The 226,422-nt window shown below is 64.5% G+C and carries 207 protein-coding genes, 1 tRNA gene and 8 pseudogenes (1 of these 216 running past the window's edge); 79 read left to right on the top strand and 137 right to left on the bottom strand.

All coding sequences use genetic code 11. From position 1 onward, the window contains the following. A protein-coding gene (locus AT699_RS06245; protein ID WP_024068006.1) for a mandelate racemase/muconate lactonizing enzyme family protein crosses the window boundary here: on the bottom strand, positions 1–387 show its 5' portion. 741 nt of this gene lie to the left of the window's left edge; the window shows 387 of its 1,128 coding nt (coding positions 1–387); the start codon lies at positions 385–387; its stop codon lies beyond the left edge, outside the window. Between the two features lie 156 nt (positions 388–543). On the opposite strand from AT699_RS06245, the gene AT699_RS06240 reads away from it, so the two are divergent. Further along, entirely contained in the window at positions 544–1,422 is an 879-nt protein-coding gene (locus AT699_RS06240; protein WP_024068005.1) for a LysR family transcriptional regulator, read from the top strand. A 14-nt stretch (positions 1,423–1,436) separates the two neighbouring features. On the opposite strand, the gene AT699_RS06235 is transcribed toward AT699_RS06240, so the two are convergent. Further along, positions 1,437–2,636, bottom strand: coding sequence for an amidohydrolase family protein (locus tag AT699_RS06235; RefSeq protein WP_024068004.1), 1,200 nt, complete (start codon positions 2,634–2,636; stop codon positions 1,437–1,439). A gap of 60 nt (positions 2,637–2,696) precedes the next feature. Further along, the gene (locus AT699_RS06230; RefSeq protein WP_006389098.1) at positions 2,697–2,897 is read right to left on the bottom strand and encodes a hypothetical protein; all 201 of its coding nucleotides are present in this window, start codon (positions 2,895–2,897) and stop codon (positions 2,697–2,699) included. 191 nt (positions 2,898–3,088) lie between these two features. On the opposite strand from AT699_RS06230, the gene AT699_RS06225 reads away from it, so the two are divergent. Beyond that, positions 3,089–3,589: an ASCH domain-containing protein gene (locus AT699_RS06225; protein WP_006389097.1), complete on the top strand. Its 501-nt coding sequence runs from the start codon at positions 3,089–3,091 to the stop codon at positions 3,587–3,589. A gap of 351 nt (positions 3,590–3,940) precedes the next feature. After that, positions 3,941–4,279 (top strand): virulence factor, encoded by a 339-nt coding sequence (locus AT699_RS30850; RefSeq protein ID WP_006389096.1) that lies wholly within the window; start codon positions 3,941–3,943, stop codon positions 4,277–4,279. A 235-nt stretch (positions 4,280–4,514) separates the two neighbouring features. Here AT699_RS30850 and AT699_RS30845 read toward each other — a convergent pair whose 3' ends face one another. From AT699_RS30845 to AT699_RS06210, 4 genes are all read right to left on the bottom strand, one after another. Beyond that, positions 4,515–4,763 (bottom strand): hypothetical protein, encoded by a 249-nt coding sequence (locus AT699_RS30845; RefSeq protein ID WP_080564301.1) that lies wholly within the window; start codon positions 4,761–4,763, stop codon positions 4,515–4,517. Between the two features lie 300 nt (positions 4,764–5,063). Continuing rightward, complete coding sequence (serS, locus tag AT699_RS06220; protein ID WP_006389094.1) at positions 5,064–6,410, bottom strand: serine--tRNA ligase; 1,347 nt, start codon at positions 6,408–6,410, stop codon at positions 5,064–5,066. Positions 6,411–6,452: 42 nt separating this feature from the next. Continuing rightward, the gene (locus AT699_RS06215) at positions 6,453–7,793 is read right to left on the bottom strand and encodes a replication-associated recombination protein A (RefSeq protein WP_006389093.1); all 1,341 of its coding nucleotides are present in this window, start codon (positions 7,791–7,793) and stop codon (positions 6,453–6,455) included. A 134-nt stretch (positions 7,794–7,927) separates the two neighbouring features. Further along, a complete protein-coding gene (locus AT699_RS06210) occupies positions 7,928–8,719 on the bottom strand; it encodes a deaminated glutathione amidase (protein ID WP_006389092.1) in 792 nt (263 codons plus the stop codon). A gap of 173 nt (positions 8,720–8,892) precedes the next feature. On the opposite strand from AT699_RS06210, the gene AT699_RS06205 reads away from it, so the two are divergent. From AT699_RS06205 to AT699_RS06165, 9 genes are all read left to right on the top strand, one after another. After that, the gene (locus tag AT699_RS06205) at positions 8,893–10,161 is read left to right on the top strand and encodes an amino acid deaminase (RefSeq protein WP_006389091.1); all 1,269 of its coding nucleotides are present in this window, start codon (positions 8,893–8,895) and stop codon (positions 10,159–10,161) included. Positions 10,162–10,310: 149 nt separating this feature from the next. Beyond that, positions 10,311–11,870, top strand: a complete 1,560-nt coding sequence (locus AT699_RS06200; protein WP_006389090.1) for an ABC transporter substrate-binding protein — start codon at positions 10,311–10,313, stop codon at positions 11,868–11,870. An 85-nt stretch (positions 11,871–11,955) separates the two neighbouring features. Next, positions 11,956–12,897, top strand: a complete 942-nt coding sequence (locus AT699_RS06195) for an ABC transporter permease (RefSeq protein WP_020924879.1) — start codon at positions 11,956–11,958, stop codon at positions 12,895–12,897. Positions 12,898–12,924: 27 nt separating this feature from the next. After that, positions 12,925–13,794: an ABC transporter permease gene (locus AT699_RS06190; RefSeq protein ID WP_006389088.1), complete on the top strand. Its 870-nt coding sequence runs from the start codon at positions 12,925–12,927 to the stop codon at positions 13,792–13,794. A gap of 2 nt (positions 13,795–13,796) precedes the next feature. Continuing rightward, positions 13,797–14,804, top strand: a complete 1,008-nt coding sequence (locus AT699_RS06185; protein WP_024068001.1) for an ABC transporter ATP-binding protein — start codon at positions 13,797–13,799, stop codon at positions 14,802–14,804. Beyond that, positions 14,801–15,802: an ABC transporter ATP-binding protein gene (locus tag AT699_RS06180; protein WP_024068000.1), complete on the top strand. Its 1,002-nt coding sequence runs from the start codon at positions 14,801–14,803 to the stop codon at positions 15,800–15,802. Before AT699_RS06185 ends, AT699_RS06180 begins: the two co-directional genes overlap by 4 nt. 32 nt (positions 15,803–15,834) lie before the next feature. After that, entirely contained in the window at positions 15,835–16,707 is an 873-nt protein-coding gene (locus tag AT699_RS06175) for a MurR/RpiR family transcriptional regulator (protein WP_006389085.1), read from the top strand. 14 nt (positions 16,708–16,721) lie between these two features. Further along, positions 16,722–18,203, top strand: coding sequence for an N-acyl-D-amino-acid deacylase family protein (locus AT699_RS06170; RefSeq protein WP_024067999.1), 1,482 nt, complete (start codon positions 16,722–16,724; stop codon positions 18,201–18,203). A 1-nt stretch (position 18,204) separates the two neighbouring features. Continuing rightward, positions 18,205–18,639, top strand: a complete 435-nt coding sequence (locus AT699_RS06165; protein ID WP_006389083.1) for a RidA family protein — start codon at positions 18,205–18,207, stop codon at positions 18,637–18,639. A 507-nt stretch (positions 18,640–19,146) separates the two neighbouring features. Here the strand turns inward: AT699_RS06165 and lolA are convergent. Together lolA and AT699_RS06155 are read right to left on the bottom strand one after the other, a co-directional pair. Continuing rightward, on the bottom strand, positions 19,147–19,782 hold the full coding sequence (gene lolA / locus AT699_RS06160) for an outer membrane lipoprotein chaperone LolA (protein WP_024067998.1): 636 nt from the start codon (positions 19,780–19,782) through the stop codon (positions 19,147–19,149). Continuing rightward, complete coding sequence (locus tag AT699_RS06155; RefSeq protein ID WP_006389081.1) at positions 19,782–22,160, bottom strand: DNA translocase FtsK; 2,379 nt, start codon at positions 22,158–22,160, stop codon at positions 19,782–19,784. The genes lolA and AT699_RS06155 overlap by 1 nt, the downstream gene beginning before the upstream one ends. A gap of 42 nt (positions 22,161–22,202) precedes the next feature. On the opposite strand from AT699_RS06155, the gene trxB reads away from it, so the two are divergent. From trxB to AT699_RS06140, 3 genes are read left to right on the top strand one after another with little or no spacing between them, the layout of a single operon-like run. After that, complete coding sequence (gene trxB / locus AT699_RS06150) at positions 22,203–23,162, top strand: thioredoxin-disulfide reductase (protein WP_006389080.1); 960 nt, start codon at positions 22,203–22,205, stop codon at positions 23,160–23,162. After that, on the top strand, positions 23,149–23,835 hold the full coding sequence (locus AT699_RS06145) for a Smr/MutS family protein (protein ID WP_024067997.1): 687 nt from the start codon (positions 23,149–23,151) through the stop codon (positions 23,833–23,835). The genes trxB and AT699_RS06145 overlap by 14 nt, the downstream gene beginning before the upstream one ends. After that, positions 23,832–24,161 (top strand): DMT family transporter, encoded by a 330-nt coding sequence (locus tag AT699_RS06140; RefSeq protein ID WP_006389077.1) that lies wholly within the window; start codon positions 23,832–23,834, stop codon positions 24,159–24,161. The genes AT699_RS06145 and AT699_RS06140 overlap by 4 nt, the downstream gene beginning before the upstream one ends. Before the next feature lie 61 nt (positions 24,162–24,222). On the opposite strand, the gene AT699_RS06135 is transcribed toward AT699_RS06140, so the two are convergent. Both AT699_RS06135 and AT699_RS06130 read right to left on the bottom strand, forming a co-directional pair. Then, positions 24,223–26,316 carry a sodium:solute symporter family protein gene (locus AT699_RS06135; protein ID WP_006389075.1) on the bottom strand — a complete coding sequence of 698 codons (2,094 nt, stop codon included), beginning with the start codon at positions 26,314–26,316 and terminating at the stop codon, positions 24,223–24,225. Beyond that, positions 26,316–26,591, bottom strand: coding sequence for a DUF4212 domain-containing protein (locus AT699_RS06130; protein ID WP_006389072.1), 276 nt, complete (start codon positions 26,589–26,591; stop codon positions 26,316–26,318). Before AT699_RS06130 ends, AT699_RS06135 begins: the two co-directional genes overlap by 1 nt. Before the next feature lie 736 nt (positions 26,592–27,327). Here AT699_RS06130 and kdpF point away from each other — a divergent pair. From kdpF to AT699_RS06085, 9 genes are all read left to right on the top strand, one after another. Beyond that, positions 27,328–27,417: a K(+)-transporting ATPase subunit F gene (gene kdpF / locus AT699_RS06125; protein WP_035183859.1), complete on the top strand. Its 90-nt coding sequence runs from the start codon at positions 27,328–27,330 to the stop codon at positions 27,415–27,417. Further along, the gene (kdpA, locus tag AT699_RS06120; RefSeq protein ID WP_024067995.1) at positions 27,417–29,213 is read left to right on the top strand and encodes a potassium-transporting ATPase subunit KdpA; all 1,797 of its coding nucleotides are present in this window, start codon (positions 27,417–27,419) and stop codon (positions 29,211–29,213) included. The genes kdpF and kdpA overlap by 1 nt, the downstream gene beginning before the upstream one ends. Before the next feature lie 22 nt (positions 29,214–29,235). Beyond that, positions 29,236–31,395, top strand: a complete 2,160-nt coding sequence (gene kdpB / locus AT699_RS06115; protein ID WP_024067994.1) for a potassium-transporting ATPase subunit KdpB — start codon at positions 29,236–29,238, stop codon at positions 31,393–31,395. A gap of 30 nt (positions 31,396–31,425) precedes the next feature. Beyond that, positions 31,426–32,034 (top strand): potassium-transporting ATPase subunit KdpC, encoded by a 609-nt coding sequence (gene kdpC / locus AT699_RS06110; protein WP_020924893.1) that lies wholly within the window; start codon positions 31,426–31,428, stop codon positions 32,032–32,034. A gap of 51 nt (positions 32,035–32,085) precedes the next feature. Further along, entirely contained in the window at positions 32,086–34,872 is a 2,787-nt protein-coding gene (locus AT699_RS06105) for a sensor histidine kinase (protein ID WP_024067993.1), read from the top strand. 9 nt (positions 34,873–34,881) lie between these two features. After that, on the top strand, positions 34,882–35,574 hold the full coding sequence (gene kdpE / locus AT699_RS06100) for a two-component system response regulator KdpE (protein WP_006389065.1): 693 nt from the start codon (positions 34,882–34,884) through the stop codon (positions 35,572–35,574). Between the two features lie 162 nt (positions 35,575–35,736). Continuing rightward, a complete protein-coding gene (locus tag AT699_RS06095; RefSeq protein WP_024067992.1) occupies positions 35,737–36,492 on the top strand; it encodes a TorF family putative porin in 756 nt (251 codons plus the stop codon). A gap of 217 nt (positions 36,493–36,709) precedes the next feature. Beyond that, positions 36,710–36,955, top strand: a complete 246-nt coding sequence (locus AT699_RS06090) for a hypothetical protein (RefSeq protein WP_024067991.1) — start codon at positions 36,710–36,712, stop codon at positions 36,953–36,955. A gap of 3 nt (positions 36,956–36,958) precedes the next feature. After that, on the top strand, positions 36,959–37,858 hold the full coding sequence (locus AT699_RS06085; protein ID WP_024067990.1) for a 4-hydroxy-tetrahydrodipicolinate synthase family protein: 900 nt from the start codon (positions 36,959–36,961) through the stop codon (positions 37,856–37,858). On the opposite strand, the gene AT699_RS06080 is transcribed toward AT699_RS06085, so the two are convergent. From AT699_RS06080 to icd, 4 genes are all read right to left on the bottom strand, one after another. Beyond that, positions 37,836–39,380: a methyl-accepting chemotaxis protein gene (locus tag AT699_RS06080; RefSeq protein ID WP_024067989.1), complete on the bottom strand. Its 1,545-nt coding sequence runs from the start codon at positions 39,378–39,380 to the stop codon at positions 37,836–37,838. The two genes, AT699_RS06085 and AT699_RS06080, sit on opposite strands and share 23 nt — an antisense overlap. Before the next feature lie 245 nt (positions 39,381–39,625). Beyond that, positions 39,626–40,897, bottom strand: coding sequence for an O-antigen ligase family protein (locus AT699_RS06075; RefSeq protein ID WP_024067988.1), 1,272 nt, complete (start codon positions 40,895–40,897; stop codon positions 39,626–39,628). Between the two features lie 122 nt (positions 40,898–41,019). After that, positions 41,020–41,997 (bottom strand): glycosyltransferase family 9 protein, encoded by a 978-nt coding sequence (locus AT699_RS06070; RefSeq protein WP_006389059.1) that lies wholly within the window; start codon positions 41,995–41,997, stop codon positions 41,020–41,022. Positions 41,998–42,228: 231 nt separating this feature from the next. Next, the gene (icd, locus tag AT699_RS06065; RefSeq protein ID WP_006389058.1) at positions 42,229–43,485 is read right to left on the bottom strand and encodes an NADP-dependent isocitrate dehydrogenase; all 1,257 of its coding nucleotides are present in this window, start codon (positions 43,483–43,485) and stop codon (positions 42,229–42,231) included. 205 nt (positions 43,486–43,690) lie between these two features. On the opposite strand from icd, the gene AT699_RS06060 reads away from it, so the two are divergent. Further along, entirely contained in the window at positions 43,691–44,116 is a 426-nt protein-coding gene (locus AT699_RS06060; protein ID WP_006389057.1) for a DUF1841 family protein, read from the top strand. A 69-nt stretch (positions 44,117–44,185) separates the two neighbouring features. On the opposite strand, the gene AT699_RS06055 is transcribed toward AT699_RS06060, so the two are convergent. Together AT699_RS06055 and AT699_RS06050 are read right to left on the bottom strand one after the other, a co-directional pair. After that, complete coding sequence (locus AT699_RS06055; RefSeq protein ID WP_026382324.1) at positions 44,186–44,548, bottom strand: c-type cytochrome; 363 nt, start codon at positions 44,546–44,548, stop codon at positions 44,186–44,188. A gap of 15 nt (positions 44,549–44,563) precedes the next feature. Next, positions 44,564–44,917 (bottom strand): c-type cytochrome, encoded by a 354-nt coding sequence (locus AT699_RS06050; protein ID WP_006389055.1) that lies wholly within the window; start codon positions 44,915–44,917, stop codon positions 44,564–44,566. A 178-nt stretch (positions 44,918–45,095) separates the two neighbouring features. Between AT699_RS06050 and AT699_RS06045 the strand changes: the two genes are divergently transcribed. Beyond that, positions 45,096–45,977 carry an AAA family ATPase gene (locus AT699_RS06045; protein ID WP_006389054.1) on the top strand — a complete coding sequence of 294 codons (882 nt, stop codon included), beginning with the start codon at positions 45,096–45,098 and terminating at the stop codon, positions 45,975–45,977. 22 nt (positions 45,978–45,999) lie between these two features. Then, on the top strand, positions 46,000–47,172 hold the full coding sequence (locus tag AT699_RS06040; protein ID WP_006389053.1) for a vWA domain-containing protein: 1,173 nt from the start codon (positions 46,000–46,002) through the stop codon (positions 47,170–47,172). Between the two features lie 40 nt (positions 47,173–47,212). On the opposite strand, the gene AT699_RS06035 is transcribed toward AT699_RS06040, so the two are convergent. From AT699_RS06035 to AT699_RS06025, 3 genes are all read right to left on the bottom strand, one after another. Continuing rightward, a complete protein-coding gene (locus AT699_RS06035) occupies positions 47,213–47,770 on the bottom strand; it encodes a GNAT family N-acetyltransferase (RefSeq protein ID WP_006389052.1) in 558 nt (185 codons plus the stop codon). 92 nt (positions 47,771–47,862) lie between these two features. After that, positions 47,863–48,243, bottom strand: a complete 381-nt coding sequence (locus AT699_RS06030) for a hypothetical protein (protein ID WP_006389051.1) — start codon at positions 48,241–48,243, stop codon at positions 47,863–47,865. Between the two features lie 311 nt (positions 48,244–48,554). Then, a complete protein-coding gene (locus tag AT699_RS06025) occupies positions 48,555–49,154 on the bottom strand; it encodes a GNAT family N-acetyltransferase (protein ID WP_006389050.1) in 600 nt (199 codons plus the stop codon). A gap of 111 nt (positions 49,155–49,265) precedes the next feature. On the opposite strand from AT699_RS06025, the gene AT699_RS06020 reads away from it, so the two are divergent. Further along, positions 49,266–52,019 (top strand): M16 family metallopeptidase, encoded by a 2,754-nt coding sequence (locus AT699_RS06020; protein ID WP_024067986.1) that lies wholly within the window; start codon positions 49,266–49,268, stop codon positions 52,017–52,019. A 284-nt stretch (positions 52,020–52,303) separates the two neighbouring features. Continuing rightward, positions 52,304–52,693 carry a DUF4148 domain-containing protein gene (locus AT699_RS06015; protein ID WP_058207253.1) on the top strand — a complete coding sequence of 130 codons (390 nt, stop codon included), beginning with the start codon at positions 52,304–52,306 and terminating at the stop codon, positions 52,691–52,693. Positions 52,694–53,052: 359 nt separating this feature from the next. Here the strand turns inward: AT699_RS06015 and dnaJ are convergent, their stop codons facing one another. From dnaJ to hrcA, 7 genes are all read right to left on the bottom strand, one after another. Then, positions 53,053–54,183 (bottom strand): molecular chaperone DnaJ, encoded by a 1,131-nt coding sequence (gene dnaJ / locus AT699_RS06010; protein WP_006389047.1) that lies wholly within the window; start codon positions 54,181–54,183, stop codon positions 53,053–53,055. A gap of 109 nt (positions 54,184–54,292) precedes the next feature. Beyond that, positions 54,293–56,218, bottom strand: a complete 1,926-nt coding sequence (gene dnaK / locus AT699_RS06005) for a molecular chaperone DnaK (RefSeq protein WP_006389046.1) — start codon at positions 56,216–56,218, stop codon at positions 54,293–54,295. A gap of 81 nt (positions 56,219–56,299) precedes the next feature. Then, positions 56,300–56,704 carry a thioredoxin family protein gene (locus AT699_RS06000; RefSeq protein WP_006389045.1) on the bottom strand — a complete coding sequence of 135 codons (405 nt, stop codon included), beginning with the start codon at positions 56,702–56,704 and terminating at the stop codon, positions 56,300–56,302. 14 nt (positions 56,705–56,718) lie between these two features. Next, complete coding sequence (gene grpE / locus AT699_RS05995; protein ID WP_006389044.1) at positions 56,719–57,276, bottom strand: nucleotide exchange factor GrpE; 558 nt, start codon at positions 57,274–57,276, stop codon at positions 56,719–56,721. A gap of 207 nt (positions 57,277–57,483) precedes the next feature. Beyond that, a complete protein-coding gene (locus AT699_RS05990; RefSeq protein ID WP_006389043.1) occupies positions 57,484–57,717 on the bottom strand; it encodes a hypothetical protein in 234 nt (77 codons plus the stop codon). A 12-nt stretch (positions 57,718–57,729) separates the two neighbouring features. Beyond that, positions 57,730–58,821 carry a ferrochelatase gene (gene hemH, locus AT699_RS05985; RefSeq protein ID WP_006389042.1) on the bottom strand — a complete coding sequence of 364 codons (1,092 nt, stop codon included), beginning with the start codon at positions 58,819–58,821 and terminating at the stop codon, positions 57,730–57,732. A gap of 45 nt (positions 58,822–58,866) precedes the next feature. Next, positions 58,867–59,871, bottom strand: coding sequence for a heat-inducible transcriptional repressor HrcA (gene hrcA / locus AT699_RS05980; RefSeq protein WP_006389041.1), 1,005 nt, complete (start codon positions 59,869–59,871; stop codon positions 58,867–58,869). Positions 59,872–60,000: 129 nt separating this feature from the next. Between hrcA and AT699_RS05975 the strand changes: the two genes are divergently transcribed. Then, positions 60,001–60,900: an NAD kinase gene (locus AT699_RS05975; protein WP_020924910.1), complete on the top strand. Its 900-nt coding sequence runs from the start codon at positions 60,001–60,003 to the stop codon at positions 60,898–60,900. 13 nt (positions 60,901–60,913) lie between these two features. Next, positions 60,914–62,575 carry a DNA repair protein RecN gene (gene recN / locus AT699_RS05970; RefSeq protein WP_024067983.1) on the top strand — a complete coding sequence of 554 codons (1,662 nt, stop codon included), beginning with the start codon at positions 60,914–60,916 and terminating at the stop codon, positions 62,573–62,575. A gap of 140 nt (positions 62,576–62,715) precedes the next feature. Here the strand turns inward: recN and fur are convergent, their stop codons facing one another. After that, positions 62,716–63,135, bottom strand: coding sequence for a ferric iron uptake transcriptional regulator (fur, locus tag AT699_RS05965; protein WP_006223539.1), 420 nt, complete (start codon positions 63,133–63,135; stop codon positions 62,716–62,718). Positions 63,136–63,291: 156 nt separating this feature from the next. On the opposite strand from fur, the gene AT699_RS05960 reads away from it, so the two are divergent. Continuing rightward, entirely contained in the window at positions 63,292–63,828 is a 537-nt protein-coding gene (locus AT699_RS05960; protein ID WP_006389038.1) for an outer membrane protein assembly factor BamE, read from the top strand. A 15-nt stretch (positions 63,829–63,843) separates the two neighbouring features. Continuing rightward, complete coding sequence (gene dapB, locus AT699_RS05955; protein WP_006389037.1) at positions 63,844–64,635, top strand: 4-hydroxy-tetrahydrodipicolinate reductase; 792 nt, start codon at positions 63,844–63,846, stop codon at positions 64,633–64,635. 64 nt (positions 64,636–64,699) lie between these two features. Here the strand turns inward: dapB and murB are convergent, their stop codons facing one another. Next, positions 64,700–65,737, bottom strand: a complete 1,038-nt coding sequence (gene murB, locus AT699_RS05950; protein WP_058207252.1) for a UDP-N-acetylmuramate dehydrogenase — start codon at positions 65,735–65,737, stop codon at positions 64,700–64,702. Positions 65,738–65,773: 36 nt separating this feature from the next. After that, positions 65,774–66,058 (bottom strand): hypothetical protein, encoded by a 285-nt coding sequence (locus tag AT699_RS31455; RefSeq protein WP_127481512.1) that lies wholly within the window; start codon positions 66,056–66,058, stop codon positions 65,774–65,776. Between AT699_RS31455 and AT699_RS05945 the strand changes: the two genes are divergently transcribed. Both AT699_RS05945 and AT699_RS05940 read left to right on the top strand, forming a co-directional pair. Continuing rightward, a tRNA-Gly gene (locus AT699_RS05945) sits at positions 66,059–66,134 on the top strand. It abuts the gene before it with no gap. A 227-nt stretch (positions 66,135–66,361) separates the two neighbouring features. After that, the gene (locus tag AT699_RS05940; RefSeq protein WP_173720677.1) at positions 66,362–68,302 is read left to right on the top strand and encodes a tyrosine-type recombinase/integrase; all 1,941 of its coding nucleotides are present in this window, start codon (positions 66,362–66,364) and stop codon (positions 68,300–68,302) included. 68 nt (positions 68,303–68,370) lie between these two features. Here AT699_RS05940 and AT699_RS05935 read toward each other — a convergent pair whose 3' ends face one another. The 9 genes from AT699_RS05935 to AT699_RS05895 form a co-directional block, all read right to left on the bottom strand. Further along, a complete protein-coding gene (locus tag AT699_RS05935) occupies positions 68,371–69,261 on the bottom strand; it encodes a LysR family transcriptional regulator (RefSeq protein ID WP_058207250.1) in 891 nt (296 codons plus the stop codon). A gap of 31 nt (positions 69,262–69,292) precedes the next feature. Next, positions 69,293–70,045, bottom strand: coding sequence for a 4'-phosphopantetheinyl transferase family protein (locus AT699_RS30840; RefSeq protein ID WP_081247762.1), 753 nt, complete (start codon positions 70,043–70,045; stop codon positions 69,293–69,295). 36 nt (positions 70,046–70,081) lie between these two features. Then, positions 70,082–73,021 carry a salicylate synthase gene (locus AT699_RS05925; protein ID WP_058207248.1) on the bottom strand — a complete coding sequence of 980 codons (2,940 nt, stop codon included), beginning with the start codon at positions 73,019–73,021 and terminating at the stop codon, positions 70,082–70,084. Between the two features lie 12 nt (positions 73,022–73,033). Beyond that, on the bottom strand, positions 73,034–73,819 hold the full coding sequence (locus tag AT699_RS05920; RefSeq protein ID WP_058207247.1) for a thioesterase II family protein: 786 nt from the start codon (positions 73,817–73,819) through the stop codon (positions 73,034–73,036). Continuing rightward, on the bottom strand, positions 73,812–74,945 hold the full coding sequence (locus AT699_RS05915; RefSeq protein ID WP_024067978.1) for a Gfo/Idh/MocA family oxidoreductase: 1,134 nt from the start codon (positions 74,943–74,945) through the stop codon (positions 73,812–73,814). Before AT699_RS05915 ends, AT699_RS05920 begins: the two co-directional genes overlap by 8 nt. Beyond that, positions 74,942–84,664 carry a type I polyketide synthase gene (locus tag AT699_RS05910; RefSeq protein WP_024067977.1) on the bottom strand — a complete coding sequence of 3,241 codons (9,723 nt, stop codon included), beginning with the start codon at positions 84,662–84,664 and terminating at the stop codon, positions 74,942–74,944. The genes AT699_RS05915 and AT699_RS05910 overlap by 4 nt, the downstream gene beginning before the upstream one ends. Further along, positions 84,661–90,900 (bottom strand): non-ribosomal peptide synthetase, encoded by a 6,240-nt coding sequence (locus tag AT699_RS05905; protein WP_058207246.1) that lies wholly within the window; start codon positions 90,898–90,900, stop codon positions 84,661–84,663. Before AT699_RS05905 ends, AT699_RS05910 begins: the two co-directional genes overlap by 4 nt. Before the next feature lie 72 nt (positions 90,901–90,972). Further along, a complete protein-coding gene (locus tag AT699_RS05900; RefSeq protein WP_024067975.1) occupies positions 90,973–92,523 on the bottom strand; it encodes a TolC family outer membrane protein in 1,551 nt (516 codons plus the stop codon). Next, entirely contained in the window at positions 92,524–93,855 is a 1,332-nt protein-coding gene (locus AT699_RS05895; protein ID WP_024067974.1) for an HlyD family type I secretion periplasmic adaptor subunit, read from the bottom strand. It lies immediately after the preceding gene. 79 nt (positions 93,856–93,934) lie between these two features. Between AT699_RS05895 and AT699_RS05890 the strand changes: the two genes are divergently transcribed. Both AT699_RS05890 and AT699_RS05885 read left to right on the top strand, forming a co-directional pair. Further along, complete coding sequence (locus AT699_RS05890) at positions 93,935–94,279, top strand: UPF0175 family protein (RefSeq protein WP_024067973.1); 345 nt, start codon at positions 93,935–93,937, stop codon at positions 94,277–94,279. Between the two features lie 3 nt (positions 94,280–94,282). Further along, positions 94,283–94,774, top strand: coding sequence for a DUF3368 domain-containing protein (locus AT699_RS05885; protein ID WP_024067972.1), 492 nt, complete (start codon positions 94,283–94,285; stop codon positions 94,772–94,774). A gap of 26 nt (positions 94,775–94,800) precedes the next feature. Here AT699_RS05885 and AT699_RS05880 read toward each other — a convergent pair whose 3' ends face one another. From AT699_RS05880 to AT699_RS05855, 5 genes are all read right to left on the bottom strand, one after another. After that, positions 94,801–96,609 (bottom strand): type I secretion system permease/ATPase, encoded by a 1,809-nt coding sequence (locus tag AT699_RS05880; protein ID WP_081247761.1) that lies wholly within the window; start codon positions 96,607–96,609, stop codon positions 94,801–94,803. A 246-nt stretch (positions 96,610–96,855) separates the two neighbouring features. After that, positions 96,856–97,677: a hypothetical protein gene (locus AT699_RS05875; protein ID WP_024067969.1), complete on the bottom strand. Its 822-nt coding sequence runs from the start codon at positions 97,675–97,677 to the stop codon at positions 96,856–96,858. 78 nt (positions 97,678–97,755) lie between these two features. Continuing rightward, complete coding sequence (locus tag AT699_RS31450; protein ID WP_155523065.1) at positions 97,756–100,620, bottom strand: TonB-dependent receptor domain-containing protein; 2,865 nt, start codon at positions 100,618–100,620, stop codon at positions 97,756–97,758. Positions 100,621–101,117: 497 nt separating this feature from the next. Then, positions 101,118–101,873 carry a class I SAM-dependent methyltransferase gene (locus AT699_RS05860; RefSeq protein ID WP_158646886.1) on the bottom strand — a complete coding sequence of 252 codons (756 nt, stop codon included), beginning with the start codon at positions 101,871–101,873 and terminating at the stop codon, positions 101,118–101,120. A gap of 76 nt (positions 101,874–101,949) precedes the next feature. After that, positions 101,950–102,936: a helix-turn-helix transcriptional regulator gene (locus tag AT699_RS05855; protein WP_081247760.1), complete on the bottom strand. Its 987-nt coding sequence runs from the start codon at positions 102,934–102,936 to the stop codon at positions 101,950–101,952. Between the two features lie 316 nt (positions 102,937–103,252). On the opposite strand from AT699_RS05855, the gene AT699_RS05850 reads away from it, so the two are divergent. The 6 genes from AT699_RS05850 (at position 103,253) to AT699_RS05825 (ending at position 111,875) form a co-directional block, all read left to right on the top strand. Next, positions 103,253–104,533, top strand: coding sequence for an MFS transporter (locus tag AT699_RS05850; protein WP_024067965.1), 1,281 nt, complete (start codon positions 103,253–103,255; stop codon positions 104,531–104,533). Positions 104,534–104,570: 37 nt separating this feature from the next. Then, positions 104,571–106,295, top strand: a complete 1,725-nt coding sequence (locus tag AT699_RS05845; protein ID WP_058207567.1) for an ABC transporter ATP-binding protein — start codon at positions 104,571–104,573, stop codon at positions 106,293–106,295. Next, positions 106,292–108,073 (top strand): ABC transporter ATP-binding protein, encoded by a 1,782-nt coding sequence (locus AT699_RS05840; RefSeq protein ID WP_024067963.1) that lies wholly within the window; start codon positions 106,292–106,294, stop codon positions 108,071–108,073. Before AT699_RS05845 ends, AT699_RS05840 begins: the two co-directional genes overlap by 4 nt. A gap of 180 nt (positions 108,074–108,253) precedes the next feature. Beyond that, positions 108,254–110,359, top strand: a complete 2,106-nt coding sequence (locus AT699_RS32430; RefSeq protein WP_058207243.1) for a TonB-dependent receptor — start codon at positions 108,254–108,256, stop codon at positions 110,357–110,359. Positions 110,360–110,402: 43 nt separating this feature from the next. After that, complete coding sequence (locus AT699_RS05830; RefSeq protein WP_058207242.1) at positions 110,403–110,594, top strand: hypothetical protein; 192 nt, start codon at positions 110,403–110,405, stop codon at positions 110,592–110,594. A 60-nt stretch (positions 110,595–110,654) separates the two neighbouring features. Next, entirely contained in the window at positions 110,655–111,875 is a 1,221-nt protein-coding gene (locus AT699_RS05825) for an MFS transporter (RefSeq protein ID WP_081247759.1), read from the top strand. 161 nt (positions 111,876–112,036) lie between these two features. Here AT699_RS05825 and AT699_RS05820 read toward each other — a convergent pair whose 3' ends face one another. The 3 genes from AT699_RS05820 to AT699_RS05810 all read right to left on the bottom strand — a co-directional run bounded on the left by AT699_RS05820 (position 112,037) and on the right by AT699_RS05810 (position 113,648). Next, positions 112,037–112,789, bottom strand: a complete 753-nt coding sequence (locus tag AT699_RS05820; protein ID WP_024067960.1) for an SDR family NAD(P)-dependent oxidoreductase — start codon at positions 112,787–112,789, stop codon at positions 112,037–112,039. A 116-nt stretch (positions 112,790–112,905) separates the two neighbouring features. Next, a complete protein-coding gene (locus AT699_RS05815) occupies positions 112,906–113,280 on the bottom strand; it encodes a DsrE family protein (RefSeq protein ID WP_024067959.1) in 375 nt (124 codons plus the stop codon). A 14-nt stretch (positions 113,281–113,294) separates the two neighbouring features. Next, positions 113,295–113,648, bottom strand: coding sequence for a carboxymuconolactone decarboxylase family protein (locus AT699_RS05810; protein ID WP_058207241.1), 354 nt, complete (start codon positions 113,646–113,648; stop codon positions 113,295–113,297). 170 nt (positions 113,649–113,818) lie between these two features. Here AT699_RS05810 and AT699_RS05805 point away from each other — a divergent pair, with 170 nt between their 5' ends. From AT699_RS05805 to AT699_RS05795, 3 genes are all read left to right on the top strand, one after another. Next, the gene (locus tag AT699_RS05805) at positions 113,819–114,130 is read left to right on the top strand and encodes an ArsR/SmtB family transcription factor (RefSeq protein ID WP_024067957.1); all 312 of its coding nucleotides are present in this window, start codon (positions 113,819–113,821) and stop codon (positions 114,128–114,130) included. Between the two features lie 25 nt (positions 114,131–114,155). Further along, on the top strand, positions 114,156–114,683 hold the full coding sequence (locus AT699_RS05800) for a rhodanese family protein (protein WP_058207240.1): 528 nt from the start codon (positions 114,156–114,158) through the stop codon (positions 114,681–114,683). A 215-nt stretch (positions 114,684–114,898) separates the two neighbouring features. Then, positions 114,899–115,324, top strand: a complete 426-nt coding sequence (locus AT699_RS05795) for a hypothetical protein (RefSeq protein ID WP_155523063.1) — start codon at positions 114,899–114,901, stop codon at positions 115,322–115,324. Here AT699_RS05795 and mobH read toward each other — a convergent pair. Further along, entirely contained in the window at positions 115,306–117,114 is a 1,809-nt protein-coding gene (gene mobH / locus AT699_RS05790) for a MobH family relaxase (protein ID WP_058207238.1), read from the bottom strand. The genes AT699_RS05795 and mobH overlap by 19 nt on opposite strands. 308 nt (positions 117,115–117,422) lie before the next feature. Between mobH and AT699_RS05785 the strand changes: the two genes are divergently transcribed. Genes AT699_RS05785 through AT699_RS05775 form a run of 3 tightly spaced genes read left to right on the top strand, consistent with a single transcriptional unit; the run spans position 117,423 to position 118,590 of the window. Continuing rightward, positions 117,423–117,740: a type II toxin-antitoxin system PrlF family antitoxin gene (locus AT699_RS05785; protein ID WP_024067954.1), complete on the top strand. Its 318-nt coding sequence runs from the start codon at positions 117,423–117,425 to the stop codon at positions 117,738–117,740. Continuing rightward, the gene (locus AT699_RS05780; RefSeq protein WP_024067953.1) at positions 117,740–118,198 is read left to right on the top strand and encodes a type II toxin-antitoxin system YhaV family toxin; all 459 of its coding nucleotides are present in this window, start codon (positions 117,740–117,742) and stop codon (positions 118,196–118,198) included. Before AT699_RS05785 ends, AT699_RS05780 begins: the two co-directional genes overlap by 1 nt. Before the next feature lie 26 nt (positions 118,199–118,224). Beyond that, on the top strand, positions 118,225–118,590 hold the full coding sequence (locus AT699_RS05775; protein ID WP_024067952.1) for a DUF3742 family protein: 366 nt from the start codon (positions 118,225–118,227) through the stop codon (positions 118,588–118,590). An 11-nt stretch (positions 118,591–118,601) separates the two neighbouring features. Here AT699_RS05775 and AT699_RS05770 read toward each other — a convergent pair whose 3' ends face one another. From AT699_RS05770 to AT699_RS05710, 14 genes are all read right to left on the bottom strand, one after another. Further along, entirely contained in the window at positions 118,602–120,122 is a 1,521-nt protein-coding gene (locus tag AT699_RS05770; RefSeq protein WP_024067951.1) for a conjugal transfer protein TraG N-terminal domain-containing protein, read from the bottom strand. Positions 120,123–120,135: 13 nt separating this feature from the next. Then, positions 120,136–120,486: a hypothetical protein gene (locus AT699_RS05765; RefSeq protein ID WP_024067950.1), complete on the bottom strand. Its 351-nt coding sequence runs from the start codon at positions 120,484–120,486 to the stop codon at positions 120,136–120,138. After that, positions 120,483–121,874: an integrating conjugative element protein gene (locus tag AT699_RS05760; protein ID WP_232254295.1), complete on the bottom strand. Its 1,392-nt coding sequence runs from the start codon at positions 121,872–121,874 to the stop codon at positions 120,483–120,485. The genes AT699_RS05765 and AT699_RS05760 overlap by 4 nt, the downstream gene beginning before the upstream one ends. Before the next feature lie 13 nt (positions 121,875–121,887). After that, complete coding sequence (locus AT699_RS05755) at positions 121,888–122,823, bottom strand: TIGR03756 family integrating conjugative element protein (RefSeq protein WP_024067948.1); 936 nt, start codon at positions 122,821–122,823, stop codon at positions 121,888–121,890. Beyond that, positions 122,820–123,251, bottom strand: a complete 432-nt coding sequence (locus AT699_RS05750; protein WP_024067947.1) for a TIGR03757 family integrating conjugative element protein — start codon at positions 123,249–123,251, stop codon at positions 122,820–122,822. The genes AT699_RS05755 and AT699_RS05750 overlap by 4 nt, the downstream gene beginning before the upstream one ends. A gap of 192 nt (positions 123,252–123,443) precedes the next feature. Then, the gene (locus tag AT699_RS05745) at positions 123,444–124,679 is read right to left on the bottom strand and encodes a PepSY-associated TM helix domain-containing protein (RefSeq protein WP_024067946.1); all 1,236 of its coding nucleotides are present in this window, start codon (positions 124,677–124,679) and stop codon (positions 123,444–123,446) included. Position 124,680: 1 nt separating this feature from the next. Beyond that, entirely contained in the window at positions 124,681–126,831 is a 2,151-nt protein-coding gene (locus AT699_RS05740; RefSeq protein ID WP_024067945.1) for a TonB-dependent receptor, read from the bottom strand. Positions 126,832–127,020: 189 nt separating this feature from the next. Beyond that, positions 127,021–127,413: a DUF2946 domain-containing protein gene (locus AT699_RS32465; RefSeq protein WP_081247757.1), complete on the bottom strand. Its 393-nt coding sequence runs from the start codon at positions 127,411–127,413 to the stop codon at positions 127,021–127,023. Positions 127,414–127,437: 24 nt separating this feature from the next. After that, on the bottom strand, positions 127,438–128,466 hold the full coding sequence (locus tag AT699_RS05735) for a PLP-dependent cysteine synthase family protein (RefSeq protein WP_024067944.1): 1,029 nt from the start codon (positions 128,464–128,466) through the stop codon (positions 127,438–127,440). An 89-nt stretch (positions 128,467–128,555) separates the two neighbouring features. Beyond that, a complete protein-coding gene (gene hisC, locus AT699_RS05730; RefSeq protein ID WP_024067943.1) occupies positions 128,556–129,692 on the bottom strand; it encodes a histidinol-phosphate transaminase in 1,137 nt (378 codons plus the stop codon). 18 nt (positions 129,693–129,710) lie between these two features. After that, positions 129,711–131,129, bottom strand: coding sequence for an MATE family efflux transporter (locus AT699_RS05725; protein ID WP_024067942.1), 1,419 nt, complete (start codon positions 131,127–131,129; stop codon positions 129,711–129,713). After that, positions 131,123–132,124, bottom strand: coding sequence for an ornithine cyclodeaminase (locus AT699_RS05720; protein WP_024067941.1), 1,002 nt, complete (start codon positions 132,122–132,124; stop codon positions 131,123–131,125). Before AT699_RS05720 ends, AT699_RS05725 begins: the two co-directional genes overlap by 7 nt. A 35-nt stretch (positions 132,125–132,159) precedes the next feature. After that, positions 132,160–133,542 carry an alanine racemase gene (locus tag AT699_RS05715; RefSeq protein WP_024067940.1) on the bottom strand — a complete coding sequence of 461 codons (1,383 nt, stop codon included), beginning with the start codon at positions 133,540–133,542 and terminating at the stop codon, positions 132,160–132,162. A gap of 384 nt (positions 133,543–133,926) precedes the next feature. Then, entirely contained in the window at positions 133,927–136,092 is a 2,166-nt protein-coding gene (locus tag AT699_RS05710) for a TonB-dependent receptor (RefSeq protein WP_024067939.1), read from the bottom strand. 231 nt (positions 136,093–136,323) lie between these two features. Between AT699_RS05710 and AT699_RS05705 the strand changes: the two genes are divergently transcribed. Genes AT699_RS05705 through AT699_RS05695 form a run of 3 tightly spaced genes read left to right on the top strand, consistent with a single transcriptional unit; the run spans position 136,324 to position 139,867 of the window. After that, complete coding sequence (locus AT699_RS05705) at positions 136,324–137,079, top strand: ABC transporter ATP-binding protein (protein WP_024067938.1); 756 nt, start codon at positions 136,324–136,326, stop codon at positions 137,077–137,079. Then, positions 137,076–138,506 carry an ABC transporter permease gene (locus AT699_RS05700; RefSeq protein WP_024067937.1) on the top strand — a complete coding sequence of 477 codons (1,431 nt, stop codon included), beginning with the start codon at positions 137,076–137,078 and terminating at the stop codon, positions 138,504–138,506. The genes AT699_RS05705 and AT699_RS05700 overlap by 4 nt, the downstream gene beginning before the upstream one ends. Beyond that, positions 138,503–139,867: a DUF3526 domain-containing protein gene (locus AT699_RS05695; protein WP_024067936.1), complete on the top strand. Its 1,365-nt coding sequence runs from the start codon at positions 138,503–138,505 to the stop codon at positions 139,865–139,867. Before AT699_RS05700 ends, AT699_RS05695 begins: the two co-directional genes overlap by 4 nt. 76 nt (positions 139,868–139,943) lie before the next feature. Here AT699_RS05695 and AT699_RS32160 read toward each other — a convergent pair whose 3' ends face one another. Beyond that, positions 139,944–141,845: a class I SAM-dependent methyltransferase gene (locus AT699_RS32160; protein ID WP_232254238.1), complete on the bottom strand. Its 1,902-nt coding sequence runs from the start codon at positions 141,843–141,845 to the stop codon at positions 139,944–139,946. After that, a complete protein-coding gene (locus AT699_RS05680; RefSeq protein WP_024067934.1) occupies positions 141,835–142,803 on the bottom strand; it encodes a helix-turn-helix transcriptional regulator in 969 nt (322 codons plus the stop codon). Before AT699_RS05680 ends, AT699_RS32160 begins: the two co-directional genes overlap by 11 nt. A gap of 163 nt (positions 142,804–142,966) precedes the next feature. Between AT699_RS05680 and AT699_RS05675 the strand changes: the two genes are divergently transcribed. Genes AT699_RS05675 through AT699_RS05660 form a run of 4 tightly spaced genes read left to right on the top strand, consistent with a single transcriptional unit; the run spans position 142,967 to position 148,496 of the window. After that, positions 142,967–144,991, top strand: coding sequence for a TonB-dependent receptor (locus AT699_RS05675; RefSeq protein WP_024067933.1), 2,025 nt, complete (start codon positions 142,967–142,969; stop codon positions 144,989–144,991). A 3-nt stretch (positions 144,992–144,994) separates the two neighbouring features. After that, the gene (locus AT699_RS05670) at positions 144,995–146,029 is read left to right on the top strand and encodes a class I SAM-dependent methyltransferase (protein WP_024067932.1); all 1,035 of its coding nucleotides are present in this window, start codon (positions 144,995–144,997) and stop codon (positions 146,027–146,029) included. Continuing rightward, on the top strand, positions 146,026–147,258 hold the full coding sequence (locus tag AT699_RS05665; protein ID WP_024067931.1) for an MFS transporter: 1,233 nt from the start codon (positions 146,026–146,028) through the stop codon (positions 147,256–147,258). Before AT699_RS05670 ends, AT699_RS05665 begins: the two co-directional genes overlap by 4 nt. A gap of 38 nt (positions 147,259–147,296) precedes the next feature. Further along, positions 147,297–148,496, top strand: a complete 1,200-nt coding sequence (locus tag AT699_RS05660) for an MFS transporter (RefSeq protein WP_024067930.1) — start codon at positions 147,297–147,299, stop codon at positions 148,494–148,496. A gap of 71 nt (positions 148,497–148,567) precedes the next feature. Here the strand turns inward: AT699_RS05660 and AT699_RS05655 are convergent, their stop codons facing one another. Both AT699_RS05655 and AT699_RS05650 read right to left on the bottom strand, forming a co-directional pair. Beyond that, on the bottom strand, positions 148,568–148,855 hold the full coding sequence (locus tag AT699_RS05655; protein ID WP_058207235.1) for a hypothetical protein: 288 nt from the start codon (positions 148,853–148,855) through the stop codon (positions 148,568–148,570). A gap of 16 nt (positions 148,856–148,871) precedes the next feature. Continuing rightward, positions 148,872–149,117: pseudogene (locus AT699_RS05650) on the bottom strand (helix-turn-helix transcriptional regulator); the annotation flags it as partial. A gap of 95 nt (positions 149,118–149,212) precedes the next feature. Here AT699_RS05650 and AT699_RS05645 point away from each other — a divergent pair. From AT699_RS05645 to AT699_RS05635, 3 genes are read left to right on the top strand one after another with little or no spacing between them, the layout of a single operon-like run. Then, positions 149,213–149,476 (top strand): ParD-like family protein, encoded by a 264-nt coding sequence (locus AT699_RS05645; RefSeq protein ID WP_024067926.1) that lies wholly within the window; start codon positions 149,213–149,215, stop codon positions 149,474–149,476. Continuing rightward, complete coding sequence (gene map, locus AT699_RS05640; RefSeq protein WP_024067925.1) at positions 149,476–150,306, top strand: type I methionyl aminopeptidase; 831 nt, start codon at positions 149,476–149,478, stop codon at positions 150,304–150,306. Before AT699_RS05645 ends, map begins: the two co-directional genes overlap by 1 nt. A 14-nt stretch (positions 150,307–150,320) precedes the next feature. Continuing rightward, positions 150,321–150,791 (top strand): hypothetical protein, encoded by a 471-nt coding sequence (locus AT699_RS05635; protein ID WP_058207234.1) that lies wholly within the window; start codon positions 150,321–150,323, stop codon positions 150,789–150,791. A gap of 30 nt (positions 150,792–150,821) precedes the next feature. Here AT699_RS05635 and AT699_RS05630 read toward each other — a convergent pair whose 3' ends face one another. Next, a complete protein-coding gene (locus AT699_RS05630; RefSeq protein WP_024067924.1) occupies positions 150,822–151,220 on the bottom strand; it encodes a pyridoxamine 5'-phosphate oxidase family protein in 399 nt (132 codons plus the stop codon). Between the two features lie 298 nt (positions 151,221–151,518). Here AT699_RS05630 and AT699_RS30830 point away from each other — a divergent pair, with 298 nt between their 5' ends. The 3 genes and pseudogenes from AT699_RS30830 to AT699_RS30820 form a co-directional block, all read left to right on the top strand. Next, positions 151,519–151,971 (top strand): flavin reductase family protein, encoded by a 453-nt coding sequence (locus AT699_RS30830; RefSeq protein ID WP_158646885.1) that lies wholly within the window; start codon positions 151,519–151,521, stop codon positions 151,969–151,971. Between the two features lie 221 nt (positions 151,972–152,192). Beyond that, positions 152,193–152,819 carry a hypothetical protein gene (locus AT699_RS05625; RefSeq protein ID WP_024067923.1) on the top strand — a complete coding sequence of 209 codons (627 nt, stop codon included), beginning with the start codon at positions 152,193–152,195 and terminating at the stop codon, positions 152,817–152,819. Positions 152,820–152,831: 12 nt separating this feature from the next. Continuing rightward, positions 152,832–153,113 (top strand): annotated as a pseudogene (locus tag AT699_RS30820) (RES domain-containing protein); the annotation flags it as partial. Here AT699_RS30820 and AT699_RS05620 read toward each other — a convergent pair. Further along, positions 153,092–153,835: pseudogene (locus tag AT699_RS05620) on the bottom strand (nucleotidyl transferase AbiEii/AbiGii toxin family protein); the annotation flags it as partial. The pseudogenes AT699_RS30820 and AT699_RS05620 overlap by 22 nt on opposite strands. Continuing rightward, positions 153,828–154,586, bottom strand: a complete 759-nt coding sequence (locus AT699_RS05615) for a type IV toxin-antitoxin system AbiEi family antitoxin domain-containing protein (RefSeq protein WP_058207233.1) — start codon at positions 154,584–154,586, stop codon at positions 153,828–153,830. The pseudogene AT699_RS05620 and the gene AT699_RS05615, both read right to left, overlap by 8 nt. A gap of 229 nt (positions 154,587–154,815) precedes the next feature. On the opposite strand from AT699_RS05615, the gene AT699_RS05610 reads away from it, so the two are divergent. Continuing rightward, a complete protein-coding gene (locus tag AT699_RS05610; RefSeq protein WP_425306388.1) occupies positions 154,816–155,187 on the top strand; it encodes a DUF3742 family protein in 372 nt (123 codons plus the stop codon). 69 nt (positions 155,188–155,256) lie between these two features. On the opposite strand, the gene AT699_RS05605 is transcribed toward AT699_RS05610, so the two are convergent. From AT699_RS05605 to AT699_RS05585, 5 genes are read right to left on the bottom strand one after another with little or no spacing between them, the layout of a single operon-like run. Continuing rightward, positions 155,257–156,804, bottom strand: a complete 1,548-nt coding sequence (locus AT699_RS05605) for a conjugal transfer protein TraG N-terminal domain-containing protein (RefSeq protein ID WP_024067919.1) — start codon at positions 156,802–156,804, stop codon at positions 155,257–155,259. 13 nt (positions 156,805–156,817) lie between these two features. After that, positions 156,818–157,186, bottom strand: coding sequence for a hypothetical protein (locus AT699_RS05600; protein ID WP_024067918.1), 369 nt, complete (start codon positions 157,184–157,186; stop codon positions 156,818–156,820). Continuing rightward, positions 157,183–158,577, bottom strand: coding sequence for an integrating conjugative element protein (locus AT699_RS05595; protein ID WP_058207232.1), 1,395 nt, complete (start codon positions 158,575–158,577; stop codon positions 157,183–157,185). The genes AT699_RS05600 and AT699_RS05595 overlap by 4 nt, the downstream gene beginning before the upstream one ends. A gap of 10 nt (positions 158,578–158,587) precedes the next feature. Beyond that, positions 158,588–159,535: a TIGR03756 family integrating conjugative element protein gene (locus AT699_RS05590; protein WP_058207231.1), complete on the bottom strand. Its 948-nt coding sequence runs from the start codon at positions 159,533–159,535 to the stop codon at positions 158,588–158,590. Further along, positions 159,532–159,978, bottom strand: a complete 447-nt coding sequence (locus AT699_RS05585) for a TIGR03757 family integrating conjugative element protein (protein WP_024067915.1) — start codon at positions 159,976–159,978, stop codon at positions 159,532–159,534. The genes AT699_RS05590 and AT699_RS05585 overlap by 4 nt, the downstream gene beginning before the upstream one ends. 208 nt (positions 159,979–160,186) lie before the next feature. Here AT699_RS05585 and AT699_RS05580 point away from each other — a divergent pair, with 208 nt between their 5' ends. Further along, the gene (locus tag AT699_RS05580; RefSeq protein ID WP_024067914.1) at positions 160,187–160,498 is read left to right on the top strand and encodes an HU family DNA-binding protein; all 312 of its coding nucleotides are present in this window, start codon (positions 160,187–160,189) and stop codon (positions 160,496–160,498) included. 98 nt (positions 160,499–160,596) lie between these two features. After that, positions 160,597–161,094, top strand: coding sequence for a helix-turn-helix domain-containing protein (locus tag AT699_RS05575; RefSeq protein ID WP_024067913.1), 498 nt, complete (start codon positions 160,597–160,599; stop codon positions 161,092–161,094). Positions 161,095–161,116: 22 nt separating this feature from the next. On the opposite strand, the gene AT699_RS05570 is transcribed toward AT699_RS05575, so the two are convergent. Genes AT699_RS05570 through AT699_RS05525 form a run of 10 tightly spaced genes read right to left on the bottom strand, consistent with a single transcriptional unit; the run spans position 161,117 to position 169,654 of the window. Then, positions 161,117–161,893, bottom strand: a complete 777-nt coding sequence (locus AT699_RS05570) for a DsbA family protein (RefSeq protein WP_058207230.1) — start codon at positions 161,891–161,893, stop codon at positions 161,117–161,119. A 15-nt stretch (positions 161,894–161,908) separates the two neighbouring features. Next, positions 161,909–164,788, bottom strand: a complete 2,880-nt coding sequence (locus tag AT699_RS05565; RefSeq protein WP_024067911.1) for a conjugative transfer ATPase — start codon at positions 164,786–164,788, stop codon at positions 161,909–161,911. Next, positions 164,788–165,231, bottom strand: coding sequence for a TIGR03751 family conjugal transfer lipoprotein (locus tag AT699_RS05560; RefSeq protein WP_024067910.1), 444 nt, complete (start codon positions 165,229–165,231; stop codon positions 164,788–164,790). Before AT699_RS05560 ends, AT699_RS05565 begins: the two co-directional genes overlap by 1 nt. Further along, positions 165,212–166,633 (bottom strand): TIGR03752 family integrating conjugative element protein, encoded by a 1,422-nt coding sequence (locus AT699_RS05555; RefSeq protein WP_024067909.1) that lies wholly within the window; start codon positions 166,631–166,633, stop codon positions 165,212–165,214. Before AT699_RS05555 ends, AT699_RS05560 begins: the two co-directional genes overlap by 20 nt. Beyond that, entirely contained in the window at positions 166,623–167,561 is a 939-nt protein-coding gene (locus tag AT699_RS05550; protein ID WP_024067908.1) for a TIGR03749 family integrating conjugative element protein, read from the bottom strand. Before AT699_RS05550 ends, AT699_RS05555 begins: the two co-directional genes overlap by 11 nt. After that, positions 167,558–168,256 (bottom strand): PFL_4703 family integrating conjugative element protein, encoded by a 699-nt coding sequence (locus tag AT699_RS05545; RefSeq protein WP_024067907.1) that lies wholly within the window; start codon positions 168,254–168,256, stop codon positions 167,558–167,560. Before AT699_RS05545 ends, AT699_RS05550 begins: the two co-directional genes overlap by 4 nt. After that, positions 168,253–168,651, bottom strand: a complete 399-nt coding sequence (locus tag AT699_RS05540) for a TIGR03750 family conjugal transfer protein (protein ID WP_058207559.1) — start codon at positions 168,649–168,651, stop codon at positions 168,253–168,255. The genes AT699_RS05545 and AT699_RS05540 overlap by 4 nt, the downstream gene beginning before the upstream one ends. A gap of 13 nt (positions 168,652–168,664) precedes the next feature. Then, positions 168,665–169,024 (bottom strand): TIGR03745 family integrating conjugative element membrane protein, encoded by a 360-nt coding sequence (locus AT699_RS05535; RefSeq protein WP_024067905.1) that lies wholly within the window; start codon positions 169,022–169,024, stop codon positions 168,665–168,667. Between the two features lie 16 nt (positions 169,025–169,040). Further along, positions 169,041–169,274: a TIGR03758 family integrating conjugative element protein gene (locus AT699_RS05530; protein ID WP_013520781.1), complete on the bottom strand. Its 234-nt coding sequence runs from the start codon at positions 169,272–169,274 to the stop codon at positions 169,041–169,043. After that, on the bottom strand, positions 169,271–169,654 hold the full coding sequence (locus tag AT699_RS05525; protein ID WP_024067904.1) for an integrative conjugative element protein, RAQPRD family: 384 nt from the start codon (positions 169,652–169,654) through the stop codon (positions 169,271–169,273). The genes AT699_RS05530 and AT699_RS05525 overlap by 4 nt, the downstream gene beginning before the upstream one ends. Positions 169,655–169,856: 202 nt before the next feature. On the opposite strand from AT699_RS05525, the gene AT699_RS05520 reads away from it, so the two are divergent. From AT699_RS05520 to nucC, 7 genes are read left to right on the top strand one after another with little or no spacing between them, the layout of a single operon-like run. Next, positions 169,857–170,327: a helix-turn-helix domain-containing protein gene (locus AT699_RS05520; protein ID WP_024067903.1), complete on the top strand. Its 471-nt coding sequence runs from the start codon at positions 169,857–169,859 to the stop codon at positions 170,325–170,327. Then, complete coding sequence (locus AT699_RS05515) at positions 170,324–170,899, top strand: PIN domain-containing protein (RefSeq protein WP_058207229.1); 576 nt, start codon at positions 170,324–170,326, stop codon at positions 170,897–170,899. Before AT699_RS05520 ends, AT699_RS05515 begins: the two co-directional genes overlap by 4 nt. Before the next feature lie 16 nt (positions 170,900–170,915). Next, the gene (gene cap6 / locus AT699_RS05510; protein WP_024067901.1) at positions 170,916–171,830 is read left to right on the top strand and encodes a CBASS system CD-NTase-associated protein Cap6; all 915 of its coding nucleotides are present in this window, start codon (positions 170,916–170,918) and stop codon (positions 171,828–171,830) included. Next, on the top strand, positions 171,827–172,297 hold the full coding sequence (gene cap8, locus AT699_RS05505) for a type III CBASS phage resistance system CD-NTase-associated protein Cap8 (protein ID WP_024067900.1): 471 nt from the start codon (positions 171,827–171,829) through the stop codon (positions 172,295–172,297). Before cap6 ends, cap8 begins: the two co-directional genes overlap by 4 nt. Continuing rightward, positions 172,294–172,794 (top strand): type III CBASS phage resistance system CD-NTase-associated protein Cap7, encoded by a 501-nt coding sequence (gene cap7, locus AT699_RS05500; protein WP_024067899.1) that lies wholly within the window; start codon positions 172,294–172,296, stop codon positions 172,792–172,794. The genes cap8 and cap7 overlap by 4 nt, the downstream gene beginning before the upstream one ends. Then, a complete protein-coding gene (locus AT699_RS05495) occupies positions 172,794–173,696 on the top strand; it encodes a CBASS oligonucleotide cyclase (protein ID WP_024067898.1) in 903 nt (300 codons plus the stop codon). Before cap7 ends, AT699_RS05495 begins: the two co-directional genes overlap by 1 nt. A gap of 36 nt (positions 173,697–173,732) precedes the next feature. Continuing rightward, the gene (gene nucC / locus AT699_RS05490) at positions 173,733–174,458 is read left to right on the top strand and encodes a CBASS effector endonuclease NucC (RefSeq protein WP_024067897.1); all 726 of its coding nucleotides are present in this window, start codon (positions 173,733–173,735) and stop codon (positions 174,456–174,458) included. Positions 174,459–174,499: 41 nt separating this feature from the next. Here nucC and AT699_RS05485 read toward each other — a convergent pair whose 3' ends face one another. Next, positions 174,500–175,402 carry a bacteriophage abortive infection AbiH family protein gene (locus tag AT699_RS05485; RefSeq protein ID WP_024067896.1) on the bottom strand — a complete coding sequence of 301 codons (903 nt, stop codon included), beginning with the start codon at positions 175,400–175,402 and terminating at the stop codon, positions 174,500–174,502. A gap of 106 nt (positions 175,403–175,508) precedes the next feature. Between AT699_RS05485 and AT699_RS05480 the strand changes: the two genes are divergently transcribed. Genes AT699_RS05480 through AT699_RS05475 form a run of 3 tightly spaced genes read left to right on the top strand, consistent with a single transcriptional unit; the run spans position 175,509 to position 177,375 of the window. After that, the gene (locus AT699_RS05480) at positions 175,509–176,183 is read left to right on the top strand and encodes a hypothetical protein (RefSeq protein WP_024067895.1); all 675 of its coding nucleotides are present in this window, start codon (positions 175,509–175,511) and stop codon (positions 176,181–176,183) included. Then, positions 176,176–176,322, top strand: a complete 147-nt coding sequence (locus AT699_RS31445; protein WP_155523062.1) for a hypothetical protein — start codon at positions 176,176–176,178, stop codon at positions 176,320–176,322. The genes AT699_RS05480 and AT699_RS31445 overlap by 8 nt, the downstream gene beginning before the upstream one ends. Continuing rightward, complete coding sequence (locus tag AT699_RS05475; RefSeq protein WP_024067894.1) at positions 176,323–177,375, top strand: DUF3800 domain-containing protein; 1,053 nt, start codon at positions 176,323–176,325, stop codon at positions 177,373–177,375. Positions 177,376–177,510: 135 nt separating this feature from the next. On the opposite strand, the gene AT699_RS05470 is transcribed toward AT699_RS05475, so the two are convergent. From AT699_RS05470 to merT, 30 genes and pseudogenes are all read right to left on the bottom strand, one after another. Then, the gene (locus AT699_RS05470; protein WP_024067893.1) at positions 177,511–178,260 is read right to left on the bottom strand and encodes a TIGR03747 family integrating conjugative element membrane protein; all 750 of its coding nucleotides are present in this window, start codon (positions 178,258–178,260) and stop codon (positions 177,511–177,513) included. After that, on the bottom strand, positions 178,257–180,443 hold the full coding sequence (gene traD, locus AT699_RS05465) for a type IV conjugative transfer system coupling protein TraD (protein WP_058207228.1): 2,187 nt from the start codon (positions 180,441–180,443) through the stop codon (positions 178,257–178,259). The genes AT699_RS05470 and traD overlap by 4 nt, the downstream gene beginning before the upstream one ends. Before the next feature lie 4 nt (positions 180,444–180,447). Next, positions 180,448–180,987: an integrating conjugative element protein gene (locus tag AT699_RS05460; RefSeq protein WP_024067891.1), complete on the bottom strand. Its 540-nt coding sequence runs from the start codon at positions 180,985–180,987 to the stop codon at positions 180,448–180,450. After that, positions 180,984–181,589 (bottom strand): transglycosylase SLT domain-containing protein, encoded by a 606-nt coding sequence (locus AT699_RS05455; RefSeq protein ID WP_058207227.1) that lies wholly within the window; start codon positions 181,587–181,589, stop codon positions 180,984–180,986. The genes AT699_RS05460 and AT699_RS05455 overlap by 4 nt, the downstream gene beginning before the upstream one ends. Further along, positions 181,571–182,296, bottom strand: coding sequence for a TIGR03759 family integrating conjugative element protein (locus tag AT699_RS05450; protein ID WP_024067889.1), 726 nt, complete (start codon positions 182,294–182,296; stop codon positions 181,571–181,573). Before AT699_RS05450 ends, AT699_RS05455 begins: the two co-directional genes overlap by 19 nt. A 15-nt stretch (positions 182,297–182,311) precedes the next feature. Continuing rightward, positions 182,312–182,953: a hypothetical protein gene (locus tag AT699_RS05445; protein WP_058207226.1), complete on the bottom strand. Its 642-nt coding sequence runs from the start codon at positions 182,951–182,953 to the stop codon at positions 182,312–182,314. Further along, positions 182,950–183,522 (bottom strand): PFGI-1 class ICE element type IV pilus protein PilL2, encoded by a 573-nt coding sequence (pilL2, locus tag AT699_RS05440; RefSeq protein ID WP_058207225.1) that lies wholly within the window; start codon positions 183,520–183,522, stop codon positions 182,950–182,952. The genes AT699_RS05445 and pilL2 overlap by 4 nt, the downstream gene beginning before the upstream one ends. A 213-nt stretch (positions 183,523–183,735) precedes the next feature. Beyond that, on the bottom strand, positions 183,736–184,179 hold the full coding sequence (locus AT699_RS30815) for a hypothetical protein (protein WP_081247753.1): 444 nt from the start codon (positions 184,177–184,179) through the stop codon (positions 183,736–183,738). Then, positions 184,176–184,568: a 2OG-Fe(II) oxygenase family protein gene (locus tag AT699_RS32155; protein WP_232254239.1), complete on the bottom strand. Its 393-nt coding sequence runs from the start codon at positions 184,566–184,568 to the stop codon at positions 184,176–184,178. Before AT699_RS32155 ends, AT699_RS30815 begins: the two co-directional genes overlap by 4 nt. Before the next feature lie 110 nt (positions 184,569–184,678). Further along, positions 184,679–185,920 (bottom strand): annotated as a pseudogene (locus AT699_RS05430) (helicase-related protein); the annotation flags it as partial. Between the two features lie 82 nt (positions 185,921–186,002). After that, entirely contained in the window at positions 186,003–187,721 is a 1,719-nt protein-coding gene (gene ltrA, locus AT699_RS05425) for a group II intron reverse transcriptase/maturase (protein WP_024067885.1), read from the bottom strand. Positions 187,722–188,340: 619 nt separating this feature from the next. After that, positions 188,341–189,411: pseudogene (locus AT699_RS05420) on the bottom strand (DEAD/DEAH box helicase family protein); the annotation flags it as partial. 82 nt (positions 189,412–189,493) lie between these two features. Beyond that, positions 189,494–189,793, bottom strand: coding sequence for a hypothetical protein (locus tag AT699_RS05415; RefSeq protein WP_024067883.1), 300 nt, complete (start codon positions 189,791–189,793; stop codon positions 189,494–189,496). 77 nt (positions 189,794–189,870) lie between these two features. Beyond that, complete coding sequence (locus AT699_RS05410) at positions 189,871–190,197, bottom strand: hypothetical protein (RefSeq protein WP_024067882.1); 327 nt, start codon at positions 190,195–190,197, stop codon at positions 189,871–189,873. A gap of 46 nt (positions 190,198–190,243) precedes the next feature. Then, entirely contained in the window at positions 190,244–191,320 is a 1,077-nt protein-coding gene (locus AT699_RS05405) for a DUF6094 domain-containing protein (protein WP_058207224.1), read from the bottom strand. 67 nt (positions 191,321–191,387) lie between these two features. Then, positions 191,388–193,103, bottom strand: coding sequence for a group II intron reverse transcriptase/maturase (ltrA, locus tag AT699_RS05400; RefSeq protein ID WP_012248065.1), 1,716 nt, complete (start codon positions 193,101–193,103; stop codon positions 191,388–191,390). A 727-nt stretch (positions 193,104–193,830) separates the two neighbouring features. Further along, positions 193,831–194,478 (bottom strand): hypothetical protein, encoded by a 648-nt coding sequence (locus AT699_RS05395; RefSeq protein WP_003116820.1) that lies wholly within the window; start codon positions 194,476–194,478, stop codon positions 193,831–193,833. Between the two features lie 76 nt (positions 194,479–194,554). Then, positions 194,555–194,815 carry a hypothetical protein gene (locus AT699_RS05390; protein ID WP_003090124.1) on the bottom strand — a complete coding sequence of 87 codons (261 nt, stop codon included), beginning with the start codon at positions 194,813–194,815 and terminating at the stop codon, positions 194,555–194,557. A gap of 16 nt (positions 194,816–194,831) precedes the next feature. After that, positions 194,832–195,239 (bottom strand): hypothetical protein, encoded by a 408-nt coding sequence (locus AT699_RS05385; RefSeq protein ID WP_003116821.1) that lies wholly within the window; start codon positions 195,237–195,239, stop codon positions 194,832–194,834. Positions 195,240–195,343: 104 nt separating this feature from the next. Next, entirely contained in the window at positions 195,344–195,685 is a 342-nt protein-coding gene (locus AT699_RS05380) for a hypothetical protein (protein WP_003116822.1), read from the bottom strand. A 94-nt stretch (positions 195,686–195,779) separates the two neighbouring features. Next, positions 195,780–196,469 carry a DUF3275 family protein gene (locus AT699_RS05375; RefSeq protein WP_003116823.1) on the bottom strand — a complete coding sequence of 230 codons (690 nt, stop codon included), beginning with the start codon at positions 196,467–196,469 and terminating at the stop codon, positions 195,780–195,782. A gap of 94 nt (positions 196,470–196,563) precedes the next feature. Further along, the gene (locus tag AT699_RS05370) at positions 196,564–197,391 is read right to left on the bottom strand and encodes a DUF932 domain-containing protein (RefSeq protein WP_003116824.1); all 828 of its coding nucleotides are present in this window, start codon (positions 197,389–197,391) and stop codon (positions 196,564–196,566) included. Positions 197,392–197,536: 145 nt separating this feature from the next. Continuing rightward, on the bottom strand, positions 197,537–198,442 hold the full coding sequence (locus AT699_RS05365) for a DUF3577 domain-containing protein (protein WP_003116825.1): 906 nt from the start codon (positions 198,440–198,442) through the stop codon (positions 197,537–197,539). Positions 198,443–198,752: 310 nt separating this feature from the next. Then, positions 198,753–199,203: pseudogene (locus AT699_RS32150) on the bottom strand (XF1762 family protein). Positions 199,204–199,344: 141 nt separating this feature from the next. After that, positions 199,345–199,641, bottom strand: a pseudogene (locus AT699_RS05355) (DUF3085 domain-containing protein); the annotation flags it as partial. A 33-nt stretch (positions 199,642–199,674) separates the two neighbouring features. After that, a pseudogene (locus tag AT699_RS32460) lies at positions 199,675–200,193 on the bottom strand (Tn3 family transposase); the annotation flags it as partial. Further along, complete coding sequence (locus AT699_RS32455; RefSeq protein ID WP_003098931.1) at positions 200,157–200,672, bottom strand: Tn3 family transposase; 516 nt, start codon at positions 200,670–200,672, stop codon at positions 200,157–200,159. The pseudogene AT699_RS32460 and the gene AT699_RS32455, both read right to left, overlap by 37 nt. Before the next feature lie 18 nt (positions 200,673–200,690). Next, the gene (gene merA, locus AT699_RS05340) at positions 200,691–202,379 is read right to left on the bottom strand and encodes a mercury(II) reductase (RefSeq protein WP_003098932.1); all 1,689 of its coding nucleotides are present in this window, start codon (positions 202,377–202,379) and stop codon (positions 200,691–200,693) included. 10 nt (positions 202,380–202,389) lie between these two features. Beyond that, positions 202,390–202,677 carry a mercury resistance system periplasmic binding protein MerP gene (merP, locus tag AT699_RS05335; RefSeq protein ID WP_003116826.1) on the bottom strand — a complete coding sequence of 96 codons (288 nt, stop codon included), beginning with the start codon at positions 202,675–202,677 and terminating at the stop codon, positions 202,390–202,392. A gap of 12 nt (positions 202,678–202,689) precedes the next feature. Further along, a complete protein-coding gene (merT, locus tag AT699_RS05330; RefSeq protein WP_003116827.1) occupies positions 202,690–203,040 on the bottom strand; it encodes a mercuric ion transporter MerT in 351 nt (116 codons plus the stop codon). Positions 203,041–203,111: 71 nt separating this feature from the next. On the opposite strand from merT, the gene merR reads away from it, so the two are divergent. Next, positions 203,112–203,519 carry an Hg(II)-responsive transcriptional regulator gene (merR, locus tag AT699_RS05325; protein WP_003098939.1) on the top strand — a complete coding sequence of 136 codons (408 nt, stop codon included), beginning with the start codon at positions 203,112–203,114 and terminating at the stop codon, positions 203,517–203,519. A gap of 261 nt (positions 203,520–203,780) precedes the next feature. Here the strand turns inward: merR and AT699_RS05320 are convergent, their stop codons facing one another. From AT699_RS05320 to AT699_RS05280, 9 genes are all read right to left on the bottom strand, one after another. Beyond that, on the bottom strand, positions 203,781–204,605 hold the full coding sequence (locus AT699_RS05320) for a hypothetical protein (protein ID WP_003098941.1): 825 nt from the start codon (positions 204,603–204,605) through the stop codon (positions 203,781–203,783). A 288-nt stretch (positions 204,606–204,893) separates the two neighbouring features. Continuing rightward, positions 204,894–205,172, bottom strand: coding sequence for a hypothetical protein (locus AT699_RS05315; protein WP_003116828.1), 279 nt, complete (start codon positions 205,170–205,172; stop codon positions 204,894–204,896). A gap of 97 nt (positions 205,173–205,269) precedes the next feature. Continuing rightward, on the bottom strand, positions 205,270–206,007 hold the full coding sequence (locus AT699_RS05310) for a DUF5983 family protein (protein ID WP_003116829.1): 738 nt from the start codon (positions 206,005–206,007) through the stop codon (positions 205,270–205,272). A gap of 83 nt (positions 206,008–206,090) precedes the next feature. Beyond that, positions 206,091–206,777, bottom strand: a complete 687-nt coding sequence (locus tag AT699_RS05305) for a hypothetical protein (RefSeq protein WP_003116830.1) — start codon at positions 206,775–206,777, stop codon at positions 206,091–206,093. A 182-nt stretch (positions 206,778–206,959) separates the two neighbouring features. Continuing rightward, positions 206,960–207,352, bottom strand: a complete 393-nt coding sequence (locus AT699_RS05300; protein ID WP_003116832.1) for a hypothetical protein — start codon at positions 207,350–207,352, stop codon at positions 206,960–206,962. A 21-nt stretch (positions 207,353–207,373) separates the two neighbouring features. Further along, positions 207,374–207,586: a hypothetical protein gene (locus AT699_RS05295; protein ID WP_003116833.1), complete on the bottom strand. Its 213-nt coding sequence runs from the start codon at positions 207,584–207,586 to the stop codon at positions 207,374–207,376. Positions 207,587–207,923: 337 nt separating this feature from the next. Then, positions 207,924–208,235: a hypothetical protein gene (locus tag AT699_RS32450; protein WP_003108988.1), complete on the bottom strand. Its 312-nt coding sequence runs from the start codon at positions 208,233–208,235 to the stop codon at positions 207,924–207,926. 336 nt (positions 208,236–208,571) lie between these two features. Then, positions 208,572–209,072: a signal peptidase II gene (gene lspA, locus AT699_RS05285; RefSeq protein WP_003098955.1), complete on the bottom strand. Its 501-nt coding sequence runs from the start codon at positions 209,070–209,072 to the stop codon at positions 208,572–208,574. A gap of 3 nt (positions 209,073–209,075) precedes the next feature. After that, entirely contained in the window at positions 209,076–211,988 is a 2,913-nt protein-coding gene (locus tag AT699_RS05280; RefSeq protein ID WP_003098961.1) for a heavy metal translocating P-type ATPase, read from the bottom strand. Between the two features lie 91 nt (positions 211,989–212,079). On the opposite strand from AT699_RS05280, the gene cadR reads away from it, so the two are divergent. Next, positions 212,080–212,478 carry a Cd(II)/Pb(II)-responsive transcriptional regulator gene (gene cadR / locus AT699_RS05275; RefSeq protein ID WP_003098965.1) on the top strand — a complete coding sequence of 133 codons (399 nt, stop codon included), beginning with the start codon at positions 212,080–212,082 and terminating at the stop codon, positions 212,476–212,478. Between the two features lie 67 nt (positions 212,479–212,545). Here cadR and AT699_RS32145 read toward each other — a convergent pair whose 3' ends face one another. Together AT699_RS32145 and AT699_RS32140 are read right to left on the bottom strand one after the other, a co-directional pair. Next, positions 212,546–212,908, bottom strand: coding sequence for a DUF3703 domain-containing protein (locus tag AT699_RS32145; RefSeq protein ID WP_196495817.1), 363 nt, complete (start codon positions 212,906–212,908; stop codon positions 212,546–212,548). A gap of 24 nt (positions 212,909–212,932) precedes the next feature. Beyond that, positions 212,933–213,142: a hypothetical protein gene (locus tag AT699_RS32140; RefSeq protein WP_014747696.1), complete on the bottom strand. Its 210-nt coding sequence runs from the start codon at positions 213,140–213,142 to the stop codon at positions 212,933–212,935. Positions 213,143–213,553: 411 nt separating this feature from the next. Between AT699_RS32140 and AT699_RS05265 the strand changes: the two genes are divergently transcribed. Further along, a complete protein-coding gene (locus AT699_RS05265; protein WP_003098972.1) occupies positions 213,554–214,189 on the top strand; it encodes a cation transporter in 636 nt (211 codons plus the stop codon). A 723-nt stretch (positions 214,190–214,912) separates the two neighbouring features. Here the strand turns inward: AT699_RS05265 and AT699_RS05260 are convergent. The 11 genes from AT699_RS05260 to AT699_RS05210 form a co-directional block, all read right to left on the bottom strand. Further along, a complete protein-coding gene (locus AT699_RS05260) occupies positions 214,913–216,943 on the bottom strand; it encodes a DNA topoisomerase III (RefSeq protein ID WP_003116834.1) in 2,031 nt (676 codons plus the stop codon). Between the two features lie 283 nt (positions 216,944–217,226). Beyond that, the gene (locus AT699_RS05255; protein WP_003098976.1) at positions 217,227–217,667 is read right to left on the bottom strand and encodes a single-stranded DNA-binding protein; all 441 of its coding nucleotides are present in this window, start codon (positions 217,665–217,667) and stop codon (positions 217,227–217,229) included. Between the two features lie 73 nt (positions 217,668–217,740). Continuing rightward, positions 217,741–218,268, bottom strand: a complete 528-nt coding sequence (locus tag AT699_RS05250) for a DUF3158 family protein (RefSeq protein ID WP_003098978.1) — start codon at positions 218,266–218,268, stop codon at positions 217,741–217,743. After that, positions 218,265–219,056 (bottom strand): PFL_4669 family integrating conjugative element protein, encoded by a 792-nt coding sequence (locus tag AT699_RS05245; RefSeq protein ID WP_003116836.1) that lies wholly within the window; start codon positions 219,054–219,056, stop codon positions 218,265–218,267. Before AT699_RS05245 ends, AT699_RS05250 begins: the two co-directional genes overlap by 4 nt. A gap of 429 nt (positions 219,057–219,485) precedes the next feature. Further along, positions 219,486–220,724: an STY4528 family pathogenicity island replication protein gene (locus AT699_RS05240; RefSeq protein WP_003116837.1), complete on the bottom strand. Its 1,239-nt coding sequence runs from the start codon at positions 220,722–220,724 to the stop codon at positions 219,486–219,488. Positions 220,725–220,727: 3 nt separating this feature from the next. Further along, on the bottom strand, positions 220,728–221,288 hold the full coding sequence (locus tag AT699_RS05235; RefSeq protein ID WP_003090097.1) for a DUF2857 domain-containing protein: 561 nt from the start codon (positions 221,286–221,288) through the stop codon (positions 220,728–220,730). 14 nt (positions 221,289–221,302) lie between these two features. Beyond that, entirely contained in the window at positions 221,303–222,982 is a 1,680-nt protein-coding gene (locus AT699_RS05230) for a ParB family protein (RefSeq protein WP_003116838.1), read from the bottom strand. Next, positions 222,975–223,244, bottom strand: a complete 270-nt coding sequence (locus tag AT699_RS05225; protein WP_003050422.1) for a hypothetical protein — start codon at positions 223,242–223,244, stop codon at positions 222,975–222,977. Before AT699_RS05225 ends, AT699_RS05230 begins: the two co-directional genes overlap by 8 nt. Continuing rightward, positions 223,228–224,103, bottom strand: a complete 876-nt coding sequence (locus AT699_RS05220; RefSeq protein WP_003098988.1) for a ParA family protein — start codon at positions 224,101–224,103, stop codon at positions 223,228–223,230. The genes AT699_RS05225 and AT699_RS05220 overlap by 17 nt, the downstream gene beginning before the upstream one ends. A 42-nt stretch (positions 224,104–224,145) precedes the next feature. Next, entirely contained in the window at positions 224,146–224,358 is a 213-nt protein-coding gene (locus AT699_RS05215) for an AlpA family transcriptional regulator (protein WP_003090093.1), read from the bottom strand. Positions 224,359–224,476: 118 nt separating this feature from the next. Continuing rightward, the gene (locus tag AT699_RS05210) at positions 224,477–225,223 is read right to left on the bottom strand and encodes a hypothetical protein (protein WP_003098991.1); all 747 of its coding nucleotides are present in this window, start codon (positions 225,221–225,223) and stop codon (positions 224,477–224,479) included. 450 nt (positions 225,224–225,673) lie between these two features. On the opposite strand from AT699_RS05210, the gene AT699_RS05205 reads away from it, so the two are divergent. Next, positions 225,674–226,174: a DUF305 domain-containing protein gene (locus AT699_RS05205; RefSeq protein ID WP_003098996.1), complete on the top strand. Its 501-nt coding sequence runs from the start codon at positions 225,674–225,676 to the stop codon at positions 226,172–226,174. Positions 226,175–226,422: the final 248 nt, after the last annotated feature.

Below are 226,422 nucleotides of genomic sequence, written 5' to 3'. Positions count from 1 at the left end.
GACCGCGCCGAGGAACTTGTGCAGCGGCAGGCCGGCGGCCTTGGCATTCAGGTCCCACAGCGCGATGTCCAGCGCGCTGATCGCGCGCATCACCGTGCCCTGGCGCCCCTGCAGCAGGGCCTCCTGGTACATCGCCTGCCACAGCCCCTCGACCGCGTGCGAATCCTTGCCCAGCAGCACCGGCGCCAGCAGGCTTTGCACCGCGGCCTCGAAGATTGCGCCGCCGGCGCTGCCGACGTAGCAGAAGCCGATGCCTTCGATGCCGTCGGTGCTGCGGACCTTCACCAGTCCGTAGTGGCGGGTGGAGACGGTGCGGTTCGAAAACGAGGTGACCTTGTCCAAAGGCACGGCGGCTGCGCAAACGTCGATGGATTCAATGATGGGCACGGTTGGCTCCTGATGAGGGGAATATTGCGGGTTGCACGGCCGGCGCGCCTTGCGCCGGCGCAACGCTCAGACGCATTCTTGCCGCCACCAAAGAAACAAACAATTATCTTGAACCATATTTAGAATATGTAAAAAGCATCTTTTTAGAGCCCGACGATGGAATCGAGATTCCTGCAGACCTATGTGCACGTGGTGGAGCTGGGCTCCATCGCGCAGGCCGCGCGCCACCAGGGGCTGACGCCCGCCACGGTGCAGCAGCGGCTGCGCGCGCTCGAGGCGGACATGGGCAGCGCGTTGATCGCCCGCTCGGGCCGCACGGTCAAGCCCACCGCCGCCGGCACCCGCATCCTGGAGCGGGCCCGCAACGTGCTGCGCGACCTGCGCGACCTGCGTTCGGCGGCCACCGAGTCCGACCTGCCCGCCGGCCCGCTGCGCCTGGGCGCCACGCCCACCGCGCTCACCGGCATCATGCCGCCGGTGCTGCGCACCTGGGCGGCGCGCCATCCCCACATCGAGATCTATATCGAGCCGGCCCCCACCACCCTGCTATACGGCAAGGTGCTGTCGGGCGAGCTGGACGGCGCGCTGCTGGTGCATCCGCTGTTCGCCATTCCCAAGTCCTGCGTCTGGCGCGACCTGCGGCGCGAGCCGCTGGTGCTGGTGACCCCGGTCGACATGCCGGTGCGCGACCCGCTTGCGGTGATTGCGCGCGAACCCTATATCCGTTACGACCGCAGCGTGGTGGGCGGCCGCATGGCCGACGACTACCTGCGTGCCCGCGACCTGCGGCCGCAGGTGCGCTTCGAGCTGGACGGCATCGATTCGATCGCCAAGCTGGTCTCGGAGGGGCTGGGAGTGGCGCTACTGCCCGACTGGGCCACCACGGGTGTGTCGGCGCCGGTCAAGCGCTGGCCGCTACCGGCGCCCTGTCCGGTGCGCACGGTCGGCGCGATCTGGCCGCGCTCGGGGGTGCGCTCCGAATTGATGCGGGTATTCGTGGAACTGGCCGAGGATCAGGCGGCGGCGCAACGCTGACGGCCAGGCGGCGCCTACGCCGCCGCGCCATCCAGCAAGCGGCCATCGCGCGCCACCACCTTGCCGCCCGAGATCACCAGGCGGCGCGGCGCGCGTTGCGCCACGGCTTCGGCCACGCCGCTCGCCGCCACCAGCACCAGGTCGGCGCGCGCGCCGGACTCCAGCCCGTAGTGCGCGAATCCGCAGGCGCGGGCCGCGGCGGTGCTGACGCAGTCGAAGACCCAGCCGATCTCGTCGTCGCGGCGCAGGTCGTTGCGCAGGCCGATCATCATGGCGCGCGCCAGCATGTCGGGGCTGCCATAGGGCGTCCAGGTATCGCGGATGCCGTCGTTGCCGCCGAACAGCGTCACGCCGGCGTCGCGACAGGCGCGCAGCGGCGGCACCGGCCGCGACGGCGGCGCGGTGGTCAGCAGCGCCACGTCCAGCGCCGCCAGGCGCTTGAGCAGGCCATCCAGCCGCCTGGCATCCACGCCACCCAGGCAGAACGCGTGGCTGATGACGACACGACCACGCATGTCCAGCGCCCGCACCCGGTCCAGAATCAGGTCGAGCGAAAACGCGCCCAGTTCACCCGGTTCGTGCAGGTGGATGTCCAGCGGCTTGCCATGCTTGTCGGCCAGGCCGAACAGCACGTCGAGCGATTGCGCCGGGTCGCGGTCGATGGCGCAAGGGTCGAGTCCGCCCAACACGTCCGCGCCCTCCGCCAGCGCCCGGTCCAGCAACGCCGCCGTGCCCGGCCGCACCAGCAGGCCGGATTGCGGAAACGCCACGGTCTGGATCTCGATCCGGCCGGCCAGCGCCGCGCGCGTGCGGTGCACGCCCTCCAGGTGACGCAGGCCGGCATCCGTATCGACGTCGACGTGGCTGCGGATGCGCGTGGTGCCTTCACGCAGGAAGGCCAGCGCCAGCGCGCGCGAATGGCTGGCAGCGTCATGGCCGCTGGCGGCGCGCCAGGCACGTTCATTGTCAATGCGGTCGGTCAGCGCCGGGCCCACCTGGTTCACGTACCACGGAGAATCCCAGGTGGTCTTGTCCAGGTGCGTGTGCCCTTCGACCAGTCCCGGCAACAGCAGCGCGCCCGCCCCGGGCTCGCGCGCCACGCCGGCGGGCGCCTGCAGGTTTGGCCCGATGCGTTCGATACGGCCGCGGGAAATCAATACGTCGACCGCCGCGCCATCGGGCAGTCGAACGTCGTTTAACAACATGTCGGTCATGGGGACGTCCTTGGCCTCGCCTCTCGCCTGCATGCGCCGGGTATCCGGGCGGCGGCCGGATCAGGCTTGCTGCGGCGGTTCGATCCAGAAGAAGCGCTGGCCCTGGCGGAGCATGTCCGCGACGCCTTCGGCGCTGAGGCGATAGTCGGTGCCCATCAACGTGGCGCCGCCGTCGTCGTGAATATGGATGACGGCCAGCGGGTCGTTGGCCATGGTGTACCAGTAGTAACCGGGCTTGAGATCATGCAGGTCAGTATTCATGCCCCGAGTATACAAACAACGCCGGGGCGTATTCAAAAAGACACACAAGTAACCCTTTGCCTGACACGACGATTGCGACGCGTCATACTGTTTCATGCGAGGTTTCGGAAAGCCCGCCATGTTGGCACGTGTCGACGCGGCCGCAGCACCATTGGTATGCAAGCGTCGGACGTGAGGGGAACAACACAGGTATGAAAAGGCAAGCACTCCAATTCAGCGAGCCACTCAAGCAAGCCATTCTCGATGGCTATAAAGTGCAAACCCGGCGCATCGTCAAACCGCAGCCCACCAAGCTGACAACCGCCTGGTATGCCGACGCGGCCGATTCCGGGAAGTGGGTCGCCATGGGTCCCGCGGAAGGCGAGGGCGAGTTGCGCAAGACTTCCCCCTGGATAAGTTGCCCTTATGGCAAATCCGGCGAAAGCATCACCCTCGAGGATGAATCCGGCAAACCCTTCGCCACCGCCGTCGTGGTCGGCGTGCGCATCCAGCGCCTGCAGAGATTGTCCGAAGCGGATGCGCGGGCCGAAGGCACGCAGGCGCTCTATCACTCCTCGGCGCTGTTGCCGGGCGTGCCCCTGCAGACCGCGTTCGCCCTGACCTGGTGCGAGCGCTATGGCGCGCATGCCTGGGCCGCCAATCCCTGGGTCTGGGTGGTCGAATTCCGCTGCCAACAGCCTGACGAGCGCTAGGGCGAAGTCGGGAAAATGACCCTCCGGAGCGAGGCACGGCCCCGGGGCACCGCCTTGGCGCAGGCGTACCGGTGTTGCCGACAGGGGAATCCGCCCGCGCTGATGGTGACTACCTGTAACTCGGCCGCCTCGCCGAAGTCGGCGCCGCCTTATTTCAGTCGATTTCACCCCTGGGTTCGCCAGAGTGGGAGCGGGCTGACGCGGCGCAACATCGGCGCCGCCGGCACGGCGGCAACCGTTGCGGATTGTCGCTATTGAGGACGGGTCGCTTACCTTCGCCGCGCCGAAAAGGTCGAAAATAGCGTCAACGAATACTCAACTTTGCTGCGTCACGCAGTAGGCAGGTGCAACATGAAAAAATGGTTAATCGCAGGGGTCGGCGCCGCCGGCCTGCTGATCTCCAGCGTCGCATTGGCCCGGGTCGACGTCGGCATCTCTATTGGCGTGCCAGGGGTGGTCTACCCGGCCCCCGTCTACGCGGCCCCCGCCCCGGTCTATGTGGCCCCGGCGCCCGTCTACGCGCCGCCGCCCCCGGTCTACTATCGTCCGGCGCCCGTCTACGTCGCGCCGCCGGTCGTGTACCCCGCCCCGGTCTATATCCGCGGGGGCGGCTACTGGGGCGGCCATCGAGGCCATTGGCGTGGTCCCGATCGAGGCTATTACCACGGTCGCGGCGGCTGGCATCGTTGATCCCGCGACGGCACGAAAAACAAAGGCCACTCCCAGGAGTGGCCTTTTTTCCTGCGGGGCAATTTCCGGTGCCCGGCGGGAATCGTGTCAGGTCGTGGGGACCTGGACGGACTTGCCCGTCACGACGGCGGGCGGTTGCTGCGACGCCGGATTGGGCTTGGCAACAGCCCAACGCGGCGATTCCTGGACGAGATCGATCCAGCGGCGCGGCGCGCTCGACGCCCGCCACCAACCATTATGCGGACGCATGAGCAAACTCCGGTTCACCGTTGAAACGAACGCCGTTGATTTCTTCAAACAGTTGCCGGCTTTCCTGTTCCGCTTCGTCCAGGCTTGCGAACGGCGCCTGCCCCGGCACGGTCCAGCATTTTTCCGGTGCGGTTCCGCCTACCCGGCGGGTCCATATCTGCACGCGGTAGCCCTGCTCGTCATCCTGACTCACAGCGCATCTCACCCGAAAATCTCCAATCATTCTTGAAGTCATGGACAACTCCTTGTTATATGTGTGAATGAGGCGTGTAAAACGCAGATGTATTGTGCCGAACTATCTGGCCCTTTTATTGAAAATACACAATTGCTCACATCAAAATCAGGCAGTCACGCCGCCAACATAATCCACGGACGCGACAGAAATATGTCTCGATCATAAATAGGCCGGACTTCCCGCCCCATCCGCCGTGTGGTCGACTTGCATAATCAGCAAGTGGCGTGCCCGGTCCTGGCGAACAATAAAAAACGGAGCCCGCGGGCTCCGTTTTTTATTTGCGGATTGCTCCAGCCAGGGTCAAGGCTTCAATACCGTCAGGCCGCCCATGTAAGGTTGCAGCGCCTCGGGCACCAGGATGCTGCCATCGGCCTGCTGGTGGTTTTCCAGCACCGCCACCAGCGCGCGGCCCACGGCCAGTCCCGAGCCGTTCAGCGTATGCACGTATTCGGGCTTGCCCTGGGCGTTGCGGAATCGCGCCTGCATGCGGCGCGCCTGGAAGGTTTCGCAGTTGGACACCGACGAAATCTCGCGCCAGGTGTTCTGCGCCGGCAGCCACACCTCCAGGTCGTAGGTCTTGGCCGAGCCGAACCCCATGTCACCGGTGCACAGCAGCATCACCCGGTACGGCAGCCCCAGCAATTGCAGCACCCGCTCGGCATGGCCGACCATGCCCTCCAGCGCCTCATAGGACTGGTCGGGCTGCGTGACCTGCACCATTTCGACCTTGTCGAACTGGTGCTGGCGGATCATGCCGCGGGTATCGCGCCCGCCGCTGCCGGCTTCGGAACGGAAGCACGGGGTGTGGGCGGTGAGCTTGAGCGGCAGGTCGGCGGCGGCCTGGATGGTGTCGCGCACCACACTGGTCAGGGTGATTTCCGACGTCGAGATCAGGTACTGGTCTTCGCGCACGAACGGCTTGCCGTGCTCGTCGACCTTGGGATCGTCGTCGCCGCCGCCCTTGGACACGGCGAACATGTCATCCTTGAACTTGGGCAGTTGGCCGGTGCCGTACAGCGTCGAGGCGTTGACGATGTACGGGGTGTAGCACTCGGTGTAGCCGTGCGTGCCGGTCTGCAGGTCGAGCATGAACTGCGCCAGCGCGCGGTGCAGGCGGGCAATGGGACCGCGCATGAACGAGAAGCGCGCGCCCGACAGCTTGGCGGCGGTATCGAAGTCCAGGCCCAGCGGTTCGCCCAGCGCGACGTGGTCGCGGGCCTCGAACGGCAGCGCGGGCGGGTTGCCATCGGCGCCCGCGGCGGCCGGCAGCCAGCGGCGCACTTCGACGTTATCGTCGGCGGACTCGCCCAGCGGCACGCTGGCGTGCGGCAGGTTCGGCACCGACATCAGCAGCTCGTTGAGCGGCTGCTGCAGGGCGGCCAGCTCTTCTTCCAGCTGCTTCAGGCGCTCGGGCACGGCCTGCGATTCGGCCATGACGGCGCTGGCGTCCTCGCCCTTGGCCTTGAGTTGACCGATCTGCTTGGCCAGCGCGTTGCGGCGGGCTTGCAGGGATTCGGTTTCGGTCTGGACCGCCTTGCGGCGAGACTCCAGCTCGTTGAACCGTTCCGTGTCGAAGGACACGCCACGGCTCTTGAGGCGGTCTACGACGGTTTGCAGGTCTTTGCGCAGCAGTATCGGGTCTAGCATGGTGATGTCGGTGAGATTGCGGGAAGCAACGGGCGGCGCCCGTTACCGTTTCTTGGCGCGTTCCTGCGCGTCCAGCTCGCGCAGGAATGCCAACTTCTGCTGGATTTTAGCCTCCAGGCCGCGATCGGTCGGCCGGTAGAAGGAAGGCTTGAGCCCATCGGGGAAATATTGCTCGTCCGCGGCGTAGCCGTGCGGCTCGTCGTGGGCATAGCGGTAGGCCTTGCCATGGCCCAATTGTTTCATCAGCTTGGTGGGCGCATTGCGCAGATGGATTGGCACCGGCGCGCTGCCATGCTCGGCGGCGAACTTGCGCGCCTGGTTGTAGGCGTTGTAGACGGCGTTGGACTTGGCCGCGCAGGCCATGTAGACCACCGCCTGGGCCAGCGCCAGCTCGCCTTCGGGCGAGCCCAGCCGTTCGTAGATGTCGGCGCCGTTGACCGCCAGGTCGGTGGCGCGCGGGTCGGCCAGGCCGATGTCCTCGACCGCCATGCGCACCAGCCGGCGCGCCAGGTACTTGGGATCGGCGCCGCCGTCGATCATGCGGCAGAACCAGTACAGCGCGGCGTCGGGATTGGAGCCGCGCACCGACTTGTGCAGCGCGCTGATCTGGTCGTAGAAGGCGTCGCCGCCCTTGTCGAAACGCCGCAGGTTCTGCGACAGCGAGATCTCGAGCCAGGCCGCGTCGACCGTGTCGCGGCCGGCGGCCTGGGCCGATTCGGCCACCACCTCGACCGCGCTGATCAGCCGGCGCGCGTCGCCGTCGGCCCAGGCCGCCAGCTGTTCGCGCGCGTCGGCGTCGATGTGGATGCGCGCGTCCTCCTCGTGGCCGTCGTTGAACGCCGTGATGGCGCGGTCGACCAATTGCTGCAGTTCCTCGGGCGTGAGCGACTGCAGCACGTAGACGCGGGCGCGCGACAGCAACGCCGAGTTGACCTCGAACGAGGGGTTCTCGGTGGTGGCGCCGATGAAGGTGAACAGCCCGCTTTCGACGTAGGGCAGGAACGCGTCCTGCTGCGCCTTGTTGAAGCGGTGCACTTCGTCGACGAACAGGATGGTGCGGCGGCCCTGCCCCTGCGCCACCTGCGCCACGGTGACGGCGTCGCGGATGTCCTTGACGCCGCCCAGGACGGCGGAAATGGCGATGAACTGGGCGTCGAAGCCGTCGGCCATGAGGCGCGCCAAGGTGGTCTTGCCCACGCCCGGCGGGCCCCAGAAGATCATGGAATGCGGGCGGCCCGACTCGAATGCCACGCGCAGCGGCTTGTCCGGCCCCAGCAGGTGCGACTGGCCGACGACGTCGGCCAGCGTGCGCGGACGCAGGCGCTCGGCCAGGGGCACGTAAGGCCGATGGGCGGGATCGGCCGCGAAGAGATCGTTGCTCATTGGCAGCAGATGGGGGAAGACGGCAAGGAAATCAAGCCAGTATTACAACATGTCCGGCCGCCCTCCGCCCTGGCGGCCAGGCCGGGAACCGGCCTGCGGCGCCAGGCCCGGCGAGCCCGCGGGGAACCGCCGCTTCAGGCCAGTTCCGGCGTGGCGAAACGGCGGTTGGCCAGCACCGGCAGCACCTTGCGGGCATGCGCCAGGCGTTCGGGATCGATATCGGCGAACACCAGCGCCGGCGCCTCGCCGGCCTGCGCCGTGACCACGCCCAGCGGGTCCACCACCATGCTGCAGCCGATATTGCGTTCGCCGCACTCGCCCGTGGCGGCGACGTAGCAGGTGTTCTCCAGCGCGCGCGCCGTCACCAGCACTTCCCAATGCCGCTCCTTCAACGGGCCGCGTACCCAGGCGGCCGGCAACGCCAGCAGGTCGGCCCCGTCCAGCGCCAGACGCCGGGCCAGTTCGGGAAAGCGCACGTCGTAGCAGGTCATCAGCCCGACCTTCACGCCGCCGATCTCCAGCAGCGGCGGAATGTCGTTGCCGGGCGTGACGTTGGTCGACTCTTTCATGGTGAAGGCGTCGTACAGGTGCAGCTTGCGATACTGCGACAGGATGCGGCCATCCTGCAGCGTGACCAGGGTGTTCCACACCCGGCCATCGCCGGTCGGCACGTGCACGCACATCATGGTCGCCAGCGACGAGCCGCGACTGGCCTCGAGCAGGCGCGTCATGAAGGGGCCATCCAAGGGCTGCGCGGCCTTCAGCACGATCTGCGGGTCGGTGATGTCGCGGGCCAGGATGCCCTCGGGCAGCACCAGCAGGCCGGCGCCGCCAGCACGGGCGCGCGCCATGAGATCGACGCAGACCTGGGCATTTTCTTCCCAGACGCGGCTGACGGCGAACTGGCCCAAAGCGACTTTCAGCATGACTCTTCCTTGTGTGGGGCGGCAGAGGGGCGCCGCGACATGCCCCTATTGTCGCGCCAACCGGCGCCGGCGGCGGACTACGGGTAACTCCCAACTGCCGCTTGTAAATTTCTTTCAGGATAATTAAAAAAAACGGATTTGCCGTAAATATTTTCCAGAGACGAACCGCCGCCATGCCCCACTCCTCCATCACCGCAGCCCCCCTGGACGCCAACGGCAAGGGCCTGGGCGCCTTTCCCGCCGCCTGTACCAACGCCGGCGTGGCGGCGCTGAACTGGAACCTGCTGGCCGAGGACGTCAGCCTGCCGGTGGCGGTGCTGTACGAGGCCCGCGTGCGCCACAACCTGCAATGGATGCAGCGCTTCATGGAAGCCTACCGCGTCAAGCTGGCGCCGCACGGCAAGACCACCATGAGCCCCGCGCTGTTCCAGCGCCAGATCGACAACGGCGCCTGGGGCATCACCCTGGCGACCGCGCCGCAGGTGGTGGCGGCCTACAACCATGGCATCCGCCGGGTGCTGATGGCCAACCAGTTGGTCGGCCGCGCCAACATGGCGCTGATCGCCAAGCTGCTGCGCGACCCGGCGTTCACCTACTTCTGCATTGTCGATTCCGTCGCCAACGCCGCCCAGCTGGGCCGTTACTTTGGTGAGCAGGGCCTGGTGCTGCCCGTGCTGATCGAACTGGGCCCGACCGGCGGCCGCACCGGCGTGCGCGACGACGCGCAACTGCAGGCCGTGGCCGAAGAAATCGGCCGCTGGCCCGGGCTGGCGCTGGCCGGCATCGAAGTCTACGAAGGCGTGCTGCAGGAGGAAACCGCGATCCGCGCCTTCCTGCGCCGCGCCACCGACGCCCTGCGCGGGCTGGCCAGCACCGGCCGGCTGCGCAAGAACGGCCCCGCCCTGATATCCGGCGCCGGTTCGGCCTGGTTCGACGTGGTGGCCGAGGAATTCTCGCAACTGGACATCGGCGCGCCGCTGGAAATCGTGCTGCGCCCCGGCTGCTACCTGTCGCACGACGTCGGCGTCTACCGTTCGGCCGCCGAGCGCATCAACGCCCACAACCCGGTAGCCCACAAGATGGAGCCGGGCCTGCAACCCGCGCTGCAGGTCTGGGCCTACGTACAGTCGCTGCCCGAACCCGGCCGCGCCATCGTGGCCATGGGCAAGCGCGACGCCGCCTTCGATGCCGGCCTGCCGACGCCGTCGCTGCATTTCCGTCCCGGGCAAAGCGCGCCTGGCGCCGCGCCGTCCCAATGGAAGCTCACCGCCATGATGGACCAGCACGCGTTCATGCAGATCGGCGAGAACGACGACATCCAGGTTGGCGACATGATCGCCTTCGACATCTCCCATCCCTGCCTGACGTTCGACAAGTGGCGCCAGGTCCTGCTGGTGGACGAGCAGTACCGCGTCATCGACGTCGCGGACACCTTTTTCTGAGCCTTTGCGCGCGGCGCGGCCGCGCGCTCCGTTGCGCTACCGACAAGCCCCGCGCCCGGGGGGCAAGAACGAACTCGGGCATCCGGCGCCTTACCGGCCTTTCACTGAATCACGCGACAACCTGTTTTTGACCCTCTGGAGAGAGAATCATGAACTTCCGCACCTCCCGGCAAGGCGGCGGGCTGAAAAGCCTGCTCGTGGCCGGCGCAATTGGCTTGACCGCATTGTCGTCCCCCGCCCTCTGTGCCACGCCGGTCAAGGGAGGCACGATTTCCGTCGCCACCATCGGCGAGCCGCCCACGCTGGACCCGATGAGCAGCACCGCCGACCTGGTCGGCATCCTGACGCAGCACTTCTTCGAAACGCTGTACACCTTCGACGCCAAGTGGAACCTCACCCCGCTGCTGGCGGACAAGATGCCCGAAGTCACGCCGGACGGCCTGGTCTACACCATCGCGCTGCGCCAGGGCATCACCTTCCATGACGGTTCCAAGATGGATTCGTCGGACGTGCTGGCCTCGCTCAAACGCTGGACCGAGACCGCCACGCGCGGCAAGATGGCCGCCAAGGTCATCGCCAACATCGAGGCGCCCGACGCCAACACCATCCGCATCACGCTCAAGCAGCCCTACGCCCCGCTGACCGCGCTGCTGGCCATGAACAACGCCGCCGCCGTGATCATGCCCAAGGGCAAGATCGCCCCGGTGCTGACCGAGATCGTCGGCACCGGCCCCTACCAGCTCAAGGCGCGCGTGCCGGACCAGTACATCCAGCTGACCCGCTTCGAGGGCTACAAGCAGCGCGAAGGCGAACCCGACGGCTACGGCGGCGCCCGCAAGCAATACCTGGACGAGATCCGCTTCGTGCCGGTCGCCAACGCCAACACCCGTTCCGAAGCCGCCGCCGCGGGCCAGTTCGACTACGTCGACTCGCTGCCGGTGGAAGCGCTGGACAAGCTCAAGGGCGGCCGTTCCGATCCGGTCATGCTCAAGCCCTTCGGCTGGCCGCGCCTGGTGCTCAACACCAAGCAGGGCATCATGTCCAACCTGGCCGTGCGCCAGGCGGTGCAACTGGCGCTGAACGAAGAAGACATGCTGTTCGCCGCCTTCGGCAACAAGGACTTCTACAAACTCAACGGCGATCTGTATCCGGAAGGCTACCCGTGGGCCACGTCGCTGGGCGGCAAGGTCTACAACAAGGGCGACGCCGCCGCGGCCAAGAAGCTGCTGGACAGCGCCAACGTGGCCGACAAGAAGATCCGCATCCTGACCAGCCAGCAGTACGAGTTCCACTACAAGATGGCGCTGGTGGCGGCGGAATACCTCAAGGCCGCCGGCTTCACGGTGGACATGCAGGTGGTCGACTGGGCCACGCTGACGCAGCGCCGCCAGGATCCGGCCGTGTGGGACATCTTCATCACCCACAGCGTGTTCCTGCCGGAACCCGCGCTGATCGACTTCCCGTCCAAGGACGCGCCGGGCTGGTGGGACACGCCGCGCCGCGCGCAGGTGATGGATGCCTTCAACCAGGCCCGCACCCAGGAAGAACGCGTCAAGCGCTGGGCCGACGTGCAGCAGGCCGTGTATGACGAAGTGCCGTTCGTGAAGGTCGGCGACTTCAACGCCCAGGCGGCCCGTTCGCCGTCGCTGCAAGGCGTCAAGCCGGCGCCGTGGCCGTTCTTCTGGAACGCCTGGAAAGCGCAGAAGTAAACCAGGCCGCGGGGCGGTCCGCTCAGGGCCCGCCCCGCCTGAACCACAGCGCCGGCATCGGCGCGCCGATCCTTAGGATGCCACTGTGTTGCGTTATCTCTTGAACCGGCTGGTCGGGCTGGTGGCCGTGATGTTCATCGTCGCGACCATCGTGTTCGTCATCATCCGCGTCACGCCCGGCAACCCCGCCGCCGTGATGCTCGGGCCCCAGGCCAGCCAGGCCGACATCGCCGCGCTCGAACACCAGCTGGGCCTGGACCAGCCCCTGCCGGTGCAGTACGTCTCCTGGCTGGGCAAGCTGGTACAGGGCGACCTGGGCCAGTCCATCTTCATGAACAAGCCGGTGCTGGCGGCGCTGGCCGACCGCGCCGAGCCAACCCTGCTGCTGACGCTGATGTCGCTGTTCATCGCCACGCTGATCGCGCTGCCGGTGGGCATCCTGTCGGCGGTCAAGCGCGGCACCACGCTGGACCAGTCGGTGCTGTCGTTCTCGATGTTCACCTCCAGCGTGCCGAGCTTCTGGCTGGGCCTGCTGCTGATGCAGGTGTTCTCGGTCAAGCTGGGCTGGCTGCCGGTGTCGGGCTATGGCGGGCCGGACGCCTCGTTCGCCACGCGCGTGTCACACCTGATACTGCCCGCGGTGGTGCTGGGGCTGGTGAACTCGGCGCTGATCACGCGCTTCATCCGCGCCAGCATGCTGGACGTGCTGCGCGACGACTACGTGCGCACCGCCCGCGCCAAGGGCCTGCCGGAAAGCCGCGTGATCCTCAAGCACGCCGTGCGCAATGCGTTGATCCCGATCCTGACGGTGCTGGGCCTGACCACGGCCCTGCTGATCAGCGGCGCCGTGGTCACCGAGACCGTGTTCGGCCTGCCCGGCGTGGGCAGCCTGGTGGTGTCGGCCGTGCTGCGCCGCGACTATCCCGTCATCCAGGGCGCGCTGCTGATCATCGCGGCCATCTACGTGCTCATCAACCTGTTCATCGATCTGCTGTACCTGCTGGTCGATCCGCGCGTCCGTTATTGATGATGAATTGCGAACGAAACGACCGAAATGACTAATCCGACTACCGTTAACGCCGGCACGGACCGCTGGCAGGTGCTGCGCCTGCTGGTGGCCCGCAAGACCGTGCTGATCAGCCTGATCGTGCTGATCGTGCTGGTGGCCGCGGCGCTGCTGGCGCCGTGGGTCAGCCCCTACGACCCGTTCAAGCTGTCCATCATGAACCGCCTCAAGGCGCCCGGCGCCGTGCACTGGTTCGGCACCGACGACTTCGGTCGCGACGTGTTCAGCCGCGTCATCTACGGCGGCCGGCTGTCGCTGATGGTGGGCTTTTCGGTGGTGATCGTGTCCAGCGTGCTGGGCATCGCGCTGGGCCTGATCGCCGGCTTCTTCCGCTCGGCCGACAAGTTCGTGTCGCGCCTGATCGACGCGATGATGGCGTTTCCCGACATCCTGCTGGCGATCTCGCTGGTGGCCGCGCTGGGACCGTCGCTGGTGAACGTGGTGATCGCGCTGGGCATCGTCTACACGCCGCGCCTGGCCCGCATCGTGCGCGCCTCGACCCTGGTGATCCGCGAACTGCCTTTCGTCGAGGCCGCCCGCGCGCTGGGTGTGTCCACCTGGCGCATTGTCACCGTGCACGTGCTGCGCAACCTGCTGTCGCCGATCCTGGTGCAAGGCACCTTCATCTTCGCCTACGCGATCCTGGCCGAAGCCGGCCTGTCGTTCCTGGGCGTGGGCGTCTCGCCCGACATCCCCACCTGGGGCACCATGATCAACGCCGGCCAGCAGTACATGGGCTCGGCCGACTGGATCATGATCTTCCCCGGCATCGCCATTGTCCTGTCGGTGCTGTCGCTGCAACTGGTCGGCGACGGCCTGCGCGACGTGCTCGACCCGCGCCTGCGCAAGGAGCTGTAATCATGACCGCAAGCACCCGAGACATCGTGCTGTCGGTGGAAGGCCTGAAGACCTGGTTCCACAGCCGCGACGGCGTCGCCAAATCGGTGGACGGCGTCACCTTCGACCTGGCCCGCGGCGAAACGCTGGCCATCGTCGGCGAATCCGGCTCCGGCAAGTCCGTCACCAGCCTGTCCATCATGGGCCTGCTGCCCAAGCCGGCCGGCCGCATCGAAGCGGGCAAGATCCGCTTTCGCGACCGCCGCGGCCAGGAACACGACCTGGCCCACGCCTCGCCGGCCACGCTGCGGCGCATCCGCGGCGCCGAGATCGCCATGATCTTCCAGGAGCCGATGACCAGCCTGAACCCGCTGTACACGGTGGGCGACCAGATCGCCGAAGCCGTGCTGCAGCACGAGGGCGGATCGCGCGCGGCGGCCATGAAGCGCGCCCGCGACATGCTCGACCGCGTCGAGATCCCGGCGGCCGACCGGCGCGTCAACGAGTATCCGCACCAGATGTCCGGCGGCATGCGCCAACGCGTCATGATCGCCCTGGCGCTGGCCTGCAACCCGGCCGTGCTGATCGCCGACGAGCCCACCACCGCGCTGGACGTGACGGTGCAGGCCCAGATCCTGGACCTGCTGCGCCGGCTGCAGGCCGAGATGAACATGAGCATTCTGTTCATCACCCACAACCTCGGTGTGGTGGCCGAGATCGCGCATCGCGTGGCGGTGATGTACGCCGGCCGCGTGGTCGAGGACGCCGGCGTCTACGACCTGTTCGAGAAGCCCACGCATCCGTACACCCGCGGCCTGCAGTCCTGTCTGCCGACCGCGGCGCTGCTGGCTTCCGGCGAGCGCCTGCGCGCCATCCCGGGCAACGTGCCGAGCGTGCTGTCGCTGCCGGCCGGCTGCACCTTCGCGCCGCGCTGCGCGCTGGCCGACGACAACTGCCGGCGCGACGTGCCCGAACTGGTGCCGGTGCAGGCCCAGCACCACGCCCGCTGCATCAAGGTAACCCCGCTATGACCGCAAGCCCCCAACCCGCGCGCGCCACCGAACCGCTGGTGCGCATCGAGGACCTGAAGGTCCACTTCCCCACCTCGCAGGCGCGCAACGCGCCGGTGGTGCGAGCGGTCGACGGCGTCAGCTTCGACGTGCCGCGCAACACCATCGTCGGCCTGGTGGGCGAGTCCGGCTCGGGCAAGACCACCACCGGCCGCGCCCTGCTGCGCCTGTTCGCGCCCACCGCCGGCCGCCTGCTGTTCGACGGCCAGGACATCACCAAACTGTCCGAGAAAGAAATGCTGCCGTGGCGCCGCCGCATGCAGATCGTGTTCCAGGACCCCTACGCCAGCCTCAACCCGCGCATGACCGTGGCCGAGATCCTGGGCGAGGCGCTCGACACCCATAAGCTGGCGCAGCATCGCCGCGAGGCCCGCATCGGCGAACTGCTCGAACGCGTCGGCCTGAACGCCGATCACCGCCGCCGCTATCCGCACGAATTCTCCGGTGGCCAGCGCCAGCGCATCGGCATCGCCCGCGCCCTGGCGGTGGAGCCCGACTTCATCGTGGCCGACGAACCGGTCTCGGCGCTGGACGTGTCGGTGCAGGCGCAGGTGCTGAACCTGCTGCAGGACCTGCAGCGCGACCTGGGCCTGACCATGCTGTTCGTGGCGCACGACCTGGCCGTGGTCGACTACCTGTGCGACGAGGTGGTGGTGATGTACCTGGGCCGCGTCATGGAACGCGGCCCGACCAGCGAGGTCTACGCGCGGCCGCGCCATCCCTATACCCGCGCCCTGCTGTCGGCCGCGCCGGTGCCGGATCCGCGCGCGCCGCGTTCGCGTATCCTGCTCAAGGGCGACATCCCGAGCCCGGTCAACCCGCCTTCCGGCTGTGTCTTCCGCACCCGCTGCCCGCACGCCATCGACGCCTGCGCCACGATCGAAGCGCGCGACGTCAGCGTCGGGCCAGGCCACTTCGCGGCCTGTTCGCGCCTCGGCGATCCCGAACTGGCCGCGTAAGGGCCGCGCCCGCCATGACCCAGGAACACCACATGAACATCATCCGCGACATCGTCTTCCAGATCCGCAGCCGCCGGGACGACCTGAGCGTGACCGAGCGCAAGGTCGCCGACGCCATCCTGGACAACATCATCTGGAGCGCCAGCGCCACCGTGGACCAGCTGGCGGCCAAGGCCGGCGTCAGCATCGCCACCATCTCGCGCTTTGCCCGCACCGTGGGCTGCGACGACACCCGCGACCTGAAGATGAAGCTGGCGCAGGCCAGCACCGTGGGCAGTCGCTTCCTGGACCAGAGCACGCCGGCCGAGGAAAGCACGTTCTACGCGCGCATCTACGCCGACATCGAAAGCACGCTGCGCGCGCACCTGCCGACCTTCACCGAACCGCTGTTCGAGGCTGCCGCCGGCATCGTCGACGGCGCCCGCATGATCTACGTGTTCGGCGTCGGCGGGGCATCGGCCGTGCTGGCGCAGGAAGTGCAGTCGCGCCTGGTGCGCCTGGGCTACCCGATCGCGGTCTACAGCGACGCCGTGCTGCTGCGCATGGTGGCCGCCACGCTCGACGAGCGCGACGCCGTGGTGATCCTGTCGGCCTCCGGCCTGACGCCGGAAATCGTTGGCGCCGCGCGCATCGTCAAGCAGTACCGCGCCCGCATCGTCGCGGTCACCGACGCCACCTCGGAACTGGCCAAGCTGGCCGACGTGGTGCTGCCGATCCGCACCGACGAAACCGACTTCATCTACAAGCCCTCGGCCTCGCGCTACGCCATGATGCTGGCGATCGACCTGCTGTCGACCGAGCTGGCCATGCTGAACCAAGAAGAGAACCGCGAACGCCTGCGCCGCATCAAGCTGGCGCTGGACGAGCACCGCGGCGGCCCCAACCGGCTGCCGCTGGGCGATTGAAACTGGAACCCAAGATGTACGACACCCTCATCGGCAACGTCCGCGTGCTCGACGGCTCGGGCGGCGCCGAATACACCGCCGACGTGGCGCTGGCCCATGGCCGCATCGCCGCCATCGGCAACCTGTCCGGCCAGTCGGCGGGTCGGATCATCAACGGCGCCGGCCTGGCGCTCGCGCCCGGCTTCATCGACGTCCATACCCACGACGACACCAACGTCATCCGCACCCCCGGCATGTTGCCCAAGCTGTCTCAGGGCGTGACCACCGTGGTGGTGGGCAACTGCGGCATCAGCGCCTCGCCGGTCTCGCTGCGTGGCGAACCGCCCGACCCGATGAACCTGCTGGGCCAGCGCGACGATTTCGCCTACCCGACTTTCGCCGACTACACCCGCGCCATCGAGGCCGCGCAGCCCGCCGTGAACGTCGCCGCGCTGGTCGGCCACACGGCCCTGCGCAACAACCACATGGACCGCCTCGACCGCAGCGCCACGCGCGACGAAGTGATGGCCATGCGCGATCAATTACGCGAAGCCCTGGCCCACGGCGCCATCGGCCTGAGCACCGGCCTGGCCTACGGCTCGGCGATCGAGGCCGACACCGCCGAGGTCAAGCTGCTGGCCGAGGTCCTGGACGAATTCGGCGCGCTCTACACCACCCACCTGCGCTCGGAATTCGCCGCCATCCTGGAAGCCATGCAGGAAGCCTTCGACATCGCCCTGCACGCCCGCGTGCCGGTGGTGGTGTCGCACCTGAAATGCGCCGGCGCCGGCAACTGGGGCCGCACCAAGGAAGTGCTGTTCAAGCTGGAGAACGCCGGCCGCATGCAGCACGTGGGCTGCGACTGCTATCCGTATTCGGCCAGCTCGTCCACGCTCGACCTCAAGCAGGTCACCGACGAATTCGACATCGACATCACCTGGTCGGTGCCGCACCCCGAACAGGCCCGCCGCAAACTGTCCGCCATCGCCGCCGACTGGAACGTGACGCTGCTGGAAGCGGCGAAGCGCCTGCAACCGGCCGGCGCCGTCTACCACAACATGCACGAGGACGACGTGCGCCGCGTGCTGTCGAACCGGCTCACCATGGTCGGCTCCGACGGCCTGCCCAACGACCCCATGCCGCACCCGCGCCTGTGGGGCGCCTTCCCGCGCGTGCTGGGCCACTACAGCCGCGACGTCGGCCTGTTCCCGCTGGCCGAAGCCGTGCATAAGATGACCGGCCTGTCCGCCGCCCGCTTCGGCCTGGCCGAACGCGGACTGGTGCGCGAAGGCTTCCACGCCGACCTGGTGCTGTTCGACCCCGCCACCGTCATCGACCGCGCCACCTTCGCCGCCCCCGTCCAGACCGCCGCCGGCATCGAGGCCGTCTGGGTCAACGGCGTCCTGTCCTACCGCCAAGGCCAGCCCACCGGCGACCGCGCCGGCCGCTGGCTGCCCCGCAACGGCGACCTGCGCGCCAGCTTCGCCGCCTCAACCCCCGCCCTTCAGGAGCCCTGACATGAGCAGTACCACCCCCACTCCCGACAACAACGGCATCACCCGCTACGGCGTCGCCGGCGGCACCGGCCAAGGCGGCTCCCACATGCCCTTCGCCCGCGCCGTCGCCGCCGACGGCTGGCTCTACGTCTCGGGCCAGGTCCCGATGGAAAACGGCGAAGTCATCGAAGGCGGCACCGTCGCCCAGTCGCACAAGGCCATCCAGCAGGTCCTCGCCATCCTCAAGGAAGCCGGCTACGGCCCCGAACACGTCGTGCGCTGCGGCGTCTGGCTCGACGACGCGCGCGACTTCCCCTCGTTCAACAAGGTCTTCAAGGAATACTTCGGCAACAATCCCCCCGCCCGCGCCTGCGTGCAGTCGCCGCTGATGGTGGATGCGAAAGTAGAAATCGACTGCGTGGCGTACAAACGCCCCCACGCCGCGCTCACTGCGTGAGCTACTGCCCCAAAAGGGGGCTGCCCGGCCTTCGGACGGCCGGGCAGCCGGGCGACCGGGCGACCGGGCGCCCCTCCTGGCCCAAGCCATCCGCTGCGCGCTTCAAGTACACCGCCCACACCGCGCCGCAAGCGCGCAGCGATCAACATCACGACGCAAGCCACCACGTATGCAAAAAACGGCCGCCCGCGCGGCCGTTTTTTGCGGGCAACGCAAACCTCTCCCATGCCCACGAGTTCCAGCAGCGCCACATTTCTCGAAACCGGTAGCCCGGCGCGGGGCGCGCAGGCGGTGAGCGCGCCGTCGATGCGCCCGCGGGAATCTGAAGGCAGTCGCCGCAGGCGACAACGAAGATGACGAAGGGGAAGTCCGGAGCGAACGCTCCGGACCGCAATCGTTGGCGCGCTGACCGCCTGCGCGCCCCGTGACGGGCGGCCTACGAAGCCCGACCAACAAAGAAATAATCAAGAACCCAACAGCAACTCAGCACTGACGCCGCCGGACTCCCTACATCTTGACCACATCCACGCCCTTGGGCGCCACAAACCGAAACTCCCCCTCCCCAAGCTTGGGATTGGGAACGATCCCCGAAAGATCCACCCGCGTCGTCTGCCCGAACGAATCCAGCAGCTCAACCCGCACCGGCAGATTGTCCTTCATCCCGATATCGACCCGGGAGAACCCCGCGTCCGCCGTCCGCGGCTTCGCCCGCAGCCAGTCGACCCCATCCTTGGAAGGCAGCGCCGACACATCGAACGACTGCTCCAACGACCCCGACCCGAACAGAATCGCCGCCGGCGACGTCCCGATGGCCGCATCCACCTTGCGCTCGGTCACCTGCGCCAGGTCCGGATCGAACTGGAACACCTGCTTGCCGTCGGAAATCACCAATTGCTCATAGGGCTTCTGCACCGCCCACTTGAACTTGCCCGGCCGCTGGAACGAAAACACCCCCGTCTGCGCCGGCTGCGTGCGCCCTTGCGTGCTGACGGTGTATTGGGAAAACGTCCCCGTCGCCGCCGTCACCGTGCTCACGAACGCGCGCAACTGCTCCTGCGCCGTGGCGGCCACGGCCGCAGTCGGCGCCAACGCCGGGGCCATGCACAGGGCCAGGCCGGCGGCCAGGCCACGAAACGTCTTCATCATGCTTCCTCTCGAGCGGCGGCGGGCACCAGGATCTCCCGGTTGCCATTGGACTGCATCGCCGACACGATACCCGATTGCTCCATCTGTTCCAGTAACCGCGCCGCACGGTTGTAACCAATGCGCAGATGGCGCTGCACCAGCGAGATCGAGGCGCGGCGATGCTTGAGCACCACCTCGCAAGCCTGGTCGTACATCGGGTCCGACTCGGCGTCGCCGCCGATGCCGGTGACGCTGCTGGCGCCTTCGCCGCCGTCGCCGTCCAGCCCGCCTTCCAGCAGGCCCTCGACATAGTTCGGCTCGCCCTGCGCCTTCAGGCTTTCGACCACGCGGTGCACTTCATCGTCGCTGACAAAGGCGCCGTGCACGCGCACCGGCAGGCCGGTGCCCGGCGGCATGTAGAGCATGTCGCCCTGGCCCAGCAGCGTCTCCGCGCCCATCTGGTCGAGAATGGTGCGCGAGTCGATCTTGGACGACACCTGGAACGCGATGCGGGTCGGGATGTTGGCCTTGATCAGGCCGGTGATGACGTCGACGCTGGGACGCTGCGTCGCCAGGATCAGGTGGATGCCGGCCGCGCGCGCCTTCTGCGCCAGGCGGGCGATGAGTTCTTCGATCTTCTTGCCCACCACCATCATCAGGTCGGCCAGCTCGTCGATGACCACCACGATGGTGGGTAGCGGCGACAGCGGCTCCGGCTGGTCGGGCGTCAGCGAGAACGGATTCGGGATCGGCTCCTCGCGCTTGATGGCGTCGCGGATCTTGGTGTTGTAGCCGGCCAGGTTGCGCACGCCCATCTTGCTCATCAGGCGGTAGCGCTTTTCCATCTCGCCCACGCACCAGTTCAGCGCGTTGGCGGCATGGCGCATGTCCGTGACCACCGGCGCCAGCAAATGCGGAATGCCTTCGTAGACGCTCATTTCGAGCATCTTCGGGTCGATCAGGATCAGGCGGGTGTGCGAGGCGTCGGCCTTGTACAGCAGCGACAGGATCATGGCGTTGATCCCGACCGACTTGCCCGACCCGGTGGTGCCCGCCACCAACAGGTGCGGCATCTTGGCCAGGTCGGCCACCACCGGATTGCCGGCGATGTCCTTGCCCAGCGCCATGGTCACGACCGAATGGCTGGCGTGATAGGTCTGCGACCCCAGGATCTCGGACAGCTTGACCACCTGGCGGCGCGGGTTGGGCAGCTCCAGGCCCATCAGGTTCTTGCCCGGAATGGTTTCCACCACCCGGATGCTGACCAGGCTGAGCGCGCGCGCCAGGTCCTTGGCCAGATTGACGATCTGGCTGCCCTTGACGCCGGTGGCCGGCTCGATTTCGTAACGCGTGATGACCGGACCGGCCTGCGCCGCCACCACGGTGACGGACACGCCGAAGTCGGCCAGCTTCTTTTCGATCAGGCGCGAGGTGAATTCGATGGTCTCGGCCGACACGGTTTCCTGGTTGGCCAGCGGCGGATCCAGCAGGCTGATGGCCGGCAGGTCGCCCTCGCCGCCCGGCGGCGGCGCGAAGAACAGCGATTGCTGCTTTTCCTTTTCGACGCGTTCGGACTTGGGCACCACCGTGATCGCCGGCTCGATGCGCACCGGCTGCTCGTGCACCAGCTTTTCCTGCTTGGCCACCACCTGCTCGGTGCGCACGGCCTTGGCCACCTCGCCGACCTTGCGGTCTTCGCGCGCGGCGTAGGAATTGCGCACCCGGCGCACCAGGCCTTCGATCCAGGTGCCGACGCGCTCGGCCACGGTCAGCCACGAGAACGAGAAGAACAGGCTCAGGCCGATCGCCAGCATCACCAGGAAGGCCAGGGTGCTGCCGGTGAAGCCGATGCTGCGGCTCATCAGGTCGGCCAGGGTATGGCCGATGACGCCACCGGCGCCGCTGGCGCTTTCCGAGGCGCCCGGCAGATGCGTGCCGCGGCTGGCCAGGCGCAGGGCTTCCATGCCCAGCGAGCCGACCAGCAGCAGGAAGAAACCGATGCCCTCTTCCCAGTGGACTCGAGGCAACACCTCAGGCTGCTTACCATTGGTAACACGAAGATGGCTGGCAAGGCGGCGGTAACCTGCCCGCACGCGGTGCAGCAGCAGGATCACCCACCACCAGGCGGAGAAACCGAACAGGTACAGCAGGATGTCCGCCAGGTAGGCGCCCAGGGTCCCGCCCTTGTTGTGGATGACGCCGGCGGGGACGGAATGGGACCAGCCCGGGTCGGCGGCGCTCCAGGTGGCCAGCACCAGGGTGAGCCAGGCCGCCAGGGCGGCGAAGAGGATCCAGCGGGCTTCGCGCAGCAACGCGGAGATACGCGTCTGCAGCGGCGAGGGCCCGTTGCGGGTGTTGCGCGAAGCGCGCGGAGAAGCAGTCGAGATACGCGGCATGCGGCTCATTATAATTGGGCGTTAACCTAAAGATACCCGCCCATGTCCACGCCTACGCACGCTAAAGTTTTGATACTCGGATCCGGCCCCGCCGGTTACACGGCGGCCGTCTATGCGGCACGCGCCAATCTGAGCCCTGTCCTTGTTACAGGTCTGGCCCAAGGCGGCCAGCTGATGACCACCACGGACGTCGACAACTGGCCGGCCGACGCCGAAGGCGTGCAAGGTCCGGACCTGATGCAGCGCTTCCAGAAGCACGCCGAGCGCTTCAACACCGAAATGCTGTTCGACCACATCGCCAAGGTCGACCTGTCCAAGCGCCCGTTCACCCTGACCGGCGACACCGGCAAGGTCTACACCTGCGACGCCCTGATCATCGCCACCGGCGCCTCGGCCAAGTACCTGGGCCTGCCTTCCGAGGAGTCCTTCATGGGCCGCGGCGTGTCCGGCTGCGCCACCTGCGACGGCTTTTTCTACCGCAACCAGGACGTGGTCGTGGTCGGCGGCGGCAACACCGCCGTCGAAGAAGCCCTGTACCTGTCCAACATCTGCCGCAAGGTCACCCTGATCCACCGCCGCGACAAGTTCCGCGCCGAACCGATCCTGGTCGACAAGCTGATGAGCAAGGTCGAGAACGGCAACATGGAACTGAAGCTGTTCCACACGCTGGAAGAAGTGCTGGGCGACGACAGCGGCGTCACCGGCGTGCGCGTGCGCCACGTCGACACCGGCGCCACCGAAGACCTGAAAGCCACCGGCGCCTTCATCGCCATCGGCCACCAGCCCAACACCGGGATCTTCGAGGGTCAGCTCGAAATGAAGGACGGCTACATCGTCACCAAGAGCGGCCTGTCCGGCATGGCCACCATGACCTCGGTGCCGGGCGTGTTCGCCGCCGGCGACGTGCAGGACCACGTCTATCGCCAGGCCATCACCAGCGCCGGCACGGGCTGCATGGCCGCCCTGGACGCACAACGGTGGCTGGAGAATGCGGGGCAATAAGGTCGGCGCGGCCGACCTGAAACGCCTCAAGAAAGACCTGCAGGCCGAGCAGGAGCGCGCCGCCCTCGCCCAGCGCGTGGCGGCGCTGAAGAAAGCCGCGCCGGCGCCCGGCGCGGACACCGATCCGGCCGACGACATGGCCGCGTTCCGGCGCACCATGCAGTCGGTCAAGCCCATCAAGCAGGTCGCGCGCGCCGAACACAAGCCGGCGCCGCAAGCGGCCCCGGCCCTGCGCCGCGCCAACGCGCTGGGCGAAACCGCCACGCGAGCCGACGCCGGCGTTTCGGATGGCGGCGAAATCACGCACCTGCTGTCCGAAGGCGGCACCGCCTTCGTGCGCGGCGACGCCGCCCCCGACACCGCGCGCAACCTGCGCCGCGGCCAGTGGCGCGCCGGCGCCGAGCTCGACCTGCACGGCCTGCGCGTGGAACAGGCGCGCCACGCCATGCTGTCGTTCCTGGACGAGTGCCAGGAACACGGCATCCGCTGCGTGCGCATCGTGCATGGCAAGGGCTATGGCTCGCAGGGCCTGGAACCGGTGCTCAAGGACAAGGCCCGCACCTGGCTGGTGCAGAAGAACGAAGTGCTGGCGTTTTCCGAGGCGCCCGAGCGCGAAGGCGGCGCGGGCGCCCTGCTGGTGCTGCTGCGGCAATCGGAAGGGCCGCGCAAATGAAGTGGCTCTACCTGGGCATCGCCATCGTCGCCGAGATCTTCGCCACCAGCGCCCTGAAAAGCTCCGAGGGTTTTTCGCGCCTGGTGCCATCGGTGGTGACGGTGTTCGGCTACATGATCTCGTTCTATTTCCTGTCGCTGACGCTGCGCGAGGTGCCGGTCGGCATCGCCTACGCCATCTGGTCGGGCGTGGGCATCGTGCTGATCTCCATCGTCGGCGCGCTGTTCTTCAGGCAGCACCTGGACACCCCCGCGTTGATCGGCATTGGCCTGATCATCGCCGGCGTGGTGGTCATGAACGTCTTCTCGAAGTCCGTGTCGCACTGAGCCGCCCCGAGCGTTCCGCACGCCTGCGGGATTCACCCGACCTACCCGCCATCCGGCACGATCAGGTCGTGCCGTTTTCTGCGGGCGGCCTGGGCGCGCCCGGATGGCGCAGGTAATCCACCAACGCCAACGTGGCGCGGTCCGGCGGCGGCGTCAGCAGCGACACCACGATGATCGTCAGGAATGCCACCGGTGCGCCGAACACGCCGGCCGCGATCGGCTGGATACCCCACCACAGGTCCACCGGCTGGGTCCGCGAAATCCCCAGCACCCACTCGCGCAGCCACGGATGCGTATGCGTCATGTAGGCAAAGGTCACCAGCAGCCCCGCCGCCATGCCGAGCGTGGCGCCCCATTTGTTGGCGCGGCGCCAGAACACGCCCATCACCAGCGCCGGAAAGAACGACGAGGCCGCGAACGAGAACGCCGCCGACACCATGAACAGAATGTCGGCCGGCTTGCGCGCCGCCACCCAGGCCGCGCCGAACGCCACCACCAGCAGCAGGATCTTGGACACCATCACCCGCCGCGCCGCCGACATGCGCGGCGACACCATCCGGTACCACATGTCGTGCGACAGCGAATTGGACAGGGTCAGCAGCAGGCCATCGGCGGTGGACAGCGCCGCCGCCAGGCCGCCGGCCGCCACCAGCCCCGAGATCACATAGGGCAGCCCGCCGATCTCGGGCATCGCCAGCACCACCACGTCCGCGCCCATGCTGATTTCGCTGAGCTGGACCACGCCGTCACGATTGATGTCGGTGACGTCCAGCAGGTTGCTGTCGACCGCGCTCCAGGCATGCACCCAATTCGGCAGGCTGAGGAAATTCGACCCCACCACCTGCGTGTAGACCTCGTACTTGACCAGCAGCGCCAACGCCGGCGCCATGAAATACAGCAGCAGGATGAACAGCAGCGACCAGCACACCGAACGCCGCGCTTCCACCACCGACGAGGTGGTATATGAGCGCATCAGGATGTGCGGCATCCCCGCGGTGCCCAGCATCAGGCACAGCACCAGCGCCAGGAAATTGATGCGCATGTTGCGGCGCTCGTCCGGATCGCTGGACGGGAACGGTTCCGCATGCGGGGTCGGCGGCGCGGCCCGGGCCTCGAAAGTGGCCTTGGCCTGCGACCAGGCGATGCGCGCCTCTTCCACCGTCGGCGGAAATGCCGCCAGCTCGCGTTCGACCGAGCGGATCTCGACCATGGGCGCATCGCTGGCGTTGAGCTGGGCCAGGCGACTGCGCAGCTTGTCCTTTTCCAGCGCCCAGGACTCGGGCAGGTCATGGACCCGTTGCGCCATCTCGTCGGCGCGCTCCTGCCACAGGCGGCGCGCCTCGATTTCGGCGGGGTCGTTGCGCAGGTAGACCTCTTTTTCCGTCACTTCCTGCAGCACCACGCCGGCCGACAGCTGCGGCACCGGCATGTCGGTGTGCTTGATCGACAGCCACACCACCGGCACCAGGTAGGCGATCACCAGGATGATGTACTGTCCCACCTGGGTCCAGGTGACGGCGCGCATGCCGCCCAGGAACGAACAGACCAGCATGCCGCCCAGCGCCACGAAAATGCCCAGTTCGAACGAGATGCCGGTCATGCGCGTGGTGATGATGCCCACGCCGTAGATCTGCGCCACCAGATAGGTGAACGAACAGAGAATGGCGCAGGCCACGCCCGCCAGCCGCGGCAGGTTGCCGCCATAGCGCGCGCCCATGAAGTCGGGAATGGTGTATTGGCCGAAGCGGCGCAGGTACGGCGCCAGCAGCATCGCCACCAGCACATAGCCGCCGGTCCATCCCATGATGTAGGCTAGGCCGCCGTAGCCCGTCAGGTAGAGCGTGCCGGCGACCCCGATGAACGAGGCCACCGACATCCAGTCGGCCGCGGTCGCCATGCCGTTGTAGATGGCCGGCACGCGCCGGCCGGCGACGTAGTATTCCACCTGGTCCGAGGTGCGGCAGACGATGCCGATGCCGGCATACAGGCTCACGGTCACCAGCAGGAAGACGTAGCCGATCCAGTTGCGCGGCAGGCCCAGGATCTCGGCCAGCGCCATCAGCAGGATCATCAACGCGAAGCCGGCCGTATACAGCACGTAGATGCGGCGCAGCCGGATCCTGAATTGCTGCGGGGTATCTCCGCCGAACGGCATCAGCGGTTCTCCTTGGCCTCTTCCCCGCGTTGGTCGGCGCGGTTCATGATCCGGGCGTAGATGCAGATGATGATGAGGTACGCCAAGGGGGCGCCGTAGGCCGCCATCCAGAACGAGAACGGCCAGCCGATGAAATCGAACGACAGGCCTCGGGCAAAGTAGGAGGGGATGAACGTCAGCGCTGCCCAGACGAGCGCCAGCAGCGCGATCAGGCGCACATTGCGACGCCAATAGCGGGACGGGGTGGGCTCGGGGGAAACGCGGGATTCCGGCATAGCTGGCGTGAGCGAAACCTGAGGAATATCGCGAAACGCGGCGCTAGAAAACCCTGGCTGGACGAAATACGGGCTTTTTATGCGACAACGGCCGGCACTGCCTGGTGCCAGCCGTTGTGCGTTTTGCTTTTCTTGAGTACTGCTACTTTTTTATGTACCGGTGCCGCCGGTAATTGCCCATGCAGGGCTTTGTCTCCTCACCTGCATGGGAAGAGATTCTGCACCAGATGCGGGAATGCCACACTAGGGGAATGCCCTAATTCGGCGCATTCATTTACATATTCCATGCACCACATCAGTGCATTTTGGCATCTCTGTTCTAAATATTGGGATTTTTCCCGCCCAAAACCGCTTTCCGGAAGGGGGCGGCGCACCCGGTTTTGAGCCAGCCTCAACAACGCCCGCGCCGCCGCCCGGATCCGGGCACCCGCGTCGCGCCATCTCGGCGCATCCGTGACCGGGATTATGGCAGCGCGTCTTTACGTTCCGTTTACACCCCCCCGCCAAAGCTATACCCCGTTTTTACCCCCCGCTCCGTAACCTGCCGGTGTCCTGATTGGTCACTACGCCCGCGCGGTCCGCATCCCCTTTGCCGCGCCGGTTCGTCGTTCGAAGGGAGCCTGGCTCCCGGGAGGAAAAACGTGGATGCCATCTATATCGCGATCTTCGCCGTCATGGCGGGGCTGACCTACGCCCTGCTCCGATTCTGCGAAGCCTTGTCCTCGGGAGAGCAATCATGAGCTGGCTCTACTGGCTGAGCGGCCTCACGGCCGCGCTGCTGTTCGTGTACCTGCTGGTCGCCCTGTTCAAACCGGAGAAGTTCTGATGACTGCCGAATTCGTCGGACTGCTGGTCGTGTACCTGGCGGTCCTGCTCGCGATCGCGCCCTTTCTCGGGCGCTACATCCGCATCGCCATGGAAAACGGGCAATCCCGGCTGACCGCCTGGGGCCGCCCGCTGGAACGCGGCATCTATCGGCTGGCGGGCATCGACCCGCAGGCCGAAATGGGCTGGAAGCGCTACGCGCTGGCGGTGCTGGCCTTCAACATCCTGGGCATCGTGGCGGTCTATGCGCTGCAACGCCTGCAGGGCCTGCTGCCGCTGAACCCGGCCGGCATGGGCGCCGTCTCGCCCGACTCATCGCTCAACACCGCCATCAGCTTCGTGGCCAACACCAACTGGCAAGGCTACGGTGGCGAATCGACCATGAGCTACCTGACGCAGATGTTGGCGCTGACGGTGCAGAACTTCGTCTCGGCCGCCACCGGCATCGCGGTGCTGTTCGCGCTGATCCGCGGACTGGCGCGCCACTGTTCGGCCACGCTGGGCAACTTCTGGGCCGACATGGTGCGCTGCACGCTGTACGTGCTGCTGCCGCTGTCGCTGGTGCTGGCCCTGGCGCTGGTGAGCCAGGGCGTGCTGCAGAACTTCAACGACTACCAGGAAGTGCAGACGGTCGAAGCCCTGCACTATGACCAGCCGCGCGTCGACGCCCAGGGCCAGCCGGTGCTGGACGCCAAGGGCCAGCCCGTGACCGACCCGGCAATCACCCGCACGCAGACGCTGGCCATGGGCCCGGTCGCCTCGCAGGAGGCAATCAAGATGCTGGGCACCAACGGCGGCGGCTTCTTCAACGCCAACTCGGCCCATCCATTCGAGAACCCGACCGCGCTGTCGAACTTCCTGGAAATGCTGGCGATCCTGGTGATCCCGGCGGCGCTGTGCTTCAGCTTCGGTGAAATGGTGGGCAGCCGGCGCCAGGGCATCGCCATCCTCGCGGCCATGACGCTGCTGTTCGCCGTGTTCGCGCTGAGCGCCGCCTATTTCGAGCAACAGCCCAACCCGATGGCCGCGCAGGCCGGGGCCGACAGCGCCATGAGCGTGCTTTCGCCGGGCGGCAACATGGAAGGCAAGGAAACCCGCTTCGGCATCGCCGCCACCTCGCTGTTCGCCACCGTCACCACGGCGGCGTCGTGCGGAGCGGTCAACGGCATGCACGATTCGCTCAACGCCATGGGCGGCCTGACGCCGATGCTGCTGATGCAATTGGGCGAGGTGGTCTACGGCGGGGTCGGCTCCGGCCTGTACGGCATGCTGGCCTTCGCCATCCTCGGCGTCTTCATCGCCGGACTGATGATCGGCCGCACGCCCGAGTACCTGGGCAAGAAGATCGAGGCCTACGACATGAAGATGGTCTCGATCGTGATCCTGGCGACGCCGCTGCTGGTGCTGGGCGGCACCGCGCTGGCGGTCTCGGCGACGGCCGGCCAGGCTGGCGTGCTGAACCCCGGCATCCACGGCTTCTCCGAGGTCCTGTACGCCCTGTCCTCGGCCGCCAACAACAACGGCAGCGCCTTCGCCGGCCTCTCGGCCAACACGCCCTTCTACAACGTGCTGCTGGGAACCGCGATGTGGTTCGGCCGCTTCGCCGTCATCGTTGCCGTGCTGGCGATGGCCGGCTCGCTGGGGGCCAAGCGCCGCCTGCCCGCCGGGCCCGGCAGCATGCCCACCACGGGCCCCCTCTTCGTCGTGCTGCTGATCGGCGCGGTGCTGCTGGTGGGCGCCCTGACTTATGTGCCCGCGCTGGCCCTGGGCCCGGTCGCGGAACACCTGCAACCCTGAATGCAACAGGCTAGGAAAGAAAATGGCCAAGATTGATATGCCAACCCAAGGCGCCGGCGGCGGCGCCGCCCGCGCGCCCTCGGCCGCGCCGCACGAACGCACGTTCGGCATGTGGTCCGGCGCGCTGGTCGGCCCCGCCGTGGTCGACAGCCTGCGCAAGCTCTCGCCCGCGGCGCAGCTCAAGAACCCCGTGATGTTCGTGGTCTACGTGGGCAGCATCCTGACCACCATCCTGTGGATCATGGCGCTGCGCGGCCAGGCCGAGGCGCCGGCGGGCTTCATCCTCGCGATCACGGTATGGTTGTGGTTCACGGTCCTGTTCGCCAATTTCGCCGAAGCGCTGGCCGAAGGCCGCGGCAAGCAACAGGCCGCCACGCTGCGCGGCCTGCGCACCACCATCGACGCGCGCCTGCTCAAGGGCTTTCGCGACGAAGACGCGGCCACCGCCGACCCGGCGCGCTGGCGCGAACGGGCCGTCAAGCAGGCGTCCGGCCTGCTGCGCCGCAATGACGTGGTGCTGGTGCAAGCCGGCGAGACCATTCCCGGCGACGGCCAGGTCATCGCCGGCGTGGCCTCGGTGGACGAAAGCGCCATCACCGGCGAATCGGCGCCCGTCATCCGCGAATCCGGCGGCGACTTCTCCTCGGTCACCGGCGGCACGCGAGTGCTGTCCGACTGGATCTTCGTGCGCATCGCCGCCGATCCGGGCGAGAGCTTCCTGGACCGCATGATCGCCATGGTCGAAGGCGCCAAGCGCCAGAAGACGCCCAACGAACTGGCGTTGACCATTCTGCTGGTCGGCCTGACGGTGGTGTTCCTGCTGGTGGTGGCAACGCTCATGCCATTCTCGATCTACTCGGTCTCGGCCGCGGGCGGCGGCACCGCCGTCACGGTCACGGTGCTGGTGGCGCTGCTGGTGTGCCTGATCCCCACCACCATCGGCGGCCTGCTGTCGGCCATCGGCGTGGCGGGCATGAGCCGCATGATGGGCGCCAACGTCATCGCCACCTCGGGCCGCGCGGTGGAGGCCGCCGGCGACGTCGACGTGCTGCTGCTGGACAAGACCGGCACCATCACCTTCGGCAACCGCCAGGCCTCGACCTTCCTGCCCGCGCCCGGCGTGTCGCCGCGCGAACTCGCGGATGCGGCGCGCCTGGCCTCGCTGGCCGACGAAACGCCGGAAGGCCGCAGCATCGTGGCGCTGGCCGACAAGGCCATCCACGCCCCGGCCGTGCGCGCCCCGGACGCGGAATACGTGCCCTTCACCGCGCAGACCCGCATGAGCGGCGTCAACCTGAAGGATCGCGTCATCCGCAAGGGCGCGGTCGACGCGGTGCGCGCCTGGCTGGCCGCGCAGGATGCCACCGTGCCCGAGCAGGTGCTGCGCCTGGCCGAGGACGCGGCGCGCCGCGGCAGCACGCCGCTGATGGTCAGCGACGGCAACCGCGCGCTGGGCGTGGTCGAACTCAAGGACATCGTCAAGCCCGACATCCAGTCGCGCTTCGCCGAGCTGCGCCGCATGGGCATCAAGACGGTCATGATCACCGGCGACAACAAGCTCACCGCCGCGTCCATCGCCGCCGAAGCGGGTGTCGACGACTTCCTGGCCGAAGCCACGCCGGAAGCCAAGCTCAAGCTGATCCGCGCCTACCAGGGCGAAGGCCGCCTGGTGGCGATGACCGGCGACGGCACCAACGACGCGCCGGCGCTGGCGCAGGCCGACGTGGCGGTGGCGATGAACTCGGGCACGCAGGCCGCCAAGGAAGCCGGCAACATGGTGGACCTGGACTCCAACCCCACCAAGCTCATCGAGATCGTCGAGATCGGCAAGCAGATGCTGATGACGCGCGGCGCGCTCACCACCTTCAGCATCGCCAACGACGTGGCGAAGTACTTCGCCATCATCCCGGCCGCCTTCGCCACGGTGTATCCGCAGCTGAACCTGCTGAACATCATGGGCCTGGCCACGCCGGCCTCGGCCATCCTGTCGGCCGTCATCTTCAACGCGCTCATCATCATCGTGCTGATCCCGCTGGCGCTCAAGGGCGTGCGCTATCGGCCGCTGGGCGCCTCGGTCCTGCTGCGCCGCAATCTCCTCATCTACGGACTGGGCGGCCTGCTGGTGCCGTTCGCCGGCATCAAGCTGATCGACATGGTGCTGGCCGCTCTGGGCTGGGTCTGACCCGCGCCCGCCATTACGAAGGAACCCGTCATGAAACAAGCTCTTCCCCTGCCGCGCCAAGGCGGCATCCTGCGCCCCGCGCTGGTGGTCTTCGCCGCCCTGTCCCTGGTGACCGGCCTGGCCTATCCGTTCCTGACCACCGGCATCGCCGCCGCCGTGTTTCCTCACGAGGCCTCCGGCTCGCTGATCCGCCAGGGCGACAAGGTGGTCGGCTCGGAATGGATCGGCCAATCGTTCAGCGCGCCGCAGTACTTCTGGGGCCGGCCCTCGGCCACTTCGCCGATGCCGTACAACGGCGCCAACTCCGGCGGCTCGAACCTGGGCCCGCGCAATCCGGCGCTGGCCGAAGCGATCCAGGCGCGGATCGCCGCCCTCAAGGCGGCCGATCCCGACAACCCCACGCCGGTGCCGGTGGACCTGGTCACCGCCTCGGGCAGCGGCCTGGACCCGCACATCAGTCCGGCGGCCGCGGCCTACCAGGCCGCGCGCGTGGCCCGTGCCCGCCACCTGCCGCGGGAAAAGGTCGACGCCCTGATAGCAGCCCATACCAGCAAGCCCTGGCTGGGCGTGCTGGGCGACCCGGTCGTCAACGTGCTCAAGCTGAATCTGGCGCTGGACCAACTGGCGCCGGTGCAATGACGCGCCGGCGTATAGTATTGCCAGCCGTTTCCCTCCTTCACTTGCGCGTTCATGGCTGACAATGCTGGCGAGCGTCCCGATCCGGACGCGCTCTTGAAAGACCTCGACGATGCCGCGCGCCAGGCGGTGCGCGGCAAGTTGCGGGTCTACTTCGGCTCGTCCGCCGGCGTCGGCAAGACCTACGCCATGCTGGTGGCCGCGCGCGCGCAGGCGGCGCAAGGCGCCCGTGTACTGGCCGGCATCGTCGAAACGCACGGCCGGCGCGAAACCGCCGCCCTGCTCGAGGGCGTGGCGACCCTGCCGCTCAAGGACGTCGTCTACCGCGGCCACACGCTCAAGGAATTCGACCTGGACGGCGCGCTCGATGCCCATCCCGACCTGGTGCTGGTCGACGAGCTGGCCCATTCCAACGCGCCCGGCTCGCGCCACGCCAAGCGCTGGCAGGACATCCAGGAACTGCTGGCGGCCGGCATCGACGTCTGGACCACGCTCAACGTGCAGCACCTGGACAGCCTCAACGAGGCCGTCGGCAGCATCACCGGCGTGCGGGTCTGGGAGACCGTGCCCGACGAGGTCTTCGATGCCGCCGACGAAGTCATCCTGGTCGATCTTTCCGCCGACGAACTGCTGCGCCGCCTGAAGGAAGGCAAGGTCTACCTGCCCGAGCAGGCGCGCCACGCCACCCGCAATTTCTTCCGCAAGGGCAACCTGATCGCGCTGCGCGAACTGGCGCTGCGCCGCACCGCAGACCACGTCGACGACGACGTCCAGGCCTACCGCCGCGACCGCGCCATCGAACCCGTCTGGCGCACCCGCGAAGCGGTGGTGGCCTGCATCGGCTCCGATGCCGACGCCGACTACGTGATCCGCAGCGCCCATCGGCTCAGCCAGCAGCTGGAATGCGACCTGCACGTCGTCACCATCGACGCGCCGCGCGCCGCGCCGCCGCCGCAGGCCGAGCAGGAACGGCTGCAACGCAGCCTGGCCCTGGCCGATTCGCTCGGCGCGCGCTGCGAAACCCTGGCTGGCGGCGACATGGTCGACGCGGTGGTGCGCTACGTGCGCCGCCACAACATCACCAAGGCCATCATCGGCCGCACCCGCGCCAGCGGCCTGCAGCGCCTGCGCCTGTCGCTGTCGGCGCTGCTGACGGCGGCCATCAGCCCGGGCTGGCTGTGGCGCCGCCACAGTTTTGCCGACATGCTGGCCGCGGGCTGCCCCGAGATCGACATCATCCGCCTGGGCGCGCCGCCCTTGCCCGCCAGCAGCGCGCCCGGCCGCGATCCGCTGACGCTGGGCCGCCGCGGCCGCCAGGCGGCCGACGAACGAGGCCCGCTGGCGCTGGCCGGCTACGCCTGGGCGCTGTGCTATTGCGCGGTGGCCACCGCGCTGTCGGCGCTGGCCTTTCCGGCGCTGCACCAGACCAACATCGTCATGCTGTTCCTGCTGGCGGTGGTGGCGGTGGCGTTGCGCCATGGGCGCGGTCCGGCCGCCCTGGCCTCCATTGTCAGCGTGGGATTGTTCGATTTCTTCTTCGTGCAACCGCTGGCCTCCTTCGCGGTCTCGGACGTGCAGTACCTGCTGACCTTCGGCGTGCTGCTGGCCGTGGGCCTGCTGATCGGCCAGCTCACCGCCGGCCTGCGGCTGCAGGCGCAGGCCTCGGTCAAGCGCGAGGCCGACGCGCGCAGCCTGTATGAATTCGCGCGCGAGCTGTCCTCGGCGCTGCTGCCCGAGCAGATCGTCGCGTCCGCCGGCGCCTTCGTGCACGCCACCTTCGGCTCGCGCTGCGCGCTCTACATCCTGGGACTGGACGATCGCCTCAAGCTGGCCTCGCCCGCCGCCGCGGACATGCCGCCGCTGGAATCGGCGCTGGCCCAGTGGGTCTACGACCACGGCCAGCCGGCCGGCGCCGGCACCGCCACGCTGTCCAACAGCGACCTGCTGTACCTGCCGCTGAAGGCGCCGATGCGTACCCGTGGCGTGCTGGCGTTGGCGGCGCCGCGTCGCAGCCTGTTCTCGCAGCCCGACTCGCGCCGCCAGATCGAGGCCTACGCCACGCTCATCGCCATCGCCCTGGAACGATTGCACTACGTGGAAGTGGCGCAGCAGGCGCTGGTCAGCATGGAATCCGAAAAGCTGCGCAACTCGCTGCTGGCGGCGGTCTCGCACGACCTGCGCACCCCGCTCACCAGCCTGGTCGGCATGACCGACACGCTGATGCGGCGCCAGGACGCGCTGCCGGCCGACATCCAGGACACCATCCGCGCCATGCGCGACCAGGCCCAGCGCATGCACGCGCTGGTCGCCAACCTGCTGGACATGGCGCGGCTGCAGAGCCGCGACACGCCGCTGCGGCTGGAGTGGCAGTCGATCGAGGAACTGGTCGGCGCCTCGCTGGCCGCCATGCGCGAGCCGCTGGCATCGCATCGGATCTCGGTCGACAGCCTTTCCGGCCTGCCGCTGGTCGAATGCGACGGCGTGCTGATCGAGCGAGTGCTGTGCAACCTGCTGGAGAACGCCGCCAAGTACACCCCGGCCGGCAGCGCCATCCGCCTGCATGCCACGGCGCAGGACGGCGAGCTGCGTGTCGCGGTGTGCGACAACGGCCCCGGCGTGGCCCCCGGCGCCGAACGCCGCATCTTCGAGAAATTCACCCGCGGCGAACGCGAATCCGCCACGCCCGGCGTCGGCCTCGGCCTGGCCGTGTGCGAAGCCATCGTCAGCGCCCACCACGGCCGCATCTGGGTCGAACACGCGCCGGGCCAGTCCAGCGGCGCGCAGTTCGTCTTCACCCTGCCGTTGGGCACGCCGCCCCCGATCCAACCTGAAATCGCCTGAGCCCATCGCATGTTCGACTTTCAGCCCACCATCCTCATCATCGAGGACGACGCCAATATCCGCCGCTTCGTGCGCCAGGCCCTCGAGAGCGAAGGCTGTGCCGTGTACGAAGCCGACACCGTCAAGCGCGGCCTGATCGAGGCCGGCACGCGCCAGCCCGACGCCGTGGTGCTGGACCTGGGCCTGCCGGATGAAGACGGCATGACCCTTATCCGCGAACTGCGCGGCTGGACCGAAGTGCCGGTGCTGGTGCTGTCGGCGCGCACCGCCGAGGCCGACAAGGTGGCGGCGCTGGACGCCGGCGCCGACGACTACCTCACCAAGCCATTCGGCGTCAGCGAACTGCTGGCGCGGCTGCGCGTGCTGCTGCGGCGCCATGCCCGCGGCGGCGCCGGCAGCGCCGCCGAGATCAGCTTCGGCGACGTGCGCGTCGACTTCGCCAGGCGCGTGGTCGAGCGCGGCGGCCAGCACGTGCACCTGACCGCGATGGAATACCGCCTGCTGGCCGCGCTGCTGGCCCATCGCGGCAAGGTCATGACCCACCGCGAACTGCTGCGCGAGGTCTGGGGGCCTTCGCACGTGGAAAGCAATCACTACCTGCGCATCTACATGGGCCACCTGCGGCAGAAACTCGAAGCGGATCCGGCCCAGCCGGTCTATCTGCTGACCGAAATCGGCGTGGGCTACCGCTTCGCCGGCTAGGCGCGGGCGCGCTGAACTGAACGTGGCGGCGCCGTGCCGGGCGCGGGCGCGCACTACACCCATCATCATTGATGCGCCTTTTACGCCGGCCACGTAAGTCTTGTCTCGCCGTTTACGCCGCTTCTCCTATCTTGGCGATCCCGTCCAACACAGGAGAATCCCATGTCCCGCAACACCCTGGCCGCGCTTGCGCTGGTGGCCCTGGCCGCCCCTGCGCATGCCGCCGACAGCGCCACCGCCGACGCCCCCGAGTACACGCTGACCGCCAACGTCACCCTGGCCAGCCAGTACCGCTACCGCGGCCTGATGCAGACCAACAACAAGCCCGCCATCCAGGGCGGCTTCGATTTCACCCATGCCAGCGGCCTGTACCTGGGCAACTGGAACTCCAGCGTCAGCTGGCTCAATGACGGCAACAGCGATGTGTCGGCGCCAGTGGAAATGGACTTCTACGGCGGCTACAAGGGCAACCTGGCGGCGGACGTGCCGTTCGACCTGGGCGTGCTGCAGTATTACTACCCGGGCGACTACCCCTCCGGCTACACCAGCCCAGACACCACCGAACTGTACGCCGGCGTGGGTTACGGCCCGGTCATGTTCAAGTATTCCGTCGCCATGACCAACCTGTTCGGCTTCGCCGACAGCAAGTACAGCCAGTACTTCGACCTGAGCGGCAACTTCGACACCGGTTTCTGGGGCCTGACCGTCAACGCCCACGTCGGCCGCCAGACGGTCCGCAACCTCACCGACGGCGCCTACACCGACTGGAAGCTGGGCCTGACCAAGGACTTCGGCCAGGGCCTGGCCATCTCGGTCGCCTATATCGACACCAATGCCGACCGCGCGGTCTACACCAATAGCCGCGGCCGCTACATGGGCCGCGCCACCGGCCTGCTGTCGCTGACCAAGACGTTCTGACGCGCCCGGGCGTTGACGCGCTTTTTACGCTTCGCGCCCGCATTTATCGGCAGGTTTTACGGCCCGCTTTCTATAGTGGAATCGTCATCAACCAACCGGATACGCGCCAGCCAGCACGGCCGCCGCCCCGCCAGACACCATGATTCCCCGCCAAGAACGCAGCACGCGCGCCTCGTTTGATCGCCCCGCCCCGGCCCATGCGCCGCGGCCCGCGGAGATGGTTGCCCTGACCGTCAGGATCGACACCCTGGACGCCCTGAAGGTACGGCTGGCGCTGCACCGCGAACTGGGCGAGCGCATCGGCGTCTACGTGCTGTCGGTGGATCATGCGCATGGCCAGAGCATCCTGCAGCTGCAATGCGATCGCGGCCAGGTCGATGCCCTGATGCACGCGGTGATGTGTGGCCTGCCCCAGGCCGAGTTCGGCCCGCTGCGCCCGGCCGCCGCGATCACGGTGCAGTGAGCCATGGATACCTCGGTCCAAGCCACGTTCCCCGGCATCTGGCTGCCGATGGTCACGCCGATGCGCGGCGGGTACGTCGATTGCGAGGCCGCCCAGGCCCTGGCGCGCTACTACCGCAATGCCGGCATTGCCGGCCTGGTGCTGTTCGGCTCCACCGGCGAAGGCAACCTGCTGTCCATCCCCGAGAAGATCGAGATGATCGAGGCCATCCGCCGCGATCCGCACGCGCTGCCGCTGGTGTTCGGCGCCGGCGGCGTCGACACGCGCGGCGTGGCCGCCGCCATCCGCCGCCTGGACAAGTACGCCCCCGCCGGCTACCTGGTGCCGCCGCCCTACTACCTCGGCCCGTCGCAGCAGGGCATCCTGTGGCACTACCGGCAGATCGCCTGGGCCACCGAACGCCCCATCATCCTCTACAACATTCCCAAGCGCGCCGGCGTCTCCATGACCGTCGAGACCATGGAATCGCTGGCGCTGCTGCCCAATCTGCGCGCGGTCAAGGAATGCAATCCGGCCGCGCTGATGGCGTTGAACGCGCGCGGCCATCTCGAGGCGCTGTGCGGCGAAGACCTGGCGCTGCCCGACCATTTTCTGGCCGGCGGACGCGGCGCCATCCCCGCCGCCGCCCATCTGTTCCCCGACCGCTTCGTCGAGGTCATGCAGCTGGCGCGCGACGGCCACGCCGAGGCCGCGCGCGAGCTGTTCGAGCCGCTGCGCGGCCTGGCCCGCCTGCTGTTCGCCGAACCCAACCCGGCGCCGATCAAACGGGCTTTGGCGCTGCAGGGCCTGATCGCCGACGAACTGCGCCTGCCCATGACCAGCGCCAGCCGCGAACTGACGCCACGCCTGCAACGCGCGATGAGCGTGGTGCAGGGGTCGCCTAGTAGGCTGCAGACAGCTTGAACACCGCCACCGCGCGCGCCAGGTCGTCGGCCTGATCGTGCAGCGTGGCGGCGGACGCGGCGAACTCCTCGACCAGCGCCGCATTCTGCTGCGTCACGCTGTCCAGGTGCGTCACCGCCTGGTTGATCTGTTCGATGCCCACGCTCTGCTCGGCCGACGCGGTGGCGATCTCGCCCATCAACGGCGCGCTGGTCGCGGCCGATTGCAGCACGCTGCCCATGGTGGCGCTGGCCTGTTCCACCCGCTGGCTACCGCGCGCCACCGAATCCGACGATGCCTCGATCAGGGTCTTGATCTCCTTGGCGGCGGTGGCCGAGCGTTGCGCCAGCGCCCGCACTTCGCCTGCCACCACCGCGAACCCGCGGCCCTGCTCGCCGGCGCGCGCGGCCTCCACGGCGGCATTGAGCGCCAGGATATTGGTCTGGAAAGCGATTTCGTCGATCAGGCGGATGATCTCGTCGATCCGCTGCGAGCTTTGCGAGATCTCGTGCATCGCGTCGATCGCGTGCTGGGTTTCTTCGCTGCCCTGGCGCGCCAGCTGCGCCGATTCGCCCGCCAGCGCGCTCACCTGCTGCACGTGATCGGCGCTCTGCCTGGCGGTCGCGGTGATCTGTTCGACGCTGGCCGCGGTCTGCTCCAGTGCCGCCGCCTGCTTCTCGGTGCGGTCGTGCAAATCCATGCTGCCCGCGGCGATCTGGCGCGATGCGGCCGCGATCGAACCGGTGGAATGGACGATGCTGCGCACCGCCACGTCCAGCCGCTCCTGCATCAGCGCCATGGCATCGAACAACCGGCCGATTTCGCCGCGATGATGGCGCGAAACGATGCTCGACAGATCGCCATGCGCCACGCGTTCACAGACCGTCACCGCTTCATCGAGCGGACGAATGATGTGCGACCGGAAGAACCGCAGCGCCGCCGCCAGCAGCAGCACCAGCAGCAACAGCGTCACGCCGCCCTGGCGCCACAGCGTGGCGCGGAACGCCGCGTCGACGTCGTCCACATAAAGGCCCGTGAACATCAGCCAGCCCCATTCCGGGTCATGGGCGGCATAGCTGATCTTGGGCAGCGACGCTTCCGACCCCGGCCGCGGGAAGCGGTATTCGACAAAACCACCGCCCGCCCTGCCCCGCTCGTGGAGATTCTCGAAAATCGGCAGGCCATCGCTGTCCTTGACCGCGCGCACATTGGTGCCGGCGAGCTTCGCATCCGGATGCACCAGCAACGCATAGCCGTCGTCGAACACGCCGACGTAGCCGTCCGCGCCATAGCGCAGCTGCGCGAGGCGCTGCGCCACATTGCGCTTGGCCTGTTCGACGGACAGCCCCTCCTCGACGGCGCGTTGCTTGCCATTGCGCACGATACTGGCCGCCAGGTCGAGCACGTGGCGCAATTCGGTCTTGCGCTCGGCCAGCATCTCGGCGCGTCGTTCCCAGGCATCCCAGCCACCCAGGGCCAGCACCGCGACCCCGATCGCCAGCACGAACCACAGCAACTCCCTGCGCAAGCTTGAATTCTTCATAGGCCCTCTTTCCTGATGTCCTTCCGCGTCCGCAACCAAAGACGGCGAAATGTGACGATTTATCTGTTGCGTCTGATCAGAATACGAGGGAGCAGCAGGGTTTTAACCGACGAGGCCGGCCCGGCTTGATCTACGTCAAGCCCGTCGGGCATTTGCCGCGCAACGCGCGCGCAAAAAAAAAAGCAAGGCCATACAAGCCTTGCTTTTCATGCGGACAAGCCGCCCGCGCCGGCGGCCGTTGGCGGCTAACGCCGCGCCGCCAGGCGCTGCTGCGCCAACCCGGTGCGGGCCGACGTCAGCGCGTACAGCACCACCACCGTCAGCGCGTAGATCGGCACGCTGCGCATGTTGCGGAACATCATTTCTGACAGGCTGAAAACGAAGTATCCCAGGCAGAACAGCAAGCCGATCTGCGAACCGACATGCACCACCGGGTCGTCGCTGGCGGAACGGCGCCAGAAGATCGCCGCGGGAATCAGGTACAGGGCCAGAATGCTGAGCAAACCCAGCAAGCCGTAGCCTGCCAGTGCGCCCAGCATGTCATTGTGCGGCTCGCCGTAGCCGATCGAGACCTCCTCGGTCACCACACCCTGCTGTTCGAGCTTGGCCAATTCCGAGCGGAAGCTGGGTACGCCCACCCCCACCAGCGGACTCTCCTGGAACATCAGCCAGGAGGCTTTCCAGAGCTGTATGCGGATACCCACCGACGTGTCACGATCGTGGTGTTCATACCGGTCCAGGTCCGATATCACTTTTTTCCAGCGGCTGTCCTTGGACTGCCACGAAATCGCCGCAACGGCCGTCATCACCAGCACCAGTCCGGTCAGGAACAGCAGTTTAGTGCGCCGTGTCCAACGACGCTTGGTCAGCAGATACACCACGCCGAAAATCACCAGCAATGCCCAGCTGCTGCGCGTCTGCGAGACCCATACCGCGTAGATGCTCAGCGGCACCGCGGCGAGCTTCAACGCGGCCTCCAGGCGCGGCCAGCGTGAAAGCGTCCAGGGCAGGGTCAAGAGCGACGCCAGGCCGAAGAATATGGTCAGATCGGCGAAACCCACTGCGTTGTAGCGCCCGCCAAAATCCGATACCGCGCCCCGCCCCAGGCTCGGCGACAGGACGATGTAGATCAGCATCAACGAACCAACGATGGCGCCGAACAGCAGGCTCCATTGCACATGCCGCAACCAATTGCGCGGCACCCGCATCAACATCCAGCAAACCGGAATCGCCAGCGCAAAGCGCAGCAGTTTCTCGAACTCGGAGGAACTCCAAATGCCCAGGCTGACGTTGTTGATGAACATCACCAGCAGCGGGACACCCAGGGCAATCGCCATCGGGACCAGCTCTTTCAGCGCGAACGGCTCCCAGCGGCGCGACAGGTTGACCGCCATGGTCGCCAGGGCGATCAGGGCCGTCAGATAGATGATCACCGGTCCGCCTACGGCGCTGGTCAACGCCAGGGCGGGAATCAACAGCGTCAGGACCGCAACGCTGCGTAAAAGAAGAATGGGCATAGTTGTTCAGCCTGGCCTTTGCGGCGACCAGTCGGCGCTTCGAGGAAAAAGTGGGTGCCGGCCCGCAGGCCATGGCGGCATCGGCGGGATCGGCAACGGCTGCCGCCCCCCGCCGGCCTGCATTACGATCGAGCGACTTTCGAAGCCATGATGGATTTCTTGTAGTCTCGCGTCAGGCCTTCGAACGCCGCCATGACGCTGCCCGGCCGCAACCACTCGCGCCACAGGCGGTCGCGCCAGCGGCCTCCAGGGATATAGGCAGGGTAGGCGATGCGGGACATCGACCAACCGGGACGCCACGCCTTGGTGCGGGTCGGGCGCCCGGTCAAGGTCAGCGTCGGCACGCCCACGCTGGACGCCAGGTGGCCGACACCGGATTCATTGCCGATGAACCAGCCGCATTCGTGGATGAATGCCGCCACGTCCACCAGGGCGGGGGACTGCTGGATGGCCAGGCCGGCCTCGGTCAGGCAGGCCCACGCGGCACGCTCGTGGGGAGCCAGGATGAACACCGGTTCATAGCCCTGGCGTTGCAACCGCAGGCCCAGCTCGACGAAATGCCGCGGTGCCCAGCAACGATCCGGGCCGGTGGACGACGGATGCACCGCCACCCGCTTCTCGAAAACGCGATGGCGTCCCGCCACCGGCGGGCGCAGCCCGATGTCGGTGTCCGCCAGCGCCAGCCCGAGCTGGTCGCGGCAATAATCCCGGATTTGGTTGAGCTTGACGAAGCCCCTGCCGGTAATCACCACATGGGCGTCGTAATAGAAATAGGACGGAGCAAAAGCGTGCAGGGCATAGGGCCAGCCGACATGCATCTGCGCGGCGCAATCGTAGTCCTTCAGCACGGCGGCGGCCTGTTCCTCGGGCAGCGAAGGCCGGATGTCCATCCCTGGAAACCAATCGCGCAAGCCATAGGCGTAATCGCCAAAAATGGTCACTTCGCGCCCATGCGCGATCAGGTTGTGCGCCATGGTCATCATGAGCAGCGTGTCGCCCAATCGGGGCGCCATCAGCAGCGCGACCCGCTTGGCGTCACGCAGGCCTCGGACACTCGCCGAAGCGTCATAGGGCGGCATATTGGGGGCTGGTTGTGCCATGTCGAAGGGATATCCGCAGACTGAAAAGGAATACCGTATTGGAAACGCGGGAATTATAACGGTGTAATAATCACAATTTGATGCTTTTTGTCTCAGTGCGACGCATAAATCCACACGCGGATTCTTTCAGCTCGATGGAAACGGGCGTGAAATCAGCGCATCGCGCCCAAAAAAAACCCGCAGGCCTCGCGGCATGCGGGTTTTTGGGGCGAAGCGCAGAGACGCTCCCGATCACATGTTGTCGATCATGACCTGGCCGAAGCCCGAGCAGGACACCTGGGTCGCGCCTTCGAGCAAGCGCGCGAAGTCGTAAGTGACCTTCTTTGAGAGGATCGATTTTTCCATGCTGGAGATGATCAGGTCGGCCGCCTCGGTCCAGCCCATGTGGCGCAACATCATTTCCGCCGACAGGATCTCCGAACCCGGGTTGACGTAGTCCTTGCCCGCGTACTTCGGCGCCGTGCCGTGCGTGGCCTCGAACATGGCGACCGAATCCGACAGGTTGGCGCCCGGGGCGATGCCGATGCCGCCCACCTGCGCGGCCAGCGCGTCGGAGATGTAGTCGCCGTTCAGGTTCAGGGTGGCGATCACGTCGTATTCGGCCGGACGCAGCAGGATCTGCTGCAGGAACGCGTCGGCGATGACGTCCTTGACGATGATCTCGCGGCCGGTCTTGGGATTCTTGAACTTGCACCACGGGCCGCCGTCGATCAGCTGCGCGCCGAATTCCTTCTGCAGCAGCGCGTAGCCCCAGTCACGGAAACCGCCTTCCGTGAACTTCATGATGTTGCCCTTGTGCACCAGGGTCAGCGAGGTACGGTCATTGTCGATGACGTACTGCGCCGCCTTGCGCACCAGGCGCTCGGTGCCTTCGCGCGACACCGGCTTGATGCCGATGGACGAGGTGTTGGGGAAGCGGATCTTCTTGACGCCGAGCTTGGTCTGCAGGAACTGGATCAGTTCCTTGGCCTGCTCGCTTTCGGCCATGTATTCGATGCCGGCGTAGATGTCCTCCGAGTTCTCGCGGAAGATCACCATGTTCGTCTTTTCCGGTTCACGCACCGGCGACGGCACACCCTTGAAATACGCCACCGGACGCAGGCAGACGTACAAATCCAGCTGTTGGCGCAGCGCCACGTTCAGCGAGCGGATGCCGCCGCCGACCGGGGTGGTCAGCGGGCCCTTGATCGACACCACGTAGTCCTTGACGACCTCCAGGGTCTCGTCGGGCAGCCAGACGTCCGGGCCGTAGACCTTGGTGGCCTTCTCGCCGGCATAGACCTCCATCCAGTGGATCTTGCGCTTGCCGCCGTAGGCCTTTTGCACGGCGGCGTCGACGACCTTGATCATCACGGGGGTGATGTCCGCGCCCGTGCCATCACCCTCGATATAGGGCACGATGGGCTGATCGGGCACGTTCAGCGAGAAATCAGCGTTGACCGTGATCTTCTGGCCCCCAGCGGGCACCTTGATATGTTGGTAGGACATGAATGCTCCATTTGCTCCGAGTGGTTTTGCTGCACGCGCGCCCATCGGCCGGCATGTGGTCCGCAGGGCCGCGCGGCCCCGGCGAAACGCGCACTGGATGGCGGATAGCAACCAATTCTATATCGCATTGGGGCCGGCGGGCGGGCGGCGGACCCGCGGGCGGTAAAATAAAGCCATCTATAGCCCGCATGGCATCCTTCTACCGATGTTCAACCCTTCCCGCGACCAAGTCCGCGAATTCTTCATCGAAACCTGGCGCAAGCACCGCGCCAACCAGGTCCTGACCCCGCTGGAGGCCATGGCCCTGGACTGGATCATCGAACATCCGGAATACCATCCCGATCTTGAAAGCCCGGACGCCATGACCGCCGAGTACGCGGTCGAAAAAGGCCGCACCAATCCGTTCCTGCACCTGTCGATGCACCTTGCCATCGCCGAGCAACTGTCGATCGACCACCCGCCCGGCATCCGCAGCGCCTACCAGCGGCTGGTGGCGCGCACCGACGCGCACCAGGCCGCGCACGAGATCATGGAATGCCTGGGCCGGGTGGTCTGGGAAGCGCAGCGCCTGGGCACGCCGCTGGACAGCGATACCTACATCGACCTGATCCGCCAGCGCGCCGAACGCTGAACCGCCCGCCCAACGAAAAACCCTCGGCATGCCGAGGGTTTTTTCACTTTCGCCAGATCGAACGCGGCCTTATTTGCGCACGCCCAGGTCGCTGGGCAACGACGACAGCCAGGCGGCCACGTTGCTGATGTCCTGGTCCGACAACTGGGTGGCGAAGGCGCCCATGATGGGGTTCTTGCGCACATTGGCCGTGGCCGCGCTGCCCGAAGCGCCCCGCCGGTAGGCCTTCAGCGCATGCACCAGGTAGTCGGCATGCTGGCCGGCCAGCGTCGGATAGGCCGGGTCCACCGCCGTCTTGGCGTCGGCGCCGTGGCACGACGCGCACTGGAATTTCTCGAAGACGGCCTTGCCGGCCACCAGGTCCTGGGCCTGGGCGGCAGCGCCCGAAATGGCCAACGTCGCGCCCGCGAGGGCAAGCATGGTACGGTTCATGTGATTGCCCCCCGGTTATTTGAGATTCGAGTAGTACGCGGCCAGATCGGCGATGTCCTGGTCGGACAGGCTGCCGGCAATGGCGTCCATCGTGGGATGGCTGCGCGCGCCTTTCTTGTACTCATTGAGGGCGGTTTCGATGTATTTCGCGTTCTGCCCAGCGATCATCGGCACGTGGTAAAGCTCGGGAAACGTTGCCTTGTAGCCTTCGATGCCGTGACAACCGATGCACATGGACACCTTGTCGCGGGCGTTCTGGACATTGCCGACCGGGGCTGCATCTGCGGCGCTTGCCTGGCCGGCGATCGCACAGGATGCCAGCGCGGCCAGCAGGGAAACCGAGTACTTCCGAGAGAATCGCAACTTCATTGGGATGGCTCTTCTTGGTATGGCTTGAGGACTAGGGCCTGCTCACACGGAAAGGCCCCCGGCAAACACGTTGCGGGTCGAACCCAACTGCAAAACCGCCTGATTGTACGATAATTGCTCAGGATTAATACCTGAAAATGGCCTTGATCCCCATCAACCCCGAGAAGTCCGCTGATCCATGTCCGCTGCCCAGACCGCTCCTTCCGCACCGCAAGCACGCTTCGATGGCACCGATCGCTACGTCGCCACCGATGACCTGAAGCTCGCCGTAAACGCCGCCCTGACACTGCAGCGCCCGCTGCTGATCAAGGGCGAACCCGGCACCGGCAAGACCATGCTGGCCGAGGAAGTGGCGCGCGCGCTGGACCGCCCCTTGCTGCAGTGGCACATCAAGTCCACCACCAAGGCGCATCAGGGTCTTTACGAATACGACGCGGTGTCGCGCCTGCGCGACTCGCAGCTCGGCGACGAAAAAGTCCGCGACATCCGCAACTACATCGTGCAGGGCACGCTGTGGCAGGCTTTCGAGGCCGAGCAGCCGGTGGTGGTGCTGATCGACGAGATCGACAAGGCCGACATCGAATTCCCCAACGACCTGCTGCGCGAACTGGACCGCATGGAGTTCCATGTGTACGAAACGCGCCAGACCATCGCCGCGCGCCACCGCCCGCTGGTCATCATCACCTCCAACAACGAGAAGGACCTGCCCGACGCCTTCCTGCGCCGCTGCTTCTTCCACTACATCCGCTTCCCCGACCGCGAGACCATGCGCGACATCGTCGCGGTGCACTTCCCCGAACTCAAGCAGGACGTGCTGCGCGCGGCGCTCGACACCTTCTTCAGCCTGCGCGACGCGCCGGGCCTGAAGAAGAAGCCGTCGACCTCCGAGTTGCTGGACTGGCTGCGCCTGCTGCTGGCCGAGGACGTCAGCGCCGCGCAGATCGACGCGCACACCGCCACCGCGGTGCCGCTGATGGCCGGCGCCCTGCTCAAGAACGAACAGGACGTGCACCTGCTGGAACGGCTCGCCGCCATGACCCGCGGCGCCCAGCGCCGCTGACGTTTCACTCACGGCGGCCGCCATGCTGATCGACTTCTTCTACCACCTGCGGGCCCACAAGCTGCCGGTCTCGGTGCAGGAATACCTGACGCTGGTGGACGCCTTGCGCCAGGACGTGATGACGCCCACGCTGGACGACTTCTACTTCCTGGCGCGCACCGCGCTGGTCAAGGACGAAGCGCTCTACGACCGCTACGACAAGGCCTTCGGCGCCTACTACAAGGGCATCGAGGCCGCGCTGCCGGCGGGCAAGGACATCCCGCTGGACTGGCTCATCAAGCAGTTCGAGAAGAGCCTGACGCCGGAAGAGAAGGCCGCCATCGAGAGGCACGGCTGGGACAAGCTGATGGAGCTCTTCAAGGAACGCATGGAAGAGCAAAAGGAACGCCACGCCGGCGGCAGCAAATGGATCGGCACCGGCGGCACCTCGCCCTTCGGCAACGGCGGCTACCACCCCGAAGGCATCCGCGTCGGCGGCCAGTCGGCCGGCAACCGCAGCGCGGTCAAGGTCTGGGACATGCGCCAGTTCAAGGACTACGACGACCAGGTCGAGCTGGGCACGCGCAACTTCAAGGTCGCGCTGCGCCGCCTGCGGCGCTTCGCGCGCGAAGGCGCCGAACTCGAACTGGACCTGGACGACACCATCGCCAGCACCGCGCGCAATGCCGGGCACCTGGACCTGCGCATGGTCCCGGAGCGCCACAACACGGTCAAGGTACTGATGCTGCTGGACGTCGGCGGCAGCATGGACGACCACATCGGCCGCGTCGAGGAACTGTTCTCCGCGGCTCGCAGCGAGTTCCGCAACCTCGAGGTCTACTACTTCCACAACTGCCCCTACGAGAGCCTGTGGCAGAGCAACCGCCGGCGCCAGAACGAACGCTTCGACACCTGGGACGTGCTGCGCAAGTACAACCCCGACTGGCGCCTGATCATCGTCGGCGACGCCACCATGAGCCCCTACGAGATCCTGCAGCCGGGCGGCTCGGTCGAGCACTACAACAAGGAACCCGGCGCGCAGTGGATGCGCCGGCTGCTGGACGCCTGGCCCAAGTCCGTGTGGCTCAACCCCGAGCCCACCGCGTCGTGGCAGTACCGCCAGTCGATCGCGCTGATGCGCGACATCATGCAGGACCGCATGTACCCCGTGACGGTCGCGGGTCTGGAACAGGCGATGCGAGTGCTGTCGAAGTGACGCGCCGCCGCGCCTGGCGGCGCCGTCCCCGTGGCTCGCTTCAGCCGTCCACCGGCTGCGCCGGCGTATCCAGGGTCAACTGGTAGAAAGCCAGGTCGAGCCAGCGACCGAACTTGAAGCCGGCCTCGCGGATGGTGCCGGCATGCACGAATCCCAGCTTCTCATGCAGCTTGATGCTGCCCTGGTTGGCCGCGTCGATGCCGCCGATCATCAGGTGCACCTGGTTGGCGCGGGCGCGTTCGATCAGCACGCGCATCAGCGCCTCGCCCAAGCCCCGCCCGCGAAAGCGGCCGTCGACATACACGGAATGCTCGACCGAGTACTTGTAGGCCGGCCAGGCGCGGAACGTGCCGTAGCTGGCGAACGCCATCAGCTCGCCCGCCGCGTTCTCGAATCCCACCACCGGGAAGCCGCCGGCGGCCTTGGCCTGGAACCAGCCCAGCATCGCCTCGCGCGGCCGCGGCTTGTAGTCGTACAGCGCGGTGGAAGTGGCGATGGCTTCGTTGAAGATGGCCAGGATCTGGTCCGCATGGCGCTCGTGCGTGCAATCGACCAGGATGGCGCCGCCCGGGGCGCCGTTGTCAGCGTGCGTAGTCATGGCGCGGATTGTAGCGAGCCGCCTTGCCGATGGGACAAAAAAAACCGGCGATGGCGCCGGTTCAGTGACGGTACTGCCGCTTCTGGCCACTCTCAGGCGGCGCGGCTCTCCACAGATCGGTGCGCGCCTTCGGCCATGCTGCGCATCCCGGGGCATTGGCGCCAGGACAGCTCGTCGGCGTCCATATCCAGGTCGAACAGGTCATTGGCCGCGGGCCACGGATGCTGGCGCGCCTCGGCGCCCTCCATCTCGAGCACATGCCCCGCAAAGCCTCGCGGCGAGCCTCCGCATTCGGCGAAATAGCGCTGCGTGCGCAGGTCCACCACATAGGTGGTCATGTCATGGGTCAGTATGGCCACGAATTGGCCGTCATCACTGGCATAAGCGTACTGAAACTGTCCTTTGATGCGGTCGCCGCTCATGGGGCTGCCGGTCAATTGGGACAAGGCACGCGTGACGATCTCGGTCAGCATGGGTCGTTCCTCCGAAAGATGCGCCGGCAGGATGCCGGCGGCGAAGGCGCGAACAGCAAGCACCGTCGTCGCCCGCGGGGCGGGGTCGCGATCCGGCATGGGGCAGGTCTGCGACCCGGCGGGGCGGCGGCTGGCGTTGGACGGGAAACCTGTAGACGGCTGTCGCGCGTCCCGTCGACAACAGCAACTACGTTCTGCAAAGCTTACACCCGCGCCCGTCCCGACCTCAAATCGGCCTGGCCACGCCAGCGTGTTGCGTTGCACCAGCCCCGGTTGCCAAGGCTTGCCGGCCCCTATCGCCCCATCAGTCCTTATGCGGCCGCGACCGGCTCCGCGCCTGTTCCTGCGTCACCATTTTTCCGCGCCCGCCAGGCCTCGCGCGCCAGCCGATACAACACATGCGTCTTCAAGGGATGGCCGTCCGGCACCGCCGGATGCGCGAAGCGCGCTGCTTCCTCGCGCATGCCCAGGCGCCGCATCACCGCGCGCGACGGCTCGTTCTCCGGAACCGTGAACGCCACGATCTCGGAAAGACCGACCTGCTCGAATCCCACCCGCAGCGCGGCCTGCGCGGCTTCGCTGGCATAGCCCCTGCCCCAATAGGGCGCGGCCAGGCGCCAGCCGATTTCCACGCCGGGCGCGAACGGCAGCGTCGGCGCCAGCGCCTTGATCCCGACGAATCCGATGAACGGCGCGACGCCCGGCGCTTCGACGGCCCAGAATCCCCAACCGTATTCGTCGATGCCCGCGGCCAACCGGTCGGCCAACGCGTCGCTTTGCGCCGCGCTCATCGGCAGAAGGTAGCGGGTCACGCGCGCATCCGTATTCATGGCGGCGAACGGCTTGCGGTCGGCAGCCAGCCACTGTCGCAGCACCAGCCGGGGAGTCTCGATTTCAAGGGATAGCGACATGCGCGGTTTTCCAGACAGAATGACGGAGCGGCGCGCGGGGGCCCAAGACCCTGAACCATTCACACCGTATACACTCCAACGGATTCTGCCATGCCAAAGGAATAGTCCGCCATGCGCCTGTCCATATCGAAGCTGCCGCGCCCCCTGGGCGCGCTGCTGTTTTCATCCTTCCTGGCCTTCCAGGCCGGAGCCGCCAGCCTGCCGGCCGGCGTCACGGAGGCCGCCTCGATTGAAGGCATCACCGAATACCGCCTCAGCAACGGCCTGCGCGTCCTGCTGGTTCCCGACGAATCCAAGCCCTCGACCACGGTCAACATGACCTACCTGGTCGGCTCACGCAACGAGAACTACGGCCAGACCGGCATGGCCCACCTGCTCGAACACATGCTGTTCAAGGGCACGTCCACCACCCGCAACGCCATGGGCGAATTCTCGCGCCGCGGCCTGCAGGCCAACGGCTCGACCTCCAGCGACCGCACCAACTATTTCGCCAGCTTCGCCGCCAACCCCGACACCCTCAAGTGGTACCTCGGCTGGCAGGCCGACGCCATGGTCAATTCCCTGATCGCCAAGGAAGACCTCGATTCCGAAATGACCGTGGTGCGAAACGAGATGGAAAGCGGCGAGAACAGCCCTTTCCGCATCCTCATGCAGAAGATGCAGGCGGCCGCCTTCCAGTGGCACAGCTACGGCAAGAACACCATCGGCGCCCGCTCCGACGTCGAGAACGTCGACATCGGCCAGTTGCGCGCCTTCTATCACCAGTACTACCAGCCCGACAACGCGGTGCTGATCGTGGCCGGCAAGTTCGATCCGCAGGCCACGCTGGCCGACATCGAATCCACGCTGGGCAAGCTGCCCAAGCCGGACCGCCAGCTGCCACCGGAATACACCGTCGAACCGGCCCAGGACGGCGAGCGCGCCGTCACCCTGCGCCGCACCGGCGGCACGCCGCTGGTCGCCGCGATGTACCACATCCCGGCCGCCGGCAGCCCCGACTTCGTGCCGTTCGACCTGGCCACCACCATCCTGGCCGATACGCCGTCCGGCCGCCTCTACCATGCGCTGGTGCCGACCAAGCTGGCCTCGGGCGTGTTCGGCTTCACCATGGAAAACCTGGATCCGGGCCTGGCGATGTTCGCCGCTCAACTGACCCCGGGCAAGAGCCAGGACGCGGCCATGAAGGCGCTCACCGGCACGCTCGAGACGCTGGGCAAGAAACCCTTCACCCAACAGGAACTCGACCGCGCGCGCAGCAAATGGCTGACCTCGTGGGAGCAGACCTACAGCGATCCCGAACAAGTCGGCGTGGCGCTGTCCGAAGCCATCGCCGCCGGCGACTGGCGCCTGTTCTTCCTGCAGCGCGACCGCGCCCGCAAGGCCACGCTGGCCGAGGTGCAGCAGGCGGCCACCACCTACCTGGTGCAAAGCAATCGCATCGAAGGCCGCTACATCCCGACCGACAAGCCGCTGCGCGCGCCGCAGACGCAACGGGTCGACCTGACCGCGGTGTTCAAGGACTACAAGGGCGACCCCGACTTCAAGGCGGCATCCGCGTTCGATCCCACTCCGCAGAACATCGACCGCCTGACCCAGCGCAAGACGCTGGACCTGCCCAACGGCCCGGTGCAGCTGGCGTTGCTGCCCAAGGCTACCCGCGGCAACCGCGTGCAGGCGCAGATGCTGATCCAGTTCGGCAACGAAAAAGACCTGCTCGGCCAGCGCGTGAACTCCAGCGCCGTGGCCGACCTGCTGGCCCGCGGCACGGCCAAGCTGTCGCGCCAGGACATCCAGGACCGCCTCGACAAACTGCAGGCCGAGCTGGGCTTCAGCGGCGGCGGCACCACGCTCAGGATCGCCATGTCGACCAAGCGTGAAAACCTGCCCGAACTGACCCGCCTCGCCCTGGACATCGTGCGCAACGCCAACTTCCCCAAGGAACAGCTCGAGGAACACCAGCGCCAGCTCGAAACCTCGATCCAGAACGCCATGACCGAGCCGCAGGCCCTGGCCGGACGCGCCCTGGCCCGCCAGGACAATCCGTGGCCCGCCAACGACCTGCGCTACGTACCGACGTTCGAGGAATCCCTGGCCGGCGTGCGCGCGCTGAACCGTGACGCACTGGTCAAGTTCCACGCCAAGTTCTACGGCGCCGGCAAGATCGAGTACTCGGCCGTCGGCGACTTCGAGCCCGAAGCCGTCGAAAAGGCCGTCAAGGATGGCCTGGCGGGCTGGAAACGCGCCCCCGCCTACACCCGTGTCGGCAATCCGTACCGCGACATCCCGGCCAAGCAGTTCGACATCGAGACTCCGGACAAGGCCAATGCGTTCTATATCTCGCGCATGCCCCTGAAGCTGCAGGACAGCGACGCCGACTACCCGGCGCTGTACCTGGCCAACTACCTGTTCGGCGCTTCGGAGACCTCGCGCCTGTGGAACCGTGTGCGCGAGACCGAAGGCCTGTCCTACAACGTGCGCAGCTCGCTGTCGGTGTCCTCGTTCGAACCCAGCGCCAGCTGGACCATGTACGCCATCTACGCGCCGCAGAACCGCGAGCGCCTGGAAAAAGCCATCGGCGAGGAACTGGCCCGTGTGCTCAAGGACGGCTTCACCGACAAGGAAATCTCCGAAGGCATCACCGCCCTGCTGAACTACCGCAACCTGGCCCGCGCCCAGGACGATGTGCTGGCCGGCACCTGGCTCGACTACCTGCAACGCGGCCGCACCTTCGAATGGTCGGCCGAAATGGACAGGAAGATCACCGCCCTCACCCCTGACGTGGTCAACGCGGCGTTGCGCAAGTACCTGCGCCCGGACGGCTTCAGCACCGCCGTCGCCGGTGACTTCAAGAAAAAGGCGCCCTGACGCCACGCCTTCCGGCATCCGACGCCCCTGCTCCGGCAGGGGTTTTTTTTGCCTGTCCGCAACCCCGTTCCCCTCATGAGGGACGGGCTGGACGCATGACCATGCCATAAACGGGGAGATTTCTTATCCAAATGCTTATTACCCATCCATTTGGAAAGATGTTTTCAAGATATACGGGTTTATCCCAGGTGAGATGACGCGCACAATTCAGTCATCGGGAACAAACAACGAACCACGACGGAGGGCCGCCGGATTCGGCCCCGTCTACAACATTGGAGGTCATTATGAAAACCCTGACGACTACCCTTCTGATTTCCCTAGCCTTGGCCGGCGCCGGCGCGCAAGCCGCCGGTGTCGAGCAAGCCAAGTCGAGCGCCCAGGTCGCGACCGAACTGCAACAAGCCAAGGTCAGCGGCCAATACACCTTCGGCGAGCTGGACTACCCGCCCGCCCTGCCCCAGGCCACCAGCCTGAGCTCGCAGGAAGTGCAGGCCCAGCTGCAACAAGCCAAGACCAGCGGCGAATACACCTTCGGCGAACTGCCATACCCGCCGGTCGTGGCAGCGCCTGCCGCCGGCAAGAGCCGCGCCGAAGTCCAGCAGGAACTTGCCCAGGCCAAGGCCAGCGGCCAATACACGTTCGGCGAGCTCGAATACCCGCCGATCACCCGGTGAGCTGCTTGCTGTAGCCCGACCGGCCTCGGACGGCATCATGGTTCGGGGTCGGTATTTTCCGGCAACGGCGGCAGAACTGTAGCAGTGGAAGTAGCAGGACCTGTAGTAGCAGTACGAAGTCTGTTTTGGAAGAGGCAGCAACTGTAGTTAGCAAGACCCGTAGTTAGCAGCACCCGTAGTCAGCAGTACGAAGTCTGAAGCAAGAAGTAGCAGTACCCGTAGTGAAACCGCGGCGCAAGCCGCGGTTTTTTTTCGCCCCGACGTCGTGCCGCCTGCCACAATGAAAGCGGCCCAGGGTCCGGATACCTCCAGACCCTGGGCCGTGGTCCGCCGCAATGGCGGGAGTCAGGTCAGGCGATTCAGCTGAAAAATTCCTTGACGCGATCGGTCCAGGACTTGCTTTGCGGCGAGTGGCGGTCGCCGCCGTCGTTCAGCGAGGCCTCGAACTGGCGCAGGATGTTCTTCTGGTCATCGCTCAGGCGCACCGGCGTCTCGACCACCACGTGGCAGTACAAGTCGCCCGGATAGCTGCCGCGCACGCCGCGGATGCCCTTGCCGCGCAGGCGGAAGGTCTTGCCGGACTGCGTGCCCTCGGGAATCGAGATCTCGGCCTTGCCGCCCAGCGTCGGCACCTGCAGTTCACCGCCCAGCGCCGCCGTGGTGAACGGGATGGTCAGTTCGCAGTGCAGGTCGTCGCCATCGCGCTGGAAGATCTTGTGCTGCTTGATGTGGATTTCCACATACAGGTCGCCCGGCGGGCCGCCATTGATGCCCGGCTCGCCATTGCCGCTGGAGCGGATGCGCATGCCGTCGTCGATACCGGCCGGGATCTTGACCTGCAAGGTCTTGTTGCGGCGGATGCGGCCGACGCCATCGCAGGCCACGCACGGATCGGTGATCTCCTTGCCGTTACCGTGGCAGGTCGGGCAGGTCTGCTGGACGCTGAAGAAGCCCTGCTGCATGCGCACCGCGCCGGAGCCGCCGCAGGTGCGGCAGGTCTTGGGCGAGGTGCCGGGCTTGGCGCCGGAACCGTGGCAGGTGTCGCAGTTTTCCCAGCTGGGCACGCGGATCTCGGTGTCGAAGCCGGCCGCTGCCTGCTCCAGCGTGATTTCCAGCGCGTACTTCAAGTCGGCGCCGCGGTACACCTGGGGACCGCCGCCGCGGCGGCCACCGCCGCCACCGCCGAAGATCTCGCCGAAGATGTCGCCAAAGGCGTCGGCGAAGCCACCGCCCATGCCGCCGCCGCCCATGCCCGCGGCGTTGGGGTCGACGCCCGCGTGGCCGTAGCGGTCGTACGCGGCGCGCTTCTGTTCATCACCCAGGACCTCGTAGGCTTCCTTGGCTTCCTTGAACTTCTCTTCGGCTTCCTTGCTGTCCGGATTGCGGTCCGGATGGTATTTCATGGCCAGCTTTCGATAGGCCTTCTTGAGTTCGTCGTCCGAGGCATTTTTTGCCACGCCCAGGACGTCGTAATAGTCGCGTTTTGCCATGATCGGTGGGCTCGGGGGAGAGCCTTCTTTTCAGTGCTACAGAATGAGTTCGCCCGGTAGGCGGATTTCTCCGGCTACCGGGCGGCAGAGGCAGGTCAGCGCCCGGCCATTATTGGTCGCGCTTGACTTCCTTGAAGTCGGCGTCGACGACGTTATCGTCCACCGGCTTCGCGTTGTCGGCGGCCTGCTGCTGGCCGGCCGCTTGCTGCGCCTGCATGTCGGCGTACATCTTTTCGCCGAGCTTCTGCGAGGCGGTCGACAGGGCTTCGACCTTGGCGTCGATGGCGGCCTTGTCGCCATCCTTCAGCGTGTCTTCCAGCTCCTTGATGGCCGCTTCGATGCTTTCCTTCTCGGACGCCTCGAGCTTGTCGCCGTATTCGGTCAGCGACTTGCGGGTGGCGTGCACCAGCGCATCGGCCTGGTTGCGGGCCTGGGCCAGCTCGGCGACGCGGTGATCTTCCTCGGCATTGGCCTCGGCATCCTTGACCATGCGCTGGATCTCGTCTTCCGACAGACCCGAGTTGGCCTTGATGGTGATCTTGTTTTCCTTGCCGGTGCCCTTGTCCTTGGCCGAAACGTGCAGGATGCCGTTGGCGTCGATGTCGAACGTGACTTCGATCTGCGGCATGCCGCGCGGCGACGGCGGGATCCCTTCGAGGTTGAACTCGCCCAGGGCCTTGTTGCCCGCGGCGATTTCGCGCTCGCCCTGGAACACCTTGATCGTCACGGCCGGCTGGTTGTCGTCGGCGGTCGAGAACGTCTGCGAGAACCGGGTCGGGATGGTCGTGTTCTTCTGGATCATCTTGGTCATCACACCGCCCAGGGTTTCAATACCCAGGGACAGGGGGGTGACGTCCAGCAGCAGCACGTCCTTGCGGTCGCCCGACAGCACGGAACCCTGGATGGCGGCGCCAGCGGCGACGGCTTCGTCGGGGTTCACGTCCTTGCGCGGATCCTTGCCGAAGAATTCCTTCACCTTTTCCTGGACCTTGGGCATGCGGGTCATGCCGCCGACCAGGATCACGTCGTCGATGTCGGAAACCTTCACGCCGGCGTCCTTGATGGCCACGCGGCAGGGCTCGATGGTGCGTTCGATCAGTTCCTCGACCAGCGCTTCCAGCTTGGCGCGCGTGATCTTCAGGTTCAGGTGCTTCGGACCCGAGGCGTCGGCCGTGATGTACGGCAGGTTGATCTCGGTCTGCTGGCTGGAGGACAGCTCGATCTTGGCCTTTTCGGCGGCTTCCTTCAGGCGCTGCAGGGCCAGCACGTCCTTGGACAGATCGACGCCTTGTTCCTTCTTGAACTCGCCGATGATGTAGTCGATGATGCGCTGGTCGAAGTCTTCGCCGCCCAGGAAGGTGTCGCCGTTGGTCGACAGCACTTCGAACTGCTTTTCGCCATCGACGTCGGCGATTTCGATGATGGACACGTCGAACGTGCCGCCGCCCAGGTCATACACGGCGATCTTGCGGTCGCCCTTTTCGGTCTTGTCCAGGCCGAAGGCCAGCGCGGCCGCGGTCGGCTCGTTGATGATGCGCTTGACTTCCAGGCCGGCGATGCGGCCGGCATCCTTGGTGGCCTGGCGCTGGCTGTCGTTGAAGTAGGCCGGCACCGTGATGACGGCCTCGGTCACTTCCTCGCCCAGGTAGTCCTCGGCGGTCTTCTTCATCTTGCGCAGCACGTCGGCCGACACTTGGGGAGGCGCCATCTTCTTGCCACGCACTTCCACCCAGGCGTCGCCGTTGTCGGCCTTGACGATGGCATAGGGCATCAGGTTGATGTCCTTCTGCACCGCCTTTTCCTCGAACTTGCGGCCGATCAGGCGCTTCACCGCGTACAGGGTGTTCTTGGGGTTGGTCACTGCCTGGCGCTTGGCGGGCGCGCCCACCAGGGTTTCGCCGTCGTCCATGTAGGCGACGATCGAGGGGGTGGTGCGGGCGCCTTCGGCGTTTTCGATGATCTTGACCTGACCGCCGTCCATGACAGCCACGCAGCTGTTGGTCGTGCCCAGGTCGATGCCAATAATTTTGCTCATGGTCGGGTTACCTTGGATAAATCTGTGAAATTGGAGAGAAATTTCCTGTCCCCACATAACTGGGGCTGCCCGCAGGGTTTTTCAAGACGCCTGGCTGGAATTTTCCGCCGGGGTTTCCTGCAGGCGCCGGATCGCCGCCGTGAACTGGGGCAATCCGGGCCAACCGGTAATGCGGCCGAGCCGCTTTCCGGCCCGGTAAAGCACAAAAGTGGGGACGCCATGCAGGGAAAAGCGACGACCCAGGGGTTCGTCGGCGTAGACGTCAGCCTCGAACCAGGTCAGGCCCAGGCCCAGCAGGGTTTCCTGGTGCAGCAATGCCGCCTGCTTGAAGAGATTGCAGTTATAGCAATCCTGGCCCCACAGGAACACGCAGCGCAGGTCCGATCCCGGCGCCTGGACCACGGCCGCGTCGAATCCCGCGGAGTCGACATGCCGCATGTCGAAGACCGCGAAGACCTGCGCCGGGTCGAAACGGGGATCGGTCATGGCGCGCCGCCCGCTCAGCCTTGGCCGGCGGACACCACTACCAGCGCCGGGCGCAGCGTGCGATCGGCGATGACGTAGCCTTTCTGCAGCAGTTGCACCACCGTGTTGGCGGGCTGCTCGGCGGGAATCGACGAAATGGCCTGGTGCAGGTGCGGATCGAACTTGTCGCCCTGGACCGGCGCGATTTCCTTGAGCAGGTTGCGCTCGAAGGCGGCGGCCAGCTGCTTGAGCGTCACTTCGACGCCTTCGCGCAGCGTGTCCACGGTCTGGTCGGCCTGGGCCAGCGCGGCCTCCAGGCTGTCCTTGACCGGCACCAGGCTTTCCGCGAACGACTCGATGCCGAACTTGCGCGCCTTGGAGACTTCCTCCTGGGCGCGGCGGCGCACGTTCTCGGCTTCGGCGCGCACGCGCAGAAGCTGGTCCTGCTGCTCATTGACGGTAGCCTGGGCCGCGTCCAGCTGGGCGCGCAACTCGTTCAGCTCGGCCTGCGCGGCGTCCTGGGCGGCGGGGGCCGCATCGGCGTCATCGCCGAATCCGGGCGTCTGATCTACAGGCTCGTTGGGTGCCGTCATGGGGAATCCTCCAAAAAGAATGGCTTTCGCAGACATGAATGGGGGCCAATACCCCTATTTCAAGCCCGGGAAAGCAAATATTCCCCGTCGCGGACCACCCTTGGGACGGGGCGGAATCCACGGCAAAAAGCCCGCCGTTTTCCTGGAGCCCCTCCAGACGCCCAGGATCAGGGGGCAAAATGCCCGTCCGGCCCGGTCAACGACAGGTCATTTCTTGCCCGGCTGGGCCGGGGCCGGCGCGTCGCTGGCGGGAAAGGTGTCTTTCAGGGCCCGGTCGACGGCAGGGTCGTCGTCGGGTTCCGGGTTGATGGCGATCGGGTCGCTTGCGGGGAAGGTCTCGGCCAGCGCCTCGTCCAGCTCGTGTTCGACCTGATCCTCGTCCACCGGGGTGCTGACGTTCCCCTTTTTCACAATCTTGCCCGTCTTGGGATCATGGTGCATGCGCCCTCTCCTTCAAGTCCGTGAATGCGTGGGCCACCCCTGCAAGTGCCGTTCCACCAGAGTGGCCAACCCTGCGATCCAGGCCGGATCGTCGTTCAGCGCCGGAATGTAACGGAATTGCCTGCCGCCCGCGCCAAGAAAGGCGTCGCGGCACTCCAGGCTGATCTCTTCCAGGGTTTCCAGACAGTCTGCCACAAATCCCGGACACACCACATCCACCTCGGTCACACCCGAGGCGGCCAGCGCCTTGAGGGTGGGTTCGGTATAGGGCTCGAGCCAGCGGGCGGTGCCGAAGCGGCTCTGGAAGGTCACTTCGATCTGCTCGCGCGGCAGCGAGAGGCGCTGCGACAGCAGCCGCGCGGTTTCCATGCAGTCGCGGTAATACGGATCGCCCAGCTCGATGGAATAACGCGGCAATCCGTGGAAACTCATGACCAGTTTCTGCGGCTTGCCGTGCTCGCGCCAATGCGCCTCGATGCTGGCGGCCAGCGGATCCAGGTAGAGGGGTTCCTGGTGGAAGCGCTTGATGAAGCGCATTTCCGGCTGGTCGCGCAGCCGGGCCGCATGGCGCGTGACGGCATCGACCACGGTGGCGGTGGTGCTGGCGGCATACTGCGGGTACAGCGGCACGGTCAGGATGCGTTCGCATCCTTGCGCCCGCAAGCGCGAGATGGCGTCGGGGATCGAGGGATTGCCGTAGCGCATGCCCAGCTCGACCACCGCCTCGACGCCGGCGGCGCTCAAGGCCGCCTGCACGCCTTCGGCCTGGCGGCGGCTGTAGACCATCAGCGGCGAGCCGTCCTTGAGCCAGACGCCGGCATAGCGCGGCTCCAGTTTCTTGGGACGCAGCGTCAGCACCAGGCCGTGCAGGATCGGCTTCCAGAGATAGCGCGGGATTTCGATCACGCGGGGATCCGACAGGAATTCGCCCAGGTACTTGCGGATGTCCTTCTTGCCAGGGGTGTCCGGCGTGCCAAGGTTCACCAGCAGCACGCCGACCTTGCCTTCGACCCGCGGCGGCGGATCTTCGTTGAAGGGGTCTTCCTGCTCGGCTTCGGGCAGGTAGCGTTCAGGCCAGAGATACTTGAACAGGCGAAGAAACACAAAAACTCCCCTTCCTCCGCCAGGAGGATGTCGGTTCGGGTGGGACTACTGGTTGTGGCTGAGGGCGTTGGACAGCAGGCGCGCCGTGATGTCCACGATCGGGATGACGCGCTCGTAGGCCATGCGGGTCGGGCCGATCACGCCGAGCGTGCCGACCACCTTGCCGTCCACGCCGTAGGGCGCGGTGATGACCGAGACCTCTTCCATCGGCACCAGCTGGGAATCGCCGCCGATGTAGATCTGCACCCCCTGCGCCCGGCTCGACACGTCGAGCAGCTGCAGCAGGTCGGTCTTTTTCTCGAACAGCGAGAACATCTTGCGCAGGCGGTCCATGTCGGACGCGATGTCGGTGACGTCGAGCAGCTTGCGCTCGCCCGAGATGACCACGGCGTCGCCATCCTCGGCCGCTTCGGCGCTGGCCTCGACCGCCGCCTGCATCAGCCGGGAGATGTCTTCGCGCAACTGCGCCAGTTCGGTCGAGAGGGTGCGCCGCACCGCGTCGAAGGACTTGCCGGCGAAATGGACGTTGAAGAAATTGCCCGCCTCCAGCAGTTCGGCCTCGGCGTAGTCGCGCTGCACGAACAGGATGCGGTTCTGCACGTCGCCGTCGGGCGTGACGATGATCAGCAGCACGCGCTTGTCGGACAGGCGGATGAATTCGATCTGGCGAAAGACCTGGGCCCGCTTGGGAGTCAGCACCACGCCGGCGAACTGGGTCAGGTTCGACAGCAGCGCCGCGGCGGCGTTGACCGCGCGGGTGGGCTCGGCCGCCGCCAGCATGTCGCCCATGTTGTGGGGTTCGAGCTGGTAGGACTGCACCGCCAGCAGCGAATCGACGAACATGCGGTAGCCACGGGGCGTGGGAATGCGCCCCGCGGACGTGTGCGGACTGTGGATCAGGCCCAGTTCTTCCAGGTCCGCCATGACGTTGCGGATGGTCGCGGGCGACAGATCGAAAACCTTCGATAGCGTCCGCGAGCCGACTGGTTGCCCATCGGCGATGTAGCGTTCGATCAACGCTTTCAGTAATGCGCGTGCGCGGTCATCCATAGCGGGTATTTTAGGGAATCTTTTCCAATTAAGGCGATTTTTGTCCCGCAAGCCGATATGCGGCCCCATATAATCGGCTAACAGGCCCGATTCCGGACCGATTTCGTTTTTCTGATTCGCCTCGCCACCATGCACTTTCCTACCGTCGCGCTGATCGGCAGATACCAGGACACCGGCCTGGCCACTCCGCTAAGGGCGCTCGCGCACGCGCTCACGCAGGCCGGGCGGCAGGTGCTCGTCGATGCCGACACGGCCCGCAACACCGGCCTCACGGAATACCCGGTCGCCACTTACGAAGAGATCGGCAAGGATGCGTCGCTGGCGGTGGTCATGGGCGGCGACGGCACGGTGCTGGGCGCCGCGCGCCACCTCGCGCCCTACGGCGTGCCGGTGGTCGGCATCAACCACGGCCACCTGGGTTTCATCACCGACATTCCCGTGCAGGACGCGCACGGCGCGCTGACGCGCGTGCTGGAGGGCAACTTCCAGATCGAAGAGCGCATGCTGCTCGAAGGCAGCGCCTGGCGCGGCGACCAGCAGATGTACGCGGCCTCGGCCCTGAACGACGTGGTGCTGAACCGCGCCGGGCGCGGCGGCATGATCGAGGTGCGCGTCGAACTCGACGGCGCCTTCATGTACACGCAACGCGCCGACGGCCTGATCATCGCCACGCCCACCGGCTCGACCGCCTATGCGCTGTCGGCCAACGGCCCGATCCTGCACCCCGGCATGAACGCCATGGTGCTGGTGCCGGTGGCGCCGCAGACCCTGTCCAACCGTCCCATCGTCATTCCCGACAGCGGCGTGCTGAACATGACGCTCACCGCCATGGGCCGCGTCGAAGTCGGGGCCAGCGTGCATTTCGACATGCAGACCTGGTCCGACCTGCAGCCCGGCGACCGCATCGTGGTGCAGCGCGCGCCCTACACCATCCGCTTCGTGCATCCGGAAGGCTACAGCTTCTTTTCCACCCTGCGCCGCAAGCTGCACTGGAACCTGATGCCGCAGGCCACCGACAACGTAGAGTAGTAAGCGCCCCGACATGCTGCGCACCCTGCACATCCGCGACTTCGTCATCGTCGAGCAGACCGAGATCCATTTCGGTCCCGGCTTCACCGTCTTCTCCGGCGAGACCGGGGCGGGCAAATCCATCCTCGTCGACGCGCTGGCGCTGGCGCTGGGCGAGCGCGGCGACGTCAGCGTGCTGCGCGAAGGCGCCGCCCGCGCCGACATCACCGCCGTCTTCGACACGCCGCCGGCGCTGCGCGCCTGGCTGGCCGAACGCGAGATCGACGCCGACGACGAACTGGCGCTGCGCCGCGTGATCGACGCGCAGGGCCGCAGCCGCGCCTACATCAACGGCACGCCCGCCACGGTGGCGCAATTGCGCGAACTGGGCGACAGCCTGGTCGACATCCACGGCCAGCATGCGCACCAGAGCCTGATGCGCCCGGAAGCCCAGCGCGACCTGCTGGACGCGCATGGCGGCCACGGCGAGCTGCGCCAGGGGGTAGCCCAGGCCTGGAAGCAATGGCGCGCGCTGGCGCGGCAGCTGGAGCTGGCCGAAAAAGACGCCGCGGGCCTGGCGGCCGAACGCGAACGCTTGCAGTGGCAGGTAGATGAGCTCGACCGTCTCGGCCTTGCGCCGGACGAATGGGACGCCCTGCAATCCGAGCACACCCGCCTGTCGCATTCGCAGTCGCTGCTGGACGGCGCCACGCAGATCCTGGACGCGCTCGATGGCGAAGGCGACTCCGCCCACCACCGGCTGACCGCGGCCAACCAGCGCATCCAGCAGATGCTGCGGCACGACACCGGCCTGCAGGGCATCTACGACGAACTCGAATCGGCCCGCATCGCCATCAGCGAAGCCGTGTCCGACCTGAACAACTATGTCAGCCGCGTCGATCTCGATCCGCGCCGGCTGGCCGACGTCGAGGCGCGCCTGAGCGCGGTGTTCGAGACGGCGCGCAAGTTCCGCACCGAACCCGAGGCGCTATGCGCCTTGCGCGACAGCCTGCATGCCGAGCTCTCGGCCCTGCAGGCCGCCGCCGACATCGACGCGCTGCGCGCCCAGGCGCAGGCGGCGCAGGCGCAGTACGACGCCGCCGCCGCCAAGCTCACCACTGCGCGCCGCAAGGTCGCCAAGGATCTCGGCAAGCAGGTCACCCAGGCGATGCAGACCCTGGCCATGCAGGGTGGCAAGTTCGAACCCACGCTGGCCGCCGCCGCGCCGTCGGCCCACGGTAATGAACACGTCGAATTCCTGGTGGCCGGCCACGCCGGCACCACGCCGCGGCCGCTGGCCAAGGTCGCGTCCGGCGGAGAACTGTCGCGCATCTCGCTGGCGCTGTCGGTCATCGCCAGCCGCGCCGCGCGCGTGCCCACGCTGATCTTCGACGAAGTCGACAGCGGCGTCGGCGGCGCCGTGGCGGAAGCCGTCGGCAAGCTGCTGCGCGAACTGGGCGAGCGCCACCAGGTGCTGTGCGTCACTCACCTGCCGCAAGTCGCTGCCTGCGGCAACAACCAGTTCCTGGTCAGCAAGACCGAATCGCGCGGCACCACCCGCTCGCGCATCGAAGAGCTGGACGACGGCGCCCGGGTTGAGGAAATCGCCCGCATGCTGGGCGGCATCAAGCTCACCGCCACCACCCGCGAGCACGCCCGCGAAATGCTGGCAGGCTTTGGCCGCGCACCGGCCTGAGGCGGTTCAGGCCCGGGCGATCCTCATTCCCCAAGCCGGACTCGGTCCGGGAATAAAAAAAGCCCCTTCTTGGAGAAGGGGCTTTTGCTTTCACTGACTCGCGGCGAGCGCGGCCGCGGTCAGGTCCGACGCGAAAAAGCTCAGCGGCCTTTCAGGCAGCTGCCGCAGATGCCGTACAGCACCATGGCGTGGCTTTCCAGCGCGAAGCCATTGTCCTTGGCGATCTTCTGCTGGCGCTTTTCGATGTCCGGGTCGGAGAATTCAACCACCTTGCCGCAGTTCGTGCAGATCAGGTGGTCGTGGTGATCGCCGTCGTTCAGTTCGAACACGGCCTTGCCGCTGTCGAACTGGCTGCGGGCAAGGATGCCGGCCTGTTCGAACTGGGTCAGGACGCGATAGACGGTGGCCAGGCCGATTTCGACGTTTTCGCCGATCAGGGCACGGTAGACGTCCTCGGCGCTGAGGTGGCGCTGGTCCGACTTACGGAAGATATCAAGAATTTTCAGGCGCGGGAAAGTCGCCTTCAAACCCATGTTTTTCAGTTCGCTTTGGTCGCTCATGGTGTAATCGCTCTCCGTCCGCGTTGGCATGGGCAAGGATACTCGGTAACCGCGAGCCGGCTCCCCAGAATTCCTGCCGCCCCGCAGAACTATCCTTATGAAACCTTTATGATAACGGTTTTGTCTGCTTCCAAATAATAGGGGCGCGTAGTGTCCATGATTGCACGAATTCCTTCCCGCTCGCTCAAGACCGGTTTGGCCATCGCCGCCCTGGCCGTCGCCCTCGCCGGCTGCACGGGGGACAAGTGGGGCTTCCCCTACAAGGCCGGTGTCCAGCAAGGCAACTGGATCACCCAGGAACAGGTCGCGCTGTTGCAGCCGGGCATGACGCGCGAGCAGGTGCGTTTCGCGCTGGGCAGCCCCACGCTGACCAGCGTGCTGCACGCCAACCGCTGGGACTACCCCTACTACTACAAGCCCGGCTACGGTGAGGCCCAGGAACGCAAGTTCACGGTCTGGTTCGAGAATGACCGGCTGACCCGCTGGGAAGGCGACAAGCAGCCCGACCTGCAGCCCTACCAGATCAACACGCCCAGCGCCGCCGCCGACGAAAAGGCCGACAAGCGCCTGAGCGAGGACGAGGCCCGGCTCAAGCAGGAAGAAGAACAGAAGAAGCGCGACGCCGCCGCCCCCACCAGCCCGATGAACCAATACCCCGGCCAGCCCGGCAACGCGCCCGAGCCGCTGCGCTAACCCCAAGGATTTTTCATGCGTATTGCTATCGCCGGCGCCAGCGGCCGTATGGGCCAGATGCTGATCGACGCCGTCCTGAAGGCCGACGGCCTGCAACTGGCTGTCGCGCTCGACCGCCAGGGTTCGCCGTCGCTGGGCCAGGACGCGGGCGCCCCGCTGGGCCAGCAGACCGGCGTCGCCATCACCGATGACCTGGCCGCCCTGGCCAACGCCGACTGCCTGATCGATTTCACCCGCCCCGAGGGCACGCTGGAACACCTGCAGGCCTGCGCCAGGCTGGGCGTGAAGGCCGTCATCGGCACCACCGGCTTCGACGACAACGGCCGCGCCGCCATCGAAGTGGCCGCGCAGAAAACCGCCATCGTGTTCGCGCCCAACATGAGCGTGGGCGTGAACGCCACGCTCAAGCTGCTGGACATGGCCGCCCGCATCCTGAATTCGGGCTATGACGTCGAGGTCTTCGAGGCCCACCACCGCAACAAGGTCGACGCCCCCTCGGGCACCGCGCTCAAGATGGGCGAGACCATCGCTTCGGCCTGGGATGTGGCCCTGCCCGACGTGGCCACCTGGAGCCGCCACGGCGACACCGGCGTGCGCAAGCCGGGCACCATCGGTTTCTCGGTGCTGCGCGGCGGCGACATCGTCGGCGACCACACCGTGTCATTCTGCGGCATCGGCGAACGCATCGAGATCACGCACCGCTCGGCCAGCCGCGCCACCTACGCCGAAGGCGCGCTGCGCGCGGCGCGCTTCCTGGAAGGCAAGCACAACGGCCTGTACGACATGCAGGCGGTGCTGGGACTCTGAGCCCGGCCGCCACCATGAAAAAAAGGACCCGCGCGGGTCCTTTTTCATTTGTGTGCCGGCGGCTTCACACGACCACGGGTTCGGGTTCCAGCGCCACGCCATAGCGATCCATGACCGCGTCCTGGATCGCACGCGCCAGCGCCATGATGTCGGCCGCCGTGGCGCCGCCGCGATTCACCAGCACCAGCGCTTGCCGATCATGCACGCCGGCGGCGCCCAGCTGGCGTCCTTTCCAGCCGCATTGATCGATCAACCAGCCCGCGGCAAGCTTGAAACGCCCGTCCGATTGCGCATAGGAAACCAGCCCTGGGAAACGCTCGAGCAGCGCATCACGCTGCGCGGCCGCGACGATGGGATTCTTGAAAAAGCTGCCGGCATTGCCCGTAACGGCGGGATCCGGCAACTTGGCGCGCCGGATCTCGCAGACCGCATCGAAGATGGCGCGCGCGGTCGGTTCCCCCGCGACCAGGCCCGGATGGCGCTGCAAGTCGGGATATGCCAGCACCGGACGCCACGGCCGCGGCAGGCGCAAGCGCACCGCCACGATGACCCAGCCGCCGGGCGGCTCATGCTTGAACACGCTGTCGCGATAGGCGAAGCGGCAGTCGGCGGCGGTCATCTCCACGTAGCGGCCCGCGCGCACATCCCAGGCCGTCAAACTGTGGAAGCGGTCGGCCAGCTCGACGCCATAGGCACCGATGTTCTGCACCGGCGCCGCGCCCACGGTGCCCGGGATCAGGGCCAGGTTTTCCAGACCGTCCCAGCCCTGCCGGACGCACTCGGCGACGAAGCCATGCCAGGTTTCACCGCCGGCGGCCTCCACCAGCCAGGCATCGGGCTCCGCCCGCAGCAGGCGCACACCGCGCAACGCCACCCGCGCCACCAGGCCGGGCACGGCCTCGGGCAGCACCAGATTGCTGCCGCCGCCCAGCACCAGCAACGAGGCATGGCCCGCGGCCAACTCGGACAAGGACGGCAATTGCGCGACATCGTCCAGCGTCACGCAGGCCTGGGCCATGGACACCAGGCCGAGGGTATTGAGCCCGGAAAGATCCTGCGGCGCAGCGGTCAACACGGGCGCCGTAGCGGAGGGATTTGACATGGATACTATTGGGTATGCTATATTTTCTGTCTTCGCTCATATTACTTGATTGAGCTTGGCAGCCGATTCAACCCCGGCGGCGTAAAGCTTAAAGCGCTTGAAGCGATCCGCTGGCCCTGGCAAACAAGCGATGAAACATGCGCCTGAAATTAGCGACGGCAAGCACGATCGAAAAAAATCATGTAGAATGCGCGCCTTCTGATCGATAACCAAGTTGATCAGGCAATCGCGAAAGCGGTTGGCAATAAGAAATGGTTTGCAGGCTGAAAGGCCGGCGGCGCCACTGAAAAGTGCGCCACGGCGCCAGACATGCAAGCCCATGCGGGAGTAGCTCAGTTGGTAGAGCGCAACCTTGCCAAGGTTGAGGTCGCGAGTTCGAGACTCGTCTCCCGCTCCAGTTTATGATCTACAGACTTCCACTGACGTCTGTAAGTCGTTGAAAGAAGGGGCGAAAGCCCCTTTTTTCATTCCAGCAAAAGCCACGGAAATCCACCAACAGCCAGCGTTTTTAAGGCCAAAATTAAGGCCAAAGAATGCGGGTGGCACCAGTTCCGGGTTGTTGCTGGGGTTGGATCGGGATGAGAAGCAGCATCAGGCCTAAGTCCATGACTTGGGAATTCGATGATGGCACTCTCTGATCTGATGGTGCGGCAAGCTAGGGCCGCTGACAAAACCTACAACCTCCCCGACACTGATGGCCTTGGCCTGGTGGTCGCCCCTACCGGGGGCAAATCGTGGCACCTGCGCTACTACTGGCTCGGCAAGCAAAAACGCATATCCCTGGGTAACTACCCCGAGGTCTGCCTGCGCGAGGCCCGTGCCTTGCGCGACGAAGCCCGGGCGCTTCTCGCCAAGGGCATCAATCCTCATCTCGATCGCAAGCAAAAGCGCCATGCCGTCAAGCTGGCATCGGATTTCACCTTCAAGGCCGTCTACGACGCTTGGGTTGAACATCGCTCGAAGGAACTCAAAACCGGCCGGAACAGCACGCTGTCGCAGATCAAGCGCATCTTCGGCAAGGATGTGCTGCCCACCCTGGGGAAGATGTCGATCTACGATATTCGTCGGCCTCAACTTCTCGGGGTTCTGGCAAGGATCGAGAAGCGCAAGGCCTTCACCACTGCCGAAAAGGTTCGTACCTGGCTGGGGCAGTTGTTCCGCTATGCCCTGGTCGTGGTCGAGGGCATGGAATCCAATCCGGCGACGGATCTGGACGTCGTGGCCGAACCCAAACCGCCAGTTACCCACAACCCCTACCTGCGGCTGCCCGAACTCCCCGAGTTCCTCCAGAACCTCCGCCTCTATAACCCTCGCGGTTGGCAGACTCAGCTTGGCATCCGGTTGCTGTTCCTGACCGGTGTGCGTACGGGTGAGCTACGACTTGCGACTCCGGATCAGTTCGACCTCGACCGCGGCCTCTGGATCATCCCTCCCGAAATCGTCAAGCAGCTCCAGGACGAGATGCGCAAGGCGGGCAAGCGGCCGCAGGACGTACCTCCCTACATCGTGCCCCTGTCCTTGCAGGCCATCGAGATCGTGCGCTACCTGCAGGGCGTGATGCGGCCAGCGCAGAAGTACCTGCTGTCGCACCGCAGCGACCTCAAGAAACGCATCAGCGAGAACACTCTCAATGCAGCTCTGAAGCGCATGGGCTGCGAGGATCGGCTGACGGGCCACGGCATTCGCGGAACCATCTCCACGGCACTCAACGAGATTGGGTACCCGAAAATCTGGGTGGACGCGCAGCTTTCGCACTCCGACCCGAACAAGGTCAGCTCGGCGTACAACCACGCCAAGTACGTGGAGCCGCGCCGGCGGATGATGCAGGACTGGGCTGATCGCCTTGACTTGCTGGAACACGGGGAAGTACAAGCCGCCAGTGCGCACCTGACCATCCGTATTGATGGGGTGCCGGCAATGGCCGAAGTTGAGGACGCGGTGGGCGTGACCTCAGCAACGGCAGAACCCACTTCCCCCGGCATCCCGCCCGCACTGGCCGCGCCCATTGTCGTAACCCCGAATAACGGTGGCATCACATTCCAGCGGCTGTCGCAGGTGCCGCCGCCTCCGACGCGGGCACCAGAACCGGAAATTTCCGCCATCCAGCGTGAGCGCGAAGAAATGCTGGCTATGTACGAATCGCCGAGTAATTTGCCGGTCCCGCTGTTCGGCAAGCTGGCCGGGAAGTCCAAGGACCAGATCAATCGCGAGCTGAAAGCGGGCAAGCTGCTGTCCATCAGTCTGGGCAATCGGGGGCAGCGGGTTCCCGACTGGCAACTGGTGCCGCTCAAGCACAAGCTGGCGCAGGTGCTCATGAACCAGTGCCCATATGCCGACTCATGGGAGCTGTACCGCATGCTGACCAAGCCCCACCCGGACCTGGGGGATCGCGCGGCTATCGATGTGGTCACCGCCACCAATGTGCCGGCCATTGTCCGCGCCATCATGGGTACTCATCAGCCCCATGCAGTTACGCACGAAGCCGCCGAATCGCAATCCGTTCCCGAACAGGTGCGACAGAGCATTCGGCGGATGATGGAGGACACCGTGGTCGCTGCGGGATGAACTGCCTTATCGGCTCGGTATGGATGCGCCCGCTCTATGCGGGCCGCATCCATACCGAGCCACGCTCCTCATCCCTGCGCCTGGGCATGCAATCGAGCGATGAACCGTTCCAGTGGTGGCGCCAAGGCGATGTCGCTCGGACGCAGCACATAGGTGGTAATGACGGTTGACTCCACGGCCAAGGGCCGGGCAATGACATCCAGATGGTGACTGGACGCAATTCTCGCGGCGGTGGTGAACCCTATCCCGTAGCCAGCCCCCACCAGCGTTAGCAGCATGTCGAGGGACGAAGCACGTTCGACAATGCGTGGCTCACGTTGCAGTGGCCGCAGCAAACGCATCAGTTCTCGCCAGTATCCCTCACATACGTGAGGATCGCACAGGATCAGCGGGTGGTCCGCGAGCTTGTGCAGCGGTATTGCCTTATGTTCCAGTAGCTCGTGGCGGGCAGGCACGGCAACCAGCAAGGGATCGTGCCAAATCGGCTCGGCGACGATGCCTTCTCCCACATCAGCCGTGTGCGCAAATCCGGCCATGAAGTCACCGGAACGCAGGCCGCGAATTTGCTCTGCCAAGGGAACTTCGGACAGACGCACCTCGATCTCGGGCTCTTCCTCTCGGCAACAAGCCAGGAAAGAAGACAGCCGGCGATCTACCGAACCGTCGGAAACCGCGATGCGCAGACACCCCTTCAGGCCTGCTGCGATGGTCCTGGCGTTCTCCTGCGCATGTTCCAGAACGGTAAACAACCGGCGGACATCCTGCAAAAACGCCGCACCGGCTGGTGTCAGCTGAGTTCCACGACGATCACGATCAAAAAGGGTCACGCCCAGATCATCTTCCAGCTCCTTGATTGTTCTCGACAGCGGCGGTTGCTCGATATGCAGACGTTCGGCTGCACGGGTGAAATGTAATTCTTCGGCCAAGGCAAGAAAGCACTTAAGGTGTCGTAGCTCCATGTGGGTAAAGTTCCGATTGATCTTTGCAACTTCAAAATTTAGGCTCCGCGACTGCTGCAACGGCGCTGCGTGAGTGAATGGGTGATACGCGCGGTATGCAGACTGCCGTCAGCACCTCACGGTCCAACCATGCATATCGCACCTCCACGCAGGCTCCACCTCGCCACGATCCGCACCAGTCCTCCGTCAATCGCAGTACGAGGGCCTTGGTTTGGTAGGAAATGATTTCCGCGGCATGGAAGTCTTTGTATTGGCGCGACAATGGATACAGCGCCTTGTAGAGAGCCTCTTTGGCGGAAAACAGAAGCGTCAAAGATCGAGCGCGGCAGGGAATGTTTCGCTCCAGGCAATCCAGTTCGCAATCACGGCTGACGCTGCGCCGTATGTCCTGCGCGACCTCGGCATCGATCAACGTCTCAACGTCGATGCCCAAGCCATGAAATCTGGAGGCCGGCGCCGCCATGGCGACGGCCATTGACGCGCAATGACTGATGCTGCCCAGGATTCCAGGGGGCCAGATGGGAATCCGATCTTGCGCGGGCAATGGAAATTCGGCATCGACCCCCATCTCCCATAACGAATGGAGGGCGCAAAGCCGCCCTGCAAGGAATTCTGTTCGCCGCTTGTGACTCATGCCCGACACCATGGGCAGCCCCGGCCAACTGGCCGAGGCATGCCCGAGTAAATTCATCGACGTCCGACCAGTTGGCAGCGCCAGCCCGGACAATCGGATGTCAGGCGACAATTCCAGAAGGTCGGCCAGTCCGGGAATCCACGCCGTCATGCGGCCGTCGGGACAAGGGAATGCGGGAGCAATGTCTCAATGCTCCTCAGAGGAAATCAGGTAGGGTCCGACGGATGTCAGCTTCTCGCAGGTTTCCTCCCACTCGCGCTCTGGCGTCGAATGCGGCACCAGCCCTGCACCGGCCTGCAGCCAGGCACGGCCTGCACCTCGATACGCCGAACGAAGCACCAGGGCCGCATCCAGCGAGCCGTCGCTGTCGGCGATCAGCACACATCCACTGTAAAGCCCTCGCGCGCGGCCCTCATGCCTGTTGATGCTTTCCAAAGCCTCCCTCTTCGGGATACCGGATGCCGTGACAGCGGGGAACAGCTTCTCGAATGCAGTCCATGCGCTGGCACCAGGGGCCAGAACGCCCCTCACATGCGACGCCAGGTGCTGCACGCTGCCGCGCTCCTGGACGGTCATGAACTCGTCCACGACGACCGATTCGGCCCGGCATGCCTGCAGCATTTCCTGGACGGCGAGTTTCACCGAAACCGCATGCTCCGCGATCTCCTTCACATCCGACTCCAGTTCCTTGCGCAACTGCTGGTCCTTCTCCGGCGCACCTGTCAATGCACGGGTTCCAGCCAAAGGCTGAGTCGTTACGTTGCGCTCAGCATCAACGGTCACGACGATTTCAGGGCTGAACCCATAGGCTTGGAACTCGCCATCCTTCATGAGGAATGATCGGGCCGGCGTATTGGATTTGCGCCCGGCGTAGTAGCTGGCCACCATATCCACCGTGGACGGAATTTCCACAGCGCGGGACAGGATGACTTTCTGATACCGACCCTGTTGCATCTCCTGTACCGCCGAAGCCACGATGTCGCGGTACGGCATACCCCCCGTAGAGCGCACGTCCAGAGCGATAGGCGAATCGACTCGTGGAAGCCCTCTCTTTTCGGCCGTTTGTACGATCGCCACCAACCGAGGCATTTCTGCGCTGTCCAGGGTGCGCAGTTGTACAGTTCCAAGCCGAATACGGATTTCGCTTTTCGGTATGACGATGGTGAGCAAGGGGCCCGAGCTGTACGGATTGTCCAGACCATACGTTAGATAGGCGAACTCGAAGTCGGCACGGCCATAAGCACGCCAGTCAACGAACGGGATGTCGGACATGGCCTGTTCGATGCTTTCGCTGACAGACGCTGATCGCCACGACTTCCCATCACTGCGGCGGACTGTTCCATCGACCTCCACCGTAATCCGCATGGCGCACTCCAACCCCAATGTCCATTCGCCGTGATGTTCGTATAAGACGTAGTTGCTGGTGTCATGTCGGATAACTTCGGCCACTTTGACCGCCAACTCGAACGGCGTCGCATCTGTTGCCGCCGACTCCTGCAAGTAACTCGATGGCTTGGCTTCCGGAGAAGCCGAGGCGCGTTGGAGGGCGACCGCGACCAGGCGGCGCTTATCGACTTTCTTAGCTGCGGTCAGGGGCCATTCGGAGATCGTTTCGATCTGATCCGGCACCTTATACTCGCTCAAACCTCCTTCGCGCAGCGCCGCCTTGATGTGCAGAGGATCGATCGTCTGACCACCTTCCGGCTTGATGAAAACGCAGATGCGCTCGCCCAGCAGCTCGTCTGGCACACCGACTGCGGCGGCGGCATGGACACCGTGAAGCAGACTGATTGCCTCTTCGATCTCGGCCGCAGAAATTTTTTCGCCGCAGCGGTTGATCTGCTCCTTGATACGACCTTCGACAGTCAGATTGCCATTCGCGTCACGACGTACCAGGTCGCCGGAACGGTAAAAGCCATCCTCGGTAAAGCTGGACGCGTTCTGTACTGGTGCCCGGAAGTAGCCACGAATCGTGTACGGACCCCGGGTCAGCAACTGCCCGACTTGACCTTCAGGAACGTCATGGTCGTCCTCATCGACGATTCGAACCTCATCTTCGGGGGACAAGGGTCGCCCCTGGGTATGGATGATCGTGTCCAGCGGATCGTTCAGGCGCGTGTAGCACAGCAGCCCCTCGGCCATGCCAAAGACCTGCTGCAATTTGCAGCCGATGACATCGACCAGTTGCCGGGCCAATCCCGCCTCCAGACGGGCACCTCCCACCTGTATCAGCTTGAGGCTGGATAGGTCACTGTCCTCCCATTCACGGCCTTCCACCCACAACTTGGCCAGCGGTGGCACCAACGCCACATGCGTCACCTTGTACTTCTCGATCAGCGGCATGGTTTCATCGCAACTGGCCGAGACCGATGTCACGACGGTGCCGCCGCACTGAAATGTTCCAAGCACACCCGGAGATGCGAGCGTGAAGTTGTGCGCGGCCGGAAGCACCGCCAGGAACACCATCTCCCGATCGAATCCACACAGACTGGCGGAAGCGGTGAAGTTGTAGAAATAGTCCCCATGGGTGCGGGGAATCAGCTTTGGCGTTCCCGTTGTGCCACCCGAAAGCAGCAGTACGGCGGTGTCGCGCTCATCCTGTTCGGGCCAGGGGCATGCGGAACCCCGGAGTGCAGTCAAGATCTGTACGTTGCGCGTTTCGTTCTCGACGTCTCCATCCATCACAACCAACCGGAGGCTCTCATACTTGGCCTGCATGCGTTGCGCCAACGCCAGATAGTCATGCTCGCCAACATCATCGGGAATGAAGTAGGCCGTCGGTTGCGCCAAGGCCATCAACGCATCGATGTCCTGCTCTCGTTGATTGGGCATCGCCATGACGGGGATGACACCCACACGCAAGAGTGCGAAGAACGAATAGAAGAAGCCGAAGGTGTTGGGCATATGCACCATGGCATGGTCGCCAGCACGCAGGCCCGAGGCGTACAAACCACCGGCGATGCGCTCGACACGTTCGTGCAACTGCGTGTAGGTCAGGCATTCACCCGTCTCATTGATCAGCACGATTCGGTCGCCGTAGTTGCGCGCCCATTGCGCAAGGCAATGCCCAAGGGGCATGGGTTTTTCTCTCGTGCCCTGAAGCGGATCGGAAATGTCGGCTTTCATCACAATGCTCCTTCATTTGAACGCGCACGTCGCTGAGTGCGCGGAATTCGGTTCAAAACGCCGTCTGATGTGCTCCAGAAAAGCTCTCGGACGACGAGTGACATAAAAGTGTTCGCCAGCAATGGCTACCGGCCCATCGACGTCGGATAGCCAGCTTTTCCATGCTTCGACTTCCGATCGCCAGGCCTCCTGGTCTGCACTGCCGTAGATCAACAACGTCGGCGTTTGAAGTCGCCGCCGTTCCCCCGGTTTCTGAGGATGCCAATAGCTTTCGGTTGCCTTGAAATCCGCCCGCAGCATCGGCATGAACACAGGCCACAAGCCGGGCTCGTTCAATAGCTCCTGTGCGTTCCCACCAATGGCGACCAATTGCTCAAGGAATGCGCGATCTTCAAGGTGGCTGATGAGGCGCCGGCCATGCAGGTGCGGCGCATGGCATCCGGACAAAACCAGACCGAGCGGCGCCGAGCCGCGCTGTTCCAGCCGCAAGCAAACCTCGAATGCCACCTGGGCCCCCATGCTGTGACCGGCGATCACAAGTTGCTGTTGGGCGATCTGATGCGTGTCGATGGCCATCAGAACCTGATCGGCCAGTTCGGCGATACTTGCCGCGCAGGCCTCGTTCATCCGTTGATCGCGTCCGGGATAGACCGCCAACCAGACCTGCCAGCCATAAGGCCGCAGATCGCGCCAACTGCGGAACGCGCTCGCACTCCCGCCAGCGAAGGGGCACAGCACAAGATGGGTATCCTCTGCGCAGGGCTCGCTTGTTGCGCACAACGGCATCAGGTCAGCCATCCGTGCCTCCTGCGTTTCCGTGATCCGTCTGCACCTCGTCCCAGGTCACGACTTGGGGTGGCGATAGGCGTCGCTCCTCCGCAGGCGGAACAACGCGCAGGACGTCGAGCCAAAGACGCGCCAGAGACAACTGATATGCGGGATCGAAGGCCGTCGGTACGCGCTCGCCGTCCAGAACCTGGCAGAGGGTCTGCAGAACGCCGGCAACGCCAGAAACGCCATCGACCTCAAACGCGTCCCGCCAGGTGGCTGGCGCATCGTGCAGCACTGCGCAGGTTGGACGCGCATAGACGGCCTCGGCCGGGACATAGCGATACATCGTGCGTTGCTGGCTGTCGTGCTGCGCATCGTGGAAATGACCTGTCCATAGCACCGGCCCGTAGCTTGCTTCCAGCGTGAGATAGCCCGCAGGCCACATCAGACTGGCCTGGTGCATCACCAGGCTGTGCATGTCGGGATCGGATGGATCGAGAAAGGCTTGCAAACGCAGTACCGCCCGGCATCCACCTGGCAGCGCCAGGCTCACGGGCACGAAGTGCGCGTCGGCGCCCTCCAGCGGCTGAACCTGTACTTGGCCGCCATCAGGGATGCCGCAGGCTTGCAGCAGCAGATCCAGCGTCGAATACAACAACTGGCGGCTGGTCGTCAGATGCGCCGCGCATGGCATCTCGCCGCCAAGGAGCTGCATGACATGGGTAGCCCGGTCTATCCAGCAACGGCCCGCCGGCACGTGCGGATAGAAACTGTTGACCCAGTACCGCAGACCACGCTGTTCGGCGAGTGTCTGGAGCCGTTCGACATCATCTGGATGCAAGGGATGTTCCTGCACCACATGAATGCCACGTTTCAACAGTTCGGCAGCCAGTTGACTGCCTTCGCCCTGGGCCACCGTGGATCGAACCACCACGCAGGCAATGTCGATGTCTTCGGGAAGCTGTTCCAGACGGGTATAGAGCGGGATGCCAAAGTCGTGCGCCAATTGTTGCGCTCTTCGGCTGCCTCGAGCCAGCAGGCCTGCCAACTGAAGACCGGGCCGGGACTGAAGGAAGGCATTGAGATACACCTCGCCGAACTTCGCGCCGACGACCACGACGCGCCGGCTCTTGCTGGGATTGGACCTGATCATTTCGTGGACTCCGCGCAGTTCGTGCTGGCAAGCCACTGCTGAACATCGCCAGCCAGCGCAGCGGCGATGTCCGCATCCGCCATGAGTTGCCAGTGCGTGGCCGTCACGGTCAGGGTTTGCGCGTGTGCCTTCCAATCCGCCCATTCGCGCACCGCCGGCGTCCAATGATCCGGGTGACGGTCTGCCTCGATCCACAGGACGGGAGCCGGAATGGATCGCCCGATGCGATGCCCCGCCAGCAGGTTCAGCAGACGGAAAATGCGCATCAGCCACTGACGCGCGGCATCCGAGGGCATTGCCTCGGCGATGACGCCCGCCTGAGCTGCACCGACAACGAACGCTTCGATGCGGGCCGGCTCATCCAGTGCCTCCCAGTTTTCTGGCAGAACGATCTGGTGTTCGCCGGCCAGCATCATCATCAGTGCGGACAGGTCCTCGACCGCGAAGTCGGCCCCGTACACCGGGTCTATCAACACCAGACGAACGGCCTTGTCGCGACCATGCAGCATGCGTGCGACCTCGGCAGCGACTGCTGCGCCGTAGGACCATCCCACCAGGATGTGCGGCTCCCTGCCGAGCTTCGTCCCCATCGCGTGCAGGTAGCCGGAGGCCAGGGTCTGCAGGCTTTCGACTTCGATCTGTTCCGGAGCCTGCAAGCCCCACACCTGGGCATCCAATGCCCCGGCGAACGACATGTACGAAGCCACGCCGCCATCTGAGGCATGAAAGACGAACATGCGTTCGTGCGTATGCCCTTGCGTCAAGGGTACGAGAACATTTTTCATATCCGGGCTCCTGATTCCTTCGAGCGTGGCGCAGAACGCCGCCAAGGTGCGATGGGCGAACAGCGCCTGCAGGCTGGCGCCCGCAACGCCCACGCGGTTGAGCTGGGCAATGACCCGCGTAGCGATCAGGCTGTCGCCGCCGCTGTGGAAGAAGTCGCTTTCCGGGCTCACTGGTCTGCCGAGGAAGGCCTGCCATATCTGGGCGACACTATTGATCAGCGCATCGTCCGGCGCTTCGCGGGCGTTGGACGACATGGCTGCGCCGTCGACCACTGGCTGCGTGCTCGTCGCCGGCACATTCGCAGCCAAGGCCCGCGCGCCTGCAGCGGCGCCGATGGCGAACATGTGCTGAGACTCGCTTTGCCGCACTTCGACATCCGGCAACGTCTCACCAAAATGCCGTATCAGCGACTGCCTGACCGCCTGGCAATCGACGTGGGCGGCGCGTACCAGGCGGGCCACGATCACATGCTGATGGATGGGGGAGTCCGCGGTTTCCGGCCAGGCCAGTTCGAGCGAGAAGCCGCTGCCTTGCAACGCCTCGCGCCACTGGGTCAGATTCAGCATGGCCCGGTCGTCGATGATCCGGTGATCCTGGTAGTTGCCCAGCCCTTCGATGAAGCCCACGCTGGCCATCTGCAACAGGCTATCCCGGTGAGTGGCCTCGATCAGCACGAGACGGGCGCCTGGCTTCATCAGGCTGCCGATACGGCGCAGCGACCGTACGACGTGGCTGGCGTCGTGCATGACCTGGGCGGCCACCACGAGATCATGGCTTTCGGCCGGGTACGTCGCGTAGTCGACCGGCTGGTTGATGTCGAAAATGCCGTAGGTCAGTTCACCGCGCCCCGTGAATCGCTTGCAGGCTTCATCCAGGAAGAACGTCGAGACATCGGTGAAGTGATAGGTGTCCAGGCGGTCGCCAAGTGCTTCCAGCACGGTGCCCGTGGTGGCTCCGGTGCCGGCGCCAACCTCCATGACGCGCAGGCGGCGCTCCGGCCGGAACGACTGTCCCAGCCTCCGCACGATATGCGCCACGTTGCGGATCACGCATTGCGCAGCCGGGTTCTGCGCATAAAGTGCTCGCGTGATCGCGTAGTCATCGGCAAAGAACAGTTCCAGGGCCAAGCAAGTGCCTTGCAGCAATTGCGCATGCCGCTCCACGTTGCGGTCCAGGTAGTGAGCCAGCGTGTCGCCCCAGGCGCTGGGTGGCATGGCTGGCGGGGCCTGCATGTCATTCAAGGGCCGCAGGCACACGAAGTTCCCATCGTCCTGGCTCAGCCAGCCCGCCGTCGTCAGCGCCCGAAGCCATTGGCGCACGATGCGCTCGAACTGCGGCAGCACTTGCAGACGACGGTAGATGGCATCCAATGCCACCGCCTGGCGTTCCTGCACGAACAGGCCATGGTTCGCCAGGGTGCTGGCAATACCGTGCAGCGCACGGGTTTCCAGCGCCAGCCACACCGCATCGAAGAGGCTCTGCTCGGCTGGCTCCAGGCCTGCCAATTCCGGCAGAACCCCCAGGTCAGGCTCCGTGAAACCGGCCGGGTCGTAGCTGCGAGGTTTCGCCACCACCTTGACCAGCAGATTTCCGCCAACGCCATCGTGCTGGGCATCGGCCTGAAAGACGCCCTCCTGTCGGAGTGCGACGGCCTCGATTTCTCTCGGGTCGACTTGGCTTGCGGCAGCGAACCACGCGTGACGCGCGAAAGGCAGAGGCTCAACTTGCTCTTCGGGGTGCTTCCATATTCCCGGCTGCTGCATCCGCTGCGGAGCATTCGCCACCGCTTTCAGTACGGCATGAAAATCCCTGAACATGGCCTGTGCGGCCCCTTCGGCCAACACCTCGTCCATGCAATACCAGCTGAACACCAGTTCCCCGTCGATCTCCATGACCTGGTGATCCAGCCACACCTGTGGGGTCTGCGTGAACACATGCACGGGGTCGCCCAGCAGGCTGGTCATGGCCTGATCGATGTTCAGCCCATCCAGCGTCATGCCCAGCATGCTCGTGAATACCACCGGCATCAGCGGCTGATGCGACTGCCCACGAATGCGGCCTACCTCCCGCAGCAGTTCGACGCCGTTCACCTGGCTGTGTGCCAGGTGCTGGCGCAAGCGCCGCTGGGTTTGCTCGATGCGCTCACGCAGGGTGAGGGATTCATCGCTCAGATCGAAATCGACCAGCAGCACCGAGGTGAAGTCGCCAATCAACTGGCTCATCTGTGGATGCACGGGACGCCGATTGAAGAACGTGAGGTTCAGGGTGAAGCTCGGCCAGCGTGCCCAGCGCTCCAGCGTCACGGCGAACAGCGTCATCAACGCTGCCGAAGGGGTCACCCCCCAGGATCGCCACTCCTCCTTCAAGTCCGTCCAGCTCTGACGATCCAGGGTCGCCTGATAGGTCGTAAAACTGGGCTGATGGCCGTCCGGATCGCCATCGGACAGCGGCAAGCTCGGTGCAGGCGGAAGCTCAGCCAGTAAGTCCTGCCAGTAGCACCACGACCTGAGCCAATCCTCGGTCTGGCGACGTGCCTGTTCGCCGAGCACGTAGTCGCGGAAGGTGATCTGCAACGGCTCCGGACTGCCACCCCGGTAGAAGGCCGCCAAGTCGTCCATCATGACCTTGAAGCTCTGCACGTCGAACAGCAGCAGATCCAGGTTCATGTGCAGCCGATAGCGTTCGCCGTTCAGCTCCGACGCGATCAGCTCGAACAGCGGCCAACGCTCTGCCGGCAGGACACGGTAGGACAGCTCTTGCCGGGTTTGTGCCAGCATCCGTTCCTGTTCGTCGGCGGAAAGCGCGGACAGGTTGCGGCGCTCGATGCGGTACTCGGGGACATGTTCCAGAATCCGCTGCTGGCCATCGTCGCCAATCACCATGCGGAGCATGTCGTGACGCTGTATCAGCGCATTCCAGGCCTGCTCAAGACGCTCCAGGTCGAACTGGTCATGGCGCAGGTCCCACTCGAACAGCACATGGCAGGCCACGCCGCCGTAGTCGATCAGGCTGGTGCGTCCCAACCAGTACGCATGCTGAATCGGCGTCAGCGGGAATGGCTGGAAGCGACCGGCCGCATCGTGATGCAGCAGCGTCGGTTGCGACGGCCCCTCGGTGGCTTGCGCCGCTTGCCTGGCGATCAATCGGCTCAGGCCTGCGATCGTCATATCCCGATAGGCTTGTTCGGCGTCGATGCGTACCCCCAGGCGGCGCTGGATGGTGCTGCTCAGTTCCAGGAACAACAGAGAATCCAGCCCCAGTTGCACCAGATCGCGTTTGGCCGAAAGCCGCGATGGGTCGTCCAGCCTCAGTTGAGCCGCGATCTGCGCTGCCAACCACTGCGCCACCGCGCCGGCATCTGCCAGTTGGTCCGCCGGCAGGTCCGGAGACTGCGCTTGCGCGGCCTTGGCGGGCTTGCCTGCCACCGGCACCGCAGGCTGCCGCGCCGTCTCGCGCAGGAGGCCCAGCAACTGCTTGCGGCCATCATCCAGATGCTCGGGCAACACCCGCATCGCCAGGCGGTAGGGCGCCCCGCGCGACAGTGCCTGCTCCAGATGCCATAGGCCTTCGGCATCGCTCAGTACCCCCATGCCGTCCTGCGCGAGAGCTGCCTGTAATGCTTCGTCGGCCGCACGTCCGGTTTGGCCCCAGGCGCCCCAGCCGATGGCAATCACCTTGACCGGGCTTTCATCACCCCAGGCGGCGGCTTCATACGCCAGGCCGTCCAGATAGGCGCTCGCCAAGGCATGGCCGGCCTGTCCCGCACTGCCCAGGGCGGCGGCGGCCGATGAGTACAGCAACAGATAGAGCCTGCCACCGGCCCGGCTCAGTCTCTCGTACAGATGCCGCGCCGCGTGAGCCTTGACCGCCAGCACAGGCGCAAGGCGACGGGCATCCCAGGACGAGATAGGTCCATCGTCGAGCACGCCTGCGGCATGCACGATACCGGCCAGCCCGCCGTCAGCCGACAGACGATCCACCGCACGATCAAGATCGGCCAGATCGGCAACGTCGCAGACCACGCACGTCGCCAAGACCGCATAGCGCTGTCGCAGCCTGGCGATGAAGTCAGCGGCGTCCTCCTGCTGCCGATGCGCAAGCAATGCGATTCGACCTGCGCCGCGACTGGCCAGCCATTCAGCCGTCAACCGACCCAGGCCGCCCAACCCGCCCGTTACCACGTGCCAGCCGTCACTTCGCAAGCTGTGTTCATTCAGCGCGGGAGCGGCAAAACGGTGTGGCTGTAGTCGCGGCACCCATGCATGGCCTTCGCGCACGGCCACCCACTGTCCGGATTTCTCCGTCGCATGCAGGCCAACGAGCAGATCCTGCCAAGGCGCGTCCACTGCAAGATCGACCATCAGGATGGAACGCGTGGCCGCTGCCGGGGCAGCAAACTCGACCGACGCGGTGCGTGCCAGCCCCCAGACAGCATGATGAGCCGCACTGACGTTCTCGTCGCCGGCCACCGGCCATGCCGCCCGCGTGACCACCACAATGCGGCTGCCGTCCTGGCCTGAGGCTTCTTGAATTGCACCTAGCACGGTTTCGGCAACGCCATCCAGGCCAGCGTGTTCCGGAAGCAGCACCAGCATGTCCCCGGCATCCTCATCCAGGGTGACGCCCACCTGAGCCAGCTCGGACACCAGGCCGGCGTCCATTTCCCCGAACACTCGCAGCCGCCTGCCGACGACGGCATCCGTCGCCCGGCCAAGCGGTTCCCAGCACCAGTCGTAGTGCGTGTCTGGCGTTGCGGAGAGCTTCGGCAGGCCGTCTTCGTCACCACCGGGGGACGCCAGTGGGCTCTGCCAGAGGCCATTCGGCCCAAGCAGCGTCAGGTCGATGTTCGACGGCTGGTTCAGTCGGGCCTGCCATTGCAGGCGAACCAGGCCCAACCAGTCTGGTGCCCGTGGTGGAACATCGATGGCGGGCACGTGCCTGCCATCGCCGTGGCGACGGGCCATTTCGCGGCTGGCCTTGCCAACTCGGTCGATCCATTGGCTGTCCTGCCCAGCACAATCGGACCAATCCGCCAGGTAACTGCCGTCATTGGCGAGCGCCTGACCCAATACGCTAGTGCCAAGCCGCATCGGTGTGGACTGCGCAGCGGACGCGCCGGGTGCCGTCGCCAGCAAGATGTGCTCGCTCATGCCGGACGTGGCGGTACCGTCGTCCGGGAGCCATTCGACAGTGGCGAAGCCGGCGGCAAGACACTGATCGCGCCAGTGCGCCGTGCTCAGGAACAGCTCGCCGCCACGGGCCTGCTCATCATGCAATGGCAGAACCAGCGGCCCGAACACGAAATCGAACAGGCGCATGGGCCGGGTGATCTCGCGCATCAGCAAGCGGCCACCCGGCTTGAGCAAGGGCAGCAGGTTCGCCAGCGCATCCCCCACGTGCTGCGTGGCGTGAATGACGTTGGCGGCCACGATCAAGTCGAAATCGCCCGCCGCGAACCCCTGGGCCCCGGCACTTTGCTGAAGATCGAACTCCCGGTACTCGACGAAGCCGTAGTCGGCGAATTTCTGCTCGGCGCGGCGGGTGAAGATCGGCGAGATGTCCGTGAACACGTAGTGCACGTCCGGCTGGCTGGACAACGCCGGCAGTACCCACGCAGTGGTGCCGCCCGTGCCGCCACCCACCTCCAGCACCCGATATGGCGGCAGCGGTTCGCCGGGTTCGCCACGGCTGCGCACCAGGTCGGCGACCACACCCGCGGCGATCTGATTGAAATAGCGCCCGAAGCTGAAATCCTGATACAGGACTTCCACGCCGCTGGAGGCACCCTCCGGGAAGATCACAGCGACAGGTTCGATCGCGCCGCTCATCATCTCGTACAGGCTGTCGCCCGCGCGCTGCACGGTTTCCGCGATGACGCCCAGGCCCTCGCAGTAACTTTTCAGCTCGGCGAGCAGTTGTTCATGTGCTGCGTGCGGTGCGGCAACCCGCGTGCGGTAGCGGCCGTCCTGTTGTTGCAGGTAGCCGTCTTCGGTGCAGGCATTGAGCAGCCGCACCAGCAATTGGCGATGTCGGGGCAGAAGCCGTCCATCACGCAGGATATCCAGTGCCGTCACGCCCCGGTCGATGCGCTCACCCACGCAACGGCGCAGCAACCTGTCGACATAGATGGCATGCAGTTTGACCACGCATTCATACAGAGCCTCCAGGCGCGGCAAATCCAGCTCGCGTGCTTCGCGCGTCACGACATTGCGTGCAGTGGGCAGTTGCGTGCCGTGCGAGAACGGCTGTGCCGCGTTCGCCGCTGCGGCAGCGGTTGCTTCACGCCAGTAGCGCTGACGTTCAAAGGGGTACAGCGGGACATGGCATTTACGCCCCGAGCCACCCAGCAACTGCGGCCAGGGCAGATCGACGCCTGCGACGAACAGTTGCATCAGGGCCTGCCGCAGCGGTTGCCGTGCGGATTGATTGCGTCGGGCGCTGGCGATCCAGTGGGCGCCAGCGCCCATCTCCCGCTGCCCGATACCGACCAGGGGTGCATCCGGCCCCATTTCCAGGAACATGCCTGCACCGTCTTCGATGGCCTTGCGCAGGCACTGGACGAAACGCACGGGGTTGCGCATGTGCCTTGGCCAGAAGTCCGGCTGATTCAGTAGCGCGGCATCCACCAGCTCGCCAGTCAGGCCGGAGATCAGCGCGATGTCGCCCTGTCTTGCCTGCAGCGCGCCCGCAGCCTGCCGGAACTCCGGCAGGATCGGGTCGAGCATCCGCGAATGTGCCGCGCCCGTGACCGCCAGCGGATTGCTGCGCACGCCCATGCCTTCGAGTTCGGTGGCCAGTTTGGCGATCAAGTCGCGTTCGCCGGAGAAGACCAGGTGACGCTCACCGTTGCAGGCCGCTAGGTCGAGGCCCAGCCGCATGGCAACCGGCATGACTTGCGCCTCGTCGGCAAAGACCGAGAGCATGGCGCCGCCGCGGCAGCGGTCCATCAGTGCGCCACGCCGCCGCACCAACGGCATGACCTGCTCGTGGCTGTAGTGGCCGGCCACGACCGCCGCTGCGAATTCACCGACCGAATGGCCCAGTACCATGTCCGGTACCAACCCCAAGCCTTGCCAATGCGCAGCCATCGCCAGTTCGAAAGCGACGATGGCCGGCTGTGCGTACTCCATGCGCTGGAGCAAATCGCTGTCCGGCTCCACCAGCGCCCTTCGCAGTTGCTCGGCGAAAGCACTATCCAGGTTCTGGAACGCCGCCAAGCAGCGCTCCAGGCCTTGGGCAAAGGCGGGGGAGGAGTGGTACCAGTCGCGTGCCATGCCGGGCCACTGCGACCCCTGGCCGGTGAAAAGCCATGCCCGTTTGCCTGCTTCGCCTTGGCCGACATGGATCAGAATGTCGTCCTCGCCCTGGGCGAAGGCGTTCAAGGCATCCACCGTCTCACCGCATACGGGCACGGCCAGACGCCAAGGCATGTCGAGCAAGCGGCCCGTCAGCGCCGTATGGGCCACGTCTGCGACAGGCTGGGTTTGCAATGCCTGTACATAGGCACCGGCCAGACGCCGCAACGCGCCTTCGTTGTTGGCGCTCAGCAGCAGCACGTCCTCATCAGCGCCATGGGGCTGCCCATCCTCGGGCTGATGCACCGAACGCAGGGCCTGCGGCAAGGACGCCACGACCATATGGCAGTTGGTGCCGCCGATCCCGAAGGACGAGACGCCTGCGATGCGAACCGGCGCCTCCCAGGACTGGGCCTCGCGCGGCACGTAGAAAGGACCGTCTTCCAGGTGCAAGGCCGGATTGGCCTGCTGGAAGTTCACGCATGGCGGGATCGCGCCGCGCTCGACCGCCAGCACCGCCTTGAGGAAGCTGGCAATGCCGGCAGCCGTATCCAGGTGCCCCATGTTGCTCTTGACCGAGCCCAGCGCGCAGGCGGGCCCTTGGCCGGCGGGATGGAATACACCCTGCAGCGCCTGCAGTTCGATCGAATCGCCCAGTGGAGTCGCCGTCCCGTGGGCCTCGATCATGCCGATCTGCTCACTGCGCACTCCGGCCAGCGCCCACGCATCGGCGATCACCTCACGCTGCCCGAGCACGGAGGGCGCGGTATAGCCGACTTTCTGGCTGCCGTCGTTGTTGATGGCGCTGCCCAGTACGACCGCCACGACCGGATCGCCGTCGCGTAGCGCATCGGACAGGCGCCGCAGCACCACGGCCGCCACGCCATTGCCGCCATAGGTGCCCTGGGCCTGCGCATCGAACGGGCGGCAATGCCCGTCGGGCGAGAAGATCATGCCCTGCTGGTACAAATAGCCGCTCACCTGCGGGAAGGAGACGGCCACACCGCCAGCGATGGCCATGTCGCATTCGCCGGATCGCAGGCTCTCGCATGCCAGGTGGGTGGCGACCAATGAACTGGAGCAGGCCGTCTGCACGGACATGGCCGGGCCGCGAAGATCCAGCTTGTAGGCGGCGCGCGTCGCCACGTAGTCCTTGTCATTGCCCATCAGGGACTGCAGGCTGCGCACGTGCGCCACTTCGGCGATGTTGATCGCCTCGCGCCCTGGATAGGTGCTGATCCGGCCGGAGCCGAACACGCCGGTCTTGTGTGGCACCGCTCGGGGCGCATAGCCAGCGTGCTCCAGCGCGTGCCAGGCCATCTGCAGGAACAGCCGCTGCTGCGGGTCGAGCAGTTCGGCTTCCTGGCGGGAGTAGCCGAACAGCTCGGCGTCGAAAGCCTCGGCGTCGGGCACCACGGTTCCACGCGGCACAAAGGCCGGATCGTCGATGACCGATGCCGGAATCCCGGCATCCAGCAGTTCCTGCCGCGAAAACTGCCGACTGCATTCACGCCCGGCCAGCAGGTTGGCCCAATAGGCGTCGCTGTCGGCCGCGTCCGGGAACCGGCTGGCATGACCGATCACCGCGATCGGCTCGCAGTCGAGATAGTGCTGCTTCAAGCGTTCTTCGATATTCATGATGTCTCCCCGCGCCGACGTTGCGCACGCGCTTTGCGCTGCGCCAGCAGTTCGCGGCGCTCGTCCCCGGGCGCTGCGGTGTCATTCGTCGTGTTCGATCTGCCGTGCAGGTGCGCTGCCAAGGCCAGCGGCGTGGCCTGGGCAAACAGATCAGTGACCAGCAGGCCGGTGTGGCCCGTCTGGGTCAGGTGCACATGCAACTGAACCAATTTCAGGGACGTGGCACCTGCATCGAAAAAGGACTGGCGAGGCTGGATCGGCCTCCCGACCACCTGCTCGAAATGCCTGCACAGTGCTTGAACCAAGGCGTCATCGGCCCGCAGCGGCGTGGCCGTGACTGACGGCTCGATAGCACGAGGCGCAGGTACGTGATCGGCGCTGCGCGACATTCCCTCCAGGCGAGGCACCAGTGCCTGCAATGGCTGATCCCAGGCCGAGTCTTCGCTCGCCAGCCGCTGCAACAAGGAGACGTAGCGGTCGAAGGCGGCCTGAATCTGCTGCGGTTCGAACAGCTCCTGAACGTAATCCCAGTTGAAGCGCAACTCGCCCTCGGACTCGTACACCTGGTGGTCGAGCCAGACCTGGGGGGTGTGCGACAAGCCCCAGCGTGGCTTCATCCAGGACGCATGGGCGAGGAAGCGGTCCTGTTCGAAGCCCAGGGCGCTGGTGAACACCACGGGCATGGCGGCAGCCGCTTGTCCAGCGCGCCGGGCCAGTTGGCGCATGACTTGAATGGCCGAGACATCGCGATGCAACAGGTCCTGGCGCAGGCGTTGCTGCAGGCCCTGGGCGCTGCTGCGCCAGTCCGCGGCCGGTTGCCAAGCCAGCAGCAGCAACGTCGTGAAGTCGCCCAGTACCTGTTCGATCTGCGGGTGCAGCGGCTCGCGGTCGAACAGGGTGAGGTTCAGGCTCAGCTCGTCATGGCCAGCCCAGGCCGACAAGGTGGCGGCATAGGCCGAGAGCAGCAATGCCGACGGGGTCAAACCTTCGGCGCGCGCACGCGCCTTGAGCGCCTCCCACTGCGGGGCGGCAAGCCTGGCGGACAGTCGTGCGAAGCGCGGCAGGCCCACGTCGCCCGGATCGCAGCGCAATGGCAGGCGCGGGGCCGGCGGCAGATGGTCCAGGCGGCGCGCCCAGTACGCCAACGAGACGTCGTTGGCTGGTCGTTGCTGCACATGCTCCAGATAATCGCGGAAGCCAATCTCCAGCTCCGGCAGCGACTGCCCGGGATTGGTGTAGAGCTGTTCCAGTTCGGCAAGCAGGATCTGCATGCTCAGGCCATCGAGCATCAGGTTGTCCAGGCACACGAACAGGCTGGCCTTGGCGCCGCCATCGACCAGGGCGGCCTGAATGTCGAAGACGGGCCAGCGCGATGGATCGAGCACCTGCCGGGCCAGACGCTCACGCAACGCCACGGCTTCCGGGGCGTCCAGGTCGGTCACCGGATGGCAGGGCAGCCTGAAGTCCGGCACCTGCGGCAACACCTGCTGCATGCCGTCGCGAACCACTGCCCGCAGGGTGTCGTGCCGGCTGATCAACCGATTCATGGCCCGCTCGAAGCGCGCGACATCCAGATCGGCCACCTCGAATTCGACGAAGAAATGCGAGCCGATCCCGCCCAGCGCGAACCCTGGCTGCCGCCCCACCAGATAGGCCTGCTGCACATCGGTCAGCGGGAAAGGCGCGTATCGCCGCGTGGGGTCATGCCGCAGGCCCGGCGTACCGATGGTGTCGCCGCTGCGCACGGTCTCGGCGAATGCCGCCAGCGTCGGGAAGTCGAACAGGTCGCCGAGCGCTGCCGAAAAGCCGCGTCGGTTCAGTTCACCGATCAGGCGCGTCGCCAGCAAACTGTCCCCGCCCATGCGGAAGAAATGACTGTCCCGGTAAAGGTGTTCCACCTTCAAAAGATCGCGCCAGAGACTGGCCACAGCCTGTTCCGTGCCCCCCTGGGGCAGTGGCCGCTCGGCACCGGCCTCGGGCGTGCCATGAGTGCAGTGCTCCAGCAGGCCGCGGTGATCCACCTTGCCGTTGGCGGTCAATGGCAAGGCCTCCAGGAAGTACAGCCGTTGCGGCACCATGTAGCCTGGGAGCAACCCGCGCAGCGCCTGAGCCAGCCGGTTGGCATCCGGCCTGAGCACTTCCTGCGGTGCACGGGACACCAGGCACTGCACATGCCCCAGCACCGTCTGGGCTTCGTTGCGCATTCCTTGCCTTGCCAACAGGTCCTGCCACCAGGGCGTCTCGTGCAGCCGGTTGGCCAGGCCTTCCTCGTGGCCGTCCGCCAGCAGCTCGGTGGAAACCAGCGCCAGGCACGAAACCCGATTCAGTTCCTGGACGAACACCATGGCCGAAGGTGCGGCCAGGGCCAGCACCACCTGGACCCCGGCGTCGCCCACGCGGTGCAAGGCGTTGTTGGCCCATACCAGATCGGCCTGATGCAGATCCTCCTGCGCCACGCCGGCATGCCACCGCCTAACCTCTGCATGCGCATGCCGCTGCAACCGTTCCGTGGCGCGAAGCACCATCTCCGGCGAGTCATCCCACGCGGTATAAGCCACAGCTCCTGCATCCAAATGCCGGAGAAGCTGTTCCGCAGCCAGGCCGCTGCGTGCGCCGACCTCATGCAGCCGTACCGGACGGCCCAGCGTCTTCGCCAAGGTCCGGGTCAGGTCGGTCAGCACCGCGATGGCCGCGTGCATGCCGGGGGAACGCAGCAGCAACTGCTCTGGCGCCCAGAATGGATGGTTCAGCAGCGTTCGCGCAGGCCGCTCGCCGCGGATGATCTGGGCCAGCGGCGCATGGTGCGTCAACAACATGTTGGCCGCTTCCCGCAGCGGATGTTCGCCGCTCGGTTGCCATGCCGGCGGCATGCTCTCCACCGGCGCGTGGACGCCATCGTCCAGACGCTGCAGGTAGCCCTGTCGATGCAGATGCTCCAGCCAACGCACCACCAAGCCGGCCCACTGGGGCTGTGCGCCGTACTCCGCCATCACGGCCTGTACGGTGACGCGGCCGGTCAGGTTCACCCCTTGCCGCATCAGATGCTCGTACAGGAAGCCGGCCAGGAGGCGTGCCATATCATCCTCATGATCCGGCTCGGCCGGCCCCGCATGCCAGGCCTCGCCTGGCAGCAGCGCGGCGTAGTCCGCGGGCAGCGACGGGTCGCCGGGCAGCGGACTGGACAGCGCCGTTCCCTGTGGCACCACGAAGCCCACCAGGGCTTTCTCCCGCTCTCCAACGGCCAGCGCCACCGCGCTCTTGACACCCTCGACCCGCAACAGGGCCGCTTCGATCTCGCCAAGCTCTATGCGGTAGCCGCCCACCTTGACCTGCTTGTCACGACGGCCAAGGAATTCCAACCGGCCGTCCGGCCAGTAGCAGCCCATGTCGCCGGTGCGATACCAGCGCTCGCCTTGCCAGCTCACGAATTGCTGCGCCGTGCGCTCCGGGTCGTTGAAATAGCCCAGCGCCACGCCTTCGCCGCCAATCCACAGCTCGCCCGGAACCCAGTCCGGGCAATCGCGGCCTTGTGCATCGGCCACGCGGTACTTCTGCCGCGCCAACGGATAGCCGTAGGGAATGGAGCGCCAATGCGGCGGCACGGAATCCACGTCGAAGACGTTGGACCAGATGGACGCCTCGGTCGCACCGCCCATGGCCACGAACTGCCCATCCGGGCGAAACGCGCGGTAGCGACCGGGCAAGTCCAGGCCGATCCAGTCGCCGGAGAGCATCACCATACGCAAGCGGGCGGGAGCCTGCAGCTCGAAACCCTCGGCATAGGTCAGCAGCATGTCCAGCAGCGCCGGAACCGTGTTCCAGACCGTCACGCCATGTCGCTCGATGACCTCGCACCAGCAGGCGGGGTCGCGCCGCTGGCCCTCGTCAACCAGCACCAGCGCACCGCCGGCCGAGAGCAGCCCGAAGATGTCGTACACCGACAGGTCGAAATGCAGCGCCGACAATGCCAGTACCCGGTCATCTGCCGAAACGGCGTAGCGCCGGTTCAGTTCCGCGCAGGTATTGAGCGCCCCCCGGTGGGAAATGATCACACCCTTGGGCATGCCGGTGGAGCCCGACGTGTAGATGATGTAGGCCGGCTCGCGCGCATCGACCTGCACGGGTTCGGCCAGCGGTGGATAGTCCGTGGCCTCCTGCCAGGCCAGGAAGGTGACGCCGGCCACGGCGTCGTTCAGGCCGTCGTCGCGGCATACCAGCATGCGCTTTGCCCCCGCGCCCTGGTAGATGGTGCGCCGCCGCTCCAACGGCTGATCCGGCGACACCGGCACATACACCGCGCCCACATGGAGAATGCCCAGCGCGGCCACGATCTGGCCGATGCCCTTGGACATGCTGATCGCCACCCGGTCGCCCGGCTGCACACCTTGCGCGGCCAATGCGCCGGCACAACGACGTGCCAGGGAGGCCAGCTCGGCGTAGGTCAATCGGCGCTCGCCATGCACCAGGGCCAGAGCATCCGGTCGCGTCCGCGCCTGCTGCCAGAAACCCTCGTGCAGCAATCCATCGGGCGCCGGTATATCGCCATGGGCATTGACCCGCTCGCGCACCGCCCGTTGCGCCTGCGGCATGGGATCGGGCAAGGGTTCCCGCCAGGCCTGCGGATGCGCCAGCAGGTACCGCACCAGGCCCACGTAGGCCTGGAACATCGCTTCGAGCAGGCCGGTCGGGAAAAGGGCCTCGTTGCTGTCCCATTGCAGGAACACCGAGCCGGCATGTTCGTAGGCCAGATGGTCGATCCAGACCTGCGGCGTTTGCGAAATCCCCCAGCCGGGAACGCCCAGGGTGCGCTCCACGTCCCGGCCGAACAGAGGGCGGCCCAGGTTGCTGGTGAACACCACCGGGGCGCCGTGGGGATAGGCGCCCGGCGTCTTGCGCAGTTCGCGCAGCAGTTCCACGCCCGACCAATGCCGATGCTCGTAGGCCTCGGTGAAGGTCTGCTGGTTGCCCCGTGCCAGCGTATCGAAACTCGATCCCTCGCCGGCGATGTCCAGCAGCAGGATGTTGGTGAAGTCGGCGATCATCCCGTCCACGGCGGGATGCAGCGGCTGGCGGTCGAACAGCGTCAGGTTCAGCAGCAGCCGTGGCTGGCTGCACCAGCGTGCCAGCACCGCGCCGAAGCAGGTCGCCAGCGCCATCGTCGGCGTCACGCCGCATTCGCCCGCCAGGCCCTGGAACCGCGCCCAGTCCTCGGCGGTGATTTCCACCCGCTGGCGCGAGATGCGAACCTGCTTGATCTGCGCCGGTTCGCAGGCCAGCGGCAACCGCGGTGCGTGCGGCAAACTGCCCGAGCGCTCCATCCAGAACGCCTTGGCCTGCTGGCGGGCCGCCTCGTTCTCCTGCGCCGCCTGGGCCAGATAGCTGCGGAAATCGTAGTCGCCGGAGATCGCCGGCAGGCACTCGCCGCGAACCAGCGCCGCCAGTTCATCGAACACCAGGCTGAAGCTCGCGGCATCGAGCACCAGCAAGTCGATGTCCGCGTGCAGGCGGTGATGCCCGTCGGGCAGCAAGCTGAGCTGGAAATCGAAGTTCTCGCCATGCTCGACAGCCAGAACCCGGTGGCCATGACGCGCACGCATGGCCAGCAAGTGGGCCTCGCACTGGGCGGGCGAAGCGCTGCGCAGGTCGTGCAGCGTCAGGCCGCGCCAGCGGGTACCGGGGCGGCGCTGCTGGCGGCCATCGTCCAGAAACGTCACCGTCAGCATGGGATGCCTTTCGACCAGCGCGCCGATGGCCTGCTCCAGAGCATCGGCATCCAGACCCTGGCCGTCGAACTCCTGGTACAGATGGCAGCCGACACCGCCCAGCGTCTGGTGGGGCGCACGCCCCACCAGGTAGGCGTGCTGCACGGGCGTCAGGTCGAAGGGGTGCCCATCGGCCATGGTCGGCCAGACGACAGCGGCGGGGGAGGCGGCGCCGCTTGGTTCCGGGGGTGCCGCCCGGGCAGCCGGTGCCGTGGCCGGGCAGTCCTGCAGCAGTTGGCTCCACCCGCGCACCGTGGGCTGCTGGTAGAGATCGCGCAATTTGACCTTGTGGCCGCGCTTGCGCAGGCGATGCATCCAGGCCATCAGGCGCATCGAATCCATGCCCAGCTTCAGGAGGCTGGCATCGGCATCCAGTTGCCCGGTGGGCATCCCGAGGTCGGCGGCGATTTCCTCACGAAGCGTTGCTTCGATATGCCCCCTCGATGGTGTGTCGTTTCGTCTCGCGTCCGTCATGAGAAACCCTCTTCATCTCCGTTTGCCCTTGGGATTCCCCGGTACCGCGCCTGGGCGCATCACCCAGGCCCCTTATCGAACCTCCGCCAGCAAATGCCGGTTGAGCACCAGCACGTCTTCTTCCGAGAACCTGCCGGCGTAGAACTGCAACTTGGCGTAGGCCTGGAACCATTCCACGTAGGTGCGCAGCAAGGCCTGCCGGGCCTGGTAGGACTGGCGTTCGGCCTGCAAGGCATCGGTGTTGGTGCGTTCCCCGCCGGCCACGCTCTTGCGCATGGCGTCCACCAGCGCCGTGGCGTCGCTCACGTTCTGGCGCAAGGTGCGTATGCGCTCGGCGCTGGTGCTGAACACGCGGTAGTACTGCTCCAGCGTGGTGATGGTGGTGTTGGCGGTGTGTTCGAGTTCGTAGCGCGCCTGTTCCAGCCGGTTGTAGGCCTGGCGCGTGCTGTAGTAGCTGGAGCCGCCGCTGAACAGCGGGATGGTGACCTGCAGGCCGATGGTGTTGGTCTTGTAGTCCCGGCCGCGGTTGTTGACGGTATCCGAGACGATGCGCTCGTGCGCCGCGTACAGCGACACGCGCGGCATGAACTGGCCTTTCTCGCGCTCCACCGTGAGGTCGTTGTAGCGCACCGCCAGGCGCGCGGCCTGGACCTCCGGGTTCTGCTCGCGGGAATCGGCCAGCAGCCGCTCCAGCTCGCCGTCGGGCAGCGGCGCAAGCATGGCCTGCTGGTCGATGGCCAGCAGCTCGCCTGCGTGAACCGGCTGCCCCAGCAGCGCGGACAATTCGCGCAGCCGGTCCGCCAGGTCGTTCTCGTAGCTCACCAGCTCCGACTGCGTGGCGCTCACCTGGCTGCGGGTTTCTAGGATGTCGATGCGCGTGCCTTCGCCCTGGGCCATCATGCGTTCGTTGCCGCGCAGCATGTCCTGGTACGCCCGCAACTGGTGCCGGGCCAGATCCAGCGAATCACGCGCCAGCAGCGCGTTCAGATAGGCGTCGATCAGCGCCACGGCCTGTTGTTGCAGTTGCAGCCGGTACTGCACCTCGGCGTACTCGGCCTGGGTCTTGCCCATGCGGTAGGTGCTGATGGCGGAATAGTCGAACAGCGTCTGTTCGATGGTCAGGCCCGCACGGCGGCCGAAGTAGCGGTAGTCGACGCTCTGCTGTCCGGCCGTCGTGCTGTCGTAATACTCGGTCTGGCTGGTGCGGTTGCGCAGGTAGTTGATCGAGGCCTGTGGCAGCAGTGCGGCGCGAGCGATGTTGCCGGCGTCACGCCCGGCGGCGAGCGCGGCGCTGGCCGCGCGCACCTGCGGGTCGTTGAGCAGCATGCGCTCATAGGCCTGCGTCAGGTCGAGCGTGCCCGACTGGCTGGGGCGCACCGCTTGGGCCGGCGCCGCCGTGGTGGCAGCGGCAGAAGCGGCCGGCTGCGTCAGCATCGGCGGGAACGCCAATTCCGTCTGCGCATGGGCGGTCGGCACGGCATCGGGCGCGAGCGCCACCACAACCGTGGCGATGGAGATCAGGTACCGGCCTTTGCCGGCTAGGAATCCGCGCCGCGGGAAGCGGACGGACAGGTGGCCATACAGCGAGGCGATGCGTGTCAGTGGAGAAGTTCGCCAGCCCATTCACTCCTCCGTCAGCGCCAGGCGGGCACGGTCGCGCAGCGGCTTGAGCAGGTAGCTCATCAAGGTGCGCTCACCGGTCTTGACGAAAGCCGTCACCGGCATGCCCGGCTGCAACTGCAAGCCCGGCTGCACCTCGCGGCCCTTCAGGTCATCCACCGCGATCTCGACGTGGTAATAGGGCATGCCCTGTTCGTCTTCCAGGCGGTCGGCGGAAACCGTCTTGACCGTGCCCGGCAGCTTGGGCGTGGAGGCGCGGTTGAAGGCCATGAACTCCAGCTCCACCGGCTGGCCGGCCTGCACCTTGTCCACGTTCTGCACGGGCAGCTTGCCTTGCACCATCAGCGGCTGATCGAGTGGCACGATGTCCATCAGCGTCTCGCCCGCGCTGACCACCCCGCCCTGGGTGAACACCGCCAGCCCCGCCACGATGCCCTCGGTGGGGGCGACGATCTGCATGTTGTTCACTTCGTACTGCGCGCTGTCCAGGCGCGAGCGCAGGTCCGCCGTGCGCGTGCGGGTCTCGGCCAGGGCCGAGCGCAGTTCCTTCTGGTAGTCCTCGCGCTGCTGGATCAGGCGCAGCTCGTATTCCTGCACCTGGCCCTGCAACTGCGCCAGGCGCCCCTGGTCGTCGGCCAGCGAACCGGCCAGTTGCAGGTACTGGCGTTCGGACTCCAGCAGGCGGTTGCGCGCCAGCAGGCCTTCGTCGGCCAGCGAACGCTGGCCCGCCAGTTGCCGCTCGAAGGTCTCGCGCTGGCTGCGGCGCGATTGCAGGATGCGTTGCAGGCTGTCGCGTTGCTCGCGCAGCCCGCGCAAGGTCGCCTCCAGCCCATCCAGCGTGGCGCGCTGGGCGCTGCGGCGGCTGTCGAACAGTTGCCGCTGCGCCTGGATGATCTCCGCCGCCTGCTGGTGGCCCTCGCGTTCGGCCCGCAGCAGGTGCTCGTCGAAGGCGATCTGCGCCGCCCCGTCGCGTTCCGCCATCAGGCGGTTTTCCGTTGCCAGGCTGCTGAGAAACTGGAACTGCAGCGAATCGAGCTGGTTGGCCGCCACGTTGGGTTCCAGTACCACCAGCACCTGGCCGGCCTTCACCCGCTGGCCTTCGGTCACCAGGATGCTTTGCACCTTGCCCCCGGCAACCGGCTGCACTGCCTTGCGGTTGCCGCTGACCACCACCTTGGCCTCCACCGGCACCCCCGCATCCAGCGGTGCCAGCATGGCCCAGCCGAGAAAGCCCATCACGCCCACCAGCACGATCAGCCAGCCCACGCGCACGTAGTGGCGGTCATCCACCGACAGCAAGTCGTCCTTGGCGTCGATGCTCAATTCCACACTCATGGCTATTTCCTTGGTATGTCTCTTTTAACTGCCTGAACTTTTGATCTACAATGTGTGTACACAAATGGAGGCTCATGCCATGCAAACATTCAGCATCCGCGAACTGCGCGAACGCTCGGGCGACCTCAGCCGGATCGCCGAGCAAGGTGAGCTTTCGCTCGTCACCCGGCACGGGCAGCCGTTGTTTGTCGGCGTTCCCTTTACCGAAGAATTGCTGCGCGCCGGGGTGCATGTGGCATTGGCGACCCGCCTGTTTCAGAGCGGCGATCTGAGCGCGGGCAAAGCGGCCAAACTGGCAGGCATGCAGCATCCCGAGTTTCTGGCCTACATCAGCCGCCAGGGCATTGCCGTGGTTGACTACGATCCGGCTGAACTGGCGGACGAACTGGCCGGGTTCGATGCGGCAGGCCAAGCGCAGAACTGACCCATGCGCCCCATCGTCGTGGCCGATGCCGGCCCCTTGATCGCCCTGGCAGGCTGCGGGCAACTGGTGCTGCTCACTGAAGTGTTCAGCACGGTGCATCTGCCGCAAACCGTCTTGCGGGAAACCTCCGGCGACCTGTCCCGCCCCGGCGCTCAGGCCATTGCCGAATTTGCCCAACACCATGCGCAGATACACCCGGATCGAAACGATGCCATCTACAGGCAAAGCATCATCGGTCTGGATGAGGGTGAATCCCAGGCCATCAGCCTGGCCCATGCGCTGCAATGCAGCCTGTTGATGGACGAACGCCGGGGCCGTGCGGTGGCACGCAGTTTTGGCTTGCCGCTGTTTGGCGTTCTGGGCGTTCTGGTACAGGCGCACCGGCTGGGCCACGTCAACCACTTGGCCCCGTTGCTGCGCCAGATGCAGGATCATGGCTACCGCATCGCCCCGGCGCTGGTCACTGCTGCCCTGCAAGCGGTTGGCGAAGCCTGAAATCTGCTTTAGCCGCGGGCGCATGTTCATGCGCCCTCCTTGCGCTGTGCGAAGTTCATGGCCGCGCCGTAGGTGGGCAGCGGCATCACCCGGCCTTGCGGCTGTGGCGGTGGCGGCGATTGCTGCGGACGAGGCGGGGCGCTACGCTGCATGCGCTGCATCACCTCGGTCAGCGGGCCGAAGTCAGCCTGGGCGCCGGCGTGCAAGATCAACAGCTTGTCGGCCTGCTTGAGGATGTTGGGCTTGTGCGTTATCAGCACCAGCGTGATGCCGGCCCGCTTGATGCGTCCAATGGCCTCGGCCAGCATGGCGTCGCCGGCTTCGTCGAGGTTGGCGTTGGGTTCGTCCAGCACCACCAGGCACGGCTCCCCGTACAGGGCGCGTGCCAGGCCCACGCGCTGGCGCTGGCCGCCAGACAGACCCACGCCGTTTTCCCCCAGGCGGGTCTGGTAGCCCTCGGGCAGTTGCAGGATCAACTCATGCACGCCGGCCATCTGCGCGGCGGCGATCACCTTGGCCTCGTTTACCTCACCGAAACGGGCGATGTTCTCGGCAACGGTGCCGGCGAACAACTGCACGTCCTGCGGCAGGTAGCCAATCAGCGCGCCCAGCGCTTCTGGCCGCCATTGGTCGAGCGGGGCGCTGTCCAGCCGCACCTTGCCGCGCAGCGGCGGCCAGGCGTTGACCAGGCAGCGGGCCAGTGTGGTCTTGCCCGCGCCCGAGGGGCCGATCACCACCAGGGTCTCGCCAGCGGCCAGCTTGAAGTTGATGCCGTGCAGCACCGGCTGTGTCTGGCTGGGCGGGGCGGCCAGCAACTGCTCCACCGCCAGGTGGCCGGCGGGCCGGGGGAAGTCCATGCCCTTGGCCAGCGGCGGGAAGTCACCAAGCAACTGGCTCAGGCGCCGCTCGGCTTCCTTCACCTGCGTCCATTGACGGGATGCGCCAATGATCTGGTCGATAGGGGCCAGGGCGCGGCCCAGCAGGATGGAGCCGGCAATCATCATGCCCGCCGTCATCTGGTTTTCCAGCACCAGCCAGGCCCCCAGGCCCAGCGCCAGCGATTGCACCGCCATGCGCAGTGCCTTGCTCCAGCCCTGGATCTTCGCCATACGCGCGCCGGCCAGGTTCTGCTCGCGCACGTAGGCCAGATGCTGCTCGGCCCAGCGGCGACGCAGGTTGGCCAGCATGCCCATGCCGGCGATGACTTCCGCGTTGCGCAGGTTGGCCCCGGCATCGCGGCGCGAGGCGATCGCCAGTTCGCCGGCCTTCTGCAGGTGCGGGCGGCTGACCCGTTCGTTGATCCAGCCCACCAGCATCAAGAGCGCCGTGCCGCCCAGGGCGAACCAGCCCAGCGCCGGGTGGAACCAGAACATCACCAGCACATACACCGGGAACCACGGCGCATCGAACAGCGCGAACAGCGACTGCCCGGTGGCGAACTGGCGCAGCTGCTGCAAGTCTTCCAGCGGCTGGGCGGCATTGAGCTTGCCGGTCTTGAGATTGGCTCTGAAGGCGGCGTCGTAGATGCGCGGCGACAGCTTGCGGTCGAAGCCCGTGCCCAGGCGCAGCACCACCAGCGAGCGCACCCATTCCAGCCCGCCCATGAAGGCGTACATGCCCAGCAGCATGACCGTGAGCATCAGCAAGGTCATTTCGTTGCCGGAGGCCAGCACCCGGTCATACACTTGCAGCATGTACAGCGCCGGGGCCAGCATCAGGATATTGATGACGCCCGAGAACACGCCAATGTGTACGAAACTGCGCTTGTAGGTCAGCAGAGCACCGGCCAATTCGCCGCGCGCGCCCTCTGCCGGCCGGGATTTGCCCGCCGTCATCACATCACCAGCCCTTTTTACGGAAAAAAGAAACCCCCTCCCCACAAAGGCGGGGAAGCCGAAAATCTGCCTGCAAGTTGCTTTTGCAGGTTTTTCCGCAAACCGCTAGAATTGACGGCTTCCGGAAACGGAGCCTGGCCAAAACGCACCAGGCCCCGGTACTGCCCCGGTCAGGCGGTGGCTCTTCCCGTCAGAAAATCACCACCGTCTTTCCGATAGACCTCCATGCACTTCTGGAATGGTCGCTTACGCGGCCAGCAGGAGGTCGCTGTCCACTTCCGCCACTGCAGCGAAGGACGCAGAGGTGATCACCCCACCCGAGGCGTAGTCACCGGCCTCGTCGTAGTACTCGATCGACACGCCCGTTCCGGAAAGCGCAGTTTGGATATCCTCGAACGAATCGGTGATATCCGAACCTTGCGACTCCAGGTACTTGTCGAGCACCCATTCGAAGGCCTGGGTGTTCGTCTTGTCGAACGCCAGGCTGTACAGAATGGTGGAGTTCAGCGTGGCCGTTTCATACAGGTTGGCGTTGGCCAGGATGCTGGACAGCGCAGTGCCGTCGGCAGCCGTTGCAGAAACGCTGATGGCGCTGTTGCCATTGGCTACGCCGAACTGGCTGGCCGCCACGGCATTCACTGCGGTGTTAAAGCCGTTGACCACCAGTAGCGGCAGACCAGCGTTGAAGGTCGTCAACGTCCCGGAAGCCGGAGCCGGACCAGTGTCGCCACTCGGGGTATCGCCCAGGTACAGAGTGTTCAGATTCCCGGAGGTCACGAACTCGTAAAGACCATTGCTGTTTTGATCGATCGTATTCCACGAGAAGCCCGCGCTGGATTCCACGAGGAACTTACCGCCACCGAGCGACGGATTGGCGTAATCCACGCCCTGACCGGCATACCAGTTGAAGTCGTAGATCTGATTGGTGCCAGGTTGATAAATACCGACACCAGTGTGGAAAACCCCATTCACATCACGAATGGAGCCGATGTAGTCGGGATCGTTTTGACCAATCCCCGTTTCATCGTAGATATCACGCCAGTCGGTTATCGCAGTTTGCAAAGACATGAGTCTTCTCCTTGCTTGCATGCCGGCCGCCACCCCGGCACCAGTTGCTTCACCCCCAACGGATGACGCAGCGGAAACTTAGAATCGGTATTCCAGATTGGCCGTTATCGTGCGGCCGGGATAGAAGTTGTATCCGAAGGATGTCGGAACGCCATCGAATTCGTCGGTGAGATTGGCGAGATATACACCAACCTTCAACTGGTCGTTGAAGCGATAATTGGCGAACAAATCCACCTTGATCGTCTTGGGCCAGAGATATGCCTCGACCCAGCCATCACCATTCGGCAATGGTCCCGAAGAATTATTTCTGGGGTCATAGCTGCCAGCACCTGTCTGAGCACTTTCAACATAATAGTAAGCAGCGCGCTGTTTGCCTCGGAAATGCAGGGTGCCGCCCACTTCCAGCTTTCCACCGTAGGGAGTTAATGCAGCAGTCATGCTTGCGCGAATTGGATCAATCAGGCTGGTTTCCATCCAATTCCAACCCGAGTAACATTGGCTTCCGCCATGACCTGTCGGGGAATAAACCGTATTGCCGTCGGTATCGGTCGTCACATAGTAGCTATTGCCGCTCGGAGATCGGTAGCTGCACATTTTGTTGTCGTGACGCAGTGGAACGGTCAGATTGCCGCGCACATAGAACAGCGGTTGGCGATATGCTAGATTAAGTTCAAAGCCGTGACGGATGACGGTTTCAAGGTTGTTGACATTGGCCATGGCCGAGCCCATAGATCCACTGCCATTTTGGATACCATCATTTTCGATCCAGATAGGGCCATAGCCAATATAGTTGCGGATCCGGTTTCGGTAATAGCCGACTCCAATACTCAACTCGTCTGACGGCGTTAGCCAAGCAGAGTGTTGGTAATTTACGCCGAGCTGCAGGGAAAGATTTTTTTCCGGTTGCAGATGAGGATTGGCAAGAAACGATTGCTTCAACCAAGCGCCGGACGTATACATCTCATTGCTGGTCGGTGCACGTTCACTGTAACCAATTGATCCATAAGCAGTCAGGCCCGTGCCTGGCTTGGTGTACTGCAATCCGAAACTAGCGGATTTCAAATTAAAACTATGTTCCTGATCATCGGTAATGGTGCGGTTGTATCCATTGTCCGAATTAGGATCTATCTTGAAGTATTTTGACAGCTCTGCTAGTTCCACTTGAGCCATTTGCCGAGCCTCACGGACTGAATATCCTTGGCTTCGATAACGTTGTATTAATGATGCCCCACTTGGCAAGATGCCTGCCTTTGCAACGTTGCCGACCCGGAATCTCGGTGAGAAGACATCCATCTTGACGCGCTGCCAACCCACGCCGACGCTGGTTTGCCATGGGCCATCACTTTCAGTACTGAGATTCAAGGCGATGCCATAGGTAGTATTGCGAGAGCTAGGATCCCAATCTTGCGCGTTCCATCCCAATCCTTGTTTTTCTCTTTCTATCCTGAGCCACTCATCTTCAGAGAAGTTGTTGACATCCTTGTCGGTTCGACGTAGCTCGAGCGCAGCGTCCAGGCGCAAAGGGCCTACCTTTGGCGCGGAAAAATGACTGGCATTGCTCAACTTTATTCCGGTGGAATTGTTATCAATGAAGTAATGCAAGTCCTGTCCGACAGCCTCGGTTCCCGGAATACCTTTCCAGCGCTGTTTTCTATCCTGTGATTCGCGATAAACTTGTACCTGGGGATTGATCAGACCCGAAAAATAGCCCTGATATTTCAAGCTGATCACGCGATTGTCCAGTTCGGACCCTATGTGCCAAGGGCGACCGTTCCAGTAGGCATCACTGCCATCCAACGGCAACCATACGCTTGGCTCCTGGTCTGTCTGGAACTTCGCATGACTGGCAGTTGCGAACAGCTCCAGACTCTGGTCGTAGTCATCGTTGAAGTAATGACGCACGCGCAACATCTGCGAGTCCGCCTTTTTCTCGGTTCCTCCTAAAGCGCCGGATTTGGCTGCTTGCTGGAGTTGCTTCAATCTTTCGGGGGAAAGCTGGCAGTTTCTCAGGCCACTCCTGCCACCGCTACCACCGTCGATACCTAAAACATAGTTGTACCGGCAATCTCCTCCAAGGTTATTGCTAGGGTCGATTCCGCTGCCTGGTTGATAAAATTGCAGATTTGAAGCGTGAAAATACTTCAGCATATCGCCTTCATCGAAATGGCTACCAATACGATATGCTTCGTTCTCGCTATCGGATGCGCCCAGCATCACATCCCAGCGTTCATTCCTTCCGCCCAGAAAGAATGAGCCAGATGGTTTTTGTCCATTCTTGTATTTACTGAATCCGGTAGAGCCTCGAACCATCCCTCCGAAACTTCTGTCTGGGAGCAAGATGTCATCCACATCCAGATAACGGAAGTCGACAGAACCGCCCAGACTGCCCAGGGTACCGGTGCTGGTATAAACGCCTCGGGTCACGTCGATGGATTTCAGGAATTGGGGCTCGACGAAGATGGAGCCGGTCTGTCCGATGTCTCTGGTAAAGGCGTGAAAGTTCTGGGTAATGCCTTCCAAGGATTGCGAAACACGGCCATGCCCGGCAATGCCCTGCACACCAACAGAGACTTCCGGTCTGGCATACAGGCTGTTGACGGACGTACCCGAGATCTGGTCGATCAGATCACTCATGTGGCTGGCACCGCGCCGCTCGACGTCCTCCTTGCTGGCCCCGGTGGTATTGCCGATCTTCTTTTCTTCTTCTGCGGCGACGCCGATGACGGTAATCGTGCCCAGCTCGTTTACCGGATCGCTGGCAGATTCGTGTTCGCTGATGGCGTCGGTTGAGGACGGTACTGCGCTTTGGGCCAGCGCGGCCTGGCCGCCCAGCGCCAGCATGACGGCGACGCATAGTCGACTGTAAGCGAGGCCTCCTGGCACCCCCGTTTGGTCTTTCCCTAAATGCTGCATGCTTAGTGCTACCTCGTAATAGTGATCCATCTCTTATTGATAATGATAATCGTTACGATAACAAGGCGGTTTTTACCCCTCCAGGCACAACAGTCGTGGGGAGGGGTGAGCCGGACTGATGATCGGGTTCGCAGGTAAAGCGTTGACGCAAAGCCACGCTTTCGAATCCAGCCGTCCATCATTGGCTGTTCGAATCTGCACAATTCCAATCCTGCGAATGCAATGCTAGGAAATAGCTTCCGGGGCGGCTACCACATTACGGCCCGGAGTTGTCTATTACGGAATATTTTTTGCACAGATGCGTGCAGGCTCAGGGCCAGGCACGAGTGGCCGGGCTGCGACAGGCGGGAAAACCGGTGAAGAAGCGGCCGCAGTGAGCGGCCCCAGCGGGATATCGGTCGATAGCCAATATCCCGCGGCGGCGTGGGAAGCGCCGTTCGGTGAGCCCCCGCAGGGTGGACGGTGCGCACCCCAGTCAAGATACTGGGGCTAGCGGTTCGGCTCAATGGCTCTAGACAAGGGCGGCATCAGCGCAGGTGCAGCAGGGCGGCCGGCACGGGGCTGTTGGTCAGGCGTTCGGATGCGAAGCCTGCCCCAGCGGCTTCATCGATGATCTTGTCGAGGCCGAAGGCCCGCCAGTCGCGCTGGATCGGCACGCTGCGGATCTGCGTCTCGCCGTCGTGCTGCTCGAAGCGCATGTGCCAGCGAATCAGCTCCGGCTCTTGCTCGACGGGCTGGCCGCTGAGCCAGATGTCGTAGCGGTGCCGCCCGACGTCGGAGCTGGCCACCCGCGATTCAGGTACCGGCTGCGGCTTGTCCAGCGGCATCACATCGACCAGGACGACGCCTCCCGGTGCCAGCGCGGCGGCCAGGCGCGGCCAGAGTGCCTTTCGGGTGGCCTCGTCGAAGAAGCCGACGCAGCCGCAGATCAGCGCCACGTCGATGCCGCTGGGCAGCGTGGCATCGGCAATGCCGTGCGGATGCACGGTGACCTGGCGGCGCAAGTGCGCATCGGCCAGGATGCGGGTCATCAAGCCGATGCGCATTGAGGCCGAGGGTTCGATGGCGTGGATGTCTGCCTGCGGATAGGCCTGTGCGATGAGCGGCAGCGCCACGCCGGTGCCGGAACCTACATCTATCACCAGTTGCGCGTCGGGCCGGGCCGCTCGCAGCGTTTGCAGCATCGAGTCGTTCCGTGCCCGCCAGTGCTGCGCGGAAAGTATGTCGTACCACTCGGCGGATTGGGTGTAGGCGTCCTGGGACGCGGCAGGGGTGTCGGACATGGTCTGCTCCTGTTCAGGTTGTCGAAACCGTATCTTCACCGCCGGGCACCACGCGGCCCGACGGCACCAGTTGCGCTCAATCGGTTGCCCGGTATTCGAGCAGCCAGTGTTTGGGCGAGGCGCCGATGTTGTTGCGAAAGACCTTGCTGAAGTGGCTGACATTGGCAAAGCCTACGGCCTGGGCCGTGTCGGTGACGGAGACGCCGTGCACGAGCATAGCCAGCGCGGCATCCAGACGGATGCGGGTGAGGCATTCGTGCACCGTCAAGCCGTACAGCGCCTGGAAGCCGGCCTGCAGCCGTTTTTCGTTCAGGCCCACGGCCTGCGCCAGGGTCGGCACGCTCCATGGCTCGCTGTACTTGCTTTCGAGCAGGTTGCGCGCACGCACTAGGTGCGGCCTGTCCGACGGCACGGCCCTGAGCGTGGCGGCACTGCCATGCTCGCGCCCACTCCTGCACATGAGGACTGCAATGGCTTCGGTCACTTTGGCGCACAGGAACACATTGCGGGCCCGGCAGTCGAGGTAGCGGCAATGGCTGATTTCGCCGGCCACGCGCTCGAGCGCGTTGAAGACCGGCATCGCGGCCATGCTGACATCGACGTGCGGCATGCTGCCGCTGCCCGCGCAGCGCATGCACTGGAGTATGTCTTCTATCTGCAGGCCGGTCATGCCCAGCAGCGCCTCGCGGGTGAGGTTGATGTTGACCATGCGGAAATCGCGCTCGGCCGAGAACACGTCCCAGCCGCTGACCTGCTGGCCGATGGCCATCAGCACGGCCTGTCCGGACCGCAGGCGAAACTCGCTGCCGTCCTTGATGGCGGCTTCCATCTGGCCTTCGAGCAGGATGCTCATCGACAGCGAAGGCCCTCCCTGGGCCTCGAACGCCCACTGAGAGTTGGGCCGCCCATGCATGCAGCAGATGTTCACGCCTTCTAACGGGCGGTCCAACTGCATGGTGTTGCGCCAGTCTTCAGGAATGTCCAGCAGCATGCTGTCCAGCATCCGGGCGGGGTCATGCTTCGCGCGTTCGCTCACTCTCCTGATCGGGATGTCCGCAGCCATAAAAATTTTCCGTAATAGACAAGTTCTGTCCGTAAAGCGGGAGCCAGCGCGCCGAATCTACGCAATCATTCCCCTGTTTGAGGCGTTATGCTCATCTTACATTGAAACACGTCTCATTTGCATTACGGCTTATACCAGCGTTTTATTGCTTTGTCCTCAGTGGCTTTAATGACTGAAGACGGTAGCCCCGTTCCAGAACATTGGGCTTGAGACGCCGCAACTTGTTGCACGGTGTTCTTCTGCGGCTCTGCGGCCGCGGGGTGCTGCGCTGTTTGCCGTTTCGCGCCTGTGTTTTGCATATGGAGAGTTGGAATAGATGAATACGATCGCTTCTTCGTCGGTCGCGTCCTTGAAGCTGCGCCATCTGTTGCCAGCCGTTGCCGGGGTCTACATCACCCAGACCCTCATCACTGCCCTGATCACGCAGGCCCTGCCCACGCTGCTGCGCAGCGAAGGTGCCTCGCTGCAGTTGATCGGGCTGACCGCGCTGCTGTGGGTGCCCTGGGGCATACGCTTTCTGTGGTCGCCGCTGGTGGAGCGCTGGCGTTTGCCGGCAGGCAGGCTGGAGCGGCGTTCACGCATCCTGATCCTGACGGGCCAATGGCTGATGGCCGCGATCCTGTTCCTGCTGGGGTTGGCGAGCCTGGCCGGGCAGCTGTCGCTGAGTGGGCATGCGGGCTGGATACTGGGCGTGCTGCTGCTGGCGGCCCTGGCGGCCGCAACGGCCGATGTGGCGTGCGACGGGTTCGTGGTCGATCAATTGGCCATGAACCGGCGCGGCTGGGGCAATGTGGCGCAGGTCGGCGGCAGTTATGTGGGGGCCATGCTGGGCGCGGGCGGCTTTTTGCTGGTGGCCGGGCAATATGGTTGGCCGCTGGCACTGATGGCGGCAGGCTTGGCCGTCGTGCTGCTGGGCCTGCCGATGTTGCTGCTGCGCGAGCCGCCGCGCGACCGGGCGCTGGCCGTCGATCACCGCCCCAGCCTGCTGCATGCGCTGCGCCGGCCGCAGGTGCGCCATGGTCTGTTGCTGCTGTTGCTGTCCAGCGCCGGGGTGCGCCTGACATTTGGCATGTTCGGCCCTTTCCTGCTGGATCGCGGTATGACGGTCGAACAGTTGGGCTGGTTGTTCGGTTCGCTATACGTCGGCGCGGGGCTGACCGGCGTGGTTCTGGGAGGCGTGCTGGTGCGCTGCGCGCCTGGCTGGCGTGCGGTGTGGATGGCGGTCGGCCTCAAGACCTGCGTGCTGCTGGCTTTGGCCCTGGCCGCGCCGGCGGCATCGCTGACGCTGCTTATCGTGCTGGTCGGCCTGATGTTCATGATACTGGGTGGCCTGTGGGTGGCGTTGTACTCGGCGTTGATGGGGCTGACCTCGCCACTGCAGGCCGGGCTGGATTTCACGGTGTTCCAGAGCGCCGACGCGCTGCTGGCGATGGCGGGCGGCGTGGCCGGTGGCTGGCTGGCCCAGCACCTGGGCTATGACTTTTGCTTCGGGCTGGCGGCGGCGCTCACGGTGGTGGCGGCGCTGGTGGTCTGGCGCCAAGCGCGGGTCGACGAGCGAACGGCTACGCAGTCGCTGGGAGGTGCCCATGCCGGGTAACGACAAGACGCGGTCCGCGCCCGGCGTCTGGTCCATCATGCGGCCCGTGCAGGGCCAGATCCGCTTTGCCATGGGGTTGGCCGGCCTGGCGGCCGCCAGCGCCCTGGGCGCGCTGTGCGCCTTGGCCTGGGCCGTGCATGCGCTGCTGGCCGCTCCGAGCCCGTGGCCCTGGCCGCCACTGCTGCTAGCGGCGGGGCTGACCGTGCTGGCCTTTGTGTTGCGTCTCAATGCGTTCAACCAGTCGCACTATGCGGCCTTTCGCCTGGAGACGCGGCTGCGCACCGATCTGTCCGAGCACCTGGCGCGGCTGCCGCTGGGCTATGTGCAGCAGAGCGGCGCCGGTGCGCTGACCAAGGTGATGATGGACGACGTGAAGGCGCTGCACGTGTTCGTGGCCGACAGCACGCCTTTGTACGCGCGGGCCTATGTGTCGCCGGTGCTCACCTTCGTGCTGCTGTGGTGGCTGGACTGGCGCCTGGCGCTGGTGGCCACGGCGGTGCTGGCGCTCGGCATGGCGGTGGTGTCGCTGGCCATGCGCGGCAGCGGCGAGATGATGCAGCGCTACCACGCCGCGGGCGAGAACGTGAGCAAGGCGGTCGTCGAGTACGTGCAGGCGATGCCGGTGGTGCGTACCTTCGATACCGGCACGACCACATTCCAGCGCTACCAGCGTGCCCTCGATGCCTTCATGGAGGTGGTGTTGCAGTGGTACCGCATGGCCGGGTTTTCCTCGCGCCTGTCGGTGGCGATCCTCAATCCGCTGCCGACGCTCGCGGTGCTGGTGTGGCTGGGCGGCTGGCTGATCAGCCATGACACGCTGGATGTCGCCGCCTGGCTGGCCGTGCTGCTGGTGGGCACCGGCATGGCTGAATCGCTGCTGCCGTTGATGTCGCTCAAACATCTGGTGGCCAAGACGCAGATGAGCATCCACCGCATCCAGGAGGTGATGGCCGAGCCGGAGCTGCGAGTCCCCCAGGCGGAACGGGCCAGGACACCGATGGACGGCTCGGTGCGTTTCGAGCGGGTGGATTTTCGCTACACCGGCGATGGGCCTTTGGTGTTGCAGGACGTGAGCTTCGACGTGCCGCAAGGGACGGTGGCGGCGCTGGTGGGCCCTTCCGGCGCGGGCAAGACCACGGTGGCCAGGCTGATACCGCGCTTCTGGGATGTCAGCGCGGGCTGCGTCAAGGTCGGCGGCGTGGATGTGCGCGAGATGCAGCCCGACGTGCTGATGCAGCACGTTGCGTTCGTGTTCCAGGACACCTTTCTGTTTGCCGACACCATCGCCAACAACATCCGCCTGGGGCTGGAGGGCGCGACGATGGACGAGGTGATGGCCGCCGCGCGCGCCGCCCAGGCGCACGCGTTCATCGAAGGCCTGCCGCAGGGCTACGACACGCCGGTGGGCGAACGGGGCGTGTTCCTCTCCGGCGGACAGCGCCAGCGCATCACCATCGCCCGCGCCATCCTGCAGAACCGGCCCATCCTGGTGCTGGACGAAGCCACGGCCTTCGCCGACCCGGAGAACGAGGCCGCGCTGGTGGCGGCACTTTCCAACCTGATGCGGGGCAAGACGGTGCTGATGGTGGCGCATCGGCTCTCCACCATCCGCGATGCGGACCAGATTCTGGTGTTCGACCAGGGGCGGCTGGCCGAGCGCGGCACGCATGATGCGCTGGTCGCGCAAAGCGGCGTGTATGCGCGGCTGTGGAACAACTATGAGCAGGCGCAGGACTGGGCCTTGATGGGAGCACGGGCATGAGCATTGCAGATCCCAGCCAGCGGATAACGCCCCTGCGCGAGACGTGGCGGCAATTGATGACCAGCGCCCGCAGCCGCGCGCCCAGGCTGCGCGCCAGCCTGATCGGCCTGGGCCTGGCCGCCATTGCGCAGGGGGTGGCGCTGGCGTGCCTGATGCCGCTCTTTCAGGCATTGATACCGAGCGCCAGTTGGCAGGCGGCGCTGCCCTGGCTGCTGGCGATGACGGGGCTGATGCTGGCCAGCACGGTCATCCGCTGGTGGGCGCAGGGCTTCGACTATCGCGGCGACATGGTGCGCAACACGCATGAGCTGCGTTCCGAGCTGGGCGCGCAGTTGCGCCGCATTCCGCTGGAGGTGCTGCAGGACAAGCGCGCCGGTGGGGTCAACGCGACCTTGCTGGGGAACGTGGACGAGACGCTCAGCTACATCCTGACGATCGCCAACATGATGGCCACCGCCTTGCTGACGCCGCTGACGGTGGCGCTGGCGGCGCTGTGGTTCGACTGGCGCATGGGGCTCGTCCTGCTGCTGGTGTTCCCGCTGCTGATTCCCCTGTACCGCTGGCGGCGCCCGGCCTACGGACGCGGCATGCGCATGCTGGCCGACGCCCACGAGCGCACCAGTGCGGATATCCTCGAATACGCCCAGGGTCTGCCGGTGCTGCGCGCGACCTGCCGCACCGGGGAAAAGGCGCAGCGCCTGCATGACAGCTTCGTGTACCTGGAAAAAATCCAGACCATCGGCCAGCAAAAAGGGGCCAAGCCTAACCTGATCCTGGCGACGGTGATGGAGCTGGCGATCCTGCTGGTGGTGTTCCTGGGTGCTTGGTTCGTCGTACAGGGCTCCCTGGATATCGCCGTACTGGCGGCGCTGATGGTGATCGCCGTGCGCTTTGCCGAACCGCTGGCAACCTTCGTGCTGTACGCCAAGGTGATTGACCTGATCGAGGCGGCGCTGGGCAAAATCGATGCCCTGCTCGGCATTGCCCCGTTGCCACGGCAAACGCCTTCGCAGGTGCCTGAATGGTTTGACGTCGCCATCGAGGGCGTGCGCTTTGCCTATGCCTCATCGAGCGAACCGATCTTGCGCGATCTGTGCGCCCGGTTGCCCGAACGCAGCCTGACGGCGCTGGTCGGCCCATCGGGATCCGGCAAGACCACGGTGACACGCCTGCTGATGCGCCATGCCGACCCCCAGGCCGGACGCATCACTATTGGCGGCGTGGACATCCGCGCCATCGCGCCGGAGACGCTCAACAGCCTGATCTCGGTGGTGTTCCAGGACGTGTACCTGTTCGACGACAGCATCCTGGCCAACATCCGCATGGCCCGGCCAGATGCGAGCGACGAAGAGGTCGAAGCCGCCGCCCGCGCCGCACATTGCCACGAGTTCATCACCCGGCTGCCCGAGGGCTACCAGACGCGGGTGGGCGACATCGGCGGCCGGCTTTCGGGCGGCGAGCGCCAGCGCATCAGCATCGCCCGTGCCATGCTCAAGAACGCGCCCATCGTCGTCCTCGACGAGCCGACCGCGGCGCTCGACACCGAAAGCGAAGTGGCCGTGCAGCGCGCCATCGACGCCCTGGTGCGCGAGCGCACGGTGATCGTGATCGCGCACCGGCTGTCCACCATTGCCGCCGCCGACCAGATTCTGGTGATCGACGACGGCCGCGTGGTCGAAGCCGGCAGGCATGCCGAGCTGCTGGCCGGCAATGGCCGCTATGCGCGGATGTGGCAGGCCCAGCAGAGCGTCAAGCACTGGCGTGTGGGGGAAGCATGATGAATCGAGCGCACTCGGGCCATTGGACGAAGCCCCTGCCGTTCTCGCCGATGCACGAGCATGTGTTCATCGGGGCCGACCACCGGCGCAATGAACGCCGGATCTGGTGGGTCATCGCGCCACCAATGGTTGTTTGCAGCAGCACCTGTCGTTCCAGAGAATAAGGAGAAATCTTTCATCATGCGTTTTCAACTCCGCGCCCTCAGCATTGCGCTGATTTCCGTGCATGCCATGTCATGGATGCATGACGCCGGTGCACAAAGTTCGCCGCGCGCCGACGATGAACCCGCCGTTCTGCCCCCTGTGGTCGTCACGGCTAGCAAGCGCGGCGAAACCCTGGAACGGCTCAATGGCTCCGCCAGCGTGGCCGACCGCACGTCGCTGGATGATGCCCAGGTGACTTCGACCCTGGAACTGGATCGCGTTTTCCCCGAGTTGTACACGTCGTACAGCGCGACCTTCCTGTTCCCGATCATCACGCTGCGCGGCGTGACGTCGGCGCAGGATTTCTACAACCCGGCGCTGACCGTCTATGTGGATGGCGTACCGCAGTTGCCGACCTTTGCCGCCCAGTCCCTGTTGGGCGTCGAGCAGGTGGAATTGCTCAAGGGGCCGCAAGGCACGCTGTACGGCAAGAGTGCCCAGGGCGGCGTGCTCAACATCGTGACGCACAAGCCGGACAACACGCCGCAGTTTGCCGCCCGTGCCGGCGTATCGAGCCGCGATGGCTATCAGTTGCAGGCCGAAGGCTCCGGGCCGCTGGTCAAGGATTTGCTGTACGGCTCGGTATCCCTGTTGGGCAATGACGTCAACGGAGATATCCGCAGCGATGTCATTGGTAGCGACCGGCTGGGGGGCGTGCGTTCGCGGGCCGGCAACGTCAAGTTGCGCCTGGCACCAATGGGCAGCCCCTGGGAGATGGGACTGAGCGCAGGCCGCGATTGCGCCAAGGGAGACCAGGAGGTCTATACCCTGTTTGACGATTACAAATCCCGCAAGGCGTATGTTTCGCCGAATCTGCCCGAGGCCTACCGGGATTTCTACCAGAAGCGGTGCGCGAACAGCTTTGCCCTCAACGGCCAATATGATTTTGGCCTCTGGCGCCTGAATGTCATCGCCAGCAGTCAACGAGTCCATACCGCACGTCATTGGCCGTTGGATGCATATTTCCCGCAGTTTGGGGAGCACTGGAAACAGAACACCCAGGAGGTGCGCCTGTCGACGCGACCGAGCGAGGCGGGGGAGGCGTCTTCCCGTGCCTGGGATGCGGTGTTCGGTCTATACCGGCAGGAAGTGGACATGTCGCGCAGCTACCAGTTCGACATGGTGCTTCCCAGTCTTTATCGCGTAACGGACTCTTCCTCCAGCAACCGTAGCGAGTCGCTGGCGGCCTATGGCGACGTGACCTGGCATCTGACGCCCAAGGCGGATCTGACGGCCGGCCTGCGCTTCAGCCGCGACGAGGCCAGAACGCATTTCCAAGGCAACATGATGGGCAGCGCCTTCCAGGGGCGGGCATCGGCCAACCAGACGACCTGGCTGGGCCATCTTGCGGCAGGCTACCAGTTCGCTCCCAGTTGGCGTGGCTACGTCAATGTGGCCCAGGGCTACAAGCCGCTGGGGTACAACCTGGCACCGTCGAGCGTGGATGACGCCGAGGGCTATGGCCGGGAGCGCTCGATCAGCTACGAGGCCGGGCTGCGGTACTCTGGCCGCGACCTGCGCGCCAGCCTTGCCCTCTACCGCGTGGACAGCAAGGATGTGCAGCTCTATGGCGATGGCGATATGGGCAACCAGACGCTGCGCAACGTGGGCGACACCCGCTCCGTGGGCATGGAGTTCAATACCGAGTGGGATGTCACTCGACAATGGACGCTGAGCGCCGGGGGCTTCATCAATGACGCGACCTTCCGCCGCTTCGAGGATTCCAGCGCCTGCACCGGCTGCAACCACAATGATGTGCCGATGGCTCCGCGCTACGGGCTGACGCTTGCGGCCAAAGGCAATGTGCGTGTGGCCGATACCGTGCTAAGACCCCAGTTGAGCGTGCGTCGTGTCGGCTCGCATTATTTCGACAGCGCCAACACGCTGCGCCAGGGGGCTTATACGCTGGTGGATGCCGGTCTGGGATGGAATCCGACCAGCAATCTGGAATTGATGCTCTATGTCCAGAATCTGACGGATGAGGACTATCGAACCTACGGATTTTCCTATGGCGCTACGGGCAACTTCGCCCAAGTGGCACCCGGCCGCACGGTCGGCTTGACCGCGACCTACTTGTACTGAAACCGGGCGTACGCGCGACAGCTTAGATGACGGAAATCACAGTATGAACACCTTTGAGGCGATCAGGGACGACCAATGCCCTGACATCCAACAACGTCAGCCGACAGCACGAAAAGACGACGCCAGGAAGTGGAAGCGGCGTTTGGCCAAGGCTCTGCACATCATGTCGATCTGCATTGCTGGTGGGGGTTTCCCTTGCGCTGACGATTGTATTGACTTTGCTGGCAATGACTGAGCCCATGGTTTGACCTCAGAGGGACCTTCGCCATGCCCACGGCACAGTGGATAAAACGAAATGACTGAAGACCATACGATATCGGCCGCAGAGAGTGAAGCATTCACAAGCGGAGCCCGGCTCGACATCAGGCCGCTGATGGCAGCCTACATGACCTGCACCATGGCGATGATGGCGTTTGTGTCGCTGATCGGGCCGATCGCGCGATCACTGCATTTGGCACCCTGGCAGGCTGGCGCAGTGGTCACCGTGGGCGGCGTGCTATGGATGTTGTTTTCGCGCCCCTGGGGCGCACTGAGTGATCGGCGTGGGCGTCGAATGGTACTTCTGATGGGCGTGGGCGGATTCATGCTCGCCTATTGGGCCATGTGCGCTTTGCTGATCGTATCGTTGCAGGAACTGCCCGCGGCAGGACTGGTTTTTGCCGGCCTACTCATCACCCGTGGGGCAGTCGGTGGATTCTTTGCCGCAATTCCGGCGGTCAGCCAGGCGCTGGTGGCCGATCACGTGCCACCTGATCAGCGTGCTGGCACCATGGCATCGCTCGGTGCGGCCAACGGCGTCGGTCTGGTTGTCGGGCCCGCCGTCGCGGCCGCACTGGCCCAGTATGGTTTGGGGTTGCCGCTCTATGTAACAGCCCTGCTGCCTTTTTTGGCATTTGTCATTCTGTGGCGCCTGCTGCCGCGTAACGAGCAGAAAGTCGGCGCGGCTTCCACCGCCCTTCGCCTGAGCGATCCGCGGCTGCGTCGGCCGATGATCGTTGCCTTTGCTGCCATGTTCAGTGTCGCCATTGGCCAGATCACAGTGGGATTCTTCGCCATCGACCGACTGCAACTGGAGCCTGCACCCGCTGCTCGGGCCGCGGGTTTGGCGTTGACGTTGGTTGGCGTTGGCCTGATCGCCGCCCAGTTGATCGTGCGTAAGCTGCACTGGACGCCGCAACGCCTGATCCGTGTCGGTGCCTTGGTCAGTGCGGTCGGCTTCGGTGCAGTGGCTCTGGTGTCGACGCAATGGGCATTGATGGTATGTTTCTTCTTTGCCGCTGCGGGGATGGGCTGGGTATTCCCGGCCTTCTCGGCGATGGCCGCAAATGCTGTAGAGCCACAGGAGCAAGGTGCGGCAGCAGGATCGGTCGGCGCTGCCCAGGGCTTGGGCATCGTGCTCGGGCCGTTGGCGGGCAGTCTGTTGTACGAGCTTGGTCCTGGCATTCCCTATGCGCTGGTGGGCGTGCTGTTGGCGTTTGTCGCGCTGTGGACGTCGCAGAGTGCCCCACGGAACTGATGCCGTTGAATACCAACGATCGGTCTATCCATGCTTGGGTGCACGGGGCGTAGCCCGCAAGGACTACGCCCCGCCTGGGGTTGCCCTTTCAAGGCGTGGGCAAGGGAACAACACTCTCCAGCCCGAGATCGTGCACTACGATTTGAGCGCCCACAAAGCCATTACTGCGCTGTATAGCCGCCATCGACGGTATATTGCGATCCCGTCACAAAAGCCGCCTCATCGGAAAGCAGGAAAGCCACGACATTGGCTACATCTTCCGACGTACCAAGACGCCCGATGGGGTGCAGCGCAACGAGCGAGTTGTATTCCTCGCGGCTGAGTTCGTTAAGCAACGGCGTATCAATATAGCCAGGATGCACGGAGTTGATGCGAACGCCCTGAGCGGAATACTGCAGCGCTGCACTTTTGGTCAAACCCGATACCGCGTGCTTCGCCGTCACATACGGCACATAGCCTGGCGTACCCACGAGGCCCAAGATGGAAGATGTATTGACGATGGCCCCGCCACCAGCAGCAAGAATTGCGGGAATCTCGTACTTCATACCGTAAAAGACCGCATCAAGGTTGATATCGATTAGTTTCTTGTAAGCCTCGATATCCACTTCGTGCAGCGGCCCTTGCGGCCCGATGATCCCCGCATTGTTGAACGCCAGATGCAAGGCCCCGAATTTTTCGATGGCGAAAGCCACAGCGGCCTCATTCACCGCGGGTAACGTGAAGTCCCCCCCGAACGCGACTGCCTTGCCGCCCGCCCCAGTAATTTCGTCCACCACCGCCAGAGCGGCTTGCTCGTGCAGGTCAGCGACGACAACCGCCGCGCCTTCGGTGGCTAGCTTGACGGCTGCCGCCTTCCCGATGCCAGAGGCCGCGCCGGTGAGCAGTGCTGTTTTTCCTTCGAATCGATTCGACATGAGTACTCTCCTTTCTGCGTGATAAATAGGTGTGTGCGAAACAGGTGTTCATCGTTGCGCGTCGTTCCCGCGTCGCCAGTCCCTTTGGCATTGGGCGTCAATTGATCCCGCCTGCGCTAAGCAACTTGTAGCGTTCCCGTGGCCCCCATCAGCAAGTCGACCACGTTCGACGCGGTAATGATTTCGAAGCGCGTATCCATCTGCTCGGCGCTCAGGCCGTTGTGCAACATGCACGATTTGCAGATGGCCACGCGGCCACCAGCGTCGAGGTACTGGCGCAGCAGGTCGATAGCTGGCTCGAATGGCTGGCCGATGTTGATGTTGTCGGCAGCGCCGGGCAAGCCCAGTGCTACACCTTCTGCCATCAGGATCAGGCAGGCCGTGTGCCCTTTGAGTTGAGCATTCAGTGCCATGGTCAGGGCAACGGTCACTTTGTCAGGGTTGCTCTGGCCATGGAACAGCGTAGACACGAAATCAGCGGTCGGTATCATGTTGGCATTCCTGTTCATGCAGGTACGGATGGGGTGAACTCGTTGAACGCGGCCACTGCATTGGCCGCATACATGGCCACGGGGCCTCCCCCCATGTAGATAGCCACAGCCAGCGCTTCATGCACTTCCTCGGTGGTGGCACCCAGGCGAGCCAGGGCCTTGGTGTGGAAGCCGATGCAGCCGTCGCAGCGCGCGGCCACACCGACGGCGAGGGCAATCAGTTCCTTGGTCTTGGCATCGATGGCGCCTTCGGCCATAGCAGCCTTGCCTAGATCGCGAAAACCCTGCATCACCCCCGGCTGGGTCTTGTGCAGATGGGCGAGGTTGCCAGAGATGTCCTGTGTGAGTTCTTTGTATCGCTTCGTCATGAGAAAGGTCCTGGTTGATGATGAGCGTGCTGGGGCTAGGGCTGTGGGGTGGGTAAGGAAGTACGCCAAAGGATACTCAGCCCCTGCGCTTGCTTATTGATTTAGAATATTCTAAATTAGTATTTTCTAAAATACAACCAACTCTGACTCTGATAGAACCCTCTGAGAGCATGGACAAAAGCAAATCTGATCTAGAGATCTTGCAGGACAGCGCGGTGCAGGCCGCTGCCCTACTTCAAGCCGTGGGCAACCCGCATCGGTTGCTGGTGCTGTGCCTGCTGATGGCCGAAGATGAAATGACTGTCGGAGCACTCAACGGGATGGTGACCCTAAGCCCATCGGCGCTGTCGCAACACTTGGCCAAGATGCGCGAGGAGGGGTTGATAACCTATCGGCGCGAGTCGCAGACACTGTACTACCGCATCGACGATCCCAGAGTGGCCAAACTGATCGGCACACTCAAGGACATCTTCTGCCCCTGAGTTCTTGACTTCGACGGGATTTATCATGGCATTGATATCTGTATCTCCTCATACCACCCGCCAACTCATCGACCAAGGTGCGGTGTTGGTGGACATCCGCAATGACGATGAGCATGCCCGTGAGCACATTGCACAAGCTCGCCATATGCCGTTGGATCAACTGACTCGGGACGCAACACAGATAGTGGCGACAAGCACCGTCATCTTCTATTGCCGCTCCGGCACCCGCACGCAGATGAATGCGCAGTCCTTGGGAGCCTGCGTGGTTGGTGATGCCTACTTGCTTGAGGGTGGGTTGGACGCATGGAAGCGCGCTGGCTTGCCCGTGGCAACTAGTGCGCGTCAGCCGCTAGAGTTGCAACGCCAAGTGCAGATCGCAGCCGGTTCGCTAACGTTGCTGGGCATTATGCTGGGTATCTCAGTATCGCCGTGGTTCTATGCGCTGCCCGCGTTTGTTGGCGCGGGACTGATATTCGCGGGCGTGTCGGGCTTTTGTGGGCTGGCACGCCTGCTGATGAAGGCACCCTGGAACCGCAGGGCCATTGCGGGCTGAGCTATTTGCTTGACAACGGGAGGAATCTTCCCGGCCTTCTCGGAGTTGGCTGCCAATGCGGTGCAACCGTACGAACAGGGCGCGGCCGCTGGGTCGGAGGGCTGCTGGTGCCGGCTTCGCTGTGGACGTCGGGCAGCTACCTGCGCAGACGACTCCGTGGAATACTGGCAGCCAGCCTGACGTCAGCGTGCCGCACCCATATCCCATGAATTGAGATGTCAACAGAAGATCAGAAGCCATTGACGATGGCCAGCCGGCCACAGAAAAGCCTCGAATGGCTTGATCGGGCTTGGAGTGCAAATTGGGCCTTGAGGCTCGTTTGTGTCGTATTGTTTCTGGATATGGCGATGATGCTGCGTACAGATCGAGGGCTGTGGCAATGGTCTCCTGGCGACATGACGTTACTGAGCGATGTCGGCTGGATGGCGTTCGTCATCGTCATTTTCAGCCTGGCTGTCGCCATTGTCATTCCCGCTGTACTGATCGTGTTTCGTCAGATTGGCGCGTATCTGGTGTATTGGCTTTTGTCGCTTGTCCCAGTTGAGTGGTCCCGTCAGCCTCCCTACCAGCGTTCGCTGGGGTATGTGCTTGCGCATGCCATGCGAAATGGTGAGCAGTTTCTTTACACCAGACGCAGATAGGGGTTGTTCGGCGGAACTTCATCAAACAGGCAATCCGGCTCCTTGATCAAGTAGCCATGCAGTCGCCTGGTCTTGCGTGGCCCGGTGACTTCGCAAGTCCAGATGTTCAGGCCGTTGGCCTGCTTGCGATGCAGTTGCAGCTTCTCGAAACGCTTCTGCACCCATTGCCAGTCGGCGATGTTCTCTTGCCTGGCCAGTGCTGCGATGTGCGGGTGCTCCTGCACGTAGCGCTGGAACACGCCAGGGCTGACGAGATAGACGGTGCCATCGACGGTATGCACCAGCGCCTTCGCGTCGTTGATGATCAGCCGGCGGGCGCTTACGCCTGTCCGCAACCATGCCATGAACTGCGCGCCGAAGGACCTTTCGCCGGACGCCGTGTCCGGTGTCGGCTCGGTGGCCTGTCCGGACGTGCTCGCCTGCTGCGGGGGCGAGGCTTTGGCTGCTGTGTGCGTGGCGCTGGCCGGCAATTCGCTGGCCAACGCAGCGTCGACACCAAACATCGAAAGCAGATCGGCAACGGGATCGTCCATCGCTGGTGAAGGCGTTTCAATGGTTGGCTGCGCTGCGATGGCCGCAAATGCCGGTGCGGGTGAAGACGTATCCTCATGCATGGTGCCGTGCACATCGTCAGCATGCGCGATATCTTCCACCGTCACCGTGCCGGCAAAGGGCGCGGGACGCTCTCCGGCCTCCCAGATCAGCGCGGGCGATAGCTTCAGCATTGTGAAGCTGTGGGACCACTCGCCGCTGGTCACCGTGGCACGCCAGATGGCTTTGCCGTCCGGGGTCGGCTGTGCGATAGCGTGGTCTTGCAGTACGTCAAATACCGCCGTGTTGCTGGAGGGGATTCCCTCCATTCCTTGCGACAACAAGTGCGCGCGCAACTTATCGGAGCATGTCTTGCTCACCAGCCACAAGGCGTCCTGGGTCAGCCATCCGTCCGACGCCTGGGGCTGATTCAGCTTTAACTCCTCTTTCAGCAGATAGCGCAGTCCATCCACCAGCTTGCGCTGGAGCGCATTCTTCGGCGCCGCCATGGCGCGCGATGGATCGCCGCCGAGCTCCTGGGCCACGGAAGCCCGGTCGGCTTGCACGACAAGTTCGCCCAGCACGCCCGCATGCTCGTACTGTCCGGCCAGGACATAGAGCAGTGGTGCCCACAGGGACGGATAACCGCTGAGCCAGTCCAGGACTTCGCGATCGAGCAGTTGCCGGTAGAGCAAACCTGTCGCGGCGCTGTGCAGGCGGTACTCGCGATCGTCGCGGTAGCGCAAGCGGTACGGCTGGCGCAGCGGGCCGTGCCAGGGGTGCCAGATCGAGCCGTCAACCAGTTCGACGTGCAGATCGACTACGAGCTTGCCGATGTCGTGCAGCAAGGCCGCGTAGGCGACGGCGGCGGTCCAGGCTTCGGACTGCGCCGCCTGATCCTCGGGGCTGGCGCCGATGGGCAACAGATGGGACTGCCGCAGCTTGAGCGCATAGGCGACGATTTCCAGGCCGTGGTCGAGCATGCCGCCTGGGTAGGCATGGTGATGCGCCTCGGAGGCTGGGAAGACCTGGACCAGCTCGGCGTAGCGCTCCAGCGGTGCGCGGTAAAGGGTGGCGAATTGCCGGCGCGAGAGCGATGTGCGCTGCCAGATGTGTTCCAGCAGCTTCTGTCGGCGTGGTGTCGCCAAGAGCGACGCGGCCGACTGCGGCAGTGTCAACCCTTTCGGGAGATTGATGGTCGGTGCTGGCACCGGAGCGGCAGTGGCCGGGGGCCGCTTTCGCTGGAACAGGGAGAGCATGCGGGTGTCCTGGTGACGGGCCGGCCGGGAGGCCTTTTGGCCTTTTCGGGTAGGGCCTTTCCCCTTGCGCCCCGTTCCCTTGCCATTTCAGCCCTTTGACCGTTACAGCCTTTGGATATAGAGCGGCGAGCATTGATCGTCCACAACCAATACGGGGTTCAACAAGGCCGGATTGATGCGGGAAGGCTCACTGTTGCCGTCCTACGATGGAGGTGCATGGTTGAACGCTGAAGAGCCCAACGAAACCTCATATTGACGAAGTAAGGAACTTTCCTTACAATGCGGACATTGCTATCAGGAGAGCCGCCATGCCTGCCATTCACGAAGTTGCCACGCTGACATCCAAGGGGCAGATCACGCTCCCCAAGTCCATCCGCCAGGCGCTCGGTGTCGATGCCGGCGGCAAAGTCGCATTTGACCTACGTGACGGCGAAGTCGTCGTGACCCGCGCCGACGCCGAGCACGAGGACCCCGCCATTAGCGCGTTCCTGAGTCTGCTGGCCCGTGATATCGAAGCTGGCCGAAACGTCCATGGCCTGCCCGAGGATCTGGCTCGCGCCATGCTGGAACAAGCGGGTCACGGCGTGAAGCTGGACGAGGAAATCGACGGGGAAGTGGCGCTCTGATGCAACGGCATGGCTGGACGTTGCTATTCCATGACTGCGTGATCGAGCAGTTGCAAAAGCTCCATGCAGCGGCGCGGCGCGCGCAGGAGAATGATCCGAAGGGCTTCGAGTCCAACGCCAACGTCGAGCTCTTCCGGACCTTGAGCCAGTTGATGCTGGATGTGGTACCGGGTGATCCGGCACGCGACGAATACCGCCAGGGCAATACCTTGGGACCGGCCCACCGCCACTGGCGTCGGGCCAAGATCGGAAGGCGATTCCGGCTGTTCTTCCGGTACGACTCTAAGGCGAAGGTCATCGTGTACGCCTGGGTCAACGACGAGCAGACATTGCGGTCGTCGGGTAGCAGGTCAGACCCCTACGCCGTTTTTGAGAAGATGTTGGGGCGGGGGAATCCGCCGGACGACTGGAACGCATTGGTACTGGCCAGCAAGCAGGATTGGAGCAAACTGGAATAGCTATCCCCATGTAGCAGGAGACGAACATGAGCACGACAACCCGCGCCAGCACCGCAGAACGCATCGGCCGCAGCTTCGGCCGTGGATGGCGCGCCTATGTACGCGGCGAGCGACGGTTGTCGAGCTGGTTCACCTCCAAGGGGATGCCGATGGCGGGCGTCGCTGTGCTGTTGTGGGTGGTCAAGCTCGTTGCGCTGGGATTGCTCTTCTATGCTGCCTTCTGGTTCGCAGTCGTGTTGCTGGGCGTGGCGGCGGCGGGGTGGGCTACTGCTGCCAATACCTCGGATGAGGAAGAGTGGCCTTTCACAGACCTCACCGAACTGCGTAAGACACCGGGCTACGATCCCAATTTGTACAACGACACGTCGCACGAGTTGTACACCGACGACTGATCGCATCCTCTCTATTTCAGCTTTCCTCCTGTGAGTGCCCCGGCGCCCTTGCCACCTGCTTGACCGGCGCTCTTGCTGCCGTCAGAAAGTCCCTGGATGGCATGTCCGGCCCGAATTCCAACCCAGGTGAGGCTCGCCAGCCAGAATCCCGGCAGAACCAGGAACATCGTCCCCATGACGAAGTTCAGCAGCATATCGCCGAACGCATTGTTCAATCCCACCAGCGGATCGAAATTGCTGTGCGGCCGGTTCCAGCCCCAGCCCCACCCATAGAGCGCATCGAGGATAGTGCTGTCGATCCAGCGTGCGAGCTGGAACCAGAAGTCCACGAAGAACAGCGCGAACTGCACGACGCTGACCGTAATGACCATCTTCAGGTCATAGGTGCCAATGACCAGCACGAGCGGGATGCAGATGACCAGCGCCATCTTGAGCAAGGCGAGCACCATGGGCAGCGCCTGGCGCACGACGTCCATGGCAGGGAATGCCGCGATTCCCCCGACTGCCATTCCTACGTCGCCGGCCGCGCGCGTGATGACGTTCGGCAAGGTCTTGTCGATCTGGCCACCGTAGTCCGTATAGACACTGCCCTGATTCAGCTTCTGCTGTCTCGGTGAAGCGATGGTGCGGATCACGGAGTCGTCCACCTCGGCGCGGCTCAGGAACCCGGCCCAGCCTGCCACCCGCGTGAGTAGATTTGGGGCCACTTGGCTGAGCAGTCGCGCGCGCAAGCCATTGCTGCCGTCGGCCCACCATTGCCTGCAGGTCGGATAGCCACCGCCGCTGGACACTTGGGCCAGCCCTGCATCACGGTTGCTGTCGTAGGGCCAGTCATCGCGTGGCGTGCTCGACCGATAGTTGTCGTAGTAGCCAGCGGTGTCCGTGAAAAAGCGCGAGCCGATCCAGGTGACATCGTGCATCTGCGCCTCATCAAGGTTCGGGCGCTGCATGAACAGCTTGGCGCGGGCCGGCCCGTAGCAGTCATGCGAGAAGTCCGCGACCTCTTGAGCCAACACCGGGTCGTCAATGCGCGTGGCGTCGATCTCCATGCGCATCTGCCGTAAATCAGTGCCGCAAGGGATAGCCGCCACGGAAGCGCCCGTAACCGCGCGCGAGAGCGTGTGCATGAAGGCCCACCACACCGGCAGCTTGGCGCTCTGGTTGTTGAGCGTCGAGAAGGACTGCGACCAGCCCGTGTCGGTCGGCTGCGGCACGTTGACCTGGCACTGGGCCGAGCGCGAGCTGTCGTATTGGATGGTATTGAGATCCACGTCGATGAACGGGATGCCAGCGAACATCACCACAACGATAGCCACCCATACGCGGTTCTCGATGCGCGCAGATGACAACACGCCTTTGTTGCCTTCATCGGCGCCCTCTGCGCGCGCCTTGAGCCATTCCTGGATGATGATCGCCACGAAGGGAATGGCGAATACACCGGTGGAGACGAGGACGGCCCAAATGCCGTTATGAATGACCCAACTCAGCAGCGTCAGGTAAAACTCCAGGTAGTCCGTGGTGAACAGCGTCATGATCCTGCCCTCGCTATGTCGCCTGCGCGAGTAGGCTGGCTTCAAGCGCAACGATCGCCACCACACCTGCAATTTCGGCACGGATCAGGCGGTGCTTTGCTTGCGTGCCGGGTTCGCGCACCAGTAACCGACGACGCATCCACACCCACCCGTAGGCCGTCGCTGCATACAGAAACAGGTGCCACAACAGGAAGTAGCCGGAGGCGTCCGCCAGCCACTGTTCCCAGCCGACAATGCCGCCAAGAAACCAGTTGCCCGCGACGTTGGCGGCGATGGCCGCAGACAAGACCAGTGCCACCCAGAGCAGCACCTTGGCCACGCGCCGGTTGAAGAGCCAGCGCGGGCGCATCCAGGCCGCACTCATGGCTGACCTCCTGGACTGCCCTTCTGCAACTGATCAAGGCGGTCAGGCACCGGATCGCCCTCATAGATGCCGCGCGAGCCCGCCGCCCGTGTGCCATGGCGCTGGATGATGGCCATCGGTGAATTGCTGGCCAACTCGCGGCGCAACTCTAATTCCGTCTTCAAATTGCGGATCTCATGATCGAGCGTATCGCTTTCGTGATTCACGGCCTCGACGGCCAGTTGATTGGCCGCCACGTTCGGCTCCTTGCGCCCTGTCAGCAAGGTCCGCTGAAGCAGCAGTGCCTTTTCCAGCACCGAGGCCAGCGCCACCTCCGAGGCCAGGCGCTGTGCCAGGATGTTCTGATCAGGCTCGTCGCGCAGCACTTCGATGACGCCGCGCGTGATCGGCAGCGAGGTACTGCCGGCTTCGCGCAGATTCTCGAAGGTCGTGTTGCGCGCGCCGCTGACCAACTCCTGCAGCACTTGCAGCTTGGTGTCGTATTCTTTCTGGATCAGTGGCGTGAGCCCCACACCCGGGACCGTCTCGGTCTTCGTGCAGGCGTCGCAGGTACGCTGTTCCTGTTCGCCCAGCACGCGGGTGGCCCAGTCGATGGCCTGCTGCGGTGATGACCAGGTCTGGCAGGACAGGCTTTGGCAGCTTGCCGGGTCGATCGAAGAGGTGCCGGATACGCCGCGGCCGTTGACAAGGTTGTAACCCGCACGGGTGACGTCACTGACCACCTTGATTGATGGTTGGCCGGCACCGCCAGCATTACTGCTGCCGACCCAGGGCACCCCGGCATTGCCGCGGTCCGCTTCGGCTTGCTCGATGGCCGACACCGCGTCGGTGCTCGACACGGCTTGGCGCAAAGCCATGCCTTCGGAGAGCTGATTCCAGCCAAGCTGGCCGCCGGCCGCGTCCGCCATCCTCTCAGCCATTGCACGGCAAGTGAGCTTCGAACGATCGAAATCGAGCCGGGCCTGCAACACCCCGTTCGTAAGCAGGTTATACAAACCGGGGTCGGCGCACTGGATGATCAGCGCGGGCAGCGATGCAACCGCACTCGTCGCGCTTTGGATGACCGACGACATGATGTTCTGGAACCCGTTCGTCAGCCCGTTGAGCTGGTTCTGGATCGTGGTGGAAATCGACATGTCGCCACAGATCAGGTTGCTGTTCCAGCCGACTCCAACGCCAATCGAGCGCATGCCGGCGGCACCGCTCATCGAGACCGCGTTGCCGCCGCCGATCGAGTACATGACCTCGTCGCCAATCACACCGCCGCTGGTCTGGAAACCGCTCTGGGACCATGCCCAGCCACTGGCTAGCGCAAGCGTGCCAGCCACGGCAACGGTACGCCAGGAACGATCCGTGAGCCTGAAATGGGTAGAGCCGTCGGGACGCATCATGGTAGTGCCCTCAGTTGAAATCCACGCTGCACAGGAAGGTCTGCCCACGGCGCTGGCAGCAGTTGTACGGGCGCCACAAAGTCCAGGCGTAGTCGCCTCGCTGGGCTTGAGTCAGGACACCGTTATGCGGAAATACCGCGCACGAGGACGACAGTCGCGGCGTCAGCTCTTGCCACTTGCCAGTGGACGCATCGCTCTCCACCAACGCCCCAGCCGGCCAATATCCCGGTCGCGAACTGGCCAGCAGCGGCTGATAGACGTGCAGTTGGCCGCGCCGTGTGACGATGTCACCAGCACGCTGGGAGACCACGGCTCCGGCCTTGTGGTCATCGGCTTGGTGCAGAAATCCACCCCTGGGATACACGTTGCCCCACAGGTTCAAGGTGCTGCGCGCGCCGATTTCGCGCATGCCCGGGATCAACGACTCCGGGTATACCGCTTCGGGTACGTTGTAGCGCCAGCCCACCGTGTCCAGGGTGCTCAGCAGATACGGCATGAAGGCGGTGCCTGCCCCCTCGCAGCTATAGCCGAAGCCCGCGGCGAACTGGGCGAACACCTCGGCGGCGAGGTGGCCGATGGCGTCGGCATTCTTGAACTTCGCCAGGTTGTTCTCGTGGCCCTCGTTAGTGGTGCCATCTCCACCGGCCTGCGCGGTGGGATTGGGCAGGCTCATCGCGCGCACCTCGATCCACGGGTTCTCGCTGATGTTGCTGTACGAGGACACGACCGCATCGGGCACGTAGTGCCGCACCTTGATCGGCGTGCGCACGGTGCAGCCGCCCCAGGTGCAGTACAGCCAGTAGCAGATCCCCGTCACCCGATACTCCAGGCAGTCAGGCGACAGCGCGGACGCGACGATGGTGGCGGTGTTGAGGGCGAACGACGATGTCGCGGTGACCAACAGAATGGCGGCGAGACCGATGCGCCGACGGCGGAGGCGTTTCATGGTTTGGCCCTCCGGTGCGCCTCGATCAGTGCGACCGATCGGACGACATCAGGCTCGCCATAAACCACATAGCTTTGATCCACGATCACGGCTGGAATCTTGGTGATCCCCAGGCTCCAGGCGTCGGCGACGCCCTGATAGGTCGCGCCGATCTGGCGCTGCAACTCAACATCGCCGTGCGTCAGGCGTTGCTGAACGAGCGCGGTGGCCCGTGCTGGATCCGCCGGGAGGTCTGCGGAGAGTTCCGCTTCGATGTGCGTGGCAGCGTCCAGCAGGATCTGCCGATCCGCAGTGCCGGTAACGGGATGGGCCTGATCGATGATGACCCAGGTTTGTGCCTGCAAGGCGCCGACAGAGAAAAGCGCTGTGGTGACTCCTGCCACGAGGCACAGCCGCTTGGTGCAAGCCAGCGAGAAATAGTGATGCATGCCGTACCCCTAAGTTCAAGATAGGGGTAGTGCAACCGATGCCGCCTTACACCGCGACAAAGAATAGGAAACGCGGCATACCCGTTTTCAAGTCGCCGCTTGTGGAGAAGTCCAGTACGAGGATGTCACCTGAGAGCGACGCGCAACGGGTACGCCGCTCGTCTCATCCCAGATCCCGCACCTATCTACCGATCACTCCTGTTTGACCCCATGACCTGGGCGCCCGCGTCTGGCACCACGCTTGCGCATCCAGATGATGCACCCCGTCACCGACAGCATTACCACAATGATGCCCAGTGCCGCGACGGCAAACCTCCATGGCCATCCCCAGACGTCTGCCACATGCAGGGCATAGAGCCAGTGCGTGACCGTCTCGCCTGCCTGGCTCCCGGTTGGCAATCGAAGCTTGACCAAATCTCCGGTGACCGCATTGAAGTACAAATCGGTCGCGCCACGGCGCTCCAACACGTCGCGCTCGGAGCGGGTGCGATACAGCCATATCGCGTCATCCGGAAGGAAGCGCAGCATGACCTCCCTGTCAACGGCGAAACCTTGCCGTGTGGCCTGTTCGGCCATCAGAGCACGCGCCCGGGCCAGTGCCTGCGGCCATGACGCGGGGGCACTCAGGCCCGTGTTGGTTTCCATGTGAGATATGGCCACCGCTGCGGGAGCCTGGTAACCGCTCAGCGCGCGCATCACCGGCTCATAGACCGACGGCAGGTTGAACGACACGCTGGACCAGGCAAACACCAGCAGCACTGCCCAGCACCACAGGCTGAAAGCCCGGTGCAGATCGAACAGCCGCCGTGTGCCGGAGGCCGGATGCCTGATCTGCCATGCGGGCGCCCACCGTGACCAAAAGCCTTTGGCATGCTTGTGGGGACTTGTGCGTGGTGCGGGCATGGGCAGGGTCAGCAGCAGGCCGATGAAGCAATCCAGCGTCCAACCCAGCGCCACCAGGCCAAGCAGCATCAAACCGGGCTGTCCCACGGCCAGTTCATAGTGCAGCCGGTAGATGAACGGCAGCAGATTGACCCTTCCTTGCCGTATGTCGCCCCAGGTGCGCCTCCCCAATTCCTCGCCAGTCCAGGGATCGAGCAGGATGCTGTCGAAGGCGAGATCGGGCGGCATGCCGTCAGGCCAGGGGCGCACGCGGATTTCCGCCTGGCGGCCCTGGTTGCGCCAGGTCGCTTCCACCACCTGCGCCTCCGGCGCGAGGCGTTGCGCACGCGCGGCCAGCGCCGCCAGATCCAGGGGCGCCTGATCCGGCCTGGCCGGTGCCAGGAACTGCGGATTCACCCAGGCATCCAGTTCCTCATAGAAAGCCAGCACGCTGCCGGTCAGGCCGACCAGTACCAGGAAGGCCGCGCCGGCCAGGCCGAACCATCGGTGCAGTCGCAGGCATGCCCCTCGAACGTGTTTGAACATTTCAGAAACGCACCTGGGCCGACAGGAACACCTCACGCCCGCGCCCCACCAGCAGACCGCCTTGGTACAACGCGCTGGCATAGTAGTACTTGTTGGTCAGGTTCTTGCCGTGCAGGCGCAAGGTGGTGGGGACGCCACCGAGCCTGGTTTCGTAGCTGACGCCGGCATCCCACAACGTGTAGCCTGGAATGAAGCCGCTGTTCTGCGCATCCACCGGGCGGCTGCCGGTGTAGCTGAGGGTGCTGTCCACCGACAGGCCGGGAACGTCCGCGAAGGCATAGCGCACCCCCAACGTCCCTTTCCAGCGCGGCACCCCTTCGCTGCGTTTGCCGAGCACGCTCGTATCGGTCACGCCGCGCAGTTCGGTATCCAGATAGGCCAGATTTCCCAGCAGCGTCCATTGCTGGTCCAGCTTTGCCGTGCCCGTCGCTTCGATGCCTCGGTGGCGGTACTTCCCTCCACTGACGAAGTAGTTGTCCAGATTCACATAGTTGGCATCGCGCTCGATGTTGAAGGCCGCGATGCCCAGGTTCAACCAGGCGTTGATGTCCGCCTTCAGGCCGATTTCCACCTGTTCGGACGCGATGGCGTCCGACGGCTGGTTGGCGTTGTGGACATAGAACGGTGCGTACTCGCCTTTCTCGAAGCCGCGCGTATAGCTCAGGTAGGTCATCACGCTTTCGGCCGGCCGGTAGATCAGCGCGCCAGTCGGCACGAACACGTTCTTATCCTGCGGCAGCGCATCGGCCGAGAGCTGACGCGCACGGTACTGGATGTAGCGGCCACCGAGCAGCACCTGGAACTGGTCATTGAGCGTGATCAGATCGCTGGCGAAGACCGAGCTTTCCTTGACCGTGGTGTGGAACTCCACATCGTTCTCCGGGCCGAAATCCCAGCGTGGCGGCTGTACCGGGTTCAGGATGTTCCCCACCGATACGTCTCCCGGCGTCAGGGCACCGCCGCTTTTCACGAAATCCCAGTAAGGACTGCGATCCCTGAACTGCTTGTGGCTGGCGCCGAAGAATACGTCGTGCAGCATATCTCCCGCGAGGAATTGGCCTGCCAGGTAGCTTTGCAGCGACCAGGTGCTGAACACTTCGCCCCGGGAGACATAGTAGTCCGCATAGCCAATGTCGCCGTTGAGCTGGATGTCGAACAGGTCGTTGAAACCGCCATCGCGTTTGACGCGGGAGAAGTTGGCCTGCGTGACCGAGGTCCATCGGGGGCTGAGCGTGTATTCGAACTTGGCGTCGATGTTCTGTCCTTCGGTCTTGTGGCGAAACCACGAGGGTGCCAGGGCAGCACGCTGATCCACCCTGGGCGGCAGCACGTAGCTGGACGGATCCAGCGGATCGGCCCGTCCGCTCTGGTCGGCGCGCAGCAGCGGATCGGCCAGATTGGTCTTTGACGAGTAGTCAGCGCTCAGTTGCAGCAAGGCCCGGTCGCTGATCCGCAGATCCGCGCTCAGGCCGATGAACTTGCGCTCCAGGTCATAGGCATGGTCGAAGTCGCCGTTTTTCTCGTAACCGGCATTGAACCGCCAGCCAAGCTTTCCGTCGAAAGCCGAGTGGCTGGTGTCGATGGCGGCATAGCGGCCCTGCAAACTGGAGCCTTGCAGGCTCAGTTGCGTGAAGGGCTCGCGTGTCGGGCGCTTGGTGAGGTAATTGACGGTGCCCCCGGGCGAGTTGAAGCCATAGAGGAAACCGGATGGCCCCTTCAGCACATCGACGCGTTCGAACAGCTCCAGCGGCATATCATGGTGCGGCGCCAGCGACAGGCCGTCGCGCCGCACGGTGTTGAAGTTGTCCATGACAAAGCCGCGGATGCGGAAGTTGTCGAAGCTGCCGCCATAGGACGCGCCGGTGACGGAGGGGTCGTAGTCGAGCACATCCTGAACCGTACGAGCCGACGACTCCGAAATGGTTTGGGCCGAGTAGCTCTGGATGGACAGCGGGATATCCAGCGGATCCTTGGCGCCGAATGCGCCGGCATTGACTTCCAGCGCCCGGTTGAGCGGAGCCGTGATCGTCACGGTCTCCAACTCGACGATGGCTTCGTCATTGCCTGGTGTCGTCTGGGCGAATAAGGGATGGCTGAAGGCGGTGGCAACCGCGCAGGCCAGAATGCCTCTGGCCGGTATTTGGTTCGACATGGTTGTTCGTTCCTGAACGAAAGCACGGCGGCCATGCACCATGGGCGCAGGCAGACGTGCGTGACGTGGCCGCCCCGGCGTCCTGGCAATCGGGCAAGGCAAGGCCGTGCAGGCATCGCCTTGAGATCTGTGCGTCAAGCACACACAGACCGGCCAGGAACCGAATGAATCGGCCGCGAAATGGACGGTTCAGGAATGAACAGGAGGGCCGCGCGGCTGCGCGCCAAGCCACACGTGCGGCGTGTAGGCGACGAAAGAGAGGCTTGCAAAACACGGGGATTGCTGCGGCGCGGCCGGGATCTCGGGCGAGGCGGGCAACAGGGCCCAGCCCGCGCTGTGGCCGCAGCATAAGGGACAGTGGTGCGATGCATGGTCGCCGTGCGACTCGGGTGACTGCGAACAATCGCCATCGGCCATAAACACCATGGCCAGGCCGCCATCGTGACACAACTCGTACCAGCTTCCGTGGTGCGCAGCATGCCCAGGCAAGCCCAGCGCTGGCGCGAGCGAACCCAGCAGGATGGCGAGACACGCGATCCAGGCAACGATTCGCCCGGAGATGCCAGACTTTGCGGGGTCCATTTCAACACATGATTGAATCGGTATTTAGGAGACAGCAAGTTTCCTGGATTGTAATAGCGAGTCCAATTCCCGCGTCACACTTTCACTGATCAGGCCATTGGCCTGCATCCATTCGTCGTTGAATACCGTGTTCAGGTACTTCTCCCCGCCATCGCAGACCAGTACGATGGTTGTGCAATCAGAGGGGGTGGTTCTCGCGTGCAGCAACGCCTTGTAGATAACCCCGCCAGCAGAACCGCCGACCAGCAATGCGTGGTGGCGAGCCAGGTAGCGTGCGGTCTCGAATGCTTGACTATCGGTGACTTTGAGTCCTTCGTCGATCAGTTCGTAGTCGATCAGCACGCCGATCTCCGCGCCGGCAGGCGTTCCGGTCCCCGACTGGTGGTAGGGTGCCCCCTCGCCACCGAAGATGACCGAGCCCTCCGGTTCGACGCCGATCACTTTGAGGTCGGGAAGGTGCGCCTTGAGCGCTCGGCCCGTTCCGCACAGGGAGCCGCCGGTGCCAACGGCACCGAATAGAAAATGCATATCGTTGCCGAGCACTTGCCGGAGTTCGTCGGCCAAACCCTTGTAGCCGTTCGCATTGCCCGGATTGTTGTGCTGTTGCGTCCAGTAAGCGCCATGCTCGGCCGCAATGCGTGCGGCAGTGGCATCCCGATCCGCAGTCGCCAGTCCCCCGTCGGGGCTGCCGACCCGAATCAACTCGGCGCCATAGGCCTGCATGCCACGCAGTTTGTCCGTGCTGGAGTGATGGTCGACCACGGCGGTGAAGCGGTATCCGCGTTCCGCCGCGATCAACGCCAACCCAAGCCCTGTGTTGCCAGAGGTGGATTCCACGATCCAACCGCCGGGTTTGAGCTTGCCCTGTGCCTCGGCCTCATCGACCATCTGGCGCGCCATGCGTATCTTGGCGGTACCGGTCGGGTTGAATTGCTCAAGCTTGAGCAGGACGCGGCCGCTGCCGGGCGCCACCGGCAGTTCCAACAGCGGCGCACCGCCGATCAGGTCAGAAACACGGGTCTTGATGTGAGGACGGGACTCAGCGGTTTGCATAGCGAACTCCTTGATATCAGTCAGTGATTACGGGGGCATGGGTACTCTTCAATTGCTTTCAACGTGGGAGGTTTTGCGTCGCGCTCGCCCTAGGGCTGGCAGAGCGAGCCAAGCAACGCTTTCAGGAACATGTCGTTATCGGCCGGCAATGACAGCGAGGCTCGGATGAAAGTCCGGTAGCCGGACTCGCGCCAGGCCTTGACGATGACTCCTTCTCGCAGCAGGCGCTGGACCACCTGCGCCGCATCCATGCCGGTATCGATGAACAGGAAATTGGTGAGCGATGGCGCGACCCGGAGCCCCGCCTGGGCCAGCGCCTCGCTGAGCCGCGCCCGTTCGCCGCGCACCAGCGCCACACTCGTTACCAGATGCTGGACGTCTTCAAGTGCCGCGATGGCGGCCTCCTGGGCCAGCTGATTGACGTTGTACGGCGTGCGCACGCGATGCAGGGCGTCGATCAGGCCGGCATGGGAGGCAACGCCATAACCCACGCGCAGGCTGGCCAGGCCGTGGGCCTTCGAGAAGGTGCGCAGCACGATCCACGGACGCTGCAGGGTATTCAGCAGCCGCAAGGCGTCCGGATAAGACGGATCGCCGATGGCGTACTCGAAGTAAGCCTCGTCGATGACCAGCAGGCAATCGAGAGGTGTCGCGTGGACGATCGCTTCCAGTTCGGCCCAGGTAAAGGCCGACCCCACGGGATTGGAGGGGTTGCTGATGAGAACCATCTTGGCCGGCTGGTCCAGTGTCTGGCGCCAGGCCGGGAGGTCGCAGGCGAACGAGCCGGTCACCGGCACCTTGGTGACCTGGCCTCCCATCATCAGCGGGAAGATCTCGTGCAGGCCGAAACATGGCGCTTGCGTCACGACGCGCTCGCCCGGCCTAATGAACGCCTGGCACAGCAATTCCAGGATGTTCTCGGAACCATTGCCGAGGATGACATGGTCGCAGCGCGTGCCGTGGCGATCGGCCAGGACACTGCACAAGTCCTTCCCCGCCGGATCAGGATAGCGCCCGAGCCCCAGCGCCAGGCGTCGCCCCAAGGCCTGCGCGGCGAAGGGAGACATTCCGTAGGGGTTCTCGTTGTTGGACAGCTTGATCACTCGCTCCAGGCCGTACTGCCTGCCCACCGCATCGGGGTCTGCTCCAGGATCGTAGGCAGGCAGACCCAGGACTTCCGGACGCACCAGTGATTGCACGGCATCTGAACATTCGTACTCACCCATGGTCACTCTCCTGTGTGATTACACGGTGCGGGCTCCGGCGGTAGCCGCGGTGCCGGCCTGTCTGGACAAGCGCGCTATGCGTTTGCGAAAGGACACGATCAACAAGGCGGCAGTAGCTGCCAGGCCGATCGTCTGGCCCACCCACACGCCGTAGACGCCGTATGCCGCAGTCACGCCCAGCAGGTAAGCGCAGGGCAAGCCCACCAGCCAGTAACCCACCAGGGAAATGCGCAAAGGACCGACGGTGTCGCCTGTGCCGCGCAGAATGCCGTTGCCGATGTTCTGGCTGGCATCGAAGATCTGCAGCACGATGGCGACGAGCAGGCCCGTGGCGGCCAGCGCCAGAGCCGTTGCATTGGTGCGCTGATCGGCCGAGATGAACAATGACACGATCGCATCCGGGATCAGTGCATAGGGCACCGCCACGACCAGCATCGCCACCACCCCCAGGCCCAGGCCGAGAAAGCCCAGCCGGCGCGCCCTGCCATAGTTGGCCACGCCGCATGCTTCGCTGATGTGGATGGACGCCGCGTGCGAAATACCCGCCGAAATCATGAACACGATGTAGATGATCTGGTTGAGCACCGTCTGTGCTGCCAGGGCTTCGATGCCCAGCGTCCCGATGAGCAGCGTCAGGACACTGAAGAAGCCGGCTTCGGACGCGTAGGTTCCAGAAATGGGCAGGCCCAGCTTCCAGACCGCGCGCACCGCCTCGCCAGACCAGCGCAGGCCCGACGCCACGAAGTACGGTGCCAGCGTCCGATTCTTGATGACGACACCGAGGAACATTAGAAACGACAGCAGGAAAACCAGCGAAGTCGTCAAAGCGACGCCAGGGAAGCCAAAAGCGGGTACCCCGAACTTGCCATAGACCACGGTGTAGTTCAGGCCGGCCGTCAGCACGATGGAAATCAGCGTGATCGCCAGCAGCGGGCCGGGATATTTGAGTCCCGTCGTGAAATGCCGCAGGGTCTGGAACCACAGGCACGGAAGCAATCCTGGGGCAGCCAGCATGAGGTACTGGAACGTCATGGCAGCGACCTCGGGTTCTTGGCCGATCCATACCAGGGGACGTTCCAGCAGCAGCAACACAGCAATGAACAGCAGCCCTGAGACGGTCGCCCAGAACAGACCCGCGACCAGCAGTTCCTGCACACGCGCCGGATTCTGCTGCGCATGCGCCTGTGCCACGAGATTGCTGACGCCAGTCACCAGGCCTGTGCCCATTGTGCGCAGCTGGTTGAAGAGCACGATGGCCAAGCCGCCGGCTGCGAGCTCCCGCGCACCGAGGGTGCCGAGAACCACGATGTCGATCGTGGTCAGTGCTACATGGGCGAAGTTGGTGAGGATCAGCGGTATCGCCAGCAGGATGATGGCGCGCGCTTCCGTGCGCCACCACGGTGTTGGCTGTGCCTGGGGGTGGCCGGGCGTCACCATAGCTTGACCCTCACACCACGGTTCTTCGCCAGGGCCAGATCGGCCAGATACCGGCCAAGTGCCACGTCCGTCACCACCATGCCGCTGTTGTACGCAAAGACCAGGTCGGATGCGTCGCGCCGGGCGGCTGCGGTGCCGAGCAGAATGTCGGGCAGTTCGGCGTCCACGGCGGGGATGCTGCCGTCCGGTGCAGCCAGATCCCCGCAGGTGACTTTCATCTGCTCGATGTCCGTTGCGATGCGGTAGTCCGCGCCATGCAGCACATCCGCGTCGATGCCATAGCCCGGCAAAATGGCGATGGCACCCGGCTTGAGCCAGGCTCGGCGCACCTGCTGCCTGGACGTGAGGCCGGAAGCGCCAATGACGATGTCGGCCAGGCCGGCCGCCTGTTGCAGGTCTTCGACAATCTCGACCGTGCGGTTCGGATGCAGGCGTCGGACCTCATTTTGTACGGCTTTCAGACCCTCCTGGTACTGCCCGTAGACCAGCAGCCGCTCAAGTCCAGGCAGTGCGGCCAGCAACATCGGCAGCGCAATCTGCCCTTGCACGCCGGTGCCGACGACCAGCGCCGTCTTCGCATCGGGCCGCGCCGCGCGCGCCATCAGCGCCGAGGTTGCCGAAGTGCGCAGCGGCCCGAGCTTGACGACATCCATCAGCGCAATGGGCTCGCCCGTGGCGTCGTCGCACAGGAAAATGAAGGAGTGGAAGCGGTAGGCGTCGCGGCTGCGCTGTGGGTCGAACTCGTAGACCACCTTGAAGCCCAGCGTCTGGCTGGCACCATCGCGGCCAACCATTGAATAGCCGATCGAGCGCTGATCCGCGGGCTGCACAATGGTCTTGAGTGGATTGCGCGAATCGCCATTGCGCAGGGCGATAAACGCGTCTTCAACCACTTGAATGACTTGCTCGTAACTCGCGCCCAAGTCTTCAAGATCGGGCTGGGAGAGCAGACAAAGCTCTCCCGGTTGCCCGTAATGCTGCGTGGATTGCGCCATAGCCATACACCTCCAGTCTGTTTGTCAAAACATGCTCATATCCCGTCCAGGCGCCAGCGCAGCGCCGCCCCATCGCCATCCAGTTCGACCACTACCTTGTTGGGCAGCGCCGCCTCATGGAAAGGCGATTCATTGGAGTCCATTTGGTAGCCGGCGGTATTGAGATAGACGAGCCGATCGCCTGGCTCAATGGCACGCGGGAAAGCGACCTTGCGCCAAGTAATCATGTCGCTTTCAAGGCACGTCGAACCGCCCACGCAAGCCGTGAATACGGTGCCTTCGCGGTGATCAAGCAATACCGGATCGGGCAGGTACTCGCTGTTGAACCATTGCTCCGACAGGCTCAGGCTGCTGCCCTGGACCGTGACAATTGCATAGCCCTCGCGGTTCTTGATCCCCACGACGTCGAACAGGGTGATGCCGGCCTGATCCAGCACCGCCCGACCCGGTTCTGCGATGAATTCGATATCGTGCAGGCGGGCCCTGTCAGCCAGTCTGCTGCCGCCTTCGACCGGGTACGCCAGAAGCGCCTTGAGCGCTTGCGCCCCGGAGTAGGGTGCACCGTAAGGGTAGAACCCGCCAAACGACTTGTTGGCGTGGTAGTGTTCACGTCTGTCCTGTCGCAGAAAGGCATTCCACTGCTGGGGCGAGAGGTACTGCACCGGCAGGCCGCCGCCCATATCCACTCGGCGGCACGCGGTCAGGCCACGGGCACGTGCTTGTAGGCACAGATTGATCGCCTCGTTGGCACAATGCGCCCGCTCTTCGATGGCGTAGCCTGAAATATGGAATGAGAATCCTTCAAGTTCTATAGAAAAAAAATGCTGTTGGCAGACGTCCAGGGCCTGATCAAGTTCTTGGGGCCTCAGCCCGAAGCGGCTGGTGGATTGAATGGCTGGACGCCAGCGCAGCAATACCCGCGCACTGGCATTCAAGCGGGAAGACAGTGCCAGTAGCCGCTGCAGCTCATGCACCGAGTCGATCGAGACAAGGCAGCGGTGATGCAGCGACTCAGTCAGCAGCCGATCCGTCTTTTCAGGCCCGGACACCCCGATCTTGTGACCGCTCACGCCGGCGGCCAGAGCCTTGGCCAGTTCTCCGCTGCTAGCAACGTCGACACCTACGCCGTGTTCGGCGCAGGCGCGCACGAAGCAATCCGCTTTGTTGGCTTTCTTGGCAAAGAGAATCAAGCCCGCGACGCCGGCCTCGGCAAAGACGTCCTGCATCTGGTGCAGGTTCTGGATGAATATCTGAGGCAGGACTACATGCAGCGGCGAACCCAGCCCCTGCGCCAACTCGCCCAGACGGGCGGAGTAGTTGTTCAGCAACGAGGCGACAACGGGATGCTGGTGGGCGCGCAACGTGAAGCTGGAAGAAGCTGCTGTTGGAGCGCAGGCGTGACTGTCATGGATATCCATATCGCCTCCTGCCGTTCGTTAGCCCTGGTGCGCCAAGAGTTTGGCCAACATACCGGTGTGGCCTAGCCGCGCCAGAAATCGTGGCACCCGCAAGGATGTCGCCATGGCGAAGGCAGAGGCGTGCAGCCGGGTGAGTAGGCGCTCCAGCAACAACGGGTTGTGGTGCCAGCAATGATGCTTGTCGAGCGTAGTTGTCGTCTGCGCACGAAACTCCGAACACAAAAAAGCAGTGCTCCGTCTTGGCACGGATGGCCAGGAACGGAGCACTGAGGCGATCAGCATTCGGGGGGGTATCCACAGCCAGGCGGAAGAAGCCGGCTCCATCGGGAAATGCGTTTCTCCGCATCTTGTTCTTCTCGGTGCGAGCCATGGCCATCTCCCCCGTTAGAAGCTGAACTTGGCCGACAGGAAGACTTCGCGACCGCGCCCGACTTCCAGGCCGCCGCTGTAGTAGACCCCCGCGTAGTAGTACTTGTCGGTCAGGTTCTTGGCTTGCAGACGGAAGGTGGTTGGCGTGCTGCCGACCTTGGTCTCGTAGCTGATGCCTGCGTCCCACAGGGTGTAGCTGGGAATAAAGCCACTGTTCTGCGCATCCACTGGACGGCTGCCCACATAACTCAGCATGCTGTCCACCGAAAGGCCGGGGACCGCCGCGAACGCATAACGTGCCCCCAAGGCCCCTTTCCAGCGCGGCACGCCTTCGCTGCGCTTGCCCAGCGTGGTGGTATCGGTCACGTCCTTCAGTTCGGTGTCCAGATAGGCTACGTTGCCCAGCACCGTCAAGCCGCGGGTGAGCTTGGCCGTGGCATTGACTTCAACGCCGCGGTGGTGGAGGCGGCCATTGCTGACGAAGTCGTTCGCGAGGTTGAGGTAGCTGGCATCGCGCTTGATGTCGAACAGCGCCACGCCCAGGTTGAAGTTCTGATTGATGTCCGCCTTCAGGCCGATCTCATACTGCTCGGACTCGATGGCATCGGTGGGCTGGTTGGCATTGTTGGCGTTGTAAGGCGCGTAGTCGCCTTTTTCGAAGCCGCGCGAGTAGCTGAAATAGGTCATCACGCTTTCAGTGGGGCGATAGATCAGCGCGCCGGTGGGCACGAAGACATTCTTGTCCTGGGGCAATGCGTCGGCCGACAGGTTGCGCGCCTTGTACCAGATGTAGCGGCCGCCCAGCAGGACCTGGAACTGGTCGTTGAGCGTGATCAGGTCGCTGGCAAAGATCGAGCTTTCCTTGATGCTGGACTTGAAGTCGATCTCCTGCTCGGGGCCGAAATCCCAACGCGGCGGCTGCACCGGATTGCGGATGTTGCCCACCGAGATGTCGCCGACGCTGATGCCGTCCGCGCTTTTCACGAAGTCCCAGTACGGACTCTTGTCGCGGAACTGGCGGTAGGACGCGCCAACGAACAGATCGTGGAAAAGACCACCCGTCGTGAACTTGCCCGACAGGTAGGACTGCAAGGACCAGGTGCTGAAGACCTCGCCACGCGACTGGTACAGATCGGCATAGCCGATGTCGCCATTGGGCTGAATGTCGAACAGATCGACGTAGCCACCGTGGCGTTCGACCCGCGAGTAGTTGGCCTGGGTGACGGACGTCCAGTTGTCCGTCAGGGTGTAGTCGAACTTGGCTTCGAGGTTGTAGGCCTCGGTCTTGTGGCGATACCACGAGGGCGAGAGCGCATCGCGGCGGTCGAACCTGGGCGGCAGCACGTAGCTGGACGGATCCAGCGGATCGGCGCGGCCGCTCTGGTCTGCGCGCAGCAGCGGATCGGACATGGCGCTCTTCCAGTTCCAGTCGGCATTGAGCTGCAGCAGCGCACGGTCGTTGAAGCGGAAGTCGGTGGCCAGGCCGACGAACTTGCGCTCCAGGTCGCCGAAATGGTCGAAATCGCCGATCTTCTCGTAGCCGACGTTCAGGCGGTACCCTATCGCGCCATCGGCCAGCGCGTTGCTGGTATCCACCGCGACGTAGCGCCCTCGCAGAGACGTCCCCTGCAGGCTCAAGGTCGTGAATGGCGTGAGCGTTGGGCGTTTCGGGATGTAGTTGATGGTGCCGCCGGGCGAGTTGAAGCCGTACAGGAAGCCCGACGGCCCCTTGAGCACATCCACCCGCTCGACCAGCTCCAGGGGAACGTCGTAGTGCGGAGCCAGGGCCAGGCCGTCGCGCCGGATGGTATTGAAGTTGTCCATCGCGAAGCCGCGCAGGCGGAAGTTGTCGAAGCCGCCGCCATAGGACGAACTCAGAACCGAGGGATCGAGCGCCAGCACATCGCGCACCGTGCGCGGGGAGGTTTCGCTGATGAGTTCGGCACCGTAGCTCTGGATCGCCAGCGGGACTTCCATCGTGTCCTTGGCGCCAAAGGCCCCCACGTTGACCTCGAACGCCTTGTTCAAGGGCGGTGCAGTCACGGTGACCGTATCCAGTACGGTCACGTCCTCCTGCGAGGCGTCTTGGCCGAAGGCGGAGGCCGCTCCAGCCAGGGTCATGACCAGACTGGCCAGCAGTGTTTTTTTGAAATGGGCAGGGGTACCCTGGCGGGCGCGCATACAACCTCCTAACACTCGACGAAAACGAATCGAACGGCCAAAGAGGGGGTGAGCGATACAACAGGAGGAACAACGCACCGTCCTGTTGGCGCCACGGTCCCATTTTTTGCCGGGACTTGACTGCACCAGAATGATGCGTCAATCTGTTTTTTGTAAAAAACATTGGGAATGTTATATCATTACATAACGCAATGCAGCAATGTAGGGCGAGCGATGCACGGAGGTCGGGCAATGGGCGGTGCAACAATTCTGGCCGATGAGGCCGGCAAGATTCTGGAGGCCGTGTCCGTCACTGCCGGGTACAACGCCAAGATCATTTTGAACGGGCTGGATCTGTCGGTACGCGCCGGCGAAATCTATGCGCTGCTGGGTGCCAACGGCGCGGGCAAGACCACCACACTGAGCCTATTCCTGGGCTTCGTAGTGCCTTCATCGGGGCAGGTTCGCGTTCGGGAGGTCGATCCGGTCGCGCAGCCGGCCGAGGCGCGTCGTCAACTGGCCTACATCCCTGAGAACGTCGCGCTCTACGAGCATCTGAGCGCGCGCGAGAACGTCGCCTACTTGCTCGATCTGGCCGGACAGAACGCAGGACACGAGGCGATCGATCAGGCGCTGGCGTCGGCGGGGCTGGCTGCCGAGGCCTTCGATCGCCGGGTCGCGGGCTTCTCCAAAGGCATGCGCCAGAAGGTGGCCATCGCGCTGGCGCTGGTGCGCAAGGTGCCGGCCATGCTGCTGGACGAGCCAACTTCCGGCCTCGATCCACAAGCCACGGCCGAGTTCAACCGTCTGCTGGGCCTGCTGCGCGAACAAGGCGTGGCCATCCTGATGGTCACCCACGACCTGCTCAGCGCCGCTGACGTGGCTGACCGCATCGGCTTTCTCGATGGCGGGCGACTGGTGGAGGAAGTGGCGGCTGCCGGCGACGAGCGCTTTGACGTGCGGGCCCTGCATCGCCGTTATGCGGGGCAGGCGGAGCGAGCGGCATGAGTGTGGTCACGCGCATCGCCCGCGAGGAATGGCGATCCCTGTTCCGCGACCGGGTCGCGGTGTTCGGTCTGCTGCTGTTGGTCGTGCTGACGCTGGTGGCGGCGCTCAACGCCTGGGAACACCAGCGCAACGCCAATGCCGAGCGGGCGCGCTACCAGGCCCAGGCCAACCAGGAATTCGCCACGCAGCCCGACCGCCATCCGCACCGGGTTGCCCACTATGGGCATTTCCTGTTCCGGCCACTCAATCCGCTGGCAGCCTTCGATCCGGGCATCGACGCCTACACCGGCAACACTCTGTTCCTGGAAGCGCACCGTCAGAACAGCGCCAACTTCGGCGATGTGCGCCAGTCCTCGCTGCTGCTGCGCTTCGGGCAACTAACGCCGGGCTTCGTGCTGCAGGTGCTGGCGCCGCTGCTGCTAGTCTTCGTCGGTCATGCCGGCGTGGCCCGCGAGCGCGAGTCGGGCACGCTGCGCATTCTGCTGGCGCAGGGCGTGGGCAGCCGCCAGATCGTGCTGGGCAAGCTGCTGGCGCTGTCGGGCTTCGCGGCCCTGGTGCTGCTGCCGGCGCTGCTCGCGCTGGCCTGGCTGGCGATAGGCGGTCAAGCCCCCTGGGCGCTGACCCTGCTGCTGGCCGTCGGCTATGCCGCCTGGCTGTTGCTGTGGTCGCTGGTCGTGGTGCTGGTCTCCAGCCTGTTCGCCCGTGGCCGCGATGCGCTGCTGGCCTTGTTGGCCGTCTGGGCGGTGCTGGTGATCCTGCTGCCGCGGATCGTGCCCGATGTGGCGAACAATGCCGTGGCCCTGCCCACGCGCTTCGAGAACGAGATCCATGTCGAGCGCGAATATCTGGCGCTGGGTGACGCGCACAATCCGGACGATCCCAAGTTCGCCCAGTTCCGCGATCAGGTGCTCAAAGAGTATGGCGTCGAGCGCATCGAGGATCTGCCGGTCAACTTCAAGGGACTGGTGGGCATGGAAGGCGAGCGCCAGTCGAGCGAGCTGTTCAACCGCTATGCCAAGGCCGCGTTCGAGCTGCAAGAGCGGCAGAGCCGGATCGTCGATGGCTTCGGCTGGCTCAGCCCGACCTTGGCGCTGCGGCGCCTGTCGATGACGGCGGCCAGCACCGACCTGGCGAGCTTCCGGCGCTTTCTCGAACAGGGCGAACAGTACCGCTACGACCTGGTGCAGGGCCTGAACCGGCTGCAGGCAGAACACCTGCACTATGTGGACGACAGCGACCCGGACAAGGAAAACCGCATTGCGCACACGCACTGGCAGGCCTTCCCCGACTTCCACTATGAGGCCGCACCGATCGGCCAGACGCGGTACCGGGCGGCACCGGCCACTGCAATCCTACTGGCTTGGCTGATGCTGCTGGTGGCGCTGGTCTGGTGGCTGGGCGGTCGCCTGGGGGGTGGGACGCGATGACATGGCTGGCCTTTGAATGGCGCCTCATCCTGCGCTCGCGACTGTCGATGGCCGCGCTGTTGCTGCTGCTCGGCCTGTCCAGTTGGGCGGTGTGGTCGGGCCTGCACGAGGTGGCGCGCCAGCAGCAGACCATCGCCCGGCTGGCACCGCTGCACGAGCAAGACGTTGCGGCGGTGGCTGCCCAGTACCCGGACGGCTCGGATGCGGGCAGCCCCGCCTATCACACCTTCTACAATACCTGGGACCCGCCCTCCGACAGCGCCTTCCTGGCCTTGGGTCTGCGTGATGTCGCGCCCTATGTGCTGCGCGTGCGTGCGCTGGGGCTGCAAGCCCAGCTCTATGAAGGCGAAACCTTCAACCCCGAACTCGCCCTGCCGGGCCGCTTCGATTTCGCCTTCGTGCTGATCTACCTGGCGCCGCTGTTCGCCATTGCCCTGCTGCACGATCTGCTCTCCGGCGAACGCCAGTCGGGCCGTCTGCGCCTGCTGCTGTCGCTGCCCGCTGGCAGTCGGGTCTGGTGGCGGCGCGCACTGCTGCGCTACGCCCTGCTGTTCGCCTGCCTGGCGGTGCCGGTGCTGGTTGGCGCGGCGGTGTCAGGTACCGCGGCCGGCACCCTGGGCCCAGTGCTCGTGGTGGTGGCCAGCTATCTGGCGTTCTGGGTGGGCGTGTCGCTGCTGGTGGCCGCGTGCGGCTGGCGCTCTGTCGCCAATGCCACGGCTCTGATGGGGACATGGGCGGTGCTGACGCTGGTGCTACCCACGCTGGCCAACGTGGCGCTGACCCGCGCCATCCCGGTTCATCAGGGCGTGGACCTGATGCTGGCGCAGCGCCAGGCCGTGCATGGCGCCTGGGAGATTCCGCGCGAGGAAACGATGCGGCGGTTCTTCGCCAGCCATCCCGAATGGCAGGATACGGCACCCTTGCCGAGGGGCTTTCACTGGAAGTGGTACTTCGCCTTCCACCAGGTTGGCGACGAGAGCGTGGCCGAACAGGCGCAGGCCTACCGTGAAGGACTGCTGGCGCGCCAGGCCTGGACGAACCGGCTGGGTTGGCTGCTGCCCGGCGTCGGCGCGCAGGCGATCCTGCATCGCTTGGCCGACACCGACCTGCAGGCCCAACTGGCCTACCAGGAGCAGATCGTGGCCTTCCATCGCCAGATTCGCGACTTCTACTACCCCTATCTGTTCAACGACCAGCCGTTCGGCACGGAAGACTTTGCCAGGCGCCCTGTCTTCGAGCCGCGTGTGCCCCAGGCCGCATTACCGGACGACACTGCTTGGGGACTGTTCATCGTCGCATGGCTGGTACTTCTGGCGGGAGGTTGGAGCCTTGGGCGCTTGCGTTTGAAGGGATGGGCTTGATGCCATGAAGCAGTAATGATGCATCGAATGGATCCCTGCTCCCACCCATCATTTCCTCTTTTTGGAGTTTCTTGACTCAGTACAAATTACGCTTGTAGTCCTTTTCCAATCCCTTGCGCATCAGACCCGGAACGGAAACTGCGGCTCGGACTAACGCCGCGCCCAGGCCGCGTGTCCGGTTCAGTTTCACATGCGCGGCAAACAGCGCTGCCGGGTCGATGTCGGCCGATGGTGTCGATGCAGTCCAAGGCGCGGCGCGCAGCAGTGCGGCGCTTTCGCGCAGTTCAACCGCAGGCGCGGCGATGTGCGTGACCAGCTTTTGCGTCTTCTCATTGACCGCGAAGGCCGCGCAGAGGTCTGGATCGGCAAGCAACTGGACAGGCCCTTGCACCAGAGCCACCTGGGCGCAGCCGGGAACGATCAGCAGCGCTACGGCATGCGGGCGCGTCAGAAAATTCCTGAAGCTGTCCGTGCGCCGGTTGCCGGGGCGATCCGCGAAGCAGATGCCGTCCCCGTGCCGCTGCACCAGCCAGCCTGCCGGATCGCCCTTGGGGCTGACATCGGTCTGCCCCTCGGCATCGCAGGAGGCCAGCGCCATGAAGCGCGCCGCCGAGAGGAACGTCCCCTCATCGGTCGCCGGAACGCTCCCTGCTGCGGGATGCCAGAAGTTCGAGCGCAGCAGCGCCTTGGCGCAATGCCCATAGCATTCCCGCACGGCGATCGTGACATGGTGATCATCCACGCCCTGGACGATGCCGTTGACGCGCAGCGTTTCCCCCAGACCTGGAACGAGGAACAGCACACCGACGCCGCGATGAACCTGGGCTGGTTCGGCATCGTCCAGGGCGGTACGCGGCAGGCGAAGCGATCCAGCATCGACGGTGGCGGTGAACCCCGGCGCACCGCCGGCAAGGGTCACGTCGATCCGGTCCGCATTGCTGAAGCCCAGACACGCCAGCGGCGAAGCCGCCAGCCAGCGCTGTGCATGCGCGTCCAGATGGTCGATGACTTTCAGGTTGGCGGCCTCTGGGCGGGTACCCACCCGGGCTTCCAGCGCAGTCACGGTGTCAATGCGGTCGTTCATGGGAGGGTCTGATGAGCCGTTGGAAAGGGAGAGCCGAATGGCCGCGAGCTTGCCTGCTCGGGCGACCGCCGCATCCTGTGCTTCGACGGTGTATACCGCATAGAACGGCACGCCCATCAGCGCCTTGAACGTGGATTGCAACAGCTTGTAAAACAGGCTGTAGCCGCCCATGACCTGATACGCGGCCTGCAAAGTCAGGCGCGGATGCGCAGCGGTGAGATCGGCCAACCTGCGCGGCCCCCAGCCAAATTCCGCTTCAGTGTGCTTGACCGAGCGATGGTGTTTGGCGCGGCCCACGGCCAGCCAGCACATCGCGTCAAAGGTCAATACCGAGCCGGCCGGGGCGCGCTCGCCGAAGGTGGCGAGTGCGGCGTTGACGATAGGCGGCTGCAGGTACATGAAGACGCCTTCGCTCATCAGGAACACCGGGGCCGCGTCGCGGCTGGCGGGCAGGCCGAGGCGCTCCCACCAGTCGGGTGCGGTGAGATCGAGTTCGGCCAGCACATGACGTTCGTGCCGCGGCGGCAGGATCTCGCGGCGAATCGCCATCACTTCCGACAGGTCGACGTCCAGCATGCGCACCTGGTCGTTGTCGATCCATTGCAGGTAGTCGCTCAGGCCGCAGCCGAGGTTGACCACCTGCGCATCGGGATGGCGGGCCACGAAGTCGCGGGCCTGGTCGCGAAAGCGCCGGGTGCGCGCCAGCGTGCCATAGATGCTCTTGCGGTCGCTCAACCATTGGCTGCCATCGTCGCCCATGCGGGCCAAGGCCTCGATGGCATACCGGTCGTCCACCGCCATCTCCGGAAACAGCTTGCCCCCCAGCGCCCGTGCGGCCAGCGGAATGCGAAGTGTGGAGGGAACAGCGGAGAGCGCTGGGGATTCATTGGTCATCGTGTGGGCCTGGCTGGATGTCCTTGGGCGGATTCGCCACGGATTTGGGTGTACGGCCGTAGTAGCGCTCGAACGCGGCACTGAAACTGGACAGGTGCTGGTAGCCGACCTGGTAGGCCACGGTAGAGACGTGCTGGCCTGTTTCCAGCAGTTCCCAAGCCCTTTGCATGCGGATGTCGGTGAGCATGCGGTGGGGACTGGTGCCAAACAGTTCGCGGAAACCCTGCTTGAGCTTGAACTCGTTGGTGCCGACGGTGGCGCACAGCCAGGCGACGGTCAGCGGCCGGCCGTACTCGCGCATCAGCAGGTCGCGGGCTTGAAGCATGCGCCCCTGATCGTCCGCACGCAGCTTGCCGGAGACAACAGTGGGTGGCTGGAATTCCCGGGTCTGTTCGGCCAGCAGGCCAAGCGCGGCGATCTGCAGGTCGAGCAGGCCGGCATCGCGGTCGTGCAGATGCACCAATGCCTGGGCCAGCCGCTGGGTGGCACCGCCATGCCGGCCGAAATGAAGGTGGCGTGCGCTATAGTCGTTGCACACACCATCGAGCAGGTGCCCAAGACGGTAGCGCTGCAACAGCGGTTCGCTGGCAATCACCCGTAACTGGCGGATCGAGCGATCAGCAGGAAAGCGGCGTTCACCGCGCACGCTGGAAAAAGCAGCCACGGTACTGTGGCCGGCGATGAAGTCGAAGCGCTGGCCATCGATGCCGAGGGTGCTGGATTCACCTTCCAGCGCCACGGTAATGGTCATGGAACGGCCCTGCCTTTCCATGATGCTCTGCTCCAGCAGGTCATATCGGGGACGATAGTGGGCGTAGGCCAGTGCCAGTCCGTCGTCCAGGCGGCACACGTCACTGGTGCAGTCGCCAAGCTCAGTCGGCAATTGCGTGCGCAGCCAGATGCCCTGGCCGAGGCGTGTCGGCTCGGCCGTGTCCGCCGCGTTGAGACGGTAGGTCATGTCACCCCCTTCGTTTCGGTCTTCTCCTTCAGCGAGACGGTCTCACTCCGAAATGCCAAAACATGAATCCGATTTGCCAAATAGTTAAATGATATTCATTTCTATTCAGATTTTATAGTGATCCAAGGGCGAATGGGCGCCTGCTCTTGACTTGGATTACCGCATGAAATACGAATTCAGCGCGTGCCATCACGCTATCCTGCTTGCTTTACCGATACTCGCGTTACCTGTCGCGGCGGTTGCCGAAAACGCCTCTGAAGCGGTCACAGACAACACCGCCACCGAGCTGCCTGCCATCACCGTCACAGCCGACAAGGTTGAGCGGCCAATAGAACGGGTTCCCGCCAGCGTGGCGGTGATCGACGGGTTCGAGCTGGAGCAGTCCAGCATCACGAGCATGGAGCAACTGGAAGGCCGGGTCGCTGGCCTGTCCTTCCAGCCCTTCGGCCAGCCAGGCATGAAGGCGCCGGTGATGCGCGGCCTGACGGCCAGCATCCACTCGTTCTCGACCTCGGTGCTGATGCTGGTCGATGGCGTGCCTACGCTGACGGCACAGAGCTTCGAGAACAGCTTTCTCGACGTTGATCGCATCGAGGTGCTGCGCGGCCCGCAGTCCACGCTGTATGGGCGCAACGCCGAGTCGGGCGTGATCTCCTTCCACAGCCTGCCGATGGACAACACGTCACGCGCCAGCGTCTCGGCCGGGCTGGGCAGCCGCAGCAAACGGGATCTGCGCTTCTCGCTGAGCCAGCCGCTGGTCGAAGACAGGCTGTATGCGAGTATCTCGGGCTCGTGGCTGAAGCAGGATGGCTTCATCAACAACACCCACACCGGCGGCAAGGACGACGACAAGGCGCATCGGGATCTCAACATCGGCCTGCGCTGGACGCCTTCGAGCGCCACCGACGTGGTGCTGCGCTACGTGCGGCAGGCCTATGACGATGGTGCCACGCTGTGGGGCAACGTCGGCACGCCCAGGGCGGAAGTCGCATCTGGCACGCCAAGCTGGAACCGCTCGCTGGGGCAGACGTTATCGCTCAATGCCTCCCATGAACTGTCTTCTGGCCTGCGCCTGCGCTCCATCACCGCGTACAACCAGTACGAAGACAAGATTCTCCAGGACACCGACTTCATGTCGGCCGAGAGCTTGTACATCGGCCGGGACAACAAGCTGCGCACCTGGTCGCAGGAACTCCGGCTGGAAGGCAAGCTGGGACGCTCGGATTGGCTGATCGGCCTGTATGGCGACCAAGGCGACAACACGCTGCGCAACTACACCCAGCGCGGGCCGATGTTCCTGGACTATCGGGCCAAGCTGGAGACGCAGTCCCTGGCGTTGTTCACGAACTGGAACGTCCCGCTGACCGAGGCATGGAGCCTGACGGCTGGTGGGCGCATCGAGCGCAATTCGGCGGAGGCCAGTCCCGCCAGCGGGGTCAGGAAGAAGGAGGACTGGACGCACTTCTCGCCCAAGTTGGCGTTGCAGTATCAATTCGCGCCCGAACACCAGTGGTATGCCAGTGTCAGCCGAGGCATCCGTGCCGGTGGCTACAACATCTTCGTTTCGGCGCTGGACTATCCGTCCTACGACCCCGAGGAAAACTGGTCCTACGAAACCGGCTTCAAGGGCTGGGCGCTGGACAAGCGGCTGCGCTACTCGGTGGCGGCCTATGTCATGAAGGTGGACAACATGCAGGTGCAGATGCAGCCCATGCCGGGAACCACCTACATCGCCAGTGCAGCCAAGGCGACGTCCAAGGGGCTGGAACTGGATGCAGACTACCTGCTGGGCAGCGGCTGGCGAGTGACGGGCGGACTGGCCTGGAACAAGACGACCTTCGACAGCTTCCAGGATGGTGCCGCCAACTACGCGGGCAAGACCAACAACTTCGCGCCCAGGCTGACCGGATACGTCGGGCTGCGCTACGACGCGCCGCAGGGCTGGTACGCCCAGGCCAGCATGGTGGGCAGCAGCAAGATCTACCTGGATGCCGCCAACCAGTATCAGCGCAATGGCTATGGCCTGGTGAACCTGGTCGCCGGCTACCAGTACAAGAACTGGGAGATCGCCGCCTACGCCCACAACGTGGCCGACAAGACCTACGACGCGGTCGGCTATCAGGGCGGCTACGTCACCGTCTACAGCCCGCCGCGCGAAGTGGGTGTGCGGCTGACCTGGCGGATGTGAGGCATGACCATGCATTTTCATACCTCGCACCCCTTGCAGCCGTTCTGGAACATCGCAGCAGCGCCGATCCAGACCCAGGCCGTCGAACAGGCCATCGAGTACCGATTGTTCACGCTCCTGGATAAGCCAACGTCTGCGGATGCCGTTGCGCAAAAGCTCGACCTGAACCCTGGCGCGACTGTCGTGTGGCTGGATTTGTTGTGGAGCCTCGAACTGCTGGTACGGCGGGTGCCCGCGGCAGCTCCCTCGGACACCGAGTACGTGACATCGCCGCTGGCGGCACGCTTCTTCGTCGAGACATCGCCGGAGAACTGCGCCCAGGCCTGGCTGTACCGCGCCCGCTTCCTGTCGCGCTTCGCTAGTCAGTGGGACACCCTGCTGCGCCACGGCTTCGACCCGCAGGGCGAGGCCGCGCCCAAAGGCAGTTGGGCGCAGGCAGCGCGCGAGCAGATCGGGCAGGAACAGCGTGTCATCACGGTTCCTGCGGTGCTGCGCCTGCTGCAAACGCTTCCCGCCTTGCCGGAAACAGGCAGGCTGCTCGATCTGGGCAGCGGCCCCGGCCATGTCGGCATCGCGCTCGCCCAGCGCCTGCCGGGCTGGCGGGGTGTGCTGTGCGACCAGCCCGAAACCGCCGAAGTCGCGAGCGAGAACATCACCGCCGCCGGGTTGTCGCAGCGGTTGCAGGCGCTGGGCTGCGACCTGAACACGGATGGCATCGGCCATGGCTACGACCTGATCTGGTGTTCGTCGGTGCTGCATTTTCTGCGCGACCTGCGGGACGCCGTGCGCAAGATGTGGGATGCGCTCAATCCCGGCGGCTGGCTGCTGCTGGCGCATGCCGAACTGGCCGACGATGCCGAACTGGCGGCGCGTGTCATGCCGTTCTACGGCACGGTGACGCTGCGCGGCAACAGGCTGCCGCGTCCGGGCGAAGTCGCCGGGATGATGGCGGCGGCCGGCTTCACCGATATCCGCTCACTGGGCCGCGTCGACTTCCCGATGGCGCCGGCCTGGCTTCACCTGGGGTTCAAGACATGAACCGTTCCTGGTGGCCGCAGCAATTGCTGCTGGGCTGGCTCAACCTCATGCTGACCGCGCCGGTGATCTACCTGTTCGTAGGCCTGCCGCTGGTCATGCGCCAGCACGGCTGGAGCGGCACCGACATCGGCCTGATCCAGATGGCGGGCCTGCCTGCCATGCTCAAGTTCGTGCTGGCCACACCCGTCGATCGCTGGCGGTTGGGGCAGATGGAGGGCAGCTATCGCAACTGGGCCATCCTGTTGGGCCTGGGCTATGCCGGTGCGTTGCTGCTGCTGGGCATGCACGACCTGCGCAGCACACCTTACGCCTTGCTGTTCGCGCTGGCCATGCTGGTCAGCCTGTTCGGCACCTGGGCCGACGTTCCGGTCAATGCGCTGGCGATACGGGTACTGCCTGAATCCGAGCGCATGCGTGCCGGGGCGATCCGTTCGGCTGCAACTTCGCTGGGCGCCATCGTGGGTGGCGGCCTGATGTTGATGCTGCAAACCCGGCTCGGCTGGGCCTGGCCGTTCTATGTGCTGGCGCTTGGCATGCAGTCTGCTGTCGTGCTCGTGCCATGGCTCAAGCCACGGGAAGGAAAAATCCTGGCCGCGTCCGCCGTCGTTGTGCCTCGCGCGGGGCTGCGCGAGTGGCTGGGCTGGTTCACCGTTCCCCAGCATCGCGTCTGGGCAGTGCTGCTGGTGCTGTATTACCCGCTGATCGGCGCGGTCTGGGTGTATCTCAAGCCGCTGATGCTCGACCAGGGATTCGCGCCCGAGCGGATCGCGATGATCGTGGGCGTCGGCGGCGGGCTGGTGGCCGCCATCGCCAGCATGGCGGGGAGCTGGGTTTCCCGCAGAAGCGGTGCCTTGCCGCTGTTCGCTGTTTGCAATCTGCTGGCCCTGGGCACGCTGGCGGCTGCCGTCGTGCTCAACCTGGGCTCGGATGCTCTGATCGCAGCCAGCATGGTCGTCGCCTTGATGATGGGGGCATCGGCCGGGCTGGTGTTCGGGCTGATGATGCACCACACCCGCACCGGGCTGTCGGCACTTGACTATGGCATCCAGTCCAGCCTGTTCGTGATCGGCCGCACGCTGGTACCGATGCTGGCGGGGATGCTGCTGGATGCGGGTGGCTATCCGGGCATGCTGGCAAGCCTGATGGCAGGACTGGGGCTGGTCACGCTGCTGGCCTGGTTCGTACGAAACCACATCTTCACCCACGAGCCAACCCGGACGCATCGGTGACGCACAGGACATGAACCATGCAAGACGGACACATTGACATGACCAACGTAACGAGTGCCAAGGCACCGCCCAAGTCACTGGCCGCCTCATGGCTGTTGTGGGCGGGTTTCATCCTGGTTGCGCTGAACCTGCGGCTGATCTTCGCCACGGTCGGACCGCTGCTGCAGAATCTGGCGCTGGGGTTTGCCTCCACCCTCCTGGTAACCGCCCTGCCACTGGCCTTGCTGGGTATCTTCTCGATTCCTGGTGTCCATCTGCGGCGCTGGTTGGGAGAGGAGCGGGCACTGTTTCTGGCACTGATGCTGCTGGTGATCGGCTGCGGCATTCGCGGCTTCGGTGAAACGGCCTTGATCCTCGGCACTGTCATCGGCAGCGCGGGCATTGCCGTAATGAACGTGATCATGCCGGCGCTGGCGCGCAAGCGCTTCGGCCCGCAGCGCATGGGCATGGTCATGGGCATCTACGCGTTGATGCTGGGCGTGGGTGCGGTACTCGGCGCGGCCGGTGCCTTCCCGCTGTTCCAGTGGATGGGCGGGGATACGCAAGCGGCGTACCGCTCGCTGGGCCTGTGGACGGTTCCCGCCGTCCTGGCGATGGTGGTCTGGCTGCCGCAGATCGGCAAGGCGGCCGCGCCCATGCCCGTGGCCGCGCGAGGCGCACCCGTTGTCGTCAACGTTTATCGCAGCGGCATGGCCTGGTCCATCACCCTGTTCTTCGGCTTGCAGGCGCTCAACCTGTACGTCTTCCTGCCGTGGATGCCGACCATCCTGATGGATCGCGGCAGCAGCCAGGCCGCGGCGGCGATGGTCTTCTCCGCATCGCAGGTCAGCCTGATGGTGGGCAGCTTCGTGACCCCGCTGCTGGCCGCCCGCAAGCCGGACCAGCGGCCCTGGATCGCCATGACGGTGCTCACCTGCCTGGTCGGCACGCTGGGCCTTTGGTATGCGCCGGGCGGCACCGCCATCATCTGGGCGCTGGTGCTGGGCTTCGGCCAGGGCGCGGGACCGTCGCTGGGTGCCTTCCTATTCGTGGCCAAGGCGGCCAGCGTGGATACCGCGACCCGGCTCTCGGCCATGGCTCAGACCGTGGGCTACCTGATCGCTGTGGCGGGGCCGTTGCTGGTGGGTGCGATCTACCATCACACGGGTGACTGGAATGTGCCGATCCTGATCCTGGCGACGATTTTGTTCATCGAGTTGATGGTTGCACTGCCTGCAGGGCGAGACGCCAGGCTATGACGCCGAGGCATTCGGCGCCGCCCATACCATCAAACATCTGCATCCGGCGCCGGTGGCGGCTGGTGACGAGATCAGCTTTCACTGCTGAACTCGTTCTGGCTGCGCGGCGCATCCGGCAGTTGCCCATCCAGTGATTCGCGGTACTTGATGCAACCGCGCATGAACTGCGGCCAGTCGGGTACATCCGGTTGTTGATCGACCCGCTCAGGCAGCAAGGCCCACAGGTGCGGGTGGTACCAGCACAGGTCGTGGCCGGAACAGTCGCGATGCGCTCGGATGCCGGCGCGTAGCTTCTTCACTTCAGCGATGAGTTGCTCGCGGGTCATCTGCTGAAGATCAGCGTCGAGTGGTGTCGTCATGGTGTCTTCTCTTGAGTCAATAAGGCCTGATCGTGTAGGCACATCGCCGGGCCTGCTTGAGAATATGTTCGACACGCTCCACACGCGCCTGCAAGACCTGCTCGAAGACCGCCAGCTCTGCCCGACAGAAGCCTTGGCATGCAGTGGCTGCCGCGCAGATCGGGCAATGGTTCTCGATGAATAACAAGCTGCCATCGTCCAGCTCTTCGTATTCGGCCATATAGCCTTCGCGCGAACGCAGTTCCGCCAGCCGCGCAACGCGCGTCTTCAGATGTGAATTTCTTCGTCCGGAACCTACTGGACGTCGGATGCTCTATGATATACGATTCATATACGAATCCTTTAAAAGGATGAGCCATGGGACTGGTAAAAATCTCCGATGCCCTGCATGAGAGTCTGCGCACTGGCAGCGCGGCGTTCAGCCGTTCGATCAACGCACAGGCAGAACACTGGATGCGCGTTGGCATGCTCTCCGAGCTGTATCCGGATCTGAATTATTCGGAGCTATCTCGCCTGCTGTTGCAGGCCGAGCAGACAGAGGGCGGCCTGCATGAGTTGGTCGCCCAATTGGACGAGCGCCACGGCCCGGCGGCAGCGCAGCGCAAGAAGCGGGTGGCGTGATGCTGCGGCAGACGCAGCGGGTGACGCTGCACACCCCTGCCGAAATCGAACAGTGCCGCATTGCTGCGCAACTCGCCGCGCAAGTGCTGGCCATGATTGCACCCCACGTGCGTCCCGGTGTCAGCACCGGCACGCTGGATCGCATCTGCCACGACTTCATCGTGAATGACCTGAAGGCGATTCCCGCCAACGTCGGCTACCAAGGTTTTCCAAAAACGATCTGCACGTCGCGCAACCACGTCGTTTGCCATGGCATCCCGTCATTCACCGAGATCCTCAAGGATGGCGACATCCTGAACATCGACGTCGCCGTCATTCGCGATGGCTGGTATGGCGACACCGCCCACATGTACTGCGTGGGCGAGCCCAAGGCGCGCATCCGCGCCCTCGTCGATACCACCTACGAGGCCATGCGCGCCGGCATCCTGCAGGTGCGCCCCGGCGCCACGTTGGGCGACGTCGGCCACGCAATCCAATCGGTGGCGCATTCTCGAGGCTTCAGCGTGGTGCGCGAATACTGTGGGCATGGCGTGGGCCGCGAGTACCACGCCGAACCCCAGGTGCTGCATGTCGGGCAGCGTGGGCAGGGCTTGCGGCTCGAACCGGGCATGATCTTCACGATCGAGCCCATGCTCAACGCCGACAAGGCCGGCACCATGACGCGCCCGGATGGCTGGACCGTGGTCACGCGTGAGCGCTCCCTGTCGGCTCAATGGGAACACATGGTGGCCGTCACCGAACAAGGCTTCGACCTGCTGAGCGCATGGCCGGATGGTACGGGTAGCTACGCCTCGATTACGGCAGACACGCCCACTGCCGAAGAGGCTTGAAAAAGGTGGACTGAATGGCTGCAGGATCTGAAGATTTCGCGCGCTGGGAACAAGCCATCGAGGCGGCGAACGCCGCTTTCGAGCAGGAAGACGATGCTCGCGCCCGTGTTTTGTATGAGCAGGCGATCGCATTGGCCTGCCATTTGCTGGCGACCAAGCCGTGGCGTGAGGCCGGTCGGCAAGCGGATGCCCGCGTACCAGTGTTCGATGCCGCCGTGGCGGCCTTCGTGGTGTCGCATCACAATGCCGCGAACTTGCACAAGCGCTGCGGTCGGCGCGAGGATGTGGCGGCGCTGTACAGGCAGACGCACCTGACGGTCAGTGATCTGAGCGTTGCGCCTGATCTGGAGGATGAGTTGCGTGCCATAGCGGCACGCCACATCACTCGCACGCTGGGAGAATTTACTCACTACCTCCAATCGTGTAGCGCGTTTCTGCCCGCCGGCCTTGAGACATCAGTTGCCCCAGGACATGGCGCGCACTGAACCACCGGCCGGTGGGCGGTTCCCTGGGGCTTACAGTTTCTTGCCCGCATCCGCGCCGGAGCGCAGCGTGTAGATGTTCTCGATGTGTACCAGCACCGCGAATTTGGGCGGCTTCATCCCGTTCTTCTCCGCAAAGGCCAGCGCGTTGTCATAAGGCGGGGTGCCTTCGCCGAAGATTTCCGGCTTGCCGATGAATCGGTAGCCATCCAACGCCTCTCGGTCAATGATGGCAACGGCAATGTGTGATCCGTCACGGACGTTCTGCAAGGTCTGCCCGCCGGTGTTCTCGTTGAAGATGAGGGTGTGGTCGTCATAGAGCCTGAGCGAGCGCTTGGGGCCGATGTCCGGCAAGCCTTCCTTGCTGACGGTCGCCTGGATCGGCAACTGCTTGGCAAGCATGGCTTTCATGGTGTCGTTGAGCGTGTTCATGATGTATTCCTAGAGTGATGAAGGGGTCAGAGACCTCGGTGAAGTTCGATCAAGCCATCGGTCGAACAGATGGTTCTTTTTATGCGAATCATATACGATTCGCATAAAAGCATTCTACCCATTCGATCTTCAACTGGCAGCACCAAACCGAGCGATCGGCGCAACAACCCAAGGAGCCTCCATCAATTCGATTAACCGATCACCAGAGCCCAGGCCGGCTCAGCTTCGAGCGTCATCCCCCAGTCCTGGTGGACAGGCATCCCGGCTGCGTGAGGCCATGCGAGGTGTTGCCGCGACAGTGACCATCGTGACGACGGGCAGCCCACAAGGCGACAAATACGCGATGACAGCCAGTTCGTTCATGTCCGTGTCGCTGGAGCCTCCGACGGTGCTGGTCTGCATCAACAAGCGCGCCAGCATCAGTGCACCGCTTCTCGCCTCGCGGCATCTGTGCATCAACGTACTTGGCGCGCGCCATCGAAAACTCGCCGTGCAGTGCGCTGGGGGCCATTCCCGCGACCGTTTTGCAGAAGCAGATTGGCACGTTGACGAAGCAGGATTGCCTTATCTGAAGGATGCCCAGGCCGTACTCGCATGCAAGGTCCAACAGGTTGTCGATGGGGGTTCCCACCACGTCATCCTGAGTCAAGTGGTGCGAGCAACTGCAGGTCCTGCCATTGATCCGCTGGAGTATCTGGACGGAAGCTTTGTGCAGTTTCGCCACGAGCAAAACAGGGACAGTACTCTTTAGGGTGACACGGTTCTCCCGGTGGCTGACGTTGCCTGAATTATGGCTCCAGCGTCAATGTGGAACGCGCTCGAATGGATTGGATGGCGGCCCGGCGGCACCCTCGGCCTATGCTGCGGGGACGCTGCTTCCGTCAGGTAGGCGCGCATGAGTGCGACAAAATTGTCAAACGAGACAAAGGAGGCTATAGTAAATCCTGTCTCAAACCTACCTGGGAGATGACCATGCCCACTGCCATCGAATTCATTGCCGACCGGCTACCGCGCGTCACGGTGGAGGACGTGCGCCGCTTCGCGGATACCGTCGAAATCCGGGATGCCCCGGCTTTCGCGGCCGAGTTGCAGGCGTTCATCCACGAGCGCGTGGAGGCGGTGAAACTGCCCGCCAACCTCGAAGGCGAAACGGTGGAGCAGGCCTTAAAGCGCAAGGCGGCCGCGCTGCGCGCCGAGACGCGCTGGGCACCGGCCGAAACCGACGTCCAGCGAGGCCGCGCCGTCCTGCTGGAGGCCTTCAACCAGCCGCACAACCTGCCGATCCCCGAGTACGCCAAGCTGGCGGACAAGTCGCGCCAGCAAATCTACAAGGACATCCTCGCCCGTCGGCTGCTGGCGCTGAACGTGGGGCCCCGCGGCCAGAAACTGCCCGACTGGCAGCTCGACCCCGTGAAGCAGCAGTTGACCCAAGCCGTGCTTCAGGAGGTCGAGGGCATCGACCACTGGACGATCTACCGCGCGCTGTCCGAACCGCTCGAAGGCTTGGGCGGTCGCTCGCCGGTGGATGCAGTGACGCATGGCACGATCGACGACGTGGCCGAGGCCGTGTTCAACGTGCTGGGCGTGCAGGTGCATTGAAGCGAGACCGCGATGAGCCGCGAGCTGCCTTCGTTCCTGATCGATGCCGGTGAACTGCTCCAGCATGTGAGCCGCATCGTCTATCGGGGCAGCCCGCTGTACTATGGCCGCAGCAGCACCAATCGCTACGACGATCCGGCACAGGCCTACGGCGTACTCTACCTGGGGCGCGACCTGCCCACGGCGCTGATGGAGTCGGTGTTTCACAAGCACCAGTGGCTCGCGGACACGAAACGCTCGATCGCGCTGAAAGAAGTCCAGAGCCGGATGGTGCGCGCCGTAGGGGTACTCAACCGCTGCGCAAGTTCCTGGCGCAGTCGGGCGCGGGTATCGATCAGCGTCTCCAATGGGCAGCCCACCTCGGTCATGCCGACGAAGGCGCGTTGGTACTCTTGGGCAATGTCCTTGTCGTTGCCGAACAGGACTTCATGGGTCGGGCGGTTGTGTCCGGCCAGGTAGACCACGAAGCATTCGACCATCGCGTCGGTGACCCCACCAGTCTCGAACAACTGCCACACGTCGAACAGGTCGCGCGGGTGCTGGCGGTCGAGGGCGGCGACGAGCTTGCCGGCATAGAGTTCATCCGGGGCCAGGGTCGGCGCCTCGAACTCCACGCCGAACAGGTCGCTGGTCCTGGCGCTCAGAGGCCGGCGTTCGACCGGCAGCACGGTGCCGCGGAAGACGACATTGACCTCGACTTTCACCTGGCTGGTGTCGTTCTCGACCACCAGCTTGGTGTCGCCCAGATCCTTGCTACGGATCAGACGCGACTGCACGCCAAGGCGCTCGACCCGCTGCGCAATGGCAGCCAGCTCCTGGTTGATGGCCTGCAGCGCCTGATCCCGGGGCGGGTCCCATGGCCGGTAAACCACGTCGATATCCACCGACAAGCGGGGCATGTCCTGCACGAACAGGTTGATGGCTGTGCCACCCTTCATGGCGAAGACCGTGTTGTCGAACACGTCGGGAGCGATGGCCAGTAGCAGACGGACGGTGTCGGCGTAGTGCCTATCCATGGGGATTCAGGCTCAGCAAGGTGCCATCGTCGAGCCGGCTCATCCAGCGCTTATTGCTGCCGGTGCGTACGGGGTACTGCTCCAGCAGCGCATCGACGTCGACCACGCTGGTCTCGCGCGCCCAGGTCAGGAACAGGCGCACGGTCTTGACACTGGTGCAGCAGGACAGCAGTCGCCCGAGCAGATCCTTGCGCGGTGATCGCAAGCCGTCGAAGAGGTTGCGGGTTTCTTCGAGGCTTTGCCGGGTGCCGGCCTCGTAGAGCAGCTCCAGCACGGCACGTTCCGGCACCGCCACCAATAGCCCGTCGGGCTGCCCGGGAGGCGTGTGCAAGGTTTTGCCGGCGAGGCTTTCGTCGGGCCAGTCGAACAGTCGGGCGTTGACGTAGCGGGCTGGAAAGCGCACGGTGAACCAGGATGGCAGCGCAAAGCGGGCATCGCCCCAGAGCACCTGCGCGTCCCGCGTGGCCAGGTTGTGGCGCACCCCCTGCAGGGCCAGCGCGCTCTTGCCCCCGACGTGCAGACCAGCGACCCTACTCTGCAGGTAGCGCAGGGCGCCGCTGACGTCGAAGTCGTCGTTCGGGAAGGCGTAGACGCCATGGGCCAAGCGCCCCAGCCAGCCGCCCTCCACGTAGCGGGCCGCCAACTGGGGCGATACGCCGAAGGATTCGAGCACGGCGAGATCGAACGGGGCTCCACGGGGAAGCTCCGCCTGCAGGCGTTTGATTACTTGATGTCTGCTATTTCCACTCATAGGTTAAATGTACAGAAATATCTAATCTATTGCCATGTTGGGACAGATGAATGCTCAAAAAGTAGCCTCATGGTTGTATTTGGCGTATAAATCTAATCATGTTGCGCTCGCGTGAGCCTGGCTTGGGCTACCGCCCTCAAATCGCGCAGCGGGCAATGCCGTATTGATGGCCGCGCGACGGTGGCCATCGGCATAGACTGGAGAGAGCATGTAACCCGGAGAGACAGGTATGACCATGAACACGACAACCCGCCCTAGTCCCACAGAACGCTTTGGCCGCCGGCTCGGCCGTGGATGGCGTGCGTACGTGCATCGTGAGCGGAGCGTGGCCGGATGGCTGGTCTCCAAGGGCGTGCCGACTGCTGTCGCGGCCACACTATTGTGGATCGTCAAGCTTGCTGTCCTGGCGGTGTTGTTCTACGCGCTGTTCTGGTTTGCGCTGCTGCTGGTGTTTCTGATGTTTGTTGCCCGAGGTTACGAACCCGTCGATTTGACGATGCCCGAAGCGGAATGGCGGGACGGGTACGCCGGCTATGGTCTCTACTCCAGCGATGGATACCGTATCGACCAGCACGACCCCAATGATCCCCAGAACACCTAGCTCTCTTGCCAAGCGCATGTGAGGAGGAACCCCGGCAAAGGTATGCCCAAACTGCTATCGGATAGTGCGCTACTTCTTCTTGCTCGGCGTAGATGCCCACTTCATTGCATTGCCGAACGCCAGTTCTGCTCCCTTCCCGCCAGAGGCTTTCGCTCCCTCTGTTCCACCGGTCAGGCCCTGCAACACATTTCCGACGGAATAGCCCGCCCAGCCCAGGGCTGTCACCCAGAACAGGGGCAGCACGATGAACATTGTCGCCATGACGTAATTCAGCAGCATGTCGCCGAATGTGTTGTTCAGGCCCATCGTGATGTTGAAGTTCATGTGCGGCCGATTGAATCCAAGTCCCCAGCCGTAGAGCGCATCGAGAATCGTGCTGTCGATCCAGCGCGCGAGTTGGAACCAGAAGTCGACGAAAAACAACGCAAACTGAACCATGCTGATCGTCATCACGGTATTTAAGTTGTAGGTGCCGAACACCAGCACCAGGGGATTGCAGATAACCACGGCCATTTTCAGCAGAGACAGCACCATGGGTAACGCTTGGCGAACCGCATCCATGGCGGGGAAATAAGCAAGCGAGCCTACCGCCAGGCCCACGTCACTTGCTACGCGGGTGATGAGGTTCGGCTCGGTCATATTGATCTGGCCGCTGTAGTCGGTGTAGACGCCACCCAGGTTGACTTTCTGCCGGCCCGGTGCAGCGATAGCCCTGATCACCGAGTCATCCACCTCGGTGCGGCTGAGGAATCCGGCCCAGCCGGCGATGCGGTTGAGCAAACTGGCATCGACCTGAGCCAGCAAGCGGGCGCGCAGGCCGTTGCCACCGTCACTCCACCACTGGCGGCAGGTCGGATAGCCTGCACCGCTCGGCACCTGGGCCAGGCCGGCATCCCGGTCGCTGTCGTACGCCCAGCCGTCGCGCGGTGTCTGGGCGCGATAGGTGTCGTAATAGCCTGCGGTATCGGTGAAGAAACGCGAGCCAATCCAGGTGACGTCGTGCATCTGGTCGCCATCGAGATCGGGGCGACCCATGAACAGTTTGGCACGTGCGGGGCCATAGCAATCGCGCGTGAAATCGGCCACTTCCTGGGCCAATAACGGGTCGTCGATGCGCGTGGCGTTGATCTCCATACGCATTTGCCGGAGGTCAGTACCACATGGAATTGCGGCCACTGAGGCGCCGGTCACCGCCCGCGACAACGCGTGCATGAACCCCCACCAGACCGGCACCTTCGCCGATTGGTTGTTGAGGGTGGAGAACGACTGCGACCAGCCCGTGTCGGTCGGCTGCGGCACGTTGACCTGGCACTGGGCCGAGCGCGAGCTGTCGTACTGGATGGTGTTGAGATCCACGTCGATGAACGGGATGCCAGCGAACATCACCACCACGATGGCGACGAAGACCCGGTTCTCGATGCGGGCAGCCGAAAGCACACCCTTGTTGCCCTCGTCCGCACCTTCCGAGCGGGCCTTGAGCCACTCCTGCACGATGATCGCCAGAAAAGGCAGCGCGAAGACGCCGCTGGACACCAGCACGGCCCAGATGCCGTTATGGACGATCCACGAAACCAGCGTCAGGTAGTACTCCAGGTAGTCGGTCGTGAAGAGCGTCATGGCCCGAATCCCCTCAGCCCTGCATCCACAGGCTGGCTTCCAGCGCCACGATGGCCACGACGCACGCGATCTCGCTGCGCATCAGGCGTCTCCGTGCCTGTGAATCTGCCCCTTGTTGGTCTTCGCGCGCCAGCAACCGGCGGCGCATCCAGACCCAGCCATAGGCCGTCGCTCCGTAAAGGCACAGCCGCCAGATGAAGAAGTACCCTGCGGCCGCGGCCAGCCAACGTTCCCAGCCCGCCACGCTGCCGACCAGATAGATGCCGGCGATGTTGGCCCCCACCGCGGCGACGACGATGATCACCGTCCACAGCAGCGTCTTCGCCGCGCGCCGGCTGAACAGCCAGCGCAAGGGGCGCCAGGTCATGCGCACCGCGCTCATGGCCGGCCTCCCGGATTGCCCTTCTGCAACTGGTCGAGGCGGTTGGGCACCGGGTCGCCTTCGTAGATGCCGCGTGAGCCGGCCGCACGCGTTCCGTGGCGCTGGATGATGGCCATGGGCGAGTTGTTCGCCAGCTCGCGGCGCAGTTCCAGCTCGGTCTTGAGGTTGCGGATCTCCCGGTCGAGCGTGTCGCTCTCGTGGTTCACGGCCTCGACCGCCAACTTGTTGGCCGCGACATTGGGCTCCTTCTTGCCAGTCAGCAGCGTGCGCTGGAGCAGCAACGCCTTCTCCAGCACCGACGCCAACGCCACTTCGGATGCAAGGCGCCGCGCCAGCAGGTCCTGGTCCGGCTCGTCGCGCAGCGCCTCGATGACCCCGCGCGTGATCGGCAGCGATGCGCTGCCGGCCTGGCGCAGGTTCTCCGGCGTGGTGTTCTTGGCCTTGGTGATCAGCTCTTGCAGCGCCTGCAGCTTGGCGTCGTATTCCTCCTGGATCAGCGGCGTCAAGCCCACCCCGGGCACCGTCTCGGTCTTTGTGCAGGCCTCACACGTGCGCTGCTCTTTCTCGCCCAGCACCCGCGTGGCCCATTCGACGGCCTGCTGCGGCGAGGTCCATGTCTGGCAGGACAGGCTGGCGCAACTGGCAGTGGAGATGGCTGATGTATCGGTCACGCCGCGGCCGTTGACCAGGTTGTAGCCCGCACGGGTCACGTCACCGACGATCCTGATCGCGGCTTGGCCGGAACCGCCGGCATTGCTGCCCCCGACCCAGGGCACGCCGTCGTTGCCCCGGCGGCTTTCAGCCTGCTCGATGGCTGACACCGCGTCCGTGCTCGACACCGCATCGCGCAACGCCAGACCTTCGGCCATCTGGCTCCAGCCAAGCTGGCCCCCAGCGGCATCGGCCATCCGCTCGGCCATGGCGCGGCATGTCAGCTTGGAACGGTCGAAATCCAGCCGCGCTTGCAGCACGCCATTTGTAAGCAGATTATACAAACCGGGATCGGCTCGCTGGATGATCAGCGCAGGCAATGACGCCACGGCGCTGGTCGCGCTCTGGATGACGCTGCTCATGATCTGCTGGAAGCCGTTCGTGATGCCGTTGAGCTGGTTGCGCAGGGTGGTCTGGATGCTCATGTCGCCGCAGATCAGGTTGCTGTTCCAACCGACGCCAACGCCGATCGAGCGCATGCCAGCAGCGCGCCCCATGGAGACCGCGCTGCCACCACCGATGGAATACATGACGTCATCGCCGATGACGGGGCCGCTGTTCTGGAATCCCACCTGTGCCCAGGCCACGCCACAACCCAAGGCAAGCGCCGCAGCCAGTGCTGCAGGACGCACCATGCAGTATGCCGAGTGGCAGATATTCGTCGATGCTGAACGCTTCATCGCTGCGCCCTCATAGGAAATCGACACTGCCGAGGAACACCTGGCCCCTGCGCTCGCAGCAGGCATAGGGCCGCCACAGCGCCCACGCGTAATCACCTTGCTGGGCCTGGGTCAGAAAGCCGCTGCGCGGGAATACCGTGCAGGACGAAGACAGGACAGGGGTAAGTTCCTGCCACTTGCCGGTCGAGGCATCGCCCTCCATCAGAGCACCCGCAGGCCAGTAGCCGTCGCGGGAAGTGGCGAGCAAAGGCTGGTAGACGTGCAATTGGCCGCGTCGCGTGACGACATCGCCCGCACGTTGGGCCACCACGGCACCGGCCTTGTGGTCATCGGGCTGGTGCAGGAAACCGCCACGCGGGTAGACGGCTCCCCACAGGTTCAGGGTTGTGCGCGCGCCGATCTCGCGCATGCCGGGGATCAACGCCTCCGGGTAAGCCATCTCGGGGACGTTGTAGCGCCAGGCTAGCGTGTCCAGAGTGCTGAGCAGGTACGGCATGAACGCCGTGCCCGCACCCGCGCAGAAGTAGCCCGAGGACGAGACGAACCGGTTGAACACTTCGGCGCCCGGGTGGCCGATGACGTCGGCGTTCTTGAAGCGTGCGAGATTGTTTTCGTGACCTTCGTTGGTCGTACCGTCGCCGCCGGCCTCGGCCGTTGGGTTGGGCATGCTCATGGCCCGCACTTCGACCCAGGGGTTCGCGCCCGTGTCCGAGTAGGACGAAACGACGGCGTCGGGGATGTAGTGGCGCACCTTCACGGACGTGCGCACCGTGCAGCCGCCCCAGGTGCAGTACAGCCAATAGCAAATCCCCACGACCCGGTATTCCAGGCAGTCCGGCGACATAACGGACGAAACGATGGTGGCCGTGTTCAGGGCATAGCTGCCCGTGGCGCTGAGCAGCAAAGCTGAGGCAACAGCAACCCGCGCGCGGCGAAGCAGATTGAATGGGCGGCTCACGGCGCTGCCCTCCGGTGCCGTTCGATGCGCGCGATGGCGCGGGCCACGTCCGTCTCGCCATAGACCACGTAGCGCTGATCCACCACAACGGCCGGAATGGTGGTGATGCCCAGGCTCCAGGCGTCGGCAACGCCCTGGTAGGCGGACGCGGCGCGGCGCTGGAGGTCAGCACCGCCCTTGTCCAGCCGGCCCTTGACGATGGCGGACGCCTGCTCGGCATCGGCGGGCAGTTGCGCGGAAAGCTCGGCTTCGATACGGGACGCTTCGTCCAGCTCGATCAAACGCTCGCCGCCCATGGTCTTGACCGGATAATGGCTGTCGGTGACGACCACCACGTCGGCGGCGTACGTCGCCGGGCTGAAGACCGCCAGCGACGCCGGTAGCGCAACGGCCAGGCCCAGGGTTCGCCAGCCTGATGCGAATTTGGAAAAGGATGCTGGCATGTCGCATGCCCCGAAAGTTGATCAGGGCCATAGTCAAACGCCGAACCCGATCCGGGACCTACAAACAATGCGCAGTCCGACGCACCCGTATTGGTCCATGCACGCAATGCCGCCATGCCGTCTAAATCGGAGGGAATCGCCGTTGAACCGAAGAGGATGAGAATCGGCTATAAATATCGGTTTCTCCGTTATTTATCGAAGCCAACATATGAACCGCGCCCAACTCGTTGAAATCCTGGCAACCAAGAACGACCTGTCAAAAGCGACGGCCAACGCCGTGCTCGACACCTTGATCGACACCATTCAAACCGCCGTGAAGAAAGGCGATGCGGTACAGCTCGTAGGCTTCGGCACGTTCAAGTCCGCCAAGCGTGCCGCGCGCACCGGCAAGAACCCCGCCACCGGTGCCGCCCTGAAGATTCCGGCATCGACCGTGCCGAAATTCGTGGCCGGCGCCAAGTTCAAGGCCGTGGTCGATCCCAAGGCCGCCAAGCGCAAGGCCGAGAAGGCGGGTAAGTAAGCCCATCTTGATGGTCGCCTCCACTGGCAAGCACCAGGCGACGGTTATCCTTTGCACGACCTCCATCCACCCCAACGGCGCCAGGGCCACAAGACACCATGACCGCGTTTTCTGAATCTTTCCGATCGGAAGTAGCCCGAATAGCGCGCAAGGAGAACAAGGGGGATATCACTTCCCTGCGCAAGTTGACCGCCAGCCAGCGTGGCGAAATCGCCGCGCTCAAGCGAGACGTCAAGGCGCTGGCCGGGCAGGTGCGCGGGCTGGCCAAGGCGCTGGAAAAGTCACTGGCATCGATCGGTCGTCAGCCTTCAGGAAGCCAGGCCGCCGATGCGTCTCGAGTTCCTGGCGCCGCAGGCGCGGCGGTATCCCCGAAGCGAGGCGGACGCCCCTTCGTTTTCAGCCACGAGGCGTTGCTCGCCAAGCGAAAGGCGTTCCAGATGAGCCAGAAAGAGATGGCCCAACTGCTCGATGCGTCGCCCCTGAGCGTCTACAAGTGGGAAACCGGCAAGGTCACGCCTCGCGCGGCCCAGCTCCTGCGCGTGCGTGAAGTGCTCAAGATGGGAGTGCGCGAGGCTCGTAAGAAGATTGCCGAATAAGCACAGGTCTTCGAGTCCTTGGTCACTGGGGTGATCCCGTGACCGTTGCGTCAGACGGGGACGACGGGACATCTGCTGGCGGTTCGGCGGCGTCGCCGGCAGCGAGCATATCGATCGCCGACAGCAGCGCATCGCCAGGCACAGGGCCAGGCAGCAAGACGCTCTTGCCGCTGGAGTGATCAACAAGGCGCAGCGAAGGCGTCGCCGTGATTCCCGACTTGGCCGCTTCCCCGGCCTGGGACTGCACGATGCTTGCGGTCTGTTCGCTGCTTATGCACGACTTGATCTCGGCGGACACGCCGGGGAACGCTTCCAGGTTCGCCAGACCTTGCCCATCACCGCGCGTGTTGGCATAGACCCACTGCACGGCAGACCAGAACGCCTCATGCCCACCGGCCAGACCAGCGCACTCGACCAGACGAGCCTCCTGGCCGGCGGCGGGTTCATGGACGGTCAGCGGCATGTGGTGCCATCGCAGGTTGACGTCCTCGTGCTCGGAGACCCACTGCCGAATCTGCGGTGAATACGCCTTGCAGTACGGGCACTCCAGGTCGGCATAGAAGACGACGGTGAAGCGCGCGTCAGGATTGCCCAGAAGCCAAGGCGGACCCGATACCTGCGCGGTACCCGCAGCTGAGGAACGCCTTGCGCTAGGCATGTCCTGCGAAGTCATCAGGAACCAGATTGCCGGCACCGCGATCAGCACGCCGACAACTGCCCAGCGCAGAGCACGTCGGTCACGCAGATGCTTGCGAAACGTCTGCAACTGAATCGGAATGGGCGGTAGCTTGGACACGATGTCCTTCTCCGATAGTCATTGAGGCAGGTTCAATGCCGGCGACTCGATGCCGCGCGCCTGGTCGATCTTCTCGGCCACCTTGAACGCTGCGTCCAATTCGCTGATGCCATACTGCTGCATGAGCTGATAGCGCTCGGCCTTCTCTTCGGGCTCAGTTTGCGCGAGCGCGAGATACAGGCTGGGCGGCACAGCCCGGAACAGCACTTCCATGCTCTTGGAGAGGATGACACCCTCGGTGAACTTCCCAGCCTCCTTGCGTGCCGACAGCATCAGCGCCTTCTGCGCGGGCGTTAGCTCGCGAAAGCGCGCGATCTTCTCGACCTCATCGGGTGGCATTGAAAGGCATACCCACCATTCGATCATAGATAGCATGGGTTCCGCGGCGCGCGGCAGGTCGTCAATGTTCTGCGTGGCGAGCCAGAACCAGGCCCCCAACTTGCGCCACATCTTGGTGATCTTGACCACGTAGGGCGCGAGCAGCGGATTTTTTGTGATGATGTGACCTTCGTCGGTCACATTGATGATTGGGCGGCCAAGGTATTGATCGCGTTCGGCGATGTTGTTGACGGTGCTGATGAGCGAGATGTAGGCGATCGACAACTGCGCGTTGTAGCCCTCACGGGCGTAGGTCGCCAGATCGACCAGGGTGATGTCAGCCTCCGGCCACGGGGTGCCAGGCCGATCGAACATCTCGCCGTCGCTGCCTTGGCAGAACATATCCATCGCGTCCGCCATCTCCAGCAGTCGCACGCGTCGCATTTCGGGCAGCGTGGGGTCCTGGCCGCGAGTGCGCAGCGCATCGCGCACATCGCGCGTGAGCACCGTGCGGCTCTCGCCGCCTTCGCCGTGGCAGCGCTGAGCCGCTTCGAGGATGCACTGGCGGATCAGCGAGCGGTCGGCCCGCGTCATGCGAGCTTCTTCCTTCTCTTCGCCGCCGGTGATCATCAGCCGCGCGGTGATCTCCAGTTCGCCCAGAACGTCGCGCTGCTCGTCCGCCTCGGCGGCTGCAGCTTGCGGTGGTTGGTCGTCATCCAGCGCGTCGGCGTCGAGCGTCTGCACGGCGCTGGGCGTTTCGATCAGCCGGCGTGCGTCCGCGAACGGCGCCAGGGTGATGCCCGAGCCGGGCGCCAGCTTGACGCGGTTGACCGTGAGGCCGAGCTTGCGGGCGAATTCGCTGAACAAGCCGAAGCTGTTCCCGGCTTCGACAATGAAGAGGCGTGGCCGGTAGATCGCCGTAACCTGGTTGAGCAGGTTGTTGAGCGTGGCGGACTTGCCCGAGCCGGTCGGGCCGAACAGGAACAGGTGGGCATTCATCTGCCGATCCAGCCTGTTCAGCGGATCGAAGGTAATCGTTCCGCCACCGCGATTGAACATCGTGATGCCGGGATGCCCTGTACCCTGGGCGCGCCCCCACACCGGCGACAGGTTCGCGACGTGCTGCGCGAACATCAATTGCGTGTACCACTTGCGCAGATCCTGGCCGGGGTTGTAGCAGCACGGCAACCAGCGCAGATAGCTGTTGAGCGGAGCCACTTCGTCGTCTTCGCGCACCGGCTGCAGGCCGGCGTTGAGCATGACGGTGGCCAGGTCCAGACCCCGCCGGTCCAACTCGGCTTCGTCGCGCCCTCGCAGGTAAAACGCCAGCGTGCCGCGATAGAGCTTGTGGGCGCTGCCGATGAGCGATCGGGCCTCCTGCACGTCCCTGAGCGTCTGCTCGGACGCCAGGGTTTCGCCCACGGCCTTCTTCGCCAGGTGGTTCAGATCCGATTCGAGAACGTCCTGCGGCGTGACGACCATCGTCAGGGACATCACCGTGTCTTCCGGCATCTGATCGAACAGCGTGTTGATGGCATCGCCCTTGCGGGTTTCGCCGGTCAGGTGGCCGGTGCCGGGCGGCATGCGCAGCCGGTCTGTGACCAGCACCCGGTGCGGCATACCGTCGAAGTGCCAGGTTCCGTGCGCCACGTCGGAGCGCGGCTGGCTGAAGAACAGCCTCTGGCTGAAGTCCCGTCCGCTCGCCAGTTCGATCTCGTCGGCTTCCGTTTCCTCAGGGTAGCCCGCCAATGCGTAGAAGCGCTCCCGGGCTTCCGCTCCAGGGCCGAGTAGCGTAGGACGGGGATTGAACCAGCGCAGCAGCCAGTCGTGCACATCGGCAGCATCCATGCGCCGCGCCTGGATGCCGGCGTTCGCCAGGCCGCCGCACAGACGGTCGCACACAATGCTCAGCATTTGCTCCGGTGTTTGGCCGCGTCGGCTGGCCTGGCCGGCGGCGCGGCGGTAGACCACCATCCGCACCCGCCGCGTCTGGCCGCGCCAGCGCAGGCGCGTGACCACCGTGTCCTCGAACAGGCCGCCAGGCTTGGCCACTGCGCGCAAGTGATGACTGAAGAAGCGCAGGTAAAACTCCGTGAACGCCGTGCCACGGGCGCGCGGCTGCACGTAGTCGCGCAGGGTCTGCATGTAGTGGTCGAAGCTGGGCTCGTCCTGGGCATACAACTGCACGACCCAGGGATTGTCATCCAGCTCGTCGAAGCTGTCCTGGAGCGCGTTCTCCAGCGCATCGCGAGCCTGCGCCAGCCAGGCCGGCTCGCGGCCCTCGGTGCCCAGCGGCACCAGCTCGAAGAAGGCGGCGACGGACTGGCCGTCTTCCAGCAGCATGGATTTCGACTCAGGAAGGAACTCGACCCAGGGCAGCAGTTCGACAAAGGACGGCGCGACGTCATACAACGCCTGCTCTTCAGCCACGGTCGCTGGCTTGCGCCCCTGAACCGCCGTGCCAGGCTCGGGAATACCCGCCTGCCGCAAGGCTTCGACATGGCGCTGCCAGCCATCGGCCTGTTCGTCGTCCCCGGTGCTGACAGCGGCGAGCTTGAGCCATGGGAGTTTCACGCGCATCAGTAGTCCTCCACGCGCTCGCCCGGCATGGCGTACTGCACGCGCTGGTACAGGGGGAAGACGGTCGTATAGCCCGGCACCGGAACGGGGTCGGTGCCAGCCAGGTGCGGATACACGTACATCACCAGGTCGGGGTTCGGCAGGCGCAGGAACTGGCGGTGGATCTCGTTGCGTGCGGTGCGCGTGTAACGCATCTGCTCGGCTGGTGCGGCCTGCACATCCGCATCGGTGAGCGGCCGGCGCAGGCTCTGGCGCGCATCGAGCAACTGGCGGCGCGCCACCTGGCCCGCACCGCCGATAGCGCCGTCCCCGGCGTTCTGGTTCCAGATGTCCATCATCGTGTTATCGCCGTGTGGCAGCAGCTTTTCCTTGCTGGTGGCGCAGCCGCCGAGCAGCGCAACGGCCACGACCAGCGCGAGTGTCTTAGTCAAGTTCGAGAGCATGGCTTTCTCCTGCGCGGTGATCGACCTTGCGGCCTTCGGGATCGAAGTCGATGGCGAGTGGTTTTTCGAGATGGACGGCGACCTTGGCGCCGGGCTGCACATAGACGGCGGCGAACGCCTGGCCATACAACTTGTTGACCCAATCGGCCATGTCGCGCACACCACCGGCCAGAATGCGGCCCATGGCCTCATTGCCCGAGATGCCAACGCTGCCGATGGAGCCGTCCGCACCCACATAGGACATCTGGCCGCTGTCGCTGTCGATCAAAGAGGCCACGCCGGCACCGGCCGCGGTGATCAGGGCCTGCGAGCCGAGGTACTGCTGGGCGTTGCTGCGCCGCTCGCCGCTGACGCACGGAATGCCGTAGGGATCGCTGATCCAGCCCAGCCCCCCGGTTTGGGAGTTCTGCTGCTGACTGTTCTGCTGGTTGCCGTTGCCGTCATCGGGGATGGTGCGAATCGTCCCGTCGTGGAAGACGAAGGTGATGCTGCGCACCTGGCCGCGCACGCAAGAAAGCGTCCAGTCGCCGGAGGCGGTGCCGGAAAACACCGCGCCGGCGACGTCGGGGATGTCGATGCCGTTTGCGGTGAGGTTGTCCGGGCCGACCAGCACTTTGAACGGATACGGATCGTTCACGGTGCCGTCTACAGGCACGCGACCGATGAGGGCCGTCATCGCCACGGATCCCATCAGCGTGGAGTTCGTCGGCACGGTATAGACAGGCGTGGCACTCTTGACCCCGGCAGCCCGCGCCCCGGCATTGACCACGGTCTCTGCCGTGGTTTCCAGCGTGCGTTGCGCAGGCCCGAAGCTGGTCGGGAAGCTCAAGCCGCCGTTGGCGCCTGAGCGACCCTCGGCCTTCTTTGCGTCGTCCGGCTCCACCCAGCGCACGCCACCCTCCATGCCGGCCTCATCGCCATCGCGTAAACCGAGACCGACCGGCAGGTCGGCATGGCCGCCATCGCGCCCGCCGATGCTGTCCAGGCGGCGCTGCAGGTCGGCCAGCAGCCCCTCGGTCTGCTGGCGCGCACTGGCGGCTTGTTCCTGGTCACGGCGCAGGTTGGCGCGTTCGGCCTCCAGCGCCGAATTGATGCGCTGGTCGATCGCGTTCTCGCGCTGGCGCAGGCGCTGGTTTTCTTCTCGCTGGGACTTGTTGTCCGAGAGCGCGGTCTGAAGCTCGGTGCGTAACTGCTTCACTTGGGCCACGAGCGTCGCCACGGTGTCGCGCGGGGTATCGCCCTCGATGCCCAGCGCCTTCATCTCCTCTGGCGTGAGCTGGCTTCCCGCAACGGCCTGCGACGGCGCCGAGGAACTGCCGCCCGAGAACAGACGGATGCCGACGAACAGCACCACCAGGGCCACGGGGATCATCAACCACTTCAGAAGTCCGTTACTGCGCATGGCCGGCCTCCTTGCTGTCCTCGCTGCCCTCGACAGCCCGGGCCTCTGTTTCCGGCTGTGGCAGATGTGCAGCCGGGTCGAAGCGGTGGATCGCCGGCAGCAGCGATTGCGCCAGGCCACGGCCGCGCGTCACCAGGTAAAGGACCGTGGTGTCCTCCGGTGTCCCTCGTGGGCCGAGCGCCTCATGCTGGAAGGTGGCGGTCAGAAAATCGCCTTGCAGCACGCGCGGGTCGAGCGTGACCCAGCCGCTGCTGTCGTTGGTCAGCCGCACGGCGGTCACCCACTGGTCTTCCAGCCGCCACGAGGCGAGCGCGACGGCACTCACCGGCAGCGTCGGCATCAGCGTGCCGAGTTCCAGGTCGCGGCGCAGGTTGACCCGCGCGACGCCCGGCAGCGGCTCCACAGTGCGCAACGGCGCATAGAGGTTCTGCGCGGCAAAGCGTGTCAGCACAACGGGGAGCGGGGTTTCACGGCGGGCGGCTCGGGCGATCCCCGAGGCATCAGACCGCACTGGCGTCTCGTCGGCACCTGCCGTCTGATCGCCATAGCGCGGCGCGGGCGTGGTGGCGCCTTCGACGATCCGCACGGGCTCCAATGCCGGCTCACCGTCCTTGGCAGGCTCGGCGGCGATGTCCAGCAGGATCAGCGCGCCGGTGTCGGCATCTTGCAATTGCAGCCGCGTGGGCTCGATCGGCTCGCTCGCACGCAGGTAGACCGCGCCGCCTGCGCTTTGCACGCGCAGGCGCTCGCCAACCCCGGCCGGCACGCCCACGCGGACGTTGCGGTCGATGAACACGATGCGCTCTTGGCCGACCTGCAGCGGCACAGCCAGCGGCATGCGCTCCCAGCGCAGGATTTCCACGGCCTGGGCGGTAGGTGCCATCGTCACGGCGATCAGCCCCAGCAAGGCGAATGCGTGATGCTTCATGGGGAGGTTCCTCCTTGAGACGCCTGCGCTCCCAGGCCGCCAGGGGCCGTCGCCGGGCGTTCCGGCGCCGGTGTGCTGATGCGCTGGGGCGTGCCGTCGTAGCAGTCGAGCGCCAGGCCGAAGGGATTGCGCGCGGGATCGACGTCGATGCGCGTCACCTTGATGGGGTAGCGCACCAGGGCGCGCTTGACCTGCTCGGCGCCGTAGTACTCGTCCGCGCTGATATCCAGCGTCACCACCCAATCCCGGTCGGATACGGTGCGCACGCGCGCCGTGGGGTCGTCGCCATAGCCACGGCCGGGAATTTCATAAATTCCCCGCACGCGCTGCCGCAGCTCGCCCGTACTGCGCCGGTAGTCGTAATCGGCCCGCAGGAACGCATGGCAGGCGGGTGTCAGATACGGCGAGAGTGCATGCAGGTTGCGCGAGTAGTCTTCCTCACCGTTCGTCGGCCAGCGGTTCAACTGCTGGAACACGTAGAACGTGAAGGCATAGACCGACTCGGGTGGCACTTCCCACCATTTGCGCGTACTGCCCGAGCGCAGGTCGGGTGGGACGTGGATGGTCAGGTCGCTCGGTGCGCTCCACCAGCCGCCGCCCATCACCAGGGCCAAGACGGCCAGCGCGCCAGCGCCCAGGCGCAGCGTCTTGATGTGCGCTTGCAGGTGAGCGATCTCGTTCTTGAAGCGGCTCATCGCGTCGCCCTCCGGGTGGACCAGAAGCCCGAACGCGATACCAGGACGTGGCCGCCCACCCAGCCGGCCATCAAGGGTTGGAGCGTGGCAATGCGCCACTGCAATTGCCGGTACAACCAGGTGTCGGGCCTGCCGCGTTTGAGACGGCGCAGGATGCCACCGCCCACAAACACGCCCAGGGCTACGCCCAGGACAACGAATGTGGGCGCCAGCGCGATGGTGCGGAACACCCACGACAGCGGCACGCCGATCAGCAGGCCTGCGACACCACACAAGCCGCAGCAGATCCATAGTTCGTCCGCGGTCAGGCCGCGCACAACCACCGGATGGCGGTTGAGCCGGTGCGGCAAGAACGTGACCGTCCCGTCCGCGCGGATGTGCTGGTGCTCGGACATGGCCTGCACCTGCTTACAGGATGCCGGTGGCTTCGGTGAGCAGCCAGATGCCGATCACGAGCAGGACAGCGCCGACGGCGACCGTGAGGCCGAACTGGCCCCACGTCTTGCGGCCGGTGTGGATTTCCGCATAGGTGCCATAGGCGTGGTAGCACACGCCGATGAACATGGAGGCCACCACCAGCAGCGCCACGAGCATGACGATGTCGTAGCCATAGTTGCGGATCGTCTCCATGATGCCGTTGCCGGTGCCCCGGGTGGGGTTCTCCAACTGCGGCAGGCCCTGCGCGAGCGAGAGCGCGGGCAGCGTTGCGGTGCCCAGGGCCATGGCGGCGCGCTGGGCGAGGCGGGAAGTGAGGATGTGGCTTTGCATAGTCAGTCCTTTCAGATCAGGAGAGGAGGAAGAAAGTCAGGACGAGGTACATCGCGACGAAGCGGATGCAGACGCCGAGAAACTGGCGCTGGTTGAGGCGGCTCTCGGACCACCCCACGTAGGCCGTTCGGATGGCCCAGACGCCCCAGACGAGCAGGACTGCGAACACGACGCCGACCAGGACGGTCGCCATCGCCGAAGGCGCGATGCCGCTGTTGGCTTGAAATGCCGAGACCTGGGCACCGTTCATGGCTTGGCCTCCGCAGTCGGCGGCGGCGATGGCTCGGTGGCTCGCTCGGTGCGGTAGTCGCCGGACAGTTCGGAGGGGTCTCGCGGCTGGGCGCGCGACGGTGTGAGATGGGCCTGGATGCCGGAGCGCACACGCGCCAGGTCAGCCAGCAGCCGCGGATAGTCGAAGTGGTAGCGCTCGCCTGGCTGGATGGGGGTATGCGCGGCGCTGTCGGCGACTGTGCGCTCCAGCGCGGCGAGCTGGCGCAGCGCGGCCACCAGCTCCTGACGCTGTGCCGGGGATTCGGCCAACGCCATCGGGGACTGGCCCAGCAGGAGGGCCGTCACGAGAAAAGTGGGCACGCCGCGATGCGCGGCGCGCTGCCAGGTTGAAGCCAACATCGCGCCATTCCTGTGTGATCAGCAATGGCTCGATCGTGGAGAACGAGTTGGGTTTAGGCCGCAAACAATAGGAACCTGGCCATGCCCGGATTCCGGAGCAGACAGGAGGGCGACGGAAGCTCAGACCGCTTTTCGATTATTGCGTTTTTCGAGTATTTCGAATAAGATTGGGCCTGCAACTCGTTTTCGCTAGGAGCTACCCATGACCACCACCGCTGCCCAATCCAAGATGACCCTTCCCGCTGCGGCAGAGGTGAAGGCCGCCGTTCAGGGTCAACGTGCCTTGGCGGCCTATCTGGCAACCCAGTTCGAGACGCAGCACATTCAGATCTTTGACGACCACAAGCAGGCGCATCAGGTGGAGCTGCCCACCTCGGCTTTGCGCCTGCTTGTCGACATCCTGGCTGAACTGGCCGATGGCAACGCCGTGAAGGTGGTGCCCGTTCACGCAGAGCTGACGACACAGGAGGCAGCCGATCTGCTCAACGTGTCCCGCCCCCATTTAGTCAAGCTGCTCGAGGATGGAGTGTTGGCATTTCACCGGACCGGCAAGCACCGCAGGGTGAGGTTCGCCGATCTGATGCAGTACAAGGAAGCGCGCGAGCGCGCCAGTGAGCAGGCGATGGCCGAACTCGCTCAGCAGTCGCAAGAGTTGGGAATGGGGTACGAATGAGGCATTCCCCCTTCACAGCCGTCTACGACGCATGCGTTTTGTATCCCGCGCCACTGCGGGACTTCCTGATGTGGCTCGGCCTGTCCGGCCGCTTCAGGGCGCGGTGGAGTCAAGCCATCCATGAGGAGTGGAAACGCAACCTGTTGATCAAACGACCCGATCTCAACCGGGCGCAGGTCGACAGGACGTCCGATCTCATGGACAGGGCCATTCCGGACGGCGTGGTGGAGGGATATGAAGAGCTCGTGGCAGGCCTGACATTGCCCGATCCGGACGATCGGCACGTCCTGGCTGCGGCGATCCGCTGTGGTGCGAGCGTGATCGTGACGTTCAACGAACGAGATTTCCCGAACGAGCTGCTGGCTGCGTACGGTATCGAAGCGCAGCACCCCGACGAGTTCGTGGACAACCTGCTGGATCTGGATGCGGCCGCCGTCGTGTCAGCAGCGCAGCGCCAGCGTGCCCAGCTCAAGCATCCGCCAATCGACGTGGACTGCTTTCTCGAAATCCTGCTTCGCCAAGGCTTGGTGCAAACGACCAAAGTGCTGGCGACCTATCGCACCATCCTCTGACCGCCGAGTGACACGAATGACCAAGAATCCTCCATCAGACGTTACTTTGCCGAAAGGCATCCATCGAAGCTGGAAGCTGCCGAACAAGTCGCTGGGTGACTTGTGGGATTCGATCGTGATGGACGAAGCCCTCAAGAAGCAGTTGCTGTCACAAGCGATCGTCAACTTCACGGTGCGCCCCAAGGTGGATCGCACGGTACTTCCCCTGCATGGCGTGATTTTGCTGGTCGGCCCGCCGGGGACTGGAAAGACCTCTTTGGCAAGGGGGCTGGCGCATCGCGTGGCCGAATCGTTCTCCTCGGCAAAGTTCCGATTGCTGGAAGTGGAGCCTCACACGCTAACGAGCTCTGCGATGGGCAAGACACAGCGCACCGTGGCAGACCTGTTCTCGCAGTCGATCGCAGAATCCGCAGCGACGGGGCCGACGATCGTACTTCTGGACGAGGTCGAGACGCTCGCGGCTGATCGAGCCAAGCTCAGCCTGGAAGCCAACCCCGTTGATGTTCACCGGGCCACCGACGCAGTGCTGGTGCAGTTGGATATGTTGGCCGAACGCCACCCGCATCTGCTTTTCGTGGCCACCAGCAACTTCCCACAGGCCGTCGACAGCGCCTTCCTGTCTCGTTGCGACATGGTGATAGAGGTGCCATTGCCCGGCAAGGATGCATGCAAGCAGATCCTTGTGGACTGCCTGAGTGGTCTTGCAAAGACATTCCCCGGGATTGGCAAACTTTCCTCGGCTCACCAGTTCGACGCGTGCGCTGGCGAGTGCGTCGGGCTGGATGGTCGGGCCATTCGCAAGGTCGTCGCCAACGCTCTTGCTGCCGACCCGCAAGTGGCTATCGACCCGAACAAGCTTTCCGTAGAGCACTTGCGCAGTGCGATGCGACAAGCCAAGCAAATGCGTCTTCAAGGAGGGAAGCAAGAATGACCACCGTTGTCAGCCGGACGTTTCGCAGCTCGCCGCACCGCGATGCGTTGCAGACGTGGGATGCCATTGTCGAGCTGCTCACTCAGGGCAAGGACGGCACGGCTCGTTCTGAACTCAGGGCCGTGGCGGGCGTGGCCGCAAGCTTGATCGCCGACCAGGCGCCCAAGAGCGCGCCCATCGTTGCGACATGCGATGGACCACGAACCAGGATCTACTGCCTGTTCGACGAAGACGCGATCGATGGTGATGATGCCAACGAAGACGTCTTGGGGTTCGAACCGCTGAAGGGAAACTGGGGAGTTTCGCTGCCGTGTCCGAAGGAGCAGCTTGGTTGGGTGCAAACCGCGCTCAAAAAGCACAGTTCTCGCATCGTTGCACGGGACTTGAGCCACGGAATTGCCACGCAGGCGCAGGCCGATGCCGGGCAGGCCTTGTCGCTGGACCTCGGAGGTTTTCTCAAGTCATGAGCACCGTCGCCACCTACTCGTACACGCACTCGGTTACCTATGTGACCGACAACATCCTCAAGAGCCTGAAAGACATCATCGTGCTCAGTGGTCTTGACCCCGAGCACTTTGCGGATCGTTGGGAAAGCAATACCCGAGCCATCAAGACATGGCTAGGAACCGGTGATCTGCGCAAGGTGGTCCTGGAGATTTACAACCCGTCGACTGACAAGCTCGTGACCCGTTGGGATATAGACATCGTGTATGGATGGTCCGATGGCGACGGCAGCTTCTGGACGGATACCGAGCAGTTGAAATACGCGATCAAGAAGGCCGGACTGCTGCCATCACAGGCCAAGTACAAGGTCATGCTTGATACCAAGCCCGGGCGGCCTGACGTAGAGGGGTGGAGCAAAGGAAGCTATCGCTCGACGGATGGGATGGTCAAGCAGAGCCTGGGCTCGACTGTCGAACATAGTGGCCTGGCGGGTCAGGCCGGATATTGGAGGCAACGCTGATGCTGTCGATCGATGAAGCTTTTCGCAAGTTCAAGTCGCGCCTGGAACTCAATGAGCGCGAACAGAAGAATGCCTCACAGCGCCAGAACGAGGTACGGGACTACCTGCAGACGAAGTTCGGCATTGCGCGCAGCTTCCTGACCGGCTCCTACGCCCGATACACGAAGACCAAGCCACTCAAGGATATCGACATCTTCTTCGTGTTGAAGGACTCGGAGAAGCACTACCACGGCAAGGCCGCATCGGTGGTGCTGGATGACTTTCACGCTGCATTGGTGGAGAAATATGGCGAGGCGGCCGTGCGCAAACAGGCGCGATCGATCAACGTGGACTTCGGTGTTCATATCGACGCCGAGGACAACACGGACTACCGGGTGGTCAGCGTGGATGCGGTGCCCGCATTTGACACCGGCGACCAGTATGAGATACCCGATACGGCGTCCGGAAAGTGGATCAAGACGGACCCAGAGATCCATAAGTCCAAGGCAACTGCAGCGCACCAAGCCTATGGCAATGAGTGGAAAGGTCTCGTGCGCATGGTGAAGTATTGGAACAACAACCCCAAGCACGGTGATCAGAAGCCAGTGAAACCATCGTTCCTGATCGAGGTTATGGCCCTGGAGTGTCTTTACGGCGGATGGGGAGGATCGTTCGATCGCGAGATCCAGTCGTTCTTTGCTACGCTTGCCGATCGTATTCATGACGAGTGGCCGGATCCCGCCGGCCTCGGCCCTGCGATTAGCAACGATATGGACGCTGCGCGTAAGCAGCGCGCGCAGCAACTGCTGTTTCAGGCGAGCCAGGACGCAAGCACCGCGATCGATCACACGCGCCGAGGTCGCAATATCGAAGCGCTTCGTGCCTGGCGTGCACTGTTCGGCCCCAAGTTCCCACTATCCTGATTCCATCAGCTGCCACACGTCCCATCGAGGTGCAACATGTCCCAGTGGTCGCTTTCCCAACTCCTGTCGTCCTTGCATGAGGACATCCAGCAGCGCCTCTCCGTGGTGCGCAAGACCTTCGGTCACCCAGGCACCAAGGGTGATGCGAGCGAGAACGTCTGGATCGACATGCTCGATACCTATCTTCCCAAGCGGTACCAGGCGGCCAAGGCACATGTGGTGGACAGTTTGGGGAACTTCAGTCAGCAGATCGATGTGGTGGTGTTCGACCGGCAATATTCGCCTTTCATCTTCACCTACGAGAACGAGACGATCATCCCGGCCGAAAGCGTGTATGCGGTGTTCGAGGCTAAGCAGACAGCCGATGCCGGGCTTGTGGCGTATGCCCAAGAGAAGGTCGCCAGTGTGCGCAGGCTGCACCGCACGAGTTTGCCCATACCGCACGCTGGTGGCACCTATCCTGCGAAGCCGCTGATTCCCATTCTGGGAGGTTTGCTCACGTTCGAGAGCGAGTGGAGCCCAGCCTTGGGCCCGTCCATGGACAAAGCGCTGAAGGCGGAGCTAGCCGAGGGGCGTCTGGACATCGGATGTGTCGCCGCCCACGGGCACTTTTTCTACGACCAAGCCAGTGGCGCGTACAGTTACACCAGTGAAAACAAACCTGCGACGGCATTCCTGTTCAAGTTGATCTCGCAACTTCAGTTCAGCGGGACGGTCCCAATGATCGACGTAGAGGCCTACGGGCAATGGTTGACGAAGTGACTGACCGGACTTGATGTATGTCTTGAGATTGCCCGGCGGCCTTACAGCGCGTCCCACGGCACCGGCCGGTACGCCCCTGGCCGCAGTCCCACGTCGATCAGCCGCTGTTCCTTCTCGGGCCACTCTTGCGCGTTGCGGCAGGCGACCGTCCACTGCGCTGCGGCGACGCCAGGTTGGTGAAGGAGCGTTCGGAAATAAATCGCGTCGACTGGAGACAGGGAGTGGCCCAGCACGACCACGTGCTCGACGGTATCCAGCGCCCCGAAGAATGGCCTGTGCCGGGCGATCAGCCCCTCGGAGCGTTTGAAGGTGGTCGAGAAGTAGTCGTCAATGGCGTTGTTGGCCTCGACCAGGCGCGTATCGATCTCTTCGATATCCGCGCGCTCATTCAGCGAGCGGCGGGACTGGGGATTCCAGGCGTGGCCCAGGACGAGTTCCTCTTCTGGCGCATCGGCTCGGCCGTGAATGTGCAGGACCCGCGCCGGATCGATCCCATAGAGCCTGCTGAGCGTGTCCGTGTAGTTGAAACTCAGAAACAACGCCTCGGGGTCCAGCCTGGCCAGCCGCCGCGGGGCGGTCTCCGGCGTGGGGATGGGCAGCGCCCGGATCCATTCGGCAAAGCGCGTCCGCAGGCCGGTGGACAGACGCTCGACGACGTTGCCGACTTCGTACTGGAAGTCGTGGTGTCCTGAATCACTCCAGTCCTCGGCCCCATAAGACCCCATGAAGTGCCCCAAGTTGTCGACCAGCATGTCGGCGTCCAGCTCGGCCAGGGCCTGCTCCAGGTCGCACCAGTCCTCCCCGGCCGGCAGGTAGTCCTCGACCTCCCGGTAGATATCCCGGTCGGCGCCCAGGACGTACTGCTTGAAGTCCCAGAGACCGGAGGGAATCCCGTGCCAGAGGTCGAACCCGTTGCCGATGACGTAGAGCGTGATGGGACGCATGGTGTGCTCCGCTGGGTGTTTGGGTTGCCCGGAAACCCGGGTAGTTGAAGGTTATGCTCGATATGTCAATATAAAATAGTCTAAATAACCCAACGAGGAACCGGCCATGAGCGTCGTTGCGGACCACCCCGGCGTGTCGACCCTGGTGGGCACGCCCAAAGAAGTTCAGGCCCGGCTCGGCCGTTCCCAGGCCGACCGCGTGCTGGTGGTGGCGTTCGACCACATCAAGCCCAATGTCTTCGCGGCGCTGGCGGAGAACTTCACCAATGTCGCGTCGTCCATGTTCGAGGTGTTGCTTGAACGCCAGGATCGCGAATCGCTCGAACGGCTGGCCGAGGTGTTGGTGCCGCGCAATCCGGCATCGCCCAGGCTGCTGAAGGAAGCGAGCATGCTGGTGCAGGCGCGCAAGGCGGTGCTGGAGAGCGGCGATTGGCTGACGGCGGCGCAGATCGCGCAGTTGGCAGGATTGAGCACCCGCAATCCGAGCGCACAGCCCAACAAGTGGAAGAAGCAAGGCCAGATCTTCGCCATCAGCCACGGCGGCATCGACTACTTTCCGGGCTACGGTCTGGACGCCGATGCGGACTTTCGTCCGCTGAAGTCGCTGGCCAAGGTCATCGAGGCCTTCGCCGGCCACAAGGACGGCTGGGGCATGGCCTACTGGTTCCGATCCGAGAACAGCTTTCTTGGCGGCAAGCGTCCGCAGGACCTGCTGGCCTCGGTGCCACAGCGCGTCATCGCAGCCGCCGAGGACGAGGTCCAGGAAGTCGCCCATGCCTAGGCGTCGCCCGCAGCCTGTCGCGGAGCACGAGCCGGCTACCGCGCCGTCATCGGCCACGCCGGAGCCGGCGGGCGACCTGCACGCCTCTTTCACCGAACTGGCCGAGGGCACGGTTCCCATCATTCCGGGGAAGAGTTGAATGGAATGCTTCCGGATCGACGAGAGCGGCTACACCGGCTTCGACCTCCTGAATCCCGAGCAGCGGTTCCAGGGCGCGACGGCCATCGCCATCGAAGACGATGAGGCAAGGCGCCTGATCCGGGAGCACTTTCCCAAGCTGCAGGCGGACGAACTGAAGTACCGGGCCTTGGCGCGACGGCCGGCCAACCGCCCCCGCCTGATGGCGCTGCAACGTGACTTGCTGGGCCACCACAAGTGCGTGACCTACGTTTGCGACAAGCGCTACCTGTTGCTGCTGATGTTCCTGGACTATGCCGTCGAGCCGTTCTACTACGAGCGCGGGATGGACTTCTACGAGGACGGGCAGAACTACTCGCTGGCATCCCTGCTGTACACGGTCGGGCCAACGCTGCTCGGGAGGGGCGCTCTCGACCGCCTGCTGGCGAGTTTCCAGCGCGCGGTGAAGGAGAAGAGCCCGGCGGCGCTCGCCGACCTGGTCGAGGCTGCGCGCGCCTCGCGCTGGCAGGAACTACCGGAAGCGCTGGGGCCCTTGGCGCAGTTCGCCGCCCCCGAGTGCCTGCGAGCGATCGCCACGCCCGGCGTCAACACGGATGCCGCCCTCGTGGTGCTGCAGTCCCTGGTCAGCCGGATGGAGGCCATGGCCGACGGTCCGTATCGTGTCGAGCACGACCAGTCGAAGAACCTGCTGACCTATCACGACTTGCTGCAGCGCTACATCCGCCACGAGGACGTGGTCACGTTCCGCCAGTCGGAGATCGCCAGCATCACCCTCCCGCTCAAGCTCCAGTCGGTAACGCAGGTCGACTCCCGGAACAGTCCCGCCGTGCAGATGACGGACGTAATGATCGGCGCGGTCATCGAGGCGGCGAACACGCTCACGGGACAACGCGCCGGGGCGCTGGACGCCCGGGAGGTCATGGCGCTGTATGCCGATCATCAACTGATCCACATGCTGCCCTCGATCGACTTCGAGGAGCAGAAGCGCTTCCGCCAGGGGACGCAGGCGTCCCAGGTAATTGACTACTTCGCAGAGAACTTCCACAAGCCATAGCACGCATGGAAGCAAGACACATCCACGTTTGAGACGCGGGTGTCGAAGCGGTTGCGGCGTTGAATGCCGCACTTGATACCCGGCAGCACCGATGAGCCGCACGCGGCTTTGCAGCGCTGTGCGGCCCGTGTCACGTCATAGGTATTTCTTGAAGCTGCCCGCAGTCAGGCTTACAGCCAGTCCCAGCAAGGCAGCGCTGGGCAAGAGGATCACCAACGGATGGACCGAGATCGGCAGTGCCAAGTACGTCACCCAGGGTAGTACGGCCAGCGGCATTAGGCTCGCCTTCGCTCTGTGGTAGATGAAGCCGGATTCCCGGCCTGCCCCAAACCGGCGCACATCCCGCCGCACCAGTCCGTCGATCAGACCCACGAACGCCGCGGTGAAGATCAGCGGCAGCGTGAGCACCAGAACCAGCAAGCGAACAAGGAACGTGAGCGTCGTGAATGCCGCTGCGACGAGATAGCTCTCGGCCCACACGTAGACCTGGCTGATCCAGTAGCGGAAATTCCGCACCTGCTCATGGCTGGGCGCCCGTGCTCGTTCGGCGGTCTGGCTCATCCGTTCCAATAGTCCCGTGCGGACGAACACCCATTCGTAGCCGGTATCCACCAGCTCGTGTGCCGTGCGCCCTGGTTCCTGCACGACCACGCTGCGCGTGAAGTGGTTGGACAGGTGCCCCAGCTCGTACTGCAGCATCTGCTGGGAATGCCGCCAGCCCTGGTCCTTCCAGAACAAGTGCATGCCCACGCACTCGACCACGATGGAAAACAGCAGCGAGCCGATCAGCACCCCAAGCAGCTGGAACGGCAGCGTGACGGTGCCGACGATCAGACCTTGCCGCTGGTTCTGTTCTTTACGTGCAGTGGCGGCGGCATCGCTCATGGAGCGGCCTCGCTGTCGGCAGCGCCATCAGCGGCGTTGACGCCACTCGTCTGGGTGATTGCATCATCCAGCAGATCCTCCGGCAAGGCTGCGTCCTGCAAAGCAGGAGAGCCGGTGAACTCCCACCACTGGGTCGCGTCGGTGTAGCTCTGGCGCATGTAGCTGGCCAGCTGCTGCAAGTCCTGCGGCATCAATTCGTCCGGGTCTGGCGCGGGCAGCGGCATCCGAATCTTCCAGAGCTGACCGCCCTGCAGCAGCGCGAAACACTGCCCTTTGGGCAGGGCAACGACGTGCGATGGCTCGATCATCGGCACGCTGGACATGCTGATGCGGTCCTGTGTATTCGAGGTGAAATCCGTCGCGCCGCGGATGTCCGAGCTGTCCGTCGCGCCCGAGACGATGGTGGTGGTGTAGACCTCGACCTTTGGGAGTTGTCGGGTGAGCAACTCGGCGGTCGCTGTCTCCCTGACCCGCAGCATGAACAGGTTGTTGAAGTTACCGATCACCTGACCGGCTTTGGCCCTGTTGCCGATGCGCGCCTCGATGTCCGAGAGCGTCTGCGTATAGGCCGTGACTTGCAGACCCGCACCGCCACCCTTGTTGATGAGGGGGATGAACTCATCCCCCATGAGTTCATTGAATTCATCCGCGTGGACGTTGATCGGCACCCGCGTACCGGCCGATGCGCCAGGCAGACCATCGTCGATGCCGTGTTTGTAGATGTGCCCGGCGACCGATACCAGGTCAGAGAACATGGAGTTGCCGACGGCGGCGGCGACCTCGGCGTCGGACAGCGCATCCAGACCCACATAGACCACCGCTCTCTTCCTTATGATCTGCATCCAGTCGAAGATCGGTCTGGGGTCCGCCAAGTCGGAGTAGTTTGGCGCCAGGAGCTGGGCGATCTTGCCGCTGGTCAGCTTCTCCAGCAGGGGCAGGAGCGATGCGACGATCTTGTCGAAGTAGGTTTTGTCGTAGCGCACGGCCGAGCGCAGACCATCGAGCACGGGGTCGTAGTTGCGTGCCTGGGAGAGGTACTGCTCCAGCGCGACCACGCGCTTCTCGCGCCCGATCATGTTGCGCGGGATGTTCTTCTCGTTGAGCTTGGCCTCGATCTGCACGATCACTTCCCAGGCCTTGGGTTCCGTCTTGGCGAAGTAGTGCTGGGCGTATTCCAGAAACAGCGCGTCGATGTTGATCACATGCCGCTGGATCAGCATGTAATCCGGGCGCTGCCCCAGTTCCACCAGGGCGCGGGCGATGATATTGACGAAGCGCCAGGCAAACTCCCTGAAGGCGGCCGAGTTACCCTCGCCGGAGAGCTGCCCTGCGATGCGTGTGGCGACTTCCGAGATGCGGCCAAAGCGACCCACGGCGTTGTAGCGGGCGCTGATTTCCGGCCAGCCCAGATGAAAAATGTAGAACTCGCCTTCGCGGCCTGCGCGCTTGGCTTCCACGTACATCCTCTTCAAGAGATCCGCGTCGCCCTTCGGGTCAATGACGATCACGACCTCATGTTCGCCGGCAGCGTTCTTGCGCCTGATGTCCTGGGTCACGAACAGCTCGGCAAGCCGCGTCTTGCCCACGCGCGTCGTGCCCAGCACCAGCGAATGGCCGACACGCTCGCCGAGCGGCAGGCTGACGTCCACCTCGTCGGGTTCGATGCCGTGCAGGCGCGGCAGGCCGCCCACGGGCGGCAGCGGCCGCACGGGGTTGAAAGGCACATCCCAGGCGGTGAGTTTCGACAGCCGGGAGAGCGGAAACGGCGCGAACTCAAAGCGCTCTTCCAGCCTGCGTACCAGACGGTAGCCCGGCGTCGGCTCCGCATAGCGGCGGAATTCCGGCCGATACGTCTGCATGAGCCTATGGGTATGTTTCTGCTCCCACAGGAAGCCACGCCCAATGAAAAGCCGCTGCTGGCTGACCGGCACGTCCTTGCTGGTCATCACGTAGCGCGGCAGACGGCGGATGTTGCGCCGGTAGCGCAGGATGTCGCGGGCATCACGGTAGCGGAGTACACCGTAGGCGCCGAACGCCATGGCGCTGCCCACGCCCATGGCCGGACTCAGCGCGAGCGACCATGGGGCCACCAGGGACAGAAACGCGGCGCCTGCACACGCCGCGACGGTGTATAGCTCCACCGCTGGGCGTAGCAGCACCTCGACCGGCTGTTTCCCCGACATGGTGTCATTGCTCGATGCCGGTGGCCGTGATCAGCACCGGGTAGTGCCGCAGGCCCAGGCGTTCGGCCAGGTCGTCGCCGGCCACGGGTGCCAGTGGCACGCCAGGCACCAGGGCGCGCAGCCGCGCCAGGGCTTGTACGGTCTCGACATTGACGACCAGGCCTACCGCGCTGCGCTCGCGCAGCGAGTCAGCACGGCGCTGCAACCAGGCGCGGGAAACCTCGTCGTCCCCCACGACAACAAAGGCCCGCAGGCCCGGTGCCTCGATCACCCGCCGTGCCACAGTGCCTGGCGTGAGCTTGGCGCTGCGCACTGGCAGCATGGCGGCCTCGTCCGCAGGCGTGGCGGGAACCTGCGGTGTCGGGATGGGCGGCGGTGCCGCACCATTGCCGCGCGGTTGCAGGTTGAGCGCCTCGTAATAAGGCAGCGCCGAGCTGCCGCCATGGTCTTCCACCACGATCAGCGGTTCGCCGGCGTGCACGGCCAGCGGCAGGCCTGCGAGCGATACGAGCAGGCCCCAAAAGGGCAAATGGGTTTTCGTCATGGAGAGTTCTCCTGGCGCGGGGAATGTGCCGCGCCGGTTGTGCGCGTGCCCTGCACGCGAGCGAGGTGGCGGGACACGCTGCGCCGATAGCGCGCAGCGGGTTCACCGCCTGCGGGACGGTGGTAGCGACCGATCGCCAGCAGCCAGTCCTCGCCGGGGGTGTGCTGCTCCTTGAGGATCTCCGCCGCGATGGCGAGGTTGCGATAGGGATCGAGCAGTTCGCACGGATGGCTGAAGCGCTGCGCGTGGTAGCCCAGGTTGATCTGCCCCAGGCCCACGTCGATGCGCGTGTGCGGCGTGGCGCGCATCGCCTGCTGGAGGCCCGAGCAGGCATCAGAACGGGTGGCAAAACGGCGCGACTGGCCCGCGACGTTGAGCGACCAGGGCCAAGGCACCAGACGCCCGTTGCGCCGAATCCCGCTCTCTTGCAGGGCCACGGCGTAGAGCACGGCCGAGGGAATGCCCGCGCGCTGGGCGGCAAGCTGGTAGGCCGGGGGCGGAATCTCCTGGGCATGGACCGTGCCGGCCTGCAGGCTTGCGGCAAGCAGGAGGGACCAGAGCGCCCGCGAGACCGATGAGGGTGTCAAGGCTGGCGCTGCCATTGGCCGTTCACCTCTCGCACGACAGCCGGTAGATCGCCCGGCAGGCCCAGCGACAGCCAGCGTCCGGCGTCATGGTTCAACGTGATGCTGCCGCTGCGCACGCGGGCAGGGTCGATCTGCGCGCGCTTGGCCCAGTCGCGGATACGTGCGTCGTCCTGGCGGCTGCCGACCATGTAGAGATCGAACTGCGTACCTGACGTTTGCAAGCGCTGCACGACCTGACTGCACGCGGCGCAGCCGTCCTTCACGAACACCGCCATGCGGCCGCTGCCACGCGCGGCGGCCGTGTTCAGCGCATCATCAGGCAGATTCACGCGCAGCATGCCGGGGTTCAGACGCTGCCAAGCCTCGTCATAGGCGCGCTGGTAGGCGAGCAGTTTTTCCACACGGCGCGCCTCGACCTGTACCTGCAACTCGGCATAGCGTCGCCGCTCTTCGTCCGACTGGGCCTCGATGCCTAGGGCGGAAAGCGGGTCCAGATTGGGCGAATAAGTGCCGATGGGCCCTTCCATCAGTTCGCGGTAGCGGGCGAATTCGTCATCGCGCAGGCCCCAGGCCTTCGCCAGTTGGGCGTCCTGGCTCTGCGTGATCTGGCTTTGGCTGGTGCGGCCGGGCTGAACGATCGAGGCTTGCTGGGGCACTTGTTGGGCCGACACGGGTAGATGCAGCGCCGCCAGCAGCAGGGTCGGGATGAGATGGCGTTTCATCGTGCGGCCCTCGGTTCAAGGAATCGCCACGCGGCGCGTCTGGCCGTCGGCCTGGAACACGGCGGTGCTGCCTTCGATGCCTTGCAACCGCCACGGACCGATCGCATCGCCCGGCAGCAGCACCTGCACCTGGCTGGCGGTGAAGTCCCCGATGCTCGTCGCGACGGAGACGCTGCGCATGCCAGCGCGCAGTTCGGTGCCGATGACGCGAAACAGCAACGGCGGCGGCACGGCCTTGGCGGTGGCTGGCTTGGATGGGCGTGGCTGCGCCGGTGCGGGAGCGCGGGCAACGGCCTGGCGTGCCTTGATCTGCTCGACCTCCGTGCGCAACGAGGCCAGATCTTCCGTCGCGGCGCGGCCGTTCAGGGCTTGCGTGATCTGGGCAATGCGTGCCTCCAGGGAATGACGGACGTCTTGCAGACCTGCGGCGGTGGCGACCGCAGGCCGCTGCTGCAAGGTCTGGGTGGTTTCGGTCAATCCGGCCACCTGCGCTTCAAGGTGTTGCATCCGGGTATTGAGGCGTTCCTGGCCGGTCTGATCATTCAGTGCCTGGTAGCCCAGGAGCACGAAGACGCTCAGACCGATCAACCAAAGCCAGAGCAGGCTTTGCACCACCACGGCAGCGGTTGAGCGCTCGGCAGATTGCGGCATGTTCATGGCTGGCCCCCGGCGATCGGGAACGTCTCTACCTCTACCGCATCGGTGGCGGGCAGCATGGGAGCGTGATCAGCGTCTGTGCCGTTTCCGGGCCGCTCGAAGCAAATCTGTCGCGCGCGGTCATCCGCGTGCAGTTCCCAGGCCGGGCCGGCCAGGGTCAGCAACGCATCGCGCAAGGTCATGGGGCCGAGATGCAGGTGCGCTGCCGGCAACGGCAGCGCGTACAGCTCGATCACCGCATGCGCGGTTTCGCATAGCTGGTAGCCACTGCGCTTGAGCACGTGCCGTAGTCCGTCGCCCACGGTGGCGCGGACGTTCTCGGGCATGGACACGTCGATGGTTTGCAGCAGCAGGTCGCGCTGCTGCGCCATTGGTGCCAGCTCCACGAGGGTGTAGCGGCCATAGCGCACCACTGGAACGTACTCGGGGCCTTCGGGTTCGACGGCTGGCTCAACTTCCCCGATGGGTTCGGGTGGCAGCGGCGGCTGGATAGTCGTGCAGCCGCTGGCCAGGACTGCGGCCAGCAGGCCGGCTCCGGCCAGTCGCCTGTATGGATGGATTGCGGGCATGGCATCGGCTCATCTGTTGCGATGCCGATACCTTGGCCGTGCTTGCCCGCGTGAGCAGTCAGGAATGCGAACTGCGGGCTGCCCCGATTGTGGGACCTGGAACATTCGCTGCCCCGTCAGCCTGCTCACCAGCGATCGCCACATTTCGGCGCGATTGCCCAAGGAAAAGGCCCCGAGCGGGGCCTGTGAAGTGGATGCGTGATGCCCGCCGTTTCAATCCCGGGCCAGCTTTAGCCCGGGGTCGACGTCCGCGTTCTGAATGTGCGCCCAGCAGCGGACCAAGGCACCTTTATCGCCGACTGGCTGCTCGGTCACGACGTCATCCGGGGCTTCGTCGAGGTTGCTTTCGTCGTAGCAGATCACCTTGATCTGCCCGACGTCGCAACGTGCCGAATGCACCACGCCGTCGGTCATGTCGATCACGACGACCTGGGGAATCAAGTCGAGCATGCGAGCCGCTGCCAGGATGGCGATATGCTCGGTGTCGTCGAAGCAGACGAAGGGCCTTTCGTAACCGGCTTCTTCAGCGAGTTCTTCGGCCTTGTCGTAGTGAATGCCGAGGTCATACTCCGGCTCGGTGACGGCGACGGTGAAGACGGGCATGTCGGGCATGCCGGAGGCGTTGCGGCACGCGACCGCGATGCGTTGGGTTTTCATGATGCAGCTCCGTGGATTCCGTTGACCAACGTCATATCCATGCGCTCGCGCATCTCGGAAACGAAGTCGTCGGGTTTCATTAGCCCGTAGCGCGCCAGGCGCGTGGGAACGTCTTCGGCGAGGAGGCTTCCGTCTTCGATGCGTTGCCGCATGTACTGGGCGATTTCGTCTTCCGACAGTGGGGGCGTTGGAGTCGATACGTCGATCCGGTAGTCCTCCACCTCGGCCGAGGTGTTGCCCGTCAGCATGCCGTTGCCTATGGCGTACACGCACACCTGCTGCAGGTGGCTGACCATCTCGGCCATGGCCTCTCCGTTGAGGCAATAGGCCACGTCCAACGTCAGGCGAACCTGAACGATATCGGCGTTTGATGGGGTGTTGTCGTTCATGAAAAGCTCCTTGGAAAAAAGGCAGCCATGCCCACGGGGATGTAGGCATGGCTGCAAGGTTGGAAGAAATGAGAAAGCCGGCGGCACGATGCCAGCATGTGGCGGAGAAATCAGGCGGCGACCAGTTGCCGGGCCAGCGCCACTTCAACGGAATCACCGTCCGGGTTGAGCACATCCAGCCCGGATTCGGGCACGTCGCCGGAGGTGGACTGCGAGACCAGGATCTTCTTGGCCATCAAGGCGAGGCATGCCATCTGCGAAGAGGCGGCATACCCCAGGTAGATGACCTTCACAGCGAGCTTCTGACCGATACGCCACGAGCGGCGCGCGGCCTGCTGCAGCGTGTAGACATTCCAGCCCGATTGAAGAAAAACAATCGTCGGGAATTCGAGCAGGTCCAACCCGGTCTTGACGAGTTCGGGGTTCGTAATGAGCACGTCGATGCCCCGTTCGATCTGCTCGGCAATCCAGTCCTCTCGCTGGCTGGCATCGACGCTTGCGCGTAGCACCGCCACCCGGAAGCCTTCCTGCTCCAGCAGCATCTTCAGCCGACTCGTGGTATCCCGCGTGCCGGTGTAGACCGAATACACCAGGGTCTTGCGACCCGCTTCCTTCTCCTGGCGGCAGATGTTGATCAGTTCACGCTCCTTGGGCATCACCTGCAGCTCGTTGAACTGAGCCGGGGTGAATGCCAACACCTCGCGCGTGCGCGGATGGCGGACCGTCTCTGCCCTGAAGCAGCAGTCGGGCCACGCCAGCAGCGTGTTGAGAACCACGCCCAACAAGGTGGTGTCCCGCTTGCGCAGGGCCTCCTTGAGCTGTTGCGTGAGGCTGGAAGCCAGCTTCTGATACGCCTCGCCTTGCTCGGCGCTCATCGCCACGTCCCGGAACTCCTCGTCATACGGCGGCAGTACGCCACCGATGTCTCGCAGCTTCAGGAAGATGGTGTACGGCAGGATGCAGCGCAGCACGCCCTTGGGGCCGAAGCCCGGAGCCTTGACCGTTCTGACCGTGACCTTGCTGCCCTTGGCCGTCTTGTGGGCCGGGCCATCGGACTCGGAATAGATGTCCTTGAGAACACCGTGGTCCCGCATGAAGGCCATGGCAGCGGCGTTCATGCTGCCGTTGCGGCTGGGGATGTAACCGTCCTCGATCATGCGGCCCGGAAGAGCGCGGAACAGCAGGTGGAACAGATCGTCAGCGTAGCCGCCCATCAGCGTGCCGGTGAGCGAGACCGTCTTGCGAACCTTGGATGCGATGACACCCATGGCCTGGCCTTGCGCCGAACCGCCCGTTTTGTACTCATGGGCTTCATCGGCGATGAGAAGGTCGAACGTGCCTCGCGGCAGATAGTCGGGTAGGGACAGACCATTGCTGGCCCATCCCCCCCTAAGAACCGTACGTGAGAGTTTCCCCTCATACGGCTCAAGCCTTTCAAAGCCCGCTTTCGCGAACCGGCTTCACCACCTTGAGACCATTGACGTGAATCTGGTTATGACAGTTCGGATGCACCATCACGAGGTTGGTACTTCCGTCCTTTCCGCCATCGACCCGCCGAATAAGGTGGTGGACATGCCACCCCGTCTCCTGCGTGATCAATTGCTGGCAGATTGGACAACGGCGATCCTGATCCAGCCAGAGGTTGATGAGCTTCTTCCTGCCCCTCAATGAGTTCTGCATCTTGAGGCTCATACGCTCCTCAAAATACGTTTCCCACGTCGGGTCAAATGGATTGGCTTCCAACTTGATTGGCCGGTGTCGCCGAATGGGCGTATCCGTTGCTTTCCGCAGCGACGTCAAGATCGGGTTCCCGTCAGGGAACCTTTCACCTGTTGCTGCCGCAAACACCCAATTGCGAGTGCCTACGGAATGGAAGTAGCGCTGCTTGATCCAGACGCTGCTTTTCTTCGGATGCCGACGAACGGCCCACTGCCACAACACACGCCAAATCTCATGATCGACACGTGCGAACGTCGCTTTGGACACGACGTGCTGGTGATAATTCGCCCAGCCTTGGATCATTGGGTTGAGCATCCGAATCAGCCGAGGCTGATCCAGCGCCTTATTGCCTTTGACCGCTGAACGCACTTTTCCCAAGAAGGTCGCCACGTTCACTTTCGACGGCTTGATCAACAGCTTGCCGTTGTACTTGCGGACGCTTTGTCCGAGGAAGTCGAAGCCCTCGTCGATGTGCGTGATCTTGGTCTTCTCGGATGAGAGCGTGAGCCCCCGTTCCCGCATGAAGTCCTTAATGATCGGCATGACCTCCTGTTCCAGTAGCTCCTTCGAGCGTCCCGTCACAATGAAGTCGTCCGCATACCGCACATAGTTGACCATCAAACGGGTCTGTACACCGTTGGCGTACCGCTTTCTTCCGAAAGCAGCATCCAGTTTGGCTTCCAGTCCGTCGAGGACGAGATTCGCCAGGGTTGGCGAGATGATGCCCCCTTGCGGGGTACCGGCTTCGGTTGGAAAAAGTTGCCGATCTTCCATGTATCCGGCCTTGAGCCACTTCTTCAGGATCTCGCGATCCGTCGGTACATGGCCCATGAGCCAGTCATGGCTGATGTTGTCGAAGCAGCCCTTGATGTCGCCTTCGAGAATCCATTGCGGGGCCACCTTCTTGGACAGCGCCGTGAAGCACTGTTCGATGGCGTCCGCCGTGGACCTTTCCGGTCGGAACCCAAACGAGCGTCCGTCCGCTGTGGTCTCGGCCACGGGTTCGAGAGCCAGCAGGTAAAGCGCCTGCATCGCCCTGTCTTTCATGGTCGGGATACCCAGCGGCCGCATCTTCCCATTGGATTTGGGAATATAGACACGCTTCAGCGGTCTGGGACGATACCCGCGCCGCTTGATTGACAACATGGCTTGAGACTTGGCTTCCGGGGTGGACCATGTGATGCCATCCACACCCGGCGTCTTCTTGCCTTGGTTCTCGGTGACTCGTCTGACGGCCAATGCTTTGCCGCTGAACGAGTGGGTCAGAATCCACTGCAAGGCTTTCACCTTGCCGTGTTTCCCTTCCCGAGTCGCCTTTACGATACGCGCTTGGAGCCTTCGCACTTCACGGTGACACCTGGCCCAGTCGATGCTGTGCCAGTTGACCGATTCGTGTGAGGGCGCACCCGCGCAATCAATTTCTTGCGTAGTCATCTGCAATTCCCTCTTGAAGAAGGTTAGACAAACTCTCTCGTAGAGAAAGACCAAGTGGAAGTCTGCCCGCTTTCGCGTGAGGTGATGTTGCCTTGTGGCTCAACCCCTATCCGCCCCATTACAGGACGGCATTCGCTTTCTCCACATTCCTTTACCCGCACCGCCAACAGCATTCCTTACGGTCTGCCTGCCCCAAAGGGGCAGCGATACGGGCTTACCGTGTTTCACCTGAGTAACGAGATGGGTTAGACCCTGCCTTTCCACCGGCGGTCATGATGTCCGTGTGCCCCCAAAGCGAATAAAGGGCAACCGACCGCATACCTTTTGGTTCAAGCCTGTCAGCATCTTTGGCTTGTTGTACATAACGGTGTTTAACAGCAGTTCACTTGCGTTGGTCATACCACCCAGCCTAGCGCCGTACCCGCAGTGATGCTCGCAGGTAACGCCTTTGCCTCACGACATTGGCGCGGCCCGAAGGCCCAGCTACATTGTCCCGGCAGCTTCACACAGGTCTGTTACCAGTCCTGCATGTGCCGGTAGGCTACTGATGACGGAACATCAGGTTCCTCGTCGGGGTTGCCCCCGTTTGAACAATTACTCAGGCGACTTCACGTCGCACCCGCTTCACATACTCGCTGGGTTGGTAGCCACCTTCACCGAAGCCGAACTCCATCGACGCCATGGCCCGCTCCATGCGGTGCGCCTGCCGATCCGAAAACACCAACTTCCCGCTCGCGTCCATCAGGTTAATGAAGTTGTGCAGGTTGTCGCCGAGCATCGAGGCCAGGAAGCTGTCCCCGAAGGTTTTCATCAGGCGTTGCGCGGTGGCTTCGCCGATCGTCGGAATGCGCTTCAAGGCACGCAACACGGCCGAGGACTGATCGCTGCCGGACAGTGACCGCGGACGCATCAGCGTCCACAGTGCGCCGCCGCAGCCATTGCACTTGCGGCGGAATTCCTCCGCCTCCAGCTCCTGAACACTGATCGGCTCGCCGTCGAGATTGGTGATGACCTCCCCGCAGTGCGGGCAGACCCCCACGTCACCGTGACGGGTGCGCTTGCGTGCGAAGGCAGGCTTCCAATGGAAGCCCATTCGCATGCGGACGCGACCGAGGATGAAGAACTCTTGGGCCGCAGAAGGCACGCCAAGCTGCTCGCGCAACTTGATGAGCTTGAGCAGCGTGTCCGGGCCGTTGAGCACCCAAACCTTTGCACCCGCGACGGTTTCGAGGATTTCTCGGCGCCACTTGTAGACCAGATGCGGCGGGCTCAGGACGAGCGTACGGCGATAGCCTTCGGCATGCAGGACCGCGGCCAGCGCAATGCCGATCGTGGTTTTTCCGGTGCCCATTTCGCCATTTACGAAGACAGCCCGCTCGCCCTGATTGACGAGCAGTTCCGAGGCCGCATGTACGACCTCTGCCTGGGCAGGGAACAACTGGCGCTTCAGGCCTGCCAGAACCAGTTGGCGGTGCGGACGCGGCGTACCGCTATAGACGGGTGGGTTGGCGCGATTGAGGGAGTCCAGCAATTCGTCGCCGAACTCGGAAACGAAGTCCTGAAGGCTCAGGGACAGCTCGGACGATTCCTGTTCGAGCACGTTGTCGTCCAGGGACGAAGGATCTACGGTCGGGGCCGCTTCGATGACTTGTGCGTTCATGGTGATGCTCCAAAAAGACGGGGCATGCATCACTCCCCATGGGGCGGTGACATGCCCCAGGGTGGGAAGGAAGAGCCGGCTGGATTCGGGTTCTGGCCGGCGAGGAAGATGATCAGTATTCGCTGGGCAACAGCACCGTGGTGACGCTGCGATCCCATTCGGTGATGACCCAAACCTTCAGATTCGGGCCGACCTCGTAGGCCGAGAACAGGCGATCCTCGCCCGACTTCAGCGCGTCGTCGTTCTGGCGCCAGTCGTTGTCGCTGAGGTCGCCCCAGTCGGCGGCAAAATGCCGCAGTAGATAAGGGCGAGGATTGAACTGGCCTTGTTCGATGAGACTGGCGACCCCCGAGGTCATGACGACCAGGCCGGGGTTGAATCTGGGAAGAACGTGTTGCGCAGAGGTGGACATGGAGAATGCTCCTTCAAAAAAAGGGGCACTTCTCCCCATCGGGGCGAAGTGCCCCGGTGGGTGGATAAACAGCTTTTTCAGATGCTGATTTGCTCGTCGAGTAGCTTGACCAGCGTCAGGTCGCGATGCTCATCAGTCGTAACGGATACCGTCAAACGTGGTGTGATGATGTAGCGCGAGAAGAGGATGCCTTCCTGGGAAAGCGCATCTTCATTCGAGCGTCGTTCGGACTCTCCGATGCTGCCCCAGTCGCCACGGATATGCCGTTGCACCAGATCAATGGGATCGAGCAACCCGTGGTCATCCAGCCAGCGTACCTTCTCGCTGAGCTTGATAGCGCCGACGGAAAATCGGGTTGTCTTCGGACTGTGGATGGGCTTGCTGGATAGAAATTTCTTGAACATTGAAATACTCCTTGGAACATGAGGGGACAGCATTCCGTCCTGTAGATCAGTGGATCGTCAAAACCTGGCCCAGCGTGGCCGAGTCAGGTGTGAGGTCCCAGGCCCGAATCACCGGAACGAACTTGTCCGTGAGGATGCGGGTTTCGGCCAGGGAGCCGTCATCGCGCTCGCGGTATTCGACGGCGGATGACTTCTGCTTGAAGGTGTCGCCCTTGACGGCCAGGGTGCGGCCGCTGGGGGACTGCACGACACCGGAGATCGCGCCGGCCGCGAGGGCCAGTGCCAGGTGCCATTGGGACAAGGCGCGTGCCGGAGCACGCAAGGTCTGCTGCGTCGCGCCCAGATGGGTCTCGAACGCGGGCCACAAACCCTTCAGACGCCGCACTTCGTCGGCGAACTGCTCGGGCTCCATGCTGATCCGGTAGAAATGCTCCGGCTCGGCCTGGGACGTGGGGACCACATACGGCAGCAGCGTCCATTCGGGCGGTAGCTCGCCCGCCTCCAATTCGCTCAGGCCGATTTGCAACAGCCGGGCGCGGGAGGATTTCACGTCATCGCCTGCCTGCTCACGCTGGCGGACACGACGCCCGAAGATCACGACCTGCTTGAATTGCTTGTCCACAGCCTGGAAGACCGACAGATCCGCGAAGTGGCGGGTCAGCCAGCCGACCAGTTCCTGATCAAGCACGTAGGCTGGCAGGATGAAGACCAGGATGCCGCCGTACTGCAAAAGAGGCAGCGTGCGCTGGTAGAAGAGCTTTTCCAGCCGCCCACGGCCCTTGCCTTCGTAGCCCAAGCTGCCGTTGGCATCCCTTGCGAGATCACCATACGGTGGGTTGAGCCACAAGAGGCCGAAGGCCTGCCGCGTGATCATGGTGTCCATCAAGTCACCGTGGATGCAGTGGTCGACCAACAGCCGGGCATGGTTGGCCCGCTCTTGGTCGAATTCGACGGCATAGGCGCTGGTCTGCTCAGGCCCTAGGGCATGGGCGGCTTCGGCGATGGCCACGCCTTCGCCGGCGCAAGGATCGAGAATGCACATCGGCCCATCGCTGGGCGCCAGTGCGCTGAGGGTTCTTTCGAGTGTGGCTTCGTCGGTCGGGTAGTAGTCGGGTAGGGACAGGCCATTGCTGGCCCATCCCCCCCTAAGAACCGTACGTGAGAGTTTCCCCTCATACGGCTCAAGCCTTTCAAAGCTCGCTTTCGCGAACCGGCTTCACTACCTTCAAACCTTGGACATGTAGCTGGTTATGGCAGTTTGGATGAAGCAGAACCAAGTTTTCCAAAGTGTTCTTTCCGCCATCAACCCGACGTTGGATATGGTGGGCATGCCAACCGGTCTCCTTCGTGATGGGCTGCTCGCAGATCAAGCACTTTCCATCCTGCGCAAGCCATAGTTTGACGAGCTTCCTGCGCTCGTGCAGGGACTGGACCATCTTCTGGCTCAAGCGAGCTTCAAAGTAGCTTTCCCATTCGGGATCGAACGGGTTGGCTAGGCCATTGACCTTGACGTGGCGTCGTATCTTGGTATCCGCCGCTATGCGCAGCATCTTCCATTTCACGTTGCCGTCAGGGAACCTCTGACCATCGTCCGCAGCAAACACCCAATTCCTGTTGCCTATCCGGTGGAAGTACCTTTCCTTAACCCAATAGGCCCCTTTCTTTGGATGCCGCCGCCTGCACCAGCGCCATAGGCTGCGCCATATGACTGCATCGACGCGAGTAAACGTCTGGGATGAAGCATCGGCACTGTGAAATTCCGCCCAACCCTTGATGCGTGGATTGAGCATGCCGATGAGGTCGTCTTGTTTCACTGCCTTGTTGGCACGGATCAAACCTCGGATCGAATCTAGAAAAGCCTTCGTGTTCTTCTTCGATGGCTGGGTCAGGCACACCCCGTTGAACTTGCGGATGTTCTTGCCCAGGAAGTCGAACCCTTCCGAGATATGAGTAACGCGAGTCTTCGCTTTCGAGATGTTGAGGCCCCTGGCGGCAAGAAACTTCTCCACCAGTGGCAGCACCTCTATTTCGAGTAGCTCACGCGAGTACCCCGTGACGATGAAGTCATCGGCGTAACGAACGAAGTTCACCTTCGGATCGTAGTGCTTGTTCTGGCGCCTCGTCCTGAAGAACGATTTGCCAAGAACCTCTTGCAATCCATCCAGCGCCATGTTCGCCAGCACCGGGGAGATGATCCCCCCTTGTGGAGTACCTGCCTCCGTCGGGAACAAACTACCGCTCTCGACGTATCCGGCCTTGAGCCAGCTTTTGAGGATCGCCTTGTCCATCGGAATGTTCTCGGCGAGCCAATCGTGGCTGATGTTGTCGAAACACCCTTCGATATCGGCTTCAAGGACCCACTCCGCAGAGCGTTTCCAAGCCAGCACCGTGTGGCATTGCCTGATGGCGTCTGCCACACTTCGGCCGGGGCGGAACCCGTAAGAGTCCTTATCCCCGGTCGTCTCCGCGATGGGTTCGAGAGCCAGCAGGTATAGTGCCTGCATAGCCCTATCCCTCATCGTGGGAATACCGAGAGGCCGCTTCTTGCCATTGGCTTTTGGAATATAGATCCGCCGTAACGGGCGGGGTCGATAGCCATGACGGCGAAGGGACAACACTGCTTCGGATTTGGTCTCCGGCGTTGACCACGTGACGCGATCCACACCAGGAGTCCTCTTTCCTTGGTTTTCAGTAACTCGTTTGACGGCCAATGCTTTGCCGCTGAACGAGTGGGTCAGAATCCACTGCAAGGATTTCGCCTTGCCGTATTTTCCTTCCCGAGTCGCCTTTACGATACGCGCTTGGAGCCTTCGCACTTCACGGTGACACTTGGCCCAGTCGATGCTGTGCCATGTGACCGATTCGTGTGAGGGCGCACCCGCGCAAGCAATTTCTTGCGTAGTCATCTGCAATTCCCTCTTATAGAAGGTTGGACAAGTTTTCTCGTAGAGAAAGACCAAGTGGAAGTCTGCTCGCTTTCGCGCAGGATGATGTTGCCTTGCGGCTCAATCCCTATCCGTCCCATTACAGGACGGCATTCGCCTTTTCCACATTCCTCTACCCGCACCACCAACAGCATTCCTTACGGTCTGCCTGCCCCGAGGGGCGGTGGTACGGGCTTACCGTGTTCCACGTGAGTAACAAGAGCGAGTTAGGTTCTGCCTTTTCACCGGTAGTCGTGATGTCCGCGCAACCCCAAACGGACGAGGGTTGACCGACTACGTTGCCTTTTGGCCCAAGCCTGTCAGCATCTTTGGCTTGTTCGCTATTACAGTGTTTATCAGCAGTTCACTTGCGTTAACCATGTCGCTCAGCCTAGCGACCCATCCGCCTTGATGCTGGCAGATTTGGCCCTCCCTCGCGGAAGGACCTTTCCCTCATGGGAGGTCTACATTGTCCCGACAGCTTCACACCACCTCGTTGCCGAAGTCGCATGTGTCGGTAGGCTACTGATAGCGGAATATCAGGTCTCGCTAACCCCGAGGGGCTGAGACAATTACTCACGTGACTTCACGTCACACTCCGTTCTTGACGAAATTGCGGGCGAGCCGCGGGAACATGAGGGCCATGGAAGTCTCCTGGTTGGCGGGGATGAAACACGGAAGTACGCCAAGGCGTGCCTCCGAGGGTGGGTCAAGCCGCTACCGCTTCCGGCGTCCAAATCTTGGCCGGATACGGATAGGCGGTGAGCGCGTCGCTGCGGATCAGGGAGCCGAGCGCCAGGGTCAGCGCCGGCACGTCGATGGCGAGCCGATGGCCTTCCAGCGGCCCGAGGGCGAACGGAAGGCGGGCCAGCATCTCGCGGGTTTGCAGCAGTTCCAGCACGGTCTCGCGCCAGTGATCGAGCAGCGGCAACGGGCAGGTGTCCCGCACCAGCATCCACAGGCGGTCAAGCCTGTGGGCGCTGTCGCGTGGCAGCAGTGCCAATGCGCTGGCGTTGGCCTTGTCGGGCTTGACGCAGCGCCGGTCGAACAGCCACACGTTGGACAGCGAGCCGAACAGCGTCCGCCGGTACGCGCGCGTGATGCGCTTTTCCAGGCGATCGACGTTGCCGATGAATACCGGGACGCTGCCGCCCTGGTCGGTGATGACGTGGAACTGGTCCAGTCCCTGCTCGTCGCGCCCGAGGGTCAGGCGAGCGAGGAACTGCTGGACGGCGGTGTCCCGCGCCCAGATGGACAGGAAGATCAGGTTGCCCTGGTCATCGCCGACGCAGGCGTCGGCCATCACGTCCGGGCATTCGTCGATGCGGTACAGCGTGGAAGAAGTGTTTGCGGGCATGGTGGTGTCCTCGGATGAACGGGAACAGCACCGCCCGCTGGGGCAAGTACTGCCCCAGGGGGTGGAAGAAAACCGCTCAGTCCGGCTCGAACTGCCGGGTGTGCGGGTTGAAGTGAAGCGGCTCGTCCGCCGAAGTGATCGGCGTGAAGCCTTCCAGGTAGATGTTGTTGAGGTACTGGTCGCGGTAGGTCAGTGCCTGCCGTGCCTGGTCCTCGGTGAGGCCGTTGTCGATGAAGTACGCCAGCATTTCCTCGTCGGAGGACACTTCGTCGTTGGACAAACTCCCTTCAACGAGTGCCAGCAACGAGGGCGGAAGCGTTGCCAGGATCGGGTCCATGTCGGTTCCTCCTGGCTCAGGCCATCGACGCCGCGGCGGATGCCGCGGATGCCGTGGGTGTGCGCCGCCGGGCGTGGTAGGCGCGAACGCCTGCACGCCAGTCGGCGGACTGCTCCGGTGCGAGGTCCAGATAGGACAGCGGGCACGTGTAGTAGTACGGGTGCATGGACTCGTCCAAGGACTTGTAGCCCCACTGGCCGCCGCTTCGTTCAAGCAGATCGCAGCGGATGTAGCGCAGGGACTGGCCCGGTGCGAGATCACGATGCACGCCTTCGACCTTGGCGGTCACTTCGGCGACGGACCACAGCACGTTGCCGCGCAGGGTGTGAGCGATGACCTTGACGCTGGCGCGCTCGGTCTCTTGCGGTGCGATCAGTTCCGCGATCAGTTCGGACCGCGATTGGTTTGAGAAATACCAGCCCATGAGAGGCCTCCTCGAAAAGTTGAGCTGAAGGCCTCCCCGTGGGGAAGAACCCCCAGCGGGTGATGGAATGCCGCATCTGCGGCGAAGGAACCTATGCGTCGCCCTCAATCCCAGTCGTCATCGTCTCGATCACAACCGGCCGGGCAGTAGCCGAACTCGATCCCGTGCGAGCAATAGCCATGCTCCGCATTCCAGTCCTGGGTTTCCTGCCGTTCGGCAGGTGTTGCGTAGTCCCATTCCTGGGCCGCGATTTCGAGAGCCTGAGCACGTTGCTCATCCGGCAAACGATTGGCCTGTGCGTCGATCGCCGAACTGAAGAGCGTCACGTAGTGGTCGTAGGACAAGCCGCAACCGCGCTGGGCGTGTGCGGCGGCCGCTTTGCAAAGGTCCCGCCACGCGGGTTCATCCAGCGTTGAACGCGGGGTATCGCAAGCGATGGTGGACATGATGGAGACCTCCAGAAAATGGCCAGGGCCTCCCCCGCATGGGAAAGGAACCCCGGCGGGTGGATGAAGAACACCGCGCATGCGGCGTCTGCGATCACGCAGGTTTTGGTTCGGCCTGGCGGCTCCACTCCTGCGTCTTGAAGTCCAGCGCGTAGCCCAGCTCGCCCAGGCGGGCGATCTGCGCGCGCAGGGTGCGGCGGTCGATGGTCGAATCCAGTTTCACGGACTCGCCCAGCGGCCACAGCAGGCCGAAGAGCGCGGCGTCACCGTCTTCGGTGCTGCCGGGGGCAGCGGCCGTAGCAGGCGGTGGCGCATCCACGCCGAAGGGCGTGGTATCGACCAGCGGGTCCGCGGACGCCTGCACGGGTGCGGGCTTGGCGGGCCTGGACGCTTTGGTGGGCTTGGCCGGCGTTGCCGCAGGCTGCGCCCCTTGCTCTTCATCGAGCGGATCGACGTCCTGGGTGGCGAAGCTGCGGGCTTCGTCGCGGCTGAGTTTGTCGATGCCGTTGAGCGTCATGCCGTCGAGGCTGGCACGGATCTCGAACCGCATGCCGCCGCCGACCGGATAGGACTTCGGGAAGATGTACCTGATGATGAATTCCCCGTCGTACTTGCCTTCGGGGTACTGCTCCAGCTCCGGGTCTTTGACCTCGAAAGTACCGAGGTGCGTCGCGAGGCGGCCAACCGTGAACGGGCCGTTCTTGCCGCGGATGGTACGCAGCGTGAGCTGGCCGGGGACGACGATGGGCGCAACAGATTTCTCGGAAGCCGATGGGGTTGCCATGATGGTTCTCCTGATGATGAATGACGGGCCGCCGACGGCACCCGGTGGATGAGAGGAAATGGCCTCGCCCGAGGTGGGCGAGGTCCGCGTGGCATCACGCCTTGAGCTGGCGCATGCCTTCGGCCAGCAGCCACAACGCCCGGTTCAGGCGCAGGTTCTGGTCGATGCCTTGCACCGGACGGGTGCGCTGATTGCGGCCGTTGGCCGTGCGTCCGTTCAGGCCCCCTTTGACTAGGTTCTCCTGGACGCGGTTGAAGACGGCCCACAGGTCGTTCTTGCGGTCGTCCCATCGCCGAGGGGCCAGCAGTTGGCTCTCGGTGACAGGCGTGGACTTGGCCGGATCGTCGTACTTGAGTGCGAGCGCAGAGTTCGCAAAGACCTCCGCTTCGCCCTCATCGAGGGTGATGGTGCGCATCGCATCGCGCGCGTTATGCACGCGCTCGAAACCTTCGAGGACTCCGTAGGCACCTTCGATCACCTGGCTGGCCACGTCGCCCTTGTGGGGAACGCGGATGTCTGCGGTGGTGTCACCGCAAACCAGGCCGTTGTGGCAGACGAACCGGAACATGCCGGCGAGCATCTGATAGCTGCTCGTGCCGTCATGGCTGTTGAGCAGGATGATCTCGTTCGCCTCGTCGCCGTTGATCTGGCTTGCATGGCGAAGTCGGATGAGGTGCTTCGTGTACTCGCGCCGGTCTTCGTTGCGCACGCGCGTCTGACACACCATGAAGGGCTCGAAGCCCTCCTGGCGCAGCTTGGTCAGCACGGTCGAGGTCGGTATGTAGGCATACCGATCGGACCGGCTCCCATGTGGAGCGTCGGCGAAGATCGACGGAACGACGGCACGAATGCGGTCGTCCGAGAGTGGGCGATCAGAGCGCAGGATCGGGGATTGCGGAGCAAAGCGGGATACCAGAGACATGGCTGATCTCCTTTGAGAAATTCGACAACCGCGTGGCCGTGAGACCACGCGGAACTCGGGGGATGAAATGCGCAAGCACGCGTCCTGGGGACGCGGCGTACGTGGGGAGGAAAAGCGACAAGGCCCCGTGAGAGGCCGTGCCGGATCAGAACGAAGCAGCCAATGCCGGCTCCTGCTCCTGGACTTGCGCCTCGGGCTCGCGCTCGGCGGGCTCGGTGGCCGTGTCGATGGCATCGTCGGCTTCGGACGCGGATGCGTCTTCGGCCGGCGGCGCCTCGGCTTGCGCCTGGCTCGTCGGATAGACCTGGGTGCCGTCGATCTTGATGAGACCGATGTGGACCAGCGTCGATTCCAGGCTGGCGGCCGGTTCCCCGGCGTGCTCACCCTTGGTGCGGATGTACGGATCGATCTTCATGTCGTTCAGACGGAAGGCGATCAGCACCTTGCGGTCACCCTCGACGGCCTGAACGCACCGGCGAACCAGGTGCTCGGCTTCCGGGGTGGCGACGATGGTGTCGAAGTACCGATACTCCGGTTCATCGACAGGCCCGGCCAGTGCCGCGACGGTGCAAGAGAGGAACGAGTCGCCAGCTTTTGGGGTGACGTCCTTCACACGATTGAGATAGCCGATGCCGCGGGTGATCAACTCGTGCTGCTCGATCGAAGCCAGTTCGGCCCGGTCGATCAGTTCGGCCTTGAGCAGTCGCGCCTTGAGGGACGCGGCGGCCTGACCCTTCTGCTCACCCTTGTCGCGGATGTACACATCGCCCCACAGGTCACCGAGGCGAAAGCGCACCAGCGGGCGCTGCTTGGGATCGTCAACGCCGATGTAGCGCTGAACGAGCTTCTTGGCCTCGGCACCCGAGACCTTGACGTCGAAGTAGCGGTAGCTGGGGTCCCGGGCGGGGCCGACCAGCGCGGCGATGGTGCATGCCAGGAAAGGCTGCGCACGGCGGCCGCCCCGGACGGGCACTTCACGGACACGCTGGATGTAGCCGATGCCCGAGGTGTGGAGGTCGAAATACGATTTCTCGTTGGACGTGGTGTTCATGGTGAATCTCCATTGGGATGAAGCGGAGACACACCGGCCCACGCATGCGGGGAAGGTGCGTGACCCCGCGGTGGGTTGATAAGGCGAAAGCATCCGCCACCAGAGGCTGGTGGCCGCTCGCGGAAGGATGCGGTGCGAGCTGGCTCGGTCACGCAGTGGGAACTGCGCCGCAACCTCGAAGACCGATGGTTGCCTGGCATGTCGCTGACGACGTCAGCAGGCATGGGGCCAGCATGGCGGGGCCTCGCGCGCGCGGCAGCAATCAATCGGCACCCGGGCGCTTCCCTTTGTCCGCGCCACCCGGCGCCTGTCACAGGCACTTGGCGCCGCGCAGGTGCTCGGGGGTATCGGCGCGCGGACGGCCGGGACGGCTCCAGGCGCCGCCACCGCGCGCGCCGATCAGCCGCCAGCCGGCGGCGCGCAGGCTGGCGCCACCTTCGTCGGGCATGGTGTAGGTGAGCAGGCGTATGTAGCCCAGCGCCCTTGCCGCCTGCCAGGCCGCGCCGTAGAGCTTGCTGCAGGCGCTGGGTGTGCCGTCGGTGCACAGCCGCGTGACTTCCAGCGTCCAGGTGCCGCGCGACCGGGCGGCCGACAATGGCCACGCCGTGGATCAGGTCGCTGTCGCTCAGCGTGACGGCCAGGGCGAACTTCGCGCCCTGGACCGGGCGGTGGTGGCGATGGTGCGACAGAACGAATGCATTGGCCGTGCGCAGCGACACCGGTAGGAGGTGCAGCCTCGGCGAGGTCGATGGCGTGTTCATGCGGTTGTCTCCGGTGGCATGCCGGCGTTGTGGCCGGCGGGGCGTGCCTCGGCGGCTGGAGACAAACGCGCACGCGCGGCGATGGCGGCGGTGCGAACAAAAGAAGGCCCCCGATGCGGGGGCTGCGAGGCGGTTGCCGCGTCAGGCGGGAGGCACCACTGCTAAGGACAGGTGCGTGGCGGTGGCGGAAAGCACGAGATCGTCCGCCGAGTGCTGGAGGCGCGTGAACAGGCCGTCCTTCGGGTCGAAATACTCCGCGAAGTCATCGCCGCCCAGCTCGCGGCCGGCGAGGTGCCACCAGTCATCGAACGGGTCGGTGTCCGGGTTGCATCCGACGGCGTAGGCGAGCAGTGCCTGGCGCCCATCCGGGCGACGCTCCCCACGCTCGGCGAGGAAGTACACGCCCTGATCCTTGACCAGGACAATGCGGCACTGATTGGGGACGTCTCAGAAAACGGAAAAAATCGTACGCTAAGCCGGTTGCAGCGGTCGTAGCGGCCTGAACTTGCCCGCGCCGATCTTGGCGCTGCTGCGCCAGAGGTAATCGCCGGTCAGGTTGATGTGCTCCCAGCCCAGCGGCGACAGGTACTGCAACAGGGCGTCATCGACAGTCTGGCCGTGACCGCGTAAGGCGTTTGAGGCCCGTTCCAGATAGACCGTGTTCCACAACACTATGGCCGCCGTCACCAGGTTGAGGCCGCTGGCCCGGTAGCGCTGCTGCTCGAAACTGCGGTCGCGGATTTCGCCCAGCCGGTTGAAGAACACGGCGCGGGCTAGCGCGTTGCGGGCTTCGCCCTTGTTCAGTCCGGCATGCACGCGGCGGCGCAGCTCGACGCTTTGCAGCCAGTCCAGGATGAACAGCGTTCGCTCGATGCGGCCCAGCTCGCGCAGCGCCACGGCCAGGCCGTTCTGGCGCGGGTAGCTGCCGAGTTTCCTGAGCATCAGCGAGGCCGTCACCGTGCCCTGCTTGATCGAGGTGGCCAGCCGCACCTTGGCGTTGATCGCCTTGCCGGACGCCTGGAACTGCTGCTGATGCTTGTGCTTGGCAGCGTTGAACAGCTTGCCCAGGATGCGGTCGTGCAGGTCGATGATTTCGTCGGTGACGGTGGCCATGCCCTCGATGGCGAGCGCACCAGGGTCGCGTAGCGGCGCTGTGCCTCGAACTTGGCCAGATCGGCGGGCGTCATCTGGCCGCCTTCGCGGGCGATCTTGAGCAGGCGGTTCTGGTGCACCGACCGCTCGATGCCGGAAGGCAGGTCGAGCGCCTGCCAGGCTTTGAGGCGCTCGATGTGTTCGAGTATGTGGCGCGAGTTCGGCTTGACGGGCGACTGGCGCAGCCAGGCCAGCCAGGTCGTCTTGCCGTTGTCGTGGCGCTTGAGCAGATCGTCGAGGCGGTGCCGGTGGGTGGCCGACAGGGGATCGGACAAGGCCGCGTAGATGCGGCGGTTGGCGCGGCTGTAGGCGTTCATCGAACACCTCCCTTTTCCTCATCCGGCGCAACAGGACAGTTGCTTCACGTCCTTGTTGAAGGTCTGCGCCGCGAGCTTCAGTCCCTCGACCATGGTCAGGTAGGGGAACAACTGGTCGGCCAGCTCCTGCACGGTCATCCGGTGGCGGATCGCCAGCGCGGCCGTCTGGATCAGTTCGCCCGCTTCCGGCGCGACCGCCTGTACGCCGATCAGCCGCCCTGAGCCAGCTTCCGCCACCAGCTTGATGAAGCCGCGCGTGTCGAAGTTGGCGAGCGCCCTCGGCACGTTGTCGAGCGTCAGCAGCCGGCTGTCGGTCTCGATGCCGTCGTGGTGCGCTTCCGCCTCGCTGTAGCCCACGGTCGCCACCTGCGGATCGGTGAACACCACCGCCGGCATCGCCGTCAGGTCCAGCGCCGCGTCGCCGCCGGTCATGTTGATCGCGGCGCGCGTGCCGGCCGCCGCCGCCACATAGACGAACTGCGGCTGGTCGGTGCAGTCGCCGGCAGCAAAGATGTGCGGTGCGCTCGTGCGCATGGCGCGGTCGATGACGATGGCTCCCTGCGCATTGACTTCGACGCCTGCCGCTTCAAGGTTCAGGCTGCGCGTGTTCGGCGCGCGACCGGTGGCGACCAGCAGCTTGTCGGCGCGCACTTCCCCCTGCCCGGTGGTGAGCACGAATTCCCCGCCCGCATAGGCAACGTGGCTCGCCTGGGTGTGGTCCAGCACCTCGATGCCCTCGGCGCGGAAGGCGTCTGTTACGGCTTCCCCGATGGCCGGGTCTTCTCGGAAGAACAGCGTGCTGCGCGCCAGGATCGTGACCTGGCTGCCCAGCCGGGCGAAGGCTTGCGCCAACTCGACCGCCACCACGGAGGAACCAATCACGGCCAGCCGCTCGGGGAGCGAGCTGCTTTCCAGCGCCTCGGTGGAGGTCCAGTGGGGTGTGTCCGCAAGGCCCGGGATTGGCGGAAGCGCCGGGCTCGCGCCGGTGGCAATCAGGCAGCGGTCGAAGTTCACCTCGTGCGTGCCGCCGTCAGCGGTCGCCACGGTCAGCGTGCGCGTGTCCCTGAACCGGGCCTCGCCGCGCAGCACGGTGATGGCCGGAGTGCTTGCCAGGATGCCTTCGTACTTGGCATGGCGCAGCTCCTCGACGCGGCCTTGTTGCTGGGCCAGCAGCCGCTCGCGCAGTACAGCGGGCGCTGCGGCCGGCAGGCCAGCATCGAACGGGCTTTCGCGGCGCAGGTGGACGATGTGCGCGGCGCGGATCATGATCTTGGACGGCACGCAGCCGACATTGACGCAGGTGCCGCCGATGGTGCCGCGCTCGATCAGCGTGACGCGGGCGCCTTGCTCCACGGCCTTCAAGGCAGCCGCCATCGCCGCGCCGCCGCTGCCTATCACAGCCACGTGCAGCGCTTGTTCACCGCCAACATGCTTCGTTTCGCCACCGAGCCAGCCCAGCGCCTTGTCTAGCAGGCCGGCAGGCTTGTTCGGCGTGTCGGTAAGCCGTGCGCGATAGCCGAGCGTGGCCACTGCGGCAACCAGCGGGGCCACGCTCACGCCTGCATCCGCCTCGATTTCGGCCTGCCGCTGCGGATAGGACACCGAGGCCGCGCGCACGCCGGGCACGTTCGTCAAAGCCTGCTGGACGTGCTCGGCGCACGACGTGCAGGTCATGCCTTCGATGTGGAGGGTGATCGCCTCGGCCATGATTACGCCCTCACTGCTTGACGCTGGACGGGTAACCCGCGTTTGCGGTGGCCTTGGTCAAGGCGTCGGCATTGGTCTTGGCCTCGTCGAAGGTGACGACGGCCTCCCGCTTCTCGAAGCTGACTTCGGCCTTCTCGACGCCGGCGACCTTGGACAGAGCCGTCTTGACCGTGATCGGGCACGCGGCGCAGGTCATGCCGGGCACCGACAGGGTGACGGTCTTGGTGGCAGCCCAGGCGGGCGCGCTTAGAGCGGCGGCCAGGGCGATGAGGGTGGTGAGGGTGGTGAGTTTCTTCATGGTGATCTCCTTTCAGTAGAACAGCGGCAGGACGTAGGGAAACGCGAGGGCAACCAGAACCAGGGCGGCCACGATCCAGAAGATCACCTTGTAGGCAGTCCGCACTTGGGGCACGGCGCAAACGTCGCCGGGCTTGCAGGCATGGGCTGGTCGGAAGATGCTGCGCCAGGCGAAGAACAGCGCGATGAGCGCTGCGCCGATGAAGATCGGCCGATACGGCTCCAGCACGGTCAGGTTGCCGATCCACGCGCCAGAGAAGCCGAGCGCGACCAGGACAAGGGGGCCGAGGCAGCAGGCCGAGGCGAGGACGGCCGCGACGCCGCCGGTCGCCAGTGCGCCGCAGCCGTTCTTGGGTTCCGACATAAGGTTCTCCTTCCGGGACTTCGCTTGATGCTGTAACGTTACTTCCGTAGTCAACTACGGAGTCAAGCGCCATGGAGAACGCTCAAGAGAATCTGACCATCGGGGCCTTCGCCAAGGCAGCCCGGGTCAACGTGGAGACGATCCGCTTCTATCAGCTCAAGGGCTTGCTACCCCAGCCGGAGCGGCCCTACGGTCGCATCCGCCGCTACGGGCAGGCGGACGTGGCGCGGGTGAAGTTCGTGAAGTCAGCCCAGCGCCTGGGATTCAGCCTGGATGAAGTCGGCCAGCTCCTGAAACTGGAGGACGGCACCCATTGCAGCGAGGCGGCCGAACTGGCTGCTCACCGGCTGGCCGATGTGCGCGCACGCATGGCGGACCTCACGCGGATGGAAGAGGCCCTGTCGACGCTAGTGAGAGAGTGCAACGCGCACCATGGCAATGTTTCCTGCCCGTTGATCGCAGCTTTGCATTGCTGCTAAAGGGCCCACTTCGGCTCTTAGCGTACGATTTTTTTCCGTTTTCTGAGACGACCCCTGATTGGCGATGGCTTCGGTCAGCACGGGGCGCAGGTCAGCGCCTTTGAATCGCAGTGACATGGATGAAATCTCCTGTGTGGAAGAATGAGAAAGGCCTCCATCCGATGGGATGAAGGGCCTGTAGTGCACGCGGCCGGAACGGCTGGAACGCCGTGGCGGATGCCTCGGGTCAGCCGCAGGACCGCCCGGTTTCGCTGCGGGGCGTCATGCCGGGACGGCCTGGCGCTTGCGGGCCGCTTTCGCGTCGAGGATGCTCACGTCGATCTGGCGCCAGCGCCCGTCGTCGATGAGCCTCTCCAGCACTTCGCCGAGCATGTCGAAATACACCTCGTCGTGCCGATCGACCAGTTCGACCGATTCACCGTTCTGACGGTGCAGTTCCACCACGTAGGTGTCTCCGCCGCGGTCGTAGAGGATCGTCACCCGGCCCTCGAACTTCGCGGTCGAGACCGTGAAGCTGATCGCCGGCGGGGTCTCGATGATCTTGGAGGGCGTGGGATCGACCCAGGTGAAGTCGCGGGCACCGGCATCCACCAGCATGTGGGTGATGCGCCGGAAGCGATCGGGGGCCGGCATCTCCTCCAACTGCTCGATGAGCTGGCCCAACTCCATGCACTGCGGCGTGGGAATGGGCAGCTTGGCCGGCGCCGAGCCGAGGATGTGCCTCGTGATGGTGTACGGCGTGCCGTCCGAAGTCTCCTCGGTGATGACCTCCGGCGTGTCCGCGCGCAGTCCGTCGAAGCGACGACGGGCATAGGGTTGGACATGCACCTTGGCGCCTTCGGCAGGAACCGTGGTCACCAGGCTGGGATCGAGCACCGCGAACTCGGAAGGCTTGAGCTTGACGACGATGGCATCGTCGGTCGCGGCGACCACCTTGCCGTCGAAGGGTTGGGGGTCGATGGCGAAGCCCAGCGTTGAGGACAGCGGCTGATCATCGAACACGCGGTACTTGAACGACCGCACGTTGCGGGGCACATGGCCTGCGACCAGCGAAGGCATCATGGATTTGATGAGGGAACGATCCATGGGGAAACTCCTTGAGGAAAAACAAGGGATTCCCCGCCCGCAAGGGAGAGGTCCCTTGTGGGTGGCGTGGATGGACGCGGTAGGTCCGTAGGAAGAAACGACCAGCACGGTTTCCCGCGCTTGCAGCCTCGAAGGTCTCGACTGCCTGGGCATGTGCCGGCAACGCCGACGAACATGGGGCAAGCATGGCCCTGGGGCGGTCTGCCTGCCCGCAGGAAACGGCACCGCACCACAACCGTTTTCCTGTGCTGCGGGCAAGAAAAAGCCCCTCGAAAGGGGCTGGAGGAATCAGGCTTGGTACACGAAGTAGTGCTCGCGCTGACGCGGAAAGAACACGTGTTTCCACGTGTCGCCGCTTGTGTTGCCACCGTCGAAGACGACCATTTCGTAGTCGTCCACGTCGGTGTCCACCAGGTCGGCGCTGGCGATATGGCGCATGTGCAGCGTGCCGCTCATGCGCTCGAATACCAGGATCTGGCCGATGGCATCTTCCTGGCTCATGGCGTTGACGCAGGCTCCGAGTTGGTGCTCGAAGTCGGATGCGGGTGTGATGAGGTCGGGGAACATGGGATCGCTCCTGTGAAAGTGCGCCGGCCCGGCTCTCTGGCGGGAGACCGGGCCGGCATGCGGTGAGGACAAGGAAGGCCGGGGATGTGTGTGGCAGCTATTCGCCGGCCAGCGATAGGCCCGGCAACACGGGTGCGTCGGCATCGAGGATGAGGATGCGCACGTCGGCCTGGCCGGCCAGTTCAAGGATCTGTGCCAGCTCGTCCGGCATGCCCTTGCTGCGGTGCTCCTGCCGAAGCTGCTCGGCGGCGATCCCCTCGACGTCCTGCAGGTGCTGGTCCGTCCAGGGCGTGGAGATCAGCTTGACGCCGATCGCCGGGCTGTAGGGAATCCGGAACGCGATGAACAAAAAGGCCTCCGGCGTCGCGAGGTCAGCCAGGTTGGCCAGGTACTGGCCGGTTTCGCGGCTGATGTGCGCGCTGCTGATTTCCCAGCACCGGCTGTAGTAGCCGGTCTCGAAGCTCAACCGCTGCACGACTTCCCGTGCGGCCTCGGCCGAATAGGTGTCGCCAATGTGGACGGGGCGGCCGTCGAAGTCGTCGCCGTGGATCGCGTACACCACGGCACCCACCATGCCTTCGCCGCTGCCCCCTTCAGCCGCGTCGCATTCGGCGATCAGTGCGGCGCCGACAGGTTCGGTGCCAGTCCTGACCACCGCGAAGTCGCTGGTGATGATGCAAGGAGAAGAAACCAGCGCCGCGTCGCAGAGGTGCTGCTGGCTCGGGTGGATGTTTCGCCAAACATGCGGGCTTCCGTCCTCGTAGCTGATGGACAGCGTGCGGACGATTTTCAGATTCCAGTAGCCGCGTAGAAAGGGATTGGGATTCTGGGACATGGGATTTCTCCAACAGAATAATGATGGAGCAAATCCCCGCCACCGGGAATTGACCCCGGTGGGTGGAAAGAAAGGAAACAGCGTCAGGTGACGCTGATCGTTGGCGTTTGGGCCAATCGCTCGGCGACGCGCCGGCGCAAATTCATGCGGAATGGCTCGTCGCTGACGCCCGCCAGCAGATTGATGGTCTCCAGCGCGATCAGGGCCGAAGCCTCTTCGATGTCGGCGGCCACAATGGTCTTGCGCAATTGGTCGCCGAGCTGGAGGGCCTGGGAGGAGGAGCTGATGAAGCGGACCTCGCGGCTCAGGTAGCAGCCGTTGCCGCCGAACTCGAACAGCCGCGGCTTGCTGCAGTACCAGCAGCCCTCGAACTGGATGGCGGTCAGGTGGTGCCCGTCATCGAACCGGGTGGCGATCAGAAACAATGCGTCGAGATCGGCGGTGTCCTCGAACGAATGACGGTCGATCAAGTTCCCCAGCTCTTCGTCCTCATCGGCACGGAAGTGCACGGCGAGCAGTTCGAGCAGCGGCGGGATCGACAGCCCTTCGTCGTCCGGCATCGGAATACCGAGTTGCGTGGCCAGGTCTTCCAGGCCATCGAGCACGTCCGGCCATTGCGGATTGGTGGTCTCGGCGATCTGGGCGATGTAGGCCTGCCCGTTGCCGGGGTGGCTCTCGTCCAGCGCGAAGGCGCCGAACAGCGCCTGGATGACGGGCGTCACACGGTCGAGCACGAGAACGCCGGTGGCTTCGTAGTAGTTGTTGGCCATGAAGGCTCCTTTCGATGAATGAACGGAGCCAGCCCTTGCGGACGATGGCATCCGCAGGGGAAACCGCCTGATGCCGGATGGCGCTGGGCGGGGAGAAAACGCGAGGGACATGGCCTCGAACGAGGCGCATGTCCCTCATGGGGTCCCGTGAACGCAGTGATGAAGGTGTGCCAGGGACCGGCTCACCAACCGCTGTAGTTCAGCAGCAGGTCGGCGATCACCTGGCGACGTTGCAGATCGAGACCATCGAAGTCCGACAGTCCTTGGAAGTGGCAGCGCTTGAGCATGGCACCGCCCTCGCGCGCGTTGTAGAAGCTGAACATGGCGGACAGGAACATGCGTTCCCCGCTGCTCAGGACGCCGAGTGCGTCGTTGGCACGCAGCATGTCGGGACGCAGATCCCACTTGCTCTTTGCCTGGTTCAGGCCTTCGCGCGTGCCGTCGCCAAACCATTGCGGGCCTGCGATCTCGACGCCGCGCTTCCAGACCTCGAAGAAGGCTTGGGGCGCGGCGGCGAAATGCTGCTCTTCCCGCATGATCTGATCGACGACTTCCTGGGGCAAAAGCTGGTTCATGACGTGGTTCCTCCAGTTGGATCAGGGTGTGGCGAGCTGGGACCAGCCGCCTCTTTCGAGGGCACGTTGAGCCGCGGCATAGCTGCGGAAGTACTGGCAGGATTCCCGCGAAACGGGACCTTCTGTATCGCGCGTGCCGATGTAGTGGCCGGCGGCGCTATGCAGGATTTCGAGCGGCAGGAACTTGCCGCAATGGATCAAGGCCAACTGGCCGAAAGAGGCTTGCTGGGACATGGACGGGCTCCTTGGAAAAAGCGGGGCCTCGTCCCTCACGGGATGGCAGCTCCCGCACGCGGTTGAGAAAAAAGCATCGGCGTCACGGGTGACGCGCGTCCGCAGACTCGATGCGATGGCGGACTGGCGGGTAGCGCGGAAAGAATCCGCGGCAGCCTGGAAACTCTGGCTGCTGGCATGGTGCTGACGAATCAGCGACACATGCGGGCAGCTTCATGCGCGAGGCGAGCCGCGTCAGCCGGAAATCGGCATTTGCAACAGCCCCGATTGGCGAACGCGGAAAAAAGAAAGCCCCGCAATAAGTGCGGGGCTGTCAGGAGGATGAGGCGAAACTGGGTCAGCGAGGCCTGTCGCCCAGTACATGCTGCTTCCACAGGGCGAATGCCTCGTCCGGTCCCAGCTCTGCGAGGATGACGATGGGCTGGCCCCGACGGGCACGCAGCGATGCGAAATACGCTGGCCGGTCGGCGATGGCGTTGAGCTTGATGCCCTTTAGGAACAGCAACTGGCGGGGGCGAACTTTGGTGGTAACGCAGGCATGATTGCGCTTGTTTGGGGCAAAAGGGCCAGCGAAGCGGGCGGACACGGCCAGAAAACCGCGACGAACTACTTGTACTTGCCAGGCGAGGCGAACGGGTGACATCAGCATATCGCTATGCGGTAAAGAAGACCGTCCTAAAGCTTGCAGGATCCCGGCATAGCTTCATCATCACCTCTCCGTGACGGCTCATTGGAACGAAAAAGGCCAGCATCGCCGTGATGGACTTTCATAATTGCCAGGTCAACTGGCTTGCGTGCTGTTTATTCACAGCAAGGCATTGCGACGTCGTTGCAGCAATCGCCGCCATCGCAACAGGGCGTTGCAGCAAAAGCGGCGGTGGGCGCTAGCATGAGGGCCAAGCCGCGGCCGCTCATGCTGGGGGCCGTTCTCTTCAGATTGGTGTCCTGCACCGTGTGCATTGCGAATTTCCGGATCGTCCCAATGTCACTGGGACTCCTTTGTGGCGGCCGGGTTCTCCACGCTCATGAACGACTGGGCCACCAGCGCGATCGCCCCGCCCACGATGGCCATGTCAGCGATGTTGAAGGCGGGCCAGTGCCAGCCGTGCAGGTGAAAGTCGATGTAGTCGATAACGTGCCCGCGCGTGGCGCGGTCGAACGCGTTGCCCAATGCGCCGCCCAGAATGAGGCTGTACGAAAGGCCTTCCGTTTTGCGCAGCGGCCGGGAGAGCAGCCATGCGAGCCATGCCGATATTGCGAACGCGATCGCCAGAAAAAACCACCGCTGCCAGCCGCCCGCGCCAGCAAGGAAGCTGAACGCCGCGCCGGGATTGAGAGCGTGAACTAGGTTGAAGAATGACGCCACCTCGTGCGACCAACCCAAGGGAGTTGTCGCGTCAATGTAGCTCTTAGCTGCCTGATCGCCGGCGAATATAACGATCGCGAGTGAGTACCACTGCGTCTTGCGAAGAGATGGTTCATCCATTGTTCATGCCGCCTTGAACTTCAGGAGGCGCAGCCCATTGACGACAACCAAAAGACTTGCCCCCATGTCAGCGAACACAGCCATCCACATGGTGGCATGCCCTGTGAACGTCAACGCAAGGAACACCGCCTTGATGCCAAGGGCCAGAACGATGTTCTGCGTGAGGATCGCCGCAGTGCTACGCGACAGCCGGATGAAGGCGGGGATCTTGCGCAGGTCGTCGTCCATCAGGGCGACGTCGGCTGTTTCGATCGCGGTGTCGGTGCCGGCCGCGCCCATGGCGAAGCCGATGTCGGCACGGGCGAGCGCGGGCGAATCGTTGATGCCGTCGCCCACCATGCCCACCTGGCCCTCGCCGCCGACCAGGCTTTCGATGGTCTTGAGCTTGTCTTCGGGCAGTTGGTCACCACGGGCTTCAGAGATTCCGACCTGGGCAGCGATGGCCGCGGCCGTGTGCTGGTTGTCCCCCGTCAGCATCAGCGTGCGCACACCCAGCGCCTGCAGGTCGGCCACCGCCTCACGGCTGGTTTCCTTCACGGTGTCGGCCACTGCAAAAATGCCGAGCACGGTCGCATCGTCCATCAGCAGGATCGCTGTCTTGCCTTGGCGCTCCAGGGTCTCCAGCCGAGCCTGGAGCGTCGCTTCGCTCAGGCCCAGCTCCTGGGCGAGCCTGTGGTTGCCCATGTGCAACATGCGCCCGGCGACGCGGCCGCGCACGCCGCGGCCAGGCAGCGCCGCGAAGTCGTCGACCTCGTGCAGCGCGATGCCGTCACGGTTCGCCTTGCGGGCGATGGCCTGAGACACAGGATGGTCCGAGCGTGCCGCGAGGCTTGCGGCCCAGGCGGCAACTTCCTGCGCCTCGCCGATCAGCGGCACGAAGTCGGTCTGCTCGGGCTTGCCATGTGTGAGTGTGCCGGTCTTGTCCAGGGCCAACGCCTTGAGCTTGCGCCCGCCCTCCAGGTAGACGCCACCCTTGATCAGGATGCCGCGTCGGGCGGCAGCGGCCAAGCCGCTGACGATGGTGACCGGCGTGGAGATGACCAGAGCGCAGGGGCAGGCGATCACCAGCAGTACCAGGGCCTTGTAGACCCAGTCAAACCATGCGCCGCCGAAGGCGAGCGGCGGCACGACGGCAACCAGCACGGACACCGCGAACACCGCCGGCGTGTAGACGCGGGCGAACTGGTCGACGAAGCGCTGCGTGGGCGCACGGCTGCCCTGCGCGGACTCCACGGCATGGATGATGCGCGCGAGCGTCGAGTCGCTGGCGCCTGCGGTCACCTTGTATTCGAAAGAGCCGGTCTCATTGATGGTTCCGGCGAAGACCTGGTCACCTTCGGCCTTCTCGACGGGCAGGCTCTCGCCGGTGATGGGCGCCTGGTTGATGGCCGATCGACCCGAGGTGATCAGGCCGTCCAGTGCGATGCGCTCGCCAGGACGCACGCGGACCACCGCGCCCTTTGCGACCTCCTTGGCCGGCAGCTCTGTCCATGAGCCATCGGCCTGCCGCACGGTCGCGGTCTCGGGCGCCAAGTCCATCAGCCCCCGAATGGCGTTGCGGGCGCGGTCCAGCGACTTCGCCTCGATCACTTCCGCCAACGCGAACAGGAACATGACCATGGCGGCCTCCGGCCAGTGGCCGATCGCCATGCCGCCGGTGACCGCGATGGCCATCAGGGCGTTCATGTTCAGGTTGAGGTTCTTCAGCGCGATCCAGCCCTTCTTGTAGGTGCTGAGGCCGCCGGTGAAGATCGAAACCAGTGCCAGCACGATCACGGCCCAATGATTGCCGTCGTTGACCCAGTACACGCCTTCGGCGGCCACCGCCGCAACGCCCGAAACCGCCATCGGCCACCAATTGGTCTTGTGCGCGGCCACCGGGGCATCGCGCGGCTCATCAGTCCTCTGGACCTCGGCTTCCATGCCCAGCGATTCGATGGCTTCGACTGCCGGCTTGATCGCGTCGGGTGTGTGCCGAACCGTGAGCGTGCGCTGCATCAGGTTGAAATCCATTCCCTGCACGCCCGGCATGCCTTGCAGCTTGCCGCGGATCAGACTTTCCTCGGTCGGACAGTCCATCTTCGCGATGCGAAGTACCGTGGTGGCTGTCTGCATGTCCTGCCGCGCAGCCTGCATTCCAATGGAAGCAAGCGCCTTCTCGATCGGCGCTGAGGTCGCCAGCGTGTGCTGGACTCCCAGCACACGCTGCATCAGATTGAAGTCGAGCGCGGTCACACCCGGCAGCTTGCCCAGCCGGTCGCGGATCAGCGCTTCTTCCGTCGGGCAATCCATGTTCTCGATCCGGTACGTCACCCGCTCGCCGATCGGCGGCGCGGAAACGGCAGCGGTTGGTTGCTGCTGCAGGGCCGAGGATGGGATCACAGCCGCGGCTTCGATCGGCCCCGTGTGGCCGAAGGTCTGCTCCTTGGCGCGCATGCCGATCGAGGCCAGGACCTGCTCCATCTGCGCGCGTGCCTGAGCGAGGTGTTTCACCGACAGGGTGCGCTCAGCGAGGTCGAAGTCGAGGTCCTGAATTCCCTCGACTGCCCCGAGGTGCGAGCGGATGAGTTTCTCCTCGCTCGGGCAGTCCATGTTCTCGATGCGGTAGGTGGTCGACACGGCGGCGTCTCGGACAGCCTGAGCCTTCATGCCCACCGAATTCAGCGCTTGCTCCAAGGCATCGGCCGAGACTTCGCGGTGCGAAATGGTCAACAAACGCTGCGGAAGATCGAACAGGAGCCGCTCGACACCGGGCATGCCCTCCAGCGTTCGCCGCACCAGTGCTTCCTCATTGCGGCAATCCATGTTGCTCACGTGGAAAACGGTGGTTTCAGTGCTGGCCTGCTCACTGGCGCACGCCGTCTGTTGGCCATTGCCGCCGGAGCAGGCGCATGGGCTGGAAGGTTCTTTGTTCATAGATCGCTCTTCATTGACAAGGTTTTCCCCGGATGCCATCATTAGAAAACCTCTAGTAGATATAGAGTCAAGTTTTTTATAGGAAGCAACCATGATGCGGATCGGTGAACTGGGCAAGAAGGCAGATTGCTTGGTGCAGACCGTGCGCTTTTACGAGTCAGAAGGCTTGCTGCCCGAGCCTGCACGTAGCGAGGGCAACTTCAGGCTCTATGACGAAGTCCATTTGCAGCGCTTGCTGTTCATCCGCCGCTGCCGGGCGAAGGACATGACGCTGGATGAGATCCGTCAACTGCTGAACTTACGGGATCGGCCAGAGTTGGGCTGCGGCGAGGTGAACGCGCTGGTCGACGCTCATATCGCGCAAGTGCGGACCAAGATGAAGGAATTGCGCGCCTTGGAGCGCGAGTTAATGGATCTGCGACGCTCCTGCGATAGCGCCCGAACCTCGCGCGAGTGCGGCATTCTCAACAGCTTGGCCGAGCCCGCCTGAAGCTCGAGCGTGTCATCGGTGCTGGAAGTGATCGGGTCCAGTTCTGAGAGCCACGTGCCGCGCTCCATCATGCGAAAGCGCGCGATTCTGACGTTTTGAGACGGCGTGCGACCGAGGGCGTGGCCCACAGGAGCCAGCGCGAGCCGGACGACCTGCGCGCCGCAATCTCCGCCACCTTACGGGTTCTCCAGGCCAGACCGAGCATCGCGGCGTGGCTGCGCAGGTGCAGGTGCAGGCCAAGGTAGCAGTGCGCCACGACGCGGCCCGACTCATGGGCACGCCACGCAACTCGCGATCGCTTCGCAAGAAGCCGCAAGGCCCGACTCGCGCAAGAATGCGACGTGGGCAAGATCGTATAGCCAGCAGCGCAAGCGTTTGCCGCTGCTGGCCGGCTCCGGAAGGGATAGACAAGCTGCGGGCCGTAGTCCATTGGAAAGTCCATCTTTCTTGAGTGTCACTCTTTGGCGCCCAGCGTGTGCTTTTGCGACCGGAAAGCGCTGAACAAGTGGCCCCCGGGCATCCAGAAATCGCCGTAGTTGACTTGGGCGTCTTCGTGCTCACGCTTGTGATGCCAGCGATGGGCTTCAGCCACCCCGATCAACAATCCCAACGGCCCGACCCGGTATCCCAGATTGGAGTGCTGGAAGGCCAGATGCACGACCAAGAAGCCGAGCCATGCGCCGACGGCCAACCACAGCTTGGAACGCCGCTACTGGCTCAACGGGGAGTGGAAAGGCCGCCCGCCCTCTAGCAAGGCGGCACAAGCGAGCGCGACGATCACTGTGAGTAGCTCCGTCGGAAAAGACGGCCGGCCGGTCGCGAGCTCGCCGAAGAGCACAACCGCAGTGGCGCCACGGATCAGTGGATAGCAGCCATACCGGATGACAGTCGCAATGAAGGGGGCGCATTGGTGCTCATCTGTTCTGTCCTAAAGCTCTGACTGGATTGGAAAACCTTCTAGCTACGGTAGAGTCAAGGGCGTCCGGGAAGACCCTGTGGCAAGTTCGTTGCATCTGCGCCTTGACTCTCCAGCCGCTACAGGCTTCAGCATCCATCGATTTGGAAGGAACAATGCATGGCTGAAAACCACAGAAATCACGAAAACGACGAGTTGGGCCGCCTAGATGCGAGCGATGCGAAGGACCGAAAGATTCTTCTGACTGTGTTGCTGATCAACCTGACGCAGTCCGCCGCCGGCATTGCCCTTGGCATCTGGGCTGGCTCTACGGCGCTGATGGGCGCCGGGTTGGACAACCTCGCCGATGCGTCGGTCTATGCGGTTAGCCTGTATGCCGTCGGTCGTGCGGCAACGGTCAAGGTGGGCGCGGCCCGCTTGTCGGGTTTCTTGCTAATCGGCCTGGCCGCGCTGCTGCTGTTGGAAGTCCTACGCCGCTTCGCTGGAGGGGAAGAGCCTGTCGGCCCAGCCATGATGGCCATGGCCGCGCTGAACGCGGCTTTGAACCTAGTGTGCCTCAGACTACTGCGCCGCCATCGCGGGGAAGATGTGAACTTCAAGGCGTCAGCGATCTTTACCAGCAACGACTCCATCGTCAATGGTGCGATTGTGCTGTCCGGGGTGCTGGTGATGGGGTTCGGGTCGAACATCCCGGATCTGGTGCTGGGCGTCATCGTGGCCGCAATCGCAGCGAATGGGGGGCGGGAAATCCTGCGCGAAGCATCGGAAACAGCTCGCCGTAAGGCGGGCACATAAGGCATGTTTTCGCCCAGTTCATCCCGAGGTTTACCTCTGCAAAAGAGGTAGTCCAGCCTTTGGGCTACGGCCTCGGCTGCAGCCGAGCGTACCATTGGCGATGGCCGCGCGATAGGCGGGCATGCCGTTCTCGACCTCCGTCTGCCGTACAGCAGCGGTGCGCAAGGTTGAGGGTGCATGTCGTCTCTCCTGTTCGTGTGGCCCAGGCCAATGGCCGGGCCGGGACGTTGATGGGCAGGAGAATGGCGCCGAAGGCCCAACGGCCTTCGGCTCGGGAGAAAAGAGGAACCACCCGTGGGCTGATTGGCAGGCCCGGTCGTCGCTAGAACCGTCTGCTCATCAAGCAATCACACCCGGCCCATGTCGTGGCTGGGGCCGGCATCGTCTGGCGCACATCCGCGCACAAAGGGAGCCCGTTTTTGCACCGGCGGGCACCGGCACCGATTACCGCTGACCACGAAGGGTCTCCCGGTGGCTCGTGCAGCCTGGCAAGCCACCGGGAGACCCTTCGCAGAGGGCGGAAGAAACGCAGATCAACAGAACGCGCGTGGTGCGGCTCGCAGAGAAGCTACCTTCAGGTCCCGCGGCCGGGGACGGCTGGGCGGGACGCGCACACGGATCAAGAAGGCGTTGCGCGCTGGGCGTCCCGCAGGGCATGCGGCGGAGTGCGGGACAGGGGCCACGCCGCCGAAGGCGGGCACGGCTCACGGGGAACGGGGGCGGTCAGGAGCCTTTGCGGCCGCTACGGCGCGGGCGCGAGGCGCCGCGCTTGGAGCTGCCGGATTCGACTGGCAGCGTGCCTTTGCAGTCCGGGTAGCGGCTGCACGACCAGAACGGGCCGCTCTTGCCGCTGCGCTGGCGCGTGGGTGCGCCGCACTGCGGGCATGCCGGCCCTTGGGGAACCTTGATGGACAGGGAGGCGCTGCCGTACTGCGCAATCAACTGCGAAATCCACGCGGCCTGCTTGCCGATGAACACGTCCAGGGTGAGCTGTCCGGCCTCGATCATGTCGAGCGCCTGTTCCCAGACGGCGGTGGTGCCAGGGTCGGCAATCGCCGCAGGCACGGCATCGATCAAAGTGAAAGCCGCATCCGAGGCGCGGATGGCGCGCCCCTTCTTCACGAGGTAGCCGCGAGCGATCAGGCCGCCGATGATGTTGGCCCGCGTCGCTTCGGTGCCGATGCCAACCGTATCCTTGAGCTTCTGCTTCAGGCGGGGATCGGACACCAGCTTGGCGACGCCTTTCATGGACTTGACCAACTCGCCTTGCGTGTACGGTTTGGGCGGCAGCGTCTTGAGTGCCTTGAGATCGACGTCGGCCACCTGGCATGCCAGGCCCTCATACAGTTTCGGCAGCGCGGGCAGCACCTGGGCGCGGACCGCAGTATCGCCCTCGCCATCACCGTCTTCGGCCTGCGGCTCGGCGAGCACCTGGCGCCAACCCGGGATGACAACCTGCTTGCCCGTGGCCGCCAGGTTCTGCCCCCCGCACGAAAACTTGGCCACAGTGCGGTCGAACTCGTGGTGAGGGAGGAACTGCGCCAGGTAATGCGACCGGATGAGCCTGTACACGGCCAGTTCCTTCTCGCTCATGGCGGAGAGCTTCGCCGGTTCGAGCGTCGGGATGATGCCGTGGTGCGCCGTGACCTTGCCATCGTTCCAGGCGCGCGAGCGCTGCGAGCGGTCGAGCTGGCCCATGATCGAGCGCAGCGAGGGATCGGTCTTGAGCAGGCTGTCGAGAACGGTGGGCACTTCGGCAAACATGCTCTCGGGCAGGTAGCCGGAGTCCGAGCGGGGGTACGTCGTGGCCTTGTGCGTCTCGTACAGGGCTTGGGCAATCTCCAAGGTTTCCTGCACGTCCAGCCCAAGCTGCTTGGAACACACTTCCTGCAAGGTGCCCAGGTCGAACGGCAGCGGCGGGCCTTCGCGGACACGCTCAGTCTCCACCGACACGACGTGGGCACTGCCCGCAGCGCGGATCTGCTGCATGGTCTGCTGTGCGACCGGCTGCCGCAGGCAGCGGCCTGCGTCGTCGGTGCACGCATCGGGTGGAACCCATTGCGCGGCGAAAGTCGAACCGCCTGCGAACAGGGACACGGCGATGGCCCAGTATGGTACGGACACGAAGCGCGCGATCTCGCGGTCGCGGTCCACAACGAGCTTGAGCGTCGGGGTCTGTACGCGGCCGACCGACAGCACGCCGTCGTAACCCGCCTGTCGCCCCAGCACCGTGAACAGCCGGCTCAGGTTCATGCCCACGAGCCAATCCGCACGGGAGCGCGCCAGCGCCGAGTGGTACATCGAAAGCGTCTCGGCCGAAGGCCGCAGCTTGCCCAGTGCCGCCCGAATGGACGCATCGTTGAGCGCCGACAGCCACAGGCGTTCGATGGGGCCGCGGTAGCCGCAAAGCTCCACGATCTCGCGGGCGATCAATTCGCCCTCGCGGTCGGCATCGGTGGCGATAACCAGGTGAGTCGCCTTCGCCAAGAGCGCCTTGACGACCTTGAATTGCGTGGCGGTCTTCGGTTTGACCTCGACCCGCCAGTGCTGGGGAATGATGGGCAACTGCTCAACGGACCATCGTTTGAGCTGCTCGTCGTAGGCCTCGGGCGGCGCCGCCTCCACGAGATGGCCGATGCACCAGGTGACCGTGACGCCGGAACCGTTGAGGCAGCCTTCACCGCGCTGCGTGGCGCCGAGAATCCGGCCAATGTCTTTGCCCTGGGAGGGCTTCTCGCACAAGAACAGCCGCATATCCGTCCATCCCGATTCCTGTTGTTCATGGAGTTGCTGGGATCGAGGATGCCGAGCGCAGCCCCTGGCAGCAGCAAACAAGCCGCATGCGGCAGCGACCGCTTTCACGCCGATGAAATGGCGAGTGCGGGGAAGGTGCGTGGCCGGAAGTGTGCGGGCCGAGAGCCGCGATTTCCGGGAGCGCGCGTGGAACTCGGTGGACGTTGGTGGAGCTATCCCCTGGGGATAATTCGCAGCGCATGGAGGGCGGCGAAGCACTGCGGCAGCCGCCCTCCATGCCCGATCACTTCCTGCGCTTGGTCTCTTTCGGCGCCGTCGATTCCTGGGTGGCCTGGGGCTTCGGCTCTGCCTCCTGTGGCTTCGGGCTGAGGGCCACAGACTCGATGCGGTACGGCAGGATGCCGACACTGCGCGCGTTGACCTGCCAAGTCTCACGCGGCTGATCTTCGTTGTCCGTCCAGGGGTCGCGCTCCATGCGGCCGACGACCAGCACCCGCATGCCCTTCTGGTAGAGCTGCTGCCAGCGGTCGGCGTCGTGGTGCCAGAGTTCCACCGGCGCCCAGAAGCCGCCGCGGTCCTCGAACTCGCCGCCCTTGGTGGGGACGGGGTTGTCGAAGTACACGTTCAGCCGGAGCAACCGGCGAGGATCGTCGTTGCCATTGGGGAATTCGCGGTACTCGGGAGGCGATCCGATGTTGCCCTCGCCGATGAATTGTGTGCTCATGTTGGAATCTCCGTGGTGGTTGAAATACCCGTGCCTCGTTGGGCTCGGGCGCGTGCTCGGATGGCAGGCGCAATCACCGATCGCGCACTGCGGCAGGAACGGACGCGAGCCGGCGCAGGTAGGTGTTGTCCGCCTGCGCGGCCTTGCTGGCGCATTCCTGTGCTTGCCTGCCCAGGGTGTGCAGCAGGCTGATCTGCATGTTCAGCATGACGCGCTGCAGTTCGATCTCGTGCAGGTCGTGCAGCAGGTTGACCGGCGTGCTGGGGCTCGCCATCAGCTCCTGCCACAACGCCACGCCCATGGCCGATCGATCGTGCTTGCGCCAGCGAAGAAAGGTCGTGCCTGCGCCAGTGGTCTGCTGGGCCAGCTCGACGGGAAGCAGGTGGAAGGGATGCCCGCACGCCTGTGGCAGCACCTGTCGCTGCGCCAGGGCAATCAACTCGTCGCGCATGGCGAAGCACTGGCTGGCCCAGGCCTCGAAGTCCCCTTTACCTTTAAAAGGCTTTAAAAGGCCTTTTAGAGAGGCCGCGTGTTCCAGCCGCATGAAGGCTGGCTGTTCCAGACGACGGAAGTAGCGCGGTTCGCGGTTCGGGTCGCTCATGCCGGTTCGTCCTCGCCGGCGGCTGTGGACTTGGCCTCGGCCGAATCGGCGGCAGCGCCTTCGTCGGTGGGAGATGCGGCTGCGGCAGCGCTATCACCACGCTGTTGCAGACCACGGCGCACGACGGGCGGCGCAAACTTCGAGCGGCGCATGCCTTCGAGCACGTCCTGCGGCAGTTCGCCGAACTTCTCCAATGCTGCCCGAGCTGCGGCGTTCTTGGCCGCGAAGTCGTCGCGGGTGCAGCCCGAGTAGCGGTATTGCTGGGCCAGGCTGAACAGGCTGCGCAGCGCGTGGGCACCTTCGTTGAGCCAGCGCTCCAACGTCGAGCGATCGATCAGCGCGGTGTGGTGGGCGAGGATCAGCTTGCGGGCGATGTCGTCGTAGTCGGCCAGCAGATAGACGGCGGCAAAGCCGAGCTGCGCGTTCACGAACAAGGGGAGCTTCACCGGCTGCACGTTGAGGTTCTCACCCAGGCTCAACGCCGCAGGCACGCCGGCCAGTGCCTGGTCAACCTGCTCGCGCAGCGATTGCAACGTGGTCCTGGTCTGGTCGAGCTTTTCCTCGATGCGCAACATCCACCAGTCGCTGTACGGGTCGTCCTGCTCCGAGCCGCGCTTCATCTTGTTCATCACGGCGATGTAGCCGTTCAGGCCGACGATGCCGGGTCGCCCCTCGGCGGCGGCGCGGCCATGCCAGATGCGCGAGGCGTGGTGGGTGTGCAGCGTCAGCGACATCGCGCTGCGCAGGGAGCCGAGGTTGAGTTGCAATGGTTCGTTGCTGGTTGCCATGGTGATCGCTCGCTGGTGGACAGGGAGCCGCCAGCATCCGCATGCAGCGGAAGGCAGTCAGTCAACAAACCGAAATGAGCCGACCCCCGGTTCTGTGCGCGCTGGCGGCGCAGCGCGCAACGGTCCCCTGGGGACCGCTCCGCAGATGGGCACTCACATCGGCGTTCCCGTCCTCGGTTGTTGACGGTATGCGTGCTGCACCGCACGTCGCGCTGCCGTTCGACACGATCCTTCGCCGCGCAGCCGTCCCCAGGGGACCGTTCCGTTGAGCGCCATGGAGGTCTGCTTCATGGTCTTGCATGCGCTCTACTCAGGTTTTGCGCAGCATGTCGCGCCGTCGCCCGGCGCTTCACCGCACAGCCGTCCCCAGGGGACCGTTTCTGCCGACCGCCATGGAGATCTACTTCACGGCTTTGACAAGCCCTGTGCTCAGGATTTGCGCAGCAGATCGCGCAGGCGCTCGATGTGCTGCCGGGCCACCTCGGGCGGCACGACGTTGCGCGGCGGCTCGGTTGGTGGCGCTCGCGCCGCCGATGGTGTTGGCGGTGCCGGGCCGGTCTGCTTGGCCCAGGCATTGAACTCGCCGCGCATGGCGCGCTGGATGATGCCGAACAGATAACCGGCGGGGTTGCGGATGCCATGCTTGCCGCACCGTGCGGCCCATTCGTCCAGCACGGCCTGCCGCAGGGCAGCGTCCACCTGCTGCAACGCCATCTTGGCTCCGGCCTGCTGTTCCGCCTTCAGTTCCGCGAAGCGCTTGGGCCATTGCAGGTCGCCCAGCGCACGCGCCTGCGCGGTAGTACGTACTTCATCAATACGACTACTACGTACTGTACGGTCCTGCTTCGAATTCCGAAGAGCGCCGTCTGGCGCGGGTTTCGGCCCTGCTTCGGATTCCGAAGATGGGCGATCGCCATTCCGAAGAAGGCTCGCGGGCCCTTCTTCGGAATCGTGGACCGCATCCTCCTGTGGATAACTTTCGGAGGCGGTGATGCCCTGGTCGGCCAGGCGCTCGGCGAGCACTTGCAGCCGCGACGGCAAGGTGCGTCCGGACAGCATCGGGTCGTCCGCGATCTCCTGGAGGGTGTTGAGTCCCACCACCTGGACGGCCTTGGCCGAATGCCCCAGCGACTGGCTGACCAGGGCCAGGTAGTCGGCGTCGAGTTGCATCGCCTCGAACGGCGTCAGCGGTTCGTCGTGCAGGACGTAGAGGTTGCCGAGGATGCGACCGGTCTTGGGGTCGCGCCGTCGTCGCACGAGGCTCAGCCAGCGCGTCAGGCGCAGCAGCGTCAGCGCCCGCGCCACGGTCTCATGGGAGGCCTGGCCTGCGCAGGGCATCGACGCCAGCCAGGGGCGCAACTGCTCATAGGTGGGAAATGCCGTGACGCCATCGTCGTTGAGCATCAATCGGAACACCTGCCAGGCGTTGCGCTCCAGCGGTGTCAGGCGGCGGTCGAGGAACAGCCGCCGCGGCACGCTCTCGTGCCGATTGCCACTGAACAGGAAGGCGTCGCCGGACGTAGGAGGCGTGGGCGTTGGAGCAGGCAGGGACGCGGGAGCGCCAGAGCTGGACTTGGGCGCGAGGTCCTTCAGCGCAGCGTCGAACAGGTCGGCGAGTGCGATGGGGCCAGGGCGCTGGGCTCGTGGGGCGGTGTCGTCCACGGCCATGGCCTAGCCCAATCCCTGATCGACCCAGTTCCTGATCGCGGCCCAGACCACCGAGAGCGGCAGCGACATGCCCTCGGCCAGGTCCATGGCCGCATCGAGAATCGAGGTCTCGTCCTCCAGATCGACGTTCCTGCTGCTGGTCACGGCTTTCCATTGCCGCCACAGTTCGGTGTCCTGGGTCTCGTCCAGGACGGGGTGGCGCCCCTTGCGCTTGGGCAGGCCGAGGATCTCCCGCCGCAGGGCGACTTCCTGATGGGTCAGGCCATAGAAGCGGCTGACCATCTCCGTGCTGGCCCCCAGCCGCAGCATGCGATCGACCGTGGCGATTTCCTTCTCCACGTCCTGTGCCTGGTTGAGCAGGCGCTGCAGCACTTCGCGGTTGACCGTGACCGAGCACCACGAGACGCTGGCGTTGGCCAGCACGCTGATCAGCGCGGGGTGCTTGAGCGCATCCAGCTCGGCCTCGCCGAAGCCCATGGCCTTGCAGCGGCGCAGTTGGCCGTTGCGAAGGTCATACAGCGCCTGGGCAATCACGGCCTGGTTGAGCGGATGCGATGTGGACATGCGGCCTCCCTCGCTCACGTCCCGGGCGCCGTGGTGCCGGCTTCCAGGTCCAGCAGACGCCGGGCGAGGCGCAGCAGCCGAAAGAGCTTGACCAACGCCGTGTCGCTCAAGCGCCTTGCGCCGCTGCCATGGCCTTGGCTCTGGCCGTGCAACAGGGTCGGCAGGTCGGCGGCGAGCTGCGCGCCGTCCAGGCCCGCTTCGGCGACGGGCTGACCCGTCAGGGAAGTGAGCAGCGTCAGCACCGCGCGGCCGAGCGGCGACGGGGCTTGGCCGCGGGCGCGGCACGCAAACCCGATGCCATCGGCGCGATCCTCGATGCACTCGTCCAGGCCTGCCTCCCCGGCGATCTCGCGCGCGAACTGCGCGATGTGGATGCGCAGCCGATCGGGCGTGTCCAGGCCGGCGTCGATGTACCAGACGTCGGAGATCGGATAGAGTCCGCCGGCTTGCACCGGGATGGACTGCAGCACGCTCGCCGAGAAGTCGGGCGGCAGCGCATCGCCCAACTGGTCGGCGACCATGCGCCGGATCGATTGGAGCCGTTCTGTCGTCGGTGCTGGCGAGACGATGTGCTCGCGAAGCAGATCGCCCGGTGCGGCCGGCTGGCTTCCCGTGGCCGCTTCGCCAACCGCCGTGTCGTCGTGGCGCAAGGTGGGCTCGGACGCCGGAGGGCTGGCGGGTGGAGGACCGGCCGCCGCTGCAGGCGTGGCGATGGACGATGCTGCGCCCGGCGGAGTCGGCGTGCCGGCGGTGGGCGAAGGCAACGCCGGCTGCGCCGCAGGTGGCGTCGGGTCACTGACCAGCGCCCGGTGGCGGCTTTCCGATTCGGTCAGGTCCAGCGCCAGCACGTCGTAGCCGATGCCCAGCAGCTCGGACATCTGGCCGATCAGCTCGTCTTGCACGCGCTGCGGCGCGAACTCGTCGCCCTGCGTGTCGAACTGCGCCAGCACCTCCTGAAAGAAACTGTCGAAGTCCAGCGGCAGCGAACGGTCCTTGGCGTAGTGCTCCCAGGTGCGTTTGCAGGCCGTGCGCATGACCGACAGCCGCTCGACCTGGTGGCGCCCCAGGCCGCCATAGAGCACAGTGGGAATGGCGGGCAGCAGGTAGCGCACCGCGTCGGCCATGCGGGTGATGTGCGACCGCTGGACGGGGAAGCCATCGGCCGCCAGGCGGCGGGCCAGTTCCGACTGGCTCAGGGCGGCGCCGCTCTCCTGCTCGTAGAACTCCCGTGCTTTCTCGACGCCGAGCGCGCGCTCGATGAACGTGAGGCCGCCGCGCAGTTCGTTCTCGGCAAGATGCCCGGTCAGCGCGACGATTTCACCGCGCTCCGGCCATGGTCGGAACAGGCACGATATGCGGAAGAAGCGTTCTTCCTTGGTCTCCGACCAGAGTTCGCGCAGGATCGCCAGTCGCGTGTTGCCGCCGTTGCGGATGATGTAGTGGTCCTCGCCGGGCCTGCGCGTGATGGCCGGCGCCGCGTCCAGGCCGCGCTCGCGGATGGATGCCTTGATTTCCTCGTAAGCCGGGTTGCGCTTCATGCGCGGGTCATGGTCGTAGGGCCGCAACTGGTCCAGCGTCACGACCATGGGCGTGTCCGCGATCGGGTCGCTCAAGGCCGTAGCCGCTGGGCCGCTGCGCTCGAAGCCGGCCGCGAGCAGCTTGCCTGCCATGTCCTGCGAGGTCATGTCAGCCATGGCCGCACCCCTCGCAGTCCCCACGACCGCCGGCCGGCGCCATGCGGGCCTCTCGCTCGGCGCGGCGGATCTGCGCACGGGCGTTCAATTCGGCCCGGTGGTCACTCGCTGTCGAACTCGTGTAGATCGCCGCGCAGCCGGCCTTGGTGAACTTGAGGTGCCCGCCCGGCGTGCGCTTGACGTGCCAGCCCTCACCGACCGCGAACTCGATCAGGGCGCGCAGCCGCTTGTGGCCGCGGGCCAGCTCATGTGCGTTCGCCATGGGGCCTCCCAGGATCAAGAGGTCGCTGCGGGCGGCCGGATACTTGAGCCAGTCGGTCCTGCCATTGCGGGAACAACTCGCTGGCGAGCGCGCGCATCGTGTCGAGCGCGGCAGGGGCGACTCTGCCGGGCGGCTGGCGGTGCTCGACCCGATGCACCGGCAGGCCGCGCGTTGCGGCACGTGGATACGCTTCTATGGCCGGCACGTCGGTGGCGAGCACGCGGATGCCGGCGCTGTCCTGGAACAGGTCGCGCAAGGCCTGCTGGATCAGCCGTGCGTTGGCGGACACCGGGTGGACGCGGTTGATGAGCAAGTGCAGCGGCGGCGGTTCGATGCCCAGGTGCCGGTACGGCGCAATGTCTTCGAGCAACTGCATGGTGCCGCGCCGCAGCTCGCGTGCCGCGAGGATCTCCGGCGTGACGGGCGACAGCGCGAGATCGGAGGCGAGCACCGCCATCTCCAGCAGCACGGAACGCGCGCCCTGGGTGTCGATCAGCACCAGGTCGTAGAGGGGAGCAAGTGCTGGCAGCAGATGCCGCAACCGCAGGCGGCCATCCGGCGCATGCAGCAACAACGTGTTCAGCTCGCCCCGGTGGTCGTCGGACAGCACCAGGTCCAGGCCCGCGATGATCGTGCGGGACACGAGCTGGCCAAGGTCGCGCTCGTTGAAGGCCAACAGCTCATAGATGCCGCCCGGCGCGCGCTGGGTCAGTTCGTAGTAGGAGGACAAGGTGGGCTGCACGTCGAGATCGAGCAGCAGCACGCGCAGGCCCGCGTCCGCGGCGAGCCCGCCCAGGTTGGCGGCCGTCGTGGTCTTGCCGACGCCGCCCTTCGTTGAAATGATGGACACGACCTGCATGGCGCTCTCCGGCTGGGAATGGGAAGTCCGCGGGAGAGCGGGTCAGGTCCGGTGGTTGAGGCGCTCGGCGATCCACTGGTCGATTTCGATCGAATCCCAGCCGACAGCGCGCACGCCCAGGCGCAGCGCCTGAGGGAACTGGCGCTTCTTCATCAGGTTGTAGATGTGGGCGCGTTTGAAGCCGGACTTCGCTTCGACTTCATCGAGCCGCAGGATGCGGCGCTCGTTCGGCGGGAGTACAGGGGTCTGCGACATGGCGGTCACTCCTGAACGCTCGGTGGCGTTTGTTGGCGTGACCTCTATTCAATAGACCTGGCTGCGGAAAGACATTGCAAATGCAATCTCCGCGATTGCACATACAAGCTGGATAACCTCATGCGCTTGCGCTACGAACGTACCTCTTAGCGTTGGCGAACTTTCCGTTTAAGGTGCGCTCAGTGATGCCCATGGTGCCGCCGTAGTGGGCGACCAATGCAGAGACAAGGGCCTCCTGCGTTTTGAAGCTGGAATAGGGCACGCCTGAAGGCGACTGGCTCAGCATCAGCGTCAACATCCCTCCAATGATGTTGAGATAGGTCGTTTCCGCCCGTTCGCTGATCTCGCATTGCTTGGATGCCAACAGCACCGAGGATTGCTTGAGTAGCGTGTCGTGCTGCTCCTGCAGTTCTCGCATCTCACGTCGGGCTTGTTCAAGCGCGGCCTGAAGGGCCAGCCGCTCCACGAGGATCGCCTGTCCTGTTTCCATGGTGATGAAAGGATGCGCCATGCGTTCGCCACGGCTGAACAGAAATCCTGGCCGGTGCTCGGGATAGTGGGTGCGCATCCAGCGTTTTAGATCGACATGGCGAACAGTCAGATCCAGAGAATTGAGCAGGTTCGGATCATTGAGCGTGATCCCGTTCTTGCCGTAGGGCAGCTCTCCGTTGAGGATGCCGTCATAGATACGTTCCGAGTGCAGCCGGCACTCATTCCATCGAGGGCAGTTCAGCGACCGAGGCAGGACACGCGGTGACGCGATCGTGGCCAGGATCATCGGGAGATACCGCAGCAACCCAGCCCATCGGATGGCCGCCTCGATGGGACGATAGAACACCTTTGATGTTGAAATGTCCTTGTGCATGTCTTCGTCTCCTTTCGGGTGCGCTACATCACCGGCTCCTTTCTTGCCCAAGGGCTGTTGTGTCGTTATGGCCTGCGACGGACGCTTGAGGCGATGCCCTAAGCGAAGGCGGAGGAGGCCATTGGCGTCCGCCGCAGGTGGCCTTGTCTTGCTTGATATGCAAGAATCGATCAGTTGCCGGCCCATCGAGCGATGAGGACGCAAGCTCGATATTGGCGCTCACGGTACCAGCGTCATAGGTGGCGCAAAGCCCATCAAGACCGATTTGGTATGGTCTGATATCCAGACGGTTCAAGACCAGCGAGTTGAAGCGTTCGACGCCCCTACGTCCAGTTGGGGACTGGAAATCAGCGGTTAGTGATGCATCGCTCCACATGCTGATATATCGACAAAGTATCTGCCGCAGTACCAGTGACCCTGCCAGGTTGCCCCAGCACATAGGAGACGGAGATGGCTGAACATTCCCATGAACATCAACATCACACATCCGGTCAGATGGGTAAGCACGGCCGACCATACGCCAAGTTCTGGGTGAACATGGTGTTGGGCCTCGTCGTCATGTACTTCGTAATGTTCAGCATGATCGACGGCGCCAGGGACTTCAGAAACAATCTCAACATGCTCTACATGGCGGTCACTATGTGGGCGCCAATGGGCATCTTCATGCTAGCGACAATGCCCGGCATGTTTCCAAACCGGCGGCTCAATCTCGTGCTGTACGGCTTGTTTGCCGTTCTCACACTCGGTTCTTTTGCCGCTACCCGTGCTCAAACCGGAATCGGCGATCGACAGTTCATCGCGTCTATGGTCCCGCACCATTCGGGAGCGATCCTCATGTGCCGCGAGGCGCAGCTCTCAGATCCGGAACTCGTCAACCTATGCCAAGCGATTTCCGATGGCCAGCGCGCGGAGATCGAGCAGATGAACCGGATTGCTGCACGCCTTCGTTGAGGCTGGCTGCCACTACACTGGCGCCGCGTTGCGCTCCGGCGAAGTTAGCCGCAGCGATGTAAAGATGAGTACTTGCGGTGTTCCGATGCCGGCGGTTGTGTCCTACAGCCGTCCAGGTGCCAGGTAGTCCACGCGACACCACCCCGCGCTGCCTGCGGAGCGAGCGCAAGTCATGATCGTCGCAAGTTGGAGTTCGATAGCGAACCCGCTCAGCAGCTGGACGCATCAGGCGTAACGACGGGTGGATG

This window comes from Achromobacter xylosoxidans (assembly GCF_001457475.1).
Classification (GTDB): Bacteria; Pseudomonadota; Gammaproteobacteria; order Burkholderiales; family Burkholderiaceae_B; genus Achromobacter; species Achromobacter xylosoxidans.
This window is presented reverse-complemented; position numbering and strand designations above follow the sequence as displayed.

Bases quoted from the DNA above. Each gene is read 5' to 3' on its own strand.
- AT699_RS06240 (WP_024068005.1), top strand. From the start codon at position 544: ATGGAATCGAGATTCCTGCAGACCTATGTGCACGTGGTGGAGCTGGGC.
- AT699_RS06235 (WP_024068004.1), bottom strand. From the start codon at position 2,636: ATGACCGACATGTTGTTAAACGACGTTCGACTGCCCGATGGCGCGGCG.
- AT699_RS06230 (WP_006389098.1), bottom strand. From the start codon at position 2,897: ATGAATACTGACCTGCATGATCTCAAGCCCGGTTACTACTGGTACACC.
- AT699_RS06225 (WP_006389097.1), top strand. From the start codon at position 3,089: ATGAAAAGGCAAGCACTCCAATTCAGCGAGCCACTCAAGCAAGCCATT.
- AT699_RS30850 (WP_006389096.1), top strand. From the start codon at position 3,941: ATGAAAAAATGGTTAATCGCAGGGGTCGGCGCCGCCGGCCTGCTGATC.
- AT699_RS30845 (WP_080564301.1), bottom strand. From the start codon at position 4,763: ATGACTTCAAGAATGATTGGAGATTTTCGGGTGAGATGCGCTGTGAGT.
- serS (WP_006389094.1), bottom strand. From the start codon at position 6,410: ATGCTAGACCCGATACTGCTGCGCAAAGACCTGCAAACCGTCGTAGAC.
- AT699_RS06215 (WP_006389093.1), bottom strand. From the start codon at position 7,793: ATGAGCAACGATCTCTTCGCGGCCGATCCCGCCCATCGGCCTTACGTG.
- AT699_RS06210 (WP_006389092.1), bottom strand. From the start codon at position 8,719: ATGCTGAAAGTCGCTTTGGGCCAGTTCGCCGTCAGCCGCGTCTGGGAA.
- AT699_RS06205 (WP_006389091.1), top strand. From the start codon at position 8,893: ATGCCCCACTCCTCCATCACCGCAGCCCCCCTGGACGCCAACGGCAAG.
- AT699_RS06200 (WP_006389090.1), top strand. From the start codon at position 10,311: ATGAACTTCCGCACCTCCCGGCAAGGCGGCGGGCTGAAAAGCCTGCTC.
- AT699_RS06190 (WP_006389088.1), top strand. From the start codon at position 12,925: ATGACTAATCCGACTACCGTTAACGCCGGCACGGACCGCTGGCAGGTG.
- AT699_RS06185 (WP_024068001.1), top strand. From the start codon at position 13,797: ATGACCGCAAGCACCCGAGACATCGTGCTGTCGGTGGAAGGCCTGAAG.
- AT699_RS06180 (WP_024068000.1), top strand. From the start codon at position 14,801: ATGACCGCAAGCCCCCAACCCGCGCGCGCCACCGAACCGCTGGTGCGC.
- AT699_RS06175 (WP_006389085.1), top strand. From the start codon at position 15,835: ATGAACATCATCCGCGACATCGTCTTCCAGATCCGCAGCCGCCGGGAC.
- AT699_RS06170 (WP_024067999.1), top strand. From the start codon at position 16,722: ATGTACGACACCCTCATCGGCAACGTCCGCGTGCTCGACGGCTCGGGC.
- AT699_RS06165 (WP_006389083.1), top strand. From the start codon at position 18,205: ATGAGCAGTACCACCCCCACTCCCGACAACAACGGCATCACCCGCTAC.
- lolA (WP_024067998.1), bottom strand. From the start codon at position 19,782: ATGAAGACGTTTCGTGGCCTGGCCGCCGGCCTGGCCCTGTGCATGGCC.
- AT699_RS06155 (WP_006389081.1), bottom strand. From the start codon at position 22,160: ATGCCGCGTATCTCGACTGCTTCTCCGCGCGCTTCGCGCAACACCCGC.
- trxB (WP_006389080.1), top strand. From the start codon at position 22,203: ATGTCCACGCCTACGCACGCTAAAGTTTTGATACTCGGATCCGGCCCC.
- AT699_RS06145 (WP_024067997.1), top strand. From the start codon at position 23,149: ATGCGGGGCAATAAGGTCGGCGCGGCCGACCTGAAACGCCTCAAGAAA.
- AT699_RS06140 (WP_006389077.1), top strand. From the start codon at position 23,832: ATGAAGTGGCTCTACCTGGGCATCGCCATCGTCGCCGAGATCTTCGCC.
- AT699_RS06135 (WP_006389075.1), bottom strand. From the start codon at position 26,316: ATGCCGTTCGGCGGAGATACCCCGCAGCAATTCAGGATCCGGCTGCGC.
- AT699_RS06130 (WP_006389072.1), bottom strand. From the start codon at position 26,591: ATGCCGGAATCCCGCGTTTCCCCCGAGCCCACCCCGTCCCGCTATTGG.
- kdpF (WP_035183859.1), top strand. From the start codon at position 27,328: ATGAGCTGGCTCTACTGGCTGAGCGGCCTCACGGCCGCGCTGCTGTTC.
- kdpA (WP_024067995.1), top strand. From the start codon at position 27,417: ATGACTGCCGAATTCGTCGGACTGCTGGTCGTGTACCTGGCGGTCCTG.
- kdpB (WP_024067994.1), top strand. From the start codon at position 29,236: ATGGCCAAGATTGATATGCCAACCCAAGGCGCCGGCGGCGGCGCCGCC.
- kdpC (WP_020924893.1), top strand. From the start codon at position 31,426: ATGAAACAAGCTCTTCCCCTGCCGCGCCAAGGCGGCATCCTGCGCCCC.
- AT699_RS06105 (WP_024067993.1), top strand. From the start codon at position 32,086: ATGGCTGACAATGCTGGCGAGCGTCCCGATCCGGACGCGCTCTTGAAA.
- kdpE (WP_006389065.1), top strand. From the start codon at position 34,882: ATGTTCGACTTTCAGCCCACCATCCTCATCATCGAGGACGACGCCAAT.
- AT699_RS06095 (WP_024067992.1), top strand. From the start codon at position 35,737: ATGTCCCGCAACACCCTGGCCGCGCTTGCGCTGGTGGCCCTGGCCGCC.
- AT699_RS06090 (WP_024067991.1), top strand. From the start codon at position 36,710: ATGGTTGCCCTGACCGTCAGGATCGACACCCTGGACGCCCTGAAGGTA.
- AT699_RS06085 (WP_024067990.1), top strand. From the start codon at position 36,959: ATGGATACCTCGGTCCAAGCCACGTTCCCCGGCATCTGGCTGCCGATG.
- AT699_RS06080 (WP_024067989.1), bottom strand. From the start codon at position 39,380: ATGAAGAATTCAAGCTTGCGCAGGGAGTTGCTGTGGTTCGTGCTGGCG.
- AT699_RS06075 (WP_024067988.1), bottom strand. From the start codon at position 40,897: ATGCCCATTCTTCTTTTACGCAGCGTTGCGGTCCTGACGCTGTTGATT.
- AT699_RS06070 (WP_006389059.1), bottom strand. From the start codon at position 41,997: ATGGCACAACCAGCCCCCAATATGCCGCCCTATGACGCTTCGGCGAGT.
- icd (WP_006389058.1), bottom strand. From the start codon at position 43,485: ATGTCCTACCAACATATCAAGGTGCCCGCTGGGGGCCAGAAGATCACG.
- AT699_RS06060 (WP_006389057.1), top strand. From the start codon at position 43,691: ATGTTCAACCCTTCCCGCGACCAAGTCCGCGAATTCTTCATCGAAACC.
- AT699_RS06055 (WP_026382324.1), bottom strand. From the start codon at position 44,548: ATGAACCGTACCATGCTTGCCCTCGCGGGCGCGACGTTGGCCATTTCG.
- AT699_RS06050 (WP_006389055.1), bottom strand. From the start codon at position 44,917: ATGAAGTTGCGATTCTCTCGGAAGTACTCGGTTTCCCTGCTGGCCGCG.
- AT699_RS06045 (WP_006389054.1), top strand. From the start codon at position 45,096: ATGTCCGCTGCCCAGACCGCTCCTTCCGCACCGCAAGCACGCTTCGAT.
- AT699_RS06040 (WP_006389053.1), top strand. From the start codon at position 46,000: ATGCTGATCGACTTCTTCTACCACCTGCGGGCCCACAAGCTGCCGGTC.
- AT699_RS06035 (WP_006389052.1), bottom strand. From the start codon at position 47,770: ATGACTACGCACGCTGACAACGGCGCCCCGGGCGGCGCCATCCTGGTC.
- AT699_RS06030 (WP_006389051.1), bottom strand. From the start codon at position 48,243: ATGCTGACCGAGATCGTCACGCGTGCCTTGTCCCAATTGACCGGCAGC.
- AT699_RS06025 (WP_006389050.1), bottom strand. From the start codon at position 49,154: ATGTCGCTATCCCTTGAAATCGAGACTCCCCGGCTGGTGCTGCGACAG.
- AT699_RS06020 (WP_024067986.1), top strand. From the start codon at position 49,266: ATGCGCCTGTCCATATCGAAGCTGCCGCGCCCCCTGGGCGCGCTGCTG.
- AT699_RS06015 (WP_058207253.1), top strand. From the start codon at position 52,304: ATGAAAACCCTGACGACTACCCTTCTGATTTCCCTAGCCTTGGCCGGC.
- dnaJ (WP_006389047.1), bottom strand. From the start codon at position 54,183: ATGGCAAAACGCGACTATTACGACGTCCTGGGCGTGGCAAAAAATGCC.
- dnaK (WP_006389046.1), bottom strand. From the start codon at position 56,218: ATGAGCAAAATTATTGGCATCGACCTGGGCACGACCAACAGCTGCGTG.
- AT699_RS06000 (WP_006389045.1), bottom strand. From the start codon at position 56,704: ATGACCGATCCCCGTTTCGACCCGGCGCAGGTCTTCGCGGTCTTCGAC.
- grpE (WP_006389044.1), bottom strand. From the start codon at position 57,276: ATGACGGCACCCAACGAGCCTGTAGATCAGACGCCCGGATTCGGCGAT.
- AT699_RS05990 (WP_006389043.1), bottom strand. From the start codon at position 57,717: ATGCACCATGATCCCAAGACGGGCAAGATTGTGAAAAAGGGGAACGTC.
- hrcA (WP_006389041.1), bottom strand. From the start codon at position 59,871: ATGGATGACCGCGCACGCGCATTACTGAAAGCGTTGATCGAACGCTAC.
- AT699_RS05975 (WP_020924910.1), top strand. From the start codon at position 60,001: ATGCACTTTCCTACCGTCGCGCTGATCGGCAGATACCAGGACACCGGC.
- recN (WP_024067983.1), top strand. From the start codon at position 60,914: ATGCTGCGCACCCTGCACATCCGCGACTTCGTCATCGTCGAGCAGACC.
- fur (WP_006223539.1), bottom strand. From the start codon at position 63,135: ATGAGCGACCAAAGCGAACTGAAAAACATGGGTTTGAAGGCGACTTTC.
- AT699_RS05960 (WP_006389038.1), top strand. From the start codon at position 63,292: ATGATTGCACGAATTCCTTCCCGCTCGCTCAAGACCGGTTTGGCCATC.
- dapB (WP_006389037.1), top strand. From the start codon at position 63,844: ATGCGTATTGCTATCGCCGGCGCCAGCGGCCGTATGGGCCAGATGCTG.
- murB (WP_058207252.1), bottom strand. From the start codon at position 65,737: ATGTCAAATCCCTCCGCTACGGCGCCCGTGTTGACCGCTGCGCCGCAG.
- AT699_RS31455 (WP_127481512.1), bottom strand. From the start codon at position 66,058: ATGGGCTTGCATGTCTGGCGCCGTGGCGCACTTTTCAGTGGCGCCGCC.
- AT699_RS05940 (WP_173720677.1), top strand. From the start codon at position 66,362: ATGGCACTCTCTGATCTGATGGTGCGGCAAGCTAGGGCCGCTGACAAA.
- AT699_RS05935 (WP_058207250.1), bottom strand. From the start codon at position 69,261: ATGGAGCTACGACACCTTAAGTGCTTTCTTGCCTTGGCCGAAGAATTA.
- AT699_RS30840 (WP_081247762.1), bottom strand. From the start codon at position 70,045: ATGACGGCGTGGATTCCCGGACTGGCCGACCTTCTGGAATTGTCGCCT.
- AT699_RS05925 (WP_058207248.1), bottom strand. From the start codon at position 73,021: ATGAAAGCCGACATTTCCGATCCGCTTCAGGGCACGAGAGAAAAACCC.
- AT699_RS05920 (WP_058207247.1), bottom strand. From the start codon at position 73,819: ATGGCTGACCTGATGCCGTTGTGCGCAACAAGCGAGCCCTGCGCAGAG.
- AT699_RS05915 (WP_024067978.1), bottom strand. From the start codon at position 74,945: ATGATCAGGTCCAATCCCAGCAAGAGCCGGCGCGTCGTGGTCGTCGGC.
- AT699_RS05910 (WP_024067977.1), bottom strand. From the start codon at position 84,664: ATGAATATCGAAGAACGCTTGAAGCAGCACTATCTCGACTGCGAGCCG.
- AT699_RS05905 (WP_058207246.1), bottom strand. From the start codon at position 90,900: ATGACGGACGCGAGACGAAACGACACACCATCGAGGGGGCATATCGAA.
- AT699_RS05900 (WP_024067975.1), bottom strand. From the start codon at position 92,523: ATGGGCTGGCGAACTTCTCCACTGACACGCATCGCCTCGCTGTATGGC.
- AT699_RS05895 (WP_024067974.1), bottom strand. From the start codon at position 93,855: ATGAGTGTGGAATTGAGCATCGACGCCAAGGACGACTTGCTGTCGGTG.
- AT699_RS05890 (WP_024067973.1), top strand. From the start codon at position 93,935: ATGCAAACATTCAGCATCCGCGAACTGCGCGAACGCTCGGGCGACCTC.
- AT699_RS05885 (WP_024067972.1), top strand. From the start codon at position 94,283: ATGCGCCCCATCGTCGTGGCCGATGCCGGCCCCTTGATCGCCCTGGCA.
- AT699_RS05880 (WP_081247761.1), bottom strand. From the start codon at position 96,609: ATGACGGCGGGCAAATCCCGGCCGGCAGAGGGCGCGCGCGGCGAATTG.
- AT699_RS05875 (WP_024067969.1), bottom strand. From the start codon at position 97,677: ATGTCTTTGCAAACTGCGATAACCGACTGGCGTGATATCTACGATGAA.
- AT699_RS31450 (WP_155523065.1), bottom strand. From the start codon at position 100,620: ATGGATCACTATTACGAGGTAGCACTAAGCATGCAGCATTTAGGGAAA.
- AT699_RS05860 (WP_158646886.1), bottom strand. From the start codon at position 101,873: ATGTCCGACACCCCTGCCGCGTCCCAGGACGCCTACACCCAATCCGCC.
- AT699_RS05855 (WP_081247760.1), bottom strand. From the start codon at position 102,936: ATGGCTGCGGACATCCCGATCAGGAGAGTGAGCGAACGCGCGAAGCAT.
- AT699_RS05850 (WP_024067965.1), top strand. From the start codon at position 103,253: ATGAATACGATCGCTTCTTCGTCGGTCGCGTCCTTGAAGCTGCGCCAT.
- AT699_RS05845 (WP_058207567.1), top strand. From the start codon at position 104,571: ATGCGGCCCGTGCAGGGCCAGATCCGCTTTGCCATGGGGTTGGCCGGC.
- AT699_RS05840 (WP_024067963.1), top strand. From the start codon at position 106,292: ATGAGCATTGCAGATCCCAGCCAGCGGATAACGCCCCTGCGCGAGACG.
- AT699_RS32430 (WP_058207243.1), top strand. From the start codon at position 108,254: ATGCGTTTTCAACTCCGCGCCCTCAGCATTGCGCTGATTTCCGTGCAT.
- AT699_RS05830 (WP_058207242.1), top strand. From the start codon at position 110,403: ATGAACACCTTTGAGGCGATCAGGGACGACCAATGCCCTGACATCCAA.
- AT699_RS05825 (WP_081247759.1), top strand. From the start codon at position 110,655: ATGACTGAAGACCATACGATATCGGCCGCAGAGAGTGAAGCATTCACA.
- AT699_RS05820 (WP_024067960.1), bottom strand. From the start codon at position 112,789: ATGTCGAATCGATTCGAAGGAAAAACAGCACTGCTCACCGGCGCGGCC.
- AT699_RS05815 (WP_024067959.1), bottom strand. From the start codon at position 113,280: ATGATACCGACCGCTGATTTCGTGTCTACGCTGTTCCATGGCCAGAGC.
- AT699_RS05810 (WP_058207241.1), bottom strand. From the start codon at position 113,648: ATGACGAAGCGATACAAAGAACTCACACAGGACATCTCTGGCAACCTC.
- AT699_RS05805 (WP_024067957.1), top strand. From the start codon at position 113,819: ATGGACAAAAGCAAATCTGATCTAGAGATCTTGCAGGACAGCGCGGTG.
- AT699_RS05800 (WP_058207240.1), top strand. From the start codon at position 114,156: ATGGCATTGATATCTGTATCTCCTCATACCACCCGCCAACTCATCGAC.
- AT699_RS05795 (WP_155523063.1), top strand. From the start codon at position 114,899: ATGTCAACAGAAGATCAGAAGCCATTGACGATGGCCAGCCGGCCACAG.
- mobH (WP_058207238.1), bottom strand. From the start codon at position 117,114: ATGCTCTCCCTGTTCCAGCGAAAGCGGCCCCCGGCCACTGCCGCTCCG.
- AT699_RS05785 (WP_024067954.1), top strand. From the start codon at position 117,423: ATGCCTGCCATTCACGAAGTTGCCACGCTGACATCCAAGGGGCAGATC.
- AT699_RS05780 (WP_024067953.1), top strand. From the start codon at position 117,740: ATGCAACGGCATGGCTGGACGTTGCTATTCCATGACTGCGTGATCGAG.
- AT699_RS05775 (WP_024067952.1), top strand. From the start codon at position 118,225: ATGAGCACGACAACCCGCGCCAGCACCGCAGAACGCATCGGCCGCAGC.
- AT699_RS05770 (WP_024067951.1), bottom strand. From the start codon at position 120,122: ATGACGCTGTTCACCACGGACTACCTGGAGTTTTACCTGACGCTGCTG.
- AT699_RS05765 (WP_024067950.1), bottom strand. From the start codon at position 120,486: ATGAGTGCGGCCTGGATGCGCCCGCGCTGGCTCTTCAACCGGCGCGTG.
- AT699_RS05760 (WP_232254295.1), bottom strand. From the start codon at position 121,874: ATGCGTCCCGACGGCTCTACCCATTTCAGGCTCACGGATCGTTCCTGG.
- AT699_RS05755 (WP_024067948.1), bottom strand. From the start codon at position 122,823: ATGAAACGCCTCCGCCGTCGGCGCATCGGTCTCGCCGCCATTCTGTTG.
- AT699_RS05750 (WP_024067947.1), bottom strand. From the start codon at position 123,251: ATGCATCACTATTTCTCGCTGGCTTGCACCAAGCGGCTGTGCCTCGTG.
- AT699_RS05745 (WP_024067946.1), bottom strand. From the start codon at position 124,679: ATGTTCAAACACGTTCGAGGGGCATGCCTGCGACTGCACCGATGGTTC.
- AT699_RS05740 (WP_024067945.1), bottom strand. From the start codon at position 126,831: ATGTCGAACCAAATACCGGCCAGAGGCATTCTGGCCTGCGCGGTTGCC.
- AT699_RS32465 (WP_081247757.1), bottom strand. From the start codon at position 127,413: ATGGACCCCGCAAAGTCTGGCATCTCCGGGCGAATCGTTGCCTGGATC.
- AT699_RS05735 (WP_024067944.1), bottom strand. From the start codon at position 128,466: ATGCAAACCGCTGAGTCCCGTCCTCACATCAAGACCCGTGTTTCTGAC.
- hisC (WP_024067943.1), bottom strand. From the start codon at position 129,692: ATGGGTGAGTACGAATGTTCAGATGCCGTGCAATCACTGGTGCGTCCG.
- AT699_RS05725 (WP_024067942.1), bottom strand. From the start codon at position 131,129: ATGGTGACGCCCGGCCACCCCCAGGCACAGCCAACACCGTGGTGGCGC.
- AT699_RS05720 (WP_024067941.1), bottom strand. From the start codon at position 132,124: ATGGCGCAATCCACGCAGCATTACGGGCAACCGGGAGAGCTTTGTCTG.
- AT699_RS05715 (WP_024067940.1), bottom strand. From the start codon at position 133,542: ATGGATATCCATGACAGTCACGCCTGCGCTCCAACAGCAGCTTCTTCC.
- AT699_RS05710 (WP_024067939.1), bottom strand. From the start codon at position 136,092: ATGCGCGCCCGCCAGGGTACCCCTGCCCATTTCAAAAAAACACTGCTG.
- AT699_RS05705 (WP_024067938.1), top strand. From the start codon at position 136,324: ATGGGCGGTGCAACAATTCTGGCCGATGAGGCCGGCAAGATTCTGGAG.
- AT699_RS05700 (WP_024067937.1), top strand. From the start codon at position 137,076: ATGAGTGTGGTCACGCGCATCGCCCGCGAGGAATGGCGATCCCTGTTC.
- AT699_RS05695 (WP_024067936.1), top strand. From the start codon at position 138,503: ATGACATGGCTGGCCTTTGAATGGCGCCTCATCCTGCGCTCGCGACTG.
- AT699_RS32160 (WP_232254238.1), bottom strand. From the start codon at position 141,845: ATGACCAATGAATCCCCAGCGCTCTCCGCTGTTCCCTCCACACTTCGC.
- AT699_RS05680 (WP_024067934.1), bottom strand. From the start codon at position 142,803: ATGACCTACCGTCTCAACGCGGCGGACACGGCCGAGCCGACACGCCTC.
- AT699_RS05675 (WP_024067933.1), top strand. From the start codon at position 142,967: ATGAAATACGAATTCAGCGCGTGCCATCACGCTATCCTGCTTGCTTTA.
- AT699_RS05670 (WP_024067932.1), top strand. From the start codon at position 144,995: ATGACCATGCATTTTCATACCTCGCACCCCTTGCAGCCGTTCTGGAAC.
- AT699_RS05665 (WP_024067931.1), top strand. From the start codon at position 146,026: ATGAACCGTTCCTGGTGGCCGCAGCAATTGCTGCTGGGCTGGCTCAAC.
- AT699_RS05660 (WP_024067930.1), top strand. From the start codon at position 147,297: ATGACCAACGTAACGAGTGCCAAGGCACCGCCCAAGTCACTGGCCGCC.
- AT699_RS05655 (WP_058207235.1), bottom strand. From the start codon at position 148,855: ATGACGACACCACTCGACGCTGATCTTCAGCAGATGACCCGCGAGCAA.
- AT699_RS05645 (WP_024067926.1), top strand. From the start codon at position 149,213: ATGGGACTGGTAAAAATCTCCGATGCCCTGCATGAGAGTCTGCGCACT.
- map (WP_024067925.1), top strand. From the start codon at position 149,476: ATGCTGCGGCAGACGCAGCGGGTGACGCTGCACACCCCTGCCGAAATC.
- AT699_RS05635 (WP_058207234.1), top strand. From the start codon at position 150,321: ATGGCTGCAGGATCTGAAGATTTCGCGCGCTGGGAACAAGCCATCGAG.
- AT699_RS05630 (WP_024067924.1), bottom strand. From the start codon at position 151,220: ATGAACACGCTCAACGACACCATGAAAGCCATGCTTGCCAAGCAGTTG.
- AT699_RS05625 (WP_024067923.1), top strand. From the start codon at position 152,193: ATGCCCACTGCCATCGAATTCATTGCCGACCGGCTACCGCGCGTCACG.
- AT699_RS05615 (WP_058207233.1), bottom strand. From the start codon at position 154,586: ATGAGTGGAAATAGCAGACATCAAGTAATCAAACGCCTGCAGGCGGAG.
- AT699_RS05610 (WP_425306388.1), top strand. From the start codon at position 154,816: ATGACCATGAACACGACAACCCGCCCTAGTCCCACAGAACGCTTTGGC.
- AT699_RS05605 (WP_024067919.1), bottom strand. From the start codon at position 156,804: ATGACGCTCTTCACGACCGACTACCTGGAGTACTACCTGACGCTGGTT.
- AT699_RS05600 (WP_024067918.1), bottom strand. From the start codon at position 157,186: ATGAGCGCGGTGCGCATGACCTGGCGCCCCTTGCGCTGGCTGTTCAGC.
- AT699_RS05595 (WP_058207232.1), bottom strand. From the start codon at position 158,577: ATGAAGCGTTCAGCATCGACGAATATCTGCCACTCGGCATACTGCATG.
- AT699_RS05585 (WP_024067915.1), bottom strand. From the start codon at position 159,978: ATGCCAGCATCCTTTTCCAAATTCGCATCAGGCTGGCGAACCCTGGGC.
- AT699_RS05580 (WP_024067914.1), top strand. From the start codon at position 160,187: ATGAACCGCGCCCAACTCGTTGAAATCCTGGCAACCAAGAACGACCTG.
- AT699_RS05575 (WP_024067913.1), top strand. From the start codon at position 160,597: ATGACCGCGTTTTCTGAATCTTTCCGATCGGAAGTAGCCCGAATAGCG.
- AT699_RS05565 (WP_024067911.1), bottom strand. From the start codon at position 164,788: ATGCGCGTGAAACTCCCATGGCTCAAGCTCGCCGCTGTCAGCACCGGG.
- AT699_RS05560 (WP_024067910.1), bottom strand. From the start codon at position 165,231: ATGCTCTCGAACTTGACTAAGACACTCGCGCTGGTCGTGGCCGTTGCG.
- AT699_RS05555 (WP_024067909.1), bottom strand. From the start codon at position 166,633: ATGCGCAGTAACGGACTTCTGAAGTGGTTGATGATCCCCGTGGCCCTG.
- AT699_RS05550 (WP_024067908.1), bottom strand. From the start codon at position 167,561: ATGAAGCATCACGCATTCGCCTTGCTGGGGCTGATCGCCGTGACGATG.
- AT699_RS05545 (WP_024067907.1), bottom strand. From the start codon at position 168,256: ATGAGCCGCTTCAAGAACGAGATCGCTCACCTGCAAGCGCACATCAAG.
- AT699_RS05540 (WP_058207559.1), bottom strand. From the start codon at position 168,651: ATGTCCGAGCACCAGCACATCCGCGCGGACGGGACGGTCACGTTCTTG.
- AT699_RS05535 (WP_024067905.1), bottom strand. From the start codon at position 169,024: ATGCAAAGCCACATCCTCACTTCCCGCCTCGCCCAGCGCGCCGCCATG.
- AT699_RS05530 (WP_013520781.1), bottom strand. From the start codon at position 169,274: ATGAACGGTGCCCAGGTCTCGGCATTTCAAGCCAACAGCGGCATCGCG.
- AT699_RS05525 (WP_024067904.1), bottom strand. From the start codon at position 169,654: ATGTTGGCTTCAACCTGGCAGCGCGCCGCGCATCGCGGCGTGCCCACT.
- AT699_RS05520 (WP_024067903.1), top strand. From the start codon at position 169,857: ATGACCACCACCGCTGCCCAATCCAAGATGACCCTTCCCGCTGCGGCA.
- AT699_RS05515 (WP_058207229.1), top strand. From the start codon at position 170,324: ATGAGGCATTCCCCCTTCACAGCCGTCTACGACGCATGCGTTTTGTAT.
- cap6 (WP_024067901.1), top strand. From the start codon at position 170,916: ATGACCAAGAATCCTCCATCAGACGTTACTTTGCCGAAAGGCATCCAT.
- cap8 (WP_024067900.1), top strand. From the start codon at position 171,827: ATGACCACCGTTGTCAGCCGGACGTTTCGCAGCTCGCCGCACCGCGAT.
- cap7 (WP_024067899.1), top strand. From the start codon at position 172,294: ATGAGCACCGTCGCCACCTACTCGTACACGCACTCGGTTACCTATGTG.
- AT699_RS05495 (WP_024067898.1), top strand. From the start codon at position 172,794: ATGCTGTCGATCGATGAAGCTTTTCGCAAGTTCAAGTCGCGCCTGGAA.
- nucC (WP_024067897.1), top strand. From the start codon at position 173,733: ATGTCCCAGTGGTCGCTTTCCCAACTCCTGTCGTCCTTGCATGAGGAC.
- AT699_RS05485 (WP_024067896.1), bottom strand. From the start codon at position 175,402: ATGCGTCCCATCACGCTCTACGTCATCGGCAACGGGTTCGACCTCTGG.
- AT699_RS05480 (WP_024067895.1), top strand. From the start codon at position 175,509: ATGAGCGTCGTTGCGGACCACCCCGGCGTGTCGACCCTGGTGGGCACG.
- AT699_RS31445 (WP_155523062.1), top strand. From the start codon at position 176,176: ATGCCTAGGCGTCGCCCGCAGCCTGTCGCGGAGCACGAGCCGGCTACC.
- AT699_RS05475 (WP_024067894.1), top strand. From the start codon at position 176,323: ATGGAATGCTTCCGGATCGACGAGAGCGGCTACACCGGCTTCGACCTC.
- AT699_RS05470 (WP_024067893.1), bottom strand. From the start codon at position 178,260: ATGAGCGATGCCGCCGCCACTGCACGTAAAGAACAGAACCAGCGGCAA.
- traD (WP_058207228.1), bottom strand. From the start codon at position 180,443: ATGTCGGGGAAACAGCCGGTCGAGGTGCTGCTACGCCCAGCGGTGGAG.
- AT699_RS05460 (WP_024067891.1), bottom strand. From the start codon at position 180,987: ATGACGAAAACCCATTTGCCCTTTTGGGGCCTGCTCGTATCGCTCGCA.
- AT699_RS05455 (WP_058207227.1), bottom strand. From the start codon at position 181,589: ATGGCAGCGCCAGCCTTGACACCCTCATCGGTCTCGCGGGCGCTCTGG.
- AT699_RS05450 (WP_024067889.1), bottom strand. From the start codon at position 182,296: ATGAAACGCCATCTCATCCCGACCCTGCTGCTGGCGGCGCTGCATCTA.
- AT699_RS05445 (WP_058207226.1), bottom strand. From the start codon at position 182,953: ATGAACATGCCGCAATCTGCCGAGCGCTCAACCGCTGCCGTGGTGGTG.
- pilL2 (WP_058207225.1), bottom strand. From the start codon at position 183,522: ATGCCCGCAATCCATCCATACAGGCGACTGGCCGGAGCCGGCCTGCTG.
- AT699_RS30815 (WP_081247753.1), bottom strand. From the start codon at position 184,179: ATGAAAACCCAACGCATCGCGGTCGCGTGCCGCAACGCCTCCGGCATG.
- AT699_RS32155 (WP_232254239.1), bottom strand. From the start codon at position 184,568: ATGAACGACAACACCCCATCAAACGCCGATATCGTTCAGGTTCGCCTG.
- ltrA (WP_024067885.1), bottom strand. From the start codon at position 187,721: ATGACTACGCAAGAAATTGATTGCGCGGGTGCGCCCTCACACGAATCG.
- AT699_RS05415 (WP_024067883.1), bottom strand. From the start codon at position 189,793: ATGTCCACCTCTGCGCAACACGTTCTTCCCAGATTCAACCCCGGCCTG.
- AT699_RS05410 (WP_024067882.1), bottom strand. From the start codon at position 190,197: ATGTTCAAGAAATTTCTATCCAGCAAGCCCATCCACAGTCCGAAGACA.
- ltrA (WP_012248065.1), bottom strand. From the start codon at position 193,103: ATGACTACGCAAGAAATTGCTTGCGCGGGTGCGCCCTCACACGAATCG.
- AT699_RS05395 (WP_003116820.1), bottom strand. From the start codon at position 194,478: ATGCCCGCAAACACTTCTTCCACGCTGTACCGCATCGACGAATGCCCG.
- AT699_RS05390 (WP_003090124.1), bottom strand. From the start codon at position 194,815: ATGGACCCGATCCTGGCAACGCTTCCGCCCTCGTTGCTGGCACTCGTT.
- AT699_RS05385 (WP_003116821.1), bottom strand. From the start codon at position 195,239: ATGGGCTGGTATTTCTCAAACCAATCGCGGTCCGAACTGATCGCGGAA.
- AT699_RS05380 (WP_003116822.1), bottom strand. From the start codon at position 195,685: ATGTCCACCATCGCTTGCGATACCCCGCGTTCAACGCTGGATGAACCC.
- AT699_RS05375 (WP_003116823.1), bottom strand. From the start codon at position 196,469: ATGGCAACCCCATCGGCTTCCGAGAAATCTGTTGCGCCCATCGTCGTC.
- AT699_RS05370 (WP_003116824.1), bottom strand. From the start codon at position 197,391: ATGTCTCTGGTATCCCGCTTTGCTCCGCAATCCCCGATCCTGCGCTCT.
- AT699_RS05365 (WP_003116825.1), bottom strand. From the start codon at position 198,442: ATGAACACCACGTCCAACGAGAAATCGTATTTCGACCTCCACACCTCG.
- AT699_RS32455 (WP_003098931.1), bottom strand. From the start codon at position 200,672: ATGAACGCCTACAGCCGCGCCAACCGCCGCATCTACGCGGCCTTGTCC.
- merA (WP_003098932.1), bottom strand. From the start codon at position 202,379: ATGGCCGAGGCGATCACCCTCCACATCGAAGGCATGACCTGCACGTCG.
- merP (WP_003116826.1), bottom strand. From the start codon at position 202,677: ATGAAGAAACTCACCACCCTCACCACCCTCATCGCCCTGGCCGCCGCT.
- merT (WP_003116827.1), bottom strand. From the start codon at position 203,040: ATGTCGGAACCCAAGAACGGCTGCGGCGCACTGGCGACCGGCGGCGTC.
- merR (WP_003098939.1), top strand. From the start codon at position 203,112: ATGGAGAACGCTCAAGAGAATCTGACCATCGGGGCCTTCGCCAAGGCA.
- AT699_RS05320 (WP_003098941.1), bottom strand. From the start codon at position 204,605: ATGGATCGTTCCCTCATCAAATCCATGATGCCTTCGCTGGTCGCAGGC.
- AT699_RS05315 (WP_003116828.1), bottom strand. From the start codon at position 205,172: ATGTTCCCCGACCTCATCACACCCGCATCCGACTTCGAGCACCAACTC.
- AT699_RS05310 (WP_003116829.1), bottom strand. From the start codon at position 206,007: ATGTCCCAGAATCCCAATCCCTTTCTACGCGGCTACTGGAATCTGAAA.
- AT699_RS05305 (WP_003116830.1), bottom strand. From the start codon at position 206,777: ATGGCCAACAACTACTACGAAGCCACCGGCGTTCTCGTGCTCGACCGT.
- AT699_RS05300 (WP_003116832.1), bottom strand. From the start codon at position 207,352: ATGAACCAGCTTTTGCCCCAGGAAGTCGTCGATCAGATCATGCGGGAA.
- AT699_RS05295 (WP_003116833.1), bottom strand. From the start codon at position 207,586: ATGTCCCAGCAAGCCTCTTTCGGCCAGTTGGCCTTGATCCATTGCGGC.
- AT699_RS32450 (WP_003108988.1), bottom strand. From the start codon at position 208,235: ATGCTGATGTCACCCGTTCGCCTCGCCTGGCAAGTACAAGTAGTTCGT.
- lspA (WP_003098955.1), bottom strand. From the start codon at position 209,072: ATGGATGAACCATCTCTTCGCAAGACGCAGTGGTACTCACTCGCGATC.
- AT699_RS05280 (WP_003098961.1), bottom strand. From the start codon at position 211,988: ATGAACAAAGAACCTTCCAGCCCATGCGCCTGCTCCGGCGGCAATGGC.
- cadR (WP_003098965.1), top strand. From the start codon at position 212,080: ATGATGCGGATCGGTGAACTGGGCAAGAAGGCAGATTGCTTGGTGCAG.
- AT699_RS32145 (WP_196495817.1), bottom strand. From the start codon at position 212,908: ATGGACTACGGCCCGCAGCTTGTCTATCCCTTCCGGAGCCGGCCAGCA.
- AT699_RS05265 (WP_003098972.1), top strand. From the start codon at position 213,554: ATGGCTGAAAACCACAGAAATCACGAAAACGACGAGTTGGGCCGCCTA.
- AT699_RS05260 (WP_003116834.1), bottom strand. From the start codon at position 216,943: ATGCGGCTGTTCTTGTGCGAGAAGCCCTCCCAGGGCAAAGACATTGGC.
- AT699_RS05255 (WP_003098976.1), bottom strand. From the start codon at position 217,667: ATGAGCACACAATTCATCGGCGAGGGCAACATCGGATCGCCTCCCGAG.
- AT699_RS05250 (WP_003098978.1), bottom strand. From the start codon at position 218,268: ATGAGCGACCCGAACCGCGAACCGCGCTACTTCCGTCGTCTGGAACAG.
- AT699_RS05245 (WP_003116836.1), bottom strand. From the start codon at position 219,056: ATGGCAACCAGCAACGAACCATTGCAACTCAACCTCGGCTCCCTGCGC.
- AT699_RS05240 (WP_003116837.1), bottom strand. From the start codon at position 220,724: ATGGCCGTGGACGACACCGCCCCACGAGCCCAGCGCCCTGGCCCCATC.
- AT699_RS05235 (WP_003090097.1), bottom strand. From the start codon at position 221,288: ATGTCCACATCGCATCCGCTCAACCAGGCCGTGATTGCCCAGGCGCTG.
- AT699_RS05230 (WP_003116838.1), bottom strand. From the start codon at position 222,982: ATGGCTGACATGACCTCGCAGGACATGGCAGGCAAGCTGCTCGCGGCC.
- AT699_RS05225 (WP_003050422.1), bottom strand. From the start codon at position 223,244: ATGGCGAACGCACATGAGCTGGCCCGCGGCCACAAGCGGCTGCGCGCC.
- AT699_RS05220 (WP_003098988.1), bottom strand. From the start codon at position 224,103: ATGCAGGTCGTGTCCATCATTTCAACGAAGGGCGGCGTCGGCAAGACC.
- AT699_RS05215 (WP_003090093.1), bottom strand. From the start codon at position 224,358: ATGTCGCAGACCCCTGTACTCCCGCCGAACGAGCGCCGCATCCTGCGG.
- AT699_RS05210 (WP_003098991.1), bottom strand. From the start codon at position 225,223: ATGCACAAGGACATTTCAACATCAAAGGTGTTCTATCGTCCCATCGAG.
- AT699_RS05205 (WP_003098996.1), top strand. From the start codon at position 225,674: ATGGCTGAACATTCCCATGAACATCAACATCACACATCCGGTCAGATG.